General features: G+C 66.2%; 148 protein-coding genes, 2 tRNA genes, 1 rRNA gene and 5 pseudogenes. 87 read left to right on the plus strand and 69 right to left on the minus strand.

Annotated elements, in window-relative coordinates; genetic code table 11:
• Positions 1 to 27: 27 nt before the first annotated feature.
• From FG99_RS29175 to FG99_RS29185, 3 genes are all read right to left on the minus strand, one after another.
• Complete coding sequence (locus FG99_RS29175) at positions 28 to 2,439, minus strand: TonB-dependent siderophore receptor (RefSeq protein ID WP_232244797.1); 2,412 nt, start codon at positions 2,437 to 2,439, stop codon at positions 28 to 30.
• A 169-nt stretch (positions 2,440 to 2,608) separates the two neighbouring features.
• Positions 2,609 to 3,598: a FecR domain-containing protein gene (locus FG99_RS29180; RefSeq protein ID WP_051879395.1), complete on the minus strand. Its 990-nt coding sequence runs from the start codon at positions 3,596 to 3,598 to the stop codon at positions 2,609 to 2,611.
• On the minus strand, positions 3,598 to 4,152 hold the full coding sequence (locus FG99_RS29185; RefSeq protein ID WP_009619857.1) for a sigma-70 family RNA polymerase sigma factor: 555 nt from the start codon (positions 4,150 to 4,152) through the stop codon (positions 3,598 to 3,600). The genes FG99_RS29180 and FG99_RS29185 overlap by 1 nt, the downstream gene beginning before the upstream one ends.
• A gap of 222 nt (positions 4,153 to 4,374) precedes the next feature.
• On the opposite strand from FG99_RS29185, the gene FG99_RS29190 reads away from it, so the two are divergent.
• Complete coding sequence (locus tag FG99_RS29190) at positions 4,375 to 5,124, plus strand: succinate dehydrogenase iron-sulfur subunit (protein ID WP_043273704.1); 750 nt, start codon at positions 4,375 to 4,377, stop codon at positions 5,122 to 5,124.
• 4 nt (positions 5,125 to 5,128) lie between these two features.
• Here the strand turns inward: FG99_RS29190 and FG99_RS29195 are convergent, their stop codons facing one another.
• The gene (locus FG99_RS29195; RefSeq protein ID WP_043273705.1) at positions 5,129 to 5,677 is read right to left on the minus strand and encodes a DUF488 domain-containing protein; all 549 of its coding nucleotides are present in this window, start codon (positions 5,675 to 5,677) and stop codon (positions 5,129 to 5,131) included.
• A gap of 12 nt (positions 5,678 to 5,689) precedes the next feature.
• Positions 5,690 to 5,899, minus strand: coding sequence for a hypervirulence associated TUDOR domain-containing protein (locus tag FG99_RS29200; protein ID WP_009619863.1), 210 nt, complete (start codon positions 5,897 to 5,899; stop codon positions 5,690 to 5,692).
• A gap of 196 nt (positions 5,900 to 6,095) precedes the next feature.
• On the opposite strand from FG99_RS29200, the gene hemN reads away from it, so the two are divergent.
• The 4 genes from hemN to FG99_RS29220 all read left to right on the plus strand — a co-directional run bounded on the left by hemN (position 6,096) and on the right by FG99_RS29220 (position 11,737).
• Positions 6,096 to 7,481 (plus strand): oxygen-independent coproporphyrinogen III oxidase, encoded by a 1,386-nt coding sequence (gene hemN / locus FG99_RS29205; protein WP_043273706.1) that lies wholly within the window; start codon positions 6,096 to 6,098, stop codon positions 7,479 to 7,481.
• Positions 7,482 to 7,782: 301 nt separating this feature from the next.
• Entirely contained in the window at positions 7,783 to 8,292 is a 510-nt protein-coding gene (locus FG99_RS29210; RefSeq protein WP_043273708.1) for a sigma-70 family RNA polymerase sigma factor, read from the plus strand.
• Positions 8,292 to 9,239 carry a FecR domain-containing protein gene (locus FG99_RS29215; protein ID WP_043273709.1) on the plus strand — a complete coding sequence of 316 codons (948 nt, stop codon included), beginning with the start codon at positions 8,292 to 8,294 and terminating at the stop codon, positions 9,237 to 9,239. The genes FG99_RS29210 and FG99_RS29215 overlap by 1 nt, the downstream gene beginning before the upstream one ends.
• 68 nt (positions 9,240 to 9,307) lie before the next feature.
• A complete protein-coding gene (locus tag FG99_RS29220; RefSeq protein WP_043273710.1) occupies positions 9,308 to 11,737 on the plus strand; it encodes a TonB-dependent receptor in 2,430 nt (809 codons plus the stop codon).
• 170 nt (positions 11,738 to 11,907) lie between these two features.
• Here the strand turns inward: FG99_RS29220 and FG99_RS29225 are convergent, their stop codons facing one another.
• Positions 11,908 to 12,756 (minus strand): amidohydrolase family protein, encoded by an 849-nt coding sequence (locus FG99_RS29225; RefSeq protein WP_043273712.1) that lies wholly within the window; start codon positions 12,754 to 12,756, stop codon positions 11,908 to 11,910.
• 572 nt (positions 12,757 to 13,328) lie between these two features.
• Between FG99_RS29225 and FG99_RS29230 the strand changes: the two genes are divergently transcribed.
• Positions 13,329 to 13,402: transfer RNA gene (locus FG99_RS29230), tRNA-Cys, on the plus strand.
• A 100-nt stretch (positions 13,403 to 13,502) separates the two neighbouring features.
• On the opposite strand, the gene FG99_RS29235 is transcribed toward FG99_RS29230, so the two are convergent.
• Both FG99_RS29235 and FG99_RS31745 read right to left on the minus strand, forming a co-directional pair.
• Entirely contained in the window at positions 13,503 to 14,027 is a 525-nt protein-coding gene (locus tag FG99_RS29235) for a tyrosine-type recombinase/integrase (RefSeq protein ID WP_051879397.1), read from the minus strand.
• 13 nt (positions 14,028 to 14,040) lie between these two features.
• Positions 14,041 to 14,314, minus strand: a pseudogene (locus FG99_RS31745) (DNA cytosine methyltransferase); the annotation flags it as partial.
• 63 nt (positions 14,315 to 14,377) lie between these two features.
• Here FG99_RS31745 and FG99_RS32345 point away from each other — a divergent pair.
• Positions 14,378 to 14,773 carry a hypothetical protein gene (locus FG99_RS32345; protein ID WP_141766104.1) on the plus strand — a complete coding sequence of 132 codons (396 nt, stop codon included), beginning with the start codon at positions 14,378 to 14,380 and terminating at the stop codon, positions 14,771 to 14,773.
• A gap of 519 nt (positions 14,774 to 15,292) precedes the next feature.
• On the opposite strand, the gene FG99_RS29245 is transcribed toward FG99_RS32345, so the two are convergent.
• Together FG99_RS29245 and FG99_RS29250 are read right to left on the minus strand one after the other, a co-directional pair.
• Positions 15,293 to 15,739 (minus strand): SPFH domain-containing protein, encoded by a 447-nt coding sequence (locus FG99_RS29245; protein ID WP_043273714.1) that lies wholly within the window; start codon positions 15,737 to 15,739, stop codon positions 15,293 to 15,295.
• A gap of 10 nt (positions 15,740 to 15,749) precedes the next feature.
• Positions 15,750 to 16,229: pseudogene (locus FG99_RS29250) on the minus strand (major capsid protein); the annotation flags it as partial.
• Between the two features lie 174 nt (positions 16,230 to 16,403).
• On the opposite strand from FG99_RS29250, the gene FG99_RS31750 reads away from it, so the two are divergent.
• Entirely contained in the window at positions 16,404 to 17,237 is an 834-nt protein-coding gene (locus FG99_RS31750) for a hypothetical protein (protein ID WP_081884755.1), read from the plus strand.
• Between the two features lie 11 nt (positions 17,238 to 17,248).
• Positions 17,249 to 17,437: a hypothetical protein gene (locus FG99_RS29255; RefSeq protein ID WP_043273715.1), complete on the plus strand. Its 189-nt coding sequence runs from the start codon at positions 17,249 to 17,251 to the stop codon at positions 17,435 to 17,437.
• 25 nt (positions 17,438 to 17,462) lie between these two features.
• Here FG99_RS29255 and FG99_RS31755 read toward each other — a convergent pair whose 3' ends face one another.
• Both FG99_RS31755 and FG99_RS31760 read right to left on the minus strand, forming a co-directional pair.
• Positions 17,463 to 18,524 (minus strand): acyltransferase family protein, encoded by a 1,062-nt coding sequence (locus FG99_RS31755; protein WP_081884756.1) that lies wholly within the window; start codon positions 18,522 to 18,524, stop codon positions 17,463 to 17,465.
• Between the two features lie 6 nt (positions 18,525 to 18,530).
• Positions 18,531 to 19,685 carry an acyltransferase family protein gene (locus FG99_RS31760; RefSeq protein WP_081884757.1) on the minus strand — a complete coding sequence of 385 codons (1,155 nt, stop codon included), beginning with the start codon at positions 19,683 to 19,685 and terminating at the stop codon, positions 18,531 to 18,533.
• A 101-nt stretch (positions 19,686 to 19,786) separates the two neighbouring features.
• Here FG99_RS31760 and FG99_RS29260 point away from each other — a divergent pair, with 101 nt between their 5' ends.
• From FG99_RS29260 to FG99_RS33020, 7 genes and pseudogenes are all read left to right on the plus strand, one after another.
• Positions 19,787 to 20,281 (plus strand): glycoside hydrolase family 24 protein, encoded by a 495-nt coding sequence (locus FG99_RS29260; RefSeq protein WP_043273716.1) that lies wholly within the window; start codon positions 19,787 to 19,789, stop codon positions 20,279 to 20,281.
• A complete protein-coding gene (locus tag FG99_RS29265) occupies positions 20,278 to 20,787 on the plus strand; it encodes a DUF2514 family protein (protein WP_051879399.1) in 510 nt (169 codons plus the stop codon). The genes FG99_RS29260 and FG99_RS29265 overlap by 4 nt, the downstream gene beginning before the upstream one ends.
• A gap of 244 nt (positions 20,788 to 21,031) precedes the next feature.
• A complete protein-coding gene (locus tag FG99_RS32350) occupies positions 21,032 to 21,847 on the plus strand; it encodes a hypothetical protein (protein WP_141766103.1) in 816 nt (271 codons plus the stop codon).
• A gap of 657 nt (positions 21,848 to 22,504) precedes the next feature.
• Positions 22,505 to 22,600, plus strand: a complete 96-nt coding sequence (locus tag FG99_RS33370) for a hypothetical protein (protein ID WP_371263890.1) — start codon at positions 22,505 to 22,507, stop codon at positions 22,598 to 22,600.
• A gap of 54 nt (positions 22,601 to 22,654) precedes the next feature.
• A pseudogene (locus FG99_RS33015) lies at positions 22,655 to 22,806 on the plus strand (glycoside hydrolase family 19 protein); the annotation flags it as partial.
• Positions 22,807 to 23,054: 248 nt separating this feature from the next.
• Positions 23,055 to 23,813: a substrate-binding periplasmic protein gene (locus FG99_RS29275; RefSeq protein ID WP_043273717.1), complete on the plus strand. Its 759-nt coding sequence runs from the start codon at positions 23,055 to 23,057 to the stop codon at positions 23,811 to 23,813.
• A 186-nt stretch (positions 23,814 to 23,999) separates the two neighbouring features.
• Positions 24,000 to 24,266 (plus strand): lysozyme family protein, encoded by a 267-nt coding sequence (locus tag FG99_RS33020; protein WP_256205145.1) that lies wholly within the window; start codon positions 24,000 to 24,002, stop codon positions 24,264 to 24,266.
• On the opposite strand, the gene FG99_RS29280 is transcribed toward FG99_RS33020, so the two are convergent.
• Both FG99_RS29280 and FG99_RS29285 read right to left on the minus strand, forming a co-directional pair.
• Positions 24,245 to 24,685: a nuclear transport factor 2 family protein gene (locus FG99_RS29280; RefSeq protein WP_043273718.1), complete on the minus strand. Its 441-nt coding sequence runs from the start codon at positions 24,683 to 24,685 to the stop codon at positions 24,245 to 24,247. The genes FG99_RS33020 and FG99_RS29280 overlap by 22 nt on opposite strands.
• 156 nt (positions 24,686 to 24,841) lie before the next feature.
• Positions 24,842 to 25,192 carry a hypothetical protein gene (locus FG99_RS29285; RefSeq protein WP_009619928.1) on the minus strand — a complete coding sequence of 117 codons (351 nt, stop codon included), beginning with the start codon at positions 25,190 to 25,192 and terminating at the stop codon, positions 24,842 to 24,844.
• 431 nt (positions 25,193 to 25,623) lie between these two features.
• On the opposite strand from FG99_RS29285, the gene FG99_RS29290 reads away from it, so the two are divergent.
• The gene (locus FG99_RS29290) at positions 25,624 to 26,049 is read left to right on the plus strand and encodes a styrene oxide isomerase (RefSeq protein WP_043273720.1); all 426 of its coding nucleotides are present in this window, start codon (positions 25,624 to 25,626) and stop codon (positions 26,047 to 26,049) included.
• Positions 26,050 to 26,354: 305 nt separating this feature from the next.
• On the opposite strand, the gene FG99_RS30925 is transcribed toward FG99_RS29290, so the two are convergent.
• The gene (locus FG99_RS30925; RefSeq protein WP_051879403.1) at positions 26,355 to 26,774 is read right to left on the minus strand and encodes a LytR/AlgR family response regulator transcription factor; all 420 of its coding nucleotides are present in this window, start codon (positions 26,772 to 26,774) and stop codon (positions 26,355 to 26,357) included.
• A gap of 410 nt (positions 26,775 to 27,184) precedes the next feature.
• Between FG99_RS30925 and FG99_RS29300 the strand changes: the two genes are divergently transcribed.
• Together FG99_RS29300 and FG99_RS29305 are read left to right on the plus strand one after the other, a co-directional pair.
• Positions 27,185 to 27,271 (plus strand) — tRNA-Leu (locus tag FG99_RS29300).
• Positions 27,272 to 27,466: 195 nt separating this feature from the next.
• On the plus strand, positions 27,467 to 27,682 hold the full coding sequence (locus FG99_RS29305; protein WP_009619935.1) for a hypothetical protein: 216 nt from the start codon (positions 27,467 to 27,469) through the stop codon (positions 27,680 to 27,682).
• A 126-nt stretch (positions 27,683 to 27,808) separates the two neighbouring features.
• On the opposite strand, the gene FG99_RS29310 is transcribed toward FG99_RS29305, so the two are convergent.
• Positions 27,809 to 28,027, minus strand: coding sequence for a hypothetical protein (locus tag FG99_RS29310; RefSeq protein ID WP_043273722.1), 219 nt, complete (start codon positions 28,025 to 28,027; stop codon positions 27,809 to 27,811).
• A 143-nt stretch (positions 28,028 to 28,170) separates the two neighbouring features.
• On the opposite strand from FG99_RS29310, the gene FG99_RS30930 reads away from it, so the two are divergent.
• Positions 28,171 to 28,548 (plus strand): LexA family protein, encoded by a 378-nt coding sequence (locus FG99_RS30930; RefSeq protein ID WP_064582945.1) that lies wholly within the window; start codon positions 28,171 to 28,173, stop codon positions 28,546 to 28,548.
• A 4-nt stretch (positions 28,549 to 28,552) separates the two neighbouring features.
• Here FG99_RS30930 and FG99_RS29320 read toward each other — a convergent pair whose 3' ends face one another.
• From FG99_RS29320 to imuA, 3 genes are read right to left on the minus strand one after another with little or no spacing between them, the layout of a single operon-like run.
• A complete protein-coding gene (locus FG99_RS29320) occupies positions 28,553 to 31,627 on the minus strand; it encodes an error-prone DNA polymerase (RefSeq protein WP_043273724.1) in 3,075 nt (1,024 codons plus the stop codon).
• Complete coding sequence (locus FG99_RS29325) at positions 31,624 to 33,039, minus strand: Y-family DNA polymerase (RefSeq protein ID WP_043273725.1); 1,416 nt, start codon at positions 33,037 to 33,039, stop codon at positions 31,624 to 31,626. The genes FG99_RS29320 and FG99_RS29325 overlap by 4 nt, the downstream gene beginning before the upstream one ends.
• A 7-nt stretch (positions 33,040 to 33,046) precedes the next feature.
• The gene (imuA, locus tag FG99_RS29330; protein ID WP_043273726.1) at positions 33,047 to 33,664 is read right to left on the minus strand and encodes a translesion DNA synthesis-associated protein ImuA; all 618 of its coding nucleotides are present in this window, start codon (positions 33,662 to 33,664) and stop codon (positions 33,047 to 33,049) included.
• A 401-nt stretch (positions 33,665 to 34,065) separates the two neighbouring features.
• Here imuA and galU point away from each other — a divergent pair, with 401 nt between their 5' ends.
• Entirely contained in the window at positions 34,066 to 34,905 is an 840-nt protein-coding gene (gene galU, locus FG99_RS29335; protein WP_009619948.1) for a UTP--glucose-1-phosphate uridylyltransferase GalU, read from the plus strand.
• Between the two features lie 183 nt (positions 34,906 to 35,088).
• On the opposite strand, the gene FG99_RS29340 is transcribed toward galU, so the two are convergent.
• Entirely contained in the window at positions 35,089 to 35,520 is a 432-nt protein-coding gene (locus FG99_RS29340) for a VOC family protein (protein WP_043273727.1), read from the minus strand.
• Positions 35,521 to 35,606: 86 nt separating this feature from the next.
• On the opposite strand from FG99_RS29340, the gene gorA reads away from it, so the two are divergent.
• Complete coding sequence (gorA, locus tag FG99_RS29345; protein ID WP_043273729.1) at positions 35,607 to 36,962, plus strand: glutathione-disulfide reductase; 1,356 nt, start codon at positions 35,607 to 35,609, stop codon at positions 36,960 to 36,962.
• Positions 36,963 to 37,165: 203 nt separating this feature from the next.
• On the opposite strand, the gene FG99_RS29350 is transcribed toward gorA, so the two are convergent.
• Complete coding sequence (locus FG99_RS29350; protein WP_043273852.1) at positions 37,166 to 38,170, minus strand: bile acid:sodium symporter family protein; 1,005 nt, start codon at positions 38,168 to 38,170, stop codon at positions 37,166 to 37,168.
• Positions 38,171 to 38,310: 140 nt separating this feature from the next.
• Positions 38,311 to 38,664 (minus strand): hypothetical protein, encoded by a 354-nt coding sequence (locus FG99_RS29355; RefSeq protein ID WP_051879405.1) that lies wholly within the window; start codon positions 38,662 to 38,664, stop codon positions 38,311 to 38,313.
• Between the two features lie 132 nt (positions 38,665 to 38,796).
• Here FG99_RS29355 and FG99_RS29360 point away from each other — a divergent pair, with 132 nt between their 5' ends.
• Entirely contained in the window at positions 38,797 to 39,270 is a 474-nt protein-coding gene (locus tag FG99_RS29360; protein WP_043273730.1) for an Lrp/AsnC family transcriptional regulator, read from the plus strand.
• A 41-nt stretch (positions 39,271 to 39,311) separates the two neighbouring features.
• Here the strand turns inward: FG99_RS29360 and FG99_RS29365 are convergent, their stop codons facing one another.
• Positions 39,312 to 39,818, minus strand: coding sequence for a DUF1993 domain-containing protein (locus FG99_RS29365; protein ID WP_043273731.1), 507 nt, complete (start codon positions 39,816 to 39,818; stop codon positions 39,312 to 39,314).
• Positions 39,819 to 39,908: 90 nt separating this feature from the next.
• Positions 39,909 to 40,628, minus strand: a complete 720-nt coding sequence (locus FG99_RS29370; protein ID WP_043273732.1) for an endonuclease — start codon at positions 40,626 to 40,628, stop codon at positions 39,909 to 39,911.
• Between the two features lie 145 nt (positions 40,629 to 40,773).
• On the opposite strand from FG99_RS29370, the gene FG99_RS29375 reads away from it, so the two are divergent.
• A complete protein-coding gene (locus FG99_RS29375; protein WP_051879407.1) occupies positions 40,774 to 41,118 on the plus strand; it encodes a hypothetical protein in 345 nt (114 codons plus the stop codon).
• 495 nt (positions 41,119 to 41,613) lie between these two features.
• Here FG99_RS29375 and FG99_RS32570 read toward each other — a convergent pair whose 3' ends face one another.
• Both FG99_RS32570 and FG99_RS29380 read right to left on the minus strand, forming a co-directional pair.
• Entirely contained in the window at positions 41,614 to 41,790 is a 177-nt protein-coding gene (locus FG99_RS32570) for a hypothetical protein (RefSeq protein WP_009619965.1), read from the minus strand.
• Between the two features lie 133 nt (positions 41,791 to 41,923).
• A complete protein-coding gene (locus FG99_RS29380) occupies positions 41,924 to 42,241 on the minus strand; it encodes a hypothetical protein (RefSeq protein WP_009619967.1) in 318 nt (105 codons plus the stop codon).
• A 197-nt stretch (positions 42,242 to 42,438) separates the two neighbouring features.
• Here FG99_RS29380 and FG99_RS29385 point away from each other — a divergent pair, with 197 nt between their 5' ends.
• Positions 42,439 to 42,834: a hypothetical protein gene (locus FG99_RS29385; protein ID WP_043273733.1), complete on the plus strand. Its 396-nt coding sequence runs from the start codon at positions 42,439 to 42,441 to the stop codon at positions 42,832 to 42,834.
• Between the two features lie 225 nt (positions 42,835 to 43,059).
• Positions 43,060 to 44,430 (plus strand): CoA transferase, encoded by a 1,371-nt coding sequence (locus tag FG99_RS29390; protein WP_043273856.1) that lies wholly within the window; start codon positions 43,060 to 43,062, stop codon positions 44,428 to 44,430.
• Positions 44,431 to 44,437: 7 nt separating this feature from the next.
• Here FG99_RS29390 and FG99_RS29395 read toward each other — a convergent pair whose 3' ends face one another.
• From FG99_RS29395 to FG99_RS29405, 3 genes are read right to left on the minus strand one after another with little or no spacing between them, the layout of a single operon-like run.
• A complete protein-coding gene (locus FG99_RS29395; protein ID WP_043273735.1) occupies positions 44,438 to 47,539 on the minus strand; it encodes an efflux RND transporter permease subunit in 3,102 nt (1,033 codons plus the stop codon).
• Positions 47,536 to 48,702, minus strand: a complete 1,167-nt coding sequence (locus tag FG99_RS29400; RefSeq protein ID WP_043273736.1) for an efflux RND transporter periplasmic adaptor subunit — start codon at positions 48,700 to 48,702, stop codon at positions 47,536 to 47,538. The genes FG99_RS29395 and FG99_RS29400 overlap by 4 nt, the downstream gene beginning before the upstream one ends.
• Positions 48,699 to 50,102, minus strand: a complete 1,404-nt coding sequence (locus FG99_RS29405) for an efflux transporter outer membrane subunit (protein ID WP_043273737.1) — start codon at positions 50,100 to 50,102, stop codon at positions 48,699 to 48,701. The genes FG99_RS29400 and FG99_RS29405 overlap by 4 nt, the downstream gene beginning before the upstream one ends.
• A gap of 222 nt (positions 50,103 to 50,324) precedes the next feature.
• On the opposite strand from FG99_RS29405, the gene FG99_RS29410 reads away from it, so the two are divergent.
• Together FG99_RS29410 and FG99_RS29415 are read left to right on the plus strand one after the other, a co-directional pair.
• Positions 50,325 to 50,621, plus strand: coding sequence for a type II toxin-antitoxin system RelE/ParE family toxin (locus FG99_RS29410; protein WP_043273738.1), 297 nt, complete (start codon positions 50,325 to 50,327; stop codon positions 50,619 to 50,621).
• A gap of 8 nt (positions 50,622 to 50,629) precedes the next feature.
• Positions 50,630 to 50,938, plus strand: a complete 309-nt coding sequence (locus FG99_RS29415) for a HigA family addiction module antitoxin (protein ID WP_024128404.1) — start codon at positions 50,630 to 50,632, stop codon at positions 50,936 to 50,938.
• Positions 50,939 to 51,156: 218 nt separating this feature from the next.
• Here the strand turns inward: FG99_RS29415 and FG99_RS29420 are convergent, their stop codons facing one another.
• Positions 51,157 to 51,864 (minus strand): response regulator transcription factor, encoded by a 708-nt coding sequence (locus tag FG99_RS29420; RefSeq protein ID WP_043273739.1) that lies wholly within the window; start codon positions 51,862 to 51,864, stop codon positions 51,157 to 51,159.
• 104 nt (positions 51,865 to 51,968) lie between these two features.
• Here FG99_RS29420 and FG99_RS29425 point away from each other — a divergent pair, with 104 nt between their 5' ends.
• Positions 51,969 to 52,658 carry a response regulator transcription factor gene (locus FG99_RS29425; RefSeq protein ID WP_009619984.1) on the plus strand — a complete coding sequence of 230 codons (690 nt, stop codon included), beginning with the start codon at positions 51,969 to 51,971 and terminating at the stop codon, positions 52,656 to 52,658.
• Positions 52,636 to 54,015, plus strand: coding sequence for a sensor histidine kinase (locus tag FG99_RS29430; RefSeq protein WP_043273740.1), 1,380 nt, complete (start codon positions 52,636 to 52,638; stop codon positions 54,013 to 54,015). Before FG99_RS29425 ends, FG99_RS29430 begins: the two co-directional genes overlap by 23 nt.
• 185 nt (positions 54,016 to 54,200) lie before the next feature.
• Here FG99_RS29430 and FG99_RS29435 read toward each other — a convergent pair whose 3' ends face one another.
• The 5 genes from FG99_RS29435 to FG99_RS29455 form a co-directional block, all read right to left on the minus strand.
• Positions 54,201 to 54,773, minus strand: a complete 573-nt coding sequence (locus FG99_RS29435; RefSeq protein WP_043273741.1) for a flavin reductase family protein — start codon at positions 54,771 to 54,773, stop codon at positions 54,201 to 54,203.
• 16 nt (positions 54,774 to 54,789) lie between these two features.
• Positions 54,790 to 55,710: a bestrophin family protein gene (locus tag FG99_RS29440; protein WP_043273742.1), complete on the minus strand. Its 921-nt coding sequence runs from the start codon at positions 55,708 to 55,710 to the stop codon at positions 54,790 to 54,792.
• A gap of 99 nt (positions 55,711 to 55,809) precedes the next feature.
• Positions 55,810 to 56,088: a hypothetical protein gene (locus FG99_RS29445; protein ID WP_043273743.1), complete on the minus strand. Its 279-nt coding sequence runs from the start codon at positions 56,086 to 56,088 to the stop codon at positions 55,810 to 55,812.
• Positions 56,089 to 56,784: 696 nt separating this feature from the next.
• The gene (gene mmsB / locus FG99_RS29450) at positions 56,785 to 57,660 is read right to left on the minus strand and encodes a 3-hydroxyisobutyrate dehydrogenase (protein ID WP_043273744.1); all 876 of its coding nucleotides are present in this window, start codon (positions 57,658 to 57,660) and stop codon (positions 56,785 to 56,787) included.
• Between the two features lie 117 nt (positions 57,661 to 57,777).
• On the minus strand, positions 57,778 to 59,292 hold the full coding sequence (locus tag FG99_RS29455) for a CoA-acylating methylmalonate-semialdehyde dehydrogenase (RefSeq protein WP_043273745.1): 1,515 nt from the start codon (positions 59,290 to 59,292) through the stop codon (positions 57,778 to 57,780).
• A 147-nt stretch (positions 59,293 to 59,439) separates the two neighbouring features.
• Between FG99_RS29455 and FG99_RS29460 the strand changes: the two genes are divergently transcribed.
• Positions 59,440 to 60,336 carry a LysR family transcriptional regulator gene (locus tag FG99_RS29460; RefSeq protein ID WP_043273746.1) on the plus strand — a complete coding sequence of 299 codons (897 nt, stop codon included), beginning with the start codon at positions 59,440 to 59,442 and terminating at the stop codon, positions 60,334 to 60,336.
• Positions 60,337 to 60,573: 237 nt separating this feature from the next.
• Here the strand turns inward: FG99_RS29460 and FG99_RS29465 are convergent, their stop codons facing one another.
• Both FG99_RS29465 and FG99_RS29470 read right to left on the minus strand, forming a co-directional pair.
• Complete coding sequence (locus FG99_RS29465) at positions 60,574 to 61,275, minus strand: YebC/PmpR family DNA-binding transcriptional regulator (RefSeq protein WP_043273747.1); 702 nt, start codon at positions 61,273 to 61,275, stop codon at positions 60,574 to 60,576.
• 180 nt (positions 61,276 to 61,455) lie between these two features.
• A complete protein-coding gene (locus FG99_RS29470; protein ID WP_043273749.1) occupies positions 61,456 to 62,853 on the minus strand; it encodes an aminotransferase-like domain-containing protein in 1,398 nt (465 codons plus the stop codon).
• Positions 62,854 to 63,020: 167 nt separating this feature from the next.
• Here FG99_RS29470 and FG99_RS29475 point away from each other — a divergent pair, with 167 nt between their 5' ends.
• Positions 63,021 to 63,794: a class II aldolase/adducin family protein gene (locus tag FG99_RS29475; protein ID WP_043273751.1), complete on the plus strand. Its 774-nt coding sequence runs from the start codon at positions 63,021 to 63,023 to the stop codon at positions 63,792 to 63,794.
• Positions 63,795 to 63,876: 82 nt separating this feature from the next.
• Entirely contained in the window at positions 63,877 to 64,908 is a 1,032-nt protein-coding gene (locus FG99_RS29480; RefSeq protein WP_043273754.1) for an ABC transporter substrate-binding protein, read from the plus strand.
• Here FG99_RS29480 and FG99_RS29485 read toward each other — a convergent pair.
• The 3 genes from FG99_RS29485 to FG99_RS29495 form a co-directional block, all read right to left on the minus strand.
• A complete protein-coding gene (locus FG99_RS29485) occupies positions 64,905 to 65,534 on the minus strand; it encodes a class I SAM-dependent methyltransferase (RefSeq protein ID WP_043273758.1) in 630 nt (209 codons plus the stop codon). The two genes, FG99_RS29480 and FG99_RS29485, sit on opposite strands and share 4 nt — an antisense overlap.
• A gap of 404 nt (positions 65,535 to 65,938) precedes the next feature.
• Entirely contained in the window at positions 65,939 to 67,705 is a 1,767-nt protein-coding gene (locus FG99_RS29490) for an acyl-CoA dehydrogenase C-terminal domain-containing protein (protein ID WP_043273759.1), read from the minus strand.
• A 57-nt stretch (positions 67,706 to 67,762) separates the two neighbouring features.
• On the minus strand, positions 67,763 to 69,385 hold the full coding sequence (locus FG99_RS29495; protein ID WP_009620014.1) for an acyl-CoA synthetase: 1,623 nt from the start codon (positions 69,383 to 69,385) through the stop codon (positions 67,763 to 67,765).
• A 166-nt stretch (positions 69,386 to 69,551) separates the two neighbouring features.
• Between FG99_RS29495 and FG99_RS29500 the strand changes: the two genes are divergently transcribed.
• The 5 genes from FG99_RS29500 to FG99_RS29520 all read left to right on the plus strand — a co-directional run bounded on the left by FG99_RS29500 (position 69,552) and on the right by FG99_RS29520 (position 74,800).
• Entirely contained in the window at positions 69,552 to 71,804 is a 2,253-nt protein-coding gene (locus FG99_RS29500) for a PAS domain-containing sensor histidine kinase (RefSeq protein WP_043273760.1), read from the plus strand.
• Between the two features lie 23 nt (positions 71,805 to 71,827).
• On the plus strand, positions 71,828 to 72,469 hold the full coding sequence (locus FG99_RS29505; RefSeq protein WP_043273761.1) for a response regulator transcription factor: 642 nt from the start codon (positions 71,828 to 71,830) through the stop codon (positions 72,467 to 72,469).
• A 456-nt stretch (positions 72,470 to 72,925) separates the two neighbouring features.
• Entirely contained in the window at positions 72,926 to 73,537 is a 612-nt protein-coding gene (locus tag FG99_RS29510; RefSeq protein WP_043273762.1) for an eCIS core domain-containing protein, read from the plus strand.
• A gap of 115 nt (positions 73,538 to 73,652) precedes the next feature.
• Positions 73,653 to 74,549: a universal stress protein gene (locus FG99_RS29515; protein WP_043273764.1), complete on the plus strand. Its 897-nt coding sequence runs from the start codon at positions 73,653 to 73,655 to the stop codon at positions 74,547 to 74,549.
• An 11-nt stretch (positions 74,550 to 74,560) separates the two neighbouring features.
• Positions 74,561 to 74,800, plus strand: a complete 240-nt coding sequence (locus FG99_RS29520) for a hypothetical protein (RefSeq protein ID WP_009620020.1) — start codon at positions 74,561 to 74,563, stop codon at positions 74,798 to 74,800.
• A gap of 10 nt (positions 74,801 to 74,810) precedes the next feature.
• On the opposite strand, the gene FG99_RS29525 is transcribed toward FG99_RS29520, so the two are convergent.
• Together FG99_RS29525 and FG99_RS29530 are read right to left on the minus strand one after the other, a co-directional pair.
• Complete coding sequence (locus tag FG99_RS29525) at positions 74,811 to 74,999, minus strand: hypothetical protein (RefSeq protein WP_009620021.1); 189 nt, start codon at positions 74,997 to 74,999, stop codon at positions 74,811 to 74,813.
• A gap of 136 nt (positions 75,000 to 75,135) precedes the next feature.
• Positions 75,136 to 76,341, minus strand: a complete 1,206-nt coding sequence (locus FG99_RS29530; RefSeq protein ID WP_043273766.1) for an MFS transporter — start codon at positions 76,339 to 76,341, stop codon at positions 75,136 to 75,138.
• Between the two features lie 470 nt (positions 76,342 to 76,811).
• On the opposite strand from FG99_RS29530, the gene FG99_RS29535 reads away from it, so the two are divergent.
• The 7 genes from FG99_RS29535 (at position 76,812) to FG99_RS29565 (ending at position 84,579) form a co-directional block, all read left to right on the plus strand.
• On the plus strand, positions 76,812 to 77,987 hold the full coding sequence (locus FG99_RS29535; protein WP_043273768.1) for an acyl-CoA dehydrogenase family protein: 1,176 nt from the start codon (positions 76,812 to 76,814) through the stop codon (positions 77,985 to 77,987).
• Positions 77,988 to 77,990: 3 nt separating this feature from the next.
• Positions 77,991 to 78,626, plus strand: coding sequence for a TetR/AcrR family transcriptional regulator (locus FG99_RS29540; protein WP_081884758.1), 636 nt, complete (start codon positions 77,991 to 77,993; stop codon positions 78,624 to 78,626).
• Between the two features lie 21 nt (positions 78,627 to 78,647).
• Positions 78,648 to 79,703: a hypothetical protein gene (locus tag FG99_RS29545; protein ID WP_043273769.1), complete on the plus strand. Its 1,056-nt coding sequence runs from the start codon at positions 78,648 to 78,650 to the stop codon at positions 79,701 to 79,703.
• Positions 79,703 to 80,893 carry a CaiB/BaiF CoA transferase family protein gene (locus tag FG99_RS29550; RefSeq protein WP_081884759.1) on the plus strand — a complete coding sequence of 397 codons (1,191 nt, stop codon included), beginning with the start codon at positions 79,703 to 79,705 and terminating at the stop codon, positions 80,891 to 80,893. Before FG99_RS29545 ends, FG99_RS29550 begins: the two co-directional genes overlap by 1 nt.
• Positions 80,894 to 81,044: 151 nt before the next feature.
• On the plus strand, positions 81,045 to 82,382 hold the full coding sequence (locus FG99_RS29555; RefSeq protein WP_043273771.1) for an MFS transporter: 1,338 nt from the start codon (positions 81,045 to 81,047) through the stop codon (positions 82,380 to 82,382).
• Positions 82,383 to 82,805: 423 nt separating this feature from the next.
• A complete protein-coding gene (locus tag FG99_RS29560) occupies positions 82,806 to 83,684 on the plus strand; it encodes an alpha/beta fold hydrolase (RefSeq protein WP_043273772.1) in 879 nt (292 codons plus the stop codon).
• 103 nt (positions 83,685 to 83,787) lie between these two features.
• Positions 83,788 to 84,579, plus strand: a complete 792-nt coding sequence (locus tag FG99_RS29565; protein WP_256205147.1) for a substrate-binding periplasmic protein — start codon at positions 83,788 to 83,790, stop codon at positions 84,577 to 84,579.
• 395 nt (positions 84,580 to 84,974) lie between these two features.
• On the opposite strand, the gene FG99_RS29570 is transcribed toward FG99_RS29565, so the two are convergent.
• Complete coding sequence (locus tag FG99_RS29570) at positions 84,975 to 85,889, minus strand: LysR family transcriptional regulator (protein ID WP_043273773.1); 915 nt, start codon at positions 85,887 to 85,889, stop codon at positions 84,975 to 84,977.
• A 104-nt stretch (positions 85,890 to 85,993) separates the two neighbouring features.
• On the opposite strand from FG99_RS29570, the gene FG99_RS29575 reads away from it, so the two are divergent.
• The 3 genes from FG99_RS29575 to FG99_RS29585 all read left to right on the plus strand — a co-directional run bounded on the left by FG99_RS29575 (position 85,994) and on the right by FG99_RS29585 (position 90,304).
• Positions 85,994 to 87,733 (plus strand): amidohydrolase, encoded by a 1,740-nt coding sequence (locus FG99_RS29575; protein WP_043273774.1) that lies wholly within the window; start codon positions 85,994 to 85,996, stop codon positions 87,731 to 87,733.
• Positions 87,734 to 87,790: 57 nt separating this feature from the next.
• The gene (locus FG99_RS29580; RefSeq protein ID WP_043273775.1) at positions 87,791 to 88,870 is read left to right on the plus strand and encodes a C45 family autoproteolytic acyltransferase/hydrolase; all 1,080 of its coding nucleotides are present in this window, start codon (positions 87,791 to 87,793) and stop codon (positions 88,868 to 88,870) included.
• A 78-nt stretch (positions 88,871 to 88,948) separates the two neighbouring features.
• Positions 88,949 to 90,304 (plus strand): MFS transporter, encoded by a 1,356-nt coding sequence (locus tag FG99_RS29585; protein WP_051879415.1) that lies wholly within the window; start codon positions 88,949 to 88,951, stop codon positions 90,302 to 90,304.
• 509 nt (positions 90,305 to 90,813) lie between these two features.
• Here FG99_RS29585 and FG99_RS29590 read toward each other — a convergent pair.
• Entirely contained in the window at positions 90,814 to 91,698 is an 885-nt protein-coding gene (locus FG99_RS29590) for a DMT family transporter (RefSeq protein ID WP_043273776.1), read from the minus strand.
• A gap of 261 nt (positions 91,699 to 91,959) precedes the next feature.
• On the opposite strand from FG99_RS29590, the gene FG99_RS29595 reads away from it, so the two are divergent.
• Positions 91,960 to 92,658 carry a B3/B4 domain-containing protein gene (locus tag FG99_RS29595; protein WP_043273777.1) on the plus strand — a complete coding sequence of 233 codons (699 nt, stop codon included), beginning with the start codon at positions 91,960 to 91,962 and terminating at the stop codon, positions 92,656 to 92,658.
• 94 nt (positions 92,659 to 92,752) lie between these two features.
• Here FG99_RS29595 and FG99_RS29600 read toward each other — a convergent pair whose 3' ends face one another.
• The 4 genes and pseudogenes from FG99_RS29600 to FG99_RS29605 form a co-directional block, all read right to left on the minus strand.
• Positions 92,753 to 93,025 carry a hypothetical protein gene (locus tag FG99_RS29600; protein ID WP_043273778.1) on the minus strand — a complete coding sequence of 91 codons (273 nt, stop codon included), beginning with the start codon at positions 93,023 to 93,025 and terminating at the stop codon, positions 92,753 to 92,755.
• 558 nt (positions 93,026 to 93,583) lie between these two features.
• Positions 93,584 to 94,456: a hypothetical protein gene (locus FG99_RS31775; protein ID WP_232245061.1), complete on the minus strand. Its 873-nt coding sequence runs from the start codon at positions 94,454 to 94,456 to the stop codon at positions 93,584 to 93,586.
• Positions 94,457 to 94,537: 81 nt separating this feature from the next.
• Positions 94,538 to 94,684 (minus strand): annotated as a pseudogene (locus FG99_RS33375) (DUF4236 domain-containing protein); the annotation flags it as partial.
• Positions 94,685 to 94,786: 102 nt separating this feature from the next.
• Positions 94,787 to 101,455 (minus strand): DUF3320 domain-containing protein, encoded by a 6,669-nt coding sequence (locus FG99_RS29605; RefSeq protein ID WP_043273780.1) that lies wholly within the window; start codon positions 101,453 to 101,455, stop codon positions 94,787 to 94,789.
• Between the two features lie 416 nt (positions 101,456 to 101,871).
• Here FG99_RS29605 and FG99_RS29610 point away from each other — a divergent pair, with 416 nt between their 5' ends.
• The 5 genes from FG99_RS29610 (at position 101,872) to FG99_RS29625 (ending at position 110,787) form a co-directional block, all read left to right on the plus strand.
• Positions 101,872 to 102,144, plus strand: coding sequence for a hypothetical protein (locus tag FG99_RS29610; RefSeq protein ID WP_043273782.1), 273 nt, complete (start codon positions 101,872 to 101,874; stop codon positions 102,142 to 102,144).
• A gap of 282 nt (positions 102,145 to 102,426) precedes the next feature.
• Entirely contained in the window at positions 102,427 to 108,852 is a 6,426-nt protein-coding gene (locus tag FG99_RS33120; RefSeq protein ID WP_051879417.1) for a two-partner secretion domain-containing protein, read from the plus strand.
• 905 nt (positions 108,853 to 109,757) lie between these two features.
• Positions 109,758 to 110,060, plus strand: a complete 303-nt coding sequence (locus FG99_RS32360; RefSeq protein WP_141766190.1) for a hypothetical protein — start codon at positions 109,758 to 109,760, stop codon at positions 110,058 to 110,060.
• Between the two features lie 186 nt (positions 110,061 to 110,246).
• Entirely contained in the window at positions 110,247 to 110,429 is a 183-nt protein-coding gene (locus tag FG99_RS32670) for a hypothetical protein (protein ID WP_043273783.1), read from the plus strand.
• A 145-nt stretch (positions 110,430 to 110,574) separates the two neighbouring features.
• Positions 110,575 to 110,787, plus strand: a complete 213-nt coding sequence (locus tag FG99_RS29625; RefSeq protein ID WP_009620064.1) for a TonB-dependent receptor — start codon at positions 110,575 to 110,577, stop codon at positions 110,785 to 110,787.
• Positions 110,788 to 110,800: 13 nt separating this feature from the next.
• Here the strand turns inward: FG99_RS29625 and FG99_RS29630 are convergent, their stop codons facing one another.
• Positions 110,801 to 111,760, minus strand: a complete 960-nt coding sequence (locus FG99_RS29630; RefSeq protein WP_201773759.1) for a DMT family transporter — start codon at positions 111,758 to 111,760, stop codon at positions 110,801 to 110,803.
• Between the two features lie 89 nt (positions 111,761 to 111,849).
• On the opposite strand from FG99_RS29630, the gene FG99_RS29635 reads away from it, so the two are divergent.
• From FG99_RS29635 to FG99_RS29660, 6 genes are all read left to right on the plus strand, one after another.
• Positions 111,850 to 112,719 (plus strand): LysR family transcriptional regulator, encoded by an 870-nt coding sequence (locus FG99_RS29635; protein ID WP_043273784.1) that lies wholly within the window; start codon positions 111,850 to 111,852, stop codon positions 112,717 to 112,719.
• 136 nt (positions 112,720 to 112,855) lie between these two features.
• Positions 112,856 to 113,746, plus strand: a complete 891-nt coding sequence (locus FG99_RS29640) for an SPFH domain-containing protein (RefSeq protein WP_009620067.1) — start codon at positions 112,856 to 112,858, stop codon at positions 113,744 to 113,746.
• 844 nt (positions 113,747 to 114,590) lie between these two features.
• Positions 114,591 to 115,985, plus strand: coding sequence for an amino acid permease (locus tag FG99_RS29645; RefSeq protein WP_043273785.1), 1,395 nt, complete (start codon positions 114,591 to 114,593; stop codon positions 115,983 to 115,985).
• Positions 115,986 to 116,020: 35 nt separating this feature from the next.
• Complete coding sequence (locus tag FG99_RS29650; protein ID WP_043273787.1) at positions 116,021 to 117,403, plus strand: NAD(P)/FAD-dependent oxidoreductase; 1,383 nt, start codon at positions 116,021 to 116,023, stop codon at positions 117,401 to 117,403.
• A gap of 12 nt (positions 117,404 to 117,415) precedes the next feature.
• Positions 117,416 to 117,766 carry a cupin domain-containing protein gene (locus FG99_RS29655; protein WP_043273788.1) on the plus strand — a complete coding sequence of 117 codons (351 nt, stop codon included), beginning with the start codon at positions 117,416 to 117,418 and terminating at the stop codon, positions 117,764 to 117,766.
• A gap of 56 nt (positions 117,767 to 117,822) precedes the next feature.
• Positions 117,823 to 119,334, plus strand: coding sequence for a CoA-acylating methylmalonate-semialdehyde dehydrogenase (locus FG99_RS29660; RefSeq protein WP_043273789.1), 1,512 nt, complete (start codon positions 117,823 to 117,825; stop codon positions 119,332 to 119,334).
• Between the two features lie 57 nt (positions 119,335 to 119,391).
• Here FG99_RS29660 and FG99_RS29665 read toward each other — a convergent pair whose 3' ends face one another.
• From FG99_RS29665 to FG99_RS29680, 4 genes are all read right to left on the minus strand, one after another.
• Positions 119,392 to 120,840, minus strand: coding sequence for a PucR family transcriptional regulator (locus FG99_RS29665; protein WP_043273790.1), 1,449 nt, complete (start codon positions 120,838 to 120,840; stop codon positions 119,392 to 119,394).
• 432 nt (positions 120,841 to 121,272) lie between these two features.
• A complete protein-coding gene (locus tag FG99_RS29670) occupies positions 121,273 to 122,079 on the minus strand; it encodes a helix-turn-helix transcriptional regulator (protein ID WP_043273792.1) in 807 nt (268 codons plus the stop codon).
• Positions 122,080 to 122,184: 105 nt separating this feature from the next.
• Positions 122,185 to 123,417, minus strand: a complete 1,233-nt coding sequence (gene eutH, locus FG99_RS29675; RefSeq protein ID WP_043273793.1) for an ethanolamine utilization protein EutH — start codon at positions 123,415 to 123,417, stop codon at positions 122,185 to 122,187.
• Positions 123,418 to 123,516: 99 nt separating this feature from the next.
• Positions 123,517 to 124,281 carry an SDR family NAD(P)-dependent oxidoreductase gene (locus tag FG99_RS29680; protein ID WP_043273794.1) on the minus strand — a complete coding sequence of 255 codons (765 nt, stop codon included), beginning with the start codon at positions 124,279 to 124,281 and terminating at the stop codon, positions 123,517 to 123,519.
• A gap of 329 nt (positions 124,282 to 124,610) precedes the next feature.
• Here FG99_RS29680 and gabP point away from each other — a divergent pair, with 329 nt between their 5' ends.
• Positions 124,611 to 126,023 (plus strand): GABA permease, encoded by a 1,413-nt coding sequence (gene gabP / locus FG99_RS29685; protein WP_043273796.1) that lies wholly within the window; start codon positions 124,611 to 124,613, stop codon positions 126,021 to 126,023.
• A 50-nt stretch (positions 126,024 to 126,073) separates the two neighbouring features.
• Here the strand turns inward: gabP and FG99_RS29690 are convergent, their stop codons facing one another.
• The 6 genes from FG99_RS29690 to FG99_RS29715 all read right to left on the minus strand — a co-directional run bounded on the left by FG99_RS29690 (position 126,074) and on the right by FG99_RS29715 (position 133,317).
• Positions 126,074 to 126,985, minus strand: a complete 912-nt coding sequence (locus FG99_RS29690; protein WP_009620104.1) for a DMT family transporter — start codon at positions 126,983 to 126,985, stop codon at positions 126,074 to 126,076.
• A 236-nt stretch (positions 126,986 to 127,221) separates the two neighbouring features.
• A complete protein-coding gene (locus FG99_RS29695) occupies positions 127,222 to 128,712 on the minus strand; it encodes an aldehyde dehydrogenase (RefSeq protein ID WP_043273797.1) in 1,491 nt (496 codons plus the stop codon).
• Positions 128,705 to 129,616, minus strand: a complete 912-nt coding sequence (locus tag FG99_RS29700; protein WP_043273798.1) for a dihydrodipicolinate synthase family protein — start codon at positions 129,614 to 129,616, stop codon at positions 128,705 to 128,707. The genes FG99_RS29695 and FG99_RS29700 overlap by 8 nt, the downstream gene beginning before the upstream one ends.
• Before the next feature lie 63 nt (positions 129,617 to 129,679).
• Positions 129,680 to 131,008, minus strand: coding sequence for an MFS transporter (locus tag FG99_RS29705; RefSeq protein WP_043273800.1), 1,329 nt, complete (start codon positions 131,006 to 131,008; stop codon positions 129,680 to 129,682).
• A gap of 164 nt (positions 131,009 to 131,172) precedes the next feature.
• Positions 131,173 to 132,492, minus strand: coding sequence for an NAD(P)/FAD-dependent oxidoreductase (locus FG99_RS29710; protein ID WP_043273801.1), 1,320 nt, complete (start codon positions 132,490 to 132,492; stop codon positions 131,173 to 131,175).
• A 102-nt stretch (positions 132,493 to 132,594) separates the two neighbouring features.
• On the minus strand, positions 132,595 to 133,317 hold the full coding sequence (locus FG99_RS29715) for a GntR family transcriptional regulator (RefSeq protein WP_043273802.1): 723 nt from the start codon (positions 133,315 to 133,317) through the stop codon (positions 132,595 to 132,597).
• A 580-nt stretch (positions 133,318 to 133,897) separates the two neighbouring features.
• Between FG99_RS29715 and FG99_RS29720 the strand changes: the two genes are divergently transcribed.
• The 19 genes and pseudogenes from FG99_RS29720 to choX all read left to right on the plus strand — a co-directional run bounded on the left by FG99_RS29720 (position 133,898) and on the right by choX (position 152,794).
• Positions 133,898 to 134,593, plus strand: a complete 696-nt coding sequence (locus FG99_RS29720) for a GntR family transcriptional regulator (protein ID WP_043273803.1) — start codon at positions 133,898 to 133,900, stop codon at positions 134,591 to 134,593.
• Positions 134,594 to 134,847: 254 nt separating this feature from the next.
• Positions 134,848 to 135,699, plus strand: a complete 852-nt coding sequence (locus FG99_RS29725) for a glycine betaine ABC transporter substrate-binding protein (protein ID WP_043273804.1) — start codon at positions 134,848 to 134,850, stop codon at positions 135,697 to 135,699.
• A 72-nt stretch (positions 135,700 to 135,771) separates the two neighbouring features.
• The gene (locus tag FG99_RS29730; RefSeq protein ID WP_043273806.1) at positions 135,772 to 136,890 is read left to right on the plus strand and encodes a quaternary amine ABC transporter ATP-binding protein; all 1,119 of its coding nucleotides are present in this window, start codon (positions 135,772 to 135,774) and stop codon (positions 136,888 to 136,890) included.
• The gene (locus FG99_RS29735) at positions 136,887 to 137,747 is read left to right on the plus strand and encodes an ABC transporter permease (RefSeq protein ID WP_043273808.1); all 861 of its coding nucleotides are present in this window, start codon (positions 136,887 to 136,889) and stop codon (positions 137,745 to 137,747) included. Before FG99_RS29730 ends, FG99_RS29735 begins: the two co-directional genes overlap by 4 nt.
• A complete protein-coding gene (locus FG99_RS29740; protein WP_043273810.1) occupies positions 137,734 to 138,585 on the plus strand; it encodes an ABC transporter permease in 852 nt (283 codons plus the stop codon). The genes FG99_RS29735 and FG99_RS29740 overlap by 14 nt, the downstream gene beginning before the upstream one ends.
• Positions 138,586 to 138,596: 11 nt before the next feature.
• Positions 138,597 to 139,595 carry a 4-hydroxyproline epimerase gene (locus tag FG99_RS29745; RefSeq protein ID WP_043273812.1) on the plus strand — a complete coding sequence of 333 codons (999 nt, stop codon included), beginning with the start codon at positions 138,597 to 138,599 and terminating at the stop codon, positions 139,593 to 139,595.
• Positions 139,596 to 139,651: 56 nt separating this feature from the next.
• Positions 139,652 to 140,680: a GlxA family transcriptional regulator gene (locus tag FG99_RS29750; protein WP_043273813.1), complete on the plus strand. Its 1,029-nt coding sequence runs from the start codon at positions 139,652 to 139,654 to the stop codon at positions 140,678 to 140,680.
• 398 nt (positions 140,681 to 141,078) lie between these two features.
• Positions 141,079 to 142,011, plus strand: a pseudogene (locus FG99_RS33380) (cache domain-containing protein); the annotation flags it as partial.
• A 129-nt stretch (positions 142,012 to 142,140) separates the two neighbouring features.
• Positions 142,141 to 142,869: a methyl-accepting chemotaxis protein gene (locus FG99_RS33385; RefSeq protein WP_371263891.1), complete on the plus strand. Its 729-nt coding sequence runs from the start codon at positions 142,141 to 142,143 to the stop codon at positions 142,867 to 142,869.
• A gap of 190 nt (positions 142,870 to 143,059) precedes the next feature.
• Positions 143,060 to 144,070: a GlxA family transcriptional regulator gene (locus FG99_RS29760; RefSeq protein WP_043273815.1), complete on the plus strand. Its 1,011-nt coding sequence runs from the start codon at positions 143,060 to 143,062 to the stop codon at positions 144,068 to 144,070.
• Positions 144,071 to 144,307: 237 nt separating this feature from the next.
• A complete protein-coding gene (locus FG99_RS29765) occupies positions 144,308 to 145,450 on the plus strand; it encodes an aromatic ring-hydroxylating oxygenase subunit alpha (protein ID WP_043273816.1) in 1,143 nt (380 codons plus the stop codon).
• Complete coding sequence (locus FG99_RS29770) at positions 145,447 to 146,202, plus strand: SDR family NAD(P)-dependent oxidoreductase (protein ID WP_043273817.1); 756 nt, start codon at positions 145,447 to 145,449, stop codon at positions 146,200 to 146,202. Before FG99_RS29765 ends, FG99_RS29770 begins: the two co-directional genes overlap by 4 nt.
• A gap of 8 nt (positions 146,203 to 146,210) precedes the next feature.
• On the plus strand, positions 146,211 to 147,140 hold the full coding sequence (locus FG99_RS29775) for a 3,5-dioxohexanoate:acetyl-CoA acetone transferase (protein ID WP_043273818.1): 930 nt from the start codon (positions 146,211 to 146,213) through the stop codon (positions 147,138 to 147,140).
• Positions 147,141 to 147,154: 14 nt separating this feature from the next.
• A complete protein-coding gene (locus FG99_RS29780) occupies positions 147,155 to 148,576 on the plus strand; it encodes an aminobutyraldehyde dehydrogenase (RefSeq protein ID WP_043273819.1) in 1,422 nt (473 codons plus the stop codon).
• Between the two features lie 5 nt (positions 148,577 to 148,581).
• Positions 148,582 to 149,331 carry an SDR family NAD(P)-dependent oxidoreductase gene (locus FG99_RS29785; RefSeq protein ID WP_043273821.1) on the plus strand — a complete coding sequence of 250 codons (750 nt, stop codon included), beginning with the start codon at positions 148,582 to 148,584 and terminating at the stop codon, positions 149,329 to 149,331.
• Positions 149,331 to 150,266, plus strand: coding sequence for a 3-hydroxyacyl-CoA dehydrogenase NAD-binding domain-containing protein (locus FG99_RS29790; RefSeq protein ID WP_043273822.1), 936 nt, complete (start codon positions 149,331 to 149,333; stop codon positions 150,264 to 150,266). Before FG99_RS29785 ends, FG99_RS29790 begins: the two co-directional genes overlap by 1 nt.
• A 79-nt stretch (positions 150,267 to 150,345) precedes the next feature.
• Positions 150,346 to 151,299: a PDR/VanB family oxidoreductase gene (locus tag FG99_RS29795; protein ID WP_043273824.1), complete on the plus strand. Its 954-nt coding sequence runs from the start codon at positions 150,346 to 150,348 to the stop codon at positions 151,297 to 151,299.
• 28 nt (positions 151,300 to 151,327) lie between these two features.
• Positions 151,328 to 151,789 carry a thioesterase family protein gene (locus tag FG99_RS29800; protein ID WP_043273825.1) on the plus strand — a complete coding sequence of 154 codons (462 nt, stop codon included), beginning with the start codon at positions 151,328 to 151,330 and terminating at the stop codon, positions 151,787 to 151,789.
• A gap of 63 nt (positions 151,790 to 151,852) precedes the next feature.
• Positions 151,853 to 152,794 (plus strand): choline ABC transporter substrate-binding protein, encoded by a 942-nt coding sequence (gene choX / locus FG99_RS29805; RefSeq protein WP_043273826.1) that lies wholly within the window; start codon positions 151,853 to 151,855, stop codon positions 152,792 to 152,794.
• A gap of 242 nt (positions 152,795 to 153,036) precedes the next feature.
• Here the strand turns inward: choX and FG99_RS29810 are convergent, their stop codons facing one another.
• Entirely contained in the window at positions 153,037 to 154,071 is a 1,035-nt protein-coding gene (locus tag FG99_RS29810; RefSeq protein ID WP_043273827.1) for an ABC transporter substrate-binding protein, read from the minus strand.
• A 224-nt stretch (positions 154,072 to 154,295) separates the two neighbouring features.
• Here FG99_RS29810 and FG99_RS29815 point away from each other — a divergent pair, with 224 nt between their 5' ends.
• Positions 154,296 to 155,771 (plus strand): PucR family transcriptional regulator, encoded by a 1,476-nt coding sequence (locus FG99_RS29815; RefSeq protein ID WP_043273828.1) that lies wholly within the window; start codon positions 154,296 to 154,298, stop codon positions 155,769 to 155,771.
• Here FG99_RS29815 and FG99_RS29820 read toward each other — a convergent pair.
• From FG99_RS29820 to FG99_RS29840, 5 genes are all read right to left on the minus strand, one after another.
• The gene (locus FG99_RS29820; protein WP_009620142.1) at positions 155,761 to 156,105 is read right to left on the minus strand and encodes a cupin domain-containing protein; all 345 of its coding nucleotides are present in this window, start codon (positions 156,103 to 156,105) and stop codon (positions 155,761 to 155,763) included. The two genes, FG99_RS29815 and FG99_RS29820, sit on opposite strands and share 11 nt — an antisense overlap.
• A gap of 19 nt (positions 156,106 to 156,124) precedes the next feature.
• Complete coding sequence (locus tag FG99_RS29825) at positions 156,125 to 157,510, minus strand: NAD(P)/FAD-dependent oxidoreductase (protein WP_043273829.1); 1,386 nt, start codon at positions 157,508 to 157,510, stop codon at positions 156,125 to 156,127.
• Between the two features lie 267 nt (positions 157,511 to 157,777).
• Positions 157,778 to 159,523 carry a ShlB/FhaC/HecB family hemolysin secretion/activation protein gene (locus FG99_RS29830; RefSeq protein ID WP_043273831.1) on the minus strand — a complete coding sequence of 582 codons (1,746 nt, stop codon included), beginning with the start codon at positions 159,521 to 159,523 and terminating at the stop codon, positions 157,778 to 157,780.
• 2 nt (positions 159,524 to 159,525) lie between these two features.
• Positions 159,526 to 163,530, minus strand: a complete 4,005-nt coding sequence (locus FG99_RS29835; RefSeq protein ID WP_043273832.1) for an MBG domain-containing protein — start codon at positions 163,528 to 163,530, stop codon at positions 159,526 to 159,528.
• A 101-nt stretch (positions 163,531 to 163,631) separates the two neighbouring features.
• Entirely contained in the window at positions 163,632 to 165,272 is a 1,641-nt protein-coding gene (locus tag FG99_RS29840) for a response regulator (RefSeq protein WP_043273833.1), read from the minus strand.
• Positions 165,273 to 165,453: 181 nt separating this feature from the next.
• On the opposite strand from FG99_RS29840, the gene FG99_RS29845 reads away from it, so the two are divergent.
• Positions 165,454 to 165,663 carry a DUF6434 domain-containing protein gene (locus FG99_RS29845; RefSeq protein ID WP_009620151.1) on the plus strand — a complete coding sequence of 70 codons (210 nt, stop codon included), beginning with the start codon at positions 165,454 to 165,456 and terminating at the stop codon, positions 165,661 to 165,663.
• A gap of 18 nt (positions 165,664 to 165,681) precedes the next feature.
• On the opposite strand, the gene FG99_RS29850 is transcribed toward FG99_RS29845, so the two are convergent.
• The gene (locus FG99_RS29850) at positions 165,682 to 165,903 is read right to left on the minus strand and encodes a DUF1654 domain-containing protein (protein ID WP_009620152.1); all 222 of its coding nucleotides are present in this window, start codon (positions 165,901 to 165,903) and stop codon (positions 165,682 to 165,684) included.
• Positions 165,904 to 166,142: 239 nt separating this feature from the next.
• Here FG99_RS29850 and FG99_RS29855 point away from each other — a divergent pair, with 239 nt between their 5' ends.
• Positions 166,143 to 167,621, plus strand: a complete 1,479-nt coding sequence (locus FG99_RS29855; protein ID WP_043273836.1) for an MFS transporter — start codon at positions 166,143 to 166,145, stop codon at positions 167,619 to 167,621.
• On the opposite strand, the gene FG99_RS29860 is transcribed toward FG99_RS29855, so the two are convergent.
• Entirely contained in the window at positions 167,618 to 167,896 is a 279-nt protein-coding gene (locus FG99_RS29860; RefSeq protein ID WP_009620156.1) for a hypothetical protein, read from the minus strand. The genes FG99_RS29855 and FG99_RS29860 overlap by 4 nt on opposite strands.
• Before the next feature lie 560 nt (positions 167,897 to 168,456).
• On the opposite strand from FG99_RS29860, the gene FG99_RS29870 reads away from it, so the two are divergent.
• Positions 168,457 to 169,239, plus strand: coding sequence for an alpha/beta fold hydrolase (locus tag FG99_RS29870; protein WP_043273839.1), 783 nt, complete (start codon positions 168,457 to 168,459; stop codon positions 169,237 to 169,239).
• Between the two features lie 192 nt (positions 169,240 to 169,431).
• Positions 169,432 to 170,082 carry a cell wall hydrolase gene (locus FG99_RS29875; protein WP_043273841.1) on the plus strand — a complete coding sequence of 217 codons (651 nt, stop codon included), beginning with the start codon at positions 169,432 to 169,434 and terminating at the stop codon, positions 170,080 to 170,082.
• A 467-nt stretch (positions 170,083 to 170,549) separates the two neighbouring features.
• Here FG99_RS29875 and FG99_RS29880 read toward each other — a convergent pair whose 3' ends face one another.
• Together FG99_RS29880 and FG99_RS29885 are read right to left on the minus strand one after the other, a co-directional pair.
• The gene (locus tag FG99_RS29880; protein WP_081884765.1) at positions 170,550 to 172,724 is read right to left on the minus strand and encodes a TonB-dependent siderophore receptor; all 2,175 of its coding nucleotides are present in this window, start codon (positions 172,722 to 172,724) and stop codon (positions 170,550 to 170,552) included.
• Positions 172,725 to 173,394: 670 nt separating this feature from the next.
• On the minus strand, positions 173,395 to 175,104 hold the full coding sequence (locus FG99_RS29885; protein WP_043273842.1) for an amidase: 1,710 nt from the start codon (positions 175,102 to 175,104) through the stop codon (positions 173,395 to 173,397).
• Between the two features lie 226 nt (positions 175,105 to 175,330).
• Between FG99_RS29885 and FG99_RS29890 the strand changes: the two genes are divergently transcribed.
• Both FG99_RS29890 and FG99_RS29895 read left to right on the plus strand, forming a co-directional pair.
• The gene (locus tag FG99_RS29890; RefSeq protein WP_043273843.1) at positions 175,331 to 175,984 is read left to right on the plus strand and encodes an alpha/beta hydrolase; all 654 of its coding nucleotides are present in this window, start codon (positions 175,331 to 175,333) and stop codon (positions 175,982 to 175,984) included.
• A 611-nt stretch (positions 175,985 to 176,595) separates the two neighbouring features.
• A 16S ribosomal RNA gene (locus tag FG99_RS29895) occupies positions 176,596 to 177,931 on the plus strand; the annotation flags it as partial.

The following is a 177,931-nucleotide window of genomic DNA, read 5'->3' on the forward strand; positions in this document are numbered from 1 at the left end:
AATCGATCGGCTCGCGCGTCCCGCGCCTCACCAGTTGTAGCTCACCTTGGCCGTGATCTCGCGGCCCGGGTTGTAGTAGTCCGCGCTACCGCGACCGACCACGTGCTGCTCGTCGAACAGGTTGCTGACGTTGATGGCCAGGTCGGTGTCCTTGAGGAGCTGGTAGTTGAACGCGGCATCGAACAGGGTGGTGGCGTCGCTCTTGCCGGTGTCGTTGAAGTCGCCGAAATAGTAGGCCCCCGTATACCGGGCGCCCAGGCCGACGCTGACATCCGTTCCTGGCACGCTGTAATAGCTCCATAGCGAAGCCGAGTGCCTGGGGGCGGAGACGAGCTGGTTGCCCTTGATCGACACGACCTCGTAACCCGTCCCGCTCCATACCTGCAGCGCGCCGCGGAGCACCTCGGTGTCCATGTAGGAGTAGCCGCCGACCAGGCTCAGGTTCTCCGTCAGCTCGGCCTTGACCTCCAGGTCCAGGCCTCGCACGCGCTGCGAGCCTACGGTCTGCTGGTCGATGACGCCGTTCGGCTGCACGACCGCGGTGGCGACATCGTCCTGGGTCAGCTGGTAGACGGCAGCGGAGAACAGCGCGTTCATCTCCTGCGGCGAATACTTCACACCCACTTCGTACTGGGTGCCGCGCTCCGGGGTGACGCCGACCTCGGGCGGGGAAACCGACTCCACCATGCTGACGTAGGTGGAAACCTCGTCGTTGACGATATAGGTCAGCGCGCCGCGGAAAGAGTTTTCCGAGAAATTGTCCGAGGACTTGATGCCGGAGAGGTGGTCGGTTTCGGAAACGTCCATGGAGTCGTTGCGCATGCCGGCGGTGACGATGAAACGCTCGTAGAACGACAGGTTCTGCTGCAGGAACACCGACTTGATGGTGCTGTCCTGGTCCTTGTCCTGGTAGACGATGGCCGGCGAAACGCCGCGGTATACCGGGTTGGCAACGTCTATCGGGTCGGCGGAGCCATAGACGGAGACGTTCTTGGCGGAGGAGTCGAGATATTCCACGCCGACGATGCTGCTGCTGTCGATGTTCTCGAAGCGCGCGTCGTACTGCAGCATCAGGTTGCCGTTGAACTGCTCGGCGTCGCTGTCGGAACCCAGGTAGCCACGGTCGACCAGGGTTCCGGTATGCCCGGAAGCGTCGCTGATATAGGCATAGCCGTATTCATCGCTCAGGTCGCTGTGGCGCAGGTTGCTGCGCAGGGTGAAACCGTTGTCGAAATCATGGGTGAAGTTGGCGCTGACGTTGGTGCGCTCGACATCGTGGAAGTTGTAGCTCGGCTCGCCGAAGAACTTGTCGCGGTCATACTCCCTGTCCATGGGGTAACCGCCACTGTTGGGCGTGTTGTCCTGGCGCAGGTGATCCACCACCAGGGTGGCGGAGGTATAGGCCGTCGGCGCCCAGGTCAGGCCGCCCATGAGGAAGTTGTTGTCGTCCTGGGAGTGGTCGTATTCGCGATCGCTGTCCTGGAACTTGCCGGTGAAGCGGTAGGCCAGGGTCTTGTCTTCGTTCGCATCGCCGGTATCCAGGCCGGCCTCCATGTGGTTGAACGAGCCGTAGGTCGCATAGACCTGGCCGAACCTGTTGAAACGCGGCTGCTTGGTCACGAAGTTCACCGAGCCGCCCGGGTCGGCCGGGCCGAACAGCGTGGAGTTGGCGCCGCGCAGCACCTCGACGCGCTCATAGGCGAAAGGCTCCTCGCGCACGCCGCGCATCGAGCCCAGGGTCAGGCCATCGCGGTAGGTGGTGGCCTGGAAGCCGCGAATCAGGAAGTAGTCGTTGCGGTCATCGGTGCCGTAGTAGTCGGTGATGGTCCCCGGGGTGTACTGCAGGATTTCCTCGGTCGTGCTGGCGCTGCGCTGCTCGATTTCCTTCTGGGTCACGACGGAAACCGAGGCCGGGGTGTTCTGGATGTTGGTCGCCACCTTGCCGCCGACCCACAGTTCCCGGGCCACCACCGAGGTGGAGGGGTCGTCCGCTACCGCCTGGGCGTTAACGATGACGGGAGCGAGGCGATAGGGCTCCGCGCCTGGCGCCTTCTGCAGCCCATAGCTGCCATCGGCCTGCCGAACGGCCTCCAGGCCGGTTCCGGAAAGCAGCGCGGCCAGGCCGTCCGACACCGTGTAGCTGCCTTGCAGGCCCGGGCTGGTCACGCCCTCGGCCACGCTGCCGGCACCGACCAGATACACGCCCGCCTCACGGGAAAAACGCGTGAGCACGCTGGCCAGCGGGCCGGCGGGAATGTCGTAGCTGCGCTCGGCGCTGGCCACGACGCCGTCCCCGGCCATGGCGACCGGCGACCAGGCCGCCAGGCCCACGGCGCTGCCCGATAGCGCCAGGTGAAGCGCCAGGGTCAGCGGGCGCAGGGCAAAAGCGTGTGCGACAACACCCGGGTGGGCAGCGCGCGGGTGACAGCGGAGGGACATGGACGGCATTCCTCTGGGGACAAGGGTTGATGAGCGAAGACCCTCAACAGCCGATGCCATACGGCCCCTCGAGGCACCGATGCGGCGATGTTTCATGTCTTCTCACTGGGTAAACCAGCGAGCGGGTGAAACCCGGAACCCTTTTTCCGATTTTTTTTGCCCGCCGTGCTCAGCGCCGGGCTTCGATGCTCGCCCACCAGGGCAGGGGCTGTTCGATACGGATCGGCAACGCCGAGGCCAGCATGCGCAGCACGCGCTCGGAGTCCTGGATGGGGAAGTTGCCGTACACCCGCAGGTCGGCCACCTCATCGGCGACGCCGAGGTGGCCGTGGCGATAGCGGCGCAGCTCCTGCACCACCTCGCGCAGGGAGATGTTGTCGGCCAGCAGCGAGCCCTGGGTCCAGGCTTCACGGGCCGCGTCGGCGGCCTGGCTGTCACCGATGTGGCTGGCGCTGAAATGCGCCTGCTGGCCGGCCTTCAGCACGCGGACGGCGCCCTTGGCAGTGCGTATTTCCACAGCGCCTTCATAGACGGCCAGCCAGGTTCGCTCACCCTCGCAGCGCACGTTGAAGCGCGTGCCCAGCGCTTGCAGGCGCCCATGTCCGGTCTCGACGTAGAAGGGGCGCGCGCCCTTGGCGGTGGCGATGAACACCTCGCCGCGCACCAGCGTGACGCGGCGAGCCCGGGCACTGAACGCCAGGTCGATGGCACTGGCGGTGTTGAGCCAGGCGCGGGAGCCATCGGCCAGGGTTATTTCACGTTGCTCGCCGGTGGCGGTGCGGTAATCGGCGCCCCAGGCCATCAGGGCGGGCGGCAACAGCGCTTCACGCCAGCCCAGCCAGCCGCACAGGGTGCCAGTGCTGACGGCCGCCATTGCGGTCAGCAGCCGGCGACGCGAATGCATGCGTTCGGCGGCGATACCCAGCGCATCGGCGGCCAGGTGCGTGTCGGGCCGGCCGCGCAGCGGCTCGAAGTTGCGGCTGACGCCTTCGACATAACGCCAGGCCTGCTCGTGCATCTGATCCGCGCCCAGCCATGCCTGCCAGTGGGCGCGCTGCTGGGCGCTGGCCTGGCCGTCACGCAGGGTGGCGTACCAGTAGGCCGCCTGCTCCAGCACGGCGTGCGAGGGCAGGGGGCTTTCGTGACCGGGGTTCGCCATCAGTAGAGCGGCTCCTGGCGCAACGCGGCAGCCGTCTCGCCGGCGCGCAACGTCAGGCACGCGAGCATGGCCTGGGCCACGTACTTGCGCACCATGCGCCCGGAAACCCCCAGCTGCGCGCCGACCTCGTCGTCGGTCATCTCGCACACCACGGCGAGGGTAAAGGCCCGTGCCGCCTTGGCGGACAGCGTCTGCAGCATGCAGCTGATTTCCTCCAGGGCTTGCAGAACCGCGGCCTGCCGCTCGGCGGAGGGGCACTGCTCTTCCGGCAGCGCCGCCAAGGTGTCGAGCCAGGCGCGTTCGATTTCCTGGCGCCGCCACAGGTTGATGCACAGGTTCTTGGCGGTGGTTCGCAGGTAGGCGCGCACTTCGGCCATGCTGGCGAAGCGCGGCTGGCTGGCCCCGCCGATCAGCCGCAGGAAGGTGTCGTGGGCCAAGTCCGCGGCATCGCTGGCGTGCCCCAGGCGCCTGCGCAGCCATGCCTGCAGCCAGCCGTGATGGTCGCAGTACAGCGTCTCCAGCGATGGGGGAGTGGCATAGGCAGATGAGCTCACAGACAGTCACCACGCCGCCGGGTGGTGTCCCGCGGCCATCAGAGTCTTTTGGTAAATGAGAATCGATACTAATCATCACATAGCTTGCCATTGGCCAGCAACTCGGCGCCGCTGCCGGCGCTGCTCGTATCGATGAGTCGTATAATTCCTGGGCTGTCGACAGAAGCTCCGGCCAGATCGCCTGGAAGGTCTACACTGGAGATCGGCCCGGAGGCGAGCGAGATGAAAGTCCGTATCTACCGTTATCTCCCGGAACAGGATGCAGCGCCGCGCCTGCAGGACTACACCTACGACCTGCAGCCGGGCGAGGACATGATGGTGCTCGACCTGCTGGAGCACCTGAAAACCCAGGACCAGACGCTGACCTACCGGCGCAGTTGCCGCGAAGGCGTCTGCGGCTCCGACGGCATGAACATCAACGGCGCCAACTGCCTGGCCTGCATCACCAGCGTCTCGACCTTGCTCCACGGCGGGCAACTGCCATCCGGGCAGTCGATCAGGCCGCTGCGCGGCGACGTGGACATCGTCATACGGCCGTTGCCCGGCCTGCCGGTGATACGGGACCTGGTCGTCGACATGCGGACGTTCTACAGGCAGTACGAGCGGATAAAGCCCTACCTCATCAACGACCAGCCGCCACCGGCCATCGAGCGGTTGCAGTCGCCGGAGGAGCGGGCCAGGCTGGATGGCCTGTACGAGTGCATCCTGTGCGCCTGCTGCTCGACGCAGTGCCCCTCCTGGTGGTGGAACCCGGAGCGCTTCATCGGCCCGGCGGGCCTGTTGAATGCCTACCGCTTCCTCGTCGACTCCCGCGATACGGCCACCGAGGCGCGGTTGGCGGCGCTGGACGACCCGTTCAGCGTGTTTCGTTGCCGCTCGATCTACAACTGCATCGCCTTCTGCCCGAAAAAGCTCAAGCCGCGGGCGGCCATCGGGCATATCGAGAGGATGCTGCTGAAGCGCGGTACCTAGCCGCTCACTCCGGCGGCGAGTCAATCGCGGGATAGACCACCGAGCCATCCGCCTGGACGACGGCGCCGGGCGTCAGCCGGGCCGGCTCCAGGCGGCCTTCCCCCATGATGTGGAAGACCGCCTCGCCCCTGGCGATGAGGTAGTCGCTGACGATGCGGCGGTGGCAGCGCCACCACACGGCTTCCGAGCACATGATCGCGCAGCGGCGCTGGCGCCCGGCTTCCAGCAACTGCTCCAGGCCCTGCTGGAACGGCGCCGAGAGCGCGTAGTCGGCATAGTTGTGGAAGCTGCGGTTGTCCCAGAAGCCATTGACCTGCGCCGGCAGGCCCCGGGCCTTGCCGCGCAGCCCGCCGAGCGCGGCCAGGTGCTCGTAGGCGATGGCGTGGCCGGCCAGCGCACCGGGAAGTGTGTCGGCATTGAACTGCGGGTTGGACGCGGAGCGCGGGACCTTGCGGATGTCCACGAGCAGCCCGACGCCGGGCTCGCGCAGCAACTCGACGAAGGCCTCGAGGCTCCGGTTGGAGTGGCCGATGGTGAAGAACGGAAGCTTCACGGGCCGCCAGCATCACACAAGGGTAAGGGCGCTGCCCTTGTGCGCCGCGATGTGGTCGGTCCTGTCGCTCTTGATCTCGTACTGCGGATCGTCTTCCGAGGCGTGATGGCGGTGGCCCTTGTAGTCGAAGTCGCGGGTATGGATGGCGATGATCGTCCCCGACACGCGGCCCGCCTCGGAGTTCCAGCTCACATGATCGCCGATCTCGAATCTCCTGGTCATCGTGCAGGCTCCTCAGGACGTTGCGCTAACCGCTGGCGCTGCCAGCACGGACAGTCTAGCTCGCCCTGGATGCGCGAAGCCGAGCTGCGCCCGGCGGAAGTTCTTGATCCCGCTCAGGAGGCGCAATGCTCACATGGGTGTATCTTTGAACGGACGACTTGCAGCGACAGACTGCCAGCGTCCGAGGAGCCGTGCCATGTCTGAGTCGATGAGTTTCAACCGCGCGCTGGTCGAGAAGTACGATCGCCCCGGCCCGCGTTATACCTCCTATCCCACCGCGCCGCAGTTCCATGGCGCGTTCGCCGCCGACGACTATCGCCAGGCCGCCCGGTCGAGCAACCGGGCGCCGGCCAAGCCGCTGTCGGTCTACATCCACATCCCGTTCTGCAAGAGCCTCTGCTACTACTGCGCCTGCAACAAGATCATCACCCAGAAGACCCACCGCGCCGTGGAGTACCTGGACTACCTCAAGCGCGAGATCGCCATGCAGGCGGCGCTGTTCGAGGGTTCGCGCAAGCTCACCCAGCTGCACCTGGGCGGCGGTACGCCGACCTACCTGACCAGCGAACAGTTGTCGGACCTGATGGACAGCCTGCGCGAGTACTTCAACCTGGACGAGAGCGACGACCACGAGTTCTCCATCGAGGTCGACCCGCGCACCATCAGCCGCGAGCGCATCGCCGAGTTGCGCGCCCAGGGCTTCAACCGCCTCAGCTTCGGCGTGCAGGACTTCGACGAGAAGGTCCAGGCCGCGGTCAACCGCGTGCAGAGCGAGCAGCAGATCTTCGACCTGGTCCAGGCTGCCCGCGAGGCGCGCTTCAAGTCGGTCTCGGTGGACCTGATCTACGGCCTGCCGCTGCAGACGGTGGAGAGCTTCGACGCCACCCTGGGCAAGATCATCGCGCTGCGCCCGGACCGCATCGCCGCCTACAGCTACGCCCACCTGCCCGAGCGGGTGCGCGCGCAGCGGCTGATCCGCCGCGAGGACATGCCGCCGCCCGAGCGCAAGCTGGAGCTGCTGGAGCTGACCATCCGGCGGCTGACGGGGGAGGGCTATGCGTACATCGGCATGGACCACTTCGCGCTGCCCGACGACGAACTCACCGTGGCCCGCGCCAGGGGCACGCTGCAACGCAACTTCCAGGGCTATTCGACGCATGCCGACTGCGACCTGATCGCGCTGGGCGTGTCGTCGATCAGCAAGGTCGGCGACACCTACGGGCAGAACGTGAAGGAGCTGTCGCAGTATTACGCGCGCCTCGACGAGGGCCTGCTGCCGGTGCACAAGGGCTATCGGCTGACCGACGACGACCGCCTGCGCCGCGAGGTGATAGGCGCGCTGATGTGCCATGGCCGCGTGGACTACGCGCCGCTGGAGGCGCGCCATGGCATCCGCTTCAGCGAGTATTTCGCAGGCTCGCTGCGGCAGTTGCAGGAGCAGGTCGACGACGGGCTGGTGGAGCTGCGCGACGACGCGCTGATCCTGCTGCCCCAGGGCCAGCTGATGATGCGCAGCGTGGCGATGGCCTTCGACGCCTACCTGGGCGGCGAGCAGCAGGAGCGTTTCTCGCGCACGATCTGAGCCAGGTCACGGCGCCGCACCAGCGTGCGCCGGCTCAAGGGCATGGGTGGCGCCAGCCACCCGCGGGCCCATCCAGCCGGAGTCTTGAGCCCGTTTTCAAGTCCAGCCATTTCGCCGTCGGCGCTTTCCGGACGATGGCCTGCCATGGCACTCGATCGATCCCAGCCAGTGGAAAAGATGCCTACCTGCATCCCCGTTCGGCGGTGGATAGCGTGCGGGGCATCGAAAGGGCTTGGTTTGGATGATTATCATTAATTAGAATCAATCTCATTTGCTATGTATTCGTACAGGGCCTCTTGAGATGACTGAAAGCGCGACGCAACCGGAGCACAGCCTGCATACCCTGTACCGCGACCATCGGAGCTGGCTGGAGAACTGGCTGCGCCGGCGCCTGGGCAACGCCTGGGATGCGGCGGACCTGAGCCAGGACACCTTCCTGCGTGTGCTTTCCAGTTCCCAGCAGCTCGCCGAGCTGCGCGAGCCGAGGGCCTACCTGCTGACGGTGGGCAAGCGCCTGCTGAGCAACTTCTATGCACGGCGCAGCTTGGAGCAGGCCTACCTGGATGCCCTGGCGCAATTGCCGGAGGACAGCATGCCGTCCCCGGAACAGCGTTGGCTGTTGCTGGAAACCCTGCATGCCCTGGACGAACTGCTCGACGGCCTGCCGGCGCTGGTGCGCCGGGCGTTTCTCTGGAGCCAGCTAGAAGGGCTGGGCTACCGTGAGATCGCCGAGCGTCTCAAGGTTTCCGAACGCACCGTCAAGCGCTACATGGCCCAGGCCTACGAGCATTGCCTGCTGGTGGAGCTGTGATGCGCCCGACGCCTTCCAGCGAAGCCCGCGAGGTGGCGCGCGCGGCGGCCCAGTGGCTGGCGCTGCTGGAGTCCGGAACGGCCAGCGAGGACGACCACGCCCGTCTGCAGGAGTGGCGCAGGAGCAGTAGCCATCACGAGAGCGCCTGGCAGAAGGCGCAACTGCTGCGCCAGCGGTTCTCCGGATTGCCGGCGGCCCTGGCGATGGCGGCGCTGGATCGCCCGGACCTGGCGCGGCGCACGGTGCTCAAGCGCGCCCTCGGCGTCGCGGCACTGGTGCCGGCGGCCTGGTTGTTGGGCCGGCAACTGCCGCTGGATGTCTGGCGCGCCGACCTGCATACCGGTATCGGCGAGCGCAAGCGGTTGCCCCTGGCCGATGGCAGTTCGCTGCAACTGAATACCGACACGGCGGTCAACGTCGACCTGGCGGCCCGTCGACTGACCCTGGTGCGGGGGGAAATAGCGCTCAAGGTCCCCGGCGGCACGCCGTTGACCATCCAGGCGCCCTTTGGCCGCATCGTCGTCAGCCGCAGCGAAGTCTGCGTGCGCCTCAACGAGCGGGATTGCCGGGTGTCGGTGGTCAGCGGCTCGGCGCAGTTGCAGCCGTTGCGCGGCCCGTCGCTGGTCCTGCGCGAAGGGCAGCGGGTCAGGCTGCAGGCCGCTGGCGTCGGGCCTGTCGAAGCGTTCGATGCGTTGCTGCCCGGCTGGCGCGAGGGCGTGCTCATGGCGCAGAACCAGCCGCTGGGAGACTTCCTGCGTGAACTGAGCCGCTACCGTCCCGGGTTGCTCCGCTGGGACCCGGCGCTGGAAGCCCTGCGGGTCACCGGCAGCTTCCAGCTCGACGACACCGATCGCGCGCTCTCTCTGCTGGCGGCCAGCCTGCCGCTGGAGGTGCACTCGCGCACCCGCTACTGGGTCACCCTGGTCCCTCGAAAAAATATTGCCTGAGGCTCGTCCCTTTTTTTCGCGTCACCGGTCATTCCAGGCAGGTGAACAAAAAACGAGAGCTTCTCCCAATGCCAGCAGTATTACCTTGTCGTTCCCGCTCGACCTCCTCCGGCCTGCGTCCGTTGTTGCGCCTGGGCCTCATGATGAGCCTGAGCGTCAGCCCGTTGTTGATCCCGGCCAGTTGGGCCGATGACGTCGCCCGGCGCAGCTACCAGGTGCCGGCCGGCAGCCTCGGCGCCACCTTGACCCGCTTTGCCGGCCTGGCGGGGGTGAGCCTGTCGGTGGACCCGCAACTGGTGAATGGCCGTCAGAGTGCCGGGCTGTCGGGTAGCTACAGCGTCGATGAAGGCTTCGCGCGGCTGCTGCAGGGCAGCGGCCTGCAACTGCAGTCGGTCGGGACGGGCGCCTACACCCTGGTGCCGGTACCGCGGGATTCCAGTGCGCTGGAAATCTCCCCGAGCACCATCATGGCCGTCCGGGCCGGCGCCGACGACGGCGAGCCCTATGCCGGTGGCCAGGTCGCCCGTCGTGGCTCGCAAGGCCTGCTCGGCTCGCGTGATTTCATGGAAACGCCGTTCAGCATGATCACCTACACCAGCGAGGCAGTGAAGGACCAGCAGGCGCGCACCCTGGGCGACTTGGTCGCCAGTGACCCGTCGGTGCGAGCGACCAACCCGGCGGGCGGACGCTACGAACAGTTCACCATTCGCGGTTTCAGCCTGTTCAACAGTGACGTCGCCTACAACGGCCTCTACGGCATCCTGCCGACCTATTCGATCGACATGGAAATGGCCGACCGCGTCGACATCCTCAAGGGGCCGACCCAACTGATCAACGGCATCTCGCCCCGGGGCAGCGTGGGCGGCGGCATCAACGTGGTGCCCAAGCGCGCGACCGACAAGCCGATCAGCGAGTTCACCGGCAGCTACGCCTCCAACAGCCAGGTCGGCGGCGCGGTGGACATTGGCCGCCGCTTCGGTGAGGGCAACCAGTTCGGCCTGCGCTTCAATGGTGTGAAGCAGTCCGGCGATACCGAGTGGGACCACCAGAGCGTCGATCGCGAGATGGCCGTGCTGGGCCTGGACTTCCGTGGCGAGCGGGTCCGCCTGTCGACGGACATCGGGCACACCGAGCGCGATACCGATGCGCCGCAGGAGCGGGTGCAGGTGGGCGCCAATGCCAAGGTTCCGGATGCGGACGACGTTCGCCACAACTACGCGCAACCCTGGAGCAAGGCGCGCACCCGGGACACCTTCGGGACCCTGAATGGCGAGTTCGACCTCAGCGATTCGCTCATGCTGTACAGCAGCGTCGGTGCGCGCAAAAGCAACCATGACTTCCTCCGGCATGCCGTCGCGATCACCAACGATGCGGGCGACTTCAGCGTCCAGCCCCGCGACTTCACCCGTGACGAGAACGTCCGGACCGCCACGGCCGGGCTGCGCAACTGGTTCCACACCGGCCCGGTGAGCCATGAGGTCAACCTGGCGGCCAGCTACTTCTACATGGACTTCACGAACGGCGGCGCGCGTTACTCCTCGGCGCCCAGCAACCTCTACGATCCGGTGGAAACGCCGACGCCCAGCACGCCCACGCGCTTCGACCCCGAGGTCTACGCCGAGAACCGCTTCACCGGCGTGGCGCTGTCCGACACCCTGGGCTTCGTCGACGACCGGGTGCTCCTGACCCTGGGGGCCCGTTGGCAGCGCGTCAAGGTCGACGACTGGAGCGACGACGTGAAGGGCGACACCGCCTACGACGAGGAAAAGGTCTCGCCTTCGGGCGGCATCCTGTACAAGGTGAACGACCAGCTGTCGCTCTATGCCAACTACATGGAAGGCCTGAGCCAGGGGAAGATCGCGCCTTCGACCTCGATCAACGAGGATGAGATCTTCCCGCCGTTCATCAGCCGCCAGGTGGAAGTCGGCGCCAAGTACGACCTCGGCGCGTTCGCCTTCACCGCCAGTGCCTTCCGCATCAAGCAGCCGGCCTACGAGACCAACGCCGCCACGCGCATCTTCGGGCCGAACGGCAAGCGGGTGAACAAGGGTGTCGAGCTGAGCGTGTTCGGCGAGCCGCTGGAGGGCTTCCGCGTGCTCGGCGGCATCATGTACATCGACAGCGAGCTCACCGACACCATCGGCGGCGCCTACGACGGTAACCGCGCGCCGGCCACGCCGAAGTACAACGTCAACCTCGGCGCCGAATGGGATGTGCCCGCTGTAGCGGGGCTCACCTTTAGCGCCCGTGGCATCCATTCCAGCTCGCAATACCTGGACCAGGCCAACAGCAAGCAGATCGACGGCTGGGAACGTTTCGACCTGGGCATGCGCTATGCCTTCAAGGTCGAGGGCAAGGACGTCACCCTGCGCGCCAATGTCGAGAACGTGATGGACGAGCGCTACTGGGCCTCGGCCGGCGCTTCGGACGACAGCGAGCCGGGGCTGACCTTGTCCACGCCCAGGACCTACCTACTTTCGGCAACCGTGGGGTTCTAAGGGAGCCAGGCAAGCATGCGCCACAGGGATGGGCGCAGCTTTCTTGTTGACCCGGCAAGAAACTGTTGGCGCACAGCAGAAGGGCATCGCTCCGGGGGGATTGCAGCAGGGCGCCCTGATCCGTTCCTTCTAGCACCGCCATGACGACGGCGCTGTGAGGGATGCGCTACTCAGTCGAGCTTGAACAGGCGCGCGGCGTTGCCATGGAAGAAGCGCTCCAGGGCGTGTTCGCTCAAGCCCAGGCGCTGGGCGTCCTCGATGCTCTGGCGAATGGGCCTGAAGGTGTAGGAGGAGCCGAACAGCAGCTGGTCGGCGAGGAAGCCGTTGGCTGCCTGCACGTAGGCTTCGCTGCCGGGCAGGAACAGGTACATGTCCGGCACCAGGTGGACGTTCTCGTAGCGGAACGCCAGGCCGATGGCCTGCTGCACGTTGGGCCAGAAGCCGTGGTAGACGACGATCCGCAGGTCCGGGAAGGCCCGGGCCACCGCCGCCAGGCGGCCGGGGGCGTTGTAGGCCGGGTCGGGCGTGGTCGGCCCGCTCATCAGGAACAACGGGGTGGCGCGCTTCTGCAGGTGCTCGTAGATCGGCCAGTACAGCGCGTCGTCCGGGTGCCGCGCCGGTTCGCCGAAGCCGGGCTCCAGGTCGATGCCGGCCAGGCCCAGGTCGTCGATCGCATGGTCGATCTCCGCGAGCGCGCCTTCCACGCCTTGCAGCGCCGGGTCCACCGCGCCGATGCCGAGCAATTGCGCGTGGCCATCCACGATGGCGTGGATCCGTTCGTTGGGCAGGTGCTGCGCCGGCGTGTGCCGGCCGACCACCACGGCCTTGTGCAGGCCGGCGTCGCGTACTTCGGCGAGGAAGCCTTCCTGGGTCAGCGAGCGTTCGAAGTGGGCATCGTCGCCACGAGTGCCGACGCGCCGGTTCAGCCAGCGCGCCGTGGCGTGCTCGGCCGAGCCGGGCACGGCGCCGAAGAACGGATGCAGGAAGGCCGGGCGGCAGCGCATGTCGATGATCTTCATGCGCCGTGCTCCTGTTTCCGCTCGCCGTGGATTGGGCCTGGGTGGTGGCTGTCGCTGGAAGAGGGTGGGGTGCGGAAAGCGTCCAGACTCATGTTGCTGTCCTCGTTGGCATCGGTTGGCGCCGTTCACCTGGCAGGGAAGGGGGCCATGGGAGGTGTTCCCGAAATAAGCGGTGATGCCCCGAGGCAATCCCTGTGCCACTGGCATACCTCAGTGATTCCGGGGGTTGTGGCTTTCTGCTGGGCCTTTACTGTTGCTCTTCCAACTGTTCTGTTGGGGTGCTGTCGGCGGGCCAACAGTTGGCCCGGCCTGCCGCAAGTGATTTCAGAACGGGTGGGCGACGGCCTTGAGGGCGATGCCGATCGAGAGCCCTGAGGCTGGCGGGTGAGTCTTCAGAGGCGAATGAAGAAATTTAATCTCAGGTGTTGCCAGCCTTGTCCCATTAGTCCATAATCCCGGCCATCGAAAGCGCAGGGCGATGAAAACTCTGTGTAATCAATAGGTTAGAGCTTGAAAGAAAGCCAAGCCGAACAGAATTGCAGCGAACCGCAGCGCGGTTTGCCAGGTTCAAAGGCTGAGTAGCAGAGTGGTTATGCAGCGGATTGCAAATCCGTGAACGCCGGTTCGATTCCGACCTCAGCCTCCAACAGGAAAGCCCCGTAGATCCCTGATCTACGGGGCTTTTTCTTTGCTCTGACGAAAGCCATGCGAAACGGTATGTTCTGGTACGCGTTCCATAATTTTTCCTATTTCACCTGCTTCGCAACGGCACCAACTCGACGGTACCGTAATTCCCCCTTCGAGTGCCCCTGCAGCACGCTCGCATCTGCCACGTCACGGATTTCACTCGCGGCTTTTGGTCGGATATCGCGGAGCTGGAACTGCCAGATGCGTACCGCAAGATCGGGCTCGCCATTCTCCTCCGTTTCACTGGCCGCTTTTGACCGGGCCTCATCCCACCGATTCCTGAGCATTGGCCAGGAAACCCGCCTGCCGTTCCGGCTCAGCACTAGGAACGGCGATAGCATCCCCTCATTCCCTTGCGCTATGCGTTTCAGCAGCTTTCCGAGTGAGTTCTGCTCGCCATCGACCTCGATCTGGATGCGTAGACGCTTGCCAGTCTTCCCCTGGGTGACCAGCAGGTAGCTGTCGACAATGTCGTCCTTGCGCATCCCGAGAACATCGGCGGGACGCTGGCCGGTCAGGTAGGCCAGGTCCATTGCATCTCGCAACTCATGGCAGGCCTGCGCATAGACGGCCTTCCAGACCATGTCGTTGGCGTAGTAGGGCGCCACGCTCGCCGGCCAGGCCGGCGCGCATGCCGGCTACGGAGAAGTCTTGGCAGGGCGTGCCGCCGACGAGGATCAGCGGTGCGGCGATGATTCCCAGCAGCACCTCGCGGGCGAGCTTGGTCATATCCCCCAGGGGCACCGCCGGCCAGCGGTGGGCCAATACGGCGGATGGGAAAGGCTCGATCTCGGCGAACCAAACCCAGCATATGCCAGGCCACGCTTGCGGCCTCGATGCCGCTGCAGACGCTTCCGTAGGTGATGGGCATGATGGCTCCTGGCCGGTATAGTTGGCGTTCTTTTCAAGCGAGGGCGCAGGGATGTGGGTATGGTTGGAAGAAAACAACGGAGTATTGGCTTTAATTGTCGCTGTTTTGGTTGCAATGACTGCTCTGATTCAATTCTTCTTAATTAAACGATCCGAAGAGCATGCAAGGCAGTTCGCTAATTATCACAAGCTGCTTGAGGATCTAAATGAGAAAAAAGATCCCGACGGGAAAATAAGTGGGCAGTATTTAGACAGGCAGATGGCAATAGTTTATGAGCTTCGTAATCTTAGGAAGTACCATGCAATTACTGTAAGAGTTCTAGAAAGATGTCTTGGCTCTTGGGAAAAGCTGGAGGATTTTGGGTATGCTCCGGTAATTTCTGAAGCCGAGAGGACTATTGCATATATAAAAAGGAACCAACATAAAAGGTTCAGGCGTTGCGTGAATCTTGACGATTGATCCTGAGTGCCAGATTGATGCGGCGAGAGAGGCTGCGAGCAAGGCGTTCCTCTTCCTTCAGCTTGTCTCGCTCGCTCTCGCTGTGCTGCCTTGCGTTCAGCTGCGGTCTTGGCTGCCATCACTGAACCTTCCTGCGCGAGAAGCTAATCGCGTGCTCCGCGGCGATCTTGGCCACCGCGTCGTAGGCCTCTTTGCGAGTCATGGTTTCTCCAGACAAAGCTCCGCCTAAGCACTGCTTATGGCGTGTAAGGGATAGGGTGGGGTGGCTTATGCGACCGGTAGGTCTTGGTGAGCGTGCCGTTAACTGAGCGCCCCTTTCGAAGCAGAACGTTTGCCAGCGCCGCCCGGTCTAACCGACCAGCAGGTCGACCGAGAAGTCCGGCAGCGTGATGCCGACGGAGGCCAAGTACTCCTTGGCCTGGGCGGTCGTGAGCATGTCGGGCTCCAGAAAGAGAAAGGCCCAATGCTGGGGCCAGAAACGACGAAGCCACCCGAAGGCGGCCTCTCGTCAGGTGCCGATTACTCGGCGGGGAACAGCTTCGCCAACTCGCCGTCTGGCAGCAGCGCGGCGAGGCCTTCTTCGCCCTTGCGACCGTCGAAGTCGATTTTCAGCTCCTTCAGCCGGGCCTTGATCACCTCGCGGCGCTCGTTGGCGTCGGGCGGCGGCAGCAGTTTGGCAGCCTGAGCCTTGGCCTCGTCGAGGATCTCGGCAGCGCCAGCGCGCGCATCGTCCAGCAACTTCTGAGCGGCGGCCGTGGCTTCTTCGTGGATTGAGCGGGCCTTGGAGACGACTTCCTGCGCTTCCTCGCGCGCGGCTGCCAGGACCTTGCCAGCCTCACCGTCCTCGTCGGCACCCTCGCCCACGGCGCGCACGTTGGCGGCCAGGGACGGGTGCACCTCTTTCAGTTCCACGATCTGGCCGGCGGTTACGCCATGCCAGGGGCGAATCACTTCGAACTTGGGCATGTCGTTCTCCTTAGGCCAGGTTGGCGCCATAGATGACGCCGCCGAGACCTTCCGCGTCCTTCTTCACCTGCAGGCCTAAGGCGCCCAGGATCTGGAAGTTGTAGTTGGTGTCCGGGAGCGGGCGCGGCAGCGGGGTCACGCCAGTGGTCATGCCGACCAGGGGGCTGACAACGCCACGATCGCGGACATAGCCCAGGAACTGGTTGCCGGTGAAGGCGTAGGTCGGTTTGATCTTGCGGACCGGCATGAACGGGGCCGCGACGGACAGAACGGTGCCGATGACCTGGCCGTTCACCTCGTAGGCCTTGTTCAGATTCGCCCAGATCTCGTACGACATCCAGAGGACGTCATACGCAGCGACCTTGTTCGCGCGCGCGGCCTGGCCGAAGGCGCCGGTGCCGAAGAAGGCGGTGGTCAGGTCGATGTTGGCGCCGCCGGAACCGCTACCGAGGTTGATTTTGATGGTGTTGCGGTGGTTGCGCAGGCCCTGATCACCGGCGCCGGTTCGCCGCCGGCACTTCCTGCTTTCCCGAAAGCCCTCTACCTAGGCTCGCTCGACGGCCAAAGCCAATTCCTCAACGGCCACCTCCAACTGCTCACCTACTGGCCACAACGGCTGGATAACTCCGGCCTCATAGACCTCACAGCCTAATAGGGGGTCTTCATGGCAACGAACGATTTCCTGCCCTTCGCTGGCGGGGCGGGCGCGAACGTCCTTACACAATCGGCTTACCTGGCGCAGACGGCCTTGCGATCCAATGGATTCTCCGCTGGCACTGCCCAATCCGCACAGCTGAACAAGGTCTGGCGCCAGGCATCGGTCATGTCCGCGGTACTGGCGCAGATGATCTCTGACAACGCCGGTGTCGATGTTATCGACGATGGTACGACTGCGACGATCCTGGCGAACCTGAAGGCGGCTGTTGGCGGCAGGCTGATCGGTGTCCAAGTCTTCACTTCCAGTGGAACCTATACCCCAACACCGGGAACCAAGTCGGTGCTTGTCGAAGTGATCGGCTCCGGAGGCGGTTCTGCTGGCTTAGCCGCTACCGGTGGGTCTACATGGCGCGTGTCGGGTGGTGGTGGCGGTGGCGCCGCCGGTACTTCGGGCGGCGGTTCGGGTGGTAATGGCGATACCACCAGCTTCGGCGCTTTGGTCTCAGCATCAGGAGGACAGGGAAGCAACCAATCCGTCATTACTCCTACTGCCACGCTGATTGCAGTGGGCGGATCTGGAGGCTTGGTCATTGCTGGTTCCGGGATCATTTACCAGGCTGCCGGGCCGCGGGGGAGCATAGAACTCATGTCCTCTAACGGGCAGATTGGCGGTGATGGTGCGCCTTCCGGCAAAGGAGGGGCCGCTGGCGTTGGGGCTGGTAACGCTTCTGCGGGTAACGCTGGTGTTACTACTGGCTCAGGTGGCGGTGGCGTTTGTCTCTCAAGCAGTTCGTCCGCGAAGGCGGGGGTGGCTGGCGCCAATGGTCTCATCATCGTTTAGGAGTACAGCTGATGACGCTCTATGCGCGCATCCAAGACGGTAAAGTCTTCGAACTCTTCGAGACCGATGGTGACATGGCGGAAGTGTTTCATCCGGCGCTGAAGTGGGTCGAAGTGCCGGATGAGGCGGAGGTTTTCCAAGATTGGCTATGGAGCGAAGAGAAAGGATTCATGCCGCCAGAACCAGACAACCAAGCGTAATCGATCATGCCTGGTTGTCTTTAGCTCAACTGGTTTCTATAGCGTCAGATCTTGAAGTCATTCCTCTCTTCAGGGAGAGGAATGGTTTCTCAATAGCGAACCAAGAAGCCGCGCCAACTGCTATCGATACGGGGATGGAAATTGCCGCCAGATAGATGGCTGGAATATTCGGGAAATAATGTATCGTTAGCTGCTGTATGGGGAATGAGTAAAGGTAAACCCCATAAGAATAGTCCTGTACGAAGCTTGGGAGAATAATTTTCTCTGAGTACGCGAATAGTAAACATGCATAAGCTATAGTGAAAAATATAGCCAGCATGAAGCCTGTTTGAATTGCAATCGCGATTGAAATGGCAGTAATTGTGAAAAGTATGTATTTACATATATAAATATTTTCTCGGAATATATACATTAAACTACCAATGAAGAAGCAGCAAACCAAGTGCACGTTGTCTTTGCTGTACGGTATTAGCGGTAGCTTGTCGAAATAGAGCGCGGTGAGCGTTGCAGTAGCGGTTATTGCAATTACGGGCCTACTGCCAAGGAGTCCAGTGGTATAGAAGATTGCAATATAAATGTAAAGTCGCGCCTCTATCGGTATAGTCCAAAGACTTCCGTTAATTCCGTACTTCCCAAGGTCTACAAATGGAAGGCTAAACTTTGCCGAGGTTAGAGATATATTGCTAGCTATGTATGAAATGGTTTCTTTGTGTGTAATGTAGTCAATGAATCCGGCGTCCGATATAAGAATTCCAAATAAAACAACTGTGAGCAAAACGCATACTGAGAGCCCAGGAAGTATTCGCAATGATCTGGCTGTTAAGTATTCCTTTAGATTCCTTTTCTTTAGGATGCTGCTGGTTATAAGAAATCCGCTTATACAGAAAAAAATAAGAACCCCTAGGCTGTGAGGCCTTATGCCTAGAAAAGTAATTGACGCAAGATTTTCTTGGGTACCCTGATACGAGAGGCCAAGAGAGTGTCCGGCTACTACTAGCAACGAGGCAAACAGCCTTATGAGAAGGAAATTATTCTCCTTTTCTGTCAGGCGTTCGCTTTCAAGTTGACCCAGCGTCTTAAGTTTCATTGTCAGTTACTTTTTAAATATTATGTTTTCAGTTTTTACATGAACTGTGTGAGCATCTGTCTGAGTTTCAACTACAGTTGGTTCTTTGCTGAATCTCTCATCTCTAATGCGCAGTATCTTTGATTCAAATGTCTTGTAAATTATCGCCGATATAGCAAAGGTTGATGCTATATATGCTATGAATAGAAGTATTCCGGCAGTAGCTCCATCCCTGTTTGGGTGGATGTGTGTTATCGCAAATAGCACAGGTAGATTTGCGAGATATGCGGAATATGACCACTTTGAGATTCGCGAAGTAACTATGGCGATAAATGATGGCACCCTTGACTTAAGGGAGGATATTATCAGTAGAATGGCGCCAATTGAGGTGAGTGTAAATATTAAAATCCTGATTGGGTAGCTTGAATTTAATATTGCGTCGGGCTTTGACATAAAATAGGAAATTGCGCACAGTGTAATTACGCCCGCTACCGCTGATATTTTTCTTGCTGCGCTTGAGATTTTGATTCCACTCAGCACTACCGCAGCAACCACTCCATACATTATAGAATCAAGCCTCAGCGCAGCGATCTTCCGAATGCCCTCGTCGAGTGGCGGGTTTAGCGAGTAAATCACTAAGATACGTGCCGCCGTGCACGCCATGATAACCAGTGCCGCCGTACCAAGCATGGATCTCTTGGGTGATTTTCCGCATAGCATGAATACAGAGATTAGGAGGGGAGTTGTTAGATAGAATATTTCCTCAACGGCCAAGCTCCATGCTTCCCCGAAAAAACTTGGATGATGCCACGCAAAGTTCTGCGTAAAGCTGGCATAGTACAGAAGATTTGGTATTTCTGCCGGACGTATGGAGTACGAAAGTACAACGTTTATGGCAATGAAGAGAAAATAGTTTGGCAAAGTGCGCATCCATCGCCGCATCCAGAATAAAGGTATCCAAGATGTCGGCGTTGTCGATGTGCTTGCAGAGCGAAGCATTATTCCGCCAATCAGGAATCCCGAGAGCACGAAGAATATTTCTACTCCGAGAAATCCACCGAACTTAAATGACTGCGCCCAAGGGAATGCTGGAACCAAGAAGTAGCGTCCATGCGATAGAAGCACGAGCGAAATAGCAAGCGCCCGGCAAACGTCAAGCCACTGATTTCGACTTTCTGACATCCGATATTCCTTTGAGCATTTCCTAAGCGAGCAATGCAGTTGCTGCGCATTCTACCTAAAGCCGGCCCTAGAGCCGGCGTTTTCGTTTCTGGAGCTTGACCATGCCTCGAATCAGCGCCGCCCAAGCGGGCGGCAAGAACGTCTGTGCCTTCCTCGACATGCTGGCCTGGTCGGAAGGCACGCGCACCAGTCGGTACACCAAGGACGACGGCTATGACGTGGTGGTCGGCGGCCTGGACTCGCCGAACACCTTCAGCAACTACGCCGGCCACCCGAACATTCTGGTGACGGTGAACAAGCAGGGCCTGAAGTCGACTGCTGCCGGCCGCTACCAACTGCTGTTCCGCTGGTGGAAGCCCTACCGCGACCTGCTCCAGTTGCGCGACTTCAGCCCAGAGAGCCAGGACCGGGTGGCCATCCAGCAGATCCGCGAGCGCGGGGTGCTGGGTGATATCCAGGCCGGCCGTGTGCGCGAGGCTATCGCGAAGTGCTCGAACATCTGGGCCAGCTTGCCTGGCGCCGGGTACGGCCAGCGCGAGCATCGCATCGGGGACCTGGTGCAGCAGTACCGTGCTGCGGGCGGGGTGGTTGCATGATGGCTTGGCTGAAGCTGGTGCCTACCTGGTGCTGGGCGGCGCTGGCCGGGCTGGCGTTGACGATATTGGTTGGCGTGGTGCAGCAAATCCGCGTCAGCTCCGCCCAGGCCGATGCCGCTATCGCCCGTGGAGAGCTGGCGGACTATCGGACCGAGATTGCTGAACGCGATCGGCGCGCCGCGCTGGCTGCCCTGGCTGAAACGAAACGCCGCCAGCAGGCGGTCGAGGAGATCGAGAGCGATGCAAAGGGGAAGTTGGAACAGGCGCGGGCTGATTCTGCTGATGGGCTGCAGCGCGAGGTCAACCGACTGCGGGCCGGGCGTTCTGCAACCTGCAGTGCCGTCGCTGCCGGCGCGCGCCAGCCAGGCGAGTCCGCCATCGGAGTGCTTGCCGACTTGCTCGACGAATTTGTCAGGCGCAATCGAGTCCTCGGGGCAGCGGCTGATGCAAGTCGAGTAGCGGGGTTGGCGTGTGAGCTGAGTTATCAGGCTCTTCAGCCGCAATGAGGCGTATTCAGGGAGAGATTAAGCTCCCTGAATGCGCTACCAGCGAGTACATCAGCGCCCTACTGTTTCCTTCTTTCTGGGAGGTGCCTCCCCCGACAAAAGATCTGGAATAATGGCGATCGCCAATTGATATAACTGGCACAAAAGCGTGGCCGTGCCAACCATTCTGGCCCATCTAGACTTGCGCAGGATCAGGCGCAATGCGAGGGAGAAGAGAATGAGGGGCGCTTGGATATTAGGGGCCGTGCTGCTCGGCAGCGTGGCCCAGGCGACTGATACCAGCAATGAGAAATCATTCGTTTGCCAACTGCCGGCCATGCCCGGGAAGGTGTATTTCAAAAACGTGGTTGGCAAACAGTACAACTTCAATCAGGACGGATCGGTAGGCGGAGAGCGAGTGAGGATGCTTGGCACGCCCGGCAATGGCTCCGTAACCTTTTCAGGCATCTCCTACAATGGAAAATCAGTGCGGGTCACGATACTTCCCGACGGTTCCGCCACCACCAGCCTCGACGTCGTTGACGACCCTAGTGCGCCAGGCATCTATGGTGACGCATCCAAAAAACTAGCTCACCGGTGGGGTAAGTGCACGATAAAAGTCTTGCCTAATCCTGATTCGATGCAGGCTAAGTGGGAGAAAGCTCACCCCAAGCCAACCAAGATAAAAGCCATCAGCACCGCGTCCACCGCTGGCAACTCCAATCCATCCACAACGAAACGTGAGTCCCCAGCGAACACCCAGCTCCGGGATCAAAATTGGCGAGCTGACGGTTGCCTGTCCAACACCGGCAACCAACAATACACAGTTAACTGGCAGAACCTTTGCAGCTTCAAGCTGAATGCTGTAGCTGTCAGCTATAGATCTGAAGGCCCAATAGGGTCAATTGAAGTTCACCCAGTGCCCCCTAACGGCTATATAAGCGCACCGGCCGGCACTGATAGCTCTTACAGGTCTGAGGTATTTGCTTGCAAAGCGCCGTACAGCCCATCCATGCCTGTGGATTTACGCTATTACAACAAGGCTCCAGCCGACCTGCCACCATGCGAACTACGACCTTAATCTGCCACTTGGTGGAGCGGGTGTACGCGAGGGTATGAACATTAAGCTGGTACAGCTTACTGACGACAGACTGTGGCAGGTAAAGGGTAGATAAATAATTGCCCAGAACGGGCGAGGAAGGGGCAGAAAATCGTTTCCATTTCGAGAGAGCGCCCCTGCGTGGCACTAGGGCTGCAACAGAGGTATAAATTGTCTATTATGGAAGATGCATACCTAAACTATTGAAAGATAAGAAATTGATGTCGGATTGCAAATCCGTGAACGTCGGTTCGATTCCGACCTCAGCCTCCAACAGGAAAGCCTCGTAGATCCCGATCTACGGGGCTTTTTCTTTGCACGTCTTGGTCAAACAATTTCTGCAATTTTGTGGTTCGTTTCCGCAACTGAAGATTACTTGGTAGGGCTTACCACCCCCCAACCCGGCGGATGGCAGTGAGGTTGCCTGACGAGCATCTGCAGCAGCTCAGGGCGCTGCTGTCACCTGGTTCAGCCTGGAGTCTGGAGTGGAGCGACGGTTCTGGTTGGGATTGCCCGGGCGTCCGCGCGAATCGATACGCGTGCCGCGGCGTTGCTGGCTGAAATGGACCCCAATGCAGCCACTGAGCTGGTTCCGGACTGGGAGGCCGTGATGGGGCTGAGGAAGTAGCGCAGCTGAAGTTGTGGAGGCAATACCGAATCGCACTGGTGCGCCTGGAGCAGCAAGAAGGTTGGCCGCGCAGTGTCCAGTGGCCGGTATCGCCTGCAGCGGCCTGAGTCATCAACTCGACAAGCCCGCCTTGCGCGGGCTTTTTGTGCCCGGAGATGCCTATGCTCCTCACCGAAGCGCAGCTTTTGCGCATCCTCCCCAGCGCCGGCCCTCGAGCCGGCGTTTTTGTTCCTGGGCGATGGCGCGGTACGGCATAACCTCACCGGTGCGGCAGGCAGCGTTCCTGGCCCAGATCGGGCATGAGTCGGACCAACAGCGCTACGTGCGCGAGATCTGCGGGCCGATTGCGGCCCAGCAGCGCTACTGGGCGTGAGGACTGGGTCTGCCGCTATTGGACCATGCAGAATTTCTGGTTCAGATCTCGCATGCCCCTCTGGCTCCGGTCACGTCCGGGGCTTTTGTCTACAACCAGTGCAGGGATTCAGAAGAGTCTGAAAGACTTCTACCATCGATCAGTAGATCAAATAGCCGGCCCTATTCACAACGCTAGGTAAAGTCTCCATGTTCATTCGTCCATTCATCATTACAGCCGCGCTGTTGCTCAGTCTTTCAGTGCACGCCGATGATGCTCCTATCCCTGACTATTACAAAGTTACCTTGCTGACCGAGAATTTCCCGCCATACAACATGTCGATCACAGGCAAGCAGTTTGCCCTCGAAGATGGCATCACCGGTATCGCCGTAGACGTAGTGCGGGAAGTGTTCAACCGTGCCCAAATCAAATACACCATGACTCTGCTCTACCCTTGGGACCGACTCTACAAGACGGCCTTGGAGAAGCCCGATTACGGCATTTTCGTCACCGCCCGGACGCCCGAGCGTGAAGAGCTGTTCAAGTGGGTTGGCCCAATAGGCCCCGATGACTGGGTGCTGTTCGCCAAAGATGACAGCAAGATCACCCTGAAAACGTTGGAGGAGGCAAAGAAGTACAAGGTTGGCGCCTATAGGGGCGATGCGATGGCCGAAGACCTGCTCAGGCGTGGGTTCGACCCTCATTTGGAGTTGCGCGACCAAGAGAATGCCAAGAACCTGGTGAAGGGCAATATCGATCTCTGGGCTGCTGGCGACCCTGCTGGACGCTATCTCGCCAACCAAGTCGGTATCAAGAACCTGAAGATCGTATTGCGCTATTCACATGACGATCTTTACCTGGCGCTAAACAAGCAAACTCCCGATGAAGTCGTGCGGAAGTTGCAGGGAGCACTGGAGCAGATGCGCAAGGAAGGCAAGATTCAGGAGATCCTCGATCTTTACCTCTAGCCCCGAAAAGATCAGCGACACGGGCGTTTTTCTAGGAGCTCTCGCAATTATCCGGGGTAGGGGAGCAGATCGAAGTGATCGTGTGCAACCCGCCATGAAAGGTTTTTCGTTGATCTGGCCTGATTGATCCGTACCAACCCAACCAAGCCCGCCCCTGGCGGGCTTTTTCATGTCTGGAGGAAATTCATGCCTCGAATCAGCGCCGGAAACGCCGGCGGCAAGAACGTCTGCGCCTTCCTCGACATGCTTGCATGGTCGGAAAGTGCGCGGACCAGTCGCTTCACCAAGGGCGGCGGCTATGACGTGGCGGTGGGCGGCACCGACTCGCCGAACACCTTCAGCTTCAGTATTGCATCGCGCCGATGCTGGCCCAGCCCACCATGCTCGGGCATTCGCGTTATGGCCTGGCGGGAGTGCGCCCGGCCTCGGACTTACGTGGCCCCATTCAAATGACCGCTCAGGTCCCCCGTGGCATCCAGCATCGAATAGTCTCGGAAGGAGAAACGCCACACGCCGTCGATGCGTTCGAAGGCGTCGTGGTACCTGCCCATGGCGATCGGCTGGAGCGGTAGGCTGTCGGTGCTCTGCAGGACGGTGTAGCAGGATCTCGCCGTGGCGCGGTGCGCGGCTTCGTCGACCTCGACGATCATGTTGCTGATGAGGTGGCGGGTGCGCGGTGTGCCGCAGGGGTAGAGCTTCACGCGTTGGCGGAAGATGGCCAGGAGTGCGTCCGCGGTCACGCTGTCGGCGCCGTCCAGCAACTTGATGCGCGCGTGCCGGAACAGCGCGGCCATGCCTTCCAGGTCGCCGGCGTCGAGCCGCTCGGCGTAGCGGTACAGCAGGTTGGCGATCTCGGTTTCGCTGCTGGCCATGTCCGTCTCCTTGTTGGCGAGTCGACGTACTCTAGGGGCCAGGAGAAGACGCGGGCTTCGTCTCCTCGGACTAGGCACGCTGCCCTTGCGGCGCACACGAAAAAGCCCCGTGGGTTCGCGCCCACGGGGCTTCGGCATTCCAGTGCGGCGCTGGATTTACTTCTTGCCGCCGAGGGCGCCGCCCGCCGCGCCGCCCAGGCCGGCGCCGATGGCCGCGCCGGTGCTGCCGCCGAGCTTGTTGCCGATGAGCGAGCCACCGGCGGCGCCCAGGCCGCCACCGATGGCGGCCTTGGTCTTCCTGCCTTTCTTGGCTGTGGCCGCGCTACCTGCCGCGCCGCCGACGCCGGCGCCGATCGCGGCACCGGTGCTGCCGCCCAGTTGCTGGCCGACGACGTTGCCCAGGGCGCCACCCAGGCCGCCGCCGACGGCTGCCTGGGTACCGCCGCCGGCCATGGCGGCTTGGGCGAAGAGCAGGCTCAGGGCCAGGGCGGGGAGTGCTTTGCGCATATTGCTAACCTCGAGAAATGAAGGGCGGCAGGCTTGCCGCCCGGGATGGTCGATGGAGCGTCCGGATCGCAGGGCGATCCGCAATGTGAATTCGCTGGCGGTGTCAGACCGGCCGCAGCCGTTCCGGTTCCCGGGGCGGCGGAATTCTACCGGGCCCGGCGCTGCGCCGCTCGTTTCCTTGCCTGCCGGTGAATGCCGGATGCCATCCATGGTTCGCCGTGGCATACTGGCACTTTGGAATTGCGCTGCTCAAGGATGAGAGATGTCGCGCTTCGAATGGCTCGTCGTGGCCGCCGCCTGTCTTTTCATCGTCTGCTATCTGGCGGCTTATCTGCTGCTTCCATACGAAAACATCGCGCCCGGCTGGCTGCCGTTGCGCTAGGCCGCGCCGTCTAGAGTGAAGGGAAAGCCCGATCGCGGAGGGGCCCGGCATGGCTGGCGTGAATCGGCGGTTGCTCTGGCACGGCTTGCTACTGCTGTTGCTCGGCCTGCTCACCGGGCTGGTCGAGGCGCAGCTGAGCAATCCGCGCATGGCCCTGGCGGCCCACCTGGAGGGCATCCTCAATGGCCTGCTGTTGCTGGCGTTGGGGGCGATCTGGGATGAGGTGGCGCTGTCGCGCAGGTGGCAGGGTGTCACTTTCTGCGCATTGCTCTACGGCGCCTATGCCAATTGGGCCTTCACCTTGCTCGCCGCGGTTTTCGGCACTGCGGCCATGTCGCCCGTCACCGCCGCGGGGCATAGCGGGGAGCCCTGGCAGGAGCTGCTGGTGACCCTTGGTTTCGTCAGCGTCGGCCTGGCGATCATCGTCGCCATCGGACTGCTGCTCTGGGGATTGCGCGGCAGGGTGGCGCGCTGAGAAGGGCGAGTGGCTGGCCGTCGCGTCCCTGCTCGGCCGGCCATGTCCTCAGCAAGAGGGCCAGGCATATTGCCATTACGCGACAGCGAAATAAACATACATCCTCGATTGCATGTATGCGAATCGCTCATACCTTGAGCTGATGCAAGTTTTCACTCGAACGATGGATAGCGGAAAGGAAAAAGCCCCGCGGCGAGGCGAGGCTTCTTCGTACTACCGATGGGGGCTGGTCCGTCAGCCTTCATGCAGTATAGAAGCGTGATGTTGCTTTGATATTGCAGGCGGTCGAGCGATACGCTCTTTCGTCAGCCAGCCCGCAGGGCAGGGGCTGTCTGCGGGCTGGCCAGCATGGAAGGTGGCAGCGTCCCGTCCAGGGTGGCGATCACGGTCGCTCCGCCGCGGGCCCGCAGCAGGTTGCGAACCACGCCGACGCGCTGGCGGCTCAGGGGCAGGCGGGTTTCCGTGCCGTCGATGCCGATGCTGGCCGAATAGGCGTCCCAGCGCAGGTTGCTGACCAGGCTGCGGCGCACCAGGTGGCTGCGATGGATGCGGATGAACTCCTCCGCGAACTCGATTTCCAGGGCCTTCAGAGTGGCGTCGAAATGAATGCGTCCCTTGGCGGTGAAGGCCGTCACATACTTTTCTTCCGCGCTGAAATGCGTGATGTCCTTGGTTTCGATGACGACCAGGGACCTGCCCACGCGGGTGGCAATACGTTGCCTCATCGGACCTCTCCTGTTTGGCGTTTCGTGATCCACTGAACGTCAAAGTCTTGTACCGATGATGGCTCTGTGCTGGCTTTTCGACGGTTATGTGATTGGGTTCACGCTGCTCGGCTGTCCAGGGAAGGTGGCGGAAGAAAAAGCGGCCGCATCCGGGGTAATGCGGCCCAAGACGGAGTCGGCTTCCCTTCCGCCCCGTGGGTGGGCAGCTTATGCGACAGGGGAGATGGCAAAAAGCCGGTAATTCCGACTAGTCCCTTGTGCAGGGCGCTCGGAAAGAAAGGAATCGGCTGTGCCATCAAGCGCTTACGCCCGTGGTCCCGGCTTTACCGCAACGAGTCGACTCGGTATAGTCTCGGCCCTTCCACATTGCCCGGTGGCCGCGCTCTTCCGGCCTCGGCAATGCCCGCCCGGCTCGGATGGTGAAATTGGTAGACACAGCGCACTTAAAATGCGCCGGCCTCACGGTCTTGCGGGTTCGAGTCCCGCTCCGAGCACCAGAATCCCCCCTCTGCATTCCCAGCTTCCCGATTCGGCAGCGTGACAATCGGCCGCGCCGCCGATGCCTGCCGCCGCGTCATCCGCCGGCTTGCGCACGGGGCCTGCGCTTGACCATTGGTCAGAATGCAACTCGCTGAAATCTTTGAGAAATATTGTTGTCCTAGGGTGCTCGCACTTTGTCATGAGGACCTGACGTGCAACGTGCAGCCCGCAACATCCGCAAGGTGCTGGACTCGGTAGCCAGCAACAACGAAGCCACTGCCATCGAAGTGATGCGCGCCGTGGAGCAAGTGCCCGACGAACTGCTGCGCCAGCGGTTGCTCAAGGCCATCCACCACCTGAACCAGGATGCAGCCGAATTGCGCGCCCTGCGCGACGAGGTCACCGGCGCGGACATTCGCCTGGCCTGAGGCCGTGTAGCCAGGGGAGCCGGCCTGCTCCGGGGCTGTCCAGCCTCGCCCGTCGGGCGAGAAAGTCGGGGCAGGAGCCTGTGCGGGGTTTCCGAAAAGCCTGAATGACGGCGGCCTGCTGCCGCCTCAGCGATGACTCCACGTTAGCCAGCCGGCATGGCGCCTGCGCGGGGCCGCCTGCGGCTGCGCCTGGGGTGCCGGCGCCTCGTGGGAGTGGGCCTGGGCCTCGCTGCGCGAATGCAGCCGGGCCCGGCGCATGGGCACGCGCAGGAAGGCCCACAGGGTGACGCCCGCCAGCAGCAGCCAGCCGAAAATCATGAGTGTGACGAACGTGCCAGGATTCATGCTGAAACTCCTCGCCCCCACACGAAGGATAGACTACGCCGGCGCGCTTGCCGGCGGCTGTCAATGGAGTGGGGAATGGCTTGCCGGGTTCACATTGTTTCTGGTATCTGTATGTATATACAGTATTCCGAGGATGCCCCGTCATGTCTCATACCGCTTTCCTTCCTGCCGCCGCCGATCCGTCGGCGTTCCTTCAGGCGCAGCCGCGGTCGCTGGATGACCTGCTCGAGCTGCACACGCCCCATACCTACATAGTCCGCGCACATGGCGATGGTATGACCGGCGCCGGCATCCACGACAACGACCTGCTGGTGGTGGACCGCGCCTGCCTGGCCAGCTCCGGCGAGGTGGTGGTGGCCGCGGTGAACGGCGAGCCGCTGATCCGCCGCCTGGACATCATCGATGGCGGCTACGCGCTGCTGCCGGCCAACGACCGCTACCCGCCGATCCGCATCGGCGAGGGCGACGAACTGGCGATCTGGGGCGTGGTGCGCTGGAACCTGCACCGCCTGGCCAGCTGAGCCCCTAGCGGAAATCGCGGCTGGGCACGTCCAGGCCGCTGAGCAGGGGCGTCAGGTCGACCAGTTGCTCGGCAATCACGTGGCGCACGCCGCTCTCGCTTTCCAGCCGGCCGCGCACCTGCAGCAGTTGCGCTTGCAGGAAGACGCGGCGCTGGCGCTCGGCCAGGTCGCGCCAGACCACCACGTTGACCAGGCCGAACTCGTCTTCCAGGGTGACGAAGGTAACGCCGCTGGCGGTCTGCGGCCGCTGCCGGCCGATGACCAGCCCGGCGACGCTGACCGGCCGGCCGTGCTCCAGGCCGGGCAACTCGCGGGAGCTGCGGCAGCGCAGCGCCTTCAACTGGCCGCGCAGCAGGTTCAGCGGGTGCGGGCCGAGGGTGGTGCCCAGGCTGGCGTAGTCGGTGAGCATTTCTTCGCCCAGGCTGGGCAGCGGCAGGCTCACCGCGGTCTCCGTCATCACATCCTGGCCGGCGAACAGCGGTAGCTGCGGCTCCACCCCGGCCACGGCCCAGCGCGCCCGGTGGCGGTGCCCGGCCAAGCCGCGCAGGGCGCCGGCGTCGGCCAGGCGTTCGCGGGCCGCGGCGTCCAGACCGGCCCGGTAGCTGAGGTCCTCGACGCTTTCGAAGGCCCGTCGCCCGCGGGCCTGGACGATGCGCAGGGCCAGCTCCTCGCGGAAGCCGCGGACCATGCGCAGCCCCAGGCGGATCGCCGGCTGTGCCTCGCCCTTGTCCTCCAGGCCGCAGTCCCAGTGGCTGTAGCGCACGTCCACCGGGCGCACCTCGACGCCGTGGCGGCGGGCATCCTGCAGGACCTGGTCGGGGCTGTAGAAACCCATCGGCCAACTGTTGACCAGGGCACAGGCGAAGGCTGCCGGCTCGTGGCACTTCAGCCAACTGCTGGCGTAGGTGAGCAGGGCGAAACTGGCGGCGTGGGACTCGGGGAAGCCATAGCTGCCGAAGCCTTTGATCTGTTCGAAGATGCGCGCGGCGAATTCGGCGGTATAGCCATTCTTCAACATGCCTGCGGTCAGGCGCAGGCGGTGTTTTTCCAGGCCGCCGTGGCGTTTCCAGGCGGCCATGGAGCGGCGCAGGTCGTCGGCTTCGCCGGCGGTGTAGTCGGCGGCCACCACCGCGACCTCCATGACCTGTTCCTGGAACAGCGGCACGCCCAGGGTGCGGCGGAACACCTGTTCCAGGGCCGGCGAGGGATAGGTGATCGGCTCCTCTCCATTACGCCGTCGCAGGTAGGGGTGGACCATGTCGCCCTGTATCGGCCCCGGGCGGACGATGGCGACCTCGATCACCAGGTCGTAGAAGGTCTTCGGCCGTAGCCGCGGCAGCATGGCCATCTGTGCGCGGGACTCGATCTGGAACACGCCTATGGCGTCGGCGCGGCTGATCATTTCGTAGGTGGCCGCGTCTTCCGGGGGGATGTTGGCAATGCTCATCGGCGTGCCGCGCAGGCGATGCACCAGGTCGAAACAGCGGCGCAGGGCACTGAGCATCCCGAGGGCGAGTACGTCGACCTTGAGCAGCTTTACTGCGTCGATATCGTCCTTGTCCCACTGGATCACGGTGCGTTCGGGCATGGACGCGTTCTCGACCGGGACCAGGCTGGTCAATGGCTGCTCGGAAATGACGAAGCCGCCGGGATGTTGCGACAGGTGGCGGGGAAAGCCGATCAGCTCGGCGGTGAGCGCCAGCACCCTGCGCATGACCGGGCTCTGTGGATCGAAGCCCGCTTCGCGCAGTTGCTCTTCGGGTGGCGTTTGCTCGCTCCAGCGCCCGCAGCATCCGGCCAGGGCGTCCACCTGGTCGGGCGGCAAGCCCAGGGCCTTGGCTATGTCGCGCATGGCGCCTGCGCCGCGGTAGCTGCTGACCACGGCGGTCAGGGCTGCACGCTGGCGGCCATAGCGACGGAAGACGTACTGGATGACCTCTTCGCGCCGCTCGTGCTCGAAGTCGACGTCGATGTCCGGCGGCTCGTTGCGTTCGCGGGAGATGAAGCGGCCGAAAAGCAGCTTGCTGCGCGATGGGTCCAGTTCGGTGATGCCCAGCGCGAAGCACACCGCGGAGTTGGCGGCCGAGCCACGCCCCTGGCAGAGAATGCCCTGGCTGCGGGCGAACTGGACGATGTCGTGGACCGTGAGGAAGTAGTTCTCGTACTCCAGTTCGGCGATCAGCAGCAGTTCCTTGCCGATGCGTTTGAGCACCTTTTTCCGCGCCCCCTCTGGCCAGCGCCTGCGGATGCCGGCATAGGTCATCTGGCACAGCCAGGACTTCGGCGTATGCCCCTCGGGCACCAGTTCGCGGGGATACTGGTAGCGCAGTTGCTCGAAATCGAAACTGCAGCGCCCCGCGATCCGCACCGTCTCCTCCAGCAACGGCGGCGGATACAGCTCGGCCAACACTTCCCGTGGGCGCAGGTGGCGTTCGCCGTTGGGAAACAGGTAGGCGCCGGCTTCGCTGACCGGCAGGTGCTGACGGATGGCCGTCATGCAGTCCTGCAGGGCGCGGCGGCCGCGGCTGTGCATGTGCACGTCGCCGCAGGCCACGGCGGCGATGCCATGGCGGGCGGCCTGGGCCAGCAGGGCTTGCAGGCGGGCGCTGTCATCCGCGCCGCGGTGCAGCTCGACGCCTAGCCAGAGGCGTTGCGGGAAGCGTTCGCGCAGCCAGGTTCCGTCGGTATCCGTTGGTGCGTCGGGCAGCCAGATCGCCAACAGGCCATCCAGCTCGGTTTCCAGGTCCTCGCGCAACAGGCGGTAGCTGCCCTTTTCGGCCCGGCGCCGGGCGTGGGTGATGAGCCGGCAGAGGTTCTGGTAGCCGGCGAGGTTCTCGGCCAGCAGCACCAGCTTGGGGCCGGCCTCGATGCGCACTTCGCTGCCGACGATCAGCGCCAGTTTGTATTCCTTCGCCGCCTGCCAGGCGCGGACGATGCCGGCCAGGCTGCATTCGTCGGTGATCGCCAGGGCGCGGTAGCCCAGGCGCGCGGCGCGTTCGAAGAGCTCGCTGGCGCTGGAGGCGCCGCGTTGGAAACTGAAGTTCGACAGGCAGTGCAGCTCGGCGTAGGCGGGAGTCATGCGAACCAGCCGTGGATCAGCCACGGCCCCTCGCTGCCGACCTCGCGGTAGACCCAGGCCTGCTGGCCGGCGCGGGTCTGCACCCGGTAGTAGTCGCGGCGCAGGTCGGTGCCGTCCCACCAGCCGGACTCGATGCGCTCCGGCCCGGCGAGCACCCTGGGCAGGCTTTCACGCAGCGCCTGTGGCTGCAACAGCAGCCACCCGGGGCGCGGCCCGCAGGGCGGCAAGGGCAGGGTGCGCGGGCTTTCCCGGGGTTGCCAGGCCTGCTCCGGGCGGTGCTCGGCGAGGGCGCCCAGGCCATGCACGGCCTCGTCGCCGAGGCGGGCGCGCAGGCGTTCGCGCAACTGCTCCCAGGGCTGCGTCTGCTGGGGGCGCTCGTCGAACAGCTGGCGCCGTTCGGGGGCGAAGGGCGGCAGGTCGTCGGCCTGTAGGCGCACGGCGTGTACCGCGGCGGGCAACTGCAAATGCTCCAGGCGGCCGCGGCTCAGCTCGAAGAGCATGGCAGGCTCGCGTTCGGCGCTGAGCAGGCCGACCGGCATGCAGGTGTCGCTGCGGCCGTGGTGCTCCAGGTACAGCTCGAAGCGCTGCACGCCGCTGTCGCGCCCGGCGAGGAAGGCGGCGAGGTCGCCGGTCAGGCGGCGCAGGGGGAAGAGCAGGGCCTGGGTCGATTCGACGTCGAAGTTCAGCTCGATGCGGCTTTCGAAGCGCTCCGGCGGCCGGTAGAAGTCCAGGGCCAGCGGCCGCTGGCCGAGCAGGCTGTCGACCTGCCGCAGCAGTTCCGCCGGAAAGCGCCGGGCCAGGCCATCGCGGGGCAGGGCGAGCAGTTGCTGCAGGCTGCGCAGGCCCATGCGCGCCAGGCTGGCCACGCTTTCCCGGGGCAGCCCGCAGCGCTCCAGGGGCAGGCGGCCGAGGGCGCTGCGCAGGGCTTGCGGCCGTTCCACCAGCAGGCCGTCGCCGACGTTGACCAGTACCCGCGCGGCGGCGGGATTGGGCGCCACGCCGATGCGGTGGCTGAAGCCCAGGGCCCGCAGTTCCTCGCGCAGGCGGGCCTCGAAGCGCGGCCAGGGGCCGAACAGTGCCAGGCTGGAGGCGACCTCCAGCAGCAGCGCGCGCGGGTAATGCTGGCTGACCTGGGAGCTGAAGCCGTAGGCCCAGGCGGCGAGCAGGTCCTGGCTGCGCTGGATGGCCGCCTGGTCGTACTCGGCGCAGTCGAAATCGCGGCACAGGGCGCGCGCCGCGGTCAGCGACAGGCCGGGGCGCAGGCCGAGCCGGCGGGCCGCCGGGTTGACCGCCTGCAGCACGCGCCGCTGCGGCGGGCCGGCGAGCAGGGCGAGGGGCGCCTCGGGATCGCTGCGCTGGCGCAGGGCGGCGTCCATGGCCAGCTGTGGCAGGAGAATGCAGGCCCAGAGCATGGCGACCTCAGTTCAGGGCGGCCAGCGGCAGGGGGCTGGCCGGGGCGAGGCCGCCACGGCACTTGAGCACCCGCAGCTGTGCCGGGCGGGCTTCGAGGGCCAGGCGCAGGGCAGCCGGCGAGGGGTTGAGCGCCTCGCGCAGCGGGCGGAAGGCGAAGGCCAGCGTCTGGCCGCTTTCCGCCGCCACCTGCAGGCGGCGCAGGGCGCGGTCGTCGGCCTGCTGCGGCCAGCACAGCACGGCGCCGCAGCAGCCCGAACGCAGGCATTGCTCGGTCGCCCAGAGCGCATCGCGGCCGCTGGCCTCGACCCACACCAGGTGCTGCAAGTCGACGCCGGCCGCCAGCCAGGCGCGAGGGTAGGGGATGTGCGGCGGCGCCACCAGCACCACGCGCTCGCCGGCGCGGCTCAAGCGCGCCAGGGTTGGCCAGAGCAGCTGCAGCTCACCGATGCCCTCGGCGCCATGGAGGATCTCGCTCAGCGCCGCCTCCGGCCAGCCGCCGCCGGGCAGCAGGGCGTCCAGACGGGCGTGGCCGGTGGGCTGGGCCGCACTGGGCGCGGTGCCGGCCTGGCCTTTCCAGACGCGTCGCTGGTCGAGCAGCGCGCCCAGGTCTACGGCGAGGCCCATGGTCGGCACCGGTGGTGGGGAAGGCAGAAACGACGCAAGATGGAATCCTAGAATACTGTATGTAAATACAGTATCCGGTCTCGTCCCTATCCGGTCAATACGGCCGGATTGCTCCGCCGCGACAATCCGCCGGAAGGCTGAGCCAGGTCAGCCCGGGGCGTGGCAGTGCCCTTCAGAGTGTGTAGGTCGAGGCCGACAGACGGTCGCCGAGGGCAGCTGGTGCTGACTTTTTGCCAGTATCGGTCGAACTTGCCGGCGCCGCGGCGGTCTGACTAGCCGTTGCCCATCTCCCGACGGGCCTGCGCCTCCGCTGGCGGGCGCGCAGCGTGGGCATTGTAAGCCGCACGCGGGCTCATTAGACTGCGCGCCATTCACACCCTCGTTCATGTCGAAGGACTTCCATGATCAAGAAATGTCTGTTCCCGGCTGCCGGCTACGGCACCCGCTTCCTCCCGGCCACCAAGGCCATGCCCAAGGAAATGCTGCCGATCGTCAACAAGCCGCTGATCCAGTACGGCGTCGAAGAGGCGCTGGAAGCCGGGCTGTCGGAGATTGGCATCGTCACCGGCCGCGGCAAGCGTTCGCTGGAAGACCATTTCGACATCAGCTACGAGCTGGAAACCCAGATCCGCAACACCGACAAGGAAAAGTACCTGGTCGGTATCCGCCGCCTGATCGATGAGTGCACCTTCTCCTACACCCGTCAGATCGAGATGAAGGGCCTGGGCCACGCCATCCTCACCGGCCGCCCGCTGATCGGCGACGAACCCTTCGCCGTGGTCCTGGCCGACGACCTCTGCCTGAACCTGGAAGGCGACAGCGTCCTGAAGCAGATGGTCAAGCTGTACAACCAGTTCCGCTGCTCCATCGTGGCCATCCAGGAAGTGCCGCCGGAAGAGACCAACAAGTACGGCGTGATCGCCGGCGAGATGATCCGCGACGACATCTACCGCGTGAACAACATGGTCGAGAAACCCAAGCCGGAAGAGGCGCCGTCGAACCTGGCGATCATCGGCCGCTACATCCTGACCCCGGACATCTTCGAGCTGATCGAGCAGACCGAGCCGGGCAAGGGTGGCGAGATCCAGATCACCGACGCCCTGATGAAGCAGGCCCAGGATGGCTGCGTGCTGGCCTACAAGTTCAAGGGCAAGCGCTTCGACTGCGGCAGCGCCGAGGGCTACATCGAGGCGACCAACTTCTGCTACGAGAACCTCTACAAGACCGGCAAGGCCTGGTAACCCCAGCGCGTTCCCGGTTCGTCGAAGAAGCCACCCGCGGGTGGCTTCTTCGTTTCCGGCGCCCGCACGATCCACGGGCTTTTCGTAGGAGCGAGGGGGACGCCTGGTTCTTGCTCGCGAACGCTGTTTCCGGTGCGTGGGCGGTTCGCGAGCAAGCTCGCTACTACAAAAAGCGCTGCAAAGCTATGGCGCCTGCGGGATCGGCATGTCTTCCGAGCCCGGCCCCAGCGGCTGGCCGTAGCTGAACTCGACGTAATTGCCTGATGGATCCCTGAGGCCACAGTAATAGCCAACAGGGTAGGGCTCCTGGCGCGGCGCCCAGATCAGGCAGCCGGCGCGTTCGGCCTCGGCGGCGATGGCGTCGACCTTCTCGTGGCTGTCCACCGCGAAGCCGAAATGGCTGTAGTCGTCGCTGGCCAGGTGGCGGGCTTCGCCGCCGGGCATGATGACGAAGATGAACTGGTGCTCCTTGCCCGGCTCGGCCATCCACACGATGCGCGAGCCCTTGCCCTCGCGCTGGTGGATCACGCGCATGCCGCAGAAGCGTTCGTAGAAGGCGATGCAGGCCTCCAGGTCCGGTACGTGCAGGGCCAGGTGGGTCAGGGTGGGGCGCATGGCGGCTTCCTCCTGTGGGCTCTGCTGGCAGGATAGGCCAGCGGCGATGAGGTATGCTGCCGGGCATCTGCCAGTGGAGAACGACGATGGCTTTCGATTTCGACCTGTTCGTGATTGGTGCGGGTTCCGGCGGCGTGCGCGCCGCGCGGTTCGCCGCGGGGTTCGGTGCGCGCGTGGCGGTGGCCGAGAGCCGCTACCTGGGCGGCACCTGCGTGAACGTCGGCTGCGTGCCGAAGAAGCTGCTGGTGTACGGCGCGCACTTCCACGAGGACTTCCAGCAGGCCGCCGGCTTCGGCTGGAGCCTGGGCGAAGCGCGCTTCGACTGGCCGACCCTGATCGCCAACAAGAACCGCGAGATCCACCGCCTCAACGGCATCTACCGCAACCTGCTGGTGAACAGCGGGGTGAGCCTGCTCGAAGGCCACGCGCGCCTGGTCGACGCCCACACCGTGGAAGTCGATGGCCAGCGCTTGCGCGCCGCCAACATCCTCATCGCCACCGGCGGCTGGCCCCAGGTGCCGGACATCCCCGGCAAGGAGCACGTCATCACCTCCCAGGAGGCCTTCTTCCTGCCGCAATTGCCGCGCCGGGTGCTGGTGGTGGGCGGCGGCTACATCGCCGTGGAGTTCGCCTCCATCTTCCATGGCCTGGGCGCGCAGACCAGCCTGCTGTACCGCCGCGAGCTGTTCCTGCGCGGCTTCGACCGCAGCGTGCGCGAGCACCTGCGCGACGAACTGACGAAGAAGGGCCTGGACCTGCAGTTCAACGCCGACATCGCGCGCATCGACAAGCAGGCCGACGGCAGCCTGCTGGCGACACTCAAGGACGGCCGCCTGCTGGAGGCCGACTGCGTGTTCTACGCCACCGGCCGCCGGCCGATGCTCGATGGCCTGGGGCTGGAGAACGTCGATGTAGCCTTGAACGACAAGGGCTTCGTCAAGGTCGACGAGGCCTACCGCACCAGCGAGCCGTCGATCCGCGCCATCGGCGACGTCATCGGCCGCGTGCAGCTGACGCCGGTGGCCCTGGCCGAGGGCATGGCCGTGGCGCGCCACCTGTTCCGCCCCGAGGAATACCGGCCGGTGGATTACAAGCTGATCCCCACGGCGGTGTTCAGCCTGCCGAACATCGGCACCGTCGGCCTCACCGAGGACGAGGCGCGCGCCGCCGGGCACCGCGTCAAGCTGTTCGAGAGCCGCTTCCGCGCGCTCAAGCTGACCCTCACCGAATCCCAGGAAAAGACCCTGATGAAGCTGATCGTCGACGCCGACAGCGACCAGGTGCTGGGCTGCCACATGGTCGGCCCGGAGGCCGGCGAGATCCTCCAGGGCATCGCCGTGGCGCTCAAGGCCGGGGCCACCAAGCGGGTGTTCGACGAGACCATCGGCATCCACCCGACGGCGGCCGAGGAATTCGTCACCATGCGTTCGCCGGTGGCCTGACTTCGCGGGGCATCAACCTGTAGGAGCGGGCCCTGCCCGCGATTCGCGCGCAGGGCGCGCTCCTACAGGCAAATATGACACTCCGTAGGATGGGTTGAGCGAAGCGATACCCATCGCCGTGGCCGCATGGGTTTCGCCAAGGCTCAACCCATCCTACGAAAAGCGCCCCGGCGCAGCCGGCAAGACACGTCGCACCGAGCGGCTCAGCGCGACTGCGCCACCTGCGCCGCCGCCGCGCTTTCCTGCTGGCGCCTGGCGTAGCGCTGGGCCAGCACCGCGCAGACCATCAGCTGGATCTGGTGGAAGAGCATCAGCGGCAGCAGGATCACGCCGATGCTGCCGGTGGCGAACAGCACCTGGGCCATGGGCACGCCGGTGGCCAGGCTCTTCTTCGAGCCGCAGAAGACGATGGTGATCTCGTCCTCCTTGTTGAAGCCCAGGCGCCGGCTGAGCTGGCTGGTGGCCAGCAGCGCCAGGGCCAGCAGGATGCAGCACACCACCACCAGGCCGGCCAGCGCGGTCAGCGGCACCTGGTGCCACAGGCCCTGGATCACCGCGGCGCTGAAGGCGGTGTAGACCACCAGCAGGATCGAGCCCTGGTCGACGTAGCGCAGCACCGGCTTGTGCCGGTCCACCCAGCCGCCGATCACGCCGCGCAGGGCCTGGCCGGCGATGAAGGGCACCAGCAGTTGCAGGGTGATCTTGCCGATGGCATCGAGGGTGGAGACGCCGGTGTCGCCATGCACGCCCAGCAGCAGCTGGACCAGCAGCGGGGTGAGGAAGATACCGATCAGGCTGGACGCCGAGGCGCTGCACACCGCTGCCGGGATGTTGCCGCGGGCCAGCGAGGTGAAGGCGATGGACGACTGCACGGTGGCCGGCAGGGCGCACAGGTACAGCAGGCCCAGGTACAGGTCCGGGGTCACCAGCGGCGAGAGCACCGGCTTGAGCGCCAGGCCGAGGATCGGGAAGAGGATGAAGGTGCAGGCGAACACCAGCAGGTGCAGGCGCCAGTGGGTGGCGCCGGCGATGATGGCCTGGCGCGACAGCTTGGCGCCGTGCAGGAAGAACAGCAGGCCGATGGCCAGGTTGGTGATCCAGCCGAAGGCGGTGGCCACCTGCCCCTGGCAGGGCAGCAGGCTGGCGATGGCCACGGTGGCGACCAGGGCCAGGGTGAAGTTGTCGGGGAGCAGACGTGGACGAGCCATGGCGATCATCTCGGGCAAGGTACGAAGAATGCGGTCGCCGCCTCTGACGGACGGACGACGGTTCCGACTCTATGCCCGCGGCGACCTTCCGGCTAACGCGAGAAAGCCAGCCTGTATCGCTGAACGGACAGATCGCTCCGTCAGCAGCCGCTGAACGCCAATTCCACCGCCGCCACGCTGACCAGCGAGCGCATGCGCTCGGCCATCACCTCGCCACGCTGCTCCGGCATGCCCGCGATGCGCAGGTCCACCTGCAGCCATTCGCCCGCCTGCACGGCATGTACTTCGGCCGGCAGCCAGCCCTGCAGGGCGAACAGGTTCAGCAGCTTGCACAGCACGTCCGCGTCGGCTTCGACGCGGATGGCGAAGTGCGCCTGGCGCGCCATATCGGCCGGGCGGCGGGTCCAGCCGTCGGGGCGCTCGGCGGGAGCGGCGTCGAACAGGCTGGCGGGCAGGGCGGTGGTGCTGCTGGGCAGGGAAACGGCTTGGTTCATGGCGGGTGACCGGCAAGGCTGGGAGGTGGCTCATTGTCGGTGGCCCGGGCGGGTTTTGCTTTGCGAAATAGACTCCAAGGCCGGTGGTTTTGGAATAGACTATGCGTGATTTTATGGATTGGAGAATAAATCATGCCGATCGAGCTGGATGCCTATGACAAGCGCATCCTCGCCCTGCTGCAGGAGGAGGCGACCCTCTCCACGGCCGAGATCGCCGAGCGCATCGGCCTCTCGCAGTCGCCGTGCTGGCGGCGCATCCAGCGCCTGAAGGAAGAAGGTGTGATCCGCCGCCAGGTGACCCTGCTGGACCGCAAGAAGATCGGCCTCAACACGCAGATCTTCGCCCAGGTGAAGCTGAACACCCACGGCCGCAACAACCTCACCGAGTTCGCCGCGGCCATCCGCGAGTTCCCCGAGGTGCTGGAGTGCCACGTGCTGATGGGCGCGGTGGACTTCATGCTGCGCATCGTCACCGAGGACATCGAGGCCTACGAGCGCTTCTTCTTCGAGCGCCTGTCGCAGGTGCCGGGCATCCAGGAGATCAACTCCATAGTCGCGCTGTCGGAGATCAAGTCGACCACCAGCCTGCCGCTGCCGGGACGCTGACGGGAGGAGGGCGCCGGCCTGGCCGGCGCCCGCGGGCGGGCTCAGGCGCCGCCGAGGAAGTCCATCTTGCCCAGCTCCACGCCGTTGTGGCGGAGGATGGCGTAGGCGGTGGTGACGTGGAAGTAGAAGTTGGCGTTGGCGAAGCCGAGCAGGAAGTCCAGGCCCTTGAACTGCAGCTCGCGGCTCGGCGTCTTGATGTGGATGTCGCGGGTTTCGGCGCCTTCGAACTGCTCGGGCTTGAAGCCCTTGAGGTAGTAGACGGTCTTCGCGATGCGCGCCTGCAGGTCGGCGAAGCTCTGTTCGTCGTCGGCGTAGCTGGGAATCTCCACGCCGGCCAGGCGGGCGGCGCAGCCCTTGGCGGCGTCGCTGGCGATCTGCACCTGGCGCGCCAGCGGGAACATGTCCGGGGCCAGGCGGGCGTTCAGCAGCACCGTCGGCTCGATGGACCTGGCCTGGGCATGGGCCTCGGCCTTGGCCAGGATGGCCGAGAGGTTGCCGAGCATGCGGATGAACACCGGAACGGAAATCTGGTAGATCGACAGGGACATGCGAGGTACTCCAGACAGGGTGGAAGAGGCCTGCGCGATAAGGCGCGCCCAGCGAGTCTACTGCCAGGCGCGGCGGCCGTCGCCTGGCTTTCAGCGCCCGGCGACGTTGCCCGCGCTACTGCAGCCCTGCAGGTCGATCTTGCCCACGTACGGATTGCCCCAGCCCATCACGCAGCCGACCATCTGGTTGCGCTGGCGCTCCCAGCTTTCCACCGGGTACTGCTTGCTCCAGGCCTGGTACAGCTGGCGGTCCTGCCTGGACAGCCTCAGGCCGTAGCGGTCGCTCATGTAGAAGTAGGTGCGGGCGATCATCCCGCGGATCTGCGGGCGCGGCATGGCCTTCTTCGCCTTGAAGTCGATGACCATCGGGCAGGCGCCATACTGCGGCGCCTGCTGCGGCAGCCAGCCGTAGCCGAAGTTGTTGCGGTCGCCGTTGACCTCGCCGATGCTCGGCACCAGGTTGAACAGGTCGGCCTCGGCGCGCTGGTACACCGGGTCGTGCCGCGAGCAGTTGCTGCGCCCGCCGCTCTGCCAGCACTGGCGCTGGTGGCCGATGACCCAGGCCGGGACTATGTGCTCCCACTCGATGCGCGCGGCGCGCTTGGCGTTCTTGCGCGGCACGTAGCCGCAACTGGCCAGGTCGACGCGGTTGCCCTTGTAGCGGCAGCCGCAATAGAACTCCACCGACTGGCGGGCATAGAGCTTCCAGCCGATCTTCTTGGCTTCCTGGAAGGTGCGCGGGGCGGCGGCGGAGGCGGCCAGGGGCAAGGCCGCGAGCAGGAGGAATAGTGCTTGGCGACGAATATTCATCAGAAACTTCTTTCAGAAATCGTCGCATCTTACTGATATGAAACGATCTGCCAATCGTGGCAATCGAATGGCAAGGAACAGGTGCGTAGGAAACTGGAGTTGTTAGACTGGGAACATTTCCAGCCTAACCGGAGGTTCAGCCAGCATGACCAGCATGAAGAGCCGAGCGCTTTGCGGCCTGCTCGCCAGCCTGGTGGCCGGGGTGGCGCTGGCCGGCCAGCCGCCGGTGCGCAGCATCGAGCGCATCTATGTCAGCCCTGGTGCCAGCGGCAGCATCGACAGCTCGTCCAGCGTGCAGCGCTATGACGGCTACGGCGGCGTCCAGGTTCCGCGCAGCTACGAACAGGGCTCTAGCCGGGTGATCATCGACAACAGCGGCGGTGGCACCAATGGCGGCATCCGCCAGAGCATCGAATACCCCAATGGCGTGCAGTTCGACGTCACCCCGGGGACGACGCGTTCGAACGGGCAGCGGCAGTCGTATCCCTGAGGGAGTGGCGTTCGCGGGGCATGGCCGGCCTGGCGGCCGGATCGCGGATGAATCCGCTCCTACGTTGCCGGCTGCGCCGAGGTGCCTTTCGTAGGATGGGTTGAGCTTGCGAAACCCATGCGGTCGCGGTGATGGGTATCGCTTCGCTCAACACCATCCTACGAAAAGCCAGGTTCGCTCATACGGAGTGGGCCCGGTGCAGGACTACCGGAACGGTCCCTGCCCGCGATTCGCGCGCAGGGCGCGCTCCTACAGGGGGAGGGTGCGGGGTTACCTGTAGGACAACTGTCTTGTCGGCTGCGCCGAGATGCTTTTCGTAGGATGGGTTGAGCTTGCGAAACCCATGCGGTGGTGGTGATGGGTATCGCTTCGCTCAACCCATCCTACGGGGTTACATCGCGATCACGCGTGGTATGTGGGATGGTGTAGGAGCGGACTCGGTCCGCGATTCGCGCGCAGGGCGCGCTCCTGCAAGGGGCTCGGTGCCGCGAAGGCTCAGGACTCCTTGCGCACCAGGCGCGACTTGCTCAGCCCGCCCTTGCAGTAGAAGGGGCCGGTGTCGCCGCGCAGGTGGTAGAGGGTGGCGAGGAAGGCGGAACTGGTGCGGCCGACGGAGAGGCTGCGAAGTTTGTGGTAGGCCCACAGCCAGTCCTTGGGGAGCGTCTTGCTCATGGACTCGTCCTTGATTCAGCGTGCTGGTGCGAAACTGCCCCAAGGACATTAGTGGCCGAACCCCTTGTGCGCAAGTCCGGCCGCTCTGCGGCAAGCCTTTGCGGCCTTTTGCCATCCCCGCGGAGGGTTGGCCTCAGGCCCCCGCCGCCTCGCTGTGGGCCTCTTCCACGTATTCCTTCAGCCAGCGCAGCACCTGCACCGCCTCCCAGCGCGTGGGGTCGAACATGGCGTAGGCCTGGCCCTGGTAGCCCACCACGTCCAGCGGGCGGTGGTAGCCGGCGCGCTGCAGCAGCGCCTCGATCTCGGCGAAGCAGGTGTTGAAGTGGGTGCGCGAGAAGGGCGTCTTGCCCTCGGTGACCAGGCCCTCGAGATGCAACTCGGCGACCGCTTCGCTGACTTCCTCCACGCCCATGTGGTTCACGGTGTATTTCATCTGGCGGATGTCCACCATCGCTTTCGCTCCTGTTCGGGTCCTTGCCTGCCACCTGTTGCCAGGGTGCCTTTCGTCGATGACAGAAGCATAATCGAAAAATACTGTATGCATGAACAGTATTTTGTGGCTACCATGGTTTCGCTGGCTCACAGAATCCATGGCTGCCGCGAAACCGGGCCCCGCCCCGCGGCGACGACGAAGAAGAGGAACGCGTGATGAAGCAAGTCAAAGCCCTGCTGGTGCTCGCCCTCCTGGCCCTGCTCGGTGGCTGTGCCCAGCCGCCGGCGGAAGGCCCCAAGGCCAATGGCGCCTACCTGGTGATCGATGGCCGCGAGGCCTGGGCGGTGCTGGTGGCCGACGGCAAGCGCGTGGAGGAACACGGCATCGTGCGCGACGCCATTCGCGTGCCGCGCTCGCGCTCGGCGATGGTGGCCAGCTATGTGATCGACACGCCCAACTGCGGGCGCCTGCAGACGCTGACCGAGGTGTACGACGACGGCACCGGCGCCACCCGCCTGCTGAGCGTGGGCGAGGAGGGCGGCGACCTGTCCGCCTGCCGCATCCGCGACGACCTCAGCCGTGCCTGGACGGCGCTGGATTATTCCGGCTGAGCCCGAGTTTCTTCACGAAATTTTCACGCGCGTGGGGCGATGGTAGGCACATTGCTAAAGGACTAGCGCCCCAATAAAGAACCCGCCATCGGCGGGTTTTTTATTGCCAGCGATTCCTCTGCGGCGAAAGGCCGGCTCGCGGCGGCGCGGTGGGCGGGCTAAGGTTGCCTGGCGGGTCCGTTTCACGGATTCCTTCAATCGAGGTGCAGCATGCTCGCCAGCCAGATGACCAGGGCCCTGTGGCAGGCCCTGGAAGAGAACGCGGCCCTGCCCGCGTCCCTGTCCTTCGAGGCCGAGGGCGGGCTGCCCTCGACCTTCGCCGTCACCGACCTCGCTGGCGCCTCCATCGCCACGGCCGGCCTGGCCGCCGCGGCCTTGCTCAAGCGCGCCGGCCTGGCGCCGGGGGCGCTGCAGGTGGACCGCCGCCTGGCGTCCTTCTGGTTCGCCTGGACGCTGCGGCCCCAGGGCTGGGCGCTGCCGCCCATGTGGGGCGACATCGCCGGCGACTACGCCACCCGCGACGGCTGGATCCGCCTGCACACCAACGCCCCGCACCACCGTGCCGCCGTGGTGCGGGTGCTGGGCCCGGTCGCCAGCCGCGAAGAGGCGGCGGCCCGCGTCGCCACCTGGAACAAGGCCGAACTGGAGCATGCGGTAGTGGCTACCGGCGGTTGCGCCGCCGAAATGCGCTCCATCGACGAATGGAAGGCGCACCCCCAGGGCCAGGCCCTGGCCGAACAGGACCTGATCTGGTGCCAGGAACAGGCCATCGCCCCCGCGCCGGCCTGGGCGCTGGCGGCGGAGCGGCCGTTGGCCGGGGTGCGGGTACTGGACCTCACCCGGGTGCTCGCCGGGCCGGTGGCCAGCCGCTTCCTCGCCGGGCTCGGTGCCGAGGTGCTGCGCATCGATCCGCCGGGCTGGGACGAGCCGGGGGTGATTCCCGAGGTCTGCCTGGGCAAGCGCTGTGCGCGCCTGGACCTGAAGGACCCGCCCGGGCGCGAGCGCTTCGAGGAACTGCTGCGCCACGCCGACGTGCTGATCCACGGCTACCGCGGCGACGCCCTGGAGAACCTCGGTTTCGACGCCGAAGTGCGCCAGGACCTGGCGCCGGGGCTGGTCGACGTGAGCCTGAACGCCTACGGCTGGAGCGGCCCCTGGCGCAACCGCCGCGGCTTCGACAGCCTGGTGCAGATGAGCACCGGCATCGCCGAGGCCGGCATGCGCTGGCGCCAGGCCGACAAGCCGGTGCCGCTGCCGGTGCAGGCCCTGGACCACGCCACCGGCTACCTGATGGCCGCCGCCGCGCTCTGCGGCCTGGGCCGGCGCCTGGCCAGCGGGCGCGGCAGCACCTGGCGCCTGTCGCTGGCGCGCACCGCGCAGTTCCTGGTGGAGCAGGGGATGCAGGCCGAGGCCTTGCCGGCGCTGGCCGGGGAGGCGCCGGCCGACCTCGACCCAGCCATCGAGGCCACCGCCTGGGGCCCGGCGCAACGCCTGCGCCCGCCATTGCTGCTGGAAGGCACGCCGCTGCAGTGGGCCTCGCCGGCGGCGGCGCTGGGCTCGTCGAAGCCGTACTGGGCCTTCGAGCGGGGCGCCTGAACGGCGCTCAGCGCTGCGGCGGCAGCAGCAGGCCGCCGCGCACCTGGCGCCAGGCGCGGAAGCTGGCGGCCAGGCGCGAGAACCACAGGTAGATCACCGGCGTGGTGTACAGCGTCAGCACCTGCGACACCAGCAGGCCGCCGACGATGGCGATGCCCAGCGGCTGGCGCAGCTCGGCGCCGGAGCCGGTGCCCAGGGCCAGCGGCAGGGCGCCGAACAGCGCCGCCAGGGTGGTCATGAGGATCGGCCGGAAGCGCAGGGTGCTGCCCTCGATGGTCGCCTGCTCCGGCGTCATGCCGCCGCGTTCGGCCACCAGGGCGAAGTCGATCATCATGATGGCGTTCTTCTTGACGATGCCGATCAGCAGGATGATGCCGATCATCCCCATCAGCGACAGGTCCTGGCCGCACAGCAGCAATGCCAGCAGCGCGCCGAGGCCGGCCGAGGGCAGGGTGGAGAGGATCGACAGCGGCAGCAGCGGGCTCTCGTAGAGTACGCCGAGGACGATGTACACCGTGACCACCGCCGCCAGGATCAGCCACGGCTGGCTGCGCAGCGAGTCCTGGAAGGCCTGGGCGGTGCCCTGGAAGGTGCCGCTGACGCTGTCCGGCAGGCCGGCCTGGCGGGTGGCCTGCTGGATGGCGGCGACCGCGTCGCCCAGGGCGTAGCCCGGCGCCAGGTTGAACGACAGGGTGACCGCCGGGAACAGCCCCTGGTGGTTGATGGTGATGGGCGCCAGGTCCGGCTCCAGGCGGCCGAGCACGCTCAGCGGCACCAGCTCGCCGGTCAGGCTGGAGCGCGCGTAGAGGTGCTTGAGGCTTTCCTCCGACACCTGCCAGCGCGGGTCCAGTTCGAGGATCACGTGGTACTGGTCCAGCGCGGTGAACAGCGTCGCCACCTGGCGCTGGCCGAAAGCGTCGTAGAGCACGTCGTCGATGGCCTGCACGTTCACGCCCAGGCGCGCGGCGCTGTCGCGGTCGATGTGCAGGGTGGCGCGCGGCGCCGCCTGCTGCTGGTCGGTGGCCACGTCGCGCAGTTGCGGCAGCTGCTTCAGGCGCGCCAGCAGCGCCGCGGCCCAGTGGTCCAGCTCGTGGCTGTCCGGGTCCTGCAGGGTGTACTGGAACTGCGTCTTGCTCGGCCGCCCGCCGATCTGCACGTCCTGGCGGATCTGCATGTACAGGGCGATGCCCGGCACCACGGCGAGTTCGCGCTTGAGCCGCGCCACCACCTGGTCGGCCTTGGCCGCGCGCTGCTCGTAGGGCTTGAGGTTGATCATCACCCGGCCCTGGCTGAGGGTGGGGTTGGGGCCGATCCAGTAGTAGACGTTGGCCACGTCCGGGTCGCGCTGGATCACCTCGCTGAGCGCGGCCATGCGTGCGCGCATCGCGGCGAAGGAAATGTCCGCATTGGCCTCGGCCACGCCCATGATCACGCCGGTGTCCTGCTGCGGGAAGAAGCCCTTGGGCACCTCGACATAGAGCACGGCGGTGACCAGCAGGGTGAGCAGCGCCACCGCCAGGGTCAGGCGCTCGTGGCGCAGCACGCGGCGCAGGCTGCGCCGGTAGCCGTCGAGCAGGGCGTCGAAGGTGCGCTCGCTCCATTGCAGGAAGCGGTTCTGCACGCCGTGCAGGTCGTGGCGGATGAACCAGGCGCAGAGCATCGGCGTGACCGTCAGCGAAACCACCCCGGACATCACCACCGCCACGCTCACGGTCACCGCGAACTCGCGCAGCAGGCGGCCGATCACCCCGCCCATGAACAGGATGGGGATGAACACCGCCACCAGCGAAACGGTCATGGAGACGATGGTGAAGGCCACCTCTGCGGTGCCCTCGATGGCCGCCTGCAGCGGCGGCTTGTGCATCTCCAGGTGGCGGATGATGTTCTCCATCACCACGATGGCGTCGTCCACCACGAAGCCCACGGCGATGCTCAGCGCCATGATCGACAGGTTGTCCAGGCTGTAGCCCAGCACGTACATGGCCGCGAAGGTGGCCACCAGCGACAGCGGGATGGTCAGCGCCGGGATCACGGTGGCGCTGACGTTGCGCAGGAACACGAAGACCACCGCCACCACCAGGACGATGGACAGCAGCAGGTTGAACTGCACCTCGTCGATGGAGGCGTCGATGGTCTGGGTGCGGTCGCCCACCAGGTTCACTTTCACGTCGCGCGGCAGTTGCGCGATCAGCGCCGGCAGGCGGTCCTTGATCGCCTGGGTCACCGCCAGCACGTTGTAGCCGGGCTGCTTGTGGATGTCGACGATCACCGTCGGCCGGCCCTGCAGGCCGGCGGCCTGGCGCACGTCCTCGGCGCCGTCGATCACCGTGCCCAGGTCGCTGATGCGGATCGGCACGCCGTTGCGGTAGGCGATCACCAGCGAGCCGTACTGCGCGGCGCGGGTGAGCTGGTCGGTGGTGTCGAGAGTCACCGCGCGCTCGGCGCCGTCGAGGTTGCCTTTGGGCGCATCCACAGTGGCGTTGCCCAGCACCTCGCGCACGTCATCCAGAGTCAGGCCGCGGGCAGCCAGGGCGTCCGGGTCGATGCGCACGCGCACCGCCGGGCGCTGCTCGCCGTGGAAGTCCACCAGGCCGACGCCGGGAATCTGCGACAGCTGCTGGCCGAGGTAGTCGTCGGCGTAGCGGTCCAGCTCCGGCAGGGTGCGGGTGGGCGAGGTCAGGGCCAGGGAGAGGAAGGTGAATTCCGCCGGGTTGACCTTGTGGAAGGTCGGCGGCGCCGGCAGGTTCTTCGGCAGGTTGCCGCCGGCGGCGTTGATCGCCGTCTGCACGTCCTGGGCGGCGCCGTCGATGTTGCGCTCCAGATCGAACTGCAGGGTGATCTGCGTCAGCCCGAGGGAGCTGGCGGAGGTCATCTGGGTGACCCCGGGAACGCTGGCGAAGGCCCGTTCCAGCGGCGTGGCCACGGACGAGGCCATGGTCTCGGCGCTGGCGCCGGGTAGCTTGGCCTGCACCTGGATGGTCGGCATGTCCACCTGCGGCAGCGGCGCCACCGGCAGCAGGAAGTAGGCGGCGGCGCCGAGCAGCAGCACGCCCAGGGCCAGCAGGGTGGTGGCCACCCGGCGGCGGATGAAGGGCTCGGAGAGGGTCATTGGCGCTGCTCCGCGCTGGCGGTCTGCCGCGCGTCTGCCAGGGCCGCGACCTTCAGCCCCGGGGCCAGGCGGTACTGGCCGCCGGTGACCACGGTTTCGCCGGGCGCCAGGCCCTGGTGGATCCACTGCAGGCCATCGACCACCGCGCCGGCCTGCACCTCGCGCACCTGGGCCTGCTGGTCGCGCCCCACCACGTACACGAAGCTGCCCTGCGGGCCTTGCTGCACGGCGCTGGCCGGCACTACGGTGGCGGCCTTCTCGGTGCGCAGCAGCAGGCGCACGCTGAGCAGTTCGCCGGGCCAGAGCTTGCCGTCGGCGTTGGCGAAGTCGGCCTTGAACAGGATCTGCCCGTTGCCGCTGGAGACCTGGCTGTCGATGAAGCTCAGCCGCCCCGTGGCGATGTGCTGGCGGCCGTCGCGGCTCAGCGCCTCGACCTGCAGCGGCTGCCCGGCGTTGGCCTGCAGCACTTCGGCCAGGTCCTCCTGGGGCAGGCTGAAGGCCAGGGAGATCGGCGCCATCTGGGTGAGCGTCAGCAGGCCGGTGTTGTCGCTGGCGTGGACGATGCTGCCGGCGTCCACCAGGCGCTGCCCGGTGCGCCCGGCGAAGGGCGCGGCGATGCGGGTGTAGCCGAGCTGCAGCTGGGCGGTGTCCAGCGCCGCCTGGTCGGCCTGGATCGTGGCCTGCAGGGTGGCCACCTGGCCGCGCAGGGTGTCCACGTCCTGGCTCGGCCCGGCATGGGCGGCGGCCAGCTTGCTGGCGCGTTCGAGGTTGACCTTGGCCACCGCCAGCTGCGCTTCGTCGCGCGCCTTGTTGGCCTTGGCCTGCAGCACCTGGGCGGCGTAGGGGCGCGGGTCGATTTCGGCGAGCAGTTGCCCGGCCTTGACCATCTGGCCCTCCTGGAAGTGCAGCTGTTGCAGCTCTCCATCCACCCGCACCTTGATGTCCACCGCGTTCAGCGCCTGCACCGTGCCGATGGTCTGCAGCCAGATCGGCAGGTCGCGCTGGTCGGCCACCCCCAGGCTCACGGGCACCGGCGCCTCGGCCGGCTTGGCCGTCGTGGTGGCGGAGAAGTGGCGCCAGGCGAAGGCGGCCAGCGCCACGGCCAGGAAGAGGAACGCCAGGCGCCAGTAGCGCCGTTGGGAGGAGGGTTGGGACGGGCTCACGGTCGAATCGCCTGTGCGGAAGGTTGATTGCTGGCCAGTTCGGCGCCCGCCGGCGCCTGGAAGCCGCCGCCGAGGGCGCGGTTCAGGCCGACGGAGGCCTGCAGGCGTTGCAGGCGCACTTGCAGCAGGCTGTCCTCGGCCTGGTACAGGGTGCGCTGCACGGTCAGCAGGGTGAGGAAGTCGGTGCTGCCCAGGCGATAGCGCACCTGGGCCAGGTCGGCGGCCTTGCGCGCCGAGTCCACGGCGGCCTGGTCGATGCGCTGGGTCTGCGCCAGGCGGGCGTTGGCGCTGAGCTGCGTCTCCACGTCCTGCAGGGCCTGGAGCACGTTCTGCCGGTAGTCGGCGACCAGCTCGCGGGCGTGGGCGCGGTCGGCCTGCAACTGGCCTTCCAGCAGGCCGCCGTCGAACAGCGGCTGGCTGAGGCTGGCGGCCAGCTGCCAGAGCCCGCCGCCGGTGTGCACGTCGCTGCCGGCGAGGGCGCCCAGGGAGATGTTCGGCAGGAAGGCCGCGCGCGCCGCGCCGACATCGAAGTTGGCCGAGACCAGCCGCGCCTCGGCGGCCTGGATATCCGGCCGCTGGCTCAGCAGGCTGGCCGGCAGCCCGGCGCGCGCCTCGGGCAGCTGGACGCCGTCCAGGCCGCTGTGCTGCAGGGCGAAGCCCTCGGGCGCGGCGCCCACCAGCACCGCCAGCTGGTAGAGCGCGGCGTCGCGCTGCTGGGCCAGGACACTGACGTTGGCCTGGAAGTTCTGCAGGGCGTTGCGCTGCTGCTCTACCTCCAGGTCGGAAGAGGAGCCCAGCCGCGACTGCGTCTGCACCAGTTGCAGGATGTTCTCGGCGTCGCTGGCGATGCGCTTGGCCACGGCCAGGCGCTCGTCCAGCGAGAGCACCTGGAAGTAGCTGTCGGCGATGTCCGCCTGCAGGCCGATGCGCGCCGTCTCCAGGTCGTAGGCCGTGGCTTGGGCCAGCGCCGTGGCGGAATCGGCCAGGGCGCGGTTGCGGCCCCAGAAGTCCAGCTCGTAGCTGGCCTGGGCGTAGAGGTCGTGGGCGTTCTTGCTGCTGTCGTGATCGTGGACGTAGCTGCCGCCCAAGCTCAGGTCCGGATACAGCGCGGCGCCGGCGACGCGGGCGCTGGCCCGGGCCTGGTCGACCCGCGCCACCGCTGCCTGCAGAGTGAGGCTGTCGCTGCCGGCGCGCTGGATCAGGCTGTCCAGCTCGGCGTTGGCATAGTCCTTCCACCACTGCTGCGGCATCTGGGCGGCGGGCGCGGCGGCATTGTCCCAGTGGCTGGCGACGGGTACGGCGGGCCGCTGGTACTGCGGCACCAGCGAACAAGCCCCGAGCAGGGCCAGGGAAAGGGTGGCGGCCAGCCGGGGCAGGGCGCCGGCGGTGGTTGGGGGCATGGGTTCGTCCTTCTGCGTCCCGCGTGCTGCGGGCTGCTGTGATGGACGAGCCTAGCGCCGGGTAGCTACCGGGCGGTTCTTCCCAAGCTGAATAAAAGTTTAGGTGGCGCTTGGGAGGTTTCCGATTGGCTTTGCGGCTTTTGCCTAACCGTTGGCTGACAACTCCAGAGTTTTGCCGGTTGTACCGTGACGCGGTACATTTCCCTTCAAGGAAGCCGGCCCATGATCGGGAGTTTCAGGGATGCGTGGCTGGAAGCGTTCTTCGTGCGGGACAGAATGCCCCGGCAGATTCCCGCGGATATCCAGGAGCGCCTGTTCCGCAAGCTGCAGATGCTCGACGACGCCACCACGGACGCGGACTTGCGTAGCCCACCCAGCAACCATTTCGAGCGCTTGCAGGGGCGCCTGCGGGCATACCACTCGATCCGGGTGAATCGCCAATGGCGCCTGGTCTTTCATTGGGATGGCGAAAAAGGCGAAGCCTCGGACGTCTACCTCGACAACCATTCGTACCGATGAGGTGCAACGTGATCATCACCGAACGCAAGCCAGTCAGCGTCGGCGAGGTGCTCAGCAGCGAGTTCCTCGATCCGCTAGGCCTGACCCAAGGCCGCCTCGCCGAAGCGATGGGGGTGCAGCGCAAGCTGGTCAACGAACTGTGCAACGACCGGAGAGCAGTGACGGCCGATACCGCGCTGATGCTGGCCCGGGTATTCGGCAACTCTGCGGAGTTCTGGCTCAACCTGCAGCGGCGCAACGACCTGTGGGCGGCGTTGAATTCGCCAGAGCGACGTGCCCGCATAGAGCGGGCTCGGCCATTGAATCGGGCGGCCTGAATGCCAGGTGTGGTGGAGTTGCGGTCCTCATAGGCACGCTTGCAGGCTGCGCTGAGGTGTTTTTGCAGGAGCGGGGGCCCTGCCCGCGATTCGTGCGCAGGGCGCGCTCCTATATGGGAGTGTATGGGAATGGCGCGCGAGCGGACTCTGTCCGCGATCCCGTCGGCAGGGCCGGTGTTCGGTTGGGGAGCGATGGGTATCGCTTCGCTCAACCCATCCTACGAAAAGCGCCTCGGCGCGGCCTGTTCCGGCGGCGTTTCGCTGAGCATGTAGCCGGCGCCGGGGACCGTGTGGATCAGCGTGCACCCGAAGCCCTGGTCGACCTTCTGCCGCAGGCGGTGGATGTGCTTGTCGATGACGTTGTCGCGCGGGTCGAAGTCGTAGTCCCAGGCGCTTTCCAGCAGCATGCCGCGGGTCACCACCTGGTCGGCGTGGCGCATGAGTTTTTCCAGGATCAGGAATTCGCGCTGCTGCAGCACGATGCTGTGCCCCTGGCGCTGGGCCACGCGGCCCTCGCAGTCCAGTTGCAGGTCGCCGACCTGCAGGCGCGCGCCGAGCAGGCGGCGGCCGGGGCGGCGCAGCAGGGCGGCCAGGCGGGCGTGGACTTCGACGAAGGCGTAGGGCTTGGCCAGGTAGTCGTCGCAGCCGGCCTGCAGGCCCTCGACGCGGTGATGGGTAGAGGCCAGGGCGCTGAGCATCAGCACCGGGGTGTCGGAGCCGGCGGCGCGCAGCCGGCGCACCAGTTCCAGGCCGTCCAGGCCGGGCAGGCGGCGGTCCACCACCAGGGCGTCGTAGAGGTTCTCCAGGGCCAGGTCCAGGCCCTGGACGCCATCGCCCGCGGCGTCGACTATGTGGCCGCTCTCGCGCAGGCCCCGCACCAGGTAGCCGGCGGCCTGCGGGTCGTCTTCGATGACCAGGATTCTCAAGGCTGCACCTAAACTTTTGTTCATCTTGGCGCGAGGCCGACGTTCGCCCGCGCCAGACAAAATATACTGCCGAACACCTCCCGCCGCCGCCACGGACCGCGCCCATGACCCAGGTTCTCGTCGTCGAAGACGACCCCGCCACCGCCGCCGAGATCAGCGCCGCGCTGCACGACCACGGCTACCAGGTCAGCCTGGCCGGCAACGGCCGCGACGGCCTGGTGCGGGCCCTGAGCGAAAGCTTTGCGGTGATCGTCCTGGACCGCATGCTGCCCGGTGGCATGGACGGTCTGGCCATGCTCACCGCGTTGCGCTCGGCCGGGGTGGAGACGCCGGTGCTGATCCTCAGCGCGCTTTCCGACCTCGACGAGCGCGTGCGCGGCTTGCGCGCCGGCGGCGACGACTACCTGACCAAGCCCTTCGAGTTCATCGAGCTGACCGCCCGCCTGGACGCCCTGACCCGCCGCGCCGCGCGCGGCGGCGAGGCGCGTGACAGCCGCCTGCGCATCGGCAACCTGGACATCGACCTGCTGCGCCGCTCGGTGCGCCGCGGCGAACGGTCGATCGACCTGGTGCCGCGCGAGTACCAGTTGCTGGAGTACCTGGCGCGCCACGCCGGGCAGATCGTCACCCGCACCATGCTCTTCGAGGCGGTGTGGAACTACCGCTACGACGAGCGCACCAACGTCATCGAGGTGCACATCGGCCGCCTGCGGCGCAAGGTCGACGTCGACGGCGAGCCGCCGATGATCCACACCGTGCGGGGGGCGGGCTATGTTCTCCGGGCGCCTGAGTGAGATTCCGCGCACCACCAGCTTCCGCGTGGCGCTGCTGTTCCTGCTGCTGTTCGGCGTGGCCTCGCTGGCGCTGTTCGGCTACGTGTACTGGCGCACCGCCGGCTACCTGCGCGCCGAGGTGCAGGCCAACCTGACGCGGCAGATCCACAACCGCGCCGGCCTGGAGTTGCCCGAACTGCTGCGCGAGGTGCAGGAGCACGCGGCCAAGGACCCCGAGCAGCACTTCCCCCAGGCATTGTTCGACGCCAGCGGCCGGCGCCTGGCCGGCACCCTCGCCGAGCAGCCGCCGACCGCGGCGCTGGACACGCCCATCGAGTTCAGCCGGCGCAGCCTCTCCGGCGGCGAGCGGCGGGTGCGCGGCATCGTTCACCGCATGCCCTCGGGCGAGGTGCTGGTGATCGGCCAGGACATCCAGGACCTGCTGGAATTCGACGAACTGCTGGTCAGCGCCATGGCTTCCGGCGGGGTGCTGATACTGATCCTCGGCCTGGCCGGCGCGATCATCGCCGGGCGCACCTCGCAGCAGCGCCTGGATGCGGTGACCGGGGCCATCGAGCGGATCGTCAAGGGCGACCTCAGCGAGCGTCTGCCGGTGCGCGGCAGCTCCGACGACGTCGACCGCCTGGCGGTGGTGGTGAACCGCATGCTCGACGAGATCGAGCGGCTGATGCACGAGGTGAAGGGCGTGTGCGACGACGTCGCCCACGACCTGCGCACGCCCCTGACGCGCCTGCTCGCCGGGCTGGAGCGCGCCCAGCGGCGCGATTGCAGCAAGGAGGAGTACGTCGCGGCCATCGACCACGCCATCGAGGACGCCCACGGCCTGCTGCTGACCTTCCGCGCGCTGCTGCGCATCTCCGAGATCGAGGACAGCGCGCGGCGCACCGGCTTCGTCGCGGTGGATCTGACCCAGGTGGCGGCCGACGTGGTCGAGCTGTTCGAGCCCCTGGCCGAGGAGCGCGGCCTGCACCTGAGCTACAGCGGCCCGGCGCAGCCGGCCTGGCTGCAGGGCGACGCGCACCTGCTGTTCGACGCCCTGAGCAACCTGGTGGACAACGCGCTGAAGTTCACCCCGGCCGAGGGGCGTGTCGAGGTGCGGGTGGAAGCGGGTGAGGATTCGGTGGAAGTGCAGGTGCGCGACAACGGGCCGGGGATTCCCGAGCACGAGCGCGAGGCGGTGCTGCGGCGCTTCTACCGTTCCGAGCGCAGCCGGCATACGCCAGGCAATGGCCTGGGGCTGAGCCTGGTGGCGGCGGTGGCGCGGTTGCATGACCTGGCGATGAGCGTGGGGGATGGGGCGCCGGGGTGTTGGGTGAGTTTGCGGGGGCGGGTGGTTTCGGCGGCGGTGCGGGGGTAGGGCTGGGTGTGGGGTTTGAGCGCGGCTGCCCTCACCCCAGCCCTCTCCCAGAGGGAGAGGGGGCCGTTCGGCATGCTCTGATGGCTTGGCTTCAGCCGGTGGTGCAGGAGTGCTCTGATGCTTCAGCAGGCAGAGGACAGTCCCCTCTCCCTTCAGGGAGAGGGTTAGGGAGAGGGGCTCTTGCTTTAAGCCTCAGCCTTGACCACCTGAAACGCCTCCCCCGTCGCAAAGAAAGCCCCACCCGCCTGGTAATGAATGGTCCGCGACGCCTCGTCCGGAAAATGCCAGCGCCCCTTCGAGAACACCCGCTCGTCCGCATAGGCCGCCACCACCTCGGCGATGAACAGGTCGTACTTCTCCTGGTTGTGCGGCTCGGCGATCACCTTGCACTCCAGGTAGGCCAGGCAGCCTTCGACGATCGGTGCCTGCACCTGGCGGGCGCGGGCGGTGGCGATGTCGTGGCGGGCGAACTTGTCCAGCTCGCTGCCGTTGCTGGAGCCCACCGCCAGGGTGAGTTCGGCCTGGCGCCGCGAGGGCAGCTGGATGACGAAGGCGCCGGAGCCTTCCACCAGGTGCCGCGACCAGGTGTTGCGGTCCAGCACCAGCATCAGCTTGGGCGGGTCGAAGTCCAGCGGCATCACCCAGGCCGCGGCCATCACGTTGGCCACGCCTTCGTGTTCGCTGGTGACTATCGTGGACGGGCCGTGGTTGAGCAGCAGGTAGGCCTTGGCCAGGGGAACGTCTTGCAGGTGGTTCATGGATGGTCCTCGCGGATCAGAGCAGCAGGCCGTCGACCGGCTCCAGCGGCGCCGGCAGCTCGCTTTCGCCGAGGATCTCCATGACGGCGATCTCCAGGTGGCGGCTCATGGCGTCCAGCGGCAGGTCGTTGGGCTGGGTGTCGAACGGGTCGGCGATCTGGTCGCCCAGGGCGTCCAGGCCGAAGAAGGTGTAGGCCAGCACGCACACCGCCAGCGGGGTGAACCAGCCGATGCTGTCGACCAGGCAGAACGGCAGCAGGAAGCAGTACACATGGACGATGCGGTGCAGCATGAGGATGTAGGGGTAGGGGATGGGCGTGCCCTTGATCCGCTCGCAGCCGCCGAGCACGTAGGACAGGCGGCTGACCTGCTGGTCGACGTTGGCCAGCAGCATGTCGCTGGCGTTGGCGCGGCGGCCGGCTTCGGCGAAGTCGCGGCCCAGGCGGGCGAGCAGGGCGCTGGCCGGGCCGGGCGTGTGCGCCAGGGCGTCGGCCAGTTCGTTGCCGAGCAGGCGGCGGGCGTCTTCGCTTTGCGGGCGTTCGCGCAACTGGTCGCGCAGCACGTAGGCGAAGGCGGCCAGGCGCTGGACCAGCAGGCGGCGCCCGGCGTCGTCCAGGCCGGGCAGCAGCGACAGGCTCTGCCGCGCCAGGTTGCGCGACACCACCAGCAGTTCGCCCCAGAGCGTGCGCGCCTCCCAGAAGCGCTGGTAGGCCACGTTGTTGCGGAAGCCGAGGAAGATCGCCAGGGTCAGGCCCCAGAGGGTGAAGGGCGTGGAGGTGATCACCACCTTGTAGTGGTAGAGGGTGCCGTGGGTGGCCACCACCAGCGAGCTGAGCAGCACCGTGTAGAGCACCTTGCGCCAGATGGCCGGGATGATCGAGCCCTTGAGGGAGAACAGCAGCACCCAGAGTGTCGGGGTTTGCGGGCGGAGGATCATGCGCGGGCTTCCAGGCGGGGACACGGAGAGCGCGCATCATAGCCGAGATGGCCGCCGGGGGCAGCGGGGACGGAGGGCGCAGCGCCCTCCGCCGTGGGCTCAGGCGCCGGCCTGTACCTGCCGGGCCTTGCGTTCGGCCAGTTCGTACAGCTGCCGCGCTTCTTCCAGCAGCGGCGCGAGGCTGGCGGACAGGCGCGCCACGCCCAAAGGCATGGGCATTTCGTCGGCGCTGTCTTCCAGCAGGCGCAGCAGCACGCTGAGGGATTCCAGGCGACGTTCGGCGGTGCCCATCAGATGGTCCACCGGGGCCTGCAGGTTGACGTAGAGCACGTCCTCGTGGGGTTGGGAAAGGGTGGTGAGGGGGATCATGTCAGGCATCGTCTGCCTCCGGATGAGAGGCAGCAGGGCGATGCACACGGATGGCCGGAAATTGCATGTCCATTGCTCCTCGAGTGGGGGAGGAACCGCCTTCCGGAATGGGAGGCGGGCCGCGCGGGGGTAGCAAACCGGAGCCAAGGAACCGGCCAGGCCAAAGCCTGCCCCGCGCGGCCCGCCACAGAAGCGAGAAAAAGCGCCAGCGCATCGAAATGCCTGGCGCTACCGCGCCTTAGCTATCCGGGTTGCTACACCCGTGTCACGGCATTGACCGTGACGGGCAGAGCCTACCGGCGGGGTTTGTAGGGGCTCAATGGAAAGGTCGGGTGTGAAATTTCGCAGAGTGCGGGAGGGGATTGGAGCTTTTGTAGGCGCGAGCTTGCTCGCGAACGGTGCTTGCCGGCTGGGGCGGTGCCTGGGCTGAAGAGCGCCCTCTCCCTAACCCTCTCCCTGAAGGGAGAGGGGACCGTTCGGAGTGTTTGGATGTTCTGCAGTTAGCCGGCAACACCGAAGCAACTGTCTGCGCCGAGGCGCTTTTCGTAGGATGGGTTGAGCTTGCGAAACCCATGCGGTTGCGCTGATGGGTATCGCTTCGCTCAACACCATCCTACGAAAAGCCATGCTCGCTCATGCGGTAGGACTCTGTCCGCGATTTCAGGCGCCGAGCGCACTCCTGCATGGGAGCGGTGTGGGGCAGCCTCACCCCTCCTGATACAGCTTCACGATCGCCGAGAAATCCAGCTGCCCATTCCCCTGGTTGCTGAACGCCTGGAACAGCTGCTGCGCCAGCGCCCCGAGCAGCACCGGCTGGCGCACCTGGCGGGCGGCCTCGCTGGCCAGGCCCAGGTCCTTGAGCATCAGGTCGGTGCCGAAGCCGCCGCTGTAGCCGCGCGCCGCCGGGGCGCCGGTGAGCGGGTTGTTCACTTCCGAGGCCCAGCAGCGGCCGCTGGAGGTGTTGATGATGCCGGCCAGCACTTGCGCATCCATGCCCAGCTTCACGCCCAGGGACATGGCTTCGGCCACGCCGATCATGCTGATGCCCAGCAGCAGGTTGTTCGCCACCTTGGCCACCTGGCCGTTGCCGGCGCCGCCGCAGTGCACGATGTTCTTGCCCATGGCCGCCAGCACCGGCCTGGCGTGCTCGAAGTCGGCCGCCTCGCCGCCGACCATGAAGGTCAGGGTGCCGGCCGCCGCGCCCGCGGTGCCGCCGGAGACCGGGGCGTCGAGCATCGGATTGCCGTGGGCCTGGGCCGCCGCCGAGACCTCGCGGGCGCTGTGCGGATCGATGGTGGAGGAGTCGATCAGCAGCACGCCGGGCTGCACCTTGGCCAGCAGGCCCTGGTCGCCGAGGTAGACCTGCTTCACGTGGGCCGCCGCGGGCAGCATGGTGATGATCACTTCCACGTCGGCGCCGGCCAGTTCCGCCGGCGAGGCCACGGCCTTGGCGCCCTGGGCTACCGCTGCCTGCACGGCGGCGCTGGAAAGGTCGAAGACGCTCAGGTCGAAGCCGGCCTTGAGCAGGTTGGCGGCCATGGGGCCGCCCATGTTGCCGAGTCCGATGAAGCCGATGCGCATGGGGTTTCCCCTTGTTGTCGTTGTCGGGAACAGGGCCCGCACCGCGCGTGGCCTGTGGCCCCGCTGCTTCCTGCTGGGGGGCCTGGCCGGCGGGGCGCGCGGGCGGGTTCTGGCGGCTTACTTGAGGTGGATGGTGGTGTTCACCGCGCCGCCCACTTCGTTCTCGTCGAACCAGCGTTCGGTGACCGTCTTGGTCTGGGTGTAGAACTGCACCACCTGCTTGCCGTAGGGGCCCAGGTCGCCCAGCTTGGAGCCGCGCGAGCCGGTGAAGGAGAACAGCGGCACCGGCACCGGGATGGGCACGTTGACGCCCACCTGGCCGACGTCGATCTCTTCCTTGAAGTGCCGCGCGGCGGCGCCGGAGCGGGTGAAGATGGCGGTGCCGTTGCCGTTGGGATTGGCGTTGATCAGCTCGATGGCCTCGTCCAGTGTCTTCACCGAGACCACGCAGAGCACCGGGCCGAAGATTTCCTCGCGGTAGATGCTCATCTGCGCGCTGACGCCGGAGAATATGGTCGGGGCGACGAAGTTGCCTTTCTGATAGCCGGCCACCTGCGGGTTGCGGCCGTCCAGCTCCAGCTTGGCGCCTTCCTGGATGCCGCGCTCGATCAGGCCGCTGACGCGGTCCAGGGCGGCGCAGGAGACCAGCGGGCCGACGTCGGTGCCGGCCTCGGTGCCGCCGCTGACCTTGAGCGTTTTGGCCTTGGCCACCAGGTCCGGGATCCACTCGTTGGCCTCGCCCACCAGGATGGCCACGGAAACCGCCATGCAGCGCTGCCCGGCGGCGCCGAAGGCCGCGCCGGCGATGGCGTTGAGGGTCTGCTCCTTGTTGGCGTCGGGCAGGATCACGGCGTGGTTCTTGGCGCCCATCATGCACTGCACGCGCTTGCCGGCCAGCGAGGCGCGGTTGTAGACGTGGGTGCCGACGCGGGTGGAGCCGACGAAGGACACGGCCTTGATGTCCGGGTGGTCGCAGATGGCGTTGACCACGTCCGGGCCGCCGTGGATGACGTTGAGCACGCCCGGCGGGATGCCTGCCTCATGGGCCAGCTCGACCAGGCGCATGGTCACCATCGGGTCCTGCTCGGAGGGCTTGAGGACGAAGGTGTTGCCGGTGGCGATGGCCATGGGGAACATCCACAGCGGGATCATCGCCGGGAAGTTGAACGGGGTGATGCCGGCGCATACGCCCAGCGGCTGAAGCAGGGTGAAGGTGTCGACGCCGCCGGCCACGTTGTTGGCCAGCTCGCCCAGCTGCAGGTTGCCGATGGCCGCGGCGTGCTCGACCACCTCCAGGCCGCGGAACACGTCGCCTTCGGCGTCGGGCAGGGTCTTGCCCTGTTCGGCGGTGAGGATGGCCGCCAGTTCCTTCATGTTCTCGCGGATCAGCTGCTGGTACTTGAGGAAGATGCGCGCGCGGGCGCCGATCGGGGTTTTCTTCCAGGTCTTGAACGCGGCCTTGGCGCTGGCAACGGCGCGCTCGACTTCCTCGGCGGTGGCGAAGGGCACGCGGGCGAGGACTTCCTGGGTGGCGGGGTTGATCACCTCGCGCCATTCGCTGCTGGTGGACTCGACGGGCTTGCCGTCGATGAAGAGTTTGACCGTGGGAACGGCAGTAGTGGTGGTACTCATCGGAACTCCCAGCCTGCGGCGGTTTGTTGTTATGGGCCTTGGGGCGTACCTCAAGGCGGTTGGATTGATCCTAGCAGTGCATTTTTGATGAATTCAATGCGGTGATGTGCAAGCATGCTCTGCGTTTTTGCACACCTGGAGCCGGCGATGGACTGGGACAACCTGCGTTTCTTCCTCGAACTCTCCCGCGCCGGCAAGCTCACCGTGGCCGCGCGGCGCCTGGGCGTGGACCACACCACGGTGGCGCGGCGCCTGCAGGCGCTGGAAAAGAGCATCGGCGCGCAGCTGCTGGTGCGCGAGCCTTCCGGCTATCGGCTGACCGAGGCCGGGCACGGCCTGCTGCCCCAGGCCGAGGCCATGGAAAGCGCCTGCAAGGTGATCGAGAAGCGCCTGGCCGGGGCCGAGGACAACCTCTCGGGCAAGGTGCGCATCGGCGCCACCGAGGGCTATGGCTCGACGCTGCTGACCTCGCAGCTGGTGGAGCTGAACCGCCGCCACCCGCACCTGGGCGTGGACCTGCTGGCGGTGCCGCGGGCGTTGCAGCTGTCGCGCCACGAGGCGGACATCGTCATCACCCTGGAACGCCCCGGCCGCGGGCCCTACCTGATCACCCGGCTGACCGACTACGTGCTGCGCCTGTACGCGGCCGGGGACTACCTGGCCGAGCGCGGGCCGATCCGCAACCGCGACGACCTGCGCAAGCACGCGCTGGTGGGCTACGTCGACGACCTGCTGTACAGCAAGGAGCTGCAGTACCTGGACGAGATCGGCCGGCCGCTGCACATGGCCCTGCGCTGCACCAGCATCCTGGCCCAGCAGCGCGCGGTGGCCGAGGGGGCGGGGCTGGCGATCCTGCCGGCCTTCGCTGCGGCGGAGGGCCCGACGTTGCAGCCGGTGCTGGCGGGCGAGATCGAGTTCGTGCGGACCTTCTGGATGCTCATGCCCACGGAACTCAAGGACATCGCGCGGATGCGCACCACCTGGGATTTCCTCCGCGAGAAGGCCGAGGCGAGCCAGGCGGTTCTGATGGGGCGGGGAGCGTAGGGCGAATAACGCTCCGCGTTATCCGCCGTTTGGCCTTGGTCGAACCCCGCCTGGGGGCGAACCTGGGCATTGCGCTGCGTTTCGCGGATGAGATCCGCTACAGTCCCGTAGGATGGGTTGAGCGAAGCGATACCCATCACCATGGCTCAGCCATGGCGTTGGCGATGAAAAGGGTGAAACGGCGTATAACCGCGAACGGTTATACGCCCTACGCCCCCGGGAACCCGGCGTGTGGCGTCAGGCCAGGCCGACGTAGAGGTTCTGCACGTCGTCGTTGCCGTCCAGGGCGTCGAGGAAGGCTTCGACTTCCTCCAGCTCCGCGCCGGACAGGCTCACCGGGTTCTTCGCCTTGTAGCCGAGCTTGGCCGAGGCGACGGTGAAACCGTGCTCGGGCAGGGCGCGGCAGACGGCGTCCAGGTCGGTGGCGTCGGTGAGGAACAGGGTGTCGCCGTCTTCCTCGCCCGGCTCGAAGTCCTGGGCGCCGGCCTCGATGGCGGCCAGTTCCGCGTCGGCGTCGCTGCTGGCCGGGGTGGCTTCGATCAGGCCCAGGTAGTCGAAGTCCCAGGCCACCGAGCCGGAGGCGCCGAGCTGGCCCTTGCGGAACAGCACGCGGATTTCCGCCACGGTGCGATTCACGTTGTCGGTCAGGCACTCGACGATCACCGGCACGCGGTGCGGGGCGAAGCCTTCGTAGACCACGCGCTCGAAGCTGGCGCCGCCGTCGAGCAGGCCGGCGCCTTTCTTGATGGCGCGCTCCAGGGTGTCGCGCGGCATCGAGGCCTTCTTGGCCTGCTCGACTACCAGGCGCAGTTTCGGGTTCATGTCCGGATCGGCGCCGTTGCGCGCGGCGATCATGATTTCCTTGGCTAGTTTGCCGAAGACGCGGCCCTTGGCGTTGGCGGCGGCTTCCTTATGTTTGGCTTTCCACTGGGCGCCCATGCTGTTCTCTTGGCTGGTTCATGATGGGCGGCAAGTCTAAGCGCTGGCGCGGCGCCTGGCGATATCCGCCGGATCGGCGCGACTGTCTTGCCGGCTGGGCCGGGACGCTCTTCGTAGGATGGGTTGAGCTTGCGAAACCCATGCTGCCGTGGTGATGGGTATCGCTTCGCTCAACCCATCCTACAAAAGCTCGCCCTGGCGGGAGAGGAAGGCGTAGAGCCGTTCGTCCTGGGAGTGCGCGACGTTGAAGCGCAGCCAGGGCACGTGGCGGCCGTCGGGCATGAACAACTGGCCGGGGAACAGCAGGATCTTCGCTTCCTTGGCCCGCTCGGCCAGCAGCGTGGCGTCGGCCACCGCGCGGTGGCGGGCCCAGAGGAACAGCCCGGCGCGCGGTTCGTGGAACAGCTCCAGGCCGGCCGCTTCCAGGCGCCGGGCCACGCTGTCGTGGGCTTCGCCGAGCTGTTCGCGGAGCTGGCGCACGTGCTTGCGCTGGCGGCCCTGGAGGAGGATGTCCAGGGCCAGGGTCTCGGTGAGTTCCGAGCTGGTCAGCCCGGCCACCATCTTCAGCGGCAGCAGTTCCTCGATCAGCTCCGGGTGGGCGGCGATGAAGCCCACTCGCAGCGCCGGGGCGATGACCTTGGACAGGCTGCCGATGTAGATCACCCGCGCCAGCTGGTCGAGGTTGGCCAGCAGCAGCTGGCCGGCGGGGTCGAGGTCGGCGTAGATGTCGTTCTCGACGATCAGGAAGTCGTACTTCTCCGCCAGTTGCAGCAGGCGGTGGCTGGCGGCCAGGGACAGGCTGGCGCCGGTGGGGCTCTGCAGCCGCGCCTGGGTGAAGTAGACCTTGGGCCGGTATTCGCGCACCAGCTGCTCCAGGCGCTCCAGGTCCAGGCCGTCGGCGCTGCGCGGCACGCCCAGCAGGTTGGCGCCCTGCAGGCGCAGGTTGAGGAACAGGTTGTGGTAGCCGGGCTCGTCCACCAGCACCGGGTCGCCGCGCTGCACCAGGTAGCGCACGGCCAGGTCCAGGGCCTGGCTGGCGCCGCTGGTCAGCAGCACCTGTTCGGGGCTGGCGGCCACCCCGGCGTCGGCCAGGCGGTCGGCCAGCTTGCCGCGCAGGCGCGGGTTGCCCTTGCTGTGGCCGTAGTTGCCGAACTGCGCCGGTTCCTCCCGGGCCAGGGTGCGCAGGCCGCGCAGCAGGCCTTCGCCATCCAGCCAGTGCTCGGGCAGCACGCCGACGCCGGGGCGCAGCTCCATGCCCAGGGGCTGGAACACCTTGTGCAGCAGCAGGTGGGCGTCGAAGTCGAATTCCGGCGCGGCCTGTTCGTCGGCCGTCTCCCCGGGCAGCGGGCCGCGCACGTAGAAGCCGGCGTTGGGCACGGCGTTCAGGCAGCCGCGCGCCACCAGGCGGTCGTAGGCCTCGACCACGGTGAAGTGGCTCACCCCGTGGGTCTGGGCGAACCGGCGGATGGAGGGCAGCTTGGCGCCGGGGCGCAGGCGCTGCTCGTCGATGGCCTGGGCGATGCCGTCGACGATCTGGGTGACCAGGGGCGTTTCGCTAGTGGGGTCGAGCAACAGCATCGAAGCGTCCGGTGGAAGGGAAACGGAAACTGTACAGGCCGCGCGGCCATAACAGCACTGCAGGCACTCCAGCGCCCCTGTGCATGGCGGCCGGGGCGGGCGGCCCAGCACACTGCGGGGCACGACGCGGCAGCCAAGCCGCGCAAGCCTGATGACAAGGAACTGCCATGCGCGACACAGCTTACAACATCGACCCCGCGAGTATTTCCGCCGAAGAGTGGCAGGTGCGCTGCGACCTCGCCGCGCTGTACCGGCTGGTGGCGCACTTCCGCTGGACCGACCACATCGACACGCACATCTCCGCCCGCGTGCCGGGCGAGCCGGGGCACTACCTGATCAACCGCTACGGCGTGATGTTCCACGAGATGCGCGCTTCCGACCTGGTCAAGGTCGACCACGCCGGCGACGTCATCGACCCGCGCTTCGGCCCGGGCAGCGTCAACCGCGCTGGCTTCAACATCCACTCGGCGGTGCATGCCGGGCGCCCGGACCTGGCCTGCGTGATCCACACCCACACCGCCGCCGGCATCGCCGTGTCGGCCCTGGAAGAGGGCCTGCTGCCGATCAGCCAGCACGCGCTCAAGTACCACAACCGCCTGGGCTACCACGACTACGAGGGCATCGCCCTGGACCCGGACGAGCGCTCGCGCCTGGTCCGCGACCTCGGTTCGCACATGGCGATGATCCTGCGCAACCACGGCCTGCTGGCCACCGGGCGCTGCATCGCCGAGGCCTTCAACCAGATCTACTTCCTCGAACGCGCCTGCCAGGCCCAGGTCCAGGCCCTGGCCGGCGGCCGCCAGCTGCGCTACCCACCCGAAGCGGTACGTGAACGCGTCGCCGTGCAGGAGGAGGAAGCCCTGGCCGGCGGCCTGCACCTGCTGGCCTGGGAATCGGCCCTGCGCCTGATCGAGGATGGCGCGGCCGACTACCGCAGCTGACCCCTTCGCCTGCGTCCCGGCCCGCAGAGGCCGGGCGCCTAGCGTGCTTGCAATCTGCCAACAACAAAGCCAAGAGGTGGAAATGAAGAACCCGATAGCGGCGGCCCTGCTCATGGGCCTGGCGTCCGGCGCCATGGCGGCCGACCTGAGTGTGATCTCCTTCGGCGGCACCAGTAAGGACGTACAGACCGAAGCCTTCTACAAACCCTTCGCGAAGGCCACCGGCAACAAGGTGATCGCCGGCGAGTACAACGGAGAGATGGGCAAGATCAAGGCCATGGTCGACACCCACAGCGTCAACTGGGACGTGGTCCAGATCGAGGGCCCGGAGCTGCTGCGCGGCTGCGACGAGGGCCTGTTCGAGCAACTGGACCCGGCGCGCCTGGGCAATGCCGCCGACTTCGTGCCGGGCACCTTCTCCGACTGCGGCGCCGGCCTGCTGGTGTGGTCGATGGTCATGGCCTACGACAGCAAGCACCTCTCCGCCGCGCCCACGGGCTGGGCGGACTTCTGGGACACGAAGAAATTCCCCGGCAAGCGCGCCCTGCGCAAGGGCGCCAAGTACAGCCTGGAGATCGCCCTGCTGGCCGACGGCGTACCCCGGCAGGACATCTACAAGGTGCTGGCCACCCCCGAAGGCGTCGACCGCGCCTTCCGCAAGCTGGACCAGATCAAGCCGTCGATCCAGTGGTGGGAGTCCGGCGCCCAGCCCATGCAGTTCCTCGCCAGCGGCGACGTGGTGATGAGCACCGCCTACAACGGCCGGGTGTTCGCCGCCCAGGAGGAGGGCGCGCCGATGAAGGTGGTGTGGAACGACAGCCTCTACGCCATCGACTCCTGGGCCATCCCCAAGGGCAGCCCGAACAAGCAGGCGGCGGAGGACTTCATCGCCTTCTCGCTACGCCCGGAGCAGCAGAAGATCCACACCGTGAAGCTGGGCTATGGCTCGGTCAACACCAGGACCAACGCGCTGGTCGACCCGGCCCTGGTGGAGCGCCTGAACACCGCGCCGGCCAACCTGGAGCAGGCGGTGCCGGTGGACTTCGCCTTCTGGGTGGACCACGGCGAGGAGCTGGAACTGCGCTTCAACGCCTGGGCCGCCAAGGGCAGCTAACCGACGCGCCGCCACACGCTGGCCAGCCAGGGCTGCTGCTCGCGCGGCAGCCCGGCGGGCCGGTAGTAGTGTTCCAGCTGCTCGAAGCCTGCCGCTTCGAGCAGCTGTTTCCAGTTCTCCCAGTCGTGATAGGAACCGTAGCGCGGGCCGTTCCAGCCCTCGGCGTTGTCCCCGCGCGGGTTCGAGGCGAACAGCACGCCGCCGGGCTTGAGCGCCGCGCGCAGCTCGCCCAGCACCCGCGGCAGTTCCTGGCGCGGCACGTGGAACAGGCTGGCGTTGGCATAGATGCCGTCGAAGCGCGCCGCCGGCAGGTCCAGCGCCAGGAAGTCCTGCAGCCACACCTCGCAAGCACTGGCCTGGCGGGCCATTTCCACGAAGTCCGGACAGCCGTCCAGGCCCACCGGCGCATGGCCCAGGGCCTTGAAGGTGCACAGATCGCGGCCGGGGCCGCAGCCGAAATCCAGCAGGGCGAAGGGCGGCTCGCCGTGGATGTGCCGCAGCAGGGCGGCGATGTTCTGGCTGACGTCGTGGTCGCGGGTGCCTTCGCGGAAGGCCTCGGCGCTGTCCTGGTAGTGCTGCAGGGTGAGGCGGGAGATGTCGCGGAGGGTCTGGTCGTCTAGGGGCATGGCGGGCGTCGGTGGGTCGCTGGGGAGGTCATTCTACGCCGGGGTTTGGGGTGATGGGGGCTGGGGGGACTTGTAGGAGCGAGCTTGCTCGCGAACGGTGTTCTGCCGGTCGTGGGTGGTACCTGTGCTGCAGAGCGCCCTCTCCCTAACCCTCTCCCTGAAGGGAGAGGGGACTGTTCGGAGTGCTCGGGTATTTTGGAGTTAGCCGGCAACACTGATGGTCCCCGGCTGAAACCATTCCTTCTCTCGGCACGGACTAGCCCCCTCTCCCTCTGGGAGAGGGTTGGGGTGAGGGGACGGCGTTCATCCCGAACACAACTGCTACCGGCCGGCACCGTTCGCCAAAAATAAAAAAGCGCGGCACACCCCCAAAGGACTGGCCGCGCAACACGCTCAACAGGGAATCAGAACTGCTCAGCCTCCAGCGCATAGAGGCTTTCACTGCCAGCCCGCACCGCGCTGGCCAGGGACTGGGTGCGCGGCAGCAGGCGGGCGAAGTAGAAACGCGCCGTCGCCAGCTTGCCCTGGTGGAAGTCATCGGCCTGGCCGCTGGCGGCGCGGGCCATGCGCGCCCACATGTAGGCGTAGGCGGTGTAGCCGAACAGGTGCAGGTAGTCCACCGCCGCGGCGCCGGGTTCGCGCGGGTTTTCCTTGGCGCGCTCCTGGAGTTGCCGGGTGAGGGCTTCCAACTGCTCCAGGGCTTCCAGCAGCGGCGCGCTGAACTCGTCGCCCGCCGCGGCTTCGGCGAAGGCGCGGATTTCCCCGGCGAACAGCGCCAGCAGCTCGCCGCCGTTGGCCAGCACCTTGCGCCCGACCAGGTCCAGGGCCTGGATGCCGTTGGTGCCTTCGTAGATCTGCGCGATGCGCACGTCGCGCACCAGCTGTTCCTGGCCCCATTCGCGGATGTAGCCGTGGCCGCCGAACACCTGCTGGCCGTGCACGCAGCTTTCCAGCCCGGTGTCGGTGAAGAAGGCCTTGGCCACCGGGGTGAGCAGCGCCACCAGGCCTTCGGCGCGGGCGCGCTCTTCAGCGTCGTCGCCGTACTTGGCGATGTCCAGCTGCTGCCCCAGGTAGGTGGCGAAGGCGCGGCCGCCCTCGGTCAGGGCCTTCATGGTCAGCAGCATGCGGCGCACGTCGGGGTGATTGATGATCGGGTCGGCGGCCTTGTCCTTGGCCACCGGGCCGGTCGGGGCGCGGCTCTGGATGCGCTCACGGGCATAGCCCACGGCGGCCTGGTAGGACATCTCGGCGCAGCCGATGCCCTGGATGCCGATGGACAGGCGCTCGTAGTTCATCATGGTGAACATCGCCGCCAGGCCCTTGTTCGGCTCGCCGACCAGCCAGCCGGTGGCGCCGTCGAAGTTCATCACGCAGGTGGCCGAGGCCTTGATGCCCATCTTGTGCTCGATGGAGCCGCAACTGACCGGGTTGCGCGCGCCGAGGGAGCCGTCTTCGCCCACCAGCACTTTCGGCACGAGGAACAGCGAGATGCCCCGCGAGCCGGCTGGCGCGTCGGGCAGCTTGGCCAGCACCAGGTGGATGATGTTTTCGGTCAGGTCCTGCTCGCCGCCGGTGATGAAAATCTTGGTGCCGCTGACTTTGTAGCTGCCGTCGGCCTGGGGCTCGGCGCGAGTGCGGATCAACCCCAGGTCGGTGCCGGCGTGGGGTTCGGTCAGGCACATGGAGCCGGCCCAGCGGCCTTCGTACATGGCCGGCAGGTACTTCTGCTTCAACGCCTCGCTGGCGTGGGCGTCCAGCGCCAGGCAGGCGCCGGCGGAGAGGGTGGAGTAGAGGGCGAAGCTGGCATTGGCCGCGTAGACCATTTCCTCGAACTGCACCGAGAGCATCTTCGGCATGCCCAGGCCGCCGAAGTCCGGGTTGCCGGCCAGGCCGACCCAGCCGCCCTCGGCGTAGGTGGCGTAGGCCTCGCGGAAGCCGGCCGGGGTGCTCACCGCGCCGTCCTTCCATTGCGCACCCTGTTCGTCGCCGCTGCGGTTGAGCGGGGCGAGCAGGCCGCCGGTGATCTTCGCGGCTTCTTCGAGGATGGCCTCGGCGGTGTCGGCGTCCACCCGTTCGGCCAGGGCCGGCAGGCGGCGCCACAGGGCCGGGGCGTCGAACACGTCGGTGAGCAGGAAGCGCATGTCGCGCAGCGGAGCCTTGTAGTCGGGCATGAATGTACCTCGGCGCCCCGGCCTGGCCGGGGCGCTATCGCAAGTGGGAAGGGGAGGTCAGAGCTTCTGGGCCCAGTCGCGCAGGACGAATTTCTGCACCTTGCCGGTGGAGGTCTTCGGCAGCTCGGTGAAGACCACGGTCTTGGGCACCTTGAAGCCGGCCAGGTGTTCGCGGCAGAAGGCGATGACTTGCGCCGCCTCGGTGTCGGCGTGGCCGGCCTTGAGGGTGACGAAGGCGCACGGGGTTTCGCCCCAGCGCTCGTCCGGGCGCGCCACCACGGCCGCCTCCAGCACCGCCGGGTGGCGGAACAGCACGCCCTCGACCTCGATGGTGGAGATGTTCTCGCCGCCGGAGATGATGATGTCCTTCAGCCGGTCGCGGATCTCCACGTAGCCGTCGGGGTGCCACACCGCCAGGTCGCCGGTGTGGAACCAGCCGCCGGCGAAGGCTTCCTCGGTGGCGCTGGGGTTCTTCAGGTAGCCCTTCATCACGGTGTTGCCGCGCATGAAGATCTCGCCGACGCTCTGGCCGTCGCGCGGCACCGGCTCCAGCGTCTTCGGATCGGCGACCATCACGCCTTCCAGGGTCGGGTAGCGCACGCCCTGGCGCGACTTGATCCTGGCCCGCTCGTCCAGCGGCAGCTCGTCCCATTCCTCGTGCCAGGCGCACACGGTGACCGGGCCGTAGACCTCGGTGAGGCCGTAGACGTGGGTGACGCGGATGCCCATTTCCTCCACCGCGCCAATGACCTTGGCCGGCGGCGCGGCGCCGGCGACCATGGCGTGCACCGGGTGGTCGATGGCGGCCTTGGCCGAGTCGGGCATGTTGATCAGCGCGTTGAGCACGATGGGCGCGCCGCACATGTGGCTGACGCGGTGCTCGCGGATCAGGGTGAGGATCTTCTGCGGGTCGACGCGGCGCAGGCACACGTGGGTGCCGGCCAGCGCGGTGACCGTCCAGGGGTAGCACCAGCCGTTGCAGTGGAACATCGGCAGGGTCCACAGGTACACCGGGTGCTGGCCCATGGACCAGGTCATCTGGTTGCCCAGCGAGTTCAGGTAGGCGCCGCGGTGGTGGTAGACCACGCCCTTGGGGTTGCCGGTGGTGCCGGAGGTGTAGTTCAGCGAGATGGCGTCCCACTCGTCGCGCGGCCAGGCCCAGGCGTACTCGGGGTCGCCCTCGGCCAGCAGGGCCTCGTAGTCCAGGCTGCTGACCGGCTCGCCCTCGCCGTATTCCGGGTCGTCGACGTCGATCACCAGCGGCGGGTGGTCGAGCATGCCCAGGGCGGCGCGGATCACGTCGTGGAACTCGCGGTCGGTGATCAGCACCTTGGCCTCGCCGTGCTGCAGCATGAAGGCGATGGCCTCGGCGTCCAGGCGCACGTTGAGGGTGTTGAGCACCGCGCCGATCATCGGGATGGCGAAGTGCGCTTCGAGCATCTGCGGGGTGTTGGGCAGCATCACCGCGACGGTGTCGCCACGGCCGATGCCGCGCCAGGCCAGGGCCGAGGCCAGGCGGCGGCAACGCTGGTAGGTTTCGCGCCAGGTGCGGCGCAGGCTGCCGTGGATCACGGCGGTGCGGTCGGGGTAAACGCTGGCGGTGCGTTCGATGAAGCTCAGCGGGGTCAGCGCGGTATGGTTGACCGAGGCAGGCGCGAGACCCTGTTCGAAGATCGACATATGGACACCCTGTGGCTGATTGTTAGCTCATTGTTCTTGGCTGCCCGCAGGCGGGTCGGGCGGCTGATGGGGCGATTTATAGCAATGCCGAGATAGTTATGGAAGTACAACCATACGCTTATGGTATAAATACTATATTCCAATAAAAGCACCCGGAACTGCCTCCATGCCTGAACTCAACACCCTGGTGCGCCTGCTCCGCGAGCCCGCGCCGGCCGCCGCCCAGGCCGACGCGCTGCTCGCCCTGTGCCGCGCCCGCGCGCCCCTGGAGCGCGCGCTCTACCTGGCCTGGCGGCCGCGTTCGCGCAGCTACGAGGCGCTTGGCGACGAACGCCTGCCGCCGGGCGCCGGCGACCCGCTGCAGGCCAACGACGAGGCCCTGCATGCGGCCTTCGCCGGCCGCCGCGACATGCCCCTGGACGAACTGCTGGCGCTGCCCGGCTGGCTGGGCGGGCGCCTGCGCCGCGCCGGCTGGAGCCATGGCCTGGCCTTGAACCTGGCCCTGGGCGGCGAACCCGGGTTGTTGCTGCTGGCCGCGCGGGATGCCGCCGCCACGCCCTGGCTGGGCTGGGTCGGCGAGCTGCTGGGTGAAGTAATGGCGCTGGCCGGAGGCGCACGCCGCACCGCGCCGCTGCTGGCCGCCGAGCCGCTGCCGGCGTTGCTGCTGGATGGCGACGGGCAACTGCTCGACGGCAACCCGGCGCTGCATGGCCTGGCCGCCGAACTGGGCCTGGACGACGTGCGCGAGCTGCTGCCGAGCAACCACCGCGAGCTGCTGCGCAGTTGCCTGGCCCAGGCCCGCGCGGTGCAGGACGCGCCCAGCGAGCAGGGCGGCCGGCACTTCCTCTGGAGCTTCATCCCCGACGCCGGCCAGGCCGAGGTGCTGGTGCGCGGCCGCGAGGCCAGCGCGCAGATCCAGGGCGAGCGCGAGGCGGCCCAGGCGCGGCGGCTGTACCGGCAGATCATCGAGAACACCAGCGACCTGATTTCCCGCCGCACCCTCGACGGCGTCATCCTCGACGCCTCGCCCTCGTCCTGGCCGCTGCTGGGTTACTGGCCGGAGGAGATGCGCGGCCAGTCGGTGCTGCCGCTGCTGCACCCGGACGACCGCAAGCGCGTGGCCCGCCACACCCGCGACGCCCTGGAGCAGGACGGCTACGCGACCCTGACCTACCGCCTGCGCCACCGCGACGGCCACTACCTGTGGTTCGAGACCGCCAGCCGCGCCATCCGCGAGACCTACACCGGGGCGGTGGTGGAGGTGGTCAGCGTGTCCCGCGACATCACCGCGCGGGTGCGCGCCGAGGAGAACCGCCGGCGCCTGGCCGAGGTGGTGGAGGCCAACGCCGACCTGGTGCTGTTCGTCGATGCCGGCGCCCGCCCCAACTACGCCAACCCGGCGGCGCGCAAAGCGCTGAACCTGGGCGAGGACAGCCTGCCGGAAAGCCTTGCCGGGCTGTTCGACGAAGCCCTGCTGCAACGCCTGGCGGAGGAGGGCTGGAAGGCGGCCGACAGCCAGGGCGTGTGGCGCGCCGAGGGCCAGCTGCGGCCGCTGGGCGATGGCGCGCCGGTGCCGGTGTCGCTGGTGCTGCTGGGCCACCGCGCGGCCGGCGGCGAGCGCTACTACTCGCTGGTGGCCCGCGACATGACCGAGCGCGAACTGCGCGAGCACCAGCAGCGCCGCCACCAGGACGAGCTGGCCCACAGCGCGCGCCTGGTCACCCTCGGCGAGCTGGCTTCGGGCATCGCCCACGAGATCAACCAGCCGCTGGCCGCGGTGGTCAACTACGCCGGCGCCAGCCAGCGCTACCTGGCGGCCCTGGGCAGCAACCCGGAGGCGGCGCAGCGCGTGGCCCAGGGCCTGGCGCGCATCACCGAGCACGCCAACCACGCCTCGGAAGTCATCCGCCGCCTGCGCGCCTTCCTGCGCAAGGGCCAGCGCCGCCTGCAGGCGCTGGACGTCAACGAACTGGTGCGCGAGTCCCTCGGCCTGTGCGCCTGGGAAGCGGGGCAGGGCGGGGTAGCCATCGGCCAGGTGCTGGCGGAGAATCTGCCGCCGGTCTACGCCGACCGGGTGCTGCTGCAACAGGTGCTGCTGAACCTGCTGCGCAACGCCATCGAGGCCAACCGCGAGCGCCACGCCTGCGCGCCTTCGGCCATCGCCATCGGTTCGGCGCTGGAGGCGGACGGCCGGCTCTGCGTGTGGGTGGAAGACAACGGCCCGGGGGCCGACGAAGAGACGCTGGGGCGCATGTTCACGCCCTTCTACAGCAGCAAGCCGGACGGCCTGGGCCTGGGGCTGTCGATGAGCCGCGGCATGGTAGAAGGCTTCGGCGGCACCCTGGACGCGCGCCCGGCGGCCGACGGCCTGCGCCTGGAATGCCGGCTGCCGGCTGCCGGCGAAGGGGGCAAGGCATGATGGAAAAAGCACAGGAGCAGGGCATGGAAGTACCGCAAGAGGCGGTGGTGTATGTGGTGGACGACGACCCGGGCATGCTCGAGTCCACCGTCTGGCTGTTCGAGTCGGTGGGCCTGAAGGCGCTGCCCTTCACCAGCGGCCGCGACTTCCTCGAAGCCTGCCCGGCCGACGCCCACGGCTGCGTGCTGCTGGACGTGCGCATGCCCGGCCTGGGCGGCCTGAGCGTGCAGGAGGAAATGCGCCGGCGCGGCCTGGAGCTGCCGGTGATCTTCGTCAGCGGCCACGCCGACGTGCCCATCGTCATCCGCGCCTTCAAGGCCGGCGCGCTGGACTTCATCGAGAAGCCCTACAACGAGCAACTGCTGCTAGACAGCGTGCAGCAGGCCCTGCAATCCCGCGCCCGCCAGCACGCCTCGCAGGCCGGCCTGGGCGAGGTGGACGAACGCCTCGCCGCACTCACCCCGCGCGAGCGCGACGTGCTGCTGCCGCTGGTGCGCGGCTACACCAACCGCGAGGTGGCGGAGCAGCTGGACATCAGCGTGAAGACCGTGGACCTGTACCGGGCGCGGGTGATGAAGCGCATGCAGGCGCAGACCCTGGCCGACCTTGTGGGGATGGCGATCGCCGCGGGGCTGGTGGACCCGCTGCGGTTGAGGTCTGAGTAGGCCTGGAGCACCCTCACCCCAGCCCTCTCCCAGAGGGAGAGGGGGCTGTTCGGTGTCAACCTGTAGGAGCGGGCCCTGCCCGCGATTCGCGCGCAGGGCGCGCTCCTACAGGGCAATGGCGCGGGCGGCGCCGCGTAGGAGCGGATCTTATCCGCGATCCGCGCCGGAGGCTCCGGTTATCGCGGATAAGGCCCTACGACTGTACTTGCATGGAGCCGTAGGGCGGATAACCGTTCGCGGTTATCCGCCGATACACCGGGGCCATAGCCAACGCCAAGGTCAACCCTGGCGCCGCCGGAAGCCAAGGCCAAACGGCGGATAACGCCATAGGCGTTATGCGCCCTACGTGAAACGCCGCTGACCACCGGGGCATCCCCGGGGAGCTAACCCCCCACCGCCGTTGTCTGAAACAACACGGGTATACTCGCCCGCCTGCCCGAACCCCAGGAGCCCCGCTTGTCGAAGTCCCGTCCGTCGCGTCCGCTGCTTTCACTGGTCCTTGCCGCCGGCCTCAGCGCCAGCGCGGCGCTGTATGCCTGCCCGGCCGGGCAGTCGGAGGTCTGCCTGGGCGGCTGCATCTGCGTGGCCGACCCCAATGGGGTGTTCGGCGTGCTCCAGGAAGATGCGCGCAACGTCGCCGCACCCGCCTTGGCGCAGTGGCTCAGCCAGTCCCGCGAGCGCATGGTGGCCGCCGGTGTGCAGCCGCTGCCGCTGGACCTGCGCGTGCAACTGCAGGCCTGGTACCCGGACGACCTGCTGCAGGCGGTGCGCTACCGCGTCGGCCAGGGCCAGGACGTCGACGCCGCCAGCGCCATGCTGCAGAACCAGGACGTGGTCGCCGTGACGCTGATCGACGTGGTGGTGTTCCGCAACGAGGACGACGCGCTGCACAACCTGGCCCTCTGGGCCCACGAGCTCAAGCACGTGCAGCAGTACCGCGAACTGGGCGTGGACGGCTTCGCCCGCCAGTACGTGCGCAACTTCAGCGCCCTGGAAGACCCGGCCTACGCCATCCAGAACCAGGTTTCCCGGGAAGTGCGCAGCGCCCGGGCGCCGGCCGGCGACTAGCCGGGTTCGCCGCCGGTTGGCAGGCGCTGCGGCGCGTTTGATGCACATCAAGGGGCCGATAACGACGAAGGCGCAGGCTTAGGGCACAACCCCTGTCCCCCTCCGGAGGTCCCCCATGAACGCCTACACGCGCCTGCTGCTGATCTGCGATCCCCTGCTCCGTGACTCCGCCGCCATGGCGCGGGCCAAGGCCCTGGCGCTGGCCGGTGGCGGCCACCTGCACATGGTCACCCTGGATGCCCTGCCGGTGGGCCTGGGCGTGCTCGACAGCGTGCTGCAGACCCGCGCCCGTGAAGAAACCCGCCTGCGCCAGGAGCGCTGGCTGGAGGAACGCGCCGGGGAGCTGCGCGCCCAGGGCATCGAGGTCGGCGTCGAGGCGATCTGGACCGAGAACCCGCTGGAGGAGGCGCTGCGCCTGGTGGAGCAGCACGGCATCGACCTGGTGGTGAAGGACAGCCAGTACGAGCCGGCCCTGAGCCGGGCGATCATGACGCCGCTGGACTGGCAACTGCTGCGCCGCTGCCCGGTGCCGCTGCACCTGGTCAGCACCGCCGACAACCCGCGCCCGCAGCGGGTGCTGGCCGCGCTGGACCTGTCCCAGGACGACGTGCTCGTCGACCAGTTGAACGACCATATCGTCGAGTCGGCGCAGGCCCTGGCCCGGCAGTGCGGCGCCGAGCTGCACCTGCTGCAGGCCTATGACCTGGCCAGCGGCTACCTGGCCTATGCCGCGGGGCCCGTGGCCTGGTCGCCGGAAGTCGCCGAGCAGATGAGCGGCCGCTCGCGCCAGCGCATGGACCGCATCGGCGAGCGCTTCGGCGTCGGCCGGCCCTACCAGCACCTGGTCAAGGGCGCGGCCACCCAGGTCATCAGCGAATTCGCCAACGAGAAAAGCTTCGACGTGGTGGTCATGGGCACCCTCTACCGCCCGGGCCTGGCGAAGATCATCGGCAGCACCACCGAACAGGCGCTGTACCGGGTGCACTCGGGCATTCTCGCGGTCCGGCCCTGAGGCGCGCGGCCATGAAGATGGTCGCGTTCCTCGCCCTGCTGCTGTCGCTCTGGGCCATCGCCGTGGTGGCCTGGATGATGCTGCGCTACACCCCCGCCGGCGGCGACGCCCAGTACGTGTTCCTCTGGGACCGCTGGGAGAACCGCGTGTGCCTGGTGTCCATCGGCAACCCGTCGCGGATCATCTGCGACCCGCGCTCGCTCTGGGTGGAACAGCAGAAGGACGACGGGCCCACGGCGCGTCGCCCTTGATAGCAGGCGCTCAGCTGCCGTGGCGCCGTTGCTCGGCGTCGCGGCGACGGGCCTCGGCCAGCGCGTGGGGCGCGGCCAGGCGTTGCTGCAGGCGCTCCAGGTAGTCGCGGGCCTGGGTTTCGTCGTGGAAGGGCACCCGGAACTGGTCGAGCTGGACGTAGCAGTGGCCATCGCGGGTGTGCAGCAGTTGCGTGCGCATGGAAGCCTCCTGGCGGAGCCGGCGGGGAAGTGGACTGCAACCACTTGTACGCCGCGCAGGGGGCGACGGCTTGATCCGCATCAACCTAGCGCAGCGGGCGCTGCCGGCCACAGCCGGACGGCAGCGCGGCGCTTTCTCAGCAGTCGCCCTGCAGGGCGGCCCTTTCCTGGCGGCGGCTGCTGGCCAGGGAGATCGACCAGAGCACGAAACCGCCGATGGCCAGCAGGCTGCCCACCCAGCCCGGCGAGGTCCAGCCGTAGCCGGCGGCCAGGGCCAGGCCGCCGAGGAACGGGCCCAGGGCGTTGGCGAAGTTGAAGGCCGAGTGGTTCAGCGCCGCGGCCAGGCCCTGGGCGTCCTCGGCCACGTCCATCAGGCGCGTCTGCAGCACCGTGCCCAGGGCGCCGCCGAAGCCGACGAAGAACACGCAGACCGCGATACTCCAGATGTTGCCGGCGGTGAACGGGAAGATCGCCAGCACCACCGCGCTCCACACCAGCAGGCCGCCGGCGGTGGGCATCAGCGCGCGGTCGGCGAGCACCGGGATGAACATGTTGCCGAGGGTCATGCCGACGCCGAACACCGCCAGCACCAGCGGCACCACGGCGGGGGAGACGTGGGTGACCGCGCCGAGGATGTCGGCCAGGTAGGTGTACACCGCGAACAGGCCGCCGAAGCCGATGGCGCCGATGCCCAGGGTCAGCCACACCTGGCCGCGCTTCAGCGCGCCCAGCTCGCGCAGCGGGCTGGCGCCGGCCTCGGGCGGCGAGTAAGGCGCCAGCAGGCGCACGCAGAGCATGGTGGTCACGCCCAGGGCGGCGACCAGTGCGAAGCTCCAGCGCCAGCCCAGGGCCTGGCCCAGCCAGTTGGCCAGGGGCACGCCGACGATGGTGGCCACGGTCAGGCCGAGGAACATCCGCCCGACCGCCACCGTGCGCCGATGCGGCGGCACCAGCGAGGCGGCCACCAGCGCGGCGATGCCGAAATAGGCGCCATGGGGCAGGCCGCTGATGAAGCGGAACAGCAGCATCCAGTGGTAGGTCGGCGCCAGCGCGCTGAGGCCGTTGCCGATGGCGAACAGCCCCATCAGCAGCACCAGCAGGGTGCGCCGCGGCAGGCGCGCGCCGAGCACCGCCAGCAGCGGCGCGCCCACCACCACGCCCAGGGCGTAGGCGCTGATCACATGGCCGGCGGTGGGCGCATCGATGCCCAGGGCCGGGGCGAAGAGCGGCAGCAGGCTCATGGTGGCGAACTCGGTGGTGCCGATGGCGAAGCCGCCCACGGCGAGGGCGAATAGCACCAGGGCCGCACCGCGGCTGCGCGGTTCGGTTGTGGAGGTAGTCATCAGGGGTCCTTTGGTCTTATGCGGTGCGCCGGGGCGCGGCTGTCACGGGGAGCACGGTCAAGGCAGTGACCGACAGCGAAAGGACGCACAGGATAGCAGAAGGTTCCGCCGGGGTGGACGGAAGGCTCGGAATAGACGGGTAGGGCGTTGGTCGTTTGGGCTGGGTAAAGCGGCATCCATGTCTGTAGGAGTGTTCCTGGTGGGCGTGTCTGTCAGGGTGATGGGTATCGCTTCGCTCCACCCATCCTACGTCAGGGTTGGCGCTGCTTTGCGGGACGGAGGTTGGGTCGGGAAGCGTCGGCGGAAGGGGGCTGGAGAGGGGCGGCATCTTGCCTGGCGGGCAGCGGGAGGGGCTGCCGGCGGGGTGATGACGGATTTGGATACTGAGTAGTATGTTGATCGCAAGACGGGATTCCGGCCTGCCCGGGATGCGTCGTCACTTTTCGAAAACCTACTCGGTAGTATTTCCGATGAGCATCATCTGGAGCCCACCGCTGACCGCCGACGAGCGCCGCTGGCAGGAGATCGCCCGGCTGCTCGGCGAGCGGCATTTCCGCCCGCTGGCCGCCGAGATCGACCGCGACCAGCGCTACCCGCTGGAACACCTGCCCGTGCTGCTGGAAAACCGCCTGAGCGGCATGTTCGTGCCCCGCGAACATGGCGGCGAAGGGGCATCGCTGTGCGCGCTGGTGGCCGTGGTCGAGGAGCTGGCGCGCGGCTGCGCTTCCACCGCTGCGATCATGGCGGCCTTGTCCCTCGGCGCGTTCCCCGTGCTGCTCGGCGGCAGCGACGCGCAAAAGCGCCGGCTGCTGGGCGGGCTCGCCGAAACCGGGGCCGCGGTGAACTTCGCGCTCAGCGAGCGTGGCGCCGGTTCCGACCCCGCCGCCCTGCAGACCACCGCCACCCGTTCGGGCAAGGGCTGGCGGATTCGCGGCGAGAAATGCTGGCTGGGCAACGGCGGCCACTCCCGGCACTTCATCGTCTTCGCCACCACCGGCGAGAACGCCGGCAGGAAGGCCATCAGCGCCTTCGTCGTGGCCCGCGACGCCGAGGGCGTGGTGATCGACCACTACGAAGACAAGTTGGGCATCCGCGGGACCACCACCACCAACCTGAAGCTGGACACCTACGTCGGGGACGACGCCATCGTCGGCGAGGCCGGCAAGGGCCTGGGCCTGGCGCTGGCCACCCTCGGCGTGGGCCGCGTGGTCATCGCCGCCCAGGCCAACGGCATCGCCCTGGCGGCATTCGAGGAGGCCGCGGCCCATGCGGTGGAACGCAGCACCTTCGGGCGGCCGATCATCGACCACCAGGGCGTCGGCTTCAAACTGGCCGACGCCGTCACCTCGCTGTCCGCGGCCCGCATGCTGACCTACGAAGCCGCCCGCGCATACGACCGCGGCGACGACATAACCGGGCTGGGGGCGATGGCCAAGCTGTTCTCCAGCGAATCTTCCCACCGCATTGTGGACGATGCCCTACAGATTCTGGGTGGCCGGGGCTACGTAAAGCCCAGTGCGATGGAACGTTATTATCGCGACCAGCGGATCACCGAAATCTACGAAGGCACTTCGGAGATCCAGCGAGTGGTCCTGGCGCGCCAGGTAAAACATTCGTTGTGTGCAAACCCGAACAAGAAGGAATGAAGTGTGGCCAATAAATCCGTCCGTTACGAAAACATGCCGCTGCGTCAGTCGGCGATATTGGATGCCGCGGCAGAGGCGTTTTCCAGAGTTGGTTATGAAGCAACTTCGATCGATTACGTGGCGGACCAGATACAGGCTACCAAGGGCAGTGTCTATTACTACTACCGGAGCAAGGGGGACCTGTTCGCCGCCGTGCACCGGCGGGCCATGGAAATGAACCTGGAAAGCGTTGCGCCCATCGCCGCGGACGTAGCCCTGGGCGCGGACCAGCGGCTGCGGCGGATGGCGATCGAACATACCCGGCTGATGATGGAATACACGTCCTATCAGCGGGTGACCGTGCAAGGCGTCGAGATGCACCTCACCGGCAGCCTGACCGATGCCCAGCGCGCCGAGATGCAGCGGCTCATCGTCATGCGCGACGAATACGAAGCGTTGTTTTGCGAAGTGATAGAGGAGGGAATCGTCGCCGGCATATTCAAGTCCGTCGATTCGCACCTGTTGGTCAAGCCGCTGTTGGGGGCATTGAACTGGACGACCATGTGGTATCGCCGGCAACCGGGCGAAACGGATATGCAGCGGCTGAAAGTTGCAGAAGAGATTGCGGATTACGTCGTAGATGGTCTCAGGCAAACCTAAAACAACTAGAAGGTAGTAGAGATGAATACGGTAGTCGATAAAGAAACCAGCGAGGCATGGCATGCGGTAGCGCACTGGTACCACTCGTTCTTCACCGGGATGGTACTTTCCTCTGTGACCCGGCAAGGCACATCCCGCGCGGCGGAACTGGTCTACCAGGTGTTCTGCCGGCAACGCTCGGAGCGGTTCCTCCAGGGCCTGGCGAAACTGGGCATCGACAAGCTCCCGCCGGCGGTGGCCGCCGCGCAATATCACTACCTGTCGAACAACATCGGCGGCGTCTGCGTCGAGTACATGTACGAGAGCGACCGCAAGGCCTGGGTGCGCTACACGCCGCCGCGCTGGATCTGGTCGGGCACCGCGCTGTGCGGCATCCCCTCGGAGGTTTCCGCGGCCATGCTGCGCGGCTGGCATGCGCAGAACGGCGTCACCCTGGGCAACCCGCGCCTGGGCTTCGTCTGCACCAAGCAGACCGCCGATGGCCAGTCCGGCCTGGAAGGCTACTACTACGAATACGACGAACCCCTGGCGCCCCACGAGCGGCTGCGCTTCGCCCGCCACGAAGACGCCCCGGACTTCGACCCGGCCGCCGCGCCCACGCTGCCCTCCAGTGATTGGCCGCAGGCGCGCATCGAGAAGGCCAGCCGCAACTATGCGATGGAGTACGTGCGCTCGACGCTGCCCACCGCCGTCGACCTCTTCGGCCCCAGCGAGGCGGTGAGCGTGCTGCGCCTGTCGGCGCGCCAGGTCGCCATGCAGTGCTACCACGAAACCGCAGCGCGCCTGGGCGTGGCGCAGGACAAGTCGCTGCACGCCTTCGTCGACTTCCTGGCCAGGCTGGCCCGGGCCCAGGGGGACGAGGTCAGGGTGCAGGAAACCACCGACGGCTACGCCATCACCCAGCATGGCTGGACGCTGTTCGGCCAGGCCCAGGCCCTGCACCCGGCGGTCTTCGACATCTGGAACGGCCTGCTGGAAGGCGCCGCCGATGCGCACAACCACCGGCTGGCGCTGAGCGTCACCCACAAGGACCTGGCCAACGGCCGCTTCGCCTGGCACGTCGGGGGAGCTGTGTGATGGCCGGCGCACTGGAAGGACTGCGCGTCATCGACGCCTCGCGGGTCCTCGCCGGGCCCTTCGCCGCGCAGATACTGGCGGACCACGGCGCCGACGTGGTCAAGGTGGAAGGCCCCGAGGGCGACGAGTGCCGGGGCTTCGGCCCGCCGTTCGTGGAGGGCAGCGCGGCCTACTTCAATGCGGTGAACCGCAACAAGCGGGCGATCACCCTGGACATGGGCTCCGAGGCCGGCCGCGAGGTGTTCTGGACGCTGCTGGAAAGCGCCGACGTGCTCATCGAGAACTTCAAGGCGAGCACCCTGCGCGCCTGGGGCATCGAGTCGCCGCTGGAGATCACCCGGCGCCTGCCCCGGCTCGTGCATTGCCGCATCACCGGCTTCGGCGACGACGGCCCGCTCGGCGAACTGCCCGGCTACGACGCCGTGGTCCAGGCGCTTTCCGGCCTGATGAGCATCAATGGCGAACCCGGGCGGCTGCCGGTCAGGCTGGGTTCGCCCATCGTCGACATGTGCACCGGCATGAACGCGGCGCTCGCGGCCCTGCTGGCGCTGCACGAGCGCAACGGCACCGGCCGCGGGCAGATGGCCGACGTTGCCCTGTACGACAGCGGGGTAAGCATGGCGCACCCGTACCTGGCGAACTTCCTGGCCTCGAAGGTGCCGCCCAGACCGGTCGGCAATGGCCACCCGAACATCGTGCCCTACGACCTGTTCGAGACGGCGGGCGCGCCGATATTCGTCGCCGTGGCGAACAACCGGCAGTTCCGCCTGCTCGCCCAACTGCTGGGGGCGCCCGGCCTGGCGGACGACCCGCGGTACGCCAGCAACGGGCTGCGCGTCGAGAACCGGGCCACGCTCGAAGCCGAGTTGAAACGGCTGTTCGGGCAGGTCCGCGGCGAGGCGTTCGGCGAGGAGCTGCTGCGCAAGGGCGTGCCGGCCGCGGCCATCCTCGACGTCGGGACGGTGGCGCAGGCGCCGCATACGCTGCATCGCCAGATGGTCATGGACGAGGAGGGCTACAGCGGCCCGGGCATCCCGGTGAAACTGGCACGCACGCCGGGCGCCTTGCGCAGGCGGCCGCCCCGGCTCGACGAGCACCGCGACGAAGTGCTCATGGCCTACGGTTTTTCCGCCGCGCAGATAAGGGCGCTCGCCGAGCGCGGCGTATTCGGCGCCGAACGCGAGCCTTGAGGCTGCCCGCGGGTCTTTCGCGCCTGGGTCGGCCACGAGGCTGACCCCGCATTCACCAGCACGATCAATCGAATAGCGGCTGTCCCTCTGCGAAGAGCGGGCAAGGGTTTTTGCACGCCTTTCGCAGGCAGCCAACGGGTGGAGAACAACGATGCAATCAGCAACCCCCGCAATAACGCTGGCCGAACTGAACCCGTCGGACGTCGACGCGACCTATCGGAAACTCAACCTCAGAATCCTGCCTTTCCTGTTCATCTGCTACGTGCTCGGCTTCATCGACCGGGTGAACATCAGCTTCGCCCACCTGGAGTTCAGCGCCGACATCGGCCTCAGCGAAGCCGCCTACGGCTTCGGCGTGGGCCTGTTCTTCGTCGGCTACATCCTCTTCGAGGTACCGAGCAACCTGTGCCTGCAGCGTTTCGGCGCGCGGGTCACCATTTCCCGGATCATGATCCTCTGGGGGCTGATCTCCACCTGCATGATGTTCGTGCAGACACCCATGCAGTTCTACGTCGCGCGCATAGCGCTGGGCTGCGCCGAGGCGGGCTTCCTGCCCGGGGTGATTCTCTACCTGACCTACTGGTACCCGTCCGGGCGTCGCGCCCGCGTCACCTCCAGGTTCATCCTCGGCATCGCCGCGGCCGGCACCATCGGCGGCATCGTCTCTGGCTGGATCATGCACAACATGGGCGGCGTGTACGGGCTGAAGGCCTGGCAGTGGCTGTTCCTGCTCGAAGGCTCGCCGTCGATCGTCGCCGGCGTGATCGCCTACTTCTACCTGGCCGACAAGCCGGAGCAGGCGAAGTGGCTCAGCCCGGCGGAAAAGGCCATCGTCCAGGCGCACCTGGCCGAGGACGCCAGCGCCAAGGCCGCCGTCGAGAAGGGCCACGACTTCTCCGCGGCGCTGAGGAACCCCTGGGTCTACATCGCCGCCTTCGGCTACTTCGTCATTCCCTGGGCCGGCTCGGTGCTGAACTTCTGGGCCCCCACGCTGATCAAGCAGTCGGGGGTGACCAACGTCTGGTACATCGGCCTGTTGTCCGCGCTGCCCTGGCTGGTCGGTGCGGTCGGCATGCTCATCGTCTGCTGGAACTCCGACCGGGTGGTGGAGCGCCGCTGGCACTTCATGGCCTGCATCCTGGTGGTGGCCGGCGCCGTCGCCGCCATCGGCTACCTGCCGTCGAACTGGACGCTGTCGATTGTCCTGCTGTCGATCATGTGCGTCGGCTACCTCTCGGTGACGGCGTTGTTCTGGACCATTCCCACTGCGTTCCTGTCCGGCACGGCGGCGGCCGGAGGCATCGCGCTGATCAGCAGCCTGGGGCAGGTGGGCGGGCTGACCGCGCCCATCGTCATCGGCTGGGTGCGTGGGGCGACGGGGAGCCTGTCGTGGGGGATGTATACGGTTGCGCTGGTGTTGATCGCGGGGGGCTTGACCATTCTGCTGGGGATTCCCAGGCGCATGTTGCGGGAGAACAAGGCGAAGTAGGGGGCTTTCCACCGATGGGGCCGAGGTGCTTTTCGTAGGATGGGTTGAGCTTGCGAAACCCATGCGGTTGCGCTGATGGGTATCGCTTCGCTCAACGCCATCCTACGGGGCGTTGTGTTCACCGGTGGCTTCGGTGTTTTGGTTTGGCGCCTTTCCCTCTCCCTAACCCTCTCCCTGAAGGGAGAGGGGACCGTTGGGCAGACGCTGATGTTTTGGAGTCAGCCGGCTAGCGCAGAAGCTGCCGGCTGAAGCCAGGCCTCCTCTCGGCACGGACAAAGCCCCCTCTCCCTTCAGGGCGGGGCGCGCAGCCGAGGGCTGGGGAGAGGGAGCAGAGTCGACCAGACACACCAAGGCAACAACATATCGCCAATCTACAAATAATGATTATCATTCGCCACCAGCCACACCCCACCAGGACACCCCATGCCCCCAGCCCCCGCACCCACCCAGGGCACCCCCGGCCTGGCCCCCACCCGCGACGGCCGCGAGCTGTTCTACCAGGCCCTCCCAGGCCCGGCAGAGGGGCAGGCGCCCACCGTAGTGTTCGAAAGCGGCCTGGCTGCCAGCCGTTCCTTCTGGGGGCTGGTCCAGCCTTTGGTGGCCCAGTGGACCCGCGCCGTGGTCTACGACCGCAGCGGCCTCGGCCGCAGCCCGGCGGACGCCCGGCCGCGCAGCATGCAGCGGATGGCCGACGACCTCAACGACCTGCTCGACCACCTCGGCCCAGGGCCCTTCGTGCTGGTGGCGCACAGCGGCGGCGGCCCCCTGGTGCGCGCCGCCACCGCCGCGCGGCCGGAGCGCATCGCCGGCCTGGTGCTGGCGGACGTCTCCGACGAAGCCTGCGAGCTGATCTTCACCCCGGCCTTCCGCCGCCTGGAGAAATTCGCCCACGCGGCCAACTGGCTGCTGGCCCGCTGCGGCTTGCTGGAGCGCTGCTACCGCAAGGCCATCGCCGTACTGCCCGAGGACGTGCTCGCCGACCTGCGCCGGGAAGGCTTCAGCATGCCGGTGATGCACACCCGCGGCGCCGAGCTGGCCGGCCTGGTGGCGGCGCTGGAAACCTATCGCAACCAACCACCGGTGCTACCGGATATCCCACTGACAGTCATCTCCGGCGCCCTGGCGGACTTCGGCATGAGCGAGCGCATCCGCGCGGCGGCCAACGCCGCCCATGCCTACCGCGCCCGGCAGTCGCCCCGGGGCCGCCACGTGCTGGCCGAGCGCTCGGGCCACGGGCTGATCCTCAGCGAACCGGCGCTGGTGGCCGAGGAGATCGCGCGGCTGCTCGGCGTGGTGGTCTAGCCAGGCGGTTGCTTTTGCCTGACGGAATGGTCATACGGCTCTGGCTGACAGAGACCGCGAACCACTAGACTCGCCGGACACAATAATGCCGAGAGCCGTGACCTTGTCCCGAGCCGCAACGAGATTCGCGTCCCTGCTGCCCCGCCTGTGCCTGGCGTTGCTGGCGCTGCTGCCGACCCTGGCGCCGGCCTGCGACAAGACCCTGCGCTGGGACGACGACCCGCCCTTCAGCATGCTCCTGCCCAATGGCGAGATCGGCGGCATCAACGTCGACATCAACCGCCTCACCCTCGAGCGCCTGGGCTGCCAGGTGACGCTGGTCAAGCTGCCCTGGGCGCGGGCGCTGAAGGAGCTGGAGCAGGGCCGCCTCGACGTATTGCCGGGCGCCTTCCGCCGGCCGGAGCGCGAGGTCTACGCCTACTTCTCCGGGATCATCCTGCAGCCCTCGCGGAACATCCTGTTCATGCGCAAGGGCGACCCGGCCCGGGACGGCCTGCATGGCCTGCTCGACCTGCTGGGCACCTCGTTCCGCCTGGGCGCGCAGGTCGGCGTGAGCTACGGCGAGTCCTACCAGCAACTGCTCGCCAACCATGACTTCGCCAGCCGGGTGTTCTTCAATCCCAGCCGCGGCAACCTCTGGCACATGATCGACAAGGGCCGCCTCGACGGCATCATCGCCGACGAGAACAGCGGCCTCTACGAACTGGAGCAACTGGGCCTGAACGAACGCATCGGCCCCACCGCCGTGGTGGTTTCCAGCGATGCCGCGGAAGTCGCCTTCAGCAAACGCACCACCACACCGGCGTTCGTCGAGCGCTATGCCCGGGCGATGCGCGAGCTGGTCGAGGGCGGGGAGTACCAGGCGATCTTGCAGCGCTACCTTAGCCCCCTGTAGGAGCGCGCCCTGCGCGCGAATCGCGGGCAGGGCCCGCTACAGGTCAGGCACGGTAGTCCTCCCCCCGTAGCGGACCTTGTCCGCGATAGCCGGAGGTATCGGCGCGGTTCGCGGATAAGATCCGCTCCTACGCTGCCCCACCCACACCATTCCCCTGTAGGAGCGCGCCCTGCGCGCGAATCGCGGGCAGGGCCCGCTCCTACAGGTTGCCGGGGGCACGGTAGTCCTCCCCCCGTAGGAGCGGACCTTGTCCGCGATAGCCGGAGGTATCGGCGCGGTTCGCGGATAAGATCCGCTCCTACGCTGCCCCACCTACGCCGTTCCCCTGTAGGAGCGCGCCCTGCGCGCGATTCGCGGGCAGGGCCCGCTCCTACAACAGCGTCATGCGCCGAGCCTCACCCCAACCCCTGCGCCCGCAGGTGCGCCTTCAGGGCCTCGATGAACACTCGCACCTTGCGCGTGTTGCGCCGGTGCGGCAGGAACAGCACGTGGATGGTGGCGCCGAAGGCGCTCTGGTCGCGCCAGCAGTCCGGCAGCTGTTCCACCAGCTCGCCGCGGGCCAGGTACGGCAGGGCGCTCCATTGCGGCAGGAACTGCACGCCGTGGCCGGCCAGCAGGCAGGCGAGCAGGAAGTCGTAGTTGTCGCTGGCCAGGCGCGGCACCGGCTGCTTCAGGCGGATGCGCTCGCCGTCGCGGTTCACCCACCAGAAGTTCCGGTTGAGCATGGGGTGGCGGAAGATCAGCCAGTCGTGCTCGGTGTAGTTCTCCAGGGTCACGTCCATGCCCTTGCGCGCCAGGTACGCGGGGCTGGCGCACAGCAGCAGGTGGTTCTCCAGCAGCGGCTGGGCGATCACCCCGGGCAGGTCGACGGGGCCGTCGCGCAGGGCCAGGTCGTAGCCGCCTTCCACCAGGTCGGCGAACTCGTCCTGCAGGTCCACCTCCAGGCGCACCTGCGGGTAATCCTCGAGGAAGGCGCCGCACACCTGGTTGAGGAAGGCCGGGGCGAAGGAGGGCGGGGCGGCGATGCGCAGGGTGCCGCGCAGGTCCTTCTGCAACTGCTCCACTTCCGCGCCGGCCGCCTGCAGGTGCAGCAGCGCCTGGCGCGCGCCCTCCAGGTAGATCTGCCCGGCCTCGGTCAGCGCCATGCGCCGGGTGGTGCGCTCGAACAGCCGCGCGCCGAGTTCCGCCTCCAGCTGCGCCACGCCCTTGGTCACCGCCGAGGGCGTCTTGCCCAGGTGTTCGGCGGCGCGGCTGAAGCCGCCGTGGTCGGCGGTGGCGACGAACATGGTCAGGGCGGTCATCTTGTCCATTTATCTATTCCTGTCAGGCACAGAAGTTGTGCAAAAAATCGGCATTAAAGCCGTGCCGGGCTTTGGTTAACCTGCGTTCACACAACAAGAACCTGGGCGAACCCATGAAAATACTGATTCCGGCGCTGGTGTCCATGGCCTGTGTTTTTTCCTCAGCGGAAAGTATGGCCGCCGCTGACCTCATCCTCCACGGCGGCAAGGTCTACACCGCCGAGCCCGGCCAGGGCCTGCAACAGGCGGTGGCCATCGAGAACGGCAAGGTCCTGGCGGTGGGCAGCGACGAACAGGTGCTGCGCCTGAAGGCCGCCGGCACCCGCGTCGTCGACCTGCAGGGCAAGGTGCTGATGCCTGGCTTCATCGACTCCCACAGCCACACCGTGAAAGGCGGCCTGCAGATGCTCCAGGCCAACCTTGACGGCGAGCTGCTGCCGGTGCCCGAGCTTGAGAAAAAGCTGCGCGAGTGGCGCGACAACGGCAAGGCGAAGCGCGGCGAGTTCCTCAGCGTCGGCGGCTTGCCGTCCACCTACTGGGGCGACATCCCGGCGCTGGAGAAGACCTTCAACCAGGGCGAATGGGCCCAGGTGCCGATCCTCTTCGTCGGCTGGGACCTGCACACCGGCTGGGCCAACCAGGCCATGCTGAAACTCGCCAAGGTGGACGCGGCGAAAGTCGCAACGCTCAAGGGCGAGGAGAAAGCCACCCTCGGCGTCCACGCCGACGGCTCCCCCAACGGCTTCCTGGTCGACGCCGGGCTCTACCCGTTGCAAGCGCTGCTGCCGCTGCCCAGCACCGAGGAACTGACCCGCGGCGCCTACGCCGCGCTGCGCTACTACAACAGCCTGGGCATCACCGCCTGGATGGACCCGCTGGCCAACGAAATCCCCGGCGCCGACATCACCAACGCCTCCACCGGCGTGCTGCCGATCTACAAGGCCCTGGCCGAGAAGGGCGACCTGTCCGCCCACGTCGCCGCGCTGCTGATGGCCGACTCCAAGGCCACCCCGAAGGACCTCGACGAGCTGGACAAGGTGCGCCAGCAGTTCCTCGGCGTGCCCAACCTGACGCTGCCGGGCATCAAGATTTTCGCCGACGGCGTGGCCGAGGTGCCGGCGCAGAGCGCGGCCATGCTCGAGCCCTACAAGAACTCGCACAAGTTCGGCGAACTGCTGATCGACCCCAAGCACTTCGGCGAGCTGGTCAGCGCCGCCGACGCCCGCGGCTGGCTGGTGCACGTGCACGCCATCGGCGACCGCGCCATCCACGAGTCGCTCAACGGCATGGCCCAGGCGCGCCGCGACCGCCACAGCGGCATCCCGCACTCCATCACCCACCTGCAGATGGTCAACCCCAAGGACTTCGAGCGCTTCAGGCAGTTGGACGTGATCGCCTCCATGCAGCTTTACTGGGCCAGTGCGGATGAATCGAGCATCGACCTCGTCAAACCCTACGTGGACGCCATGGTCTTCATGTACACCTACCCGGCCCATTCCCTGCTCAAGCACGGCGCCACGATAGCCGGGGCCAGCGACTGGCCGATCACCACGCCCGACCCGTGGAAGGCCATCTACCAGGCGGTGACGCGCAAGGGCCCCAAGGGCGTGCTCAACGCCGACGAGGCCATCGACCGCCAGGTGATGTTCCAGGCCTACACCCTCAACGCCGCGCGGATGATCCGCCTGGAAGACAGCATCGGTTCGCTCAAGCCCGGCAAGCAGGCCGACATGGTGGTGCTGGACCGCGACGTCTTCACCGCGGAACCCGAAGCCCTGCGTGACACCCAGGTGCTGACCACCTGGTTCGCCGGCCGTGAAGTCTACAGCCGGCCGCTGACGGCCCAGCGCTGATCAGCCGGGCGGGGAAGCCCGCCCACTGTTTTTCCAAATCGACAAAGGAGCCTTGCAGTGATTATCCATTCCTTCGTGAGCGAAACCCGCGAGCCGTTCGAGCGCGGGCGGCAGATTGGAGAGCGGTGGGCGGAACAGATTCGGCGCACCGTGGCGCTGTACCTCGACTTCTTCCCCCGCGTGGGCGTGCCCGCCGAGCAGGTGCGCGGCATCGGCGAGGCCAGCCTGGCCGCGCTGGACGCCTGGTGCCCGGCCCTGGCCCGTGAGGTCGAGGGCCTGGCCGCCGGCGTGCAGTTGCCGCTGTGGCAACTGGCGGCGCTGAACGCGCGCACCGAAATCCTCGCGGTGATGCCGGCGCAGCCGCTGGAAGGCGAGTGCTCCACCGCGGTCTACGCGCCCCATGGCGCCGCCGCGCCGCTGAGCATCCAGACCTGGGACTGGCACGACAGCCTGGTGCCCCACGGCCTGCTGCTGCAGCTGGTCGCCGGCAGCGGCCTGACGGTCAAGCTGTTCACCGAGTTCGGCATGCTCGGCAAGATCGGCGTCAACAGCGCCGGCCTGGGCATGCACTTCAACATCCTCCACCACGCTGGCGACAACGGCGAAGCCGGGGTGCCGGTGCACGCCATCGCCCGCCGCGTGCTGGAAGAGGCCACAAGCGTGGCCGAGGCCATCGAACTGGTGGGCTCGGCCCGCGTCAGCGCCTCCACCGTGCTGACCTGCTTCAGCCGCGACGACGCCGAACTGCGCGCCGCCAGCATCGAGATGAGCCCGGCGGCCACCGCCGTGGTGCCGCCGCGCGCCGACGGCTGGGTGCTGCACACCAACCACTTCGTCGACCCGCAGCAGGCCCGCGGCGAGCGCACCGCCGACGTCTCCACCACCTACGCGCGCTTCGACCACCTGGCGGCCATGGCCCCGGGCATGGCCCGCGAGGGCCTGGCGCAGCGCGCCGAAGCCTTCTGCGGCGAGGCCGGCGAGCAGGCGGTAGTGTGCTTCCACCCGGACCTGTCGCAGCCGGACACCGAGCGCTGGGAAACCCTGCTGACCATCGGCCTGGACAGCGTCGGCTGCAACCTGGAGTACCACGCCGGCAACCCGCAGGCCCTGGCCCGCGACGGCTTCCAGCGCTTCTGAGCTGAACGACCCACCCCCGCGGCGGCCACCCGGCCGCCGCGCGGAACACTGCTGCCACAAGAACAAGAGCAGACCACCATGATCGACCACACCCCCACGCCCGGCTCGCGCTCGGCGTTCAAAACCTTCTGCGTCTCCGGCATGGGCACCGCGCTGGAGTTCTACGACTTCGTCATCTACGGCTACGCCGCCGCCCTGGTCTTCCCCAAGCTGTTCTTCCCCGGTATGGACCGCCTCACCGCGGTGCTGGTGGCCTTCGCCGCCTTCGGCGCCGGCTTCTTCGCCCGGCCCCTGGGCGGCGTGGTGTTCGGCCACCTGGGCGACCGCTACGGGCAGCAGAAGGCGCTGGTCGCCACGCTGCTGCTGATGGGCATGAGCACCCTGCTGATCGGCTTCCTGCCGGACTACGCCAGCCTCGGCATCGCCGCGCCCATCCTGCTGGTGGGCCTGCGCCTGGTGCAGGGCTTCGCCGCGGGCGGGGAGTGGGGCGGCGCCGCGCTGTTCGGCATCGAGGTGGCGCCCCGCGGCCGCCGCGGCCTGTGGGGCAGCTTCACGAGCATGGGCATCGGCATCGGCGGCATCTTCGGCTCCGCGGTGTTCGCCCTGGTCAGCCTGGCCTTCGACGACGACCTGGGCGGCATCGCCTGGCGCATCCCGTTCTGGCTCGGCGGCGTGCTGGTGCTGGTCGGCCTCTACGCGCGCCTGCAGAACCCGGCGCCGGCGCAACCGGCCAAGGCTCAGCCCAAGGCGCGCCTGCCGTTGCTCGAAGCCCTGCGCCAGCACCCGCGCGAACTGCTGCTGTGCACCGGCATCGCCTTCGGCTACATCACCGTGGCCTACATCAGCACCTTCTTCCTCGCCTACGCCACCGACATCGGCTACAGCAGCAGCCAGGCGTTGCTGTTCGACTTCGCGCTGTCCATCGCCATCGTCATCTCGGCGCCGTTCTTCGGCCACCTGTCCGACCGCTACGGCCGCCGCACGGTGATGATCTTCGGCGCGGCCATCATGGCCCTGGGGCTGTTCGCCTTCTTCCCGCTGCTGGGCACTCACCACCTGGCGCTGGCCCTGCTGGCCTACCTGGCCGTGGGCTTCTTCATGGGCGCCACCCAGGGCCCGATCCCGGCCTTCCTCGCCGAACAGTTCCCGCAGCGGATGCGCTACTCCGGTATTTCCGCCAGCTATCAGTTGGGGGCTGCACTGGGTGGTGGGACTGCTTCCAGCGCGGCTACCGCGATCCTTATCGCCAGTGGTCACCAGCCGGTCTACGTGGCGCTGTATGGCGCGGCGGCGATGGCGCTGGTGGCGGTTTGTTCGTTCGTGATGCGTGAGACTGCGTATCTGGAGATGGAAGAGGTGGACAGGGGCGTGGCGTCGACGGGGGAGGGGGTGCTGCTACCGGGGCAGGAGAACCGCCGTCGTAGGATGGGTTGAGCGAAGCGATACCCATCACCCTGGTCCGATGGGTATCGCAAGCTCAACCCATCCTACGAAGAGCGCCTTGGCGCAGTTTGAGGGGGGGTTGGCCTGTGGTTTCTGTGTGCTGGGTTGAGGCCGCTCCCTCTCCCTAACCCTCTCCCTGAAGGGAGAGGGGACCGTTCGGTGTGTTTGGATGTTCTGGAGTCAGCCGGCAACACCGAAGGTTTCCGGCTGACTCCATTCCCTCTCTCGGCACGGACTAGCTCCCTCTCCCTTCAGGGAGAGGGCTGGGGAGAGGGGACGGAGTCAATCCGAAGCACCACAGCTACCGGGTAACTCTGTTCGCGAGCAAGCTCGTTCCTACAAAAGCCCGAAGCCCGAAGCCCAAAGCCCGAAGCCCGAAGCCCGAAGCCCGAAGCCCGAAGCCCGAAGCCCAAAGCCCAAAGCCCAAAGCCCAAAGCCCAAAGCCCAAAGCCCAAAGCCCAAAGCCCAAACCCCAAACCCCAAACCCCAACCCCCCAACCTCAAACCACCCCCCGCCGCCTCACCCCGGGCACCAACCCCAGCACCAACGCACACCCCGCCAGGATGATCAACGCCCCCAGCCCCTGCACCAGCGACAGCGGCTCGTGCAGCCAGAGCGCGCCCACCAGCACCGCCACCACCGTCACCACGAACTCCACGCTGATGGTGCGGGTAGCCCCGATGCGGGCGACCAGGTGGAAGTACACCACGTAGTTGAAGGCGCTCATCATGCAGCCGCACAGCAGCAGGTAGAGCACGTCCAGCGCCGAGGGCACGCCCGGTGGCGGCACCCAGTACAGCAGCGGCAGGGTCAGCAGCCCGCCCACCAGGAAGGCGCCGCAGGTCACCTCCCAGGGGCCAGCCGTACGCAGGCGCAGCGCCGCGTAGTTGCTGCCGAAGGCCGCGCACACGCCGCCGAAGATCGAGGCCGCGCAGCCCAGCATGAAGGACGGCGTCACCGGCACCGCCGGGAAGCCCACCAGCAGGAGCATGCCCAGCAGCCCCAGGGCCAGCCCGAAGGCCCCGGCCAGGGTGATGCGCTCCAGCCCCCAGAGGCGGCCGATGACCATGGAGAACAGCGGGATGGCCGCCACGAAGATCGCCGCCATGGCGGTGCCGATCAGCGGCGTGGCGAAGGTCATGCCGATCAACTGGCCGGCCACCGTGGTGGCGCCCAGCACGCACAGCGGTCGCCACAGGCCGCGGAAGTCCAGCACCCGGCCGCTCAGCCGCGCCGCCGCTAGCAGGGTGAGGCTGGCGATCAGCGCGCGGAAGCTCACCGCGCCCACCCAGCCGAAGCCGGCTATCGCCTTGAGCAGCACCAGGAACGACAGGCCCCAGGCCACAGCGAGATACAGGTAGGCGACGAGATCGCGAGGTTGCATGGGGCACCGGCAGAAAAGGGAAGGGGACACGCGCGAAAGCGCCCCGGCGGGGCGTGCCTATCTTGTCCGAACGGCCAGCTCGGCGGGAAGGGGGCTGTCGCTTCTGGCTGCCTGCATGCCGCAGCGATGCCGGCCGGCGTGTATTAGGAAAACTGATCGCGCATTCGCTTAAATCATCGGGATCGATCTGGAGTGCGCCCCGCCGCGGTGCTAGAAATAGCCCGCGCCAGCCCCTTCGACCGCCGATAGAGAGATGCCTCGATGCAACCCGTACTGCCCCTGATCGACCCTGAGGTCGCCCGCCTGGCCCCCGGCTTCCGCGCCCTGAGCCTGACGGTCGAGGCCGCGCCCATCCTGCGCCCGGAGGTGGCCGGCGAGGCCGTGGAGCACGCCTGCCGGGTGCTGCTCGACGGCGGCCCGGCCTGGGCCGAGGCGCACATCGCCGCCTGGGCCGAGGTGTTCCGTGGCTTCGGCGCCAAGCCCCAGCGCACCCCCTGCTCGGTGGAAGCCCTGCGCAAGCGCGTGCTGCGCGACGGCAGCCTGCCGAGCATCGACCCGCTGGTGGACCTCTACAACGCCATCAGCATCCAGTACGCGCTGCCGGTGGGCGGCGAGAACCTGGCCGCCTACGTCGGCACGCCGCGGCTGGCCATCGCCGACGGCAGCGAGCCGTTCGACACCTTCAAGGAAGGCCAGCCGGCCAACGACCCGCCGCTGCCCGGCGAAGTCATCTGGCGCGACGACCTGGGCGCCACCTGCCGCCGCTGGAACTGGCGCCAGGGCGTGCGCACGCGCCTGGACGCCGAGGCCCGGCAGATGTGGTTCATCCTCGAAAGCCTGCCGGCCATGCCGCTGGAGGCCCTGCACGAAGCCGGCGAGCGCCTGGCCGAGGGCCTGCGGCGGATGATGCCGGGCGTGCGGGTGGAGCAGCGGCTGGTGAGCGACACCGGAGCGAACTGACCCGGCTACCCATTGCCCATCAAAGCCGAAGGCCGGAGCCCGCGCCTCCACAAGGAAGCACAGGCCCCGGCCTTCGGCCATCCAGGCGGCGCGATCAGCCGCCGCTACGCTCGGCCCGTTGCTGGGCCAGCTCGTACAGGTGCCGCGCCTCGCCAGCCAGCGGCACCAGCGCCGAAGCCAACCGCGAGGTTTCCTGCACCAGCACGTCGTCGCCATCGTGGCATTCCAGCACGTGCAACAGGTCCTCCAGCGCCGCCAGGCGGCGCGCGGCGGCATCGTACAGATGCGCCGCGGGCGCGCTGGCATTCACGAACAGAACATCCTCGAAAGACTGATGGTGCAGCGGCACCAGTTTCGGATCAGCCATGGCACACCTCCAGGGCGAGGACGCAGGGCAGGGGGGACGGCAAGGTGAACACAGCAAGATATAAGCGACAGTGCATTTCCGTTGCTCCTTCTGGGAGGGAGAAACCGCCAGCCCGGAAAGAGGGGCGGCGGATCGTGCGGGGGTCGCAGTACCGGCACCGTTGATGCGCATATAACCGGCCAGGCCGAAGCCTGCCCCGCACGATCCGCCATGACTGCACTACGCAGCAGGCAAGAAAAAGCGCCTGTGCAGGAATGCTTTGGCGCTTATACGCGAACAACGGTGCACGGGGCTGCGACACCCCGGCCACGGGATTGACCGTGACAGGGAGCGAATCTAGCGACGGCCTTTGTAGGCCCACAAGGGAGAATGTGGGTGGGAAATTTCAGGTGAATCCGCAGCTCGCGTCACAGGCCGAAGAGGTAGCCCAACACCGCAGCCGCCATGGCCAAGGCCGCCACCACAAAAGCCGGCTGTGTTCTGTTTTGATGGTCAGGGCCGGGCTTGAAACCGCAGAGCCGCCTGCTCTGCTCGTTTGTGTTGGGTTGAGGAAGGTAGCTACTGGCGCTCCCCTTGTACGTGGCCAATGCTGCTGATTGCTTGCGCCAAGCTGAATGTGCGTCCCACACAAGATATTTGAATGCGCTCGAGCAAGCCTGTATTGCTCGAAAATTGAACTTCTTCGTAGCGCACTACGGGTAGCTTTCGGTTGTTCTTGAAGCGTCTGTCTGGGCCACCTTTTTTGTTCACAAATTTCCAGGTCGTGTTGACGATCTCGGCGTCTTTCGGAACAGCACCATCTTCGATGAAGTTGGTCGTTGAAATGTCAACCTTCAGGTTTTCATAGGACACAGCGCCCACTCCGTTGGCTTCGAATACGAGCACCTTGTCCGGGAAGAAATATAGCGTCTGGCGACCTACTGGGATGCAGGGTGTAGCAACATTGGTTTTGACGAAGGGCGGGTTTTTGAGTGCAAGCGCTATAGAGCTCCTAGTCACCAGATGACTGGCACCGGCGTGATATTTGCGATCAAGCACTTTCCCTTGGGCCTGTAGATGCCAGGTCGCTCGACAGCTTCGGACTCCTTCGAACGCGGTGTGCAGTTGCTCGACGACACCTGCGAACTCTGACTCGATGTCGTAAAGCATTACGGTTGTTTTTCTCAGCAAGTCCCAGTAATAAGTCGCCAACGTAAGCAAGCCACCTACGATTAGCGCCATGAGGCCAGCCCAGGGGGGAAGCTGCTTATTCGCTGTGAGGACGAACGCACCGACTGTGAGGGCTGCGACGAGAGGCCAAAGGCGTAAACGCTTACGTTTAGCATTCAGCTCATCGACGATTGCTTGAGATGAAGAATCAACCATCAACCCAATCTTGCCGCTGTCAATTTCCTTGAGAGGTTCGTGAGTGCGCAATTGGGTGTCGAGCACCGGGGAGGGGACTCGTGTTGGTTTGGGCGGTGCAATGGCAGGTGCTGAGCCATTCGGTGAAAGCGTCTGGCGGTAATGAAAGCCTCCGCGGCCCATGTGGATGTAGTTGCCCCTCGGTCCAGTCCCTACCCTGAGCCCTTTGATGCCCGCCGAGACACCTATTCCGGACTTCGACAGGTTGAACCTGAACGGCCCAACCCGAACGGACTTGCGAATGTATAGACCCATGTTCCCTCCGGGCTGAGCGACTGGCTCCTAGCGGTGGAGTATCTCTCCACCGAACGGCCGTCTTGCGCAGCTATAGCAGTGTCCGAATGGTCAACAAGCAGCTCAGGAAAGCAGCTTATCGATCACCCCCTGGATCCTGGCTCGACTCGAAGCAGATACTTTGCTCAGTCCAAGTTCTCGAGCCATGGCATAGAGCAAGTCATCGCCTACGAGGCTCTGATCTGTCAGTGCACGTGCCAGTGCAAGAAGTTCCAAACTGCAGATCTCATCGGCGGAGCGCATGTTAGTGGCGTCTGCAGGGCGTCGGTAAGCGATTGCTTCGCGAGTTGGTAACCGGCGAGGCCAGTAGAACTGCCCTACGTCCTCTTCAACCTTGCTGTGTTCGCGATCTGCCACATTTGCGACTCGATCACGGATTCGCGCACCTGTGCGTGTCCATCCGTGCGCACGAGCGATTCGGCGCGCGAGCGTGGTATCGAGGATTGGTCCTTCCTCTTCGATCACATGCTTGATCATCATGTCCAGGACGGCGTCATAGCGTGTATCGAAGAAAGCGTCCGGATCCACGCCTTCCACTGCACTGAGCGGATCGCTCTCGCGGTAGTAAGCGAAGGCCATTGAGGAGCGCGCTACGTCTGCTCCCGCATGGGCGTAGCGCAGGTTTGGAATCTCAGCCTCATCCAGTTCTGGCTCTGGTTCGAGCGAGGATGTGTCCGGCGACTCGAGGTTGGATTTGTCGCTGTGCAATTCGACAACATTGTCGCTGTTGGCGATTTCGCTTTCCGCAGTAATGGTCGCTAGTTGCTCTTGGGCTTTGCGTGCGACTCGTTGCTGACGGCTTTCAGCTAACAGGACTTCAAGGCGTTCATGGATCTTCTGTGCTGTGCCATGCGAGTCAATCCACCAGTCGGTTGACCAGATACGCAGAATTTCCCATCCCAGCCCTCTCAGCACCTGTTCACGTAGTTTGTCCCGATCACGAGCGGTCGCGCTGCGGTGATAGGTCGCTCCGTCGCATTCAATGCCAGCGAGGTATCGCCCAGGAGCGTCAGGATCGATAACCCCGAGGTCGATTCGGAATGAGGACACACCCACTTGGGTGACGACCTGCCAACCTTTTAGGCGCAGTGCATTTGCAACAGCCTCTTCGAATGGGCTGTCGTATCCACCCAGGCTTCCGGTATCGACTTCAGCAAGTGCGCGAGCGCCGCGCTCGGCAAATTCGAGGAAGTGCTTGAGATCGCGGACTCCCAGAGCTTGGGTGCGTGCAAGGTCTATCTTCTCAGCTCGCAGAGTGCTGAAGACGCGAAGCTCATGGCGAGCCCGGGTCACGGCAACGTTGAGCCTGCGCTCACCGCCGGTTCTGTTCAGGGGCCCGAAGTTCATTGCGACATTTCCCGCAGCATCAGGGCCGTAAGTGATCGAGAAGTACATGATGTCGCGTTCGTCACCCTGGACGCTCTCCAGGTTTTTCACGAAGACTGGTTCAAGTTCGTTCTCCGAGAAGTAGCTTTCCAGCGTTGGATCCTTTCTGCGTTCAGTATCGAGTAGATCCTCGATCAACTTTTGTTGTTCGCCGTTGAATGTCACGACACCGATGGTTAGCTTGCTCTCTCTGAAACCAGGGCTGCGCAGCCGGCTGATCAAATCATTGACCAGTGCTTTGGCTTCTGCCGGGTTGGTGCGTGCGGAGCCTTTCTCGTACACCCCATTGATGATGTGCAGACTGACCGCCCGATCAGTCGTAACGGGGGAGGGGAAGGTGACCAGCTTGGATTCGTAGTAGCGCTGGTTCGAGAACGCAATCAGGCTCTCATGCCGACTACGGTAGTGCCAGTTCAGGTTGCGGATTGGCAGGTTGGCGCTGATGCACTCATCTAAAATGCTTTCGAGATCAGCCTCGATATCACCGTCGTCCTGAGTGGATTCGGCGCGGTCGAAGAAGGACGTGGGCGGAAGCTGTTTGGGGTCACCAACCATCACTACCTGCTTACCTCGGGCGATCGCGCCGATAGCATCCCAAACTGGGATTTGCGAGGCTTCGTCGAAGATCACCACATCAAAGACGCTCGAGTTTGCAGCCAGGTATTGGGCGATGGAGAGCGGACTCATCAATAGGCACGGTGTCAGTTTTGTCAGTGCATCAGGAATTTTCGACATCAACTCGCGTAGCGGAAGGTGGCGTGTTTTCTTTGTGATCTCGTGCCTAAGAATGCCCCATTCCGAGCTCTTGCTCACCGACTCCTGAGTGGGTAATTCGGCACACAGGCGTGCGCGTAACAAGTCGCGCGTTAGCGCTGTGAAGCGGTCGTCCAGAGCACGAAAATCACGAATGCGTTGCTCATGCTCGACACTCACGAATGAGCGTATGACAGGTTCATGATCAACAGCTGTGTTTAGCCACCAACGGGCATAGTTCGTTTCAAATGCCTTGCGTACGGAGCCTTGCGGAATATGGCCGGCTTTGAGGGCATCGACTAGCGGAAGCAGCCCGAGAGTTGATGCTTCATCGCATGCTTTCTTCCAGGCGCACCAGGCGTGTAAGCCATTGCCGGATTGCACGATCTGCTCACATTGCAAATGCTGTTGGCTGAGTTCCTGTTCCGTGAAGCCGGCTGCATCTTCGACCAAGAAATGTCCAGTCTCGACGAGCTTTTGCATATGGGCGATGTAGTTATCTAGCGATTCCAGCAATTGCTCGCCTGCCAGGGCCAGTTGCCCCTCGGGCTCGAGCAGGGCATTGGCATCACCAAGCAAGCGCCCCAGTGCAGACCTCACACCTTCGACATGCTCCGGTGTCTGGACAAGTGCAGAGATGGCGCCGGTAATGTGAACATGGAATTTGAGTACGCGGGCGACAGCATCCTCCTTCGTATGCAACCCCAACCACAGGCCTGTGGTCAGTTCACGCAGGTCTGCCAGGTCGTTCAGCTCTCGTTCGATTGCTTCACGTTGCCGAAGAGTTTTCAGCTCCCCCTGAAGCCATTCACCACAGGCGCCACTAGCAACGAGCTCATGCTCGTCTTCCAAGCGTCCTTCCTGTTGGATAGACCGTCGTGCACGTTGGAATGCCACTGCAGCGTTGAGTGCCTTGGCTTGGGTCTGCAGACCAGCCCAGAGCGATCCTGTAGTCAGCGCGAGTGGGTCGAGTGTGGAAATCTCCCCCTCAAGAGTCCGAACTTCTCGCATCCGCTCAAGCGTTTCCTTCAGCGCTGTACCAGCTTGCCCCTGACTGATGAGATCAAAACCTTCATCTGCCCATGCGCGGCCTTCGACGGACGCTGCAAGCGACGCTTGCAGGCGCATGACTACAACCAGAAGTGCAGGATCAGTCTTGAAGCCTTTCCAAACAGCGCTGGAAGATTGCCCTGGATCAATCACATCGAGGCGGGCACGGAGTTCTCGAATGGCTATCCAACGTTGAAGATCCTCAGCGACTGATGCCGAGGCAGGGGATACTTGGGTATTTGCTAACTGGCCGCGGATCCTGCGTTGAGTGAGCCAGGATTTTGGCCAGATCGATTTGCTGGCTTGCTCCCATTCTTTCAGCAGCGCTTGGACATCCAGCGCCTCAATGGCATCGGAATATCCAACGGACAACGTCTGTGTGACTCGTTCGACCTCGGAGAGGAGTTCCAGGCCTTGGTTTAGCAGAATCATGCTCGACACCGGCCAGGGTTGGGGAAGGCCAGCTTTGAGCTCAGCATGTAGCGCCAACAATCCCAGGCCGCGTTGGCATTCTTCCAAGGTGCTGGACGTCCAGACAGGGGGGAGCGTCTGATTGAGCTTGCGGTGCTGCTCGACGAGTTTCAGGCCCGCCTCCAGACGTTGCCCGATGGCACGGGCGTCGGGGCGGAGCACGAAACCCCAGTTCTGTCCGGCGGCAGCGGGAAGGATCTTCGTCAGAGTAGCTAGACCTTTGAGTATCCTGATATTGACCGGCAACGAGGGCAGGCCAGACATTTGGATGTAGCGCTCACTGGTTTTTTGCACCGCATGGATGGCCGGGCCCAACTCGCGTGCCGCTTCGATAATCTGGTGTTGCCAGGTGGGAGACCAGTCGCTGTTTCCAATCAGATGCAGAGGGTGTTGGTTTAGCGTGTTGAAACCGACAGCCTGTGCGTTTACCTCCAAGCGGTCAGCGATTTCCCGCATGGCGAGCAGATCGGCGGACTGATGTTGTGAATGCGATGTCCATGCGAGGCTGACCGGGGCGATGTCCTGGTTCGTGCTTACTATGCCAATGGCGTTATAGATCGTGTACCCGTTGGGGTAACGTTTGTGCAGTCTCTCGACATAGAGGTTCAGAACATCGCGATGGCCCTGCAGGCGTTGGGCCTCGACCTGCCAGGTTTCTGCATCAGCGGTACCACGAGCCTCCCAAGCTGAGTGCAGTTGAGAAAGAACTTCAGTTTTCTTCGACTTGTTCGAATGAACCTCGAGGCAAAACTCCCCCAGGCCAACTTCGCGTAGACGCCGGTATACCACATCCAGAGCGGCGATCTTTTCAGAGACGAAGAGCACGCGTTTTTGTTGCGCAATGAACTGGGCAATCATATTCACGATCGTCTGACTTTTGCCGGTGCCCGGCGGGCCGATCAGAACAAAGTCGTGCCCTTGCGTTGCCGACAAGACAGCTGAAAGTTGTGACGAGTCAGAGGGCAGAGGGCAGAAGATCTGCTGTGGACTGTACTGCGTATCCAGCATCCGTTCTGCTGGGAATGCTCCGTTACCGCCGCCGTTGAATGCATCGCGTGGAGTATCCAGTAGATGTCTGACCACTGGGCTCTGGCGAAGGGCTTCAGAGCGCTCCGAGAGGTCTTTCCACATCAAGTATTTGGCGAACGAGAACATCGAAAGGACGACATCTTCGCTGACCTCCCAGCCTTTGATGTCTTTGACCGCGTGGGCAACCGTTCTCCAGATCAGCGCTACATCAAGGCCGGAGCTGTCCTTAGGAAGCTCTCCTTCGCTGATGCCCAGGCTCAGTTCAAAGTCCTGACGGAGCATCTCCTGAAGCGTCGGGTTGAAGCGTGGTTCATCATCGTGAATAACCAGGGTAAAGCCTGCACGAGCGCTCTTCCGCTCTAGCGTTACCGGTACCAAAATCAGCGGTGCCCGATAACGTTGGCTTTCTCTGTCCTCGCGTGTCCAGGTGAGGAAGCCCAGTGCTAAGAACAGGGTGTTGGAGCCGCCTTCTTGCAGATTTGTTCGGGCACCGCGATAAAGCTCGGTGAGCCTGGAGTCCAACTCAGCAGCGGGCAAGCCAACAAATACCTCGTTGCGCTTTAAAGCATCCAAAGCATGCTGACGTCGTAGATCTTCGCGCTCTCGTTCTTCATGCAGGGCTTGATCGCGTGGATCGGCACCATCCATGAGATCCGGACGTGTCAATAGCTTCAGGTGTTGCCCGCTGGCGAGGATGTCCTCGAGTGCTGCGGCATCTGGAGCTTCTAGCCGTACGGCCTTCTTTCCAGCTTTGAAGTTCAGAAGGTTGTTGCGCAAGGACAGATCGAGCAACTTTCGTTGCCAACGGGCGAGGCGATCTTTCGGATCCAACGAGGCAGTATCGACTTCAACAGGAGCGTCATCAGGAAGGTCAGGCGGCAAATCAATGAGCAGTTCCTGGCCAGCCCGGTTCTGTTCTTGAGTGATGCCCGTGAGGGTTGGCGTCGCTTCTGCACTGGCTAACGGTTTGATTCTTTGCAGCCGCGCGCGCCGGATATCCAAGGCGAGCTCGAAATCATGCTCCTGCCCCTCCGCAAGATGCTGGGTGCCACGCTCAATGGCGTATGAAAGCGACGGTATGTTTGGCTGAGTAATCAACGTGGTCTCGAACAGCTTCAGCTCGTTGAGCTTGATGCGTTTGCGCAGCGCGGTGATGTCGTCGACTGTGCTGTTCGAGAACTCTTCGGCTTTGAGCCAGAAACCCGCGAACGCGTGCCCTCGCGTGAATATCAGCAGGGGATTGAGGCCTGCTTGCTCCAACGCTGCACAGAACAGTAGTGACAGGTCGAAACAGGTTGCCAAGCCGCTTTCCAAGATGTGGTTCGGGCTGCGTACTTTCTGGCCGAATTGCTCGAAGCTGGCTGGAGGAAGCGCGTAATCCAGCTTAAGAGACGCCACTGCAGCCCAGATCGCCGATGCGATCTCCCAGGCGTGCGCGGAACCACCGGAGTATCCGTTCAGCGCGGGATTTTTGCCTTGAGCGCGCAGAACTTCCGCTGCTTTTTTCAGCAGCCGTTCGACAGCGATGTCGTTAGGTTGGACGAATGCTGCCGTCATGTCGGGAAGATGTGATAACCCTCCCCACTGGCTGCGTGGCAGCAATTCCAGATTGAGTTCATGACGAGCGACTTCTTGGCGCTCTTCGTCAGCATTGCCCTGAGCCGTCAGAACGAAGGTAACGGTTGCGCTCTCGGTCTCAGTAAGTCGAGCAAGCAGTGCACCATCGATTTGCAGGTCAAGCCCGGGAATTGGAAGAAATGTACCTGGGCCCAGAGCGTCGATGTGCCAAGTCTTGGGTTTGAAGACGAGAGGGTCGGATAGGAGCTGAAGTTCCAGGTCGTTGTATTTCAGGTCAGTATCATTGACCAGGCGCAACTCCCGAATCACTGGTACCGAATTCTGGAAGTCGGCCAGATTCAGCTTTGCTACCAGTGTGGTCTGAATGCGAACGGTTTTTATCGGAGCAGGTTCTACAGCCTGGACGGTGGCTTGCGAATCCTGGGGCAGCTCGCTGTCGGGCTGTGCAATAACTTCGTCGTTCATGCCGCTCTCCTTGTTCAAACCGGGCCATGACGCCCGGTGGCGGAAGACTCTCGAATCAGGTCCTCCCCTGACGCGCGCTTCCATGCATCTCGTCATCCTAACTGCCGGGGGGCATGATGGCGAGTGGCCAACGGGGTATGCTGACGAGCCGCATAGGGAATGGAACAAGTCATGTGGACTCGGGGCTCTGAATGCTTACGATGCTGTACGTCCGTTCCCGATCCCCATGGCGCCGCTTTTGTCAAAGGGGCCATCTACGAGAGACCAGATGCTGGCGAACACCTGAGCTTGCTCCAAGATGGGGTTGACGGAGATGGTGTTTTCTTTGGGCATGGTGAGTCCTCGATTCCTGCTAGTGCTATGGCGTGGGAAGGGGGGGGGATGGGGGCTCATTGGAGCTACTTGGAGCAGTCGAGATGATGTTAGTCAGGGTGATTGCCTTCACTGCCATCTGGGGGGCCTTCTGGTATTTCAGCTCGACCTTCTACATGGGATATATCCATGACGTCGGCGGCGCTTACTGGTCTATGGGCGTTTACGCGCTCCCCGTTTTTGCCCTGGCCTATACAGCCGCTGATTGGAAACTCGCACGCACGTCATATGGCCAAAGGCACCCTTCGTTGACCTTTGCAGGTCTGTGCGCTCTCGGCGTCGCCCTCTATTGGCCAGGCACCATGGCCGTTCTGTGAGGGCCAGGGACCTCGCTTCATACGGATAGCAGTGGCAGGTCTGTCCTGTCGGCGATCGGTCTGCTCCGTGGAGCAGCCCCGCAGGATGGGTTGAGCGAAGCGATACCCATCGCCACAGCCGCGTGCGAAGTGCGCCCTGGCGCACCTGGGGGCGGGGAGTTCCGCCAGGCGGCTTGATTCGGAAAAGGCTTACGCAAGGGGGCTGGAAACCCTCAAGGCCCCATGCCGAGTAGGGGAATAGAGTCCGCCGGGTCAACGATTACCCCGCGCGAGCCCCCCGATATGGACATCCGCCGCCCCCTCCACCAGGCCATCGCCAGCGCCCTGGCCGGCCTTCTGTTCCTCAATCCGATAGTCGCAGCCGCCGCCCAATTGGCGGTGGATGCGGCCGCCGGCGGCAACACGCAGATCGGCGCGGCGGGCAACGGCGTGCCCATCGTCAACATCGCCACGCCCAACGGCAGCGGTCTCTCGCACAATAAATTCAGCGACTACGGCGTTGGCCAGCAGGGCCTGATCCTCAACAACGCCACCGGCAAGACCCAGGGCACCCAGCTGGGCGGGATCATCCTCGGCAACCCCAACCTCAAGGGCCAGGCGGCGCAGAAGATCCTCAACGAAGTCACCGGCGGCAGCCCCTCGCAACTCAAGGGCTACACCGAAGTGGCCGGGCAGGGCGCCCACGTCATCGTCGCCAGCCCCCACGGCATCACCTGCAACGGCTGCGGCTTCATCAACCCCCCGCGCGCCACCCTCACCACCGGCAAGCCGATCCTGGCCGGCGAGCGCCTGCAGGGCTACGACGTCGACGGCGGCGAGATCGCCATCGAAGGCGCCGGGCTCAACGCCGGCAACCTCGACCAGTTCGAGCTGATCACCCGCAGCGCCAAGCTCAACGCCGACCTGTACGCCAGGCAGCTCACCGTGGTGGCCGGGCGCAACACAGTGGACGCGCAGACCCTGGCCGCCACCGCCAAGCCCGACGACGGCAGCGCCAAGCCGCAACTGGCCATCGACAGTTCCGCCCTCGGCGGCATGTACGCCAACACCATCCGCCTGGTCGGCACCGAACAGGGCGTGGGCGTGAAGCTGGCCGGCAACATGGCGGCCAGCGCGGGCGACATCCGCATCGACGCCAACGGCAAGCTGCAGCTGGCCCAGGTGGCGGCCAGCGGGGACCTGGCTCTGAAGGGCCAGGACGTGGCGCTGAACGGCCCGGCCTATGCCGGGGGCAGTGCCAGCGTGCAGGCCAGCGGTGCGCTGAGCAATGCGCAGAGCCTGGCGGCGGGCTCGACCATCGAGCTGAAGGCGAACCAGCTCAGCAACAGCGGCGTGATCGAGGCCGGCGTCAACGCCGACAACAGCCGCAACGCCCGCGGTGACGTGGCGATCGATGCGCAGAACCTGCGCAACAGCGGCAGCCTGATCGCCACGCGCCAGCTGCAGGCCCGCGCCGCCGTGCTCGACAACCGCAACGGCCAGATCGGCGGCCAGCATATCCACATCAGCGGCGGCGCCCTGGACAATCGCCTCGGCCTGTTCGCCGCCGAACAGAGCCTGCGCCTGGACCTGGCCAGCCTGGACAACCGCGAGCAGGGCCTGCTGAGCAGCCAAGGCGGGCTCACGGGACGCGTCGGCAGCCTGAACAACCAGCAGGGCGGCATCACGGCCCGGGCCGTCGAGCTGCAGGGCGACAGCCTCGACAACCGCGGCGGCCAACTGTACGCCGAGACCGAACTGGCGCTGGACCTCGGCGCCAACCTGGATAACCGCGGCGGGCGCCTGGAAGGCCAAGGCGTGCAGGTGCGCACCGCCAACCTGGACAACTCCGCCGGCGGCATCCTCAGCGGCGCCGGAGGCTTGCTGCAACTGGCCACCGGGCACTTCGACAACCGCGCCGGCATCGCCCAGGGCGCCGCGCTGCTGCTCGACGCCGACAGCATCGCCAACAGCGATGGGCACCTGGCAGCCACCCACGGCGACGCCCGGGTGAACAGCGCCGGCTTCGACAACCGTGCCGGCGGCCTCTTCGCCAGCCAGGCCCTGGCCCTGTATGCCGGCGACTTCCTCAACCACGGCGGCCAGGTCGGCGCCCGGGACATCGACTTCAGCCTGCGCGGTGCGCTGGACAACACTCTCGGCCTGATCGAGGCCGGCAACCAGCTCACTCTCACCGCCGCCGGCCTGTCCAACGCACAGGGCCGCGTGCGCGCCCTTGGCCAGCAGGGCGCCACGCGCCTGAGCATCGGCGGCCTGCTGGACAATCGCGAAGGCCTGCTGGAAAGCGCCGCTGCCGACCTGCTGCTCACCAGTGGCGACCTGCGCAACGACGACGGCAGCGTGCGCCACCTGGGCAATGGCGGGTTCGGCATCGACCTGGCGCAACTGGGCCTTGCGGGCGGCAGCTTCGTCACCAACGCCGCGCTGAACCTGAGCGCGGCCAGTTGGACTAACCGCAGCAGCCTGCAGGCGCGCGAACTGACCCTGGATATCGGCCAGCTGGAACAAGCGGCCGAGGGACGTCTACTGGCCAGCCAGGCCCTGCGCGGTACGGGTGGCGACTGGCGTAACGCCGGCCTGATCGCCAGCGACGGCGACCTGGCGCTGAACCTGGGTGGACGCTACAGCGGCAGCGGGCAACTGAGCAGCCTGGGCGAGCTCGGCCTCGATGCCGCCAGCCTTGCCCTCGATGGCAGCGCCAGCATCATCGGCGGTGGTGCCACCCGCATCAGCATTGGCGGCAGCCTGGACAACACCGGCCGCATCACCGCGGCCGGCGACTTGCTGCTCCGCGCAGCCAACCTGAACAACACCGGCACCCTCGGCAGCGCTGCCGGCCTGCGGATCGAGAGCGCGGACCTGCTCAACGAAAACGGCCTGCTGTTCAGCGGTGGTGACATGGCGCTGCGCGTGGAGCGCTTCGTCAACCGCTACGCCGACGTCTACAGCCTGGGCGCCCTGGACATCGCCGCGGACGACCGGCAAGGGCGCGCCCGTGTGGTGGAGAACCGTTCGGCCACCCTGGAGGCGCAGGGCGACCTGGCGATCGCCAGCGACAGCCTGAAGAACACCCAGGACAGCTTCCGTCTCGGGCAGAAGCTGATCTCCGGGGAAATCATCGTTCGCTGCTACGACTGCTCCGGCGACCACTACAACGTCGACTACATCGCCCGGGAGGTCTATGCCAGCGAGGTGCAGGAGGCATCCCCGGCCGCTTTCATCCAGGCCGGCGGCAACCTGCGGGTGGATGCCCAGGACTTCGAGAACACCGCGAGCACCCTGGCCGCCGGTGGCGACATCGCCATCAGCGCCAACAGCTTCGTCAACCAGGGCATCAACGGTGGCGAGAGCATCCGCACGCGGATATTCAACAGCGGCAGGGTCACCGACGGCACCGTCGAACGCTTCGTTGGCCATTACGTCCTGCCCTACAACCTGGCGAACAATGCCGATCCCTCGGTGTTCAGCTACTGGGACAACCTCATCGGCGGGCTCAACCAGGGCACGGTGACCCCCACTGAACTGGCCAACGGTCTGCTTCTGCACGTCTACCGCGACGCCAATGGCAACCTCCACCGGCCGATGCACGTGCCGGACTACCAGGCCAACCACTACGACCCGGACAACCTGCTGGAACTGCCGTCGGCGCTGTACGACCTCGGCTTCCTCAGCGACGTCTGGGAATACCGGCCGGGCGGCGCCACCTCCGCCAATGCCGTCATCCAGGCGGCCGGCGCGGTGCAGATCAGCGCCGGCGAGCTCCTGGACAATGGCGTCATCCACCCCGGCATTGCCTACGACGGCGGGGTGGCGCGGATCGAGGACGTTCAGGTCGACGGCCAGTCGCAACCCCTGGTCGCGGTGCTCAACCCACAGCTGCCGCCAGACCTCGCCCAGCAGGCGGTCAACCCCATCACCCTGCCGGGTTTCCGCCTGCCCCAGGGCGAGCATGGCCTGTTCCGGCTCAACGCCCCGGACAGCGGCCATCCCTACCTGATCGAAACCAACCCGGCGCTGGCCGGGCTCAAGCAGTTCCTCGGCTCCGACTACCTGCTGGCCCAGCTGGGCTACGACCCGGCCCAGGCGCAGCAGCGCCTGGGCGACGGCCTCTACGAACAGCGGCTGATCCGCCAGGCGCTGGTGGCGCGCACCGGCCAGCGCTTCATCGCCGGGCTGTCCAGCGACGAAGCGCTGTTCAGGTACCTGATGGACAACGCCATTGGCTACAAGGACCGCCTGGGCCTCAGCCTCGGCGTGGCCCTGAGCGCCGAGCAGGTGGCGGCGCTGACCCACGACATCGTCTGGCTGGAAGAGGCCGAGGTGAACGGCCGCAAGGTGCTGGTGCCGGTGCTCTACCTGGCTCAGGCCGAGCATCGTCTGGCACCCAACGGCGCGCTGATCCAGGGGCAGGACCTGGCGCTGATCAGTGGCGGCGAACTGAACAATGCCGGCACCCTGCGCGCCAGCAACGACCTCGGCGCCACTGCCGCCAACATCGGCAACAGCGGCCTGATGGAAAGCAACCGGCACCTGCAACTGCTGGCCACGCAAAGCATCCGTAACGCCGCCGGCGGCATCATCAGCGGGCGCGATGTCAGCCTCGCCGCGCTGACCGGCGATGTCGTCAACGAATGGACCCTGACCCAGGTGCAGGGCCAGGCCAGGGGCGCCAGCCTGCAGACCAGCCTGCTCGACAGCGCCGCTCGCATCGAGGCCGACGGTGACCTGTCGATCATCAGCGGGCGCGACCTGCTCAACCTGGGTGGCCAGCTGCAGGCCAAGGGCGACATCCAACTGCAGGCCGGGCGCGATGTGCTGATCGGCGCCGTCGAGTCCGTCGACAGCAACGCCCGCCAGGACAAGCGTCATAGCTGGGAACAGACCGAGGTCCGCCAGCACGCCGCCGGCGTCCAGGCCGGCGGTGACCTGCAGATCAGCGCCGGCCGCGATATCGGCGTGCTGGCCAGCCACCTGGAAGCCGGCGGCGACGCCAACCTGGCCGCCGCCGGCAACCTGCTGCTGGGCGCCGCGCAGGAGCAGAGCAGCCGCGAATACCACTACCGGCGCAGCGGCAAGAAGGTCGACAGCGAAGACAGCCGTGTCAGCCAGCGCGGCACGAGCCTGAACGCCGCCGGCGACGTCACCCTCAGCGCTGGCCAGAACCTGACCCTCGAAGCGAGCCAGGTCGGCGCCGGCAAGGAAGCCTTCCTGGTGGCTGGCGACAAGCTCCAGCTGCTGGCCGGTCATGACAGCGAACACTCGCTGTACCAGAAGCAGAAGAAGGGCAGCCTCGGCAGCAAGAGCTTCAAGCGCGACGAAGTCACCGACGTGAAGGCCGTGGGCAGCCAGGTCAGCGCCGGCGGCGACATCACCCTGCTCAGCGGCGGCGACCAGAAGTACCAGGCCGCCAGGCTGGAAAGCGGAAACGACATCGCCCTCGTCAGTGGCGGCAGCGTGACCTTCGAAGCGGTCAAGGACCTGCACCAGGAAAGCCACGAAAAGAGCAAGAGCGACCTGGCCTGGCAGTCCGCCAAGGGCAAGGGCCAGACCGACGAGACCCTGCGCCAGAGCCAGCTGATCGCCCAGGGCGAACTGGCGATCAAGGCCGTGGAAGGCCTGAAGATCGATATCAAACACATCGACCAGAAGAGCGTCGGGCAGACCATCGACGCCATGGTGCAGGCCGATCCGAATCTGGCTTGGCTGAAAGAGGCCGAGGCGCGGGGGGATGTGGATTGGCGGCGGGTGCAGGAGGTGCATGACTGCTGGGAGTACAGCAGTTCGGGCATTGGTACCGGAGCTGCAATTGCCATTGCCATCATCGTTGCTGCTGCAACTTACGGCGCTGCGACCGGCGCAATAGGTTCGGCCGCAGGAGCTGGGGCCGGTTCTGGAACTACGATGGCGGCTGCAGGTAGTGCCGCCATGGTTGAGGCTGGTGCTGCCGTTGGCACTGCTGCCGCAGGTTGGGGGAACGCCATGGCGGCGACTGCTATTTCTTCTGTCGCTGGAACTGGGGCTGCCAGTTTTGTTGGGAACAAGGGCGATCTGGGGCAAACACTCAAGGACATCACCAGTGAGGGCAGCCTGAAAGGTTATGCCGCTGCGGCACTCATCGCAGGACTCGGCGCTGGCTATACGGAGGGCTGGGGTAGGGAGTTGACTGCCGAGGGGAACTACAAACTGATCAGCTATGGAGACCGGATCAAGGCTTATGCTGCCAATACTGCACTAAAAGGCATCCTTAATGGGAGCGACAAGGATACGTGGCTGAGTATTGCTGCTACAGGGGCGTTGATGGAGTTGTATCAGTACTCGGTCGGACGAAGTCCGGACGTAAGGCCTGGTGTTGATCGTCCGACCGGTTCAGCCTTTGATAGTGATGCTGGTTTTGTTCCGATGGTTCTTGATCGAGAGGGGAAGAATATTGGGTTAAACCTGCCACTGGATGATCTTGCATGCTCCAGCTTTTACTCAATCTGTCATGGTACGCCGATAAGTAATTCTTTGAATCAAGTTCCAGGCTTTAACGCGTTTGCGACTTTGCATGATCAGTGGATGATAAGTTTGGAGGCATCTAAGGGAGGTGGGATGAGTATTATTGAGAACTTAGGGAGTATGCCGCCGGCAATGTTGGTTAACTATGGGGCCATGTATGATAAATACAGGGAGATGATAAAAGGTGTGCGTGATGTTTCCGGTGATTAGTAGGTTGATAACTGGTTTGCTCTTAATTTCTTCTATGCTGACCGGACTCTCTGGATGTCTGTCCTATGATGCTTGGGAGAAAAGCAGGGATACTTTGGTCGGAATGAAGTTTGATCCTGAAGCGTCATTAGTGGGAAAAGAGCGAATTTATTTTGTTAGGGGGGTTAGCAGCAGAAGGTCTGTCGACTATTCAAGGATTGAGAGTGGAGGAGTTCGCTATTATATAACTTATATGGTGCCGTTTTGTCGATATTCCATACTTGTTTCTCCTGATGGAATTATACGTTCATGGCGTCGTGAGTCTCTCGATAGAAAAAGCTGTTATGTTTATTAGAAGTAGTTGGCTGGGCAGAATTAAAGTGCAGGAAATAAAGCTTTCCCATTTTTCTTTTAGGTGTTATGAGGCTTGGAATGAAAAAATCTAAAAATGAGAGAGATGTATTTAAATGAAATTTCTTGCGTTTATGTATAGATATAGATTCATTGCTGTTGCCGTTATGGTGGGGTGCAGTGGATTGAACTCATTAAGATTTATAGGTGAGTGGAGTAATTTCTGGAGTGTTGTTGCTTCTCAGTGTCTATTTGGTCGAGGGTTTTACTGTTATATCGCAAATAAGCCTATTTATTATGGTCCTCAAGGAATGATTGAGGCTGACCATCCAAGGTCCATAAGGTTTTTGGCTGGAATTGGTGCGTTATCTATTTATCTATTTGTGTTCGCATTTAATGGCTACGGCAGGGAGTGGTGGTAAGTGTAAGGAAGAATGTTAATTTCTGCTTTATAAGGCTGGCGGGTTGATTTTGGTATGTTAAATGAATTTTGCTCGCTTGAGGTTTTAGTAAGTTTTTAGGTGTGATTGTGGCGGGAATGGGGATTTGGTGTCGCGTGGGTGAGAGCTATATAAATGGCTTGGCTTGATTTTCTTTATAAGTATAGGCTGGCTATTCTTTTTCTTATGCTGGCAAGTGGTGGGGTGAATTCTCTGAGGTTTATCGGGGAGTGGAAAGATTTTTGGGCTGCTATCACGGTTCAGGCGTTTTTTGGCCAGGGATTTTATTGTTACATTGCGAACAGGACTATTCGTTTGGCTCCAGGTGGTATCAAGAAAGGCTATCCGGGAGCGGTTAGGTTGTTAGTTGGTGGAGGTGCGTTTTTTATATATTTATTGATGTTTGCGTTTAATGGCTATGGCAGGGGTTTGTGGTAAGTGCCGGGAAGGGTGTTTGTTATTTTTTTGTGGTGTTGGTTGATGAGGTGAGAAGGGGGCGCAGGCCGAAAGGGGACAGATTTGAATGGCACTTACTTAAGCGCTAACTAATTGACTCAGAAAAGAAAGGCTGGTCTTGGTCTACGGTGATGGTTGCGAACACACCGAGCCCAAGGAGCCGCCCAGATGAATCCTAGGCGCCAGGCCGTCATTCATCAACAGCAGCGCGCCCGTCGGTATACATCGAATACGGACGCTTACGCCTTCTTCAACCTGCTAACCGGCCCTGAATTATTCGACCCTGTCGAGTTGCTGCTGCCGGTTCATCGGGAGCGCTTGTTCCCGCCGCCAGCCGCGAACACCAACTGATCGGCGAAGGCCAGCTGTACGGTCCCTTAGAGTTGTTCGACCGCCAGCACGAGCTGACCCTCGGCGCCAACTACGGCCGCTCGCACCTCAAGGCTGGCGCCGACACCATCGCCGCCAACGGCTACTACACGCCCTGGTGGACCTGATGGCCAGCTACGACATCGACAGCCACTGGAGCACGGCACTGAACCTGAACAACGTCACCGATCGCAAGTACCTGCTGTCGCTATACGAAAGCACCACTACCGCCAACTATGGCGCGCCGCGCAACCTCACCGCCTCGGTAAGCGGAGAGCTCTTTCTGTTTTCGGCAGCGGTGAGCAGGGTCATGAGAGCGGGTACAAAAACCAGGGATTGAGGATCGGCTGACATCAAGTCCGCTCCCTTTCCCCATTGCGCTCGGTGAACCAGATGGCAACGGCCATCACCGCGATGCCCGTCAACTGCAGAGCACCCAGGCGCTGCCCGTAGAACAGCCAGTCGATGACGATGGCCACGGCCGGGTAGATGAACTGGTAGACCGCGATCCTGTCGGTGTTCAGGCGCGCCATGCCGGCGTACATCAGCGAATAGGCGAGCCCGGTGTGGATCAGCCCCAGGCCTGCCAGCCAGGCCCAGGAGGCGCCCCATTGCGGCCAGCCGTGGAGCATGGGCCACGCCAGCAGGACCAGCGTTCCGATCGCGCACTGCCACCAGGCGAGGATGCCGGCCGACATGTGCCTTAGCCGCCGGGCGACGATGGTGACGCAGGCGGTGCAGAAGGCGCCGACCAGGCAGAACGCCACGCCCCACCAGTAGCTCGCGGGGTAGGCCTGGTCCGCGCCGAACAGCGAAAGGTGCTCCAGTATGCCGGTCGCCAGCACCAGGCCGGCCATGGCGACGAGCACCGATACCACGCGTCGCTTGGCAATCGGCTCCTTCAGATACCAGGCACCCAGGATCAGCACCCACAGCGGCTGCACATGGAAGAGCACCGTGGCCACGCCTGCGGAGGTGTGCTCGATGGCGGCGAAGAACAGGCCCCAGGCCAGCACCATCAGGCCGCCCGCCGCGAGCAGCGCGAAGGTCGCCTTCCTGCCCGGGAGCAGGCCGCGCAACTGGCGGCGACAGGCTGCCCAGAGCGTCAGCCCCAGCAGGCCGAAGGCGCAGCGGAACCAGGTCGCGGTCAGCGGATCGGCGCCGGACTGGTGCAGGAAGAGGCCGATGGTGCCCAGGACGACGCTGCCCAGTACGAAGGGCAGCGTTCCGCCGGTGACGTCGGAATGGACGTGTGCGGCTTGCTGGCTGAAAGGCGAAGCCTGCGGCCCCGCCATTTGTTCATGTGCGTTCATACGGCGAGTGTGGGGCTGGCCCGTTGGAACGAGAAGCGCATAATGCCGCATGCAAATATTCGATAAACGAATGGAAAGGGCCGATCAAGATGATGCCGCGTGACCTGCAGCTGGACTGGCTGAAGTGCTTCGTTTCCGTGGTCGATGCGGGCTCGCTGTCGAACGCGGCGGGCGAGGTGCATCGTTCGCAATCGGCGGTCAGCATGCAGCTGAAGAAACTGGAAAGCGCCCTGGGCCGGCAACTGCTGGTGCGCGGCCCGCGCAGCCTGCAGCTGACCGCGGACGGCCAGACGCTGCTGGGCTTCGCCCGCCGCATGCTCGACCTGCACGCCGAAGCCCAGGCCGCCTTCCATGGCGAGGAACTCAGCGGCCGGGTTCGTCTTGGCGTGCCCGACGATTACGCGGCCAAGTACCTCACGCCGGTGCTCAAGCGTTTCGCCCAGCGCTATGGCAGCGTGGAAATCGAACTGAACTGCGAGCAGTCGACGGCGCTCATCCCGCGGGTAGCCAGCGGCGATCTGGACCTGGCGCTGGTTTCCCGCGACCACTCCCGGCGCGGAACGCTGCTGTTCCACGAACCCATGGTCTGGGTGGGTTCGCCGCAGTTCGAGCTTTGGCGGCGCGACCCGCTGCCGATCGCGGTCTACGAGAGCACGAGCCTCGCACGGCGCAGCGCGATCAATTCCCTGGCGCTGCAGGGCCGGCGCTACAAGGTGGTGTACAACAGCTCCAGCCTCGCCGGGCAGCTCGCCGCGGTGGAGAGCGGCCTGGCGGTGGCGGTGCTGACGCAATGCAGCGCCCCCGATCACTTGCAGATACTGGGCGTCGAGCAGGGGCTCGGCCCGCTGGAGCCCATGGAGGTCGCCGTCTATCGAAGCCGCGCTTCCCAGGGCTCCAAGGCCGTGGATAGCCTGCGGAGCCTGTTGATCAGGACGTTGAGGTTGTCGAGCGAGGGTTGAAGGATTGCTGGTGGAGTTCGCCTCCTTCGGGGCGAGCGACATTCGACGCTGGTGCCGGCCCAGGTCGATCCGCTAGGCTTGCCGCTCCCGGCGCAGGTGCCGGGCCCCAGGAACGCCACTTTCAAGGAGATGCCCCATGGCGAACATTCCCCAGGCGCTGCCGCGCGCCTTTCCCCTGAAACTCGTCGCCGGCGGCCTGATCGGCCTGCTGGTGCTGGTCGCCGTGGGCGGCTCGTTCTACACCATCGACGAGAAGGAGCGCGGCGTGGTGCTGCGCAACGGCAAGCTGGTGGACGTGGCCGAGCCCGGGCTGGGCTGGAAGGTGCCGTTCATCGAGACGGTGAAGACCCTGTCGATCCAGAACCACACCAGCCGCTACGAGCAACTGCAGGCCTACAGCCGCGACCAGCAGAGCGCGGCGCTGGTTGTCTCGGTGTCCTGGCACGTGACGCCGGACGAGGTGGCGAAGGTCTACTCCGGCTACGGCGACCTGCAGGGGCTGGTGGACCGTCTGATCAGCCGCCAGGTGCCGACCCAGGTGGAAAACGTCTTCGGCCGCTATACGGCGATCCAGGCGGTGCAGAACCGGGGGCAGTTCGTTGCCGACGTGGCCACCGCGGTCAAGGCCGCGGTCAAGGGCCCGGTGGTGATCGACGGCGTGCAGGTGGAGAACATCGACTTTTCCGACGCCTACGAACGCTCCATCGAGGAGCGCATGAAGGCCGAGGTGGCGATCCAGACCCGCCAGCAGAACCTCGCCACCGAGCAGGTGCAGGCGCAGATCCAGGTCACCCAGGCGCAGGCCGAGGCCGACTCCAAGCTGGCCCAGGCCAAGGCCGACGCCGAGGCCACCCGCCTGCGCGGCCAGGCCGAGGCCGATGCCATCCGCGCCAAGGCCGAGGCCCTGGCCTCGAACCAGAACCTCATCGAACTGACCAAGGCCGAACGCTGGGACGGCAAGCTGCCGGAAACCATGCTGCCGGGCTCGACGCTGCCGTTCATCGATGTGAATCGCGCACGTCCCTGATCCTGGCATCGGTTCTTCGTGGGGCCGGGCCCGGTGGGGTCGGCGCCAACCTGTAGGAACAACTGTCTGCGCCGAGGCGCTTTCCGTAGGATGGGTTGAGCTTGCGAAACCCATGCGGTTGCACTGATGGGTATCGCTTCGCTCAACACCATCCTACGAAAAGCCATGCTCGCTACGTTCGTGTGTCCCTGGAACTGGACTGTGTTCCGTGCCGAGGTTGAGATCGGAGTGGAGGGCCGCGGAAGAGCACCCTCTCCCCAGCCCTCTCCCGCAAGCGGGAGAGGGGGCTGCCCGGCATGCTCGGGGAGTTCGGCACCACAACCTGTAGGAGCGGGCCCTGCCCGCGATTTCGCGCGCTGGCGCGCTCCTACATGCTGTCCGGGAGAGCGTAGCGGATCTCATCCGCGAATCGCGCCGGAGCTTCCGGCCATCGCGGACAAGGTTCGCTCCTGCCATACGGGTGGGCACGGCTTCTCGTAGGAGCGAGCTTGCTCGCGAACACACTTCACTGCGCTGCTCATTCACGAGCAAGAGCCAGGCGTCCCCTCGACCCTACGAAGAGGCGATCTGCCTGCCTCCACCGAGCCTGGCAGATAGTCCGCATTCGATGGTCGGTGATGGCTGCGTTGATGGTGTAGGCGCCGCCTCCGCAGATGCCGATGGCGCCGATGCGATCGGCATCTGCGGAGGGTTGGGCCAACCTCTCCAGCCCCCGCGTCCCCCTTCATACATTTGTCTAGCGCCACTGCCCGTCCCTTGGATTTTGTCGATGTTCAGCCCCGCCAGAGGTCCCTAACCTTCTGAAAAGGCAGCGTTGATTACCAATAATAAAAGGAGACGACCAGTGCCTATTCAGACAGAACACGACCCGCGCCTGAAGCGTGCGCTCAAGACGCGGCACATCAGCATGCTGGCCCTGGGCGGCGTCATCGGCGCCGGGCTTTTCGTGGGCTCCAGCGCGGTCATCGCCTCGACCGGGCCCGGCGCTTTCATCACCTATGCCATCACCGGGCTGATCGTCGCGCTGGTGATGCGCATGCTCGGCGAGATGGCCGCCGCGCATCCCGCCAAGGGCTCCTTCGTCGATTACGCGAGGCTGGCCTTCGGCCGTCCGGCCGGGTACATGACCGGCTGGCTGTACTGGTACTTCTGGGTGATCGTGGTGGGCTTCGAGGCCGTGGTCGGCGGCCAGATCATCAACGGCTGGTTCCCGGACATCCCGGTATGGGCCATCGCCCTGGGGCTGATGGTGGGCATGACGCTGCTGAACCTGATGTCGGTGCACTCCTTCGGCGAGGCCGAGTACTGGTTCGCCGGCGTCAAGGTCGCGGCCATCGTCGTGTTCCTGGTCGTCGCCGGGGCCTATGCCTTCCGGCTGTGGCCGGGCTCCACCGCCAGCTTCGGCAACCTCACCGAGCATGGCGGGTTCCTGCCCCACGGCGTGACGTCGCTGTTCACCGGGGTGGTGGTGGTCATCTTCTCCATGACCGGCGTGGAAGTCGCCACCCTCGCCGCGGCGGAGTCCGAGAACCCTTCGCGCAACATCCGCAAGGCCGTCAATACCGTGATGCTGCGCATCCTGGTGTTCTTCGTCCTGGCGACCTTCTTCATCGTGGTCGCGCAGCCGTGGACCGAGATCAAGGCCGGCAAGTCGCCGTTCGTGGCCACCCTGGAGCACATCGGCATTCCCGGCGCCGGCCACATGCTGACTGCGGTGATCCTGGTGGCGGTGTTGTCGGTGCTCAATGCCGGGCTCTACACCTCGTCGCGCCTGCTGTACGTGCTGGCCTCCAACGACGAGGCGCCGCGCTGGATCGCCGGGGTGAGCCGCAAGGGCGTGCCGGTGCGCGGCGTCATCGCCTCCACCCTGGTGGGCTATGGCTGCGTGGTCATCGCGGCGCTCTGGCCCGATACCGTGTTCCAGTTCCTGATCAACTCCTCCGGCACCGTCTTCCTGTTCGTCTACCTGATGATCTGCCTGTCGCAGCTCAAGCTGCGCCGCAGATGGGTGGAGGAGGGCAGCCTGAAGTTCGCGATGTGGGGCCACCCCTGGCTGCCGCTGCTGGTGACCGCGTCGATCGTGGCGGTGCTGGTGAGCATGGCCTTCGACCCCTCAATGCAGATCAGCCTGCTGCAGTGCCTGATCGCCATCGCCGCGATCGCTGCCTCCTACGCGCTGGTGCGGCTGTCCCGCTGCCGCCGGCAAGCCGCCGTGCTACCCGCACGCAGCGCTTCGTAGCCCCCACCCATGGCCGTCAATTGGAAGCCAACCCCATGACCGCAAAATTCGATCTGACCCAGTTACCCAACAAGCCGCTCTGGTTCGAACAAGGCCCGGTCCGCGCTGCGCTGGAGGGCACCACGGACGCTGATGTCGTCATCGTCGGCGCGGGGTACACCGGCCTGTGGACGGCCTACTACCTGCTCAAGAGCGACCCCTCCCTGCGTGTGGTGCTGCTGGAGAAGCGCGAAGTCGGTTTCGGCGCCTCCGGACGCAACGGGGGCTGGGCCTCGGCGATTTTCCCGATCTCGCTGTCCCGCGTGGCCGAGATGTATTCCCACGATGCCGCGCTGAAGCTGCAGCTGGCCATGAACGACACGGTGGACGAGATCGGCCGGGTGCTGGCGCTGGAAGGCGTCGACGCCGACTACGCCAAGCAGGGCTTCCTCTCCCTGGCCCGCAGCGCGCCGCAACTGGCCCGTGCGCGGGCGGCGGTGGAAGGCTCGGCGCGCTTCGGGCTGCCGGAGCAGTGGCAACTGCTCGATGGCGCCCAGGCCGGCGCCAGGGTCGGCGCCGAAGGCACGCTGGGCGGGCTCTATACCGAGCATTGCGCGCTGATCCACCCCGGCAAGCTGGTGCGTGGCCTGGCGCGGCTGGTGGAGACGATGGGCGCGACCATCCACGAGCATTCCGCCGTCACCGAGTTTGCCGAGGGCGTGGTGCGCACCGGGCGTGGTTCGGTGCGCACGAAGTTCACGGTGCGCGCCACCGAGGCGTTCACCTCGCAGCAACCCGGGCACTCGCGCTTCGTCATCCCGCTGTATTCGCTGGTGCTGGCGACGGAGCCGCTGCCCGCCGAGCTGAGACGCAGGCTGGGGCTCGACCACCGCCTGGCCTTCAACGACATGCGCCACCTTCGCGTCTACGGGCAGGTCACGGCCGAGGGGCGGCTGGTTTTCGGCGGCCGCGGCGCGCCGTATCGCCTGGGCTCCCGGATCACCGAGGAGGCCGACCTGGTGGACGGCATCCACGCGAAGATCCACCAGACGCTGCTGGAATTCTTCCCGGACCTGGCCGATGCGCGCATCACCCACCGCTGGGGCGGCGCGCTGGGCGTGGCCCGCGACTGGTGCCCGACGGTGAGCATCGACCGGAAGAAACGCATCGCCTGGGCCGGCAACTACGTGGGCGATGGCGTCGCCACCAGCAACCTGGCGGGGCGCATCCTGCGCAACCTGATCCAGGGCCGCGACGAGGCGATCAACGCCTTGCCCCTGGTCAACCACCGCTCCCCGTCCTGGGAGCCCGAGCCGCTGCGCTGGCTGGGTGTCAACAGCGGGCTCGCCGCAGCCTCGCTGAGCGACATCGAAGAGCGCATCACCCATCGTCCATCCCGCACCGCGATGTTGCTCGAGAAGCTGACAGGTGCGCATTAACAGGAGTACGCCGTGACCACTTTCACGATCATCAAGTCCGCCGCCATCCAGTCCCTGCCCCTGAGCCCCGCCGGCCAGCGCGCCGGGGCGGACAAGGGCGACCCGCAGATCGCCATCCAGCAACTGGCGCCCGAGGCGACCGGCAACCTCGGCGTCTGGGAATGCCAGCCCGGCGGCTGGCCGGTGATCGAGCGCCCCGACACCGAGTTCACCTACATCATCTCCGGTAAGGCGCTGCTCACCGATAGCGGTAGCGGCGAGGTGGTGGAAGTGACTGGTGGCGATCTGATCATCTTGCCTCCGGGTTGGACAGGGCGCTGGGACGTGCTGGAGACCGTGCGCAAGGTGTACGCGATCTACTGATTCTGCAAGGTGGTGGCTGAGCGCTACCGCTGTTATCCCTTGATGTGAGAAAGACAATGACCCAAACCATCATGAATTGGATCTCCGGCGCCCAGGTACAGGCTACCAGCGGACAGCAACTGCCGGTCTACAACCCGGCCACCGGCGTCGTCACCGGCCAGGTGCAACTGGCCAGCCACGCCGACGTGGACGCGGCGGTGGCTGCCGCCAAGGCCGCCTTCCCGGCCTGGAGCAATCTCTCGCCGCTGCGCCGCTCGCGGGTGCTGAACCGCTTCCTGGCCCTGCTCAACGAGCACCGCGACGAACTGGCCCGGCTGATCACCGCCGAGCACGGCAAGGTGTTCACCGACGCCCAGGGCGAAGTCACCCGCGGCATCGAGATCGTCGAATTCGCCTGCGGCGCGCCGCAACTGCTGAAGACCGACTTCACCGACCAGGTCAGCAGCAACATCGACAACTGGACGCTGCGCCAGCCGCTGGGCGTGGTGGCGGGCATCACGCCGTTCAACTTCCCGGTGATGGTGCCGATGTGGATGTTCCCCGTGGCCCTGGCCACCGGCAATACCTTCGTGCTCAAGCCCAGCCCGATCGACCCCAGCCCGAGCCTGTTCATCGCCGAGCTGCTCAAGCGGGCCGGCCTGCCCGACGGCGTGTTCAACGTGGTGCAGGGCGACAAGACGGCGGTCGACGCGCTGCTCGAACATCCCGACGTGCAGGCCATCTCGTTCGTTGGCTCCACGCCCATCGCCAACCACATCTACGAGACCGGCGCGCGCCACGGCAAGCGCGTCCAGGCCCTGGGCGGGGCGAAGAACCACCTGGTGGTCATGCCCGATGCCGACATCGACCAGGTGGTGGATGCGCTGATCGGCGCCGCCTACGGCTCGGCCGGCGAGCGCTGCATGGCCATCAGTGTGGCGGTCTTCGTCGGCGACGAGACCGCCGAGAAGGTCATGCCGAAACTGATCGAACGCACCCGCGCGCTCAAGGTGCTCGAGGGCAGCAACCTGGCGGCCGAGATGGGGCCGATCGTCACCCGTGCGGCGCTCGAACGCATCACCGGCTACATCGAGCAGGGCGTCCGGGAAGGGGCGACGCTGCTGGTGGACGGCCGTGGCTTCGACGGCGAGGCGGCGGGCGAGGGCTGCGGTGACGGCTTCTGGCTGGGCGGAACGCTGTTCGATAACGTCACCCCCGACATGCGCATCTACCGGGAAGAAATCTTCGGCCCGGTGCTGGCGTGCCTGCGCGTCAAGGACTTCGCCGAGGCGGTGCAGCTCATCAATGACCACGAGTTCGGCAACGGCGTGAGCCTCTACACCCGCGACGGCCACATCGCCCGCGAGTTCGGCCGGCGCATCCAGGTGGGCATGGTCGGCATCAACGTGCCGATCCCGGTGCCGATGGCCTGGCACGGTTTCGGCGGCTGGAAGAAGAGCCTGTTCGGCGACATGCATGCCTATGGCGAGGAGGGTGTGCGCTTCTATACCAGGCAGAAGAGCATCATGCAGCGCTGGCCGCAGGCCATCGCCAAGGGGGCCGAGTTCGCGATGCCGACCAGCGACTGAGGCTGGCGGCGAGTGGGCTCCGACGGCCCCGCACCCCAGGTGCGGGGCCGTTTGCATTCAAGGGGTATGGTCGAACAGCTCGGTGTTCTTCGCGGCCTGGAGCGCGATCCAGAAGCGTGCGATGCCGTTGGTGGAGGTGGGCTTGAGGCCCGTCAGCTGCTCGACGAGCTTCAGCCGGTAGACCAGGGTCTGGCGGTGGATGCCCAGGTCGAAGGCGGTGGCCTTCCAGTTCCCGTCGTTTTCCAGGAAGGCCAGCAGCGTGGGCAGCAGCGCGGCGCCCTGGGTTCGGTCGTGCTCGATCAGCGGGCCCAGGTAGCGCCCCACCAGCGCCCGGGCTTCGGCGAGGGACTTCGGCGCCATGATCAGGCCGGTCTCCGCCTCGCCATAGCGCAGCACGCCGGCCTCCACTTCCTGCGCCTGGGCCAGGGCCAGGCGCGCCTGCCTGACGCTTTCGCGAAAGCCCGTCGCCGCTGCGATCGGCCCGCTCACGCCGATCACGGTGCCCTCGCCGAGATTGCTGCGCAGGGCATCGAATAGCTCGTTGTCGTCGCGGCTGATCGCCAGCAGCAGGCCCTTGTCGTTCAGCAGCAGGGGGCTGGCCTGGTGCAGGGCGGGCGCCTGGTGCAGTTCGTCCGGCCCCCAGGGCCCGTTGCCACCCGGCTTGATCGCAAGGCACACCAGGGTGCCGAGCAGGCCCCGTTGTTCCAGGAGGGGGCGGGCGAGGCTGAACTCCGTCTCGCCTTCCAGCAGGCTGCGCAGCAGCGCCGAGCCCTCTTCGCGCTGCTGGTCGCGGTGGATCATCAGGCGTTCCAGCTCGACGCCGAGCAGGCCCACCAGCGAACGTACCAGGAGGGGGTCGTCCAGCATTCTTTCGCCCTTGCGGGCCATGACCAGGTTGGCCCGCGCCCGCCCGGCGATGGGTATCCGTTCCAGCCGCTCCGGGGGCGGCCTGCGGGCCGAGCGGGTTTCGACGATGTCGACGCCGCTGACCGCGTCCTCGATCGCCAGGTACATGTCCAGCGTGGCGGCCAGGATCGAAAGGCGGCCGGCCATGTCGGGCTCCTTGCGCAGGGCTTCGGCGTAGGTCTGGAACAGCCGCTCGCTGGCATTGAAGCGCTCGCGCTGGGCCTGCAGCACGCTTTCGATCACATGGTGGGACAGCTTGACGAACTCGAGCTCGAAGCTGCCGCGGAGAACGGGGAACAACAGGCGATCGGCCGCCGCCAGCAGCTCGTCCGACAGCGCCGGGGCGTCGTCACGGGGCGCGACTACCAGTGCGCTGGCGTTGCTCTGCACCAGTTGCTCCAGCCAGGCGACCTGCTCCTGCGCTGCTTCGGGCAGGCCAACGCCGGTGGTCATGACCAGGTCGCCCGGGGAAACCCAGCGCCACGGGTCCGGCAGGTCGACGGCATGGGCCCAGGTGATCAGCCTGCCGGTGCCGGCGAGGCCGGCGACCGCCTGCAGTTTCAGCAGCTCGATCTCGATCAGGTCTTGCACGGTGAGCATGGGGGCCTCTTGTTTCGACGCGGGCGGGATGCCGTTCATTATCCGGAGTTATCCGGGGGCGCCTAGCTCTCTCTTGTCATTCTTGTGAGCGTGGAGTGATGGGGTTGAGGTTGGAGCGGAGGTTCGCAGAAGAGCACCCTCACCCCAGCCCTCTCCCGGAGGGAGAGGGGGCCGTTCGGAGTGGGCGGGGAGTCCGGAGTCATCCTGGGACTCCTGTATCCACCGTCGGCCGTGCCACCGAGGCGTTCGGCGTGGTCGGTGGGCCCAATCGCGGACGGAGTCCGCTCCTACGGCCGTGCTTCCCTGGAACCGTAACACTCTTGCCGGCTACGAAACCCATGCGGTGGCGGTGATGGGTATCGCTTCGCTCAACCCATCCTACGGGGCTTCCCTGGAGCCAAGGAGCGGACTCTGCCAGCAGGGCAAACGCCGCTACCTCGCCGACTGCGCGATATAGCCGATGAACAACCGGAACAGGTCCGAGTTGCTGGAGATTTCCAGGCGCTGGTAGATGTTGTGCTTGTGGACCTTCACGGTGCCTTCGGAGATGCCCAGCAGGTGGGCGATGGAGGCGTTGCTGTGGCCTTGCAGGATGAGCTTGGCGATGTAGCGCTGGGCGTCGGTCAGCTGGCCCTGGAGGATGTCGACGAAGGCGCTCTCCAGTTCGCTTTCGGGCGCTTCCGTGGTGGCTTCGGCGGGCTTCAGGGCGGTGCGCCAGTGCAGTTCCCAGGCCGCGGCTATCACTGGCGCCAGGGCTTCCAGGTGCTGGACTTCCTTTGGTGCGAAGGGGCCGTGGTCCTCGGCCTTCATCAGCGAGAAGACGAGGGCCGTGCGCGGCTGCAGGTGGATGATGTAGCCGATCTCCTCGACCTGGGTGCCGTGGGTGGACGACACGCAGGGGTGGAGGTCGCGGGAGATGGCGAAGCCGGAGGAGAAGAAGCTGTCCGGCGCCAGGTCGCTCATGCGCCACAGGCCGGCCGGGTGGCGGTTCATGCTGGCCACGTAGAAGGGGTCGAGCAGGTAGCCGCCGCGGGAATAGGCCTCCAGGGTCTTCGCCGACACCTGGCCGTTGTAGCCGTCGTGCAGCAGCTGCGCGTTGCGGTCGAAGCGGAACAGGTAGCCGCAGCTCATGTCGAAGCCGACCTTGCCGTCCAGCAGCGAGCCGATGGCGTGCCCCAGCTTGTCGGTGCCGACGGCGGCCATCAGGTCCGCCAGCTTCTTCGCGTCTTGGCTGTTCATGGAGGGCTGCGTCGCCTGTCTTGAGCCGGTGTTGTCGCGCCGGCGCGGGGCCGGCGGGTGCCTGGGCCTGGCAGGGGCGCTGCGGGGCGCCCCTGCGCGGGTGCGTCAGGACAGTCCGGTCGAGGCGCGCAGTGCGTCCTGCGGTGCTTCCTGGCTGCCCAGCTGCTGCGCCTTGGGCACCGCCAGCCAGTAGGCCAGGAGCATGCCGATCAGGCCACCGCCGAGTTTTCCAATGATCAGCGGCAGGATCAAGCTCGGCTGGAAGTTGGCGGAGTAGGCCAGGTGGTCGCCGAAGGTGAAGGCCGCGCTCACCGCGAAGGCGATGACCAGCACCTTGTCCTTGGGCGGCATGTCCGCCACCAGGCGGAACATGGCGAGGATGTTGGCCGACGCCGCGAGGATGCCCGCCGCGCCCACCGGCGACAGGCCCAGGTGCGAGGCCACGCGCTCGATGGGGCGGGAGAGGAAGCGCTTGATCAGGTAGACCATCGGGAAGGCGCCGCAGAGCATGATGCCCACGTAGCCGGAGATCTCCAGCGCGCGGAACTGGTCCTGCTTGTCGGCGATGATGGGGGCGAAGCCCCAGCTGCCGAAGTTGGCGGTGAAGAAGCCGGTGAAGTACTCGACGATGGACGCCACCAGGATCAGCGTGACCGCCGCGTACATGATGCTGCCCAGCTTGAGGAACAGCCGCACCATCAGCCCCGGCACGTAGCGCAGCGCGGCGGCCAGGGCGATGCAGAAGAGAATCTGCGGCAGCAGGTTGCGCAGCAGCATCGGCAGGTCGAAGTGCAGCTGCAGGGTGGCGGCGCCGCTGGTGGCGATGTCCGGGCGCACGCCCAGGCCCAGCAGCTGCATGCCCATGGCGATGAGCACGATGCTGATGGGGATGCTCAGCAGCCCGGCCATGATGCCCAGGGCCATGTACTTGTGGTCGGCCTTGGCGAGCATGGCCAGGCCCACGGGGATGACGAAGATGATGGTCGAGCCGGACTGGAAGCCGGTGATCAGCCCGAGTATCCAGCCTTCCGGGTCGTGGGCCAGGGCCTGCGCCAGCTGGTAGCCGCCCAGGTCGGAAGCGATGAAGATCGCCCCGGCGATGCCCGGGTCGGCGCCCAGCGCGGTGAACAGCGGGCCCACGTAGTGGCTGATGAAACTGGAGATGAAGGGGATCGCCGCCATGATGCCGGCGACCGGGATGAAGATCGGGCCGATGCTGTGCAGGCCGGCGTTGAACTCCTTGCCCAGCTCCGACTCGGCGTCGAGGATGGAGGCGATGGCGCCGACCACGGCGCAGGCCATGATGAGGTAGATGACGTACGTGCCGATGTTTTCCATTAGCTGCCTCTGTCTCTTGTAGGTTTCTTGTCTATTGGCAGAGCTAAGTGTCTTGCGAGCCGGGCGTTGTTGTTGGTCTGGGCGCGCGGCTCGGGCCGGTCAGGCCGCGGTGTAGGCGTTGTCGACGAACAGGTGGGCGCCGTTGACGAAGCTGGCGTCGTCGCTGGCCAGGAACAGCGCCGCCGAGGCCACCTCGCGCGGGTCGCACAGGCGGCCCTGCATGGCGCGCAGCGCCTCGTCGGAAACCTCGGTGCCGAATTCGCGCAGCAGGTCCAGCTCGCGGCGGCCGTGGGCGGTGCCGATGAAGCCGGGGCAGATGGCGTTGCTGCGGATGTTGCGGTCGCGGAACTCCACCGAGATCGCCCGGGCGAACATGTGGCAGGCGCCCTTGGTGGTGCAGTACAGGACCTCCATGGGAGTGCCGACCACGCCGGAGATGGACGAGGTGCAGATGATGCTGCCGCCGCCGGCCTCGATCATCTTCGGCAGCACGGCGCGGGTCACCAGGAACATGCTCTTCACGTTGATGTTCATCAGCCGGTCCCAGTCGCTCTCGCGGGTTTCCAGGAAGGGCCCGACGTGGATGGTGCCGGCGTGGTTCATCAGCACCGTGATGGCGCCGAAGCGTTCCTCCACCTGGGCCACCGCGCGCTCGACCTGCTCGGCGACGGAGACGTCGGTGGGCACGAAGAGGGCCGTGCCGCCGGCGGCGTTGATCCGCTCGGCCACCGCCTTGCCGTCGCTGTGCGGAAGGTCGAGCAAGGCGACCTTGGCGCCTTCGCGGGCGAAGAGTTCGGACGCGGCCAGGCCGCAGCCGCCCGCGCCGCCGGTGATGAGCGCCACTTTGCCGTTCAGTCGTCCCATGGGTATCTCCTGCTTGTTGTTGGTGTGGGATTGCCGTGGGGCTCCACGCTAGGGACGGGCCTTGTGGGTGTCCATATGCCGGCGGATATACGCTGGCCTATGTCTTTGTTTCAAAAGAAATAAAAGTCATTTTTCCGATGGGCGGAAAGTGCCGCGCGGGGAGGGCGGCGACGCTGCGTTGCGGCCGTCGCTGTCGGGCCTGGTCAAGGAAGCGGCGCGCTGGAACAACTGCCCGGCAGCGCACGTGAACTAGCTTGGCTTCGCGCAATGCGGCCCTGGCTGGCGGCATTGGGCTCGGACATGACAAGAACAACGAAGAAGGCCTCAGGATGACAACGACAAGAACGCAAATCCGCAATGGCGAGCTTGCGCAAGGCTTCAAGCCGCGGCACGTCACCATGCTTTCCATCGCCGGCGTGATCGGCGCGGGATTGTTCGTAGGCTCGGGGCACGCCATCGCGGCTGCCGGCCCCGCCGCCATAGTGGCTTATGTGCTCGCCGGCACCCTGGTGGTGCTGGTCATGCGCATGCTGGGGGAAATGGCCGTGGCCAGCCCCGACACCGGCTCCTTCTCCACCTATGCCGACCAGGCCATCGGCCGCTGGGCCGGCTTCACCATCGGCTGGCTGTACTGGTGGTTCTGGGTGCTGGTGATCCCCATCGAGGCGATCGCCGCTGGTGTGGTGCTGAACAACTGGTTCCCGCAGGTGGAGTCCTGGTTCTTCGCCCTGGCGATGACCGTGCTGCTGACCCTGACCAACCTGTTCAGCGTGGCCAAGTACGGCGAGTTCGAGTTCTGGTTCGCCATGCTCAAGGTGATCGCCATCGTGCTGTTCATCGCCCTGGGCGCCGTGGCCCTGGCCGGCGGCCTGCCGGGCCGCGAGGTGAGCGGCCTTTCGCAGCTGATGGCGAGCAACGGCGGCTTCATGCCCAATGGCTGGACAGCGATCATCGGCGCGCTGCTGACCACCATGTTCAGCTTCCTCGGCACCGAGGCGGTGACCATCGCCGCCGCCGAGTCGGGCAACCCGGCGAAGAACATCGCCAAGGCCACCCGCTCGGTGATCTGGCGCATCTGCGTGTTCTACCTGCTGTCGATCTTCGTGATCATTTCCGTGGTGCCCTGGAACGACCCGCTGCTGCCGGTGCAGGGCTCCTACCAGCGCGCGCTGGAGGTGATGCACATCCCCTACGCGAAGTTCCTGGTGGACATGGTGGTGCTGGTGGCGGTGGCCAGTTGCCTGAACTCGTCGATCTACATCTCCTCGCGGATGATCTTCTCCCTGGCCAAGCGCTCCGACGCACCGGCCTTCATCCGTCGCACCTCGGCAGCCGGCGTGCCGCGGGCGGCGGTGATCGCCAGCACCGTCATCGGCATGCTGACCACGGCGGTGAACTTCTTCGCCCCGGCCCAGGTGTTCGCCTTCCTGCTGGCCAGCTCCGGCTCCATCGCGCTGCTGGTATACCTGGTCATCGCCTTCTCGCAGCTGCGCATGCGCTCGATCCTGCAGCGGCGCAACGCCGAGATAGCCTTCAAGATGTGGCTGTTCCCCTGGCTGACCTGGGCGGTGATCGGCTTCATCGTGTTCGCCCTGGGCGTGATGTTCGTGATGCCGGAGCACCGCCTGGAGGTGACTTCCACCCTGGCGCTGGCAGTGGTCATCCTGCTGCTCGGTAACCTCACCGCGCGCCGGCACGCCACGGCGGCCGCGCGTTCCGGCACGGTGGAGCAGGGCGCCTGAGGCCCGCGTAGAAAGCGACGGGAGTCCGGGGCCGGCCTCCCGTCGTCGCGTCAGTGCACAGTGGATTGGGACAGCTTGCTGCGAGCCGAGAGGAGGGTGGCGAAGATGATCAGCGCCGCCCCCAGCAGCATGCGCAGCGAGGGTTGCTCGCCGAACAGCAGCCAGGCGCAGGCGATGGCGTAGACCGGCTCCAGCGCGATGATCATGCCCGCGCTGCGGGCTTCCAGCGCATCCAGACTCTTGACGAACAGGTACTGCGCCAGGCCCGTGCAGAAGATGCCCAGCAGCGCCAGGTAGACCCAGTCCGCCGGCAGCAGCGCGTGGTGGGCGAGGTGCGTCAGGGCGAAGGGCGAAACCAGCACGGCGACGGTCAGGTTCTGCCAGAAGGCCACTTGCATGGCGTCCATGCCGCGCGTGGCGCGCCGGTTGGCGATCGCCAGCAGGGCGAACGACAGGCCCGAGCCCAGGCCCCAGAGCAGGCCCAGGGTGCCCTGGTCCGCCAGGTCGAACGACGGCACCACCAGCACCAGCCCCGCCGTGGCCATCAGCAGCAGGCAGGCTTCGCCGAAGCCGATCCGCTCGCGGAACACCGCCAGGTCCAGCAGGGCGATGAAGGCCGGGAAGCTGGCGAAACCGAGGGTCGCGACCGCGACGCCGCCGACCTTGACCGCGATGAAGAAGCTTACCCAGTGCGAAGTCAGCAGCGCCCCGGTCAGCGCCAGCACGCCGATCTTGCGCCAGCCCAGGCCACGCAGCAGCGGGCGCCGCTGCAGCTGGGCGACGGCGCCCAGGGCGACGATGGCGAAGGCGGCGCGGCCGTAGGTGATGACGCTGGCGTCGGCCTGGATCAAGGCGCCGAGGATACCGGTCAGGCCGAACAGTACGGCGGCGACGTGGGCCACCAGCAGGGCGTTGCGGTGCGCCGAGGCGCAAGTTGTGTGGGGGAGGTCGGATGTAAGCATGGCAGTGATTCTTCAAAAATGGTGTGCGCGCCGCTGCGCCGTGCGCAACGGTTGGGTGTCTGGTCGAGAAGGTTGTGTGTGGTGAGCGGCACGGGCCGACACCGACGGCGATGCAGCATTGAGAAGCTCTTCCGTGAGCCGTGCTGTTCGTTCGCCGCCCTGGATGGGTGGCGCCCCCGGCGCCGGGCGGCGCAGGGGGCTGTACTGCGGGTCAGGTCAGGATTTTACCGCGGGTCTCACGAAGCATCGATCCAGATGGTCTTCAGCTCGGTGTACTGGTCGTGGGCCCAGATCGACTTGTCGCGCCCGCCGAAGCCGGACTCCTTGTAGCCGCCGAAGGGCGTCGAGGCGTCGCCTTCGCCGAAGCAGTTGACGGTGACGATGCCCGCGCGGATTTCCCGGGCCAGGCGCAGGGCGTTGCGCAGGCTGCCGGTGTAGGCCGAGGCGGCCAGGCCGTAGACGGTGTCGTTGGCCAGGTCGATGGCGCCGTCGATGTCGGTGAAGGGCGTGACCGACAGCACCGGGCCGAAGATCTCCTCGCGGAACAGCCGGCTCTGCGGTTCGACGTCGTCGACCACGGTGGGCTCGACGAAGATGTCGCCTTGGGTCTGGCCGCCATAGACGAAGTCCAGGCGCTCGTTGCGGGCCTGCTCGATGTACGAGCGCACCTTCTCGAAGTGGGCCTTGCTGACCAGGGCGCCGAGGCGGTTGTCCGGGTCCAGCGGGTCGCCCATCTTCCAGTCGCGCATGTGCACGCCGATGCGTTCGAGCAGGGCGTCCTTGATGTCGGCGTGGACGATCAGGCGCGAGGACGCCGAGCAGTTCTCGCCCATGTTCCAGAAGGCGCCGTTGACCACGTGCTGGGCGACCTGGTCGAGGTCTTCCACGTCGTTCATCACCACCGCCGGGTTCTTCCCGCCGCACTCCAGCACCACGCGCTTGAGGTTGGACTCGGCGGCGTACTTGAGGAACAGCCGGCCGGTCTCGGTGGATCCGGTGAAGCTGACCATGGCCACGTCCGGGTGGCGGCCGATGGGCTCGCCGGCCTCGCGGCCGCCGCCGGGCACCACGTTGAACACCCCGGCGGGGATGCCGGCCTGGTGCGCCAGCTCGGCGACGCGCAGGGCGGTGAGGGTGGTTTCCCGGGCCGGCTTGACCACGATGGAGCAGCCGGCGGCCAGCGACGGGCCGATCTTCCAGGCCAGCATCAGCAGCGGGAAGTTCCACGGCAGCACCAGGCCGACCACGCCGATGGGCTCGCGCACCACCATGGTCACGGCGCCGGAGCCGACCGGCGCGGTGCTGTCGTAGATCTTGTCGATCAGCTCGGCGTGCCAGCGCAGGGTGTGGATGGTCTCCGGCACGTCGATGTTCTGGCATTCGCGCACCGGCTTGCCGCTGTCCAGGCTCTCCATCACCGCCAGTTCGTGGGCGTGGTCTTCGAGCAGCTGGGCGAAGCGCTGCATGACCGCCTTGCGCTCGCCGGGGGAGCGCTTGCTCCAGCGGCCGTCTTCGAAGGCCAGGCGGGCGCTGGCCACGGCCAGGTTGACGTCTTCGGCGTCGCAGGCGGCGATGTTGGCTAGCAGCTCGCCGGTGGCCGGGTTGCTGCTGGCGAAGGTGCGGCCGGAGACGGCGTCACGGAAGCCGCCGTCGATGAAGGCCTGGGTGGGGAAGCGCAGTTCGGCGGCGATGGCGGCGTATTGCGCCTTGCTCAGCAATTCAGCCATTGTGGGTGCCCTCGGTGATCTGCGCGACTTCGCGCTTGAGTACGGCGACGATCTCTTTCAGTTCGGCCTTTTCGGCCTCGGTCAGGCCCTTGAGCGGGGCGCGCACGCCGCCGCTGCGCAGGCCGGCCAGCTCGCAGCCGTACTTGATCGACTGGACGAACTTGCCGCCTTCCAGGAAGTCCATCAGCGGCATCATCGCCGCCATGATGCGGCGGCCCTTGGCGAAGTCGTTCTCGACCACGCAGGCCTGGTACAGGGCGACGTGCTCGCCGGGGATGAAGTTGGAACCGGCGCAGACCCAGCTGCGCGCGCCCCAGGCGAAGAATTCCAGGGCCTGGTCGTCCCAGCCGCAGGACAGCGCGATGCGCGGGTGCTTGCAGGCCAGGCGGTGCAGCTGGCCGGTGGAGCCGGAGCTTTCCTTGATGGCGACGATGTTCTTGCAGCCGGCGACGGCGGCGAAGAATTCCTCGCCCATGTCCACGCCCATGCGCGCCGGGTAGTTGTACAGCATGATCGGCAGGTCAGCGGCGGCGTCGACGGCCAGCACGTGGTCGGCGATCTCCTGCTGGGTGGGCAGGGCATAGGGCGGCGAGCCGACCAGCAGGGCGTCGGCCTTGATCTCTTTCGCCGCCTTGGCGTAGGCCACCGAGTCCTCGGTGCGGATGGCGCCGGTGCCGACGATCAGCGGCAGGCGGCCGTTGATCACGTCCCTGGCCTTGGCCGCCAGGTCGAAGCGCTCCTGGGCGGTGTGGGCGTAGTACTCGCCGGTGGAGCCGCCGATGATGATGCCGTGGACCTTCGAGGCGATCAGGTATTCCAGCACTTCGGCGAAGGCCGGATGGTCGATCTGGCCGTCGGCCGCCAGGGGGGTGATGGCGGGGGTGTAGATGCCTTCGAATTTCATGATGCGTTCTCCAGTGGGGTCGTGGTGGTCGGCCGCCGCGCCCAGCGGCGCGGCGGCCCTTGATCAGGTGAGCGAAGCCGCCTGCTGCAGGTTGAGCGAGCGGGTTTCCGGGGCCAGCGCCCAGGCGAACAGCAGGCCGACCAGGGTGACGATGGCCGCGGCGTACATGGTCTGGGCGATGCCCAGGCTGTCCAGGGACAGGGGGACGAGGTAGGTGCCGACCGCGGCGCCGACCCGCGACAGCGAGGTGCCCACGCCGACCGCGCAGGCGCGGATCTCGGTGGGGAACAGCTCGTTCGGGTAGACCAGCTGCAGCACCTGGGCGCCGCCGATGAACAGGGCGTAGGCGCCGAACAGCGCGAGGATCACGGCTTCGGAGGAGGCGTGGAAGGCGCCGAGGCCGAGCAGCGCAAGGCCGGACCAGAGGAAGCTGTAGATCAGCATACTGCGCCGGCCGATGACGTTGATCAGGCGGGTGGCGATGATGCAGCCGACCACGAACAGCAGGGTGATGGTTTCCGAGCCGAAGGAGGCCCAGTTACCCTGGAGGTTCAGCGCCAGCAGCACCTTGGGCGCGAAGGCGTAGACGGCGAACACCGGGATCACCGAGCAGGTCCAGAACATGCTGACGAACAGCATGCGTTTGCCGTAGCCGGAGTGCAGCAGGTTCCACACCGAGAGCTTCTTCTGCCTGGGCTGCTCGGGCAGGTTCTGCAGCGAGAAGCGCGGCCCGTAGACGCTCTTGATGACCTGCTCGGCCTCGGCTGCGCGGCCCTTGCCCAGCAGCCAGCGCGGCGATTCGGGGGTGCCCAGGCGAACCAGGAACAGGGCCGCGCCTATCACCGCGGCGCTGGCCAGCACCAGGCGCCAGGCGTCGTCGCCGCCGTGCTTGAGCAGGGAATTGCCGACCATGTAGGCCAGCGCGGCGCCGGCGAACCAGAGGATGGTCAGGGTCGCCAGGCGCGGGCCGCGGTGCTTCTTCGGCAGGAACTCCACCAGCAGGGAGGTGGCGACGGGGTATTCGATGCCCACGCCGATGCCGATGAGCAGGCGCAGCAGGAACAGCGCCAGGGCCGACTCCACCCAGTACTGCGCCAGCGAACTGAGGATGAACAGCACCGGGCCGACGAAGAAGATGCGCTTGCGCCCGAAGTGGTCGGTCAGCCAGCCGCCGATGAAGCCGCCGAAGAAAATGCCGATCAGCGCCGCGGCGGCGATCATGCCCTGCCAGAGGGTGCTCAGGCCCAGGGCGGCGGTCATCTGCACCATGGATACGCCGATGATGCTGAGCACGTAGCCGTCGACGAAGGAGCCGCCGCCGGAGCGGATCGTCAGCAACTGGTGAAAGCCATTGAGGGGTACGTCTTCGATCGAGGTGTCGTTGATTGTCATTGTTTTCTCCTGACTCTAAGAGCGGCCGGATGTTTTCAGGCTGAGCGAACCCGCAGAGCCGAAGAAGAGTCTTCAGCCCTGGTGGCTCGAAAAGCCGCCGAAACTGGCAGTCGGTCGGGGCCGACGTCCTGGGAGGCGCCTGCGGCGCCAAGCCTCCTACGTGATCAGCTTTCCTTGCCTGCCCGGTATTGACCCCACTTCAGGTTGAGGTTCACGCCCAGGGACAGGAAGGGTTCGGGCGGATTGGCATTGGGGCCGGGGGAGCGCAGCAGGAAGTCGATCAGCTCGTTCCGCTCGCCAGCCAGCCAATCGGCCAGGAGTTTTCCGGTGACGGTGCCGCGGGTCACGCCCAGGCCGTTGCAGCACAGTGCTCCGTAGACGTTGGGGGCCAGCTCGCCGAAGTACCCGTTGTGGTTGCGGGACAGGGCCAGGGCGCCGCCCCAGGTGTATTCGAAGCCGACGTCGGGCAGCATCGGGAAGCGCGCGTCGAACGAGGCCTGGTGGCGGCTGACGAAGCGCTCCAGGTACTTGGCGTTGCTGCGCCCGTCCGGGTTGAAACTGAAACTGTTGCGGATCAGCAGGCGGTTGTCGGGCGTGCGGCGCACGGTGGTGCCGAACGGATCCGCCGGGATGACGCCCCAGTAGGGCTTGCCACCGAGGCGGGCCTGCTCCTCGGCGGTGAGCGGCCGGGTGATGCTGGCGTAGGTGAAGACCGGCAGCATCTTGCCCTTGAGGAAGCCGAAGCTCATGCCGAAGGCGTTGTTGGTCAGCACCAGCTTGTCGGCGACGATGGCGCCGTTGGCGTGGCTGAGGACGATCTTCTCGCCGTACTCCACCTCTGTGATGGGGGTGTGCTCGTACAGGGTCACGTTGTTCGGCAGCGAGTCGGCCAGGCCCTTGACCAGCGCGGAGGGCTGGATGAGCACGGTGCCGGGGGTGAACAGCGCCTGGCGGTAGAAGTGGGTGCCAATGTGTGCGGGGAGGTCGGCGGCCTCGATCATCTCGTAGGCCTGGCCGAGCTTGTCGAGGCCGCGGCGGTAGGCCTCGAGCACGGCGATGCCGCGGTCCTCGATCGCCGCCTGGTACTTGCCGCAGGCCTTCATCTGGCAGTCGATGCCATGGCGCTCCACCAGTTCCGTCAGCTGGGACTGGCCGGCGAGGTTGAGCTTCAGGGCGATCCTGGCGGTGGCGATGTCACCGATGTAGTCGTCGGCGCCGATGTCGTGGGGCAGGTCGATGGCGAAGCCGGCATTGCGCCCGGAGGTGCCGAAGCCCACTTCCTGGGCCTCGACCAGCACGATCTCCTCATCGGGAAAGTTCAGCGCCAACTGGCGGGCCGCCGCCAGACCGGTGAAGCCGGCACCCACGACCACCCAGCGGGCGGCGCTCTTGCCATGGTGGGCCGGCTTGGGCTGCCGCGACCTGCTCAGGTGATACCAGCCACAGGTCGAATCGTCGGAAGGCAAGTGCGTCACTTTCATCATTTCAGGGACCTGACTCTTATTGTTTGTGCCTGTTAACCATCCCTTGCGTGAAATGACTCACTGTCGTGCGAGAACACCGGCGCTCGGGTTACTACCTAGAACTCAATAGACAAGTGCCACCTCGACCCCCGCCGGGGCCGCGTATTCGGCCATGCGCCGGCGCGACAGCTCGAAGTGCGCCCGGACGATGTCGGCCGCAGCATCGGGGTCGCGCCGCTCGATGGCCTGGATCATCTGCTCGTGCTGTTCGCAGGCGACTTCCAGGTCCTGCTGCATGTCGTCGGTGGTGGGGTGGCGGTAGAAGATCTTGCCCAGGCGCGCATGGTCGATCAGCAGCCGGCGCAGGCTGGGCATCAGGTAATCGTTGTGGGCCATCTTGCCGATCTCGAGGTGGAACTCGTCGTTGTAGAAGACGCGAGCCTCGACATCCTTTTCTTCGATGGCCTTGCGGAATCTCCGCTGGATGTCCTTCAGCGCCTCGATCTCGGCGGCGGACGCATGGGTGGCCGCCAACTGCGTGGTGGCGATGTAGATCAGTGGCGCGGCAAGGAAGAAGCTGTGCAGCGATTCGTGGCTCATGGACGCCACGCGTGGCGCGCGGTTGGCTTCCAGCTCGATGTAGCCCTCGGCGGCTATCTGGCGTAGCAGTTCCCGCACCGGTGGCCGTGAAAGGCCGAACTCGTCGCACAGGGCGAGTTCGTCAACGACCGCACCGGGAGCCAGTTCCATGCTCAGGATCCGCCGACGCAGCGTATCGGCCAGCACCACCTTGCGGTCGAGCGGGGCATCGATGCTGGATTGGTCGACTTCGATCTGGGCCTTCATGGGAGCCTTTCTGCTTGTCATGGTTTGTGTCTACAGTTTGTATAACGACTATAAAAGCCTGTTAGACAATATGTCTACAGGAATTTTTCGTACGACCTCGGACGCGACAAACGGCTGTTCCACCGCTCCCCGCCAGGCCTTCGCCACGGGCTGGCGACCAGGTGGGGCGGCTGTGATGAGCCTGGGAGCGCAGGCGGTATCGCCGAGGAGGCGTCTGGAAAGGGACTGCTCAGGCAGCGCCGGGCCGTCCATCCGGGGGTATTTCACCATACTTCGCCCAAGAGGCCGGTTCCGCGTGGCCAGGGCGGGCAGCAGGGGATGTCGGTGGGGCTCCCATTTGGAAAAAGAACGCCCTCATCGCTGGAAGCGACCTCGGCATATCCGTTAACGACAAATAGCGCTGTCCGTATCGGCGCTCTAGTTGATTGAAATCCAAGGGGAAATGCGCGGAACTCGGTATTCTTTGTGAATTTATTGGGTATACACAAAGAATACAAAGCGATTGACCGGCCTTGGGACCCGTGCGAGTCTCCGCTCCATCAGCCATTTGCTACTACTTGGCTAGCGCTGGAGGCCTACGGTGAGAAGCGGCAAAAACAGTCTCTACGATGACTTGAAGCGGCAGATCCTGACCATGGAACTGGACCCCGACCAGGTATTGGACGAAGTCGGTCTCAGCGAGCGCTACGGGCTTTCCCGCACCCCGGTCAGGGAAGTGTTCCGCCGCCTGGCGGGCGAGGGCTACCTGGACATCCAGGAGAACCGCGGGGCGCGGGTGGCGCCGATGAATCACTCGACGCTGCGCAACTTCTTCCTGGTGGCGCCGATGATCTACGCCGCCATCGGCCGCCTCGCCGTGCAGAACTTCAAGCCCGGCCAGTTGCTGGCGCTCAAGGACACCCAGGAGCGTTTCCGCAAGGCCAGCCTTTCCCGGGACCCGATGGCCATGGTGGTGGAGAACAATCGCTTCCACGAAATCATGGGCGAAATGTCCGGCAACCCATACCTGGAGCCCAGCCTCGGCCGCCTGCTGATCGACCACGCGAGAATCGGACATACGTTCTTCCGTCCGCGCAACGAGGAAATGGAGCGGCACCTGGGCCTGGCAGTGGAACACCACGACGCCTTCATCGAGGCCTTTGCCCGGCATGACGAGACCGCCGTGGTGGACCTGGTCTTCGAGCACTGGGAACTGTCGCGCGGAAACATGGAGATCTTCATTGCCCCGCAAGGCCTGAAGGCCGATGCCTGGGCCGACAGCCCCGGCAACTGGTAGCGGGGAGGTCCATTGCGGGAGCGCTCGAAGTGACGCTCGGCCTGTACTGGCGAGCCGCATCGCACGCAAGAGAGCGCCCCAATTGGAGAAATGAATAGCAAGGAACGCCGACCGGCTCGCTTGCGAGCCGGTCGAGTGGGTGCGTGCGCCCGCTTGCTGGCAACGAATGCATTCGGCGCATGCGCGCCGGCTGCCATAAGAAACGGGCCGCCACAGGGTGGGCTCAAACAGCACCAAGCAGCAGAGGAAGAACCATGAAAAAGTTGTGGAAGACGCTATGCGCCGTGGCGGTAGTCGGCATGACCATGTTCCAGGCCCATGCCGAGGAAAAGGTCATCAACATGGGCACGCTTTCCTGGGAAGACCTGACGCCCATCACCGGTATCACCAAGAAGGTCCTGGAAGATTCCGGCTATACGGTGAAGGTCACCTCGTTCTCGGAATGGGGTATCGCCTATGCCGCCCTGAGCAAGGGTGACATCCAGATCCTCGCCTCGCAGATCGACTATGTTGCGCAGGACTACTGGAACAAGAACAAGAACCGCCTGGAAAAGCTCTCGCCCGTTTCCCATGGGCTCTACCAGGCGGTTGCCGTGCCCAAGTACGTGACCATCGACTCGATGGAGCAGCTCAACGAGAACGCCGACAAGTTCGGCAACAAGATCGTCGGCATCGAGCCCGGTTCCGGCCTGATGAGCGACGCGGCCAAGGCCGTCGGCGACTACGGGCTGAAGCTGAACCTGCTCGAAGGCAGCTCCGCGGCCATGACCGCCGCCCTCAAGTCGGCCATCGACCGCAAGGAGTGGATCGCCGTGACCATCTGGGAGCCGTCCTGGATGTTCCAGAAGTTCGACCTGAAGTTCCTCAAGGACCCCAAGGGCTCCTTCGCCCCGCCGCAAGGCTACTACTGGATAGCCCACAAGGGGTTCTCGGCGGAAGACCCGCACGCGCGTGAAGTCATCGCCAGCGTCTATGTCCCCCTGGCGGACATCACCGCGATCAATGGCGAAGTGAAGGACGGCAAGTCGATGGACCAGGCCGTGAAGGACTGGACCGACAAGCATGCGGACCTGCTCAAGCGCTGGGAGAACATCAAGAAGTACTGAGCTCCATCTGAATTGCCGCTGCCTACTCGATATTAATAATTAGACCAGAGTGCTCTGGTTCAAGGGTGCGAAATGAATACCTTGAGTAATGACGTCGACGACGTACTGGTGAGTTGCCAGTCGGTCTGGAAAATCTTCGGTGACAACGCTTCCGCCGCCATGAAGGCGTACCTGGAGCGGGGTCTGACCAAGAAACAGATCCTGCAGGATTTCAGCTGTGTCGTTGGCGTGTCCGATGTGAGCCTGAAGGTCCGCCGTGGCGAGATCTTCTGCATCATGGGACTTTCGGGTAGCGGCAAGTCGACGCTGATTCGCCTGCTCAACAAGCTGATCACGCCGAGCGCCGGCCAGGTTCTGGTCAAGGGCCAGGACCTGGCCAAGCTGGACGCGGCGGCCTTGCGTGAAGTACGGGCCAAGCACATTGGCATGGTGTTCCAGAGCGTGGCGTTGCTGCCCCACCGCACGGTGCTGGAGAACGCCGCCTTCGGCCTGGAGGTGCAAGGCGTCGCCAAGGCCGAGCGGCAGCGGGTGGCCGAGCAGGCGCTGGCCAAGGTCGGTCTTTCCGACTGGGCGTCGCGCTATCCCTCCGAGCTTTCGGGGGGCATGCAGCAGCGCGTCGGCCTGGCCCGCGCCATCGCCGCGGACCCGGAAATCATCCTCATGGACGAGCCCTTCAGCGCGCTGGACCCGCTGATCCGCCGCCAGCTGCAGGACGAGTTCCGCCAGCTCACCAAATCCCTCGGCAAGTCCGCGGTATTCATCACCCACGACCTGGAAGAGGCCATCCGCATCGGCGACCGCATCGCCATCATGAAGGACGGGGTGATCATCCAGGAGGGCACCGCCGAGGAAATCGTGCTGAAGCCGGCGGATGCCTATGTGGCCGACTTCGTCGCCGGCATCTCGCGGTTGCACCTGGTCAAGGCCCATTCGGTGATGACCCCAGTCGATGCCTACCGGGCGGCCCATCCCGCCGTCGACCTCGGCAAGCTCAACACCGCCTCCCCGCAGGCCGACCTGGACGAGTTGATCAACCTGATGGTGCGTTCCGAGCGCGACGCGGTGGTGGTCGTCGACCAGGGCGAGATGCTCGGGGTGATCACCCAGCGTGACCTGCTGCGCGGAGTCCAGGGGGCTCCGGACGAGTCCCAGGACGCTCGTTCGGGGGCGCTGCTGGAGGCTTCGCGATGAACATTGCAGACTTCGCCGCCGGCTTCGATGCGACGGTCGACTCGGCCCTGGAATGGGTCTCGGACAACGGCGCGTCGGCCTTCGATCTCATCAACGACGCACTCAAGGGGCTCTACGAGGCCGTCCTGTGGGTGCTCAACCTGGCGCCCTTCTACGTGGTGGCGCTGGTCATCGGCGTACTGGCCTGGCGGCTTGCCGCCAATCTGCGCTTCGGCGTGCTCTCGGCCCTCACGCTGGTCTTCTGCGCGGTCATGGGTCTGTGGGGCGAGACCATGAGCACGCTCGCCCTGGTCCTTACCGCCACCACCCTGGCGCTGCTGGTGGGCGTGCCCGCCGGCGTGGCCGCGGGGCTGTTGCCGGCGCTGGACAAGGTGGTCGAGCCGGTGCTGGACCTGATCCAGACGTTGCCGCCCTACATCTACCTGCTGCCGGCGATCGCGCTGCTCGGCTATGGGCCGGCGACGGCCATGGTGGCGACCTTCATCGTCGCCGTGCCGCCGGTGTTCCGCCTGACCTCGCTGGGTATCCGCATGACGCCCAAGGAGTTCATCGAACTGGGCCAGGCCAGCGGCACCAACGGCTGGCAGCTGTTCTTCAAGATCCGCCTGCCGTTCGCTCTGCCGAGCATCATGACCGGCGTGAACCAGAGCCTGATGATGGCCTTCGGCATGGTGGTGATCGCCGGCATCGTCGGTTCCGGTGGGCTCGGGGAGTCGATCTACGGTGCCATCCGCACCCTCGATATCGCCAAGTCGATCGACGCGGCGATCGCCATCGTCATCCTGACCTTGATCCTCGACCGCCTGGCGCAGAGCGCCTCGCGCATCGGACGGGAGGCTAGCCATGAGTCTCGCTGAAATGACCTTTTCCCCGGGCCGCTACCTCGCCCCGGCGGTGGACTGGCTGAACGCCAACCTGCACCCGCTGTTCGCGGCTATCAGCAAGGTGATAGAGGCTGTGCTGGGCGGCGTGGAGGGCGCGCTGCTGGCCACCCCCGCCTATGTGCTCATCGCCGTGGTGGCCGTGCTGGCGTACTTCCTCATCAACCTTCGCGCGGCGCTGCTGTCGGTCTTCATGCTCGGCTTCTGCCTGGTCTCGGGGCTGTGGACGGCATCGATGCAGACCATCGCGCTGGTCTCGGTCGCGGTGCTGATCTCGGTGGCCATCGCCTTCCCGCTGGGCATCCTGGCTTCTCGGGTGAAGCGCCTGGACGCCGCCGTGCGCCCGCTGCTCAACATCATGCAGACGGTGCCGCCGTGGGTGTACCTGATCCCCGCGGTGATCATCTTCAGCCTGGGCAAGGTGCCGGCGATCATCGCCACCATCGTCTACGGCATCCCGCCGATGATGCGGCTCACCACCCTGGCCTTCAACCAGATCCCCAAGGACCTGCTCGAACTGGGCCAGGCCATGGGCGCCAAGCCGCGGGACATCCTCTTCAAGATCGAGATTCCCACCGCCACACCGACGCTGATGGTCGGGCTCAACCAGTGCATCCTGCTGTCCCTGGCCATGGTGGTGCTGGCCGGCCTGGTCGGCGCCGGCGGGCTGGGCGCGGAAGTGACCCGCGGCCTGACGCGCATGGAAATGGGCCTGGGCCTGCGCGCCGGGCTGGCTATCGTCGCCGTCGCCCTGCTGCTGGACCGCCTGTCGCGCGGGGCGCTGCAGCGTCGCACCGTGCGCAGGATGGCCTGAGGAGAGATAGCGTGCGCCATTCGTTCTTCTGCATCGATTCCCATGCCTGCGGCAACCCGGTGCGGGTCGTCGCCGGTGGCGCCCCGCTGATGCCCCACCTGGGCATGGCCGAGCGGCGCGAACTGTTCGTGCGCGAGCACGACTGGGTGCGCAAGGCCCTGATGTTCGAGCCCCGGGGGCACGACGTGATGTCCGGGGCGATCATCTACCCCTCGGTGCGCAGCGACTGCGATTTCGCCGTACTGTTCATCGAGGTCAGTGGCTGCCTGCCGATGTGCGGGGCCGGCACCATCGGCCTTTCCACCGTGGTGATCGAGGAAGGCCTGGTCGTGCCCCGCACACCGGGAAGGCTGGCGATCGAGACCCCGGCCGGCAAGGTGGAGGTCGAGTACACCCAGGTCGGCGACAAGGTCGAGTCGGTACGCCTGTTCAACGTGCCGAGCTACCTGCACCAGGCTGACGTGGAAGTCGAAGTGCCGGGGCTGGGCCGCCTGCTCGTCGACATCGCCTACGGCGGCAACTACTACGCGGTCGTCGAGCCGCAAGGGAACTGGCCGGGCCTGGATGGCCTGCCCTCATCCGAGATCGTCACCCACAGCCGAAACTTGCGCGCCGTCCTGGCCGGCATCTGCGATCCGGTGCATCCCGAGGATGGCCGGATTCGTGGCGTCCACCACGCGATCTGGTGCGATACGGGCCGCAGCGGCGAATCCGATGGCCGCTGCGTGGTGTTCTATGGCGACAAGGCCATCGACCGCTCCCCCGGCGGCACGGGCACCTCCGCCCGCATGGCGCAGTTGCATGGCAAGGGCCGGCTTGCGGTGGGCGACAGCTACCGTAGCGAAAGCCTGATCGGGACTGTCTACAATGGGCGGATCGAAGCTCCCGCCCGGGTGGGCGCCTACCAGGGCATCCTGCCCAGCGTCGCCGGCTGGGCGCAGGTGACGGGACACAACACGATTTTCGTCGATGACCGCGACCCGTTGGCCCACGGCTTCCAGGTCGCTTGAACGGTGCGCGGGGGTTTCCCTCGCCTGATATGAACGCCAGTTGGTAGAGATAGAGATTGGTCGCGAGAAGGCAATTCAGCGGCGCCCTGCAGGGGCAGAACCTCCGCTTCATCGAAGAGAAGAAGAACGAGCCGGGACGCCAGGCGCGGGTGGGCTTCGTCCTGCTCGAGCATTTCTCCCTGCCGGCCTTCACCCAGGCCCTGGATACCCTGGTCACCGCCAACCTGATCCGCGCCGGGGCCTTCGTCACACGGACCTTCAGCCTGGACGGCGAGTCGGTGGCGAGCGACCTGGGCCTGGTCATCTGCCCGAACGCGGCGCTGGAGAGCCGGCATCTGCAGGAGCTGGACCTGCTGGTGATCTGCGGCGGGTTGCGCACGCCGCTGCGTCCCCACCCGGCGCTCACCCATCTGCTGCATGCCGCGGACGAGAAGGGCGTGGCCCTGGCGGGGCTGTGGAACGGCGCCTGGTTCCTCGGTCAGGCCGGGCTGCTCGACGGCTACAAGTGCGCGATCCATCCGGAGCACCGCGCTGCGCTGGCGGAAACCGCCCGGGAAAGCCTGGTGACCAGCGAGAGCTACATGGTCGACCGCAATCGCCTGACCGCGGCGAGTCCGACCGGCGCCTTCAACCTGGTGCTGGAGTGGATCAACAAGCAGCACGGCCGCGCGCTGGTGGACGCCATCGTCGACATCCTTGCCTTCGAGGAGTCCCGCTACCGGAGGACGCGCCCGACGCTGCACGAGAAGATGAGCCAGCCGCTGCGCGACGCCATCAACCTGATGAGTGCCAACATCGAGGAGCCGCTGAGCCAGGACCAGATTTCCCAGTACGTCGGCCGCTCCAAGCGACAGATCGAACGGCTGTTCCGCGAACAGCTCGGCACCACGCCGGTACGCTACTACCTGGAGCTGCGCATCACCGAAAGCCGCCGCCTGCTGCAGCATTCGGACCTGCCGATCCTCGACGTGGGGGTTGCCTGCGGCTTCGTATCGCCCAGCCATTTCAGCAAGTGCTACGCATCGTTCTATGGCTACTCACCCTCCAGGGAGGTGCGCTATGGGTGTGTCAGGTCAATAAAGTAATGAACGGCCGGCAAGCCTTGGAAACGCCGATGCATTCGCATCATTCCTGAATCATCCCTGAATCACCCCTGAGAAGTACCGTGGCTTTGCGGCGGGTGCGCCGAAGTTGGATACCGGAGCCTGTCGCGACGAAACTTCCAGGGTGCTTTCCATCTGCCATCAATATTTCCCATACAGCGAATCCGATCATGGATCGATCCCGAGGTCGCCCCATGCGTCGGTCGAGAAGAGTTGCCGCGCGCATGAAAATCAAACAGAAACTGACATTGGCGTTCGCCTTTATTGCAGGGTTCCCCATCGCTCTCGTGGCGATACTGGTCATTCTCAACCTGCGTGACAAAGCCAGGGACGATTTTCTCGACGGTAGCAGCCGGGAGATTCGCCAGGTGAGCAACGCCATGAAAATATTCTTCCAGGGGATCGACCAGAATGTGGACTACCTGGCGGCGCAACCCTTGATTGCGGATACAGGCGGCAACCTGAACAAGTACTTGAATTCGAGCACGGACGCCGTTGCGCTTGGTGAACACGACAAGCAGCTGCTTGAATTCTTCACTCGGCTGGCGAGCACTCACCCTGAGTACGCTTATGTGTCTTATGGCGTGAGCGACGGTGGCTATGTTTCCTGGCCTGCCGGACAGAAGTTTTCCAACTATGACCCGCGCCGGCGGCCCTGGTATGAATTGGCCATGGCCAACCCCGGCAAGACCGTGCGCACGGGCGCTTATACCTGGGCGGCAGACAACGCCGTCTTGATCAGCACGGTGCGGGCCGTGACGAATCGGTTGGGGCAGGTGGGCGGCGTCGTGAATATCGATGTATCCCTCAAGGGCCTCACGGAAATCGTCAGGAACATCAAGCTCGGTGAAAGCGGCTATCTGATGCTGGTCGAGCAGGGCGGCAACGTGATGGTCGACCCCCATGATGCCGGCCACAACTTCAAGCAACTGTCCAGCCTTGGCAATGGCTATGCCGAGCTCGCCAGGACGGCCCGAGGTTTCGTCGAGGTCAGTATCGATGGCGAACGCTACATGGCCAATGTCCATCCGGACGAGAAATTGGGATGGACTTTCATCGGGTTGATTCGTCATGACGAGGTGATGCAGGAGACCACTCATCTTGCCTGGCTGATCGGCCTGATCGCGGTGATTCTGGCGGCCACCTTCGCCGTCATAGGCGCCGCCTTCGCCAAACTCATCGTCCGCCCGATCAACGGCGTGGCCAGCGGCCTGGAGGACATCGCCCAGGGGGAAGGCGATCTGACCCGTCGATTGCAGGTCCGTGGCCGCGACGAAACCGCGCTGTTGGCCGACTGGTTCAACCAGTTCCTCGAGGCTATCCGGGGCCTGATCCAGCACATCGGCGTGGCTGCCGGCAATATCCTCGGCACGTCGAGCCGCTCGACCCGGGTTTCCAACGACATGGCCGAGGCCGCCAGCCGCCAGCGCGAGGCCGTGGACATGGTTTCCACCGCGTTCCACGAGATGGTTGCCACTGCCAACGAGGTCGCCCGCTCTTGCAGCCAGGCTGCCCAGTCGGCCGACAATGGACAGCAGCAGGCTCGCGAAGGCCAGCACCAGATCGATGCGGCGGTGCAAAGTGTCGATCGCCTGAGCCACGAGATCGAACAGTCGGCGCTGTCGATTCAGCAGCTGGAGCGCGACAGCAACGCCATCCAGTCGATTCTCGGCACCATTCGCTCGATCGCCGAACAGACCAACCTGCTGGCCCTGAATGCCGCCATCGAGGCCGCCCGGGCCGGCGACCAGGGCCGTGGCTTTGCAGTGGTCGCCGATGAGGTCCGGGCGCTGGCCAAGCGCACCGCCGACTCGACGGCCGAGATTGACGGTCTGTTGGGGAACCTGGCGGCGCGCACTGCCCAGGTTGCCGATCAGATGCACGCCAGCCTCGAGGTATCCCAGCAGTCGGTCAGCCGTATCGGCTTGGCCCGTGATAGCTTCGGCCAGATCCGCGAGTCGGTGGACATCATCCGTGACATGAACACCCAGATTGCCACCGCCGCCGAAGAACAGCACCAAGTGGCCGAGGACATCAATCTCCATATCAGCCAGATCCATGGGGATGCTCAATTGGTGGCAGAGCTGGCGCATGCCGCACGCCAGGATTCCGAGAGCCTGGCCGGCCTTTCCAGCGAACTGGATGCCTTGGTGCGACGTTTTCGCACATGACCGTTGACTGCTGATCGGGTTTCGGCGGTGCAGGCAGCCGCCGAACCCGGCCGTCCGGCCCAGTGCCCGGCGCTACCCGCACCCGGGGCGTACCCAGGCCAGCCAGCGTGCGTTCGATACGGATGGCCGGGCTACTCTGTGATATTCCTGGATAGCCATCTCCTTTCAATCGGCCCTGCGGTGACCCTGTATGCCGGTTCAACCTTCCGCGCCGTTCTCGATCCTCGTCCTGGTGTTCCCGCACTACAACCTGGCGGCCACCACGGCCTTCATCGACCCGTTCCGCGCCGCCAACTACCTGAGCGGCCACACCCATTTCCACTGGGAGGTGGTGTCGATGAACGGCGGGCCGGTGGTGGCGAGCAATGCCATGAGCACCGACACCCGGGCGCTGGCCCAGGTGCAGGGCGTGCCCGACCTGGTGATGCTGTCTTCCAGCTGGAACCCGGAGACGCTGCACAGCCCGGCGCTGAGCGCGGCGCTGCGACTGTGGGCAAGGGAAGGGGTGGTGCTCGGCGCGCTGGACACCGGTGTCTACCTACTGGCCGAGGCCGGGCTGCTCAACGGCAAGCGCGCCACCGGGCACTACGAGCACATCGATTCGCTGAAGGAGCTGTATCCGGAGGTGGAGATCTGCGAAGACATGCTGGTGATGGACGGCAAGCGCATCACCTGCTGCGGCGGCGCTGCGTCCACCGACTGCGCGCTGCACGTCATCCGCTCGCTGCACGGCGACACCCTGGCCAACGAAACCGCGCGCTACCTGTTCCACGAGCGCCTGCGCCCGCTGGGCACGCAGCAGAACCCGGAGACGCCGCAGCCGCTGGGCAACACCGTGCCGGACCTGGTCAAGCAGGCCATCCGCATCATGGAGCAGAATCTGGAGGAGGCCGTGCCGATCCCGGACATCTGCGAGCGCATCGGCATCTCCCAGCGCCAGCTCGACCGCCTGTTCAACCAGATCGTGCAGAAGAGCCCGGCGCTGTACTACCGCGACATCCGCCTGGACCGCGCGCGCTGCCTGGTGACCCAGACCGACATGTCGCTGATGGAGATCGCCGTGGCCTCGGGCTTCGCCAACCAGTCGCACTTCAGCCGCATCTACCGCGAGCGCTTTGGCCTGACGCCGCGCCGCGACCGCCTCGACGGCCGCATTCCCTTCGAGTTCCGGGCCTGGCCGATGCACCAGGTCACGCCCTGACGCCTTTCCCCCAAAGCCACTGCTGACACCCTGCAACCCGCCCCGCGCGGGCGGCGGGAGCCTGCGCGCCCGGCCCAGGGCGGTCGCAAACAGGACGTTCATATCCAAAAGCGACCATGGCCAAAAACGAAAAAAACGCGGCGAATCCTGCACATTTCCCCCGCCCCGCGACGACCACTATCGGCCCCGAGACAAGAACACAAACCCAGGAATTTCCTGTACCGGAAGGCCGCTGATATGTCTGAAGTCATCTCCAAAGTACAACTCCAGAACATCGCCCGGGGCTACCACCCGGACCCGCTGATCTCCCAGTCGCTGCGCGCGGACGCCTACGTCGACCCGCAATGGTTCCGCCTGGACCAGCAGCAGATCATCGCCAAGTCCTGGCAGTGGGTCTGCCACGTGGAAAAGGTCCGCGAGCCGGGCACCTACACCACTGCGGAAATCGCCGGCAACCCCATCGCCGTGGTGCGCGACCACGACGGCGAGCTGCGGGCCTTCTACAACGTCTGCAAGCACCGCGCGCACCCGGTGCTCAGCGGCGAGGGCAAGGTCAACCGCATCATCTGCCCCTACCACTCCTGGTGCTACGGCCTGGACGGCCAGCTCAGCGGCGCGCCCCACGTCGGCGGCCTGAAGGAGTTCGACAAGGGCGAGATCCACCTCAGCCCCGTGCAGGTCGAGGAGTTCTGCGGCTTCATCTTCGTCAACCTCGACCCCGCCGCGCGGCCGCTGCGCGAGCAGTCCGGCGAGTTGCAGGAGGAGATCCTGCACTGGGCGCCGGACATCGCCAACCTGACCTTCGGCCACCGCCTGACCTACGCCATCAAGTCCAACTGGAAGAACGTCGTCGACAACTTCCTGGAGTGCTACCACTGCCCGACGGCGCACAAGGACTTCTGCACCCTGGTGGACATGAGCACCTACAAGGTGCGCACCCACGGCATCTACTCCAGCCACATGGCCGAGGCCGGCCAGGGCCAGAACAGCGCCTACGACACCTCCCAGGCCAAGGTGCGCACCCACGCGGTGTGGTGGCTGTGGCCCAACACCTGCCTGATGCGCTACCCGGGGCGCAGCTCGATGATCGTGCTGCACATCATCCCGGCCGGCCCCGACCTGACCTACGAGACCTACGACTTCTTCCTCGAAACGCCCGAGGCGAACGAGATGGAGAAGGAAGCCATCCGCTACCTCGACGAAGTGCTGCAGGTGGAGGACATCGCCCTGGTGGAGAACGTCCAGCGCGGCATGCGCACGCCGGCCTTCGAGCAGGGACGCATCGTCACCGACCCCAACGGCTCGGGCAAGTCCGAGCACGCGCTGCACCACTTCCATGGCCTGGTGCTGGGCGCGTATGAACAGGGAGTCGAGGCATGAGCGGCGCGCTGCAAGGGAAGGTCGCCTTCGTCACCGGCGGCCTGGGCGGGATCGGCCGCGCCATCTGCGCGCGCTTCGTCAGGGAAGGCGCCACGGTGTTCGCCGCCGACCTGAAGGAGTCCGCGGCCGTGCCGGGCACGACCTTCGTCCCGCTCGACGTCAGCTCGCAGGAGAGCGTGCGCCAGGCCATGGCGACGGTGCAGGCGCGGGCCGGCAAGCTCGACGTCCTGGTCAACGCCGCCGGCATCGAGATCGAGAAGACCATCGAGCAGACCAGCCTGGAAGACTGGAACCGCATCTTCGCGGTGAACGTCACCGGCACCTTTCTGGTCTCGAAATTCGCCCTGCCGCTGCTACGCGACAGCGGCGCGGCGAGCATCGTCAACTTCGGCTCCTACGACGGCTTCATCGCCGACCCGGGGCTGGCCGCCTACTGCGCCACCAAGGGCGCGGTGCACGCGCTGACCCGCGCCATGGCCTGCGACCACGGCCCCGAGGGCATCCGCGTCAACGCCGTCTGCCCCGGCTACGTGGACACCCCGATGCTGCGCAGCTTCTTCCGCGACCACGGCGACATCCAGAGCCTGGAAGCGGCCGTGCGCGACGTGCACCCGCTGCGCCGCTACGGCACCCCGGAGGACGTCGCCAACCTGGTGAACTGGCTCGCCGGTGACGAAGCCCGCTACGCCTCCGGGCAGCTGTGGGTGCTCGATGGCGGGCTGACCGCCCAAGTCCAACAAATGAAACTGTGAGAGCGACCATGCCCAAGTCCGTCATCATCACCTGCGCCACCACCGGCGGCGTGCACACGCCGACCATGTCCGAATACCTGCCGATCACCCCGGACGAGATCGCCCGCTCGTCCATCGAGGCGGCCGAGGCGGGCGCCTCGATCATCCACCTGCATGCCCGCCACCCCGAGACCGGCAAGCCCGACCCGCGCCCCGAGCTGTTCCGCGACTTCATGGGGCAGATCAGGGGCGCCAGCGACGCGGTGCTCAACGTCTCCACCGGCGGCGGCCTGGGCATGAGCCGCGAGGAGCGCCTGCGCGCCGCGGTGAGCCTGAGCCCGGAAATGGCCTCGCTGAACGTCGGCTCGATGAACTTCGGCATCTTCCCGATGAAGGCCAGGTACCCGAGCTGGAAACACGACTGGGAGCCGGCCTTCCTCGACAGCACCCGCGACTTCATCTTCCGCAACACCTTCGCCGACATCGAGTACATCGTGAAGGAGCTGGGCGAGGGCCACGGCACGCGCTTCGAGTTCGAGTGCTACGACCTGGGCCACCTCTACAACCTGGCCTGGGTCATCGACCAGGGCTGGATCAAGCCGCCGTTCTTCGTGCAGATGGTGTTCGGCGTGCTGGGCGGCGTCGGCGCCGACCTGGACAACCTGATGCACATGCACACCATCGCCCAGAAGCTGTTCGGCAAGGACTACGAATGGTCGGTGCTGGCCGCCGGCAAGAACCAGATGCACTTCGCCACCCAGGCCGCGCTGCTGGGCGGCAACCTGCGCGTCGGCCTGGAAGACAGCCTCTACATCGCGCCGGGCGAGAAGGCCAGAAGCAACGCCGAGCAGGTGCGCAAGATCCGTTCGATCGTCGAAAGCCTCGGCCTCAAGGTCGCCACGCCGGCCGAAGCCCGCGCGCGCCTGGGGCTCAAGGGCGGCGACAAGGTCGAGTTCTGAGAAGGGAGAAGCTCATGCAAACCCGAATGCTGATCGACGGCGAACTGGTGGCGGGCGAGGGCGAGGCCCTGGCGGTGATCGACCCCGCCAGCGGCGAGCGCATCGCCCAGGCCCACGAGGCCAGTCCGCAACAGGTGGACGCCGCCGCCCGCGCGGCGGAGGAAGCCTTCCACCGTTACGGCCGCAGCACGCCTGCCGAACGCTCCGCCCTGCTGCTGGACATCGCCGCAGTCATCGAGGCTCACGCGCCGGAGCTGGCCGCGCTGGAAAGCGCCAACGTCGGCAAGCCCTGGCCGTCGGCGCTGGACGACGAGATGCCGCTGACCCTCGACAGCTTCCGCTTCTTCGCCGGTGCGGCGCGCACCCTGGCGGGCGTCGCCGCCGGCGAATACGTGGCCGGACACACCAGCCTGATCCGCCGCGACCCGCTGGGCCCGGTGGCGGCCATCGCGCCCTGGAACTACCCGCTGATGATGGCCGCCTGGAAGCTGGCCGCGCCGCTGGCGGCCGGCTGCACGGTGGTGCTCAAGCCCTCGGAGCTGACGCCGCTGTCGACCCTGCGCCTGGCCGAGTTGCTGCAGGACGTAGTGCCCAAGGGCGTGGTCAACGTGATCAACGGAAGAGGAGCGAGCATCGGTGATCGTCTTATCAATGCTGCTGGGATGGAAGGCGTCAGCATCACCGGATCGCCCGCCACCGGCGCCGCGGCCATGCGCGCGGCGGCGCAGCAACTGCGCCAGGTGCATCTGGAACTGGGTGGCAAGGCGCCGGTGATCGTCTACGCCGATGCCGACGTCGACAAGCTGGTCGCCAACCTGCGCGGCACCGCGTTCTTCAATGCCGGTCAGGATTGCGCGCAACCCTGCCGTCTGCTGGTGGCCGACGCGGTCTACGAGCGGGTCGTCGCCGCACTGGCCGACGCGGTGGGCTCGATACGCACCGGCGGCCCGCGCGAGGCGGGCACAGAGATGGGCCCGCTGATCAGCCAGGCGCACCGCCAGCGCGTGGCCGGCTTCGTCGAGCGCGCCCGCGGGCGCGCCGAAGTGGTGGCCGGCGGTTTCGCCGAGGAGCGTCCAGGCTTCTTCTACCGCCCCACGGTGGTGGCCAACGTCGACAACGATGCGGAGATCGCCACCTCTGAAATCTTCGGGCCGGTGGTCACGGTGTCGCGCTTCGGCGCCGGGGACGACCCGATAGCCATCGCCAACGCCGGCCGCTACGGCCTGGCTTCCTCGGTGTGGACGCGGGACAGCGCGCGGGCCATGGCCGCCAGCAGCCGCCTGCGCTACGGCTTCACCTGGGTGAACACCCACGGCGTGGCCACGCCGGAGATGCCCTGGGCGGCCATGAAGGGCTCGGGGCATGGCTGCGACATGTCGGTGTTCGCCCTCGAAGCCTACACCGCCGTCCGCCACGTCATGTTCGCGCACGGGTGAAGGCCATGGACAAGGACATCGTGATAGTGACGGGCGGCGGGCGCGGCATCGGCCGGGCCATCGTCGACCGGTTCCTCGCCCAGGGCGCGCAGGTCGCGACCTGCGGCCGGGGAGAGCGACCGGCCGACCTGGATGAAGCGGTGCTGTGGGTGCAGGCCGACGTCTCGCGCAGCGCCGATGCCGGGCGCGTGGTGGAACTCACTCTCGAACACTTCGGCGCGCCCACGGTGCTGGTCAACAACGCCGGCGTGCAGGTGGAGAAGACCCTCGACGCCACCACCGACGAGGACTGGGAGCAGGTCATGGGCATCAATGCCAAGGGCACCTTCAACCTCTGCCGCGCCGTGCTGCCGGTCATGGCGGAGCAGGGCGGCAGCATCGTCAACCTCGGCTCGATCTCCGGGCTTAACGCCGATCCGTCCATGGCCCTGTACAACGCCTCCAAGGCCTTCGTGCATGGCCTGACGCGCTCCATCGCCATCGACCATGGCCCGCGCGTGCGCTGCAACGCGGTGTGCCCGGGCTGGATCATGACGGCCATGGCCGAGGACGGTTTCGCCCAGGCCCGCGACCCCGGGAAAGCCAAGGTCGATGCCCTGGCCCGGCACCCCGCCGGGCGCTTCGGCCGGCCCCGGGACGTCGCCGAACTGGTGGCCTGGCTTGCCAGTGAACAGGCCGGCTTCGTCACCGGCCAGTGCTATGTCATCGACGGCGGCCTGACCGCCGCCTCTCCACTCCAACCGAGGTTCTTCTGATGCGTGAATTCCAGAATGTGGCGGTATTGGGCGCCGGTGTCATCGGTGCCAGCTGGGCGGCGTTGTTCCTGGCCTCCGGCCGTGACGTGGCGGTCTTCGACCCTGCCGAGGGGATGGAGGACGAGGTGCGCGAGTACGTGAAGAACGCCTGGCCCACCCTGGTGGAACTGGGCCTGGTGAAGGAGGGCGCGCCGGGCGAGCTGAGCTTCCACCGCAACGCCGCCGACGCGGTGAAGCACGCCGACTTCATCCAGGAGAGCGTGCCCGAGCGCATCCGGATCAAGCATGCGCTCTATGCCGAAATCGAACCGCTGCTGAAGGCCGGCGCCATAGTCGCGTCGTCTGCCTCGGGCCTGCCGCTGAGCGAGATGCAGGCCGGCTGGCGGGACCCATCGCGCTTCGTCCTCGGCCACCCGTTCAACCCGCCGCACCTGATCCCGCTGGTGGAGGTCATGGGCAACCAGCGCACCGCGCAGGATGCGGTCGAGGGCGCGGAACGCTTCTACCAGCAGGTCGGCAAGGTGACCATCCGCGTGCACCGCGAAGTCCCCGGCCACGTCGCCAACCGCCTGCAGGCCGCGCTCTGGCGCGAGGCCATCCACCTGGTGAAGATCGGCGCGGCCAGCGTCGAGGATGTCGACACCGCCGTGTGGGCCGGGCCCGGGCTGCGCTGGGCGGCCATGGGGCCGACGCTGCTGTTCCACCTGGGCGGCGGCCCTGGCGGCCTGGAGTCCTTCTGCCAGAAGTACGCCGAGAGCTTCCACCGCTGGTGGGACGACCTGGGCGACCCGCGGCTGGATGCCGAGACCGCGGCGCTGCTGGTCCAGGGCGTGGCCGCCGAGTCCGCCGACGGCACCCAGGCGGAGCTTTCCCGGGCCCGCGACGAGCTGATCACTGCGATGCTCAAGACCACCGCGAACCTGCGGCGCAAATGAGCCGTCGAGGTCGTTCGCAGGCTGGCGGGGCATAAGCGCTCCGCCAGCCGTAGCCCCCGATCCAGGAGCAGAGGTCATCATGTCGGTCCAACGTCTGACACTGCAGGTGGCGGAGATCGCCAGCGCCGCCCGGGACGCGCTGGTCATCGAGCTGCGCGATCCCGCCGGCGGCGAGCTGCCGGCCTTCACCCCCGGCGCGCACATCGAACTGCACCTGCCCGGCGGCCTGGTGCGCCAGTATTCGCTATGCGGCGACGCCCGGCAGCGCGACGCCTACCGCGTCGGTGTCGGCCTGGCGCCGGCCAGCCGCGGCGGTTCGCGCTACGTCCACCAACAGTTGCGCGTCGGCGACCTGCTCAGCGTCACGCCGCCGCGCAACCACTTCCCGCTGTTCGAGGACGCCGCCGAGTTGGTCTTCTTCGCCGGCGGCATCGGCATCACGCCGATCCTCTCGATGATCCACTGGTGCGAGGCGAACCGGCGCCCCTGGCGGCTGTTCTACCTGGTGCGCAGCCGTGAACGCGCGGCCTTCCTCGCCCAGCTCGCGGCCTACGGCAGCCGGGTGACCCTGCATGCCGACGAAGAGGCCGGCGGGCTGTTCGACATCGCCGGCAACCTGGCCCGCCTGCCGGCGCGGGCGCACCTCTACACCTGCGGCCCCACGCCCCTGATGCTGGCGGTGGAGGCGGCGGCCAGGGCCTTCCCCGCCGAGCAGGTGCACTTCGAATGGTTCACGCCGCGGCAGGTGGAGAAGGCCGGTGCCGACGCGCCCTTCACCCTCGAGCTCGCGCGCAGCGGCAAGTGCCTGGAGGTGCCGGCCGAACAGAGCATCCTGCAGGTGCTGGAGGCCAACGGCGTCTGCGTCGAGAACTCCTGCCGCGAGGGCACCTGCGGCGCCTGCGAGACCCGGGTGCTGGCCGGCATCCCCGACCACCGCGACAGCGTGCTGAGCGAGGCGGAGCGCAAGACCAACCGCACCCTGATGGTCTGCGTGTCCCGCGCGCTTTCCGCGACACTGGAACTGGACCTGTAAGCCAACTCCCCTCAGAGCAGGACACGCCATGCTGACCTACCGAACGCCCGTGCTGCGCGAATGGATCGACTACAACGAGCACCTGCGCGACGCTTTCTACTTCCTCATCTTCAGCTACGCCACCGATGCGCTGATGGCGCGCATCGGCCTGGACGCGGCGGGCCGGGCCGACACCGGGCACACCCTGTTCACCCTCGAAGCGCACATCAACTACCTGGCCCAGGCGAAGCTGCACGAGGCGCTGGAAGTGCGCACGTCGTTCATCGACCGCGACCTCAAGCGCCTGCACATCGTGCACAACCTCTACCGCGAGGGCGCGGCCGAGCCCCTGGCGGTGAGCGAGCAGATGCTGATGAACATCGACAGCCGAACCGGCAGGTCCAGTGCCTTCGCCGGGGCGGTGGATTCGCGGATTTCCGAGCTTTTCCGGCAGTTCCAGGGGGCCCGGCACCCCGGCTATTGCGGGAAGACCATCGGCATACGCCGGTGAGGCGGGCCTGCCCTGCGCAGGCGCAACCCACAAAAACAAAACCTTGCCTTGAGGATTCTCCCGATGAAAGCTGCATCCCTGCTGTTCCTGGGCGCCCTGGCCGTTCTCCCCATTGCGGCGCAGTCCGCCGAGCCCGCGCAGTGCCAACTGGTCAGGATGTCCGACCCCGGCTGGACCGACATCCAGTCCACCACCGCCATCGCCAACACCCTGCTCAAGGGCCTGGGCTACAAGACCAAGGTGACCCTGCTGGGGGTGCCGCTGACCTACAAGGCGCTGGCCGAAGGCAAGAACATGGACGTCTTCCTCGGCACCTGGATCCCGACCATGGAGCCGGACCTGAAGCCCTACCGCGACGCCGGCAGGATCGACATCGTCCGCGTCAACCTCAAGCACGCCAAGTACACCCTGGCGGTGCCGGAAGAGCTCTGGAACCGCGGGCTGAAGGACTTCGCGGACATCCCCAGATTCAAGGACGAACTCAACGGCAAGATCTACGGCCTGGAGCCGGGCGACGGCGGCAACAATGCCGTGCTCAAGGCCATCGAGCAGAACGCCTTCGGCTTGAAGGACGCCGGCTTCAACGTGGTGGCGTCCAGCGAGTCGGGCATGCTGTCCCAGGTCGACCGGGCCATCCGCAGGAAGAACGCGATCCTCTTCCTGGGCTGGGAACCGCACCCGATGAACACCCGCTTCAGAATCCGCTTCCTCACCGGCGGCGACGCCTTCTTCGGCCCGGACTTCGGCGACGCCACCGTCTACACCAGCACCCGCAAGGGCTACGTGGACGAATGCCCGAACGTGGGGCAGTTGCTGAAGAACCTCAGCTTCACGCTGGACATGGAGAACACCATCATGGGCTCCATCCTGGATGACAAGATGGAACCCGAGGACGCGGCGAAGGCCTGGCTGAAGAAGAACCCGCAGGTGCTGGAGCCGTGGTTGAAGGATGTGGCGACCGTCGATGGGAGGCCGGGGTTGGAGGCGGTCAGGGAGAGTTTGTAGCGCCCTCTCCCCGGCCCTCACCCGCAAGCGGGAGAGGGCGCTGTCCGTGCCGCGGGGGCGCTCTTCGTAGGATGGGTTGAGATTGCGAAACCCATGCGGTTGCGCTGATGGGTATCGCTTCGCTCAACGCCATCCTACGAAAAGCCGTGTTTCCCTGTAACCGTAGGAGCGGACTCCGTCCGCGATTAGGATTTCCAGAGAAACCTCCGCGCACGCCGAAGCGGCGCAAACACACCCAAGAATCAGCGCGCCGCCCAGGCATTGAACCGCTGTTGCAGCTGCTCCCCATGGTCCGCCCAGAAGGCCGCATCCATCGCCAGTTGCTTGCCCAGGTTATCCGGCGCGCTGGGCAGGTTCTGGCTCTGCGCAGGCGCTATCTGCGCCGCAGCTTCTAGGTTCACCGGCCCGTAGGCGATGTGGTCGGAGTAGGCCTTCTGCTGCGGCTCCTGCAGCGCGAACCGGATGAACTTGCGCCCTTCCTCGGCGTGCTTGGCGCCCTTGGGAATGGCGTAGGACTCGATGTCGTAGATGCCGCCGTTCCACACCACCTTCAGGTTGCTTTCGTTCTGCACGGCGGAGATGCGCCCGTTGTACGCGGCGCTCATCACCACGTCGCCGGAGACCAGGTACTGCGGCGGCTGCGCGCCGGCTTCCCACCACTGGATGTACGGCTTGATCTCGTCGAGCTTGCGGAAGGCGCGGTCCTGGCCTTCCTTGGTGGCGAGCACGGCGTAGATGTCCTTGTACGGCACGCCGTCGGCCATCAGCGCGTACTCCAGGGTGTACATCGGGCCCTTGCGCAGCCCGCGCTTGCCCGGGTACTTCTTCACGTCCCAGAAGTCGGCCCAGCCGGTGGGCGCGGTCTTGAGCTTGTCGGCGTTGTAGGCCAGCACCGTGGACCAGACGAAGATGCCCGCGCCGCAGGTGTTGATCGCGCCCTTGACCAGCTTGGGCGCCAGGGCGGCGATGGCCGGGTCGTCGCCGATCTCCTCCAGCAGCCCCTCGTCGCAGGCGCGCAGCAGTTCCGGGGTTTCCAGCTCCACCACGTCCCAGGAGACGCTGCCGGTGTCGACCTGGATCTTGACCTTGGCCATCTCGCCGTTGAATTCGTCGGCAATGATCCGGCTGCCGGTCTGCGCGCTGTAGGGCTGGTAGTAGGCTTGCTGCTGCGCGTTCTTGTTCGCCCCGCCCTGGGAGGCCACGGTGAGGTCGGCCAGGGCGTGGGTGGAAAGACACGCGATGGAAAGGGCGATGACGCTGCTCAGAGACTTTGGCATTGTTATGGGCTCCGATGAGTCGAGGGAATGTCCGGTGAGGGCAATGGGCCGGGGCGCTGGACTGCGCGCGGCCTGACCTCCAGTTTCCCCAGGGCCCGGGCGCGGCGACATCAGACAGATTTACAATTCGCCAGCAGCTGGTTCATACCTTTGTATGGATTCAACGGCCCGGGGCCGATGCGATCCTCTGATTCGCTGCTGCGAACCCACCTGCCGGAGGCGCCGTGCCGATTTCGATTCAGGACATCCTCGATGACAACGCGCTGTCCACGCGCCTGGTCAGCGGCGCCAGCCACGTCGGGCGGCTGCTGCGCTGGGCCCACGTCTGCGAACTGCCCGATCCCTCGCAATGGCTGGGCGAGGGCGAGCTGCTGATGACCACCGGCCTGGGCATTCCCGCCGACGCCGCGGCGCAGCGCGAGTACATCGAGCGGCTGGTCAGGGCCCGGGTGGCGGGGCTGATGATCGGCGAGAACATGCACGCGCCCAGCGACATGGAAGCGCTGTTCGATACCGCCATGCAGCTGGATTTCCCGCTGCTGCTGACGCACAGCTCGGTGCCGTTCTCGGCGGTCGCCCGGGCGATCATCGACGCCAGCAAGCAGGAGGAGCAGGAGCGCCGCAGCGCGGTGGCGCGCATCTATGAAAGCGCCCGCATGGGCCTGCGCCACGTCGGCGTGGAGTTCCTGCTGCAGCGCCTGGCGGCGGACTTGCGCACCCAGCTTTACCTGTTCGACGCCGCCTCGCTGGAGCCCTGGCATGCGGGCCTGGCGCCGCTGCCGGCGCACTGGCGGGCGGCCCTGGGCAAGCGTGCGAACACCACGACCACCGTCACCCGCCATTCGACGGAGGAGGGCGACGCCCTGGTCATGGCGCTGCCTTCGGTGCCGGCCTGCAAGATTCTCGCGTGCGGCGGCGGCCTGATCGACTACGGCCTGCTGCACCACGTGACGGCGGTGCTGGGCATCGAGCTGGAGCGCCAGCAGGTCGAGCATGAGCGCCTGCTGCGCCAGGGCTGGGAGTTGCTGGATGACCTGTTGCAGCAGCGCCTGAGCGAGCGGCCCGCCCACGAGCGCCTGGGCGCCCTGGGCTATCCGGTCGGCCAGGCGGTCTTCGCCGTCGCCCGCTGCCGGGCGGACTTGCCCGAGCGCTGGTCGCAGCGGCTGCACTTGCAGGGCGTGGCGTTATTGTCGCGCGTGCAGGGCGAGGAACTGATCCTGCTGCTGGCCTCGGACGCGGCGGCGGAGCAGGTCCAGCAGGTGCTCGGTTGCCCGCTGGGGTTGTCCAACCCGCTGGGGCACTCGGGCCGCACTCCGGAGGCGCTGCGCGAGGCGCGCCTGGCCCTGGCGCATACCTCGGCCAGCCGCCAGGTCGCCCATTACGGGCGGGCTTCCGGCGAGCTGCTGTGGCTGCCGTCCAGCCTGGAGGAGGCCCAGTTGGTCCACCGCCGCGCCCTGGGCGCCCTGGCCGATTACGACCAGCAGCAGGGCGCGCAGCTGCAGCACACGCTGCAGGTGTTCCTCGAACAGAACCGCTCCTGGCAGAAGACCGCCGAGCGGCTCAACGTGCACCGTCAGACGCTGGTCTACCGCATCCGCCGCATCGAGGAGATCACCGGCCTCTCGCTGGATTCCACCGAGGACGTCGCCGTGCTGTGGATCGCCCTGCGCGCGGCGGACATCGCCGGCCTCAAGGCATGATCACGAAGCTCTTGCGCAGGGTTTCGCGGATGTCCCAGGTGCCGTGACAGTTTGCCGGGAACAGGATGGCGTCGCCGGCGCGCAGTTCGATGGGCTCGCCCTCGTCGGGAATGAAGAAGCCGTGGCCGCTGATGAAGTGGCTGAACTCGCGCTCCATGACCTGGCGGCGGAAGCGCCCCGGCGTGCATTCCCACACACCGGTCAGCAGGCCGCCCTGGCCTTCGGCGGCGTAGGTGGCGGCTTCGGCCACCGGCGTGCCCACGGGCGCCTTGGCTGGCACGCCGGCGGGCAGCGGGAAGCGGGCGGTATCGGGCAGATGGATCAGGTGCTGCATCGGGGGTCTCCTCGCCTGTTCAGGCGCTCTTGTCTTCCAGGCCCACGGGGGCGAATTTGCTCAGCCTGAGGTCGAGCCAGGACGGCTTGCGGTTCTGCGCCTCCTGCTCCTCCTTGCGCTGCACCGCGCCGCGCACCAGCAGGCCGCCGAAGTAGCGGATGGGCTCCGGCGGGAAGCTCTTGGGCCGGCGCCCCACCAGGCCGCAGCGGCTCCATTCGTCGCTGCGCCCCAGCACCAGGCTGGCGAGGATGCGCCCGCCCAGGCGGCTGGGGCCGACGCCGTTGCCGCTCCAGCCGATGCCGTAGAAGATGTGCGGCGCGCCTTCCAGGTGGCCGAACACCGGCATGCTGTCGTAGGTGCGGTCAATGGGGCCGCACCAGGCGTGGCTGATGGGCTCGTCGGCGAGGTTGGGGTAGGTGCGGCGGAAGTCTTTCTCGGTCTCTTCGCTCAGCCGCGGATTGTCGTCGAAGCTGGCGTCGATGCGGCTGGCGTAGTTGATCATGCCGGTGCCCTTGCCGAAGGCGATGCGGCCGTCCTGCGTGGTGCGGTAGAAGTCCACCATCAGCTGCGAATCGGTGATCGACTCGCCGCCGGTCCAGCCGATCTGTTCCAGGCGCCGGGGGATCGGGTGGGTCGCCACTATGGTGCTGGTGACCGGCAGGACGACGCGGCTGAGTTCGGGGATCTGCGCGGCCCAGGCATTGGTGGCCAGCACCACGCGCCGCGCCGTGACCGAGCCCGAGGGCGTGCGCAGCACCGCCGGTTCGCTGCGCTGGATGTCGTCCACGGACGTGTTCTCGAAGATCCGCACGCCTTTCTCCAGCGCCACCCGGCGCAGGCCGCGGGCGAGGCGGGCGGGCTGCACGGTGGCGTTGCTGGCCTCGATCACGCCTTCCAGGTGCTGGCACGAGCCGGCGCGGCGCTGCACTTCGTTGTCCGGCAGCGAGCGGAAGACCTGCTCGCCCAGGCTTTCGCAGGTGCGCTGCACGCCTTTCCAGGCGCCGCGCTGGGCGTCGCTGGTGGCGGTCCACAGCCAGCCGCCGCGGCGGAAGTGCGCGTCGATGCCGTGCTGCGCGCAGAACTCGCCGATCTCGCCGATGTTCGCTTCCGAGGCGCGGGCCAGGCGCAGGGCTTCTTCCTTGCCGCACTGCGCCACCAGCGAGCTGATCTTCGGCCACCAGGACATCACGAAGCCGCCGTTGCGCCCCGAGGCGCCGCCGCCGCAGATGTCGCGCTCGAGGATCACGATCCGGCACTGCGGCTCGAGTTCCAGTAGGCGCAGCGCCGTCCATAGCCCGACGAAGCCGCCGCCGATGATGGCGACGTCGACGCTGAGGTCCTCCCGCAGGGGCGCGGTCGGGGTGAGTTCGTCGGCAATTTCCTGGAGCCAGAGGGAGCGTTTCATGGCGAGAGCCCATGGGTTGTTGTTTCCCATAATCTCGCCGAGCAGCGCCGGCGCCACCCATCGTGCATTTCTAACGATTGGGCGGTGGGTTTTCATACAAACATACGAACCCGGCGCTGAGGCCAGGGTGCCCCGGCCACGGCGCTCTTCGCAGGATGGGGTGAGCGAAACCCATGTGGCCGTGGCGATGGGTATCGCTTCGCTCAACGCCATCCTGCGTTGCCCGTCCTCACTCGCCGGAACCCTGGAGGTTCCGGCGCGGCGGGTTCAGAACAGCTTGAGGAAGTTGAAGTAGAAGCGCGGCGCCTTGCCGTTGTCGTCGTCCAGCTCTTCGGCCGAGACTTTGCGCGTCAGCGGGAAGGCCAGCTCGGGCGACACGTACATGTCCTTGAACACCTGCAGGTGGGCGCCGACGCCGGCCGAGGACAGGCTCTCGGCGCTGACCCAGCTCGGTTCCTCGCTCCATACCTTGCCGAAGTCCCAGAAGGCGTAGTACTGCGTGGGCACCTCGTGGTCCCTGAAGGTGTGCAGGCGGTTGTACTGCAGCTCGACCTTGCCGGCGAAGCCCTTGTCGCCGGTGATCTCCGACGGGTCGTAGCCGCGGCCGAACTCGCTGCCGCCCACGCCGAACTGCTCGGGGCTGAGCAGCGGCTGGCCGAAGGAGGTCTGCGCGGTCATCGCCAGGTACAGGTTGAGGCCGTCCATGATCTTCGACAGGTCCTGCAGGCGCTGGGCATCCAACTGCAGCTTGGTGAAGTCGGTCTCGCCGCCCTCGCGCGAGGGGTTGGCGCGGTTTTCGCTGCTGGCGCCCATGATCTTCAGGCCGCGGCTCAGTTCCGCCTTGACCAGGTTCTTGCCGCCGTAGGCATCGAAGAAGTCGTAGCTGGCGCCCAGGCGCAGGGCGCGGATGCGGTCGTCGCTGGAGGGCGGGTTGTGCGGGTCGTCGAGGTACTCGGACTTGCCGTTGAACCAGGTGAAGGCCGCCGAGGTCTTGAAGGTCTCGTCGCGCTGGCGGATCCACGGCCGGGTGATGCGCACGGCGAAGGTGTCGCCGGAGCTGTTGGCGTTGAGGAAGGAGTAGGTGTCGGCGTGGCCGTCGTTGTGCTGGGCGAGGAAGCTGAGCACGTCGCCGCGGTTGCCGACCGGGAGTTCGTACTGGCCTTCGAAGAAGGTCATCTTGTTGCCTTCCACCGATTTGCCGGCGCGCACGCCCAGATGGTCGCCGTGGCCGGTCAGGTCGTTGACGCCCACCCCGCCGTACACCTGCCAGGGGCCGAAGTAGCGGCTGTCGCGGTTGTCGAAGCCGAAGAAGCCTTCGTACTTGCGCTGGGTGTTCTCCACCAGCAGGTCGGTGCCTTCGGCGACCGGCGAGGGGACGAAGGTGCCGCGGCTCTGGTTGCCGGACACGTCGTTCATCAGCAGCAGGTTGCGTTCCAGCGTGGCGCTCTTCACCGGCACTTCTTCACGGATGTTGCCGGCATAGCCTTCCAGCGCCTTGTTGCTCGGCCCCTGGAAGGTCACCTGGTTGACCCGCCCCTCGAAGACGTGGATGACCAGGTTGCCGTTCTCCAGGCGTTGTTCGGGCACGTAGGCCTTGGCCAGGAGGAAGCCGGCGCGGCGATAGCGCTGGGTGATGATGTCGGCCACGGCGTTCACTTCGGGCAACGACACCCTGTTGCCTTCCAGGCGCGCGAGCAGCGGCGCGAAGGTGGCGGGCGGGTAGCTGGTCACGCCGCTGAGGGTGACCTTGGCGACCTTGAAGCGGGTCTCGCCGCCGGGCAGCGCGGTCATCTCGGCAGGGACGTTCTCCGCGCTTGGGGTGACCACCATGTCCGGCAACTGCAGCGTGGCGGGCATCTCGGTGGGCGCGCTGCGGTGCCCGGAGGCGTCCGGCACCTCGACCCGCCCGGGGTTGAGCTGGCCGAGCGGGGCGGCCTGCAGCGCGCCGGCGGCGAACAGGCCGGAGCAGACGGCCAGGGCGAGGATGCTCAGTTTCGACGGAAGCGGTTTCATGGCTATTTCCCTCCCTTCTGGCCGACCTTCAGGTCGTGGGGGATAACGCTGCGGTTCCAGTCGGGGACGATGAACTGGCCGTCCCTGATCAGGCTGTTGGCGTAGGTCAGTACGTCGCGGAGGTCCGGCGTGGTGCTGGCCTTGCCGCCGTAGGCGCGGGGTTTGCAGATCAGTTGCACGGCGTAGGTGCGGATCACCGCCGGCGACACCGAGTAGTTGGCGGAGACCGCCGAGGGCGATTCCAGCGCGGTGCAGCGGGTATTGCCGGGAGCCTGGGCGGTGAGCGGGATGCCCTGTTGCGGCTGTGGCGCGAGCGGTCCGGTGATGGTCAGGGCGCCGTCGCGGAACACCACGCTGTAGTTGCTGCCGGCCTCGAAGGCCTGGCCCTGGCCGATGGCGTAGCTGCCGGGCTCTTCGCCCGGGGCGCGGCTCAGCGAACCCCTGGCGACGTCGGCCGGGTCGCCGTTCTTCAGTCCGCTGACCGAGTAGGTCAGCCGCGGGTCGGGCTGGCCCTGGACCTTGCGCTTGTCGTCGGCGCTCACCACCAGCGGCGCCGGGGTGATCTGCAGGTTGCCCTCCTTGAATACCAGGCTGTAGTTGCCGCTGCTCAGGCCCAGGTTGCCCTGGCCGATGGCGTAGCCCCGGGGCCGCACGTTCTCGCCGCGCTCGCGCTGCAGGCCGCCGTTGAGCACGGCAGCGGCGCTGTCACCGTTCTTCAGCCCGCTGACCGAGTAGCTCAGCGCCGGGTCGGCATCGCCGTAGACCTTGGTCTTATCGTGGGCGATGACTTCCAGTTGCGCCGGGGTGATGTGCAGCAGGTTGCCTTCGAAGCTCAGGCGGTAGTTGCCGTTCAGGCTGCCGACGCCACCCTGGCCGATGGCGTAGTCGCCGACGTTCTGCCCGGGGGCGCGGTTGAGGTTGCCGCCCACCAGGTCGGCGGCGTTCTCGCCGAACTTTTGCCCGCTGACCTGGTAGGTCAGCGCCGGGTCGGCGTCGCCATAGACCTTGGACTTCTCGTCGGCCCTGACCTTGAGCTCGGCCTGCCGGACGCTCAGGGTGCCTTTGTTGTCCTCCAGCCGATAGCGGCCCTGGGCGCGCTGGTCCTGGCTGACGTTGTTGTCGATGGCGTAGCCGCCGGGCCTCACGTCGCTGTGTTCGGTGGCCGTGGTGGTCGGCGTGCCGACCTGGGTGCCGTCGCGGCCGAGCTGCTGGTTGACGTAGTCGTCGACGCCTTTCACCGCCTGGGCGTTGGCGTCGTACTCGGTGCGGTTGGTCAGCGTGGGGTTGCTGTCGCCGTAGGTGCGCGCCTGGTCGTCGGCGGTGACGGTGATCGTGGCCGGGGCGGCGCTGTTGAGGATCACCCCGGGCTCGTTGGTCTTGTCCACGGTTTCGTAGAAATGCACCCGGGCGCGCTCCAGTGTCTGCTCGCCGGGCTGCAGCGACGGGCCGTTCTGATCGGCTTTCTGCAACCAGGGGGTGTCGTTGACCAGGGCGCCGATCAGCGCTTCGACGGTGTTGTACTTGCCGCCGAGGTTGACGATCAATTGTTGGCTGCTGCCGTCCTGGGCGTTGTGCTGGATCTCCTTCTGATCGGTGGCGCCGGGGATGTACTGGTAGGGTTCTACGCCCCAGCCCGCCGTGCCGAAGGTGGACACCACCTCCAGGCCGCCGTTGGCGCCGAAGGCGAAACCCACTGGGAGGGTGGTTTCCACCGGGCTTCCGCCGGGGTCGGTGCGGGTCACCTTGGTCAGGCTGGGGTCGGCCGCATCGGGTGAGATTTTCCAGAGCACGCCGGCCGCGTCGGTGAAGCTCAGGCCGTTGACCAGGTAGTCCGAACTGTCCAGGTAGTTGAGCAGCAGGGCCGGATCGAGCTCGCGGTAGCCGCCGCTGCCGTCCGGGGTGACGAAGCCGGTGGCCTCGAACACCAGGTAGTCGAAGGCGTCGCCGTTCTCGGCGCGCAGGGTCACCGAGCGGGTCGCGGAGCCGTAGGTTGTACCGGGGTCGGCCACGATGTCCTGATAGCCGCGATACTCCAACTGCTGGGCGGTGACACCGCTGAGGCTTTCGTTGGAGTAAGGCGAGGCCACGCTGCCGGTGGTGGTGGTGCCGCTGGCGTTGGTCTGGTTGAAGCGGAAGATGCCGTTGCTGGCCTTGCCGGCCAGGGTGCCGGCGTAGTTCAGGTTGCTCTCCATGCGCACGCTGGCGCCTTCCAGGGCCACCTTGTCGCCCATCAGCGCGGTGCCTTCCTGCTGGACGATGGAGGCGACGTTGGAAGTCTTCAGCCAGGCGATGCCCTGGCCGACGTCGATGATCGCGCGCTGGCCGTAGCTGTCGCCGGTGTTGTTCAGGCGGATGTCGCCGGTGGCGGCGATGAACAGGTTGCCGTCCTTGAGCAGGATGGGCGCGTTGATGTACACCGAGCCGCTGTCGTTGGAAAGGTCGGCGCCGGCGTAGGCCTGGCCCTGGCGCGGGTTGCCGGTGGCGATCAGGGCCAGGGTGGCAGGGTTGCCGTTGCCGTCCTGGCCGATGTTGGTGGCGACGATCGCCGAGTTGACGTTGATGCGCTGGCTGGCGCTGACCTCGACGTTGCCCGATGCCAGCCCATTGACGATGGCCTGGGCGGAGACCTGCCACAGGTCGGCCGTGCTCGGGCCCTGGGCGGTGCCGCCGGTGACGCTGGTGCCGGGGTCGGCATCGGCGTCGGCGACGATGTTCACCGTCGCGGGGTCCAGCAGCCATTTGCCGACGACCTTGCCGCCGGTGTCGACCTTGGCGTCGCTGGTCACCTGCAACTGCCTGCCGGAAGTCTCCACCACCCCGCCGCGCTGTTCGCCACGGGCGCTGGCGCTGCCGGCGAAGCTGGTCTGGCCGTTCGACCAGACCACCACCTGGCCGCCGTCGGTCCTGCCATCGGCCCTGAGCTGAGCGCCCTTGGCCACGCCGGTGGACTTCGCCGCCGGCTCGGGGCCCTTGCCCTGGTAGCTGCCGCCGACCAGCACCTTGCCGCCGGCACCCTGGCTGCCGGAGGCGTCGATCCTGGCGCTGCCGGCGAGGTTCACCGCGTCGCCCAGCACCTTGACGCTGCCGCCGCTGGTGCCCCTGGCGCTGAGGGTGCCGGTCACGTTGGTCTGCGCCGCGTTGCCCAGGACGATGCTGCCGCCTTGCTCGCTCACCGAGTCGGCGGCCACCTTGCCGCCGAGGTTGATCACCGAGTCCAGGTGCCTGGCCGCGCGCTCGGCGCTCATGGCCACCACGCCGTTGCCGACGTCGATCTCGCCGCTGTTGTGCACGCCGCCAGTGACGTCGGCGTTGACGCTGTCCTTCTCGCCGGGGGTGCCCTGGACGGCGATGTTCATCAGCCCGTCGCCGTGGAAGTCGAGGGTCGCGCGCGGGCCGGTGGCCAGTTGCACGCTGCCCTTGCGCGCCTGGATGACGCCGTGGTTCTCCACCTGGGCGCCGAGCAGGGCGACCATGCCGTTGTCGTGCACGGTGATGCGCCCGTGGTTGCTGACCACGCCCTTGAGCTGCAGGTCCAGCTTGCCGCTGCGGGCGAACTCGCGGGCCTGCTCGTCGGTGAGGAAGCCGGCGCTGGCCACCAGGGCGCTGGCGGATATGCGCGAGTTCGGGCCGAGCCAGATGCCGTTGGGGTTGACCAGGATCAGTTGGCCGTTGGAGGTGACGGCGCCATAGATCTTCGACGGATCGCTGCCGATCACCCGGTTGAGGGTCACCGAACGGCCGTCGGGCTGGCGGAAGGTGATGCTGTTGTCCGGGCCGACGTTGAAGCGCTGCCAGTCGATGGCGGTGCGCGTGCTGGCGGTGTTCACTTCCATGTTCGGCCCGTTCCGGGTGATGCTGGCCTGGCCGCCGACCACCTGGCCGCCCTCGGGCAGGGCGTCGGCCTGGGCCTGCAGCGATAGGCCGGCCGAGGCCAGGGCTATCGCGACGCAGAGCGTGTGCAGCGGCAGAGGGGAGGGGCCGCGGTTCCCCGAATGGCGACGTTTCATCGCTTGTCTCCTAGGAAATTTACTAGGAGAAAGCTTTGGGGAATTCCCTGCGGGGATTAATCAGGCGCGCCACGAAAGGCTTGTAGTGCTTCCCTGAGATGTCAGGGCTGCCGCGCGCTGCGGGGGAGTTCCAGATGCAGTTCGACGTGCAGCTCCGCACCGTTCTGCTCATGGACCTGCAGGTTGCCGCCGAGCAGGCCGGCCAGCGTCTCGGCCAGCACCAGGGCCGCGACGAAGGGCGGCACGCGCGCCGGCAAGGGCCCCGCCCGCAACGAAAGCCGCCAGTGCAGGCGGGCGCCGGAAACCTCGATGGCCTTCGCCGCCAGGTCGACCTGGCCGGCGCCCAGGCTTTGCGCATACAGGAGCAGGGCGCCGACCAGCTGGCGGTAGCGCTGCGCGTCGACCCAGGCCCAGGGCTGCGTCCCGGCCTTCTGCAAGCGGCAAGCCGGCGCTGCGGGGGTGGCGAGGGCCTGCTCGGTCAAGGCATCCAGATCGGCCCGGCTGGGCATGGGCGTCATCTGGCCCAGTTCCAGGCGGGCCAGATCGGTCAGCAGCTCGATGTCGCCGTGCAACCGGGCCAGGCCCTGGGCGAGGGCGTCGTCCTGGCCGGGCTGCTGCAGCGCCGCCAGCTCGCGCAGGGCCTGTTCGCCGAAGTCGACCAGGTAGCGTCCGCGCTGCGAGCGGATGCTGCGGACCTGTTCCAGGCTGTCGCGCAGCATCTGGATCTCCTGGTCCTGCTCGCCGATGTCGACGGCCGAGCAGAGCATGCCGATGAACCCGCCATCCTCGCCGCTGACGGGGATGCCGCCCTGCTTGAACACGTGGCGCACGCCGTTGATGTGGACCACGCATACCGTCATGTACGGGATCCTGGCCTGCACCGCGGCGTGGAAGGTCTTGCGCACGTACTCCAGGTGCTCGGCGTCCACCACCCCCAGCTCGCTGATGGTGCTGCCCGCGACCTGGTCATGGCCGAGGCCGGTCAGCCGGAGAAAGGCCGCGTTCGCCGCCAGCACGCGGCCTTCGCCGTCGCGCAGGCTCACCGGGTAGGGGACGCGGTCGATCAGGCTGTCGAAAGACGGCAGGGCGCCTGCCTGCGCGGGTGCGTCGCCCGGGCGCTCCACCAGCCCGTGCTGCGCGGCGACCTGGATCAGCTCGACCAGCGAGCTGGTGTTGGTCTTTTCCAGCAGCCGGGCCTTGTAGGTGCTGACGGTGCGGTCGCTGATCGCCAGTTCGGTGGCGATGTCCTTGACCCGGTAGCCGTCGGCCAGGTAGTGCAGGACCGTGATTTCCCGTGGCGTCAGCACCTCGGCCTGGGCGGCGCCGTGGGCCGCCGCGCCGATGGGTTCCTGGTGCAGCGCGCCGACCTTGAAGAAGGTGCGCCCGGCCAGCACCGCCGACACCGCTTCCAGCAGCGGCGCCCGGGTGTCGGACTTGGCGACGAAGCCGGCGGCGCCGCACTCCATGCATGCGTGCTCGTAGACGTCCGCCGGCAGGTCGGTGAACACCAGCACCTGGGTACTCTCCTGGCGGGCGCGGATACGGCGGATCACGTCCAGCCCGCCGAGGCGCGGCACCTTGAGGTCGAGCACGACCAGCTCCGGCGCCAGCCGCCGGCACAGGTCCAGGCCCTCGACGCCATTGTCGGCCACGCCGACGACCTGGTGGCCCTGGCTTTCCAGCAGGGCCCTGGCGCCCACGCAGGTGATGGGGTGGTTGTCGATGATGATGATGCGGCTCATCCCTCTGCCCGCCGTGCGATCGGGTTCCGGAAGGATAGTTCAGGCGCGCTTGGGTGGTGCGTGGGGGAATCCCCGTCCATGGCGTAGAGGCTGATCCTTGCTGGGGCTGCACGGCCCCTGGTCCGCAACGCCGCATCCTGTCAGGCTAACTCCTTCCATGCCGCAACCAGGGAGTGGCTCCATGCGCTTCGATTGGCACAGCCAGCCGATCACCCGGCAGACCCCGGTCGATCCGGGCTACCGCAACACCCAGAACGTCCGCCGCTTCCTGCGCGAGCAGTGCGGCGAGGGCTTTCGTTTCGAGCGTGCCTTCATGGCCTGGATACGCAGTGGCGCCCCGGCGACCATGGGCGAGGTGGTGGACGAATGGCTGCGGCGGCACGGCCCGTAGGGGCGCGTTCGCCCCGGCTCAGTCCAGCCAGCTGTGCCAGGCCAGGCGCACCGCGCCGTCGCGCAGCGGCAGTACGGTGAGGTTGTCTGCGCCGCGCAGTTCCGTCAGCACCCGTTCCCAGGCCTTGGCATCGTCGCCGGGGATGCGCTGCAGGGTCAGGCCGGGGCGCTGGCGGGCGTCGTGGGCGGCGATCTGGGCGTTAACCCGGGCGGCGAGCTGCTGGTAGGTATCGGCGTGCATGGTGTCCCCCTGGCGTCTGGGAAGTGGCTGATGGGTACTGTGGAAAATACTGTATGTGCATACAGTATTTCTGTAAAGCCTCTCCGACGACGAGAAGATGACCGGCGTGGGGGCGGGCGCGCGCGCCTGCGTTTGCACTGAACTCCCGCGCGCCGCAGCGGCCCTACCTGCACAGGGTGCAGTGGCCAGCCATGGGTCGCTGCGCTGTTCGCAGCCAGGAGGAAGAAGAGGACGGCCGCATGAGCACGCCCGCCCCCGTGTACCGCACCGACCTGCCCGCGCGGCTGGACCGCCTGCCCTGGGGGCGCTTCCACAGCCGGCTGGTGGTGGCGCTGGGCATCACCTGGCTGCTGGACGGGCTGGAGGTGACCCTGGCCGGCGCGGTGGCCGGCGCCCTGAAGGCCAGCCCGGCGCTGCGCCTGGACAATGCCGGGGTCGGCCTGGCCGGCGGCGTCTACATCGCCGGCGCGGTGCTGGGGGCGCTGCTGTTCGGCTGGCTGGCGGACCGGCTCGGCCGCCGCCGCCTGTTCTTCGTCACCCTGTTCGTCTATGTCGGCGCCACGGCGGCCACGGCCTTCTCCTGGAACCTGTGGAGCTTCCTGCTGTTTCGCTTCCTCACCGGGGCGGGCATCGGCGGCGAGTACTCGGCCATCAATTCGACCATCCAGGAGTTCACCCCGGCGCGCTTCCGCGGCTGGGTGGACCTCGCCATCAACGGCACCTTCTGGGTGGGCACGGCGCTGGGCGCGCTGGGTTCCCTGGTGTTGCTGGACCCGCAGCGGGTCGGCGGCGACCTGGGCTGGCGGCTGTGCTTCGGCATCGGCGCGGCGCTGGGCCTGGTGATCCTGGCGATGCGCCTGTGGCTGCCGGAAAGCCCGCGCTGGCTGCTGATCCACCAGCGCCCCGAGGCGGCCAGGCGCATCGTCGAGGGCCTGGAGGCGCAGCTGCGCGCCCAGGGGCACGTGCTGGCGCCGGTGGCGCCTGGCCAGGCGCTGTGCCTGCGCGGGCGTCACCACACGCCGCTGGGGGAGGTGGCCGCCACGCTGTTGCGCCGGCACCTGCGTCGCTCGCTGGTCGGATTGACGCTGCTGGCCGCCCAGGCCTTTTTCTACAACGCCATCTTCTTCACCTATGCGCTGGTGCTGGGCGAGTTCTATGGCGTGCCGGGGGAGCGGGTCGGCTGGTACATCCTGCCCTTCGCCCTGGGCAATTTCTGCGGGCCGCTGTTGCTGGGGCGGCTGTTCGACGTGGTGGGGCGGCGGGTGATGATCAGCGCCACCTATCTCATCTCCGGCGTGTTGCTGCTGGCCAGCGGCTACCTGTTCCTGCGCGGCTGGCTGGACGCGACGCAGCAGACCCTGGCCTGGACGCTGATCTTCTTCTTCGCCTCGGCCGCGGCCAGCTCGGCCTACCTGACGGTGGCCGAGACCTTCCCGCTGGAGATCCGCGCCCTGGCCATCGCCGTGTTCTATGCCCTGGGCACCGGCCTGGGCGGCATCGCCGGGCCGCTGCTGTTCGGCCAACTGATCGAGACGGCCAGCCGGCAGAACCTGTTCATCGGCTACGGGATAGGCGCCGGGCTGATGGTGTTCGCCGGGCTGGTGCAGGCGCGCTGGGGCGTGGCGGCCGAGCGCCGCGCCCTGGAGGCCGTGGCGCCGCCGCTGTCGCTGGCGGCGCAGGAGGACGGCGCTCCGGGGCGGGCGAAGATCCCTCGCTAGCGACCCTGGTGCAGGCCGAAGGCGGCGACCTGCGGTGCGCGGCGCTGGCCGGCGCGCACCAGGGCGAACTCGTTGCCCAGGGCGCGGCTGAGCGCGCGCACGGCCGGTTCGCTGGTGATCAGTTCGGGCTGTACGCCGGGGATGGTGAAGTGCGTTCGGGTGGTGACTCGGCTGTCGAAGTGGAGGGTGAGCTGGCCGTCCGCCTCCCGCGAAATGCGGCATTCGTAGAACGGCAGGTATTGCTCGAGGATTTCGGCGATGCGCTCCGGGCTCATTGTTCGATTTCCTGTCGGTAGGTGGAGTGGGATGTGCTTCGCAGGGCCGTCCCTGGTGCTTTCGCCCTGTGCCGGCGAGACGGCCACGTCTGCCCGGCGGCCCTGCGAGCCGCCATGGGTGCTGCCGTCCGCTGCTGGCGCCCTAGCGGTGGCCCAGGTCCATGATGATGATGAGGGCCGCCACGGCGATGATCAGCAGGATGAAGAAGGTATTCATGGCCCGCGCCTCCCCGGTAAGAGCTGAACAGTCGAGGGTGCCCGTTCGCAGGAGTTCACAAAGTCTTGCCCGGCGGTCAGGCGTGGCGGCCCATGGGGCCGCGTGGCCGCTGCGCTTCGCCGACGGAGCCGCTGCCCCGTCTCTGCACCGCATGGCCGGATGATCGACTACCGCGCAGGGCAGGGCATGTTCACCAGTATTGACCTGCCGGTGGTTTCCCACTCGGCCGTATGTCGCCGGGCTTGCATTCCGGCCGCCGCCGGCCTAAAAGCGAATCCCTTCAGCGCGCCGCCGCCCCGCCGGGCAGTGGCCGGCCACCGGAGCAGCAGAGGAAGAAGCCCCCATGACAGCGGTCAGCACCCGCGAACACTGGATCGACACGCCGCTCGGCCGGCTCTTCGCCCGGCGCTGGACGCCGACTGGGGGCGGCGCCGCGGCGCCCATCGTGCTGTTCCACGACTCCCTGGGCTGCGTGGCGCTGTGGCGCGAATTCCCCGAGCAACTGGCGCGGGCCAGCGGGCGCGAGGTGATCGCCTACGACCGCCTGGGCTTCGGCCAGTCCGACGCCCACCCGGGGACGCTGGCGCGCGGCTTCGTCGAGGACGAGGCGCGGCAGGGCTTCGCCGCGTTGCGCGAACAACTGGGCTTCGAGCGCTTCGTCGCCTTCGGCCACAGCGTTGGCGGCGGCATGGCGGTGGGCTGCGCGGCAGCCTTCGGTATAGCCTGCGAGGCGCTGGTGCTGGAGTCGGCCCAGGCCTTCGTCGAAGACCGTACCCTGGAGGGCATCCGCGCCGCCGAGCGCGACTTCGCCCGGCCAGGCGGACTGGAACGCCTGGCGAAATACCACCGCGACAAGGCGCACTGGGTATTGCGGGCCTGGGTGGATACCTGGCTGTCCGATGCCTTCGGCGACTGGAACCTGGATGCCCAGCTGGCGCGCCTGCAGTGCCCGCTGCTGTGCCTGCACGGCGAGCAGGACGAGTTCGGCTCGGCCCGCCACCCCGAGCGCTTCGTCGCCCGCGCCGCCGGGCCGGCCGCCATGAAGCTGCTGGCGGATTGTGGCCACGTTCCGCACCGGCAGAAGGCCGCCGAGGTGCTGGCGCAGGTATGCGCCTTCCTGGGCTGAGCGAGGCCGGCGAGAGGCGCGCCAGAGCCCTCGCGGACACCCGCCGTTGCGTTACAGGCCGCGCCAGCCGTGGGCTGTGGCGGAATCAATATGAATGATCCGCCAACGCGGCGGTCTACAGAACCGAGCGAAGCCGGCCGGCAGCGCCGCGAACAGGCGTGGCGCGCCAGGTGCCGGCGAGTGAGGTCGATCATGCGCTGGACAGTCCGGGTAGCGTGCATCGTCGCCTTGCTGTTCGGCGCCCCGGCATTCGCCGGGCCGCTCGGGCAGAAGGCCGCGGTGGCGGAGAACAAGGCCGAGGTGCTCGAGGAGCAGGCGGCCGAGCAGGGGGCGACCGGCACGGCCGCCCAGGTCAGGCCCATCACCCGCAGCGAGGCCCGCGCCGTGGACCCGGCCGGGGAGGCGCCGCTGGACGACGCCATCACCTGCCTGGCCCGTTCCGTCTACTGGGAGGCCAAGGGCGCATCGCGCGGGGACATGGAGGCGGTGGCCAACGTGGTGATGAACCGGGTGGCCAGCAAGGACTTCCCCGATACCGTCTGCGCCGTGGTCAAGCAGGGTTCGGAGAGCAGGAGCTGCCAGTTCTCCTGGTGGTGCGATGGCCGCCCCGACCAGGTGGTGGAGGAAAAGCGCTACGACCTGGCCCGCGACATAGCGCGCAAGGCGCTCAACCGCCAGTTGCCCGATCGCACCGACGGCGCGCTGTACTTCCACGACCGCCACGTCAGGCCGTCCTGGGCGAGGACCTACCTGAGGACGGCGCGGACCGAGCACTTCCTGTTCTACAAACCGCGCCTGGGCGGCGAGCCGATAGCCCGCAGCGGGGCGGGACGGCGTCCGTGAGCGGGAGCGGTGGTCTTGCCGGGCCCGTAGGATGGGTTGAGCGAAGCGATACCCATCGCCACGGCCGCATGGGTTTCGCAAGCTCAACCCATCCTACGAAAAGCACCTCGGTACAGGGGGCAAACCGTAGGAGCGGATTCATCCGCGATCCGGCCGGCAGGCCGGCGTGTGTCGGTGACCGCGGACGGAGTCTCATACCCCTGCCATTCCCATGTAGGAGCGCGCCCTGCGCGCGATTCGCGGGCAGGGCCCGCTTACAGGGAGGGTGCAAGGGGTTGGCCGGCGTGTATTGGTGATCGTGGATTAGGGTACGAGCGGGCACGGCTTCTCGTAGGAGAGAGCTTGCTCGCGAACAAGCCCCGTAGCGGAGTCTGTTCGCGAGCAAGAACCAGGCGTCCCTCTCGATCCTACGAAGAGCACCTCGGCGCAGCCTGCAAGGCAGTTGCTCCTACGGGGCTCCGGGGGCGTTACATGGAGTACTTGACGCTGAACATCAGGTTGCGCGGCTCGCCGTAGTTCAGGTTGCCGAAGCTGATGCCGCTGTAATAGTACTTGTCGAAGATGTTGTTGAAGTTGACGCGGGTGTCGATGTTCTCGCTGACCCGGTAGCCGAGCATGGCGTCGACCACGGTGTAGCCGCCCTGCTGGAAACCGGTTTCCGTATCTTCGGTCTTGCTCTGGGTGGTCAGGTTGCCGCCCACGCGCCATTTGTGCAGGTCGCCCGGCAGATTGTAGGTGGTGGCCAGCTTGAACAGGTGGCGCGGCTTGCTCGGGTCGAAGGGCTTGCCGACGTTGGATTCGTCGGCGTCATGCTTGTACTTCGCGTCGACGTAGGTGTAGCCCACCATCGCCTGCCAGCCTTGGCTCAGCTCGCCGCTCAGTTCCATGTCCACGCCCTGGCTGCGGACCTTGCCGGAGGCGCGCTGGCAGTAGTCGAAGGAGCTGGGGTTGGCCGGGCACGGGTTGGGGCTGCTGGTGTCGTCGGTGGCGCGGTTTTCCTGGTCCACCTGGAACAGCGCGATCTGCGAGTTCAGCGCGCCGCCGAAGTGTTCGCCCTTCAGGCCGATCTCGTAGTTCTTGCCGGTGATGGGGGTGAGCACGTTGCCGGTGGCATCCAGCGTGTCCTGGGGCTTGAAGATGTCGGTGTAGCTGGCATAGACCGAGTAGGTGTCGTTGAGGTCGTAGATCACCCCGGCGTAGCGGGTGACCTTGCGGGTGACCTTGAAGACGTCGGTGTCGCCGTGGGCGTCGGCCTCGTACCAGTCCAGGCGGCCGCCGAGGATCACCTTGAGCGGGTCGGCGATGTTCAGCCGGGTGGTGACGTAGGTGCCTTTCTGCTCCTGGTCGAGCTTCATGCCCCAGAGGTTCATGTCGATGCTCGGCTTGAGGGTCGAGGTCGGGTCCCACTGGGTCGGGTCCATTTCCCCCAGCGGTGTGCCATCCTTCTTGAACAGGTCGCCCCAGCCGCCGTGGCCGTCGAAGCGCTCCTGGCGATAGCTGGCGCCCACCACCAGCTCGTGTTCGCGGCCCAGCAGCTGGAAGGGGCCGTTGGCGAAGGCGTCGTAGCTCTCGTGGTCGTCGGTGTAGTCGTACTTGCCGGCACCCTGGGTCATGGTCGGGCAGTCCTGGGTGTAGTAGCAGCTGTTGTACAGGCCGAGCATGTTGATGCGCGCCCACAGCTTGTCGGCCGCCAGCTTCATCTGCCAGCCGTTGTCGAAGCGGTGGGTCAGGTCGCTGAACAGGTGGGTGGTCTTGGTATCCCAGTAGGACCAGTCGGCGCCGTAGTAGTCGGAGCGCTTCAGGTCCAGGTGGCGGCCGCCCAGCGGGGCGGGCAGGCCCACCCAGTTGTCGTTGCGGTTGTCGTCCTGGTAGGAGGCGCCGATGGCCAGGGTGGTGTCCGGGCTCAGGTCGGCCTCGGTGATGCCGTAGAGCACGCCGCGCTCGCTGCTGACGTAGTCCTGGAAGCTGTCCTTGGTCTGGTAGGCCATCACGGCGCGGCCGCGCAGGGTGCCTTCGCTGTTCAGCGGGCCGGAGACGTCGGCTTCGCTGCGGTAGCGGTCCCAGGTGCCGGCGCTGCCTTCCAGGCTCATGTGGAAGTCCTGGGTGGGGCGCTTGCGCACCATGTTGATGGCCGCCGCCGGGTTGCCGGCGCCCTGCATCAGGCCGGTGGCGCCGCGCACCACTTCGACGCGGTCGAACATCGCAAGGTCCGCCGCGGAGATCACGTCCTGGGTGTAGGTGGAGATGCTGGTGGGCAGGCCGTCGTACATGATGTTGTCGACGTCGAAGCCGCGCGAGGCGTAGCTCACCCGCGCCGGGCCGTACTGCTGGACGGTCAGGCCGGTGACGCCCTTCACCGCGTCGTTGAGGTCGTTCATGCCCTGGTCGTCCATGCGCTGGCGAGTCACCACGCTGACCGACTGCGGCGTCTCGCGGATCGACATGGGGATCTTGGTCGAGGTGCGCATGGCCTTGGTGGTGTAGGAGCCGCTGCCTTCGGTGGTGGCGGCTGCGGCGGGGTCCTGGGTACCGAGCACCTCGGTGGCGCCCAGGTCCACACGGTCATCCTTGGCCGCGGCCTGGATGGCCAGGGGGAGGGCGGAGAGGCTTAGCAACAGGGCGCTGGATACTACTTGTCTCATTTTGCAGGGTCCTGGTCGGATGTAAGCCGCATGAGGCCGTGGCAGAGGCCGGCTGCGATTCTTGTTTACGTAGGAAATCGGAGAGGGATTTCTCCGCCGGCAAAATGGTAAGGAAAGGTAAATATGTTGTAAATAAAAACAATTAGCATTTACAGATCGTCACCAAGGTGGCCTTGAGGGGCGGCTGTTTCCAGGGAGGGATCATCGCGGACGGAGTCCGGGGGGGCACGGACGTAGGAGCCGTGCCCACCTGCAATGTAGGAGCAACCGTCTTGCGCCGAGGTGCCCTTCGTAGGATGGGTTGAGCTTGCGATACCCATGCTGCCGTGGTGATGGGTATCGCTTCGCTCAACACCATCCTACGAAAAGCCGTGCTTCCTGGAATCGTAGGACTCCGTCCGCGATCGGCCACCGGCCATGCAAGTCGTCGGACATCGGTGCTCCGGCCAGCTGCGGATAACCGCGAACGGTTATTCGCCCTACGCGCTGTCGGCAGAGGAGGATGTTTCCTGCGACCGGGCTTTCATTTCCGGCTGAGGGGGAATGTCGTAGGCGTTTGGTGTGGGGCAGGTCGGCTACCCATGCGCCTTACATGGCGCTACTTGCAGCGCGTACCGCAGGTAGCCGTTGGGTGAGGTGCCCAGGTGTCGGAAGCCTGCCCGTGGTCTCGTCAGCCGTGCGCCAGCGGCGGGGTGCGCGGCGGGACGATGCGGCGCTTGCCGGTCGACTCGAAGGCTGCGGCGAAGCGCAGCAGGGCCGAGTCGTCGTAGGCGCGGCCGGCGAAGGTCAGGCCCACCGGCATGCCGATGTCCGCCATCACGCCCATGGGCACCGTCACCGTGGGCACGCCCAGGTGGCGGATGGCGAGGTTGCCGTTGGCGACCCACACGCCGTTGCTCCAGGCGATGTCCGCCGAGGCCGGGTTGACGTCGGCGTCCGCCGGGCCCACGTCGGCCACGGTGGGGAAGAGCACGGCGTCGAGGCCGAGCTGGTCCATCCAGTCTTCCAGGTCGAGCTTGCGCGTCTTCTCCAGGCCGCGCAGGCCATCGGGCAGGGTGGCGATCTGGTCCCAGGGCTTGATGCCGCGCTGGGCCATGCGCACGTATTCGTCCATGCCGGCGGCGAGGTCGCCCTCGCGGTTGGGCAGGGTGCCGGGGTCGTGGGGGAAGATCAGCTCGCCCTGCACGTCGGCCAGGCGGTTCAGTTTGGGATCGCCGTTGGCCCGCAGGAAGTCGTCGAAGGCCCAGCCGCTCAGCTCCCACAGCTCGTCGTGGAGGAACTCCTTGGAGACGATGCCGCGGTTGAACACCGTCGGCGCGCCGGGGCGGTCGCCCTCGCAATTGGAAACCAGCGGGAAGTCCACCTCGACCACTTCGGCGCCGGCCGCTTCCAGGGCCTTGCGGGCCTGTTCCCAGAGGGCGATCACCGAGGGCCGGGTGTGGATGCGCTGCCCGGTCGGGCCACCGATGCCGGGGTTCTCGCTGGTGCCGGCCGCTTCATCCTTGTTGATGAACATGCGCGGCACGCCGAGGCGCTTGCCGGCCAGGGCGTCGGCCTTGGCGGCCAGTTCCAGGTAGGACGCCGGGCGCACCGAGGCGACGTCGGGGATCGGCACCCAGGGTTGCAGGCGCCACAGGTCGCCGCGCTTGTCGGCGTCCTCGGCCACCACCGCGTCCAACACTTCCAGCAGATCGGCCATGGTCCGGGCGTAGGGCACCACCACGTCCATGGTCGGCGTCAGCGGCCAGTTGCCGCGCACCGAGATCACCCCGCGCGACGGGGTGTAGGCGCACAGGCCGTTGTTCGAGGCCGGGCCGCGGCCGCTGGACCAGGTTTCCTCGGCCAGGCCGAAGGCGCAGAAGCTGGCCGCGGTGGCCGTGCCCGCGCCGTTGGATGAGCCGGAGGCGAAGGGCGCGGTGAGGTAGGCGGCGTTGTAGGGGCTTTCGGCGCGGCCATATACGCCGCGCTGCATGCCGCCGTTGGCCATGGGCGGCATGTTGGTCTTGCCCAGGCAGATGGCGCCGGCGGCGCGCAGGCGTTCGATGGTGAAGGCGTCGCGGTAGGCCACCAGGTCCTTGAAGGCCGGGCTGCCGGAGGCCGCGGTCAGGCCCTTCACCAGGTAGCTGTCCTTGGCGGTGTAGGGGATGCCGTCCAGCGGGCCCAGCGTCTCGCCCCGGGCGCGGCGCGCGTCGGACGCCTCGGCTTCCGCCAGCGCATCGGGGTTGCGCACCACGACCGCGTTCAGCGCGGTGGGGGTGTCGGCGCCGTCGTAGGCGTCGATCCGCGCGAGATAGGCCTTGACCAGCTCGACCGCGGTGGTGCGGCCGGACTCGAGCGCGTCGCGCAGCTCGGCAATGGAAACCTCGGTTACCTCGATCATGCTGTCACCGCCGCTTGCAGGTGGGTGGTCGCGAAATCGGCTTTCATACTGTCCTCGTTCACTTCTTGTTCGGCACCCCGGTTTCCGGGGCAGGGCGCCCGGCGCTGGGCCGGCGGCAGTTGATCAGTGTATCAGTGGCGGGGACCGGCGGCTGCCGTCATCCGCTCGTGCTCCTGCGCCCGCCTGCAGTACCCTGGCCGCCCGCTTTATGAACGAGAACACCGCGATGCCCGATGAAGACCGCAACCCGCTGCTGATCGATGGCCCGGCAGGCCGGATCCAACTGCTCATCGACGCCCCGGCCGGCCCGCCCCGCGGCGTAGCCATGGTCAGCCACCCGCAGCCGCTGCTCGGCGGCAGCCCGCGACACCTGGTGCCGCTGACCCTGGCGCGGCGCCTGAGCAAGGCCGGCTGGCTGGCGGTGCGCCCGAGCTTCCGTGGGGTGGACGGTACCGAGGGCGAGTACGCCGAGGGCATCGGCGAGGCGCAGGACAGCCAGGCGGTGGCTGCTTATCTGCGCGAGCGCTACCCGGACCTGCCGCTGGCGCTGGTGGGCTTTTCCTTCGGCGCCTACGTGTTTGCCCGCACCGCCCGCGACCTGGCGCAGCCGGCCGAGGCCTTGGTGCTGATGGGCCTGCCGGTGGGCACGGTGCCCGGCGGCCGGCACTACGAACCCATGGCGCTACCGGCGGACTGCCTTCTATTGCACGGCGAGGCCGATGAAATGGCGCCGCTGGCCAATCTGCTGGACTGGGCGCGGCCCGAACAGCGCCCGGTCACCCTGTTCGCCGGCGCCAACCATTTCTTCAAGGGCTGCCTGGACCGCGCGGTGGACCAGGTACTGGCCCACTTGCGCAGTGTGGAGCAGCCGCTGGGCTGAGGTGCCTCAGCCGGCCTTGGCCGTACGCACGGATGCAGGGCACGCGGCGAATGCATCGCCTTCTCGGAGAGATATCGCGGGGATGCAGCGGGAGGGGAACTTGTTGCCGTAGAGATGTCTACAGAAGCGGTTCCCCGCCCCGTCGGCATCGGGCGATGCTTCAGCGGTGGGGTGGGGAATCACCTCCCTGGCCTCGGGCAGCAGCCCTACGGCCCGTTCTATATATAGATGAGCGTGTGCGCCTGAATCGGCAGCGAGAAGCATCGTTTTGAAAGAAGCTGTTGACAGCTATTCGAATGTCTATATAATTCGCCGCCCGTCAACTGGCAAAGCCCGCTGGGTTTTACATAAGACGCTGAATTTAAAGAAAATATTTTTTAAATCAGGTGTTGACGGGAAGCGAGGTTGCTGTAGAATGCGCGGCCTCGGTTGAGATAAAAGCCTCAACCAACTGCTCTTTAACAAGTTGAATCAAGCAATTCGTGTGGGTGCTTGTGAGTTAAGACTGGTGATCGCAAGATTATCAGCATCACAAGTAACACTCGTGAATTCGAGAGTTTTTTGCGATTGCTGAGCCAGGTTTAGGGTTTTCTCAAAACCCGATCAGTATTGAACTGAAGAGTTTGATCATGGCTCAGATTGAACGCTGGCGGCAGGCCTAACACATGCAAGTCGAGCGGATGAAGGGAGCTTGCTCCCGGATTCAGCGGCGGACGGGTGAGTAATGCCTAGGAATCTGCCTGGTAGTGGGGGACAACGTTCCGAAAGGAGCGCTAATACCGCATACGTCCTACGGGAGAAAGTGGGGGATCTTCGGACCTCACGCTATCAGATGAGCCTAGGTCGGATTAGCTAGTTGGTGGGGTAAAGGCTCACCAAGGCGACGATCCGTAACTGGTCTGAGAGGATGATCAGTCACACTGGAACTGAGACACGGTCCAGACTCCTACGGGAGGCAGCAGTGGGGAATATTGGACAATGGGCGAAAGCCTGATCCAGCCATGCCGCGTGTGTGAAGAAGGTCTTCGGATTGTAAAGCACTTTAAGTTGGGAGGAAGGGCAGTAAGTTAATACCTTGCTGTTTTGACGTTACCAACAGAATAAGCACCGGCTAACTTCGTGCCAGCAGCCGCGGTAATACGAAGGGTGCAAGCGTTAATCGGAATTACTGGGCGTAAAGCGCGCGTAGGTGGTTTGGTAAGATGGATGTGAAATCCCTGGGCTCAACCTGGGAACTGCATCCATAACTGCCTGACTAGAGTACGGTAGAGGGTGGTGGAATTTCCTGTGTAGCGGTGAAATGCGTAGATATAGGAAGGAACACCAGTGGCGAAGGCGACCACCTGGACTGATACTGACACTGAGGTGCGAAAGCGTGGGGAGCAAACAGGATTAGATACCCTGGTAGTCCACGCCGTAAACGATGTCGACTAGCCGTTGGGATCCTTGAGATCTTAGTGGCGCAGCTAACGCGATAAGTCGACCGCCTGGGGAGTACGGCCGCAAGGTTAAAACTCAAATGAATTGACGGGGGCCCGCACAAGCGGTGGAGCATGTGGTTTAATTCGAAGCAACGCGAAGAACCTTACCTGGCCTTGACATGTCCGGAATCCTGCAGAGATGCGGGAGTGCCTTCGGGAATCGGAACACAGGTGCTGCATGGCTGTCGTCAGCTCGTGTCGTGAGATGTTGGGTTAAGTCCCGTAACGAGCGCAACCCTTGTCCTTAGTTACCAGCACGTTAAGGTGGGCACTCTAAGGAGACTGCCGGTGACAAACCGGAGGAAGGTGGGGATGACGTCAAGTCATCATGGCCCTTACGGCCAGGGCTACACACGTGCTACAATGGTCGGTACAGAGGGTTGCCAAGCCGCGAGGTGGAGCTAATCCCAGAAAACCGATCGTAGTCCGGATCGCAGTCTGCAACTCGACTGCGTGAAGTCGGAAT

Origin of the sequence: Pseudomonas sp. AAC (assembly GCF_000725445.1) — a bacterium.
GTDB classification, from domain to species: Bacteria; Pseudomonadota; Gammaproteobacteria; order Pseudomonadales; family Pseudomonadaceae; genus Pseudomonas; species Pseudomonas citronellolis.

What these genes read in the sequence shown, in the direction of transcription:
- FG99_RS29175 (WP_232244797.1), bottom strand. Translation starts at nt 2,439, where the DNA reads ATGTCCCTCCGCTGTCACCCGCGCGCTGCCCACCCGGGTGTTGTCGCA.
- FG99_RS29180 (WP_051879395.1), bottom strand. Translation starts at nt 3,598, where the DNA reads ATGGCGAACCCCGGTCACGAAAGCCCCCTGCCCTCGCACGCCGTGCTG.
- FG99_RS29190 (WP_043273704.1), top strand. Translation starts at nt 4,375, where the DNA reads ATGAAAGTCCGTATCTACCGTTATCTCCCGGAACAGGATGCAGCGCCG.
- FG99_RS29200 (WP_009619863.1), bottom strand. Translation starts at nt 5,899, where the DNA reads ATGACCAGGAGATTCGAGATCGGCGATCATGTGAGCTGGAACTCCGAG.
- hemN (WP_043273706.1), top strand. Translation starts at nt 6,096, where the DNA reads ATGTCTGAGTCGATGAGTTTCAACCGCGCGCTGGTCGAGAAGTACGAT.
- FG99_RS29210 (WP_043273708.1), top strand. Translation starts at nt 7,783, where the DNA reads ATGACTGAAAGCGCGACGCAACCGGAGCACAGCCTGCATACCCTGTAC.
- FG99_RS29215 (WP_043273709.1), top strand. Translation starts at nt 8,292, where the DNA reads ATGCGCCCGACGCCTTCCAGCGAAGCCCGCGAGGTGGCGCGCGCGGCG.
- FG99_RS29220 (WP_043273710.1), top strand. Translation starts at nt 9,308, where the DNA reads ATGCCAGCAGTATTACCTTGTCGTTCCCGCTCGACCTCCTCCGGCCTG.
- FG99_RS29225 (WP_043273712.1), bottom strand. Translation starts at nt 12,756, where the DNA reads ATGAAGATCATCGACATGCGCTGCCGCCCGGCCTTCCTGCATCCGTTC.
- FG99_RS29235 (WP_051879397.1), bottom strand. Translation starts at nt 14,027, where the DNA reads ATGGTCTGGAAGGCCGTCTATGCGCAGGCCTGCCATGAGTTGCGAGAT.
- FG99_RS29245 (WP_043273714.1), bottom strand. Translation starts at nt 15,739, where the DNA reads ATGCCCAAGTTCGAAGTGATTCGCCCCTGGCATGGCGTAACCGCCGGC.
- FG99_RS31750 (WP_081884755.1), top strand. Translation starts at nt 16,404, where the DNA reads ATGGCAACGAACGATTTCCTGCCCTTCGCTGGCGGGGCGGGCGCGAAC.
- FG99_RS29255 (WP_043273715.1), top strand. Translation starts at nt 17,249, where the DNA reads ATGACGCTCTATGCGCGCATCCAAGACGGTAAAGTCTTCGAACTCTTC.
- FG99_RS31755 (WP_081884756.1), bottom strand. Translation starts at nt 18,524, where the DNA reads ATGAAACTTAAGACGCTGGGTCAACTTGAAAGCGAACGCCTGACAGAA.
- FG99_RS31760 (WP_081884757.1), bottom strand. Translation starts at nt 19,685, where the DNA reads ATGTCAGAAAGTCGAAATCAGTGGCTTGACGTTTGCCGGGCGCTTGCT.
- FG99_RS29260 (WP_043273716.1), top strand. Translation starts at nt 19,787, where the DNA reads ATGCCTCGAATCAGCGCCGCCCAAGCGGGCGGCAAGAACGTCTGTGCC.
- FG99_RS29265 (WP_051879399.1), top strand. Translation starts at nt 20,278, where the DNA reads ATGATGGCTTGGCTGAAGCTGGTGCCTACCTGGTGCTGGGCGGCGCTG.
- FG99_RS29275 (WP_043273717.1), top strand. Translation starts at nt 23,055, where the DNA reads ATGTTCATTCGTCCATTCATCATTACAGCCGCGCTGTTGCTCAGTCTT.
- FG99_RS33020 (WP_256205145.1), top strand. Translation starts at nt 24,000, where the DNA reads ATGCCTCGAATCAGCGCCGGAAACGCCGGCGGCAAGAACGTCTGCGCC.
- FG99_RS29280 (WP_043273718.1), bottom strand. Translation starts at nt 24,685, where the DNA reads ATGGCCAGCAGCGAAACCGAGATCGCCAACCTGCTGTACCGCTACGCC.
- FG99_RS29285 (WP_009619928.1), bottom strand. Translation starts at nt 25,192, where the DNA reads ATGCGCAAAGCACTCCCCGCCCTGGCCCTGAGCCTGCTCTTCGCCCAA.
- FG99_RS29290 (WP_043273720.1), top strand. Translation starts at nt 25,624, where the DNA reads ATGGCTGGCGTGAATCGGCGGTTGCTCTGGCACGGCTTGCTACTGCTG.
- FG99_RS30925 (WP_051879403.1), bottom strand. Translation starts at nt 26,774, where the DNA reads ATGAGGCAACGTATTGCCACCCGCGTGGGCAGGTCCCTGGTCGTCATC.
- FG99_RS29310 (WP_043273722.1), bottom strand. Translation starts at nt 28,027, where the DNA reads ATGAATCCTGGCACGTTCGTCACACTCATGATTTTCGGCTGGCTGCTG.
- FG99_RS30930 (WP_064582945.1), top strand. Translation starts at nt 28,171, where the DNA reads ATGTCTCATACCGCTTTCCTTCCTGCCGCCGCCGATCCGTCGGCGTTC.
- FG99_RS29320 (WP_043273724.1), bottom strand. Translation starts at nt 31,627, where the DNA reads ATGACTCCCGCCTACGCCGAGCTGCACTGCCTGTCGAACTTCAGTTTC.
- FG99_RS29325 (WP_043273725.1), bottom strand. Translation starts at nt 33,039, where the DNA reads ATGCTCTGGGCCTGCATTCTCCTGCCACAGCTGGCCATGGACGCCGCC.
- imuA (WP_043273726.1), bottom strand. Translation starts at nt 33,664, where the DNA reads ATGGGCCTCGCCGTAGACCTGGGCGCGCTGCTCGACCAGCGACGCGTC.
- galU (WP_009619948.1), top strand. Translation starts at nt 34,066, where the DNA reads ATGATCAAGAAATGTCTGTTCCCGGCTGCCGGCTACGGCACCCGCTTC.
- FG99_RS29340 (WP_043273727.1), bottom strand. Translation starts at nt 35,520, where the DNA reads ATGCGCCCCACCCTGACCCACCTGGCCCTGCACGTACCGGACCTGGAG.
- gorA (WP_043273729.1), top strand. Translation starts at nt 35,607, where the DNA reads ATGGCTTTCGATTTCGACCTGTTCGTGATTGGTGCGGGTTCCGGCGGC.
- FG99_RS29350 (WP_043273852.1), bottom strand. Translation starts at nt 38,170, where the DNA reads ATGGCTCGTCCACGTCTGCTCCCCGACAACTTCACCCTGGCCCTGGTC.
- FG99_RS29355 (WP_051879405.1), bottom strand. Translation starts at nt 38,664, where the DNA reads ATGAACCAAGCCGTTTCCCTGCCCAGCAGCACCACCGCCCTGCCCGCC.
- FG99_RS29360 (WP_043273730.1), top strand. Translation starts at nt 38,797, where the DNA reads ATGCCGATCGAGCTGGATGCCTATGACAAGCGCATCCTCGCCCTGCTG.
- FG99_RS29365 (WP_043273731.1), bottom strand. Translation starts at nt 39,818, where the DNA reads ATGTCCCTGTCGATCTACCAGATTTCCGTTCCGGTGTTCATCCGCATG.
- FG99_RS29370 (WP_043273732.1), bottom strand. Translation starts at nt 40,628, where the DNA reads ATGAATATTCGTCGCCAAGCACTATTCCTCCTGCTCGCGGCCTTGCCC.
- FG99_RS29375 (WP_051879407.1), top strand. Translation starts at nt 40,774, where the DNA reads ATGACCAGCATGAAGAGCCGAGCGCTTTGCGGCCTGCTCGCCAGCCTG.
- FG99_RS32570 (WP_009619965.1), bottom strand. Translation starts at nt 41,790, where the DNA reads ATGAGCAAGACGCTCCCCAAGGACTGGCTGTGGGCCTACCACAAACTT.
- FG99_RS29380 (WP_009619967.1), bottom strand. Translation starts at nt 42,241, where the DNA reads ATGGTGGACATCCGCCAGATGAAATACACCGTGAACCACATGGGCGTG.
- FG99_RS29385 (WP_043273733.1), top strand. Translation starts at nt 42,439, where the DNA reads ATGAAGCAAGTCAAAGCCCTGCTGGTGCTCGCCCTCCTGGCCCTGCTC.
- FG99_RS29390 (WP_043273856.1), top strand. Translation starts at nt 43,060, where the DNA reads ATGACCAGGGCCCTGTGGCAGGCCCTGGAAGAGAACGCGGCCCTGCCC.
- FG99_RS29395 (WP_043273735.1), bottom strand. Translation starts at nt 47,539, where the DNA reads ATGACCCTCTCCGAGCCCTTCATCCGCCGCCGGGTGGCCACCACCCTG.
- FG99_RS29405 (WP_043273737.1), bottom strand. Translation starts at nt 50,102, where the DNA reads ATGCCCCCAACCACCGCCGGCGCCCTGCCCCGGCTGGCCGCCACCCTT.
- FG99_RS29410 (WP_043273738.1), top strand. Translation starts at nt 50,325, where the DNA reads ATGATCGGGAGTTTCAGGGATGCGTGGCTGGAAGCGTTCTTCGTGCGG.
- FG99_RS29425 (WP_009619984.1), top strand. Translation starts at nt 51,969, where the DNA reads ATGACCCAGGTTCTCGTCGTCGAAGACGACCCCGCCACCGCCGCCGAG.
- FG99_RS29430 (WP_043273740.1), top strand. Translation starts at nt 52,636, where the DNA reads ATGTTCTCCGGGCGCCTGAGTGAGATTCCGCGCACCACCAGCTTCCGC.
- FG99_RS29435 (WP_043273741.1), bottom strand. Translation starts at nt 54,773, where the DNA reads ATGAACCACCTGCAAGACGTTCCCCTGGCCAAGGCCTACCTGCTGCTC.
- FG99_RS29440 (WP_043273742.1), bottom strand. Translation starts at nt 55,710, where the DNA reads ATGATCCTCCGCCCGCAAACCCCGACACTCTGGGTGCTGCTGTTCTCC.
- FG99_RS29445 (WP_043273743.1), bottom strand. Translation starts at nt 56,088, where the DNA reads ATGCCTGACATGATCCCCCTCACCACCCTTTCCCAACCCCACGAGGAC.
- mmsB (WP_043273744.1), bottom strand. Translation starts at nt 57,660, where the DNA reads ATGCGCATCGGCTTCATCGGACTCGGCAACATGGGCGGCCCCATGGCC.
- FG99_RS29455 (WP_043273745.1), bottom strand. Translation starts at nt 59,292, where the DNA reads ATGAGTACCACCACTACTGCCGTTCCCACGGTCAAACTCTTCATCGAC.
- FG99_RS29460 (WP_043273746.1), top strand. Translation starts at nt 59,440, where the DNA reads ATGGACTGGGACAACCTGCGTTTCTTCCTCGAACTCTCCCGCGCCGGC.
- FG99_RS29465 (WP_043273747.1), bottom strand. Translation starts at nt 61,275, where the DNA reads ATGGGCGCCCAGTGGAAAGCCAAACATAAGGAAGCCGCCGCCAACGCC.
- FG99_RS29470 (WP_043273749.1), bottom strand. Translation starts at nt 62,853, where the DNA reads ATGCTGTTGCTCGACCCCACTAGCGAAACGCCCCTGGTCACCCAGATC.
- FG99_RS29475 (WP_043273751.1), top strand. Translation starts at nt 63,021, where the DNA reads ATGCGCGACACAGCTTACAACATCGACCCCGCGAGTATTTCCGCCGAA.
- FG99_RS29480 (WP_043273754.1), top strand. Translation starts at nt 63,877, where the DNA reads ATGAAGAACCCGATAGCGGCGGCCCTGCTCATGGGCCTGGCGTCCGGC.
- FG99_RS29485 (WP_043273758.1), bottom strand. Translation starts at nt 65,534, where the DNA reads ATGCCCCTAGACGACCAGACCCTCCGCGACATCTCCCGCCTCACCCTG.
- FG99_RS29490 (WP_043273759.1), bottom strand. Translation starts at nt 67,705, where the DNA reads ATGCCCGACTACAAGGCTCCGCTGCGCGACATGCGCTTCCTGCTCACC.
- FG99_RS29495 (WP_009620014.1), bottom strand. Translation starts at nt 69,385, where the DNA reads ATGTCGATCTTCGAACAGGGTCTCGCGCCTGCCTCGGTCAACCATACC.
- FG99_RS29500 (WP_043273760.1), top strand. Translation starts at nt 69,552, where the DNA reads ATGCCTGAACTCAACACCCTGGTGCGCCTGCTCCGCGAGCCCGCGCCG.
- FG99_RS29505 (WP_043273761.1), top strand. Translation starts at nt 71,828, where the DNA reads ATGGAAGTACCGCAAGAGGCGGTGGTGTATGTGGTGGACGACGACCCG.
- FG99_RS29515 (WP_043273764.1), top strand. Translation starts at nt 73,653, where the DNA reads ATGAACGCCTACACGCGCCTGCTGCTGATCTGCGATCCCCTGCTCCGT.
- FG99_RS29520 (WP_009620020.1), top strand. Translation starts at nt 74,561, where the DNA reads ATGAAGATGGTCGCGTTCCTCGCCCTGCTGCTGTCGCTCTGGGCCATC.
- FG99_RS29525 (WP_009620021.1), bottom strand. Translation starts at nt 74,999, where the DNA reads ATGCGCACGCAACTGCTGCACACCCGCGATGGCCACTGCTACGTCCAG.
- FG99_RS29530 (WP_043273766.1), bottom strand. Translation starts at nt 76,341, where the DNA reads ATGACTACCTCCACAACCGAACCGCGCAGCCGCGGTGCGGCCCTGGTG.
- FG99_RS29535 (WP_043273768.1), top strand. Translation starts at nt 76,812, where the DNA reads ATGAGCATCATCTGGAGCCCACCGCTGACCGCCGACGAGCGCCGCTGG.
- FG99_RS29545 (WP_043273769.1), top strand. Translation starts at nt 78,648, where the DNA reads ATGAATACGGTAGTCGATAAAGAAACCAGCGAGGCATGGCATGCGGTA.
- FG99_RS29550 (WP_081884759.1), top strand. Translation starts at nt 79,703, where the DNA reads ATGGCCGGCGCACTGGAAGGACTGCGCGTCATCGACGCCTCGCGGGTC.
- FG99_RS29555 (WP_043273771.1), top strand. Translation starts at nt 81,045, where the DNA reads ATGCAATCAGCAACCCCCGCAATAACGCTGGCCGAACTGAACCCGTCG.
- FG99_RS29560 (WP_043273772.1), top strand. Translation starts at nt 82,806, where the DNA reads ATGCCCCCAGCCCCCGCACCCACCCAGGGCACCCCCGGCCTGGCCCCC.
- FG99_RS29570 (WP_043273773.1), bottom strand. Translation starts at nt 85,889, where the DNA reads ATGGACAAGATGACCGCCCTGACCATGTTCGTCGCCACCGCCGACCAC.
- FG99_RS29575 (WP_043273774.1), top strand. Translation starts at nt 85,994, where the DNA reads ATGAAAATACTGATTCCGGCGCTGGTGTCCATGGCCTGTGTTTTTTCC.
- FG99_RS29585 (WP_051879415.1), top strand. Translation starts at nt 88,949, where the DNA reads ATGATCGACCACACCCCCACGCCCGGCTCGCGCTCGGCGTTCAAAACC.
- FG99_RS29590 (WP_043273776.1), bottom strand. Translation starts at nt 91,698, where the DNA reads ATGCAACCTCGCGATCTCGTCGCCTACCTGTATCTCGCTGTGGCCTGG.
- FG99_RS29595 (WP_043273777.1), top strand. Translation starts at nt 91,960, where the DNA reads ATGCAACCCGTACTGCCCCTGATCGACCCTGAGGTCGCCCGCCTGGCC.
- FG99_RS29600 (WP_043273778.1), bottom strand. Translation starts at nt 93,025, where the DNA reads ATGGCTGATCCGAAACTGGTGCCGCTGCACCATCAGTCTTTCGAGGAT.
- FG99_RS29605 (WP_043273780.1), bottom strand. Translation starts at nt 101,455, where the DNA reads ATGAACGACGAAGTTATTGCACAGCCCGACAGCGAGCTGCCCCAGGAT.
- FG99_RS29610 (WP_043273782.1), top strand. Translation starts at nt 101,872, where the DNA reads ATGATGTTAGTCAGGGTGATTGCCTTCACTGCCATCTGGGGGGCCTTC.
- FG99_RS33120 (WP_051879417.1), top strand. Translation starts at nt 102,427, where the DNA reads ATGGACATCCGCCGCCCCCTCCACCAGGCCATCGCCAGCGCCCTGGCC.
- FG99_RS32360 (WP_141766190.1), top strand. Translation starts at nt 109,758, where the DNA reads ATGGCTTGGCTTGATTTTCTTTATAAGTATAGGCTGGCTATTCTTTTT.
- FG99_RS32670 (WP_043273783.1), top strand. Translation starts at nt 110,247, where the DNA reads ATGAATCCTAGGCGCCAGGCCGTCATTCATCAACAGCAGCGCGCCCGT.
- FG99_RS29625 (WP_009620064.1), top strand. Translation starts at nt 110,575, where the DNA reads ATGGCCAGCTACGACATCGACAGCCACTGGAGCACGGCACTGAACCTG.
- FG99_RS29630 (WP_201773759.1), bottom strand. Translation starts at nt 111,760, where the DNA reads ATGAACGCACATGAACAAATGGCGGGGCCGCAGGCTTCGCCTTTCAGC.
- FG99_RS29635 (WP_043273784.1), top strand. Translation starts at nt 111,850, where the DNA reads ATGATGCCGCGTGACCTGCAGCTGGACTGGCTGAAGTGCTTCGTTTCC.
- FG99_RS29640 (WP_009620067.1), top strand. Translation starts at nt 112,856, where the DNA reads ATGGCGAACATTCCCCAGGCGCTGCCGCGCGCCTTTCCCCTGAAACTC.
- FG99_RS29650 (WP_043273787.1), top strand. Translation starts at nt 116,021, where the DNA reads ATGACCGCAAAATTCGATCTGACCCAGTTACCCAACAAGCCGCTCTGG.
- FG99_RS29660 (WP_043273789.1), top strand. Translation starts at nt 117,823, where the DNA reads ATGACCCAAACCATCATGAATTGGATCTCCGGCGCCCAGGTACAGGCT.
- FG99_RS29665 (WP_043273790.1), bottom strand. Translation starts at nt 120,840, where the DNA reads ATGCTCACCGTGCAAGACCTGATCGAGATCGAGCTGCTGAAACTGCAG.
- FG99_RS29670 (WP_043273792.1), bottom strand. Translation starts at nt 122,079, where the DNA reads ATGAACAGCCAAGACGCGAAGAAGCTGGCGGACCTGATGGCCGCCGTC.
- eutH (WP_043273793.1), bottom strand. Translation starts at nt 123,417, where the DNA reads ATGGAAAACATCGGCACGTACGTCATCTACCTCATCATGGCCTGCGCC.
- FG99_RS29680 (WP_043273794.1), bottom strand. Translation starts at nt 124,281, where the DNA reads ATGGGACGACTGAACGGCAAAGTGGCGCTCATCACCGGCGGCGCGGGC.
- gabP (WP_043273796.1), top strand. Translation starts at nt 124,611, where the DNA reads ATGACAACGACAAGAACGCAAATCCGCAATGGCGAGCTTGCGCAAGGC.
- FG99_RS29690 (WP_009620104.1), bottom strand. Translation starts at nt 126,985, where the DNA reads ATGCTTACATCCGACCTCCCCCACACAACTTGCGCCTCGGCGCACCGC.
- FG99_RS29695 (WP_043273797.1), bottom strand. Translation starts at nt 128,712, where the DNA reads ATGGCTGAATTGCTGAGCAAGGCGCAATACGCCGCCATCGCCGCCGAA.
- FG99_RS29700 (WP_043273798.1), bottom strand. Translation starts at nt 129,616, where the DNA reads ATGAAATTCGAAGGCATCTACACCCCCGCCATCACCCCCCTGGCGGCC.
- FG99_RS29705 (WP_043273800.1), bottom strand. Translation starts at nt 131,008, where the DNA reads ATGACAATCAACGACACCTCGATCGAAGACGTACCCCTCAATGGCTTT.
- FG99_RS29710 (WP_043273801.1), bottom strand. Translation starts at nt 132,492, where the DNA reads ATGATGAAAGTGACGCACTTGCCTTCCGACGATTCGACCTGTGGCTGG.
- FG99_RS29715 (WP_043273802.1), bottom strand. Translation starts at nt 133,317, where the DNA reads ATGAAGGCCCAGATCGAAGTCGACCAATCCAGCATCGATGCCCCGCTC.
- FG99_RS29725 (WP_043273804.1), top strand. Translation starts at nt 134,848, where the DNA reads ATGAAAAAGTTGTGGAAGACGCTATGCGCCGTGGCGGTAGTCGGCATG.
- FG99_RS29730 (WP_043273806.1), top strand. Translation starts at nt 135,772, where the DNA reads ATGAATACCTTGAGTAATGACGTCGACGACGTACTGGTGAGTTGCCAG.
- FG99_RS29735 (WP_043273808.1), top strand. Translation starts at nt 136,887, where the DNA reads ATGAACATTGCAGACTTCGCCGCCGGCTTCGATGCGACGGTCGACTCG.
- FG99_RS29740 (WP_043273810.1), top strand. Translation starts at nt 137,734, where the DNA reads ATGAGTCTCGCTGAAATGACCTTTTCCCCGGGCCGCTACCTCGCCCCG.
- FG99_RS33385 (WP_371263891.1), top strand. Translation starts at nt 142,141, where the DNA reads ATGGTTTCCACCGCGTTCCACGAGATGGTTGCCACTGCCAACGAGGTC.
- FG99_RS29760 (WP_043273815.1), top strand. Translation starts at nt 143,060, where the DNA reads ATGCCGGTTCAACCTTCCGCGCCGTTCTCGATCCTCGTCCTGGTGTTC.
- FG99_RS29765 (WP_043273816.1), top strand. Translation starts at nt 144,308, where the DNA reads ATGTCTGAAGTCATCTCCAAAGTACAACTCCAGAACATCGCCCGGGGC.
- FG99_RS29770 (WP_043273817.1), top strand. Translation starts at nt 145,447, where the DNA reads ATGAGCGGCGCGCTGCAAGGGAAGGTCGCCTTCGTCACCGGCGGCCTG.
- FG99_RS29775 (WP_043273818.1), top strand. Translation starts at nt 146,211, where the DNA reads ATGCCCAAGTCCGTCATCATCACCTGCGCCACCACCGGCGGCGTGCAC.
- FG99_RS29780 (WP_043273819.1), top strand. Translation starts at nt 147,155, where the DNA reads ATGCAAACCCGAATGCTGATCGACGGCGAACTGGTGGCGGGCGAGGGC.
- FG99_RS29785 (WP_043273821.1), top strand. Translation starts at nt 148,582, where the DNA reads ATGGACAAGGACATCGTGATAGTGACGGGCGGCGGGCGCGGCATCGGC.
- FG99_RS29790 (WP_043273822.1), top strand. Translation starts at nt 149,331, where the DNA reads ATGCGTGAATTCCAGAATGTGGCGGTATTGGGCGCCGGTGTCATCGGT.
- FG99_RS29795 (WP_043273824.1), top strand. Translation starts at nt 150,346, where the DNA reads ATGTCGGTCCAACGTCTGACACTGCAGGTGGCGGAGATCGCCAGCGCC.
- FG99_RS29800 (WP_043273825.1), top strand. Translation starts at nt 151,328, where the DNA reads ATGCTGACCTACCGAACGCCCGTGCTGCGCGAATGGATCGACTACAAC.
- choX (WP_043273826.1), top strand. Translation starts at nt 151,853, where the DNA reads ATGAAAGCTGCATCCCTGCTGTTCCTGGGCGCCCTGGCCGTTCTCCCC.
- FG99_RS29810 (WP_043273827.1), bottom strand. Translation starts at nt 154,071, where the DNA reads ATGCCAAAGTCTCTGAGCAGCGTCATCGCCCTTTCCATCGCGTGTCTT.
- FG99_RS29820 (WP_009620142.1), bottom strand. Translation starts at nt 156,105, where the DNA reads ATGCAGCACCTGATCCATCTGCCCGATACCGCCCGCTTCCCGCTGCCC.
- FG99_RS29825 (WP_043273829.1), bottom strand. Translation starts at nt 157,510, where the DNA reads ATGAAACGCTCCCTCTGGCTCCAGGAAATTGCCGACGAACTCACCCCG.
- FG99_RS29830 (WP_043273831.1), bottom strand. Translation starts at nt 159,523, where the DNA reads ATGAAACCGCTTCCGTCGAAACTGAGCATCCTCGCCCTGGCCGTCTGC.
- FG99_RS29835 (WP_043273832.1), bottom strand. Translation starts at nt 163,530, where the DNA reads ATGAAACGTCGCCATTCGGGGAACCGCGGCCCCTCCCCTCTGCCGCTG.
- FG99_RS29840 (WP_043273833.1), bottom strand. Translation starts at nt 165,272, where the DNA reads ATGAGCCGCATCATCATCATCGACAACCACCCCATCACCTGCGTGGGC.
- FG99_RS29845 (WP_009620151.1), top strand. Translation starts at nt 165,454, where the DNA reads ATGCGCTTCGATTGGCACAGCCAGCCGATCACCCGGCAGACCCCGGTC.
- FG99_RS29850 (WP_009620152.1), bottom strand. Translation starts at nt 165,903, where the DNA reads ATGCACGCCGATACCTACCAGCAGCTCGCCGCCCGGGTTAACGCCCAG.
- FG99_RS29855 (WP_043273836.1), top strand. Translation starts at nt 166,143, where the DNA reads ATGAGCACGCCCGCCCCCGTGTACCGCACCGACCTGCCCGCGCGGCTG.
- FG99_RS29860 (WP_009620156.1), bottom strand. Translation starts at nt 167,896, where the DNA reads ATGAGCCCGGAGCGCATCGCCGAAATCCTCGAGCAATACCTGCCGTTC.
- FG99_RS29870 (WP_043273839.1), top strand. Translation starts at nt 168,457, where the DNA reads ATGACAGCGGTCAGCACCCGCGAACACTGGATCGACACGCCGCTCGGC.
- FG99_RS29875 (WP_043273841.1), top strand. Translation starts at nt 169,432, where the DNA reads ATGCGCTGGACAGTCCGGGTAGCGTGCATCGTCGCCTTGCTGTTCGGC.
- FG99_RS29880 (WP_081884765.1), bottom strand. Translation starts at nt 172,724, where the DNA reads ATGAGACAAGTAGTATCCAGCGCCCTGTTGCTAAGCCTCTCCGCCCTC.
- FG99_RS29885 (WP_043273842.1), bottom strand. Translation starts at nt 175,104, where the DNA reads ATGATCGAGGTAACCGAGGTTTCCATTGCCGAGCTGCGCGACGCGCTC.
- FG99_RS29890 (WP_043273843.1), top strand. Translation starts at nt 175,331, where the DNA reads ATGCCCGATGAAGACCGCAACCCGCTGCTGATCGATGGCCCGGCAGGC.